The 230,686-nt window shown below is 70.1% G+C and carries 189 protein-coding genes and 9 pseudogenes (2 of these 198 cut by a window edge); 102 read left to right on the top strand and 96 right to left on the bottom strand.

Features of this window, described 5'->3' with window-relative positions:
• The 3 genes in view from HS104_22935 to HS104_22925 are tightly spaced (at most 36 nt apart) and all read left to right on the top strand, a layout consistent with a single transcriptional unit that may run on beyond the window.
• A protein-coding gene (locus HS104_22935) for a sulfatase-like hydrolase/transferase (protein ID MBE7482819.1) crosses the window boundary here: on the top strand, window positions 1-383 show its 3' end. It extends 1,588 nt beyond the left edge of the window; 383 of the gene's 1,971 nt are visible here — the last part of the coding sequence; the start codon falls outside the window, past its left edge; it ends in the stop codon at window positions 381-383.
• Window positions 383-1,819 carry a quinolinate synthase NadA gene (gene nadA, locus HS104_22930; GenBank protein MBE7482818.1) on the top strand — a complete coding sequence of 479 codons (1,437 nt, stop codon included), beginning with the start codon at window positions 383-385 and terminating at the stop codon, window positions 1,817-1,819. Before HS104_22935 ends, nadA begins: the two co-directional genes overlap by 1 nt.
• A gap of 36 nt (window positions 1,820-1,855) precedes the next feature.
• Window positions 1,856-2,428: a DUF3365 domain-containing protein gene (locus tag HS104_22925; protein ID MBE7482817.1), complete on the top strand. Its 573-nt coding sequence runs from the start codon at window positions 1,856-1,858 to the stop codon at window positions 2,426-2,428.
• Here HS104_22925 and HS104_22920 read toward each other — a convergent pair whose 3' ends face one another.
• Window positions 2,429-2,731, bottom strand: coding sequence for a hypothetical protein (locus HS104_22920; protein MBE7482816.1), 303 nt, complete (start codon window positions 2,729-2,731; stop codon window positions 2,429-2,431). It lies immediately after the preceding gene.
• Between the two features lie 67 nt (window positions 2,732-2,798).
• Window positions 2,799-3,560 carry a glutathione S-transferase gene (locus tag HS104_22915; protein ID MBE7482815.1) on the bottom strand — a complete coding sequence of 254 codons (762 nt, stop codon included), beginning with the start codon at window positions 3,558-3,560 and terminating at the stop codon, window positions 2,799-2,801.
• Window positions 3,561-3,781: 221 nt separating this feature from the next.
• Here HS104_22915 and HS104_22910 point away from each other — a divergent pair, with 221 nt between their 5' ends.
• Window positions 3,782-4,144: a hypothetical protein gene (locus HS104_22910; GenBank protein ID MBE7482814.1), complete on the top strand. Its 363-nt coding sequence runs from the start codon at window positions 3,782-3,784 to the stop codon at window positions 4,142-4,144.
• Between the two features lie 100 nt (window positions 4,145-4,244).
• On the opposite strand, the gene HS104_22905 is transcribed toward HS104_22910, so the two are convergent.
• Together HS104_22905 and HS104_22900 are read right to left on the bottom strand one after the other, a co-directional pair.
• On the bottom strand, window positions 4,245-4,601 hold the full coding sequence (locus HS104_22905; GenBank protein ID MBE7482813.1) for a hypothetical protein: 357 nt from the start codon (window positions 4,599-4,601) through the stop codon (window positions 4,245-4,247).
• A complete protein-coding gene (locus HS104_22900; protein ID MBE7482812.1) occupies window positions 4,598-7,015 on the bottom strand; it encodes a sel1 repeat family protein in 2,418 nt (805 codons plus the stop codon). The genes HS104_22905 and HS104_22900 overlap by 4 nt, the downstream gene beginning before the upstream one ends.
• A 28-nt stretch (window positions 7,016-7,043) precedes the next feature.
• Between HS104_22900 and HS104_22895 the strand changes: the two genes are divergently transcribed.
• Window positions 7,044-7,562, top strand: a complete 519-nt coding sequence (locus tag HS104_22895; GenBank protein MBE7482811.1) for a dihydrofolate reductase — start codon at window positions 7,044-7,046, stop codon at window positions 7,560-7,562.
• Between the two features lie 529 nt (window positions 7,563-8,091).
• Entirely contained in the window at window positions 8,092-8,970 is an 879-nt protein-coding gene (locus HS104_22890) for a transposase zinc-binding domain-containing protein (protein MBE7482810.1), read from the top strand.
• Here HS104_22890 and HS104_22885 read toward each other — a convergent pair.
• Genes HS104_22885 through HS104_22865 form a run of 5 tightly spaced genes read right to left on the bottom strand, consistent with a single transcriptional unit; the run spans window position 8,910 to window position 14,753 of the window.
• Window positions 8,910-10,202, bottom strand: coding sequence for a B12-binding domain-containing radical SAM protein (locus HS104_22885; GenBank protein MBE7482809.1), 1,293 nt, complete (start codon window positions 10,200-10,202; stop codon window positions 8,910-8,912). The two genes, HS104_22890 and HS104_22885, sit on opposite strands and share 61 nt — an antisense overlap.
• Window positions 10,199-11,791 (bottom strand): acyl-CoA dehydrogenase family protein, encoded by a 1,593-nt coding sequence (locus HS104_22880; GenBank protein MBE7482808.1) that lies wholly within the window; start codon window positions 11,789-11,791, stop codon window positions 10,199-10,201. The genes HS104_22885 and HS104_22880 overlap by 4 nt, the downstream gene beginning before the upstream one ends.
• The gene (locus tag HS104_22875) at window positions 11,769-12,044 is read right to left on the bottom strand and encodes an acyl carrier protein (GenBank protein MBE7482807.1); all 276 of its coding nucleotides are present in this window, start codon (window positions 12,042-12,044) and stop codon (window positions 11,769-11,771) included. The genes HS104_22880 and HS104_22875 overlap by 23 nt, the downstream gene beginning before the upstream one ends.
• Window positions 12,031-13,047, bottom strand: coding sequence for an NAD-dependent epimerase/dehydratase family protein (locus HS104_22870; GenBank protein MBE7482806.1), 1,017 nt, complete (start codon window positions 13,045-13,047; stop codon window positions 12,031-12,033). Before HS104_22870 ends, HS104_22875 begins: the two co-directional genes overlap by 14 nt.
• Complete coding sequence (locus HS104_22865) at window positions 13,044-14,753, bottom strand: fatty acyl-AMP ligase (GenBank protein MBE7482805.1); 1,710 nt, start codon at window positions 14,751-14,753, stop codon at window positions 13,044-13,046. The genes HS104_22870 and HS104_22865 overlap by 4 nt, the downstream gene beginning before the upstream one ends.
• A gap of 128 nt (window positions 14,754-14,881) precedes the next feature.
• Here HS104_22865 and HS104_22860 point away from each other — a divergent pair, with 128 nt between their 5' ends.
• Window positions 14,882-16,108: a beta-ketoacyl-ACP synthase II gene (locus HS104_22860; GenBank protein MBE7482804.1), complete on the top strand. Its 1,227-nt coding sequence runs from the start codon at window positions 14,882-14,884 to the stop codon at window positions 16,106-16,108.
• A 1-nt stretch (window position 16,109) separates the two neighbouring features.
• Here the strand turns inward: HS104_22860 and HS104_22855 are convergent, their stop codons facing one another.
• Both HS104_22855 and HS104_22850 read right to left on the bottom strand, forming a co-directional pair.
• Window positions 16,110-17,189 carry a c-type cytochrome gene (locus HS104_22855; GenBank protein MBE7482803.1) on the bottom strand — a complete coding sequence of 360 codons (1,080 nt, stop codon included), beginning with the start codon at window positions 17,187-17,189 and terminating at the stop codon, window positions 16,110-16,112.
• A gap of 44 nt (window positions 17,190-17,233) precedes the next feature.
• Window positions 17,234-18,190, bottom strand: a complete 957-nt coding sequence (locus tag HS104_22850) for a hypothetical protein (protein ID MBE7482802.1) — start codon at window positions 18,188-18,190, stop codon at window positions 17,234-17,236.
• Between the two features lie 215 nt (window positions 18,191-18,405).
• On the opposite strand from HS104_22850, the gene HS104_22845 reads away from it, so the two are divergent.
• The 4 genes from HS104_22845 (at window position 18,406) to HS104_22830 (ending at window position 22,890) form a co-directional block, all read left to right on the top strand.
• Window positions 18,406-19,704, top strand: coding sequence for a DEAD/DEAH box helicase (locus HS104_22845; GenBank protein MBE7482801.1), 1,299 nt, complete (start codon window positions 18,406-18,408; stop codon window positions 19,702-19,704).
• 119 nt (window positions 19,705-19,823) lie between these two features.
• Window positions 19,824-20,582, top strand: coding sequence for a hypothetical protein (locus HS104_22840; GenBank protein MBE7482800.1), 759 nt, complete (start codon window positions 19,824-19,826; stop codon window positions 20,580-20,582).
• 60 nt (window positions 20,583-20,642) lie between these two features.
• Entirely contained in the window at window positions 20,643-21,821 is a 1,179-nt protein-coding gene (locus tag HS104_22835) for a VWA domain-containing protein (GenBank protein ID MBE7482799.1), read from the top strand.
• A gap of 37 nt (window positions 21,822-21,858) precedes the next feature.
• Window positions 21,859-22,890, top strand: coding sequence for a CAP domain-containing protein (locus tag HS104_22830; GenBank protein MBE7482798.1), 1,032 nt, complete (start codon window positions 21,859-21,861; stop codon window positions 22,888-22,890).
• Window positions 22,891-23,032: 142 nt separating this feature from the next.
• Here HS104_22830 and thyX read toward each other — a convergent pair whose 3' ends face one another.
• Together thyX and HS104_22820 are read right to left on the bottom strand one after the other, a co-directional pair.
• Window positions 23,033-24,628 (bottom strand): FAD-dependent thymidylate synthase, encoded by a 1,596-nt coding sequence (gene thyX / locus HS104_22825; protein ID MBE7482797.1) that lies wholly within the window; start codon window positions 24,626-24,628, stop codon window positions 23,033-23,035.
• Window positions 24,625-25,626, bottom strand: coding sequence for an aspartate-semialdehyde dehydrogenase (locus tag HS104_22820; protein ID MBE7482796.1), 1,002 nt, complete (start codon window positions 25,624-25,626; stop codon window positions 24,625-24,627). The genes thyX and HS104_22820 overlap by 4 nt, the downstream gene beginning before the upstream one ends.
• A gap of 90 nt (window positions 25,627-25,716) precedes the next feature.
• On the opposite strand from HS104_22820, the gene HS104_22815 reads away from it, so the two are divergent.
• The 4 genes from HS104_22815 (at window position 25,717) to HS104_22800 (ending at window position 32,792) form a co-directional block, all read left to right on the top strand.
• Entirely contained in the window at window positions 25,717-28,920 is a 3,204-nt protein-coding gene (locus tag HS104_22815) for a hypothetical protein (GenBank protein MBE7482795.1), read from the top strand.
• Between the two features lie 293 nt (window positions 28,921-29,213).
• Complete coding sequence (locus tag HS104_22810) at window positions 29,214-32,090, top strand: hypothetical protein (GenBank protein ID MBE7482794.1); 2,877 nt, start codon at window positions 29,214-29,216, stop codon at window positions 32,088-32,090.
• Window positions 32,091-32,155: 65 nt separating this feature from the next.
• Entirely contained in the window at window positions 32,156-32,395 is a 240-nt protein-coding gene (locus HS104_22805) for a hypothetical protein (protein ID MBE7482793.1), read from the top strand.
• A gap of 4 nt (window positions 32,396-32,399) precedes the next feature.
• Window positions 32,400-32,792, top strand: a complete 393-nt coding sequence (locus HS104_22800; GenBank protein MBE7482792.1) for a type II toxin-antitoxin system VapC family toxin — start codon at window positions 32,400-32,402, stop codon at window positions 32,790-32,792.
• Window positions 32,793-32,838: 46 nt separating this feature from the next.
• Here HS104_22800 and HS104_22795 read toward each other — a convergent pair whose 3' ends face one another.
• The 8 genes from HS104_22795 to dnaJ all read right to left on the bottom strand — a co-directional run bounded on the left by HS104_22795 (window position 32,839) and on the right by dnaJ (window position 40,270).
• On the bottom strand, window positions 32,839-33,195 hold the full coding sequence (locus tag HS104_22795) for a hypothetical protein (protein ID MBE7482791.1): 357 nt from the start codon (window positions 33,193-33,195) through the stop codon (window positions 32,839-32,841).
• A 31-nt stretch (window positions 33,196-33,226) separates the two neighbouring features.
• Window positions 33,227-34,864: a hypothetical protein gene (locus HS104_22790; protein ID MBE7482790.1), complete on the bottom strand. Its 1,638-nt coding sequence runs from the start codon at window positions 34,862-34,864 to the stop codon at window positions 33,227-33,229.
• A 42-nt stretch (window positions 34,865-34,906) separates the two neighbouring features.
• Window positions 34,907-35,701: an N-acetylmuramoyl-L-alanine amidase gene (locus tag HS104_22785; protein MBE7482789.1), complete on the bottom strand. Its 795-nt coding sequence runs from the start codon at window positions 35,699-35,701 to the stop codon at window positions 34,907-34,909.
• A 69-nt stretch (window positions 35,702-35,770) separates the two neighbouring features.
• Complete coding sequence (locus HS104_22780) at window positions 35,771-36,196, bottom strand: hypothetical protein (GenBank protein MBE7482788.1); 426 nt, start codon at window positions 36,194-36,196, stop codon at window positions 35,771-35,773.
• Complete coding sequence (gene proC / locus HS104_22775; GenBank protein MBE7482787.1) at window positions 36,196-36,993, bottom strand: pyrroline-5-carboxylate reductase; 798 nt, start codon at window positions 36,991-36,993, stop codon at window positions 36,196-36,198. Before proC ends, HS104_22780 begins: the two co-directional genes overlap by 1 nt.
• Window positions 36,994-37,122: 129 nt before the next feature.
• On the bottom strand, window positions 37,123-38,436 hold the full coding sequence (locus HS104_22770; protein ID MBE7482786.1) for a VWA domain-containing protein: 1,314 nt from the start codon (window positions 38,434-38,436) through the stop codon (window positions 37,123-37,125).
• Window positions 38,437-38,489: 53 nt separating this feature from the next.
• Window positions 38,490-39,125 carry an HAD-IA family hydrolase gene (locus tag HS104_22765; GenBank protein ID MBE7482785.1) on the bottom strand — a complete coding sequence of 212 codons (636 nt, stop codon included), beginning with the start codon at window positions 39,123-39,125 and terminating at the stop codon, window positions 38,490-38,492.
• Window positions 39,126-39,175: 50 nt separating this feature from the next.
• Window positions 39,176-40,270: a molecular chaperone DnaJ gene (dnaJ, locus tag HS104_22760; protein ID MBE7482784.1), complete on the bottom strand. Its 1,095-nt coding sequence runs from the start codon at window positions 40,268-40,270 to the stop codon at window positions 39,176-39,178.
• Between the two features lie 107 nt (window positions 40,271-40,377).
• Between dnaJ and HS104_22755 the strand changes: the two genes are divergently transcribed.
• From HS104_22755 to HS104_22745, 3 genes are all read left to right on the top strand, one after another.
• Window positions 40,378-40,785, top strand: coding sequence for a TIGR02266 family protein (locus HS104_22755; protein ID MBE7482783.1), 408 nt, complete (start codon window positions 40,378-40,380; stop codon window positions 40,783-40,785).
• Window positions 40,786-40,934: 149 nt separating this feature from the next.
• Window positions 40,935-41,162 (top strand): hypothetical protein, encoded by a 228-nt coding sequence (locus HS104_22750; GenBank protein ID MBE7482782.1) that lies wholly within the window; start codon window positions 40,935-40,937, stop codon window positions 41,160-41,162.
• Window positions 41,135-41,527 carry a PIN domain nuclease gene (locus tag HS104_22745; protein ID MBE7482781.1) on the top strand — a complete coding sequence of 131 codons (393 nt, stop codon included), beginning with the start codon at window positions 41,135-41,137 and terminating at the stop codon, window positions 41,525-41,527. Before HS104_22750 ends, HS104_22745 begins: the two co-directional genes overlap by 28 nt.
• 37 nt (window positions 41,528-41,564) lie before the next feature.
• Here HS104_22745 and HS104_22740 read toward each other — a convergent pair whose 3' ends face one another.
• Window positions 41,565-43,775 (bottom strand): hypothetical protein, encoded by a 2,211-nt coding sequence (locus tag HS104_22740; protein ID MBE7482780.1) that lies wholly within the window; start codon window positions 43,773-43,775, stop codon window positions 41,565-41,567.
• A 124-nt stretch (window positions 43,776-43,899) separates the two neighbouring features.
• On the opposite strand from HS104_22740, the gene HS104_22735 reads away from it, so the two are divergent.
• Window positions 43,900-48,438 carry a protein kinase gene (locus tag HS104_22735; protein ID MBE7482779.1) on the top strand — a complete coding sequence of 1,513 codons (4,539 nt, stop codon included), beginning with the start codon at window positions 43,900-43,902 and terminating at the stop codon, window positions 48,436-48,438.
• 12 nt (window positions 48,439-48,450) lie between these two features.
• Complete coding sequence (locus HS104_22730) at window positions 48,451-49,713, top strand: patatin-like phospholipase family protein (protein ID MBE7482778.1); 1,263 nt, start codon at window positions 48,451-48,453, stop codon at window positions 49,711-49,713.
• Window positions 49,714-49,717: 4 nt separating this feature from the next.
• Here HS104_22730 and HS104_22725 read toward each other — a convergent pair whose 3' ends face one another.
• Window positions 49,718-50,026 (bottom strand): tetratricopeptide repeat protein, encoded by a 309-nt coding sequence (locus HS104_22725; GenBank protein ID MBE7482777.1) that lies wholly within the window; start codon window positions 50,024-50,026, stop codon window positions 49,718-49,720.
• Window positions 50,027-50,082: 56 nt separating this feature from the next.
• On the opposite strand from HS104_22725, the gene HS104_22720 reads away from it, so the two are divergent.
• Complete coding sequence (locus HS104_22720) at window positions 50,083-52,113, top strand: protein kinase (protein ID MBE7482776.1); 2,031 nt, start codon at window positions 50,083-50,085, stop codon at window positions 52,111-52,113.
• On the opposite strand, the gene HS104_22715 is transcribed toward HS104_22720, so the two are convergent.
• Both HS104_22715 and HS104_22710 read right to left on the bottom strand, forming a co-directional pair.
• Complete coding sequence (locus tag HS104_22715; GenBank protein ID MBE7482775.1) at window positions 52,114-52,536, bottom strand: hypothetical protein; 423 nt, start codon at window positions 52,534-52,536, stop codon at window positions 52,114-52,116.
• 44 nt (window positions 52,537-52,580) lie between these two features.
• Window positions 52,581-53,492 (bottom strand): DUF4339 domain-containing protein, encoded by a 912-nt coding sequence (locus HS104_22710; GenBank protein MBE7482774.1) that lies wholly within the window; start codon window positions 53,490-53,492, stop codon window positions 52,581-52,583.
• A 267-nt stretch (window positions 53,493-53,759) separates the two neighbouring features.
• On the opposite strand from HS104_22710, the gene cobA reads away from it, so the two are divergent.
• On the top strand, window positions 53,760-55,283 hold the full coding sequence (gene cobA / locus HS104_22705; GenBank protein ID MBE7482773.1) for a uroporphyrinogen-III C-methyltransferase: 1,524 nt from the start codon (window positions 53,760-53,762) through the stop codon (window positions 55,281-55,283).
• 369 nt (window positions 55,284-55,652) lie between these two features.
• On the opposite strand, the pseudogene HS104_22700 reads toward cobA, so the two are convergent.
• Window positions 55,653-55,730, bottom strand: a pseudogene (locus tag HS104_22700) (dicarboxylate/amino acid:cation symporter).
• Between the two features lie 169 nt (window positions 55,731-55,899).
• Here HS104_22700 and HS104_22695 point away from each other — a divergent pair.
• Genes HS104_22695 through HS104_22685 form a run of 3 tightly spaced genes read left to right on the top strand, consistent with a single transcriptional unit; the run spans window position 55,900 to window position 59,282 of the window.
• A complete protein-coding gene (locus HS104_22695) occupies window positions 55,900-56,592 on the top strand; it encodes a hypothetical protein (protein ID MBE7482772.1) in 693 nt (230 codons plus the stop codon).
• Between the two features lie 15 nt (window positions 56,593-56,607).
• Window positions 56,608-58,782, top strand: a complete 2,175-nt coding sequence (locus HS104_22690; GenBank protein MBE7482771.1) for a hypothetical protein — start codon at window positions 56,608-56,610, stop codon at window positions 58,780-58,782.
• Window positions 58,779-59,282 carry a hypothetical protein gene (locus HS104_22685; protein MBE7482770.1) on the top strand — a complete coding sequence of 168 codons (504 nt, stop codon included), beginning with the start codon at window positions 58,779-58,781 and terminating at the stop codon, window positions 59,280-59,282. Before HS104_22690 ends, HS104_22685 begins: the two co-directional genes overlap by 4 nt.
• Here the strand turns inward: HS104_22685 and HS104_22680 are convergent.
• Window positions 59,270-60,970: an amidohydrolase gene (locus tag HS104_22680; GenBank protein MBE7482769.1), complete on the bottom strand. Its 1,701-nt coding sequence runs from the start codon at window positions 60,968-60,970 to the stop codon at window positions 59,270-59,272. The two genes, HS104_22685 and HS104_22680, sit on opposite strands and share 13 nt — an antisense overlap.
• A 102-nt stretch (window positions 60,971-61,072) precedes the next feature.
• On the opposite strand from HS104_22680, the gene HS104_22675 reads away from it, so the two are divergent.
• The 6 genes and pseudogenes from HS104_22675 to HS104_22650 all read left to right on the top strand — a co-directional run bounded on the left by HS104_22675 (window position 61,073) and on the right by HS104_22650 (window position 68,649).
• The gene (locus HS104_22675; GenBank protein MBE7482768.1) at window positions 61,073-64,177 is read left to right on the top strand and encodes a PD40 domain-containing protein; all 3,105 of its coding nucleotides are present in this window, start codon (window positions 61,073-61,075) and stop codon (window positions 64,175-64,177) included.
• A 38-nt stretch (window positions 64,178-64,215) separates the two neighbouring features.
• Window positions 64,216-65,622, top strand: a complete 1,407-nt coding sequence (locus tag HS104_22670; protein ID MBE7482767.1) for a ferritin-like domain-containing protein — start codon at window positions 64,216-64,218, stop codon at window positions 65,620-65,622.
• A 12-nt stretch (window positions 65,623-65,634) separates the two neighbouring features.
• Window positions 65,635-65,964: a hypothetical protein gene (locus tag HS104_22665; protein MBE7482766.1), complete on the top strand. Its 330-nt coding sequence runs from the start codon at window positions 65,635-65,637 to the stop codon at window positions 65,962-65,964.
• 169 nt (window positions 65,965-66,133) lie between these two features.
• Window positions 66,134-66,511: a hypothetical protein gene (locus tag HS104_22660; GenBank protein ID MBE7482765.1), complete on the top strand. Its 378-nt coding sequence runs from the start codon at window positions 66,134-66,136 to the stop codon at window positions 66,509-66,511.
• Between the two features lie 87 nt (window positions 66,512-66,598).
• On the top strand, window positions 66,599-67,114 hold the full coding sequence (locus HS104_22655; GenBank protein MBE7482764.1) for a hypothetical protein: 516 nt from the start codon (window positions 66,599-66,601) through the stop codon (window positions 67,112-67,114).
• Window positions 67,115-68,469: 1,355 nt separating this feature from the next.
• A pseudogene (locus HS104_22650) lies at window positions 68,470-68,649 on the top strand (hypothetical protein).
• Between the two features lie 139 nt (window positions 68,650-68,788).
• Here HS104_22650 and HS104_22645 read toward each other — a convergent pair.
• Genes HS104_22645 through HS104_22635 form a run of 3 tightly spaced genes read right to left on the bottom strand, consistent with a single transcriptional unit; the run spans window position 68,789 to window position 70,949 of the window.
• On the bottom strand, window positions 68,789-69,169 hold the full coding sequence (locus HS104_22645; GenBank protein ID MBE7482763.1) for a hypothetical protein: 381 nt from the start codon (window positions 69,167-69,169) through the stop codon (window positions 68,789-68,791).
• Between the two features lie 44 nt (window positions 69,170-69,213).
• Window positions 69,214-70,161 carry a hypothetical protein gene (locus HS104_22640; protein ID MBE7482762.1) on the bottom strand — a complete coding sequence of 316 codons (948 nt, stop codon included), beginning with the start codon at window positions 70,159-70,161 and terminating at the stop codon, window positions 69,214-69,216.
• A gap of 44 nt (window positions 70,162-70,205) precedes the next feature.
• The gene (locus HS104_22635; protein ID MBE7482761.1) at window positions 70,206-70,949 is read right to left on the bottom strand and encodes a 1-acyl-sn-glycerol-3-phosphate acyltransferase; all 744 of its coding nucleotides are present in this window, start codon (window positions 70,947-70,949) and stop codon (window positions 70,206-70,208) included.
• A gap of 109 nt (window positions 70,950-71,058) precedes the next feature.
• Between HS104_22635 and HS104_22630 the strand changes: the two genes are divergently transcribed.
• Window positions 71,059-71,922: a hypothetical protein gene (locus HS104_22630; protein ID MBE7482760.1), complete on the top strand. Its 864-nt coding sequence runs from the start codon at window positions 71,059-71,061 to the stop codon at window positions 71,920-71,922.
• Window positions 71,923-71,929: 7 nt separating this feature from the next.
• Complete coding sequence (locus tag HS104_22625; GenBank protein ID MBE7482759.1) at window positions 71,930-72,454, top strand: hypothetical protein; 525 nt, start codon at window positions 71,930-71,932, stop codon at window positions 72,452-72,454.
• Here HS104_22625 and HS104_22620 read toward each other — a convergent pair whose 3' ends face one another.
• Entirely contained in the window at window positions 72,455-72,847 is a 393-nt protein-coding gene (locus HS104_22620; protein ID MBE7482758.1) for a hypothetical protein, read from the bottom strand.
• A 64-nt stretch (window positions 72,848-72,911) separates the two neighbouring features.
• Between HS104_22620 and HS104_22615 the strand changes: the two genes are divergently transcribed.
• The 3 genes from HS104_22615 (at window position 72,912) to HS104_22605 (ending at window position 75,077) form a co-directional block, all read left to right on the top strand.
• Window positions 72,912-73,322 (top strand): hypothetical protein, encoded by a 411-nt coding sequence (locus HS104_22615; GenBank protein MBE7482757.1) that lies wholly within the window; start codon window positions 72,912-72,914, stop codon window positions 73,320-73,322.
• 62 nt (window positions 73,323-73,384) lie between these two features.
• Window positions 73,385-74,317 (top strand): pirin family protein, encoded by a 933-nt coding sequence (locus HS104_22610; GenBank protein ID MBE7482756.1) that lies wholly within the window; start codon window positions 73,385-73,387, stop codon window positions 74,315-74,317.
• Between the two features lie 25 nt (window positions 74,318-74,342).
• Window positions 74,343-75,077 (top strand): hypothetical protein, encoded by a 735-nt coding sequence (locus HS104_22605; GenBank protein ID MBE7482755.1) that lies wholly within the window; start codon window positions 74,343-74,345, stop codon window positions 75,075-75,077.
• A gap of 6 nt (window positions 75,078-75,083) precedes the next feature.
• Here the strand turns inward: HS104_22605 and HS104_22600 are convergent, their stop codons facing one another.
• Window positions 75,084-76,586, bottom strand: a complete 1,503-nt coding sequence (locus HS104_22600) for a hypothetical protein (GenBank protein MBE7482754.1) — start codon at window positions 76,584-76,586, stop codon at window positions 75,084-75,086.
• 48 nt (window positions 76,587-76,634) lie between these two features.
• Between HS104_22600 and HS104_22595 the strand changes: the two genes are divergently transcribed.
• The 4 genes from HS104_22595 to HS104_22580 all read left to right on the top strand — a co-directional run bounded on the left by HS104_22595 (window position 76,635) and on the right by HS104_22580 (window position 83,358).
• Window positions 76,635-77,474: a hypothetical protein gene (locus tag HS104_22595; GenBank protein MBE7482753.1), complete on the top strand. Its 840-nt coding sequence runs from the start codon at window positions 76,635-76,637 to the stop codon at window positions 77,472-77,474.
• 118 nt (window positions 77,475-77,592) lie between these two features.
• Window positions 77,593-78,678 carry a hypothetical protein gene (locus HS104_22590; protein MBE7482752.1) on the top strand — a complete coding sequence of 362 codons (1,086 nt, stop codon included), beginning with the start codon at window positions 77,593-77,595 and terminating at the stop codon, window positions 78,676-78,678.
• A gap of 278 nt (window positions 78,679-78,956) precedes the next feature.
• Complete coding sequence (locus HS104_22585) at window positions 78,957-80,267, top strand: thrombospondin type 3 repeat-containing protein (GenBank protein MBE7482751.1); 1,311 nt, start codon at window positions 78,957-78,959, stop codon at window positions 80,265-80,267.
• A gap of 520 nt (window positions 80,268-80,787) precedes the next feature.
• Window positions 80,788-83,358: a sel1 repeat family protein gene (locus HS104_22580; GenBank protein ID MBE7482750.1), complete on the top strand. Its 2,571-nt coding sequence runs from the start codon at window positions 80,788-80,790 to the stop codon at window positions 83,356-83,358.
• Between the two features lie 297 nt (window positions 83,359-83,655).
• Here HS104_22580 and HS104_22575 read toward each other — a convergent pair whose 3' ends face one another.
• The 5 genes from HS104_22575 to HS104_22555 all read right to left on the bottom strand — a co-directional run bounded on the left by HS104_22575 (window position 83,656) and on the right by HS104_22555 (window position 89,970).
• Window positions 83,656-84,708 (bottom strand): hypothetical protein, encoded by a 1,053-nt coding sequence (locus HS104_22575; protein MBE7482749.1) that lies wholly within the window; start codon window positions 84,706-84,708, stop codon window positions 83,656-83,658.
• A gap of 87 nt (window positions 84,709-84,795) precedes the next feature.
• Complete coding sequence (locus HS104_22570; protein ID MBE7482748.1) at window positions 84,796-86,277, bottom strand: hypothetical protein; 1,482 nt, start codon at window positions 86,275-86,277, stop codon at window positions 84,796-84,798.
• Between the two features lie 128 nt (window positions 86,278-86,405).
• Window positions 86,406-87,455, bottom strand: coding sequence for a hypothetical protein (locus tag HS104_22565; GenBank protein ID MBE7482747.1), 1,050 nt, complete (start codon window positions 87,453-87,455; stop codon window positions 86,406-86,408).
• A 295-nt stretch (window positions 87,456-87,750) separates the two neighbouring features.
• A complete protein-coding gene (locus HS104_22560; GenBank protein ID MBE7482746.1) occupies window positions 87,751-89,397 on the bottom strand; it encodes an FG-GAP repeat protein in 1,647 nt (548 codons plus the stop codon).
• Window positions 89,398-89,550: 153 nt separating this feature from the next.
• On the bottom strand, window positions 89,551-89,970 hold the full coding sequence (locus HS104_22555) for a hypothetical protein (protein MBE7482745.1): 420 nt from the start codon (window positions 89,968-89,970) through the stop codon (window positions 89,551-89,553).
• Between the two features lie 98 nt (window positions 89,971-90,068).
• Here HS104_22555 and HS104_22550 point away from each other — a divergent pair, with 98 nt between their 5' ends.
• Window positions 90,069-90,365 carry a thrombospondin type 3 repeat-containing protein gene (locus HS104_22550; GenBank protein ID MBE7482744.1) on the top strand — a complete coding sequence of 99 codons (297 nt, stop codon included), beginning with the start codon at window positions 90,069-90,071 and terminating at the stop codon, window positions 90,363-90,365.
• Window positions 90,366-90,383: 18 nt separating this feature from the next.
• Here HS104_22550 and HS104_22545 read toward each other — a convergent pair whose 3' ends face one another.
• Window positions 90,384-91,361, bottom strand: coding sequence for a LysR family transcriptional regulator (locus tag HS104_22545; GenBank protein ID MBE7482743.1), 978 nt, complete (start codon window positions 91,359-91,361; stop codon window positions 90,384-90,386).
• A 71-nt stretch (window positions 91,362-91,432) separates the two neighbouring features.
• On the opposite strand from HS104_22545, the gene HS104_22540 reads away from it, so the two are divergent.
• Together HS104_22540 and HS104_22535 are read left to right on the top strand one after the other, a co-directional pair.
• On the top strand, window positions 91,433-92,419 hold the full coding sequence (locus HS104_22540) for an aldo/keto reductase (GenBank protein ID MBE7482742.1): 987 nt from the start codon (window positions 91,433-91,435) through the stop codon (window positions 92,417-92,419).
• Between the two features lie 61 nt (window positions 92,420-92,480).
• Window positions 92,481-93,278, top strand: a complete 798-nt coding sequence (locus HS104_22535) for a hypothetical protein (protein ID MBE7482741.1) — start codon at window positions 92,481-92,483, stop codon at window positions 93,276-93,278.
• A 14-nt stretch (window positions 93,279-93,292) separates the two neighbouring features.
• On the opposite strand, the gene HS104_22530 is transcribed toward HS104_22535, so the two are convergent.
• Together HS104_22530 and HS104_22525 are read right to left on the bottom strand one after the other, a co-directional pair.
• On the bottom strand, window positions 93,293-94,870 hold the full coding sequence (locus tag HS104_22530; GenBank protein MBE7482740.1) for a protein kinase: 1,578 nt from the start codon (window positions 94,868-94,870) through the stop codon (window positions 93,293-93,295).
• A gap of 335 nt (window positions 94,871-95,205) precedes the next feature.
• The gene (locus HS104_22525; GenBank protein MBE7482739.1) at window positions 95,206-95,727 is read right to left on the bottom strand and encodes a hypothetical protein; all 522 of its coding nucleotides are present in this window, start codon (window positions 95,725-95,727) and stop codon (window positions 95,206-95,208) included.
• A gap of 59 nt (window positions 95,728-95,786) precedes the next feature.
• Here HS104_22525 and HS104_22520 point away from each other — a divergent pair, with 59 nt between their 5' ends.
• Entirely contained in the window at window positions 95,787-96,458 is a 672-nt protein-coding gene (locus HS104_22520) for a hypothetical protein (protein ID MBE7482738.1), read from the top strand.
• A 76-nt stretch (window positions 96,459-96,534) separates the two neighbouring features.
• Here the strand turns inward: HS104_22520 and HS104_22515 are convergent, their stop codons facing one another.
• Together HS104_22515 and HS104_22510 are read right to left on the bottom strand one after the other, a co-directional pair.
• Window positions 96,535-97,344, bottom strand: coding sequence for an FHA domain-containing protein (locus HS104_22515; protein MBE7482737.1), 810 nt, complete (start codon window positions 97,342-97,344; stop codon window positions 96,535-96,537).
• Window positions 97,345-97,379: 35 nt separating this feature from the next.
• The gene (locus tag HS104_22510) at window positions 97,380-98,702 is read right to left on the bottom strand and encodes a hypothetical protein (GenBank protein MBE7482736.1); all 1,323 of its coding nucleotides are present in this window, start codon (window positions 98,700-98,702) and stop codon (window positions 97,380-97,382) included.
• Window positions 98,703-98,853: 151 nt separating this feature from the next.
• Here HS104_22510 and HS104_22505 point away from each other — a divergent pair, with 151 nt between their 5' ends.
• The 8 genes from HS104_22505 to HS104_22470 all read left to right on the top strand — a co-directional run bounded on the left by HS104_22505 (window position 98,854) and on the right by HS104_22470 (window position 108,466).
• A complete protein-coding gene (locus HS104_22505) occupies window positions 98,854-99,699 on the top strand; it encodes a hypothetical protein (protein MBE7482735.1) in 846 nt (281 codons plus the stop codon).
• Window positions 99,700-99,709: 10 nt separating this feature from the next.
• Window positions 99,710-101,074: a sodium:solute symporter family protein gene (locus HS104_22500; GenBank protein ID MBE7482734.1), complete on the top strand. Its 1,365-nt coding sequence runs from the start codon at window positions 99,710-99,712 to the stop codon at window positions 101,072-101,074.
• A gap of 108 nt (window positions 101,075-101,182) precedes the next feature.
• Window positions 101,183-102,124 (top strand): NmrA/HSCARG family protein, encoded by a 942-nt coding sequence (locus HS104_22495; protein MBE7482733.1) that lies wholly within the window; start codon window positions 101,183-101,185, stop codon window positions 102,122-102,124.
• A 150-nt stretch (window positions 102,125-102,274) separates the two neighbouring features.
• A complete protein-coding gene (locus HS104_22490; GenBank protein MBE7482732.1) occupies window positions 102,275-103,690 on the top strand; it encodes a thrombospondin type 3 repeat-containing protein in 1,416 nt (471 codons plus the stop codon).
• A complete protein-coding gene (locus HS104_22485) occupies window positions 103,687-104,961 on the top strand; it encodes a thrombospondin type 3 repeat-containing protein (GenBank protein MBE7482731.1) in 1,275 nt (424 codons plus the stop codon). Before HS104_22490 ends, HS104_22485 begins: the two co-directional genes overlap by 4 nt.
• A gap of 87 nt (window positions 104,962-105,048) precedes the next feature.
• Window positions 105,049-106,281 (top strand): hypothetical protein, encoded by a 1,233-nt coding sequence (locus HS104_22480; protein ID MBE7482730.1) that lies wholly within the window; start codon window positions 105,049-105,051, stop codon window positions 106,279-106,281.
• Window positions 106,282-106,505: 224 nt separating this feature from the next.
• On the top strand, window positions 106,506-107,897 hold the full coding sequence (locus HS104_22475; GenBank protein ID MBE7482729.1) for a protein kinase: 1,392 nt from the start codon (window positions 106,506-106,508) through the stop codon (window positions 107,895-107,897).
• 62 nt (window positions 107,898-107,959) lie between these two features.
• Window positions 107,960-108,466: a hypothetical protein gene (locus tag HS104_22470; protein MBE7482728.1), complete on the top strand. Its 507-nt coding sequence runs from the start codon at window positions 107,960-107,962 to the stop codon at window positions 108,464-108,466.
• Between the two features lie 27 nt (window positions 108,467-108,493).
• On the opposite strand, the gene HS104_22465 is transcribed toward HS104_22470, so the two are convergent.
• Window positions 108,494-109,219, bottom strand: a complete 726-nt coding sequence (locus tag HS104_22465; GenBank protein ID MBE7482727.1) for an OmpA family protein — start codon at window positions 109,217-109,219, stop codon at window positions 108,494-108,496.
• 136 nt (window positions 109,220-109,355) lie between these two features.
• On the opposite strand from HS104_22465, the gene HS104_22460 reads away from it, so the two are divergent.
• Complete coding sequence (locus HS104_22460) at window positions 109,356-109,709, top strand: hypothetical protein (GenBank protein MBE7482726.1); 354 nt, start codon at window positions 109,356-109,358, stop codon at window positions 109,707-109,709.
• 7 nt (window positions 109,710-109,716) lie between these two features.
• Here the strand turns inward: HS104_22460 and HS104_22455 are convergent, their stop codons facing one another.
• Window positions 109,717-110,265 carry a hypothetical protein gene (locus HS104_22455; protein MBE7482725.1) on the bottom strand — a complete coding sequence of 183 codons (549 nt, stop codon included), beginning with the start codon at window positions 110,263-110,265 and terminating at the stop codon, window positions 109,717-109,719.
• Between the two features lie 131 nt (window positions 110,266-110,396).
• Here HS104_22455 and HS104_22450 point away from each other — a divergent pair, with 131 nt between their 5' ends.
• Window positions 110,397-111,236, top strand: coding sequence for a hypothetical protein (locus tag HS104_22450; protein ID MBE7482724.1), 840 nt, complete (start codon window positions 110,397-110,399; stop codon window positions 111,234-111,236).
• Window position 111,237: 1 nt separating this feature from the next.
• Here HS104_22450 and HS104_22445 read toward each other — a convergent pair whose 3' ends face one another.
• A complete protein-coding gene (locus HS104_22445; GenBank protein ID MBE7482723.1) occupies window positions 111,238-111,750 on the bottom strand; it encodes a hypothetical protein in 513 nt (170 codons plus the stop codon).
• A gap of 105 nt (window positions 111,751-111,855) precedes the next feature.
• Here HS104_22445 and HS104_22440 point away from each other — a divergent pair, with 105 nt between their 5' ends.
• Genes HS104_22440 through HS104_22420 form a run of 5 tightly spaced genes read left to right on the top strand, consistent with a single transcriptional unit; the run spans window position 111,856 to window position 117,098 of the window.
• On the top strand, window positions 111,856-113,196 hold the full coding sequence (locus tag HS104_22440; protein MBE7482722.1) for a sigma 54-dependent Fis family transcriptional regulator: 1,341 nt from the start codon (window positions 111,856-111,858) through the stop codon (window positions 113,194-113,196).
• Window positions 113,197-113,245: 49 nt separating this feature from the next.
• A complete protein-coding gene (locus HS104_22435; protein ID MBE7482721.1) occupies window positions 113,246-114,853 on the top strand; it encodes a protein kinase in 1,608 nt (535 codons plus the stop codon).
• Window positions 114,838-115,599 (top strand): hypothetical protein, encoded by a 762-nt coding sequence (locus HS104_22430; protein MBE7482720.1) that lies wholly within the window; start codon window positions 114,838-114,840, stop codon window positions 115,597-115,599. The genes HS104_22435 and HS104_22430 overlap by 16 nt, the downstream gene beginning before the upstream one ends.
• Window positions 115,599-116,516: an AEC family transporter gene (locus HS104_22425; GenBank protein MBE7482719.1), complete on the top strand. Its 918-nt coding sequence runs from the start codon at window positions 115,599-115,601 to the stop codon at window positions 116,514-116,516. The genes HS104_22430 and HS104_22425 overlap by 1 nt, the downstream gene beginning before the upstream one ends.
• 48 nt (window positions 116,517-116,564) lie before the next feature.
• Complete coding sequence (locus HS104_22420) at window positions 116,565-117,098, top strand: GNAT family N-acetyltransferase (protein ID MBE7482718.1); 534 nt, start codon at window positions 116,565-116,567, stop codon at window positions 117,096-117,098.
• Window positions 117,099-117,120: 22 nt separating this feature from the next.
• Here HS104_22420 and HS104_22415 read toward each other — a convergent pair whose 3' ends face one another.
• Window positions 117,121-118,209, bottom strand: a complete 1,089-nt coding sequence (locus HS104_22415; GenBank protein ID MBE7482717.1) for a leucine-rich repeat domain-containing protein — start codon at window positions 118,207-118,209, stop codon at window positions 117,121-117,123.
• Window positions 118,210-118,759: 550 nt separating this feature from the next.
• Between HS104_22415 and HS104_22410 the strand changes: the two are divergent.
• Window positions 118,760-118,867, top strand: a pseudogene (locus tag HS104_22410) (RNA-binding protein).
• A 291-nt stretch (window positions 118,868-119,158) separates the two neighbouring features.
• Here HS104_22410 and HS104_22405 read toward each other — a convergent pair.
• From HS104_22405 to HS104_22390, 4 genes are all read right to left on the bottom strand, one after another.
• Window positions 119,159-120,091 carry a 3-phosphoglycerate dehydrogenase gene (locus HS104_22405; protein MBE7482716.1) on the bottom strand — a complete coding sequence of 311 codons (933 nt, stop codon included), beginning with the start codon at window positions 120,089-120,091 and terminating at the stop codon, window positions 119,159-119,161.
• Between the two features lie 106 nt (window positions 120,092-120,197).
• Window positions 120,198-120,761, bottom strand: a complete 564-nt coding sequence (locus HS104_22400) for a TIGR02265 family protein (protein ID MBE7482715.1) — start codon at window positions 120,759-120,761, stop codon at window positions 120,198-120,200.
• A gap of 24 nt (window positions 120,762-120,785) precedes the next feature.
• The gene (locus tag HS104_22395) at window positions 120,786-121,328 is read right to left on the bottom strand and encodes a YaeQ family protein (protein MBE7482714.1); all 543 of its coding nucleotides are present in this window, start codon (window positions 121,326-121,328) and stop codon (window positions 120,786-120,788) included.
• Window positions 121,329-121,336: 8 nt separating this feature from the next.
• Window positions 121,337-122,041, bottom strand: coding sequence for a hypothetical protein (locus HS104_22390; protein MBE7482713.1), 705 nt, complete (start codon window positions 122,039-122,041; stop codon window positions 121,337-121,339).
• 34 nt (window positions 122,042-122,075) lie between these two features.
• On the opposite strand from HS104_22390, the gene HS104_22385 reads away from it, so the two are divergent.
• Both HS104_22385 and HS104_22380 read left to right on the top strand, forming a co-directional pair.
• The gene (locus HS104_22385) at window positions 122,076-123,074 is read left to right on the top strand and encodes a DUF2804 domain-containing protein (protein MBE7482712.1); all 999 of its coding nucleotides are present in this window, start codon (window positions 122,076-122,078) and stop codon (window positions 123,072-123,074) included.
• A 39-nt stretch (window positions 123,075-123,113) separates the two neighbouring features.
• Complete coding sequence (locus tag HS104_22380; protein MBE7482711.1) at window positions 123,114-124,706, top strand: protein kinase; 1,593 nt, start codon at window positions 123,114-123,116, stop codon at window positions 124,704-124,706.
• A gap of 1 nt (window position 124,707) precedes the next feature.
• Here HS104_22380 and HS104_22375 read toward each other — a convergent pair whose 3' ends face one another.
• Both HS104_22375 and HS104_22370 read right to left on the bottom strand, forming a co-directional pair.
• Window positions 124,708-125,601 carry a hypothetical protein gene (locus HS104_22375; GenBank protein MBE7482710.1) on the bottom strand — a complete coding sequence of 298 codons (894 nt, stop codon included), beginning with the start codon at window positions 125,599-125,601 and terminating at the stop codon, window positions 124,708-124,710.
• Window positions 125,602-125,621: 20 nt separating this feature from the next.
• A complete protein-coding gene (locus tag HS104_22370) occupies window positions 125,622-126,911 on the bottom strand; it encodes a sigma 54-interacting transcriptional regulator (GenBank protein MBE7482709.1) in 1,290 nt (429 codons plus the stop codon).
• A 67-nt stretch (window positions 126,912-126,978) separates the two neighbouring features.
• Between HS104_22370 and HS104_22365 the strand changes: the two genes are divergently transcribed.
• Window positions 126,979-127,800, top strand: coding sequence for a hypothetical protein (locus HS104_22365; GenBank protein MBE7482708.1), 822 nt, complete (start codon window positions 126,979-126,981; stop codon window positions 127,798-127,800).
• A complete protein-coding gene (locus tag HS104_22360) occupies window positions 127,797-128,612 on the top strand; it encodes a hypothetical protein (protein ID MBE7482707.1) in 816 nt (271 codons plus the stop codon). Before HS104_22365 ends, HS104_22360 begins: the two co-directional genes overlap by 4 nt.
• A gap of 81 nt (window positions 128,613-128,693) precedes the next feature.
• Here the strand turns inward: HS104_22360 and HS104_22355 are convergent, their stop codons facing one another.
• The gene (locus HS104_22355; GenBank protein ID MBE7482706.1) at window positions 128,694-128,843 is read right to left on the bottom strand and encodes a hypothetical protein; all 150 of its coding nucleotides are present in this window, start codon (window positions 128,841-128,843) and stop codon (window positions 128,694-128,696) included.
• 123 nt (window positions 128,844-128,966) lie between these two features.
• Here HS104_22355 and HS104_22350 point away from each other — a divergent pair, with 123 nt between their 5' ends.
• The 5 genes from HS104_22350 to HS104_22330 all read left to right on the top strand — a co-directional run bounded on the left by HS104_22350 (window position 128,967) and on the right by HS104_22330 (window position 133,853).
• Window positions 128,967-129,554 carry a hypothetical protein gene (locus HS104_22350; GenBank protein ID MBE7482705.1) on the top strand — a complete coding sequence of 196 codons (588 nt, stop codon included), beginning with the start codon at window positions 128,967-128,969 and terminating at the stop codon, window positions 129,552-129,554.
• A 339-nt stretch (window positions 129,555-129,893) separates the two neighbouring features.
• Window positions 129,894-130,712 carry a Uma2 family endonuclease gene (locus HS104_22345; GenBank protein ID MBE7482704.1) on the top strand — a complete coding sequence of 273 codons (819 nt, stop codon included), beginning with the start codon at window positions 129,894-129,896 and terminating at the stop codon, window positions 130,710-130,712.
• A gap of 120 nt (window positions 130,713-130,832) precedes the next feature.
• Window positions 130,833-131,681: an MBL fold metallo-hydrolase gene (locus HS104_22340; GenBank protein MBE7482703.1), complete on the top strand. Its 849-nt coding sequence runs from the start codon at window positions 130,833-130,835 to the stop codon at window positions 131,679-131,681.
• 71 nt (window positions 131,682-131,752) lie between these two features.
• On the top strand, window positions 131,753-133,225 hold the full coding sequence (locus HS104_22335) for a sigma-54-dependent Fis family transcriptional regulator (GenBank protein MBE7482702.1): 1,473 nt from the start codon (window positions 131,753-131,755) through the stop codon (window positions 133,223-133,225).
• Window positions 133,226-133,232: 7 nt separating this feature from the next.
• Window positions 133,233-133,853, top strand: a complete 621-nt coding sequence (locus tag HS104_22330; protein ID MBE7482701.1) for a hypothetical protein — start codon at window positions 133,233-133,235, stop codon at window positions 133,851-133,853.
• 8 nt (window positions 133,854-133,861) lie between these two features.
• Here HS104_22330 and HS104_22325 read toward each other — a convergent pair whose 3' ends face one another.
• The 6 genes from HS104_22325 to HS104_22300 all read right to left on the bottom strand — a co-directional run bounded on the left by HS104_22325 (window position 133,862) and on the right by HS104_22300 (window position 140,662).
• Window positions 133,862-134,431 (bottom strand): GNAT family N-acetyltransferase, encoded by a 570-nt coding sequence (locus tag HS104_22325; GenBank protein MBE7482700.1) that lies wholly within the window; start codon window positions 134,429-134,431, stop codon window positions 133,862-133,864.
• Between the two features lie 69 nt (window positions 134,432-134,500).
• A complete protein-coding gene (locus HS104_22320) occupies window positions 134,501-135,469 on the bottom strand; it encodes a zinc ribbon domain-containing protein (protein ID MBE7482699.1) in 969 nt (322 codons plus the stop codon).
• A gap of 14 nt (window positions 135,470-135,483) precedes the next feature.
• Entirely contained in the window at window positions 135,484-135,957 is a 474-nt protein-coding gene (locus HS104_22315; GenBank protein ID MBE7482698.1) for a J domain-containing protein, read from the bottom strand.
• 38 nt (window positions 135,958-135,995) lie between these two features.
• Window positions 135,996-139,019, bottom strand: coding sequence for a glycosyltransferase family 39 protein (locus HS104_22310; protein MBE7482697.1), 3,024 nt, complete (start codon window positions 139,017-139,019; stop codon window positions 135,996-135,998).
• Window positions 139,020-139,058: 39 nt separating this feature from the next.
• Window positions 139,059-139,871 carry a 50S ribosomal protein L11 methyltransferase gene (locus tag HS104_22305; GenBank protein MBE7482696.1) on the bottom strand — a complete coding sequence of 271 codons (813 nt, stop codon included), beginning with the start codon at window positions 139,869-139,871 and terminating at the stop codon, window positions 139,059-139,061.
• A complete protein-coding gene (locus HS104_22300; GenBank protein ID MBE7482695.1) occupies window positions 139,868-140,662 on the bottom strand; it encodes an FHA domain-containing protein in 795 nt (264 codons plus the stop codon). The genes HS104_22305 and HS104_22300 overlap by 4 nt, the downstream gene beginning before the upstream one ends.
• Before the next feature lie 158 nt (window positions 140,663-140,820).
• On the opposite strand from HS104_22300, the gene HS104_22295 reads away from it, so the two are divergent.
• The 3 genes from HS104_22295 to HS104_22285 are packed head-to-tail and all read left to right on the top strand — an operon-like array spanning window position 140,821 to window position 145,251.
• On the top strand, window positions 140,821-142,734 hold the full coding sequence (locus tag HS104_22295; protein ID MBE7482694.1) for a hypothetical protein: 1,914 nt from the start codon (window positions 140,821-140,823) through the stop codon (window positions 142,732-142,734).
• A gap of 10 nt (window positions 142,735-142,744) precedes the next feature.
• A complete protein-coding gene (locus HS104_22290; GenBank protein ID MBE7482693.1) occupies window positions 142,745-144,187 on the top strand; it encodes a protein kinase in 1,443 nt (480 codons plus the stop codon).
• The gene (locus tag HS104_22285; GenBank protein MBE7482692.1) at window positions 144,184-145,251 is read left to right on the top strand and encodes a PEGA domain-containing protein; all 1,068 of its coding nucleotides are present in this window, start codon (window positions 144,184-144,186) and stop codon (window positions 145,249-145,251) included. The genes HS104_22290 and HS104_22285 overlap by 4 nt, the downstream gene beginning before the upstream one ends.
• On the opposite strand, the gene HS104_22280 is transcribed toward HS104_22285, so the two are convergent.
• From HS104_22280 to HS104_22265, 4 genes are read right to left on the bottom strand one after another with little or no spacing between them, the layout of a single operon-like run.
• Window positions 145,230-149,150 carry a protein kinase gene (locus tag HS104_22280; protein ID MBE7482691.1) on the bottom strand — a complete coding sequence of 1,307 codons (3,921 nt, stop codon included), beginning with the start codon at window positions 149,148-149,150 and terminating at the stop codon, window positions 145,230-145,232. The genes HS104_22285 and HS104_22280 overlap by 22 nt on opposite strands.
• A gap of 6 nt (window positions 149,151-149,156) precedes the next feature.
• On the bottom strand, window positions 149,157-150,995 hold the full coding sequence (gene dnaK / locus HS104_22275) for a molecular chaperone DnaK (GenBank protein ID MBE7482690.1): 1,839 nt from the start codon (window positions 150,993-150,995) through the stop codon (window positions 149,157-149,159).
• Window positions 150,996-151,042: 47 nt separating this feature from the next.
• Window positions 151,043-151,627 (bottom strand): nucleotide exchange factor GrpE, encoded by a 585-nt coding sequence (locus HS104_22270; protein MBE7482689.1) that lies wholly within the window; start codon window positions 151,625-151,627, stop codon window positions 151,043-151,045.
• A gap of 39 nt (window positions 151,628-151,666) precedes the next feature.
• On the bottom strand, window positions 151,667-152,665 hold the full coding sequence (locus HS104_22265; GenBank protein ID MBE7482688.1) for a hypothetical protein: 999 nt from the start codon (window positions 152,663-152,665) through the stop codon (window positions 151,667-151,669).
• Between the two features lie 72 nt (window positions 152,666-152,737).
• On the opposite strand from HS104_22265, the gene HS104_22260 reads away from it, so the two are divergent.
• Together HS104_22260 and HS104_22255 are read left to right on the top strand one after the other, a co-directional pair.
• Entirely contained in the window at window positions 152,738-154,357 is a 1,620-nt protein-coding gene (locus HS104_22260; protein ID MBE7482687.1) for a serine/threonine protein kinase, read from the top strand.
• Between the two features lie 43 nt (window positions 154,358-154,400).
• Window positions 154,401-156,665: a UvrD-helicase domain-containing protein gene (locus tag HS104_22255; protein ID MBE7482686.1), complete on the top strand. Its 2,265-nt coding sequence runs from the start codon at window positions 154,401-154,403 to the stop codon at window positions 156,663-156,665.
• A gap of 410 nt (window positions 156,666-157,075) precedes the next feature.
• Here the strand turns inward: HS104_22255 and HS104_22250 are convergent.
• Window positions 157,076-157,159 (bottom strand): annotated as a pseudogene (locus tag HS104_22250) (LysM domain-containing protein).
• Between the two features lie 37 nt (window positions 157,160-157,196).
• Here HS104_22250 and HS104_22245 point away from each other — a divergent pair.
• Window positions 157,197-158,240: a hypothetical protein gene (locus tag HS104_22245; GenBank protein ID MBE7482685.1), complete on the top strand. Its 1,044-nt coding sequence runs from the start codon at window positions 157,197-157,199 to the stop codon at window positions 158,238-158,240.
• 13 nt (window positions 158,241-158,253) lie between these two features.
• Here the strand turns inward: HS104_22245 and HS104_22240 are convergent, their stop codons facing one another.
• The 10 genes from HS104_22240 to HS104_22195 form a co-directional block, all read right to left on the bottom strand.
• Window positions 158,254-159,603 (bottom strand): zinc ribbon domain-containing protein, encoded by a 1,350-nt coding sequence (locus HS104_22240; GenBank protein ID MBE7482684.1) that lies wholly within the window; start codon window positions 159,601-159,603, stop codon window positions 158,254-158,256.
• On the bottom strand, window positions 159,603-160,964 hold the full coding sequence (locus HS104_22235; protein ID MBE7482683.1) for a hypothetical protein: 1,362 nt from the start codon (window positions 160,962-160,964) through the stop codon (window positions 159,603-159,605). Before HS104_22235 ends, HS104_22240 begins: the two co-directional genes overlap by 1 nt.
• A 14-nt stretch (window positions 160,965-160,978) precedes the next feature.
• Window positions 160,979-162,553, bottom strand: coding sequence for a right-handed parallel beta-helix repeat-containing protein (locus tag HS104_22230; GenBank protein MBE7482682.1), 1,575 nt, complete (start codon window positions 162,551-162,553; stop codon window positions 160,979-160,981).
• A gap of 195 nt (window positions 162,554-162,748) precedes the next feature.
• Window positions 162,749-163,345 carry a hypothetical protein gene (locus HS104_22225; GenBank protein ID MBE7482681.1) on the bottom strand — a complete coding sequence of 199 codons (597 nt, stop codon included), beginning with the start codon at window positions 163,343-163,345 and terminating at the stop codon, window positions 162,749-162,751.
• A gap of 375 nt (window positions 163,346-163,720) precedes the next feature.
• Window positions 163,721-164,272, bottom strand: coding sequence for a DUF99 family protein (locus HS104_22220; protein MBE7482680.1), 552 nt, complete (start codon window positions 164,270-164,272; stop codon window positions 163,721-163,723).
• The gene (locus HS104_22215; GenBank protein MBE7482679.1) at window positions 164,269-165,000 is read right to left on the bottom strand and encodes an ABC transporter ATP-binding protein; all 732 of its coding nucleotides are present in this window, start codon (window positions 164,998-165,000) and stop codon (window positions 164,269-164,271) included. Before HS104_22215 ends, HS104_22220 begins: the two co-directional genes overlap by 4 nt.
• Window positions 164,993-165,832: an ABC transporter ATP-binding protein gene (locus HS104_22210; GenBank protein ID MBE7482678.1), complete on the bottom strand. Its 840-nt coding sequence runs from the start codon at window positions 165,830-165,832 to the stop codon at window positions 164,993-164,995. The genes HS104_22215 and HS104_22210 overlap by 8 nt, the downstream gene beginning before the upstream one ends.
• Window positions 165,833-165,855: 23 nt before the next feature.
• Window positions 165,856-166,863: a branched-chain amino acid ABC transporter permease gene (locus tag HS104_22205; protein MBE7482677.1), complete on the bottom strand. Its 1,008-nt coding sequence runs from the start codon at window positions 166,861-166,863 to the stop codon at window positions 165,856-165,858.
• Window positions 166,863-167,780 carry a branched-chain amino acid ABC transporter permease gene (locus tag HS104_22200; GenBank protein MBE7482676.1) on the bottom strand — a complete coding sequence of 306 codons (918 nt, stop codon included), beginning with the start codon at window positions 167,778-167,780 and terminating at the stop codon, window positions 166,863-166,865. Before HS104_22200 ends, HS104_22205 begins: the two co-directional genes overlap by 1 nt.
• Window positions 167,777-168,946: an ABC transporter substrate-binding protein gene (locus tag HS104_22195; protein ID MBE7482675.1), complete on the bottom strand. Its 1,170-nt coding sequence runs from the start codon at window positions 168,944-168,946 to the stop codon at window positions 167,777-167,779. The genes HS104_22200 and HS104_22195 overlap by 4 nt, the downstream gene beginning before the upstream one ends.
• A gap of 165 nt (window positions 168,947-169,111) precedes the next feature.
• Between HS104_22195 and HS104_22190 the strand changes: the two are divergent.
• Window positions 169,112-169,318, top strand: a pseudogene (locus HS104_22190) (hypothetical protein).
• 1,724 nt (window positions 169,319-171,042) lie between these two features.
• Here the strand turns inward: HS104_22190 and HS104_22185 are convergent.
• From HS104_22185 to HS104_22155, 7 genes and pseudogenes are all read right to left on the bottom strand, one after another.
• A pseudogene (locus HS104_22185) lies at window positions 171,043-171,132 on the bottom strand (acetyl-CoA carboxylase biotin carboxyl carrier protein subunit).
• Between the two features lie 281 nt (window positions 171,133-171,413).
• The gene (locus tag HS104_22180; GenBank protein MBE7482674.1) at window positions 171,414-173,198 is read right to left on the bottom strand and encodes an ABC transporter ATP-binding protein; all 1,785 of its coding nucleotides are present in this window, start codon (window positions 173,196-173,198) and stop codon (window positions 171,414-171,416) included.
• A 59-nt stretch (window positions 173,199-173,257) separates the two neighbouring features.
• Entirely contained in the window at window positions 173,258-175,069 is a 1,812-nt protein-coding gene (locus tag HS104_22175; protein ID MBE7482673.1) for an ABC transporter ATP-binding protein, read from the bottom strand.
• 110 nt (window positions 175,070-175,179) lie between these two features.
• Window positions 175,180-175,803, bottom strand: a complete 624-nt coding sequence (locus tag HS104_22170; GenBank protein ID MBE7482672.1) for a response regulator transcription factor — start codon at window positions 175,801-175,803, stop codon at window positions 175,180-175,182.
• A gap of 273 nt (window positions 175,804-176,076) precedes the next feature.
• Window positions 176,077-177,237: a HupE/UreJ family protein gene (locus tag HS104_22165; GenBank protein ID MBE7482671.1), complete on the bottom strand. Its 1,161-nt coding sequence runs from the start codon at window positions 177,235-177,237 to the stop codon at window positions 176,077-176,079.
• Window positions 177,234-178,067: a peptidyl-prolyl cis-trans isomerase gene (locus HS104_22160; protein ID MBE7482670.1), complete on the bottom strand. Its 834-nt coding sequence runs from the start codon at window positions 178,065-178,067 to the stop codon at window positions 177,234-177,236. Before HS104_22160 ends, HS104_22165 begins: the two co-directional genes overlap by 4 nt.
• Complete coding sequence (locus HS104_22155) at window positions 178,064-180,280, bottom strand: DUF3604 domain-containing protein (GenBank protein ID MBE7482669.1); 2,217 nt, start codon at window positions 180,278-180,280, stop codon at window positions 178,064-178,066. Before HS104_22155 ends, HS104_22160 begins: the two co-directional genes overlap by 4 nt.
• 56 nt (window positions 180,281-180,336) lie before the next feature.
• Here HS104_22155 and HS104_22150 point away from each other — a divergent pair, with 56 nt between their 5' ends.
• Window positions 180,337-180,933, top strand: coding sequence for a glycoside hydrolase family 25 protein (locus tag HS104_22150; GenBank protein MBE7482668.1), 597 nt, complete (start codon window positions 180,337-180,339; stop codon window positions 180,931-180,933).
• Here HS104_22150 and HS104_22145 read toward each other — a convergent pair whose 3' ends face one another.
• Window positions 180,934-181,257: a hypothetical protein gene (locus HS104_22145; GenBank protein MBE7482667.1), complete on the bottom strand. Its 324-nt coding sequence runs from the start codon at window positions 181,255-181,257 to the stop codon at window positions 180,934-180,936. It abuts the gene before it with no gap.
• A gap of 196 nt (window positions 181,258-181,453) precedes the next feature.
• Here HS104_22145 and HS104_22140 point away from each other — a divergent pair, with 196 nt between their 5' ends.
• The gene (locus HS104_22140) at window positions 181,454-181,726 is read left to right on the top strand and encodes a hypothetical protein (protein MBE7482666.1); all 273 of its coding nucleotides are present in this window, start codon (window positions 181,454-181,456) and stop codon (window positions 181,724-181,726) included.
• Window positions 181,727-181,729: 3 nt separating this feature from the next.
• On the opposite strand, the gene nrfD is transcribed toward HS104_22140, so the two are convergent.
• Genes nrfD through HS104_22125 form a run of 3 tightly spaced genes read right to left on the bottom strand, consistent with a single transcriptional unit; the run spans window position 181,730 to window position 184,531 of the window.
• Window positions 181,730-183,022, bottom strand: a complete 1,293-nt coding sequence (gene nrfD / locus HS104_22135; protein ID MBE7482665.1) for a polysulfide reductase NrfD — start codon at window positions 183,020-183,022, stop codon at window positions 181,730-181,732.
• A gap of 2 nt (window positions 183,023-183,024) precedes the next feature.
• Complete coding sequence (locus tag HS104_22130; protein ID MBE7482664.1) at window positions 183,025-183,930, bottom strand: 4Fe-4S dicluster domain-containing protein; 906 nt, start codon at window positions 183,928-183,930, stop codon at window positions 183,025-183,027.
• Complete coding sequence (locus HS104_22125) at window positions 183,923-184,531, bottom strand: hypothetical protein (protein ID MBE7482663.1); 609 nt, start codon at window positions 184,529-184,531, stop codon at window positions 183,923-183,925. Before HS104_22125 ends, HS104_22130 begins: the two co-directional genes overlap by 8 nt.
• A 260-nt stretch (window positions 184,532-184,791) precedes the next feature.
• Here HS104_22125 and HS104_22120 point away from each other — a divergent pair, with 260 nt between their 5' ends.
• The 5 genes from HS104_22120 (at window position 184,792) to HS104_22100 (ending at window position 189,888) form a co-directional block, all read left to right on the top strand.
• Complete coding sequence (locus HS104_22120; protein MBE7482662.1) at window positions 184,792-185,097, top strand: hypothetical protein; 306 nt, start codon at window positions 184,792-184,794, stop codon at window positions 185,095-185,097.
• A 19-nt stretch (window positions 185,098-185,116) separates the two neighbouring features.
• Window positions 185,117-187,498, top strand: coding sequence for a molybdopterin-dependent oxidoreductase (locus HS104_22115; GenBank protein ID MBE7482661.1), 2,382 nt, complete (start codon window positions 185,117-185,119; stop codon window positions 187,496-187,498).
• Window positions 187,495-188,268 (top strand): nitrate reductase cytochrome c-type subunit, encoded by a 774-nt coding sequence (locus HS104_22110; GenBank protein MBE7482660.1) that lies wholly within the window; start codon window positions 187,495-187,497, stop codon window positions 188,266-188,268. Before HS104_22115 ends, HS104_22110 begins: the two co-directional genes overlap by 4 nt.
• 133 nt (window positions 188,269-188,401) lie before the next feature.
• The gene (locus HS104_22105) at window positions 188,402-188,653 is read left to right on the top strand and encodes a hypothetical protein (GenBank protein MBE7482659.1); all 252 of its coding nucleotides are present in this window, start codon (window positions 188,402-188,404) and stop codon (window positions 188,651-188,653) included.
• The gene (locus HS104_22100; protein MBE7482658.1) at window positions 188,650-189,888 is read left to right on the top strand and encodes a hypothetical protein; all 1,239 of its coding nucleotides are present in this window, start codon (window positions 188,650-188,652) and stop codon (window positions 189,886-189,888) included. The genes HS104_22105 and HS104_22100 overlap by 4 nt, the downstream gene beginning before the upstream one ends.
• A 3-nt stretch (window positions 189,889-189,891) precedes the next feature.
• Here HS104_22100 and HS104_22095 read toward each other — a convergent pair whose 3' ends face one another.
• Window positions 189,892-191,118, bottom strand: coding sequence for an SGNH/GDSL hydrolase family protein (locus HS104_22095; protein MBE7482657.1), 1,227 nt, complete (start codon window positions 191,116-191,118; stop codon window positions 189,892-189,894).
• 118 nt (window positions 191,119-191,236) lie between these two features.
• On the opposite strand from HS104_22095, the gene HS104_22090 reads away from it, so the two are divergent.
• Complete coding sequence (locus tag HS104_22090) at window positions 191,237-192,853, top strand: IgGFc-binding protein (protein ID MBE7482656.1); 1,617 nt, start codon at window positions 191,237-191,239, stop codon at window positions 192,851-192,853.
• Between the two features lie 14 nt (window positions 192,854-192,867).
• Here the strand turns inward: HS104_22090 and HS104_22085 are convergent, their stop codons facing one another.
• The gene (locus HS104_22085) at window positions 192,868-194,154 is read right to left on the bottom strand and encodes a serine/threonine protein kinase (protein ID MBE7482655.1); all 1,287 of its coding nucleotides are present in this window, start codon (window positions 194,152-194,154) and stop codon (window positions 192,868-192,870) included.
• Window positions 194,155-194,305: 151 nt separating this feature from the next.
• On the opposite strand from HS104_22085, the gene HS104_22080 reads away from it, so the two are divergent.
• Window positions 194,306-195,979, top strand: a complete 1,674-nt coding sequence (locus tag HS104_22080; protein ID MBE7482654.1) for a hypothetical protein — start codon at window positions 194,306-194,308, stop codon at window positions 195,977-195,979.
• Between the two features lie 60 nt (window positions 195,980-196,039).
• Window positions 196,040-197,371 carry a M20/M25/M40 family metallo-hydrolase gene (locus tag HS104_22075; protein ID MBE7482653.1) on the top strand — a complete coding sequence of 444 codons (1,332 nt, stop codon included), beginning with the start codon at window positions 196,040-196,042 and terminating at the stop codon, window positions 197,369-197,371.
• A gap of 28 nt (window positions 197,372-197,399) precedes the next feature.
• On the opposite strand, the pseudogene HS104_22070 reads toward HS104_22075, so the two are convergent.
• The 6 genes and pseudogenes from HS104_22070 to HS104_22045 all read right to left on the bottom strand — a co-directional run bounded on the left by HS104_22070 (window position 197,400) and on the right by HS104_22045 (window position 202,406).
• A pseudogene (locus tag HS104_22070) lies at window positions 197,400-197,567 on the bottom strand (cysteine synthase A).
• A gap of 10 nt (window positions 197,568-197,577) precedes the next feature.
• Complete coding sequence (locus HS104_22065) at window positions 197,578-198,639, bottom strand: ABC transporter ATP-binding protein (protein ID MBE7482652.1); 1,062 nt, start codon at window positions 198,637-198,639, stop codon at window positions 197,578-197,580.
• On the bottom strand, window positions 198,636-200,042 hold the full coding sequence (gene cysW / locus HS104_22060; protein ID MBE7482651.1) for a sulfate ABC transporter permease subunit CysW: 1,407 nt from the start codon (window positions 200,040-200,042) through the stop codon (window positions 198,636-198,638). Before cysW ends, HS104_22065 begins: the two co-directional genes overlap by 4 nt.
• A 250-nt stretch (window positions 200,043-200,292) precedes the next feature.
• On the bottom strand, window positions 200,293-201,300 hold the full coding sequence (locus tag HS104_22055) for a sulfate ABC transporter substrate-binding protein (GenBank protein MBE7482650.1): 1,008 nt from the start codon (window positions 201,298-201,300) through the stop codon (window positions 200,293-200,295).
• A gap of 39 nt (window positions 201,301-201,339) precedes the next feature.
• Window positions 201,340-201,651 carry a DUF2325 domain-containing protein gene (locus HS104_22050; protein MBE7482649.1) on the bottom strand — a complete coding sequence of 104 codons (312 nt, stop codon included), beginning with the start codon at window positions 201,649-201,651 and terminating at the stop codon, window positions 201,340-201,342.
• An 83-nt stretch (window positions 201,652-201,734) separates the two neighbouring features.
• The gene (locus HS104_22045) at window positions 201,735-202,406 is read right to left on the bottom strand and encodes a helix-turn-helix transcriptional regulator (protein MBE7482648.1); all 672 of its coding nucleotides are present in this window, start codon (window positions 202,404-202,406) and stop codon (window positions 201,735-201,737) included.
• 83 nt (window positions 202,407-202,489) lie between these two features.
• On the opposite strand from HS104_22045, the gene HS104_22040 reads away from it, so the two are divergent.
• A complete protein-coding gene (locus tag HS104_22040; protein ID MBE7482647.1) occupies window positions 202,490-203,758 on the top strand; it encodes a hypothetical protein in 1,269 nt (422 codons plus the stop codon).
• 23 nt (window positions 203,759-203,781) lie between these two features.
• On the opposite strand, the gene HS104_22035 is transcribed toward HS104_22040, so the two are convergent.
• Window positions 203,782-204,831 carry a hypothetical protein gene (locus HS104_22035; GenBank protein MBE7482646.1) on the bottom strand — a complete coding sequence of 350 codons (1,050 nt, stop codon included), beginning with the start codon at window positions 204,829-204,831 and terminating at the stop codon, window positions 203,782-203,784.
• Between the two features lie 102 nt (window positions 204,832-204,933).
• On the opposite strand from HS104_22035, the gene HS104_22030 reads away from it, so the two are divergent.
• The 3 genes from HS104_22030 (at window position 204,934) to HS104_22020 (ending at window position 206,649) form a co-directional block, all read left to right on the top strand.
• Window positions 204,934-205,839, top strand: coding sequence for a pirin family protein (locus HS104_22030; protein MBE7482645.1), 906 nt, complete (start codon window positions 204,934-204,936; stop codon window positions 205,837-205,839).
• Between the two features lie 73 nt (window positions 205,840-205,912).
• Window positions 205,913-206,221, top strand: coding sequence for a type II toxin-antitoxin system prevent-host-death family antitoxin (locus HS104_22025; GenBank protein MBE7482644.1), 309 nt, complete (start codon window positions 205,913-205,915; stop codon window positions 206,219-206,221).
• A gap of 20 nt (window positions 206,222-206,241) precedes the next feature.
• The gene (locus HS104_22020) at window positions 206,242-206,649 is read left to right on the top strand and encodes a type II toxin-antitoxin system VapC family toxin (protein ID MBE7482643.1); all 408 of its coding nucleotides are present in this window, start codon (window positions 206,242-206,244) and stop codon (window positions 206,647-206,649) included.
• Between the two features lie 39 nt (window positions 206,650-206,688).
• Here HS104_22020 and HS104_22015 read toward each other — a convergent pair whose 3' ends face one another.
• A complete protein-coding gene (locus HS104_22015) occupies window positions 206,689-206,847 on the bottom strand; it encodes a hypothetical protein (GenBank protein MBE7482642.1) in 159 nt (52 codons plus the stop codon).
• A 713-nt stretch (window positions 206,848-207,560) separates the two neighbouring features.
• Between HS104_22015 and ltrA (HS104_22010) the strand changes: the two are divergent.
• From ltrA (HS104_22010) to HS104_21960, 11 genes and pseudogenes are all read left to right on the top strand, one after another.
• Window positions 207,561-208,823 (top strand): annotated as a pseudogene (gene ltrA / locus HS104_22010) (group II intron reverse transcriptase/maturase).
• 1,110 nt (window positions 208,824-209,933) lie between these two features.
• A pseudogene (gene ltrA, locus HS104_22005) lies at window positions 209,934-211,257 on the top strand (group II intron reverse transcriptase/maturase).
• A 149-nt stretch (window positions 211,258-211,406) separates the two neighbouring features.
• The gene (locus tag HS104_22000; protein MBE7482641.1) at window positions 211,407-211,757 is read left to right on the top strand and encodes a DUF559 domain-containing protein; all 351 of its coding nucleotides are present in this window, start codon (window positions 211,407-211,409) and stop codon (window positions 211,755-211,757) included.
• A gap of 543 nt (window positions 211,758-212,300) precedes the next feature.
• Window positions 212,301-220,709, top strand: a complete 8,409-nt coding sequence (locus HS104_21995) for a carboxypeptidase regulatory-like domain-containing protein (protein MBE7482640.1) — start codon at window positions 212,301-212,303, stop codon at window positions 220,707-220,709.
• Window positions 220,710-221,226: 517 nt separating this feature from the next.
• Complete coding sequence (locus HS104_21990; GenBank protein MBE7482639.1) at window positions 221,227-222,897, top strand: hypothetical protein; 1,671 nt, start codon at window positions 221,227-221,229, stop codon at window positions 222,895-222,897.
• On the top strand, window positions 222,897-223,607 hold the full coding sequence (locus tag HS104_21985; GenBank protein MBE7482638.1) for a hypothetical protein: 711 nt from the start codon (window positions 222,897-222,899) through the stop codon (window positions 223,605-223,607). Before HS104_21990 ends, HS104_21985 begins: the two co-directional genes overlap by 1 nt.
• Complete coding sequence (locus HS104_21980) at window positions 223,604-224,773, top strand: RHS domain-containing protein (GenBank protein ID MBE7482637.1); 1,170 nt, start codon at window positions 223,604-223,606, stop codon at window positions 224,771-224,773. The genes HS104_21985 and HS104_21980 overlap by 4 nt, the downstream gene beginning before the upstream one ends.
• Window positions 224,743-225,102 carry a hypothetical protein gene (locus HS104_21975; GenBank protein MBE7482636.1) on the top strand — a complete coding sequence of 120 codons (360 nt, stop codon included), beginning with the start codon at window positions 224,743-224,745 and terminating at the stop codon, window positions 225,100-225,102. Before HS104_21980 ends, HS104_21975 begins: the two co-directional genes overlap by 31 nt.
• Window positions 225,089-225,331, top strand: coding sequence for a hypothetical protein (locus HS104_21970; GenBank protein ID MBE7482635.1), 243 nt, complete (start codon window positions 225,089-225,091; stop codon window positions 225,329-225,331). The genes HS104_21975 and HS104_21970 overlap by 14 nt, the downstream gene beginning before the upstream one ends.
• Before the next feature lie 678 nt (window positions 225,332-226,009).
• On the top strand, window positions 226,010-226,378 hold the full coding sequence (gene tnpB / locus HS104_21965) for an IS66 family insertion sequence element accessory protein TnpB (GenBank protein MBE7482634.1): 369 nt from the start codon (window positions 226,010-226,012) through the stop codon (window positions 226,376-226,378).
• Between the two features lie 13 nt (window positions 226,379-226,391).
• Entirely contained in the window at window positions 226,392-227,897 is a 1,506-nt protein-coding gene (locus HS104_21960; GenBank protein MBE7482633.1) for an IS66 family transposase, read from the top strand.
• A 1,019-nt stretch (window positions 227,898-228,916) separates the two neighbouring features.
• Here HS104_21960 and HS104_21955 read toward each other — a convergent pair.
• The gene (locus HS104_21955; GenBank protein ID MBE7482632.1) at window positions 228,917-230,140 is read right to left on the bottom strand and encodes an MFS transporter; all 1,224 of its coding nucleotides are present in this window, start codon (window positions 230,138-230,140) and stop codon (window positions 228,917-228,919) included.
• Between the two features lie 112 nt (window positions 230,141-230,252).
• Here HS104_21955 and HS104_21950 point away from each other — a divergent pair, with 112 nt between their 5' ends.
• Window positions 230,253-230,686, top strand: the 5' portion of a protein-coding gene (locus tag HS104_21950; protein MBE7482631.1) for a TetR/AcrR family transcriptional regulator. It continues 202 nt past the right edge of the window; only the first 434 of its 636 coding nucleotides appear in the window; it begins with the start codon at window positions 230,253-230,255; the stop codon falls past the right edge of the window.

The raw sequence follows: 230,686 nt of genomic DNA, 5'->3' as shown, positions 1-230,686 counted from the left end.
ACCTCGCGGCCAAGAAGGACGCCTACGTGTTCCAGGTGGACGTCGCGCCCACCATCCTCGACCTGATGGGCTTGTGGGACGAGCCGAGCATCGCCAAGTACAAGACCAAGATGCCCGGTCACAGCCTGCTCCGCCCCGAGCTGACCCGTGAGGCTCTGGCCATGACCAACTGCGCCGGGGTCTGGAGCTGCGCCTTCGAGAACTGGGGCTACATGCGCGAGAACATGAAGCTCGAGGCCCGCGCCTGGGACACGGGCTGGCACTGCTACGACGTCGCCGCCGATCCGGAGGAGAAAGACCCGCTGCCCCTCGAGCGCTGCGGCGATCTGCAGGAGCGCGCCATGAAGACCTTCGGCCGCCTGCCGGGGAAGAAGAAGGACTGATGACCGCCCGCGAGCCGTTTCCGTCGCTGTTGATCCGCGCCTCCGGCATCAGCGCCCAGGGCGCCTTCGCCGAGGCGCAGGCCTCGTACCTGGATCCCGATCCGGCCGAGGTCGCCGAGCTCGGCGCGCTCCTGCGCGAGAAGAACGCGGGCATCGTCGCGCATTTCTACATGGACCCGGAGCTCCAGGGCGTGCTCGCGGCCACGGACTGGCCCTTCATCCACATTTCGGACTCGCTGGTGATGGCGGATCGCGCGGTCGAGATGGCCAGGGCCGGGGCCAAGACCATCGTCGTGCTCGGCGTGGACTTCATGAGCGAGAACGTGCGCGCCATGCTGGACGCCAGCGGCTTCGCCGACGTGCCGGTGTATCGCGTGGCGGACAAGGCCATCGGCTGCTCGCTGGCCGAGAACGCCGAGGCGCCCGCCTACGGCGCGTATCTGACTCGCGCCAGCCAGACCCCGATCTCGCTCCACGTGGTCTACATCAACACCAGCCTGCGCACGAAGGCGTACGCCCAGTCGCTGGTGCCGACCATCACCTGCACCTCGTCGAACGTCGTCAAGACGGTGCTCCAGGCCTTCGCGCAGATCCCGGGCGTCCACGTCTGGTTCGGTCCGGACACGTACATGGGCCACAACCTGGCCCAGCTCTTCGGCTCGCTGTCCGAGCTGCCCGAGGAGCGAATCCGCGCGCTCCACCCCGCGCACGATCGGCAGAGCATTGCGGCGCTCTTGCCGCGCTTCCACTACTTCGAGCAGGGAAGCTGCATCGTGCACCACCTGTTCGGTGCCGAGGTGGCGGAGCGCGTGCGCAAGGAGTACGAGCACGCCTTCATCACTGCGCACCTGGAGGTGCCCGGCGAGATGTTCACGGTCGCGCTCTCCGCCCAGCGTCGCGACGCCGGCGTGGTCGGCTCCACCTCGGACATCCTGGCCTTCATCGGCAAGAAGGTGGACGCCGCTGCCGCGACGGGGGCGCCGGCGCACCTCCGCTTCGTGCTCGGCACCGAGGCTGGCATGATCACCAGCATCGTGCGGCGCGTGCGCCAGACGCTCGCAGCTGCCCCGAAGGTGGACGTCGAGATCATCTTCCCGGTCGCGAGCGAGGCCATCGCCCAGACCGGGGAGAGCGATCTCGCCGTCGTGCCCGGGGTGTCCGGCGGCGAGGGCTGCAGCACCGAGGGTGGCTGCGCGACCTGCCCGTACATGAAGATGAACAGCCTCGACGCCCTGCTCAGCGTGCTGCGGCGGGTGGACGCGGAGCCGAAGGCGCACCTCGCCGCCTTCGAGCCCAAGCACTACACGGACCAGATCGCGGGTAAGACCATGGCCGAGCTCGGTGGCGTGCCCATCCTGCACATGCGGGAATTCGGCAAGCTGGGGCGGCTGCCGGACGCGCTGGTGACGGATGTCACCTCGCGTCATCCGCGTTGAACCGCTCTGCGCCTCTGGTGGCTCCAACCTTTCGTCATGTGGATCCGTGTCCCTCAGGTCGCGCTGGTTCTGCCTCTCGTCCTCGGCTGTCAGAGCGGCCCCAAGCGCCTCGACCCAGTACCCAAGGAGCACGAGGCCCGCGTCACCAAGGCCCAGGGCGCCATCGGCGAGCTGAAGAAGACGCTGAGCGGCCGGCTCCAGGAGGCCATCAAGAGCGGCGGCCACGCGAGCGGCATCGAGGTCTGCGCCACGGAGGCGGGCAAGCTCACCGCCGACCTCGCCGCCAAGAACGGCGTCGAGATTGGCCGCTCCAGCCACAAGCTGCGCAACGAGCAGAACGCGCCGCGGCCCTGGGTGAAGGCGTACCTGAGCGAGGTCGCCGGCAAGCCGGCCAAGGACGTGAAGCCGGCAGTGTACGATCTGGGCGACAAGCTCGGCGTGGTCGAGCCCCTGCCGACTCAGGCCCTCTGCGTCAGCTGCCACGGCGCCCCGGAGGGCATCCCCGCCGAGGTCAAGCAGAAGCTCGGCGAGCGCTACCCGAAGGACCAAGCTACCGGCTTCGCGGAGGGCGATCTGCGCGGCGTGGCCTGGGTCGAGCTCGCGAAGTAATCAGATCCCGACGCGCTCTTCCAGCCGGGCCAGGCGCCGCTCCACGTCGGCGAAGCGCTCGGTGTCGGCAGTGCGTGCGCGGAGCGTGACGTCGATCAGACGATCGAGGCGCTGCGTGACCGCCTCTTGAAACGAGTCCACCCGCTCGGTCAGGGTGTCGAGCCGATTCGTCACGTTGTCGAGCCGGTCGCCGTGGTCCACCAGGATGTGGCTGATGTGCACCAAGGCGCCTTTGATCTCACCCACGTCGGTCTCGACTCGCTTCAGTCGCTTGTGCATCTCGGGCTGGTCGGAGTTTGCCATGCTCAGCCCCATCGGTCACGGCGCGCTCTAGTTGCCGAAAATCTCCGCGCACCTGCGGCGCACGTGCTCACAGGATCTCCGCAGACTGGCCGCGGTGCTTCGCGTAGATCTCCTCGACCCACTTGCAGCCCGAGCGGCCCGCGATGCTCGCCTTCATCTCCGAGAGCTCTTTGGGCCAGGGCTCGGGGAGCGGGTACGGGAAACCCTTTGGTCGGATGATGGCGGTGAACACCGCCGCGGCGGTCAGATCCGCGACGCTGAACACATCGCCCACCAGGTAGCTGCTCTGGCCGATCTCCTGCTCCAGCCGATCGAAGTGCTCACCAAGCCTCGCTCGTGCGCGCTCCACGCTCGCGCGGTCGGCGCGCATGTTGCGCCGGAACGCCGGCTTGAACACCGGGTACATTCCGCGCCAGAGCACGCGCAGCGCGCCGCCGAAGCCGTCCGTCGCCATGCGCGCGCAGTCCGCCGGACGATCGAAGTAGCAGGACCAGAACAGCTTGCGCAGATCCGGCGCGACCTCGTCGTCGAAGTGAGACTGAAGCGCGAGCGCGCGCTCGCGGAGCTTCGCGTCGCTCGGGTAGAGCACCGGCTCTGGCCAGCGTCGCTCGAGCTCGTCGATGATCTGGGCGGAGCCGGCGAGCGCCTCGCCGTCCAGGATCAGCACAGGTACCTTGTTCTGTCCGGTCAGGAAGCGCACGCGCGGGATGTGCAGCCCCGGTACCAGCGCCTCGCGCGTGTGCGCGACGCCCTTCAGGTCGAGGGCCCAGCGCACCTTCTCGTTGTAGTGGGAGACGCGGAAGTGGAGCAGGTGGGGGGCCGCAACCATGGCGCCATGGACGATACGCCCGTATTTCCGCCCTTGCGCCGGCTCGCCTACATGTCCCGACCGAGTACGTGGGAGTGCTCTCGAGTGCTTCGAGGTCGGCGCGGGGCGCACTCAATTTTGCGAGCGCTCGCCGGGATCCTTGCCCGGCGGTTTGCGGCCGGGCATTCTGTTTCGTAGAAGTGGCCCATCTTCGCCTAGCCGCAGCGTTTTTGGTTCTCGCGGTGAGCAGCCCCGCTCTCGCGGAGGAGACCCCGCGCCGCTTCGACTTGGCCCCGAAGGCCGAGCTGCCCGCGGGCCTGCGCGTGCCGGCGAGTGTGCTGGCGCAGGTCGGCGCTGACCAGGACCAGGGGCCGCCGCGCAAGAAGCCCAAGCGCAACCGTCCGGACTGCAACCAGAACGGTTGCGGTTACAAGGCGCTGCTCGGCGGCATCGCCATCGCCAAGGACATTCAGGCGACCGAGCAGGTCTCGGTCCGCGTGATCCCGACCACCAATTCTCTCGGAGGCGAGCAGGCGAGCACCCCGATCGTGGTGCGCGCCCGCGTCGACGGCCAATACGGTCTGCACCTCCGCGCAAAGTTCTGAAGAAAGATTCGCCCGCTGCCCAAGCGCGGCCGAAAGCCGCGAGCCCAGCACCCCATCCCCAACCTCCTCGAAGCTGACTCCGTGCGAGGTCGGCGGGCGTCTATCCGCGTGCCCGCCGTCGCGCCAGGGTGAGCGCGAGCAGCGCGACGAGCCACGGGAGCGTCGCGCCACGAGCGAGTCCCCGGAGCGAACAGCCGCTGCGGGTTTCGGTTGCCGGTGGCGCCGGAGCCGACGCCACGGGCTTCGCGCTGGCGATGGCGCGCGTCGGCGCGACTCCTGCTGCGCACACGATGGGGCCGCCGTCGAACGCCACCACGCACGCCCCCGCTCGCTTGCCCTCCGCCCAGCAGGGCGTACCGGGCGCGAGCAAGGCGCAGTCGTTCCGGGGCGGAGGCCCGATGTCGGCCCGCGCGAACCCCGTGCAGAGCACGAGCCCGATCACCACGCGAGCTCTCATTCCGCTCGCCTCCGGTAGTATCCGCGCCACTTCTTCCGCTCCTCGCTCTCGTCGTCCGGTGCCGTGCGCTCCAGGTGCTCGGCCACTCGCGCGCAGCTCTTCCTGCCGTCCACCGCGCAGTCCGACGCCAGGATCTGCAGCGCGCGCCCGAGGTCGCGCGTCACCCCGTCGCCGTTCATGAAGATGTCGGCCATGGCCACGCAGGCCGCGTGGTTCGGGTAGCGCGGGGCGTCCCAGCACCCCCTGCGGTACAGCTCGAGCGCGCGCCCGATGCTCTTCGGCACCAGCTTGCCCTCGTGGTACGCGCGGGCCGCGCCCTCGCAGGCAGTCAGATCGAGCTCGCTTCGCTCGAGGCTGAGGGCGACGCTGGGGCAGGCAGTCTCCAGCGTCCGCACGCCCTCGGGCGTGGTTGGGCTGGCGAGCTCGGCGCAATGCAGGGGGTGCCCCAGCTCGCAAGCCGCGCTCGCGCGTCGCCTGCGCTCGGCCGTGCCGGGCTTGCTCTCCTGGACCCAGGTGGTGCAGGCAACCAGGGAGCCGGTACGACACGCCGTCGAGAGCGGCGAAGCATTCATCCGCTCGCTCATGCGCGCGAGCTCACAGGTGAGCGGCAGCTCCTTCTGGCACTCGGGCCAGCCCGCCCACCTCCGCCTGGCGAGGTCGTACACCGAGACGCCTCCCGGGATGTTCCCGGGGGTTCGGTAGTCGAGGAAGGCGCAGCTCTCCACGTCGCCCGCCGCGCAGGCGCTCGCGGCAGCCTGGTTCGACTTCCGGTCGAGCGTGCCGCGCTCGAGCTCCGACAGGAAGTGCGACGGAGTCGTTCGCGCGAGCACCGCGCAGGCGTGCCAGACCCGCTCGCTGCACGCCTGGTTCAGCAAGCGCCGGCCGCGCTCCCAGTCAGGGGCCACGTACTTGCCCCACGCGAGCTCGGTGCCGAGCCGGCCGCAAGCATCGAAGCTCCCCTCGGCGCATGCCGTCTCGAGCAGGCCGAGGCCCCGCGCCGTGTCTTCGAGGACGCCCCAGCTCCGAAGCAGCGCGACGCCCAGACGCCCGCAGGCCGTGTGCGAGCCCGCGCGGCAGCCGCGGTCGAGCAGCGAGGCCGCCAAGACCAGCGGCGCGCGGGTGAGGCTCACTTCACTCACGAGCCAGGCGAGGCTCGCGCAGCTCTGACCGTTGCCCGCCTGGCACTCGCGATCGAAGCGCGGCAGCGGCTCGGGGAGTTTTTGCGGCAGCTCGGGGACCTCCGGGGGCGGCTCGCGTGCCTCCGCCATGAGGCGGTCGGCGTCCGTGGGCACCGTCGGCCGCACGTTCTCGGGCTCGAGCGGAAAGGCGTAGGGATATTGCGGCGCAGCAGGCGCTTCCTTCTCGAGGGACAGGGTCGGCGGCGGCGTGCGCGAGAGGGCCATGCCGATGGGCGTCGGCGAGTGGGGGAGTCCCTTGAAATGAGGGCTCATGGCCAGACGGCTGTTCAAGCCCCGTGCGAAGGCCCCGCTCGCGAGCGAAAGCAGCGCGAGCACGAGGCCGAAGCTCGCGCGCGACACGGCGCTCTTGCCGAGCCACCTGGACCGCGGCGCGGGCAGCGCGCCGAACGCAACAGCGAAGAACAGCGCGGCCGCGAATGTGTGACAAAGGAGCGCGACGCACCGCGCGCGCAGCGCGCCGATCACCTCCGGCAGCGGTGTGCCATACGGTTCCAGGGCGTAGCTCGTGTCTCCGAGCGCACCCAGACAAGACGCGAACCCCCACAGGAGCGGGGCCCAGAGTGCGAGCAGAAACGCAGACACCAGCCCAGCGGCGCCCGGCGCAGCCTGCGCAGCGCGCCGCCGCAGGGACAGCACCAGGATGGCCGTGATCAGCCAGGCCGGCAGGAAAAACACGAAGGAGTCGTGCTCGCGGATCGAGAAGCGCGACAGCAGGCGCCACACCAGCTCGACCGCAGGTGCGCTCCCGACGACGACCCCGAGGCCGAGCGCGAGGCTCACGCGTGCGGGCGTGCGCGCTGCGCCCGGCGGCTCCCGCGAGAGCGCCAGGCCCGCGACCACGGTCACGCCGAAGAGCAGCCCGCCGCTCGCGTAGGCGCCACGCGAGAGCAAGGTCGCGACGTTGGTGGTCGGGATGACGACCCGGGAGTGCCAGGCCGCTAGCGCGCTCACGTACGCCCACGGCAGGAGCGCGGGTCCCCACAGCAGAACCCCTGGTAAGCGCCGTCCCCGGAGCGCGAGCACGCCCGACCAGAGTTGCCCGACGCCGGCGACGACGGTCAGCACGCCAAAGGCAACGGTGTGCGTGGCGAGGGGCCCTCCTGGCGTGTCGAGCAGGCTCACCACGATCGCCGGCAGGGTCGCTGCGGCGAGGGACGCCAGCCAGAGCAGGACGCCGAGCGCGAGCTTCGGCTTCGAGAGCCCGGGATCCGCCATGGGCGGGGGCATCATACAATGCGCCCCGATGATCACGCTCTACATCGCCACCTCCATCGACGGCCGAGTGGCCGGCGAGAACGACGACCTCTCGTGGCTGGAGCTGGCCGGCAGCGGCGGCCGCGGCGGCGACTACGGCTACACCGCGTTCTACGGGACCGTGGACGTGACGGTGATGGGGAGCGGCACCTGGCAGGTGTGCAAGGGCTTCGATCCGTGGCCTTACTCGGACCGCGAGTGCGTCGTGATCACGCGCCGCACCGATCTCGTCCCGGTCAAGAACGAGACCTTCGCGACGTTCGACGCCGAGGTCTGGCGCGAGCGCGGCCAGCGCGAGCACGTCTACCTGTGCGGCGGGGGCGGTGTGGTCAAGCTCTTTCTGGACGCCGACCTGGTCGATCGCATGGAGCTCGCGGTCATCCCGCTGGTGCTCGGCACGGGGCCGTCGCTGTTTCTGGACGGCGTGCCGGCGCGCAAGTGGAAGCTCGAGTCGAGCGAAGCGCACCCGAGCGGCGTGGTGCAGTCGGTGTACGTGCGGGAGAACTAGCTCAGAACTGGATCGTGCGCTCTTCCCGCCCCAGGCTCCGGAGCTCCTGGCGCGAGCGGTAGAACTCCTTCCACAATGGTGCTGCCCCCACTCGTCGCCGCTTCGCGGCGCCGGTCTCCCCCTTACGCGGCAGCGCGCGCCGGTTGACGTCGTGCCAAGACCACCGGCGCCTTGCTGGTGGCGCGCGCTGCGCGTGGGGGAGACACGTCGCACCGGAGCTGTGGGACTGTCGCAAGGAGACAGCGAGCGTTGCGCGGCGTTGGTGTCCGCTCGCTTCGATGACGGCGTCGTGACCTTTCGCGCCGCTTGCTCCTGCCTGCCCCGCGGCCGCGGCGCTCGGCAGCGAGGGTGAGGTGGCGGTCGCCACCTGACTTCGCCACTTCGCCACCTTGCGAGCTGGCGAAACAGCGGGGTTTTGGGCTCACCTGGCTGGCACGCCGCTCGCTGAGGCGGCCGTGGCGTGGGCCACCCTGCACATGCGCTCGCACAGCCCGAGCGCTCGCGTCTTCGCCACCGGCCGGAGAGCACCGTGCTCTACCAGACGGTGGCGGAGCACTGGCCGGCGTTCCTCGAGCGCGCGGAGGAGCACGGCGGACTGCCGCGCTTCGTGGTGAAGGAGTTCGAGGAATACCTTCGCTGCGGGCGACTCGAGCACGGCTGTCTGCATCTTGTCTGCCGTGAATGCGGGTACTCGGAGCTCGTGGCGTTTTCGTGCAAGAAGCGCGGATTCTGTCCGTCCTGCGTGGGGCGCCGCATGGCCGACACGGCGGTGCACCTCGAGGAGCGTGTTCTGCCCCGCGTGCCCATCCGCCACTGGATCTGCTCGTTGCCCTGGGGACTGCGCGCCCTGCTCGGCTACGACCGGAAGCTCTGCGCCGAGGTGGTGAGCGCGTTCATGGCGGAGGTGGACCGCTCGCTGCGCTGGCGAGCGAAGCGCGAGCTTGAGCTGGCGAGCGTCGCAGACGCGCACACGGGCGGCGTGGTGGCGGTGCAGAGGACGGACAGCGCGCTGCGCCTGAACGTCCACTTCCACTCGCTGGTGCTCGACGGCGTCTACGTGCACGAAGGCGACGACCCGCAGGCGCCGCTCGAGTTCCGCGTGCTCGACACACCCACACACGCCGACATCGCCGAGGTCGCGGCGCGCACGGCGGCGCGAGTCGAGAAGATCCTCCGAGCGCACGGGCGGAGCCTCGACCCCGAGCTCGGCGACGACATGCCGCCCGAGCTCGCCCTCGACGAGCATGCTCACCGCTCACCGACACGCCCTGGGCCGCCGCGGCGTAGCAGGCGGCGAGCCAGAGCGATCGCAGGTGGGCGAGCGCACGAGCGCCGGAGGGCTGCGCGTCAGAACTGGATCGTCCGCTCTTCCCGCCCCAGGCTCCGCAGCTCCTGCCGCGAGCGGTAGAACTCCTTCCACAGGTACAGGTAACCCGCGAGCAGGCGCTCGGGGCTCATGTGCTTGGGGCGGAAGACCACGTTGGCGTCGTTGTAGCGCGCCCAGGTGCGGTCGATGATGCGCTCCTCGGCCACGAAGCGCTGCCAGATGGCGGTGCCCGGGTAGGGCGTGAGGATGGCGAACTCGGCCTTGCGGATGCCGGCTTTGTCGGCGAACTCGAGCATGCGATCGAAGGTGCCCTCGTCGTCGTCGTCGTTGCCGACCAGGAACGAGGTGTACGGCTCGATGCCGTGATCGAAGGCCTTCTTCACCGCGTCGTGGGCGTTCTGAAGGGCGTCGGGGTGCTTGCCGGTGAAGGCCTTCATCGTGAACGGATCGAAGCCGCCCACCAGGTAGAACATGTTGATGCCGGCCTTGCGCATGCGGGTCAGGAACTCGCTCGAGGTGGCGCGGATCATCGGCATGCTGGTGCCCAGGTAGCTGATGGGCGCCGGGCCGTCGCGCTCGGTCAGCGCGTCGAGCAGCCAGCCGAAGCGGCGCTGGGTTCCCGAGCCGAAGAACAGGCTGGTGTCCTCGGTGAGCGAGCCGAGCTTGCCGCGCTCGGCGAGCTGATCGATCTGCGCCAGCGTGTGCTCGGTGCCGAAGTGGCGGAGCTTCGGCCCCATGCTGGTCGGCAAGACGCAGGCGAAGCACTTGAGCGGGCAGCCGCGGGCGATCTGCACCGGGTAGTCGTCGGGCCGGTAGACGTCGTTCTCCTTGTCGATGTAGAGGCCGACCTTGGGCAGGGGCAAGGTCGAGGGATCGACCGCGGAGCCGCCGTAGCGGGGCTCGAGCGTGCCGGCCTTGGCGTCGGCGAGCACGTCGCCCCAGACGCCCTCACCTTCGCCGACGACGATGGCGTCGGCGTGGGCCGCGGCCACGTCGGGCATCATGGTGGGGAAGATGCCGCCCATCACCACCTTCTTGCCGCGCGCGCGGAACTCGTCGGCCAGCTCGAGGCCGCGGGTGGCGGCGGGCGTGAAGAACGAGAGCGCGACCAGGTCCACGTCGTCGTCGAGGCCGATGTCTTCGACGCGGTCGTCGCGGAAGTCGTAGTCCCAGCTCTCGGGCGTCACCGCGGCCAGGCAGGCGATGCCGAGCGACGGCGGGCCGAAGTACTCGTTGCAGGGTACGGCCTCGCGCAGCTCCGGGTGGTGCTCGGCGTGGCGGGAGAACTTGGGGTAGACGAAGCGGAGCTTCATGGCGACGGTTCTTTCTTCGATGCGTAGAGCTCTTCGCTCAGCGCGTGGGCTCGGGACTCGTCGCGCACCGCGCGCGCGAGGTCGTTCAGGTGCTCTTCGGCTTCGAGCATCAGATCTTCGACGGCGTGCTTGGCCAGCGCGGCCTCGTCGGGTCGCGCGTGCGCGCGCAGGAGCGACGCGAGGGCCGCGGTGAGCGCCAGGTTCGCGCGGGCCACGGCCTGGAGCACCAGCTGGTGCCGCACCACACCCACGCCGTGCTCGGCGCGCACGCTCAGGCAGGCGTCCACGAAGCGGGCGCGGAGCGCGTCCCAGGCCTTGGCTTCGCGGTCCAGCGGTCCGGGCAGCGCAAAGCGCGCTGACTCGAGCTGCTTGCGCCCCAGCACCGCGGCCCCGCCCCGCACCAGGAGCACGTCGTTCGCGCCCTCGAAGATGCGGGTGATGCGGCAGTCGCGGAGCAGGCGCGCCACGCCCGTCGGCTCGATGAAGCCCAGCGCGCCGTGGAGCTGGATGGCCCGATCGCAGATCTCGAAGCTCGCCTCGCTGCACAGCACCTTGGCCGCGAGCGAGAGCTCGTCCACGGGTTGCCCGCTCGCGAGCGCGTGTCCCACCCAGCGCACCAGGGTCTCGCTGGCGTAGAGCCGCGAGGCCATGCGCGCGACGTGGGCACGCGAAGCGCCGAAGTCGCCGATGGGGCGATTGGACTGCCGGCGCGAGGTGACGTGGGAGAGCGTGAGCTCGAGAGCGGCGCGCGCGGTGCCGACGCAGCCCGCCGCCATCAGCGTGCGACCCCAGGAGAGGGCCGCGTGCGCCTGCTCGATGCCCTTGCCGGGCTCGCCCAGGATCATCGAGCGGGGCACGACCGCGTTCTCGAACGTGACCGTCACGGTGGAGGAGCCGCGGATGCCGAGCTTTTCCTCCTCGGGCCCGATGCTCACGCCGGTCGTGTCGCGGGGCACGAACACCAGCGAGTGAGCGCGCGCCCCGCCCAGGCCCGGAGTGCGGGCGAGCACCGTGAAGCAGCCGGCGAAGCCGCCGTTGGTCACGTACACCTTCTCGCCGTCCAGGCGCAGGCCGCCGTCCACCTCCGTGCCGGTGGTGCGGATGCCGGTGAGATCCGAGCCCGCCTCGGCCTCGGTGGCGCCGAAGGCCGCGATGCGCTCGCCGGCCGCGATCTCGGGCAGCATCTGGGCCTTCAGCTCCTGGCTGCCGAGCTCGACCAGCGGGCGCGTTCCCAGGCCCGAGTGCAGGCCGACCATGATGGCGGTGGAGCGCTCGATCTCCGCCATTCCGGCGATCACCGCGCAGGCAGCCTTGAGGGAGAAACCCGCGCCGCCGTGCGCGTCCGGAACCGTGAGCCCGAAGAGCCCGGCTTCGCCGAGCGCGCGGCGGACCTCCAGGGGAATGACGCCCTCGCGATCGATGCGAGCGGCGTCGCACAGGCTCGCGAGCAGGCGCTTGCTCTCGCCGAGCACCATCGGCAGCGCCTCGGCCTCCGCCGCGGTGGCGTGCGCGACCGCCAGGCCGGCGCCGAGCGCCGCCGGATCGCCGAGCCCGATCGCGACGGGCTCAGGAGGCGGCGCTTGCGCCACGTTGCTCCAGGGTGACGCGGTCCACGAAGGAGCACGCGTCGTCGATGGTGACGAGCTCCATGGCCTCGTCGAGCTCGATGTCCACGTCCAGCTCGTCGCTGATGCAGGACAGGAGCTCGAGGCTCGCCAGGGAGTCCATGCCCAGATCCTCGCGCAGTCGATCGCTGCCGCTGATCTTGGCGGCGTCCAGCTTCAGGATTTTGGCGACCATGGCGACCACACGGTCGCGGCTCGGGGCGTTAGGCGTGCTCATGATTCCTCCGGGATTCGACGGCTGGGACGAGCTTGAGCTTCGCGAACCAGGCGTGCGCGCGGTCCAAGGCTTCGTCCAAGGGGGTGAACTCGATGCCGAGCTCTCGCTCGGCGCGGGCGTTCGACACGGGCTGCCCCGTGGTGATGAGATCGACCATCTCGCGCGGGACCGGCACGCGCTCGCGCTTGGGTGCGGCGGCGCGCTCGTCGGCCTCGGCGCGGGCGCGGGCCTCCTCGGGGTCGAGCTCGAGCGTCGGGACGCGGCCACCGTAGCGCCTCTGCACGCGCTCGAGCAGCGCGCGGATCTGCATGTCGTGGCCGCCCAGGCAGAAGCGCGCGCCGCTCTCGGCGCGGGCCGCGCGCACGTGAGCCTTCGCGACGTCGGCGACGTCCACCATGTTCACGGTGCCGTCCACGAGCCAGGGCAAGAGACCGCGCACCACGCCGACGATGAAGGCGCCGGTGCCGACGCGGACGTCGTTCGGTCCGACGCAGCCGCCCGGCAGGAGCGTCACCACCGGCAGTCCGCGCGCGCGCGCCGCCTCGACCTCCTGCTCCATGGCCCACTTCACCGCGCGGTACACGCTGCCCGTGGGCATCTCGGCCATCACGTCGCGCTCGTCGGCGAGGCGGCCCGCGGGCGCAGCCGCGAGGGTGGCGATGGTGGAGGTGTAGACGAAGCGCTCGACGCCAGCGGCCAGGGCGGCGTCACAAGCGTTCTTCACGCCCGGTACGCCTTCGGCGAGGGCGGCGTCGAGATCCAGCGAGTAGCGGGGGTAATACGCGCCGGTGAGGAACACCGTGTCACAGCCGTCCATGGCGCGGCAGAGGGCCTCCGGCTCCTCCAGCGACGCCGGCGCGCGCTCGACCGCGCGCTTGCGCAGGAGCAGAGTCGCGCTGCCCGGGCGGGTCGTCACGCGCACGGCGACGCCCTCCGCGAGCAACGCGTCCACCAGGTTCACGCCGATGAACCCGGTGCCACCGATGACCAGCGCGCGCTTCAAGCGGGCCCCGCCTCCGTGACCAGGCGCGCGCACTCCTTGCGACGGATCTTGCCGCTGGAGGTGCGCGGCACCGCCCCGACCGGCCAGAGGCGCACGTCGTCCACGCCGATGCCGAGCACGGCGAGGACCTCACCGCGAATGGCACGGGTGAGCGCCTCGCGGCCCGTCGGATCCGTCTCGCTGGTCTCGGCCACCACGACCAGGTCGTCGGTGCCGGTGCTCTCGTTCTCGCGACCGAAGGCGGCGACTCCGCCCAAGCGCACGCCGGCGAGCTCGCCGACCACGCGCTCGACGTCGTACGGGTAGAGGTTGCGGCCGGCCTTGATCACCATCTCCTTGGCCCGGCCGGCGATGAACAGCGTGCCGTCGGCGATGAAGCCGAGGTCGCCGGTGGAGAGCCAGCCGTCCTTCAGCACCGCTGCGCTGGCCTCGTCGTTCCTGAAGTAGCCGTCCATGAGCGAAGGCCCGGCCACGCGCACCTCGCCGACCACGCCGGCCTCGACCTGCTTGCCGTGCTCGTCCACGATCGACACGCGGGTGCCGGCCAGCGGCTTGCCGACCGACACGGCGGCCCGTGCATCGGGCGCGTTCGAGCGCAGCACGCGGCCTTGCTCCTCGAGCGTGCGGCGGTCCACGCCCAGCGTGGCGGAGCCGCGTCCCACGGGAGAAAAGGTCACGGCGAGCGTGGCCTCGGCCATGCCGTAGACCGGCATCATCGCGCTCGGGGCGAAGCCCACCGGGCCGAATTTCTCGAAGAAACGCGAGAGAGTGGGGCCGTGTACGGGCTCGGAGCCGTTCAGCGCGACGCGCCAGCGGTCGAGGCGCAGGTCCTCGAGCTCGGCGATGCGCGCGGTGCAGAGATCGTAGGCGAAGTTCGGCGCCGGCGAGAGCGTGGCGCCGACCTCGCTCATCAGCTTGAGCCAGCCGATGGGCTTCACGATGAAGCGCTCCGGCGGCATCACGTGCAGCGGGCCCGGGTGGCAGATGGACCGGAGCAGCGCGCCGATCAGGCCCATGTCGTGGAAGAGCGGCAGCCAGCTGACGCCGACGTCGTCGGCGGTCTGCGACATGCCGCGGGCGATGGCGTAGGTGTTCGAGACCAGAGCGCGGTGCGAGATCATCACGCCCTTGGGCTTGCCCGTGGTGCCCGAGGTGTATTGCAGGAAGGCGATGTCCGAGCCGGACAGCGACGCGCTCCGAGGATCGATGGGCGCCGCGCCGTCCAGATCGGCCTCCGTGATCACGTTGCCGAGCAGCGCGCGAAGCGTGTCGTCGCCGGCGACGGCCTCCTTGATGCGCGGGTAGGTCACGAGCCACTCGGCCCCCGCGTCCTTCAAGATGACCGTGAGGTTCTTCAGGTAGCGCTCGACGCCGCCGAAGGTCATCGGCGAGGCGAGCGGCACCGGGATGGCCCCGGCCAACATCGAGCCGAGCAGCGCCTCGACGAACAGGGCCGAGGTCGGTACCAGGAGCGCCACGCGGTCCCCGCGCCGGATCCCGCGGGAGCGCAGCGCGGCGGCGACGCGCCAGGCGCCCTCCCGAGCCTGACGATACGTCAGCTCCGTGCGCTGCCGCCCCTGGTGCAGGGTGAGGAAAGGTGCCCCGCTGTCCACCGCGGCGTCGAGCGCGCCGAGCAGGGTCTCGTGGGGTGGGGAGTTGGGGTCCGCGCTCTCGAGCAGCGCCGGCCCAAGGTCCGATTCGGCCATGTGCACCGAGTCGGAACACTCTCGGCGCCGGGCGGAAATGATTTGGATCAACTGGGGACCCCGCTCGGGCTCGGCGAGGTGGAAAGAACTGCGCCGTTCGCTCCGCCGATCTGGGCTAGAAGCCTCGGGTGCCGAAGGTCGCCGTCACCGGACTCGGGATCCTGAGCCCCCTGGGACTCGACGTGGAGACCTACTGGCAGGGCCTGTGCGCCGGGCGCTCCGGGGTGGACTTCATCACCGAGTTCTCGACCGACAAGCTCCGCACCGACATCGCGGCGAGCGTGCGCGGCTTCGACCCGCTCTCGGTGCTCGAGTCCCGCGAGATCGACTACACCGGCCGCGTCGTGCAGCTCGGGCTCGCGGCGGCGACCGAGGCCATCCGGCAGGCGCGGCTCGAGGACGTGGACAAGACGCGGGTGGCGGCGCTGGTGTCCTCGGGGCAGGGCGCGGTCGAGATCTTCGTCGAGCAAGTGCAGCGGGTCGCGACCCGCGGTCCGCGTGCGGTGAGCCCGTATTTCATCCCGGCGTCGATGCCGAACGCGCTGGCGGGGCTGATCGCCACCAAGTTCGGTTTCATGGGCCCGAGCTTCAACGTGGCGAGCGCGTGCGCGACCAGCGCGCACTCCATCGCGCTCGGCGCACTCTTGATCCAGAGCGGCGACGCCGACGTGGTCATCGCCGGTGGCGGCGAGGCAGCCACCTGCCCCAGCACCATCGCCGGCTTCGGCAACGCCCGCGCGCTCGCCAAGTCGTTCAAGGGTGATCCGAAGCGCGCCTCGCGGCCCTACGACAAGGACCGCAGCGGCTTCGTGATCGGCGAGGGCGCGGGCGCGCTGGTGCTCGAGAGCGAGGCCCACGCCGCGCGGCGCGGCGCGCGCCCCATCGCGTGGCTCGTTGGCTGGGGCATGTCGAGCGACGCCGAGCACGTGACGCGCCCGCACCCGGAGGGCCTGGGCCTGAAGCTCGCGATCGAGGCCGCGCTCCGGCGCGCGGCGATCCAGCCGGCGGAGGTCGGCTACCTGAACCCGCACGCGACCTCGACCCCGGCCGGCGACGTGGCCGAATACAAAGCGCTCCTGGCGGTGTTCGGCGACGGGCTCGCGCAGATCCCGATCTCGGCCACGAAGAGCATGATCGGCCACCTGCTCGGCGGCGCCGGCGCCGCCGAGGCCATCGCCTGCGTGTGCTCGCTCCGCGATCAGAAGCTGCACCCGAGCATCAACGTGGACGAGCTCGACCCGGTGTTCGCCATCGACCTGGTGCGCGAGGCGCGCCCCACCGACGTGCGCTACGCGCTCAAGACCAGCGCGGGCTTCGGCGGGCACAACTCTGCGCTCTTGTTCGAGCGGGCGTGAGTCAACGCGGCTTCGCCGGCTCCGCGCTGGTCGCGACCATCGGGTAGCCCCGCTCGGCCCAGACCAGGATGCCCTCGTCGAGCACCGCGGAGCTGGTGATACCGCGAGCGCGCAGCGCGTCCACGACTCTGCCCGACGCGGCGTGGGGGCAAGCGCAGTAGGCCACGACCAGCGTGCCGTCCCGGGGGATGGCGTCGATGATGGAGTCCACGGCGTCGTAGAAGGGCATGGGGAACGCGCCCGGGATGTGTCCTCGGTGCCAGTCGCTGAGCGGACGCGCGTCGAGGATCACCAGCCGCGACCCGGCGCGGAGCGCCGCTGCCAACGCGTCCGCCGCGACGTAGCGACCGTCGCGCAGCGGGAGCTCGGCGCGCGGACCCGACGGGTTCTGCACCAGCTCCGCGAGGGTGGGCAAGGCGTGGGACGCCGGCGATCCCGGCTCGACGGCGCGCGCCCAGCTGCGGATGGCGACGGTCAGATCGTCGATCTGCCGGGCATCGAGCAGCTTGCCGAACGCGGGCATGCGGGTGCCGGGCCGGCCGTGCTCGATGGCGTGACGAATGAAGCCGTTGCTGGCCGTGGCGAGGAAGGTGGGGTTGTTCAGGCTGAGCGCCGTCTTGCCGCCGCCGCGCTCGCCGTGGCAATCGGCGCAGCGCTGCCGGAAGAGGGCGGCGCCGCGCTCCGCATCACCCTCGACTTGGCGCAGGTGTACGTCCACGAGCGGTCCGCGATCGAACGAGCGCAGGTAGGCGATCACGCGAGCGATCTCCTCGCGGTCGAGCGGGCCGCCGTGCGCCTTGCCGAACGCCGACATCGGGGTTCCCGGTCGCCCGCGCTCGACGGCCAGCGTCAGGAACTCGTCCGTGGCCGTCTCGAGGAACGTCGAGTTGCGGAGCTGATTGGCGTTGTCCGCGGCGTATCCGACCGCCCCGGCGCCGTGGCAGAGCGCGCAGTAGCGATCGTAGAGCGCCTTTCCCCGATCGACCTCCTCCGGGCTCGCCGTCGAGCTCGCTGGTCTCTGCTGCGCGCCTCCGCACGCGACGGCGACGAGGCATGCAGCGAGCAAGGCGTGGAAGCGCATGGCGAAGGACGTAGTTCACCGCTCGGTGGACGTCACCTGGCTCGTCACACCTGGCAGCGCGCGAGCACCGCGCCGTGCCCGTCGTGAACGTCGAGCGTGGCCCTGGGCGCACGCCCGCGCACGGTCAGGACGGGCGCGCCGTTCTCCTGCCAGAGGGCCCAGCACATCGGCTCGACCAGGAAGCTCACGTTGTGCAGGACCAGCATGGCGTCGATGTCGTAGAGGTAGATGAAGTCCCCGGCACCCACCTCGCGGAACCACGCCAAGCGCCGCTGCCCGCTGGCGGCGACGCCAGCGGCGAGCTGAGCGTTGCCAGCGAAGCTGCGCGCGAGCGCGCACAAGTGGCGACCCTGAACCGGGCGGAAGGCCTTGAGGTCCCAGCCGTCCTGCGTGTCGAGCGCGAGCTCCCAGCCGTTGTGGCGCTGGCGCGGATCCACGTCGCGAAACCCCAGCCGATCGAGCTCCGGCGCGTCCACCGCCCGGCGCTCGATCACCAACAGGCGCTCGGTGTCGAGCGTCAGGAGCTCGCGGGCCGCCGTGACCGCGAGCAGGCCCTGCGCGCCGAGCAGCGGCTGCGCGATCAGCGGCGACGGCAGCTGGATGCGCGTCGTGACCGCGTGCCCGGGCCAGACGAAACGCGCCAGGGAGCCGTCGGCGAGCGGCGCGACCACCGCGCCGGGCAAACGCAGCGTGTGCTTGGCGCCGTCCTTCGCGAGCGCGAAGTCGGCGACGACGCCACCGCCAACACGCAAGAAGCGCAGCACGTCTTGGTCATCTGCCTCGCCGGTGTAGGCGAGCAACGCCTCGGGCGGATGCCAGCCCAGGAGCCACGAGCTGCCCGGCGACCAGATCGGCTCTCCGATGGGCGTCGCGTCGGGGCCGGCGTCTTCCAGCGGGACCTTGCCCGTCGCGCGGGCGAGCTCGGCGCGAAGCTCGGCGTTCTCGCGCTCGAGCTCGAGAACGCGCGCGCGCAGGGTCTCTTCCGCGCTCCGAAACGCCATCTTCGGCTCCGCATCTTGCCAGAAGGCCCGATCCGCGCTAATTGTCTCGGCGCTCACGAATCGTGTGGCCAAATCGGCCTGCAGGTGTCTGGGCAACCCCGACGCTCCGAGAACGTGACGAACGCGGCAAATCCGCCGCCAGAAAGTGTGTTGTTTCCTAGATGAATTCCTTCAGCCCCGAGCGGCTCGGGCCCTCGCCCGCCCGCACGGCTCCCATGACTCCTCCCTCCCCCTTCGCCGAGCTCGGCTTGATGGCCCAACTGGTCCGCGCCGTGGCGAACGAAGGCTACGAGGTCCCCACCCCCATCCAGATTCAGTCGATCCCGGCCCTGCTCGACGGGCGCGATCTGCTCGGCTGCGCGCAGACCGGCACCGGCAAGACGGCGGCCTTCGTGCTGCCCATCTTGCAACGCCTGGCGGCTCGCCCGAGTCAGAAGAAGATCCGCGCGCTGATCCTCACGCCCACCCGCGAGCTGGCCGCGCAGATCGGCGAGCGCACCGAGGCCTACGGCAAGCACCTGGGGCTCCGTCACACCGTCATCTACGGCGGAGTGGGCCAGCGCCCGCAGGAGCAAGCCCTGGCGCGCGGTGCCGAGATCGTCGTCGCCACGCCGGGTCGCCTGCTCGACCTGATGTCCCAGGGCTTCGTGCGCCTCGACTCCCTCGAGGTGTTCGTGCTCGACGAGGCCGACCGCATGCTCGACATGGGCTTCATCCACGACGTGCGGCGCGTGATCCGCGAGCTGCCGAAGCAGCGACAGACGCTGCTCTTCTCCGCGACCATGCCCCAGGACATCGGTGAGCTGGCGCAGAGCATCCTGACGAACCCCGTCCGCGTGGCGGTCACGCCGGTCGCCTCGACCACCGAGCTCGTGAGCCAGTCGGTCTACTTCGTGAATCGCGCCGACAAACGCGCGCTGCTCGAGCGCGTGCTGCGCGCCGAGGGCGTGGAGCGCACGCTGGTCTTCACCCGCACCAAGCACGGCGCCAACAAGGTCGCCGAGCAGCTGACCCGCAGCGGCATCCCCGCAGCGGCGATCCACGGCAACAAGAGCCAGAGCGCCCGCGAGCGGGCGCTGGGCGACTTCAAGGCCGGGCGCATCCCCGTGCTGGTCGCCACCGACATCGCCGCGCGTGGCATCGACATCGACGCCATCTCGCACGTCGTGAACTTCGAGCTGCCGAACATCCCGGAGAGCTACGTGCACCGGATCGGGCGCACCGGTCGCGCGGGCGCCACGGGCACCGCGGTCTCGTTCTGCGACGGCGAGGAGCGCGCCTTCCTGCGCGACATCGAGCGCCTGATCCGCCAGAAGGTCCCGGTCGCGGAGGCCGCCTCGCTGCCGCCGCTGCCGGCCGGCCGCACGCAGGAGCCCGCGCGCCACGCGCCGACGCGCCACGAGGCCGCTCGGAACGAGCCCGCTCGGAACGACGCCCCGCGCGCCGAGGCGCAGCCGGCGACGCCGGCGGGCCCCCGCCGCCGTCCGCGCAGCTTCCGCCGCGGCTATCGCTGAATCGCTGACGGCATGACAGCCCCGTCCGCCCAAGTGGCACGGGGCTGGCACACGAGGCCGGGTTTTCCCGGTCGAAGGCCCGTGCCGTCCGCGGCACGGGCGTTGCTGAGGGGAGCGGCATGTCGGCTCGACTCCTCTTCGCCTTGCTCATCGCCGCGACCGCTCTCGCCTGCGGCGGCTCCACCAGCCAAGACGCTGGCACCGGCGGCAGCGCCGGCTCCACCGGAGGTGGCGGCTCCACCGGGGGCGGCGGCTCCGGCGGCTCTGGTGCGGTCTCGGGCAGCGGCGGCGGAGGCGTGGGCGGCGGCCTCAGCTGCGCCGACTTCGCCGACGAGGACCCGGCGCAGAGCGTCACCGTGCGCTTCAAGAACGCGCTCTCCGTGCCCATCTACCTGGGCGGCGGCAACACCTGCGGCCCCGAGCCGCTGTTCGACCTCACGGGGCCGAACGGCCTGGTGCAAATGTTCCCCGGCGGTTGCGGCCACACCTGCGAGGCGCTCCAGCAGCACGGCGACTGGTGCACCGACGCCTGCATGATCCCGCCGGTGGTGATGATCAACCCGGGCGGCTACTGGGACGAGAGCTGGAACGGCACGACGTTCCAGAACGTGAGCATGCCGAACGCCTGCTACTTCGAGCCCCAGTACGCGCCGCCCACCTGCGATCGCCGCGTGGTCGCGCTCCCGGGCAGCTACGCCGCGATGGCGGAGGCGGCCATGTCGATCACCTGCCTCGACGTCGGCATCTGCGGCTGCGCGCCGGGCCCGCAGGGCTCGTGTCAGATCTCGTACGGAGCCTACCTGGACGGCCCGACCGTCGCCGCGAAGGCGAGCTTCGACTTCCCGAGCGCGTCGCTGGTGGTGATCACGTTTCAGTGAGCGGGGCAGTCGGGCGGTGCAAGGCCCGCCTTCCGGGCGTGTCTTCGGTACGAGGTCCACGTGTCCGCGACGCTTCGCCTGGGTATCGGTGCAGGAGTCCTCTTGTTCGCGGTCGGCTGCGGAGCCGCGGCGGCCGACGGCGAGGGGGAGGAGCCGGGCGCCTTGCCCGGAAGCGGAGGCTCCGGGCAAGACGGAGGGCTCTCACTGGGCGGGGCCTCGGGTGGCGGTGGAGCTTGGGGTGGCGGCAGCGGCCCCAGCGTCGGGTGCGGCGGGCCTTGCGCGAGCGGCTCGTTCTGCAGCGCGTCGGGCGCGTGCATCCCGGACGGCACCTGCAAGGCCGACGCGGACTGCGCCGGGGGGCTCGCCTGCGACTCGACCGCGGGCAAGTGCGCCCCGGGCGGCGGCTGCGGGGCGAAGCCCTTCACGATCACCGCGCTCAAGCCCAACGTCATGATCGTGCTCGACCGCTCGGGGAGCATGGGCAAGAGCGTGCCCGGCGCGGGGAAGAGCCGCTGGCAGGTGGCGCAGGAGGCCCTGGCGCAGCTCTTCGCGAGCTACAAGGACACCATCGGCTTCGGGCTGGTGATGTTCTCCGCCTGCAACGGCGCCGGCTGCGCGCCGGGCAAGATCTCGAACCCCATCGGCTCGTACACCAGCGACATCCAGAAGACGATCGCCGCCACGCAACTCTGCAACAGCGGGAAGAACGAGACGGTGATCGGCGGGACGCTGAACGGGCTGCTCGGCGAGGTGAGCTTGCAGGTCGCGGACCGCCCCAACGTCATCGTGCTGGTCACCGATGGCGCCGACAACTGCGGCGGCGGGGGCGCCAAGGCGGCGACGCAGCTGCTCGCTCAGCCGGTCTCCGTGAAGACCTACGTGGTCGGCTTCTCCGGCGACGTGAACGCCTCGGAGCTCACCTCCATCGCCAAGGCTGCGGGCACCGCGCCCTACTTCCAGGCCGAGAACGCGGGTCAGCTCCAGTCGGCGCTCTCCCAGATCGCCACCAACGTCGCGACCTGCACCTTCAAGCTCGATCAGGTCCCGCCCTCCGGGTCGCTCTGGGTGTTCTTCGACAAGGATCCGACCGGCGTGCCCAACGATCCGAACAACGGCTTCGCCTACGACGCGCAGACGAACACGCTGACGTTCCACGGCTCGGCCTGTGGGCTCATCCAGCAGGGCAAGGTGAAGGACATCGACGTCATCTACGCTTGCGACAAGCCGACGCCGTCTTGAGGAGGAAGGGCGCTCGGGGCCGCGCCGTAGCACGGGCATGCGGCTGCTGTTCGCGCTCGGCCTCGCGGCGAGCGGTCTCTGGGGTTGCTCGGGCTCGGACTCCGGGGCTGGCGGCTCCGGGGGGAGCGGGGGCGGCGCCGGGAGCGAAGCGGTGCTGCGGCTCTCGGGGAAGAGCGAGACCGAGCTCTGCACCTACTACGCGCAGCGCTACCCCGTGTCGTCGGCGCCCGCCGTTACGGGCTCCGATCTGTCTTGCGTTGCCGGCACGATCACGGCCGAGGGCGTCGCCCAGTACCGGCAGCGCATCGACTTCTACCGTGAGTGGCTCGGGCTCACGAAGACGGACGAGCCGGATCCGTCGCTGACGGAGCCCGCGCAGGACTGCGCCATGATGATGGGAGTAGCGGAGAAGCTCAGCCACAATCCGAGCACCGACTGGCCGTGCTACACCGCCGCCGGTGCGGAGACCGCCGGCGACGCCAACCTGGGCTACGCCTACGCATCTCCGGCCCAGAGCATCGACGTGTTCATGTTCGACTTCGGCAACGAGGACGACCCTGGGCACCGGCGCTGGTTGCTCTATCCGCAGTTCGCGGGGCTGGGTTACGGCTGGTTCGATGCCGGTCCCGGCGGGAAGTACGGGCGACTGAGCGCCAGCTGCGTGGTGACCTTCAAGGGATCCATGGACCTCGACCTGGCGCGCACGCCGGCGCCGGTCGCGTACCCGCCCGCAGGCGCGTTCCCGCACGCGCTCGCGGCCATCACCAACCTCGCCACACCCTATCGCGTACCCTGGTCGCTGAGCTGGCAGGGAGCGGACTTCTCCGGCGCGACGCTGAAGCTGGTCGACGAGAAGACGGGGCAGCCGGTGCCGCTGGAGCTCGACCTGCACCCGCTTCAGGCCTACGTCGGCGCCGACGCGGCTGGCTGGCTGCCCGCGCCGATACCGGCGATGGGCGACAGGTGGAGCGTCCGCATCGAGGGCGTGAAGCTCGATGGGATCGCCCAGCTGCCCATCGTCTACGAGGTTCAGATGGTGGATTGCGGCGCGACGCCGATCTTTCCTTGACTGGTTCTGCCGACAACGGAGCTCGCAGAAATTCCACCACCAGATGGCAGAATTTCGTGGAACAAGACTTTCGGCGGTCGGTCTCAGCGCGCTCGGCGAGGCGCTGGCGGCGCGGAGGCTCGTCCGGTGATCGCCGGCGACCTCACTCCACCGGCGCCCCGTCCCCCTTCGGCACCGCGGCGTTCATGCGCTCGGCGAAGTGCTCCGGCGGCTTCGCCTGGCTCAGGTCGAGCTCGAAGTCGGGGCGCTCCATCGGCGAGAGCTTCTCGATCAGCTCGGCCTGCTCGCGCTTCGACAGGCCCAAGGCCTCCAGCGCCGGCGTGTCGAGGCTCGCGCCGGTGGCGCTCAGGCCATCGGCCTTGGCGCTGACCAGCTTGCGGAGCGCCTCGAGCTCCATGCGGCTCAAACGCGAGCCGCACACGTCGTAGTCGATCCAGGCCTCGTAGGAGTGCGGCGCCAGCTTCTTCAGCATGCCCGCCATCACGCGCCCGTACTCCTGGATCTCCCACTGCGCGTGGCTGTCCACCCGGAGCTTGAGGAAGTGTTGCAGGTTGTGCAGGTCGATCTTCCAGTACCACTGCGTGTACGTGGACAGCGGCAGGTCGATGCGCGCGAGCTCCCGCGCCATCTCCTGGTTCGTCATCCACTCGTAGGCGGACTGGGAGAGCCTTCGGATCTCGTTCCAGCGCGCGACGGCCTCCTGGTACTGCTCCGCCGGCACGCTCTGGCCGCTGCGCCCCTGGTTGTTCTTCGCGCTCTGGGTCTGGAGCTGCTCTTCGCTCGGGGTGTAGAAGAGCATGGGCATGAGGGAGTAGCGCCCCGAGTACTCGTTCACGCTGTTGTGCACGATGAAGCCGTCTGCGACGAAGTTGTGATATGGCCCCGCGACCTCCAGGTCGTAGGTCATCTCCTCGCCGACGTAGTCGATGCGGGCGACTCTGGAGAACGTTCGCACCAGAGTCAGGGCCGCCCGCGAGGTGATTTCATCGACGCTGAGCCCCTCGGCGCGCCGCGCGCGGAGCCAGTCTCGATCTCGGTAGGCCGGCGTACCGTTCACCGCGAAGGCCGGCGCGTCGCCGTTCCAAGTCACGGCGTTCCCCGAGGTCAGGCGAACCCCCGTCGCCTGCTCCAGCGTCAGCCAACCGCGCTCGGTGAGGCAGCGGTGGTCCTTCGACATCTTCAGGGTGTAGCCGTTCTCCAGCGTGACCCGGAAGACGGGCTTCACCCCGCTCTCCCACACGTCCACGACGCTCGTGTGGATGACCTCGCCGGTCTCCTCATCGCAGCTGCGGAGGCGCATGCGCGAGAGGGAGTCTCGGTGCGCCGTCCCCTGCGTCCACATGCGGTGGAAGTCGGCGATAGTCACGTTGTGGCGCTGCCGTCTGCCGCGCTTCTCGGCACCTGGGAGGTCGAAGTGGAGGAGCGCGTCTCCCGCCAGGCACGCCGTCCTGTGACGAATCCACTGCCTTGCCACGAACATCGGCATACAGCAGTGGAACTTCAGCTCCACCATCTCCGTGGGCGTGGTGTGCAGGTGGCGGCGCAGGTAGCGGAGCAGGCCGCGGGTCATCTGCGCCTTGCGTGTGCCGTAACCGTAGCTCACGCGGGCGGCGCGCTCGATGCACTCGTCGGTGCCCATGTAATCGACCAGCGACACGAAGCCGTGGTCGAGCACCGGGAAGTAGAGGCCGAGGATCTGCTCGGCGCCGGGGGAGACGGGGCGGCTCGTCTCGGTCATGCGATGAGCTCGGCGATCTGCACGGCGTTCAGCGCGGCGCCTTTGCGCAGGTTGTCCGCCACCACCCACAGGTTGAGCGCGCCGGGCACCGCCAGGTCGTCGCGCACGCGACCGACGTAGACCGGATCGGTGTCGGCGGCCTGGAGCGGCTGCGGCTCCTTGCCCGGTGCGTAGTTGCCGTCGTCCACCAGCACGATGCCGGGCGCCTTGGCAAGGAGCTCGCGGGCGCGGGCCGCGCTGAGCGGACGCTCGAAGCGCACGTGAACGCTCTCGCTGTGACCGGTCACGACGGGCACGCGCACGCAGGTCGGGGTCACGCCGATCTCCGCGTCGCCCATGATCTTGCGGGTCTCGTTGACCATCTTCAGCTCTTCCTCGCTGTAGCCGTCCTTGCCCGGCTTCCAGTCGGAGAGCACGTTCATCGCCATCTGGCCCGGGAAGATCTTCGGCTCGGGCTGCTTGCCGCTGGCGATGGCGGCGATCTGCGTCTCCAGCTCCTCGACGGCCGCGTGACCCTTGCCGCTCGTGGCCTGGTAGGTGCTGACCACGATGTGCCGGATGCGCGCCTCGTCGTGCAGCGGCTTGAGCGCCACCACCATCTGGATGGTGCTGCAGTTGGGGTTGGCGATGATGCCCTTCTTGCGGTGCATCACCGCCTGCGGGTTCACCTCCGGCACCACGAGCGGGACCTCGTCGTCCATGCGCCAGGCGCTCGAGTTGTCGATGACCACGGCGCCGGCCGCGGCGGCGATGGGACCGTACTCGCGGGAGACGGCGGCGCCGGCGCTGAAGAGCGCGATCTTCACGCCCTCGAACGACTTCGGCCCAAGGGTCTCGACCGTGAGCTCCTCGCCGCGGAACGGCAGCTTCTTGCCGGCGCTCCTGGCGGAGGCGAGCGCGATCACGCGCTCCGCCGGGAACTCTCGCCGCTCCAAGGTACGGAGCATTTCGCGACCGACCGCGCCGGTCGCACCGACCACTGCCACCACCAGGTTCATCTTCGCTTCTCCGGGCCCGAAAGGCAGCGGAGAGTAGCGCAGAGCGAGCCGCTCCGCGACCATTCGGCGATCTGCTACGCTCCGGCCGCGATGCTCCGCCGCCGCGTTCTCCCCGTGCTCGCTCTGGCGGGAGGCGCCTGCGCCCACGCGAGCGGCGGCGGCTCGGACGCGCCGCTCGGCAAGGGCTCGGTGGCGCCGCCGCTCAAGGTGGTCACGCCGGCGCGCATCGTGGCGCTGCCGGACGCCTCGGCCTCGCTTGTCGAGAAGGATCCGGACGGCTCGACGCGCTTCATCTCGCGGGGCATGCGCGTGCTCGCGCGTCCGGACGGCTCCCTCGAGCGCAGCCGTCAGACCTTCCCGACCGGGCGGGTGGTCCGCGCGCTGAAGCTGCCGGCGCGCCTCGGCGGCGGCTTCCTGTTCCACGCCTCGGGTTCCGGCTCGACCCACCTGTGGAAGGCGGAGGGCTGGACGGACGACGTCGTCCCGTTCGCCAACGTGGACTTCGACGCCGAGCGCATCGTGGACGGCTTCGACCGCATCTACCTCCAGGACCAGCGCTCGTTCGACGTGGTCGCGCTCGATCCGCAGACCGGCAAGGCCACCGATCTCGGTCCGCTGCCTGCTTCGCCGGCGTACTCGAGCATGGCCTTCGCCGACGCCTGGCTGGGCGTGGTGGAGGTGCCGTTCCGAGGCGTGCTCGCGACCTTCGACGCCGGCGCGAGCTGGCGCCCGCTGGGTCTCTCGCAGAGCTACGGCGTCTACCTGGACAAGGGCGAGATCGCCATCAACTCGAGCCTGGGGCGCTTCGTGCTCGACGCCTCGGGCCGGCTGCGCCAGCGCGCTCAAGTCACCGACGACGACGCGACCTTCGTGGGCGCGGGCAAGAAGGGCGTGGCCGTCGCTCCGACCGTGACCGCGCCGGCCCCGCCCGAGCCGCCGCCGCCGCCGGCCGTGGGCCCTCTGGGCAAGCTGCCGCTCCGCGAGGCCATCTTGCACGGCATGCCGGACGCGCCGGACTCGGCGCTGGTGGCGAAGGACGGCGTGCTCGCCCGCGTGAGGCTGCGCGACGGGCGACTGCTCGACGTGGCGGAGCGCGCCTTCCCCCCGGGCTCCAGCTGTCACGGCGTGCCGCTGGGCGACGGCTTCGGCTTCGTGTGCGGGCAAGAGCGCGGTGGGACGGTGGTCTACGCGTACAAGAAGCCGTTGTCGCTCGAGCCGGTGATGCGCTTCGACGAACCGCGCTTCGTCGCGCCGAGCGGCAACGGCGCGCTGGTGGTGCGCGGGCCTTGCGTGGGCAAGCAGGCGGGCGCCGTCGGGGCGTACTGCATCCGCACCCGCGACGGGCGACAGAGCGAGATGCGCGTGCGCGGTGATCTGGGCGTCGAGCGCCTGGTGGCGCTGTCGGACGGCGGGACCGCGGTGCTGGTCCCGCCCCGCCTGGGCGCGCCGGGCACGCTGACCATCGTGGCCGCGGACGGCAGCGCCAAGACGGTGAAGCTGAAGCTGCCGAAGGACGACGTGCAGAGCGTCGCGATGCTGAAGAAGGGCCTCTGGCTCGAGGGCTTCATCGAGCGCGAGTCGGCGGGCGGCGACGACAAGCCGAAGGCCTCGCCCCTGGTCGAGAAGGTGCTGCGCAAGAAGGGCAAGAACGCCCCTGGCAGCGACAAGACGGCGAAGGCCCCGAAGCCCAAGTGGAAGAAGCAGCTCGCCGGCTGGGTAGTCGCGGCGGGACCGTTCGTGGGCGTGCGCGTCGATCTGGACGGAGCGGTGCACGTCGGGCGCATCGAGAGCGACATCGATCGCGCGCTGATCTCGACGGATCTGGCGCTGGTGCTCGGGCGTGGCGGCAGCGCCAACGAGAGCATCGACGGCGGCTTCACCTGGCGCGAGGTGGACCTGCCCGCGGAGACGGCAGATCCGGTGGCGCGCGCCAGGAGCGGGGAGAGCGCGGAGCGCGGCTGCTCGCGCGTCGGCTGCGTGTCGAGCTCGTGGATGCGCGTCGGCTGGCGCGGCAAGACGGAGACGAACGACATCGAGGTGGTGGACGCGCCGAAGTACTCGCCCATGCCGGCGAGCCGCGGCGGGCGCTGGAACATCAGCTGCGCGCCGACCGGCGAGGTGGTGGGGCCGGCGCCGAAGCCCGAGCGCAAGGTTCCCGAGCGCGACGACGAAGCGGGCGTGGTCGGCATCGGCGGCGTCTGGGGGCGGCACCGCTGGGGCATGCCGCCGCCGGCGGCGCCCACGGCGGACGAGCTGAAGAGCAGCGAGTGGCTGGCGTTCAAGGGCGTGGCCCCGCCGCCGAAGAAGGCCGCCGAGCTCGGCTTCGACATGGGCACCGAGCACCTGGGCGCGCAGGTACGGGGGTACGCCTGGGGTGCGCGCGGCGCCAGCTGGGATCGCGTCGGGAGCTTCGTGCTGCGCGCGTACGACTCGTTCTCCCTGAACCGTGCTGTCTGGTCCACGGCCACCGCGCGCGCACCTTGGAACGACGCCATCGCCGCGTCGCAGGTCTTCGGTCGCGACTACAACCAACCGAGCGCCTGGTTCCCGGTGCTCGAGCCCTCGGGCCGCGCGGCGGCGATGCTGGTGAACGCCCGCGGGACCACGGAGCTGCTGCTCCTGGAGGAAGGCCGCGGCGCCGTCAACGTGCAGGACGCGGCGAAGTGGGGCCTGTATCAGCTCTCGGGCGCGGTGAAGGTCGGCAGCACCTGGTACCTCGGCTCGTACGTCTCCGGCAGCTCGTTCCGTCTGTTCAAGGTGGACGCGGGTCGCGTGGTGCAGCTCCGGGACTACCCGATGACCGGTGGCTGGCGCCCGAACACCACGCTGGTGGTGAACCTGGTCCGCAACGCTCGCGGCGACGCGCTCGGCATCTGGGTCGAGGCCCGCCGCACCCGTGGCGCGGCGACGCAGTGGTTCGTCTACTCGATCGATCCCGAGACGGGTGATGCGCTCGACATGCTCACGATCGATCCGGCGGATCTCGCGCGGCTGCCGCCCGCGTGCGCGCAGGGCGCGGACGGTTGGCTGCTCGTCGGCGATCCGCCAGTCGAGCCCTACGTGGACTACGTGCAGAGCGCGGACGGCGTCCGGTCTCGGAACATGCAGGCGAAGATGCTCGTACAACCCGAAGGGCTCTGCGTAGAAGTACTGAGCGCCGAGGCGGACACCGACGTTCCGGCGCGCATCGCGCGCGCCGACGCTTCGTTCGCGAGCGGGCGCGAATCGATCCCGATGGTGCTCGACGAGCGCGGGCGCGCAGGTCGGCGTTGGGGTTTCCGCTGTGTGCGTTAGCGGAGTTGCGCACGCTCGTCTTGCAAACCTGAAAGACGACGCGCGCAGCGGCGCAACCCGACATAACCGAGCGCTTCTCGGTATTTGCAATTTCCGACGCGGACTGCTACCTGATGCTCGTCCGCGTGGAGCGAGGCTGTCCCCCCCCCGGCCCCTTCACGCGGACGCTTCTTGTTGTCGGCGCGGGCTCGACTGACCTGGGTGGGAGTTTCAGCGGGTTTTTCCCGGCGCCGGAGTAAGTTCTCCGACAAAGCGCGAAAGGGCCGCTAACCTTCGGCTTTCGGAGGCCTACCTTGCGTCGCTTCGTCGCTCGTTCGCTCGCGGTTTCGTTTCCCGTCTTGGCGGCGTCCGCCGCAGTGCTCGTCGCCAGCTGCTCGGACAGCGAGGAGGGCGGCACGGGTACGACCAAGCCGCAGTATCCGAAGCCCGAGCCCGGGGAGATCTGCGAGTGGCCGCCCAACCCCGGCTTCGTGAAGATCCAGTTCCAGCCGCCGACCAGCGTGCTCGCGCCGGGTCAGACCCGCGAGCTCGACGTGATCGTGAATCCCGACGTGTGTCTGCCCACCAAGCTCACGTTCGAGAGCAGCGACGCGAGCATCGTCGCGGCACCGCCTGCGGAGGAGCTCTACCTGACCAAGGCGAAGGTGCGCGTCAAGGTGACCGGCAAGGGCGTGGGGACGGCGACGCTCACGGCGAGATTCCCCAAGGGGGACGGCACCGACGCGACCACGGAGCTGCCGGTCGAGGTGATGACGGCGGACATCCCGGCGTGCAGCGGCAGCGGCGCGGGCAAGCTCGACGACGGCAAGACGGTGAAGGGCAGCGGCGGACTCGCCGGCGCCAGCATCGGGCTTCAGGTGGGCGGCACCAAGCCGAACAGCGGCAGCTACTTGTGGGGCGTCGAGCCCTTCGACGTGACCATCGGCTGCGGCAAGGACCAGGTTCCTGCGGGGTACACCGCGCTCGGACCAGCGGTCAGCTTCGGCCCCGGCGACAAGCGCTTGCAGCGCGAGATCCCCTTCGCCGTCCCGATGAACCCCGCGGTGATGCCGGACGCGGCGCAGCTGCGCCACGTCACGGTGAGCTACACCGGCCCGCGGGCGCAGAAGCCCCGGGCGATCCCCATCGCCAACCCGCGCATCGTGCGCACCGACGCCGGCTACAGCCTAGAGTTCCTGGCGCCCTGGCTCGGCACCTATCAGGCCGTCGTGCAGAGCGACGGTGGCGAGAAGAAGCGCACGCGCAAGCTCACCCACCGCGCCTTGATCGGCATCTCCATGGGCGGCGGCGGCACCGCCATGTTCGGCCTGCGCAACCACGACAAGTTCGACGTGCTCGCGCCGCTCGGCGGCCCGGTGGACTGGACCTGGATGCTCGGGCACATCTATCGGAATCACCTGGGCGGCTGGCTGCCGAACGACGGCACCACTCCGCCGACCGCGCTCGGGCCCATGCCCACGCCCACGCTGCCCTACGAGCACCCGAGCACCTTCAACCAGTGGTGGTACGAGTACCCGAAGATCGGCAACGGTGGCAGCTTCCCGCGCGCCGAGTACGTGCAGATCTTCCGCGACCTGGCGCTGATGTTCGGCAACCCGAACGGCTACAACGCAGAGCAGGGCGGCGAGAACCTGCCCGCCGGGATCTCGCCCATGGACAAGACCGTCGTCGGCGATCACCCGGGGAGGGAGTGCGCGGTCTGGGTCGATCCCCTCGACGGCCCGGACAAGGAGAAGCAGCAGGAGCTCGACCAGAACTGTCCGAAGGAGCGCTGCAAGTACACCACCACGCTCCAGAACTACTACGACGACGAGTTCAACCCGAAGGGCACCTTCCCGGTCATCACCGTGTGCGACGGCTCGCCGCAGGACTCGACGCTGTCGCCCTGGGCCAACACCTGGAAGCCCACCGGAAACGACAAGCCCCTCGAGCTGGCCCTGGCCGTGGACTACAACGGTGACGGCAAGCGCGATCTGGACGAGCCGCTGATCCGCGCGGGCCACGAGCCCTTCGACGACTTCGGCAAGGACGGCCTGCCGAGCGAGCAGGAGCCGGGCTACCAGGCCGGGGTGAACGAGGACCCGGCCGGCGACGACTGGCACCCGCAGTACAACCCGAGCGGCCTCGAGGGCAACTACCGCTGGGACGAAGGCGAGCCGTTCAAGGACGACGGCCTCGACGGCGTGCCGAACACCAAGAGCAGCCCCTACGACTTCGGGGAAGGCAACGGCAAGCTCGACTACGCGCCGGGCTACCGCACCTTCCTGGAGCGCGACTCCCGCACCGTCATCGAGCAGCACCCGATGGGGACGCAGCCGAAGCCTCTCGACGACGCGGCGCTCGCGCGCCTGGATCTATGGACCGACGGCGGCACGCGCGACCTGTTCAACTTCGCGGTGGACGCGCAGGCGCTCTCCGGGGCGTGGTTCTCGCGCAACCGAATCACCCACTACTACACCGAGACGCACAACATCCCGGGTCAGAACCCCAAGGATCCGAAGATCTTCACCGGCAGCGACCTGGACTGGAGCTCGATCCCCGGCGGCGTGATGCTGCGCTACGGCAAGATCGATCCGGCGCAGAAGGACATCGATCTCGGCTCGGGCCAGCACGTGGGCACCGTGGACGAGATCGCCCGCCGCTTGCAGTCGGCGCTGTACTTCATCGGCAGCCGCTGGCCGGACGCGCCCCGCAAGCACCACGAGGACAGCAACGTCGCTCCCGCGCCGGACGCCACCGCCTGCGAGGTCAACGGCGGCTGCGACTGGGAGTTCACCGACTCGCGGGGGCGCAAAGGGCCCGTCAGCGTCAACCTGCCGCCGGGTTACGCCCACGAGGATCTCCAGACCAAGCGCTTCCCGGTCATCTACCTGCTCCACGGCTACGGCCAGACGCCGGAAGACCTGAAGGCGGCGATCATCTTCCTGACGAACTGGATGAACTTCCCCGGCGACTCGACGGCCACGCGCCTGCCGAAGGCCATCATGGTCTACGTGGACGGGCGCTGCCGGCCCGGCAAGGACGAGGCGGAGTGCATCCGCGGCACCTTCTACACGGACAGCGTGCGCGACGCCGGGCCCAAGATCGAGAGCTGGTTCCTGGAGCTGATGGACGAGGTGGACAAGCGCTACCGCACCATGGCGCCCAGCGAGATCGACTGGGTGGAGTGAAGTTCGAGCAGCCGGCGCCGAGCCGGCGTGCACCTCTGCCGAAGCCAGACATGCGGAATGTATGGATGTCGAACGAAGCCCACGCGAAGGTCTTCTGGTCGGGCGGCAGCCAGGCCGTGCGCCTGCCGAAGCAGATGCGCCTCGAGAGCGGCGAGGTTCTGGTCCGACGCCGCGGCAAGACGCTGGTGCTCACCCCCATCGAAGAGCCGGCCGGTTGGGCCGACTTCTGGGACCGGCTGAAGCCGCTGAAGCACCCGGTGAGGCGCCACCCGACGCGGAGCCACGAGAAGCGCCGCCCTTTGTGAACTCCTGCTCGACACCGACGTCTGCATCGCCATCCTGAACCGCGACGAGCGCATCCAGCCGCACCTCGAGCGCCACTCGCCCTCGGAGCTCCGCATGAGCGCCATCACGCTCGCAGAGCTTCGCTTCGGGGTGGCCAAGAGCGCGCAGCCCAAGCGGGCTCAGTCCAACCTGCGCGTGCTCCGATCCAAGGTGGCGGTATCACCCTTCGACGAAGAGGCTACGGAGCGGTACGGAGAGCTCCGGGCCCTGCTCGAGAAGCGTGGCACACCCATCGGACCCCTCGACACCCTCATCGCGGCCCACGCGCTCTCGCTCGGACGAGCGCTCGCGACCCACAACACGCGGGAATTCAAGCGCGTCCCCGGCCTCAGAGTGGAGGACTGGCTGGCGGACTGAGGACGCCTGGACGCTCCGCGCGGTCCGAGGCCCATCCGCGCTGGTCTCACCAGCGCGTGACGATCCCCGCCTGCCGGCGCCAAGCGTCGATCTCGTCGCGGCTGCGCCCCTCGATCCGCCGGCGCATGCGCTTCTGCCGAAAGCGCGCCACCCATCGCGCCAGGGTCATCCACGACTCCATCGGCGCCTCACCGCCGTCGGGCTGGTTCTCCATCGGCGTGTTGATGAGCGCTCGGAACTGCACCAGGTCGAGCTCGTCCTCGAGCTCTTTGCCGCAAGCCCAACACCACCCGTCCTCTCTGGTGGAGCGATGAGACTCGCAGAGCCGGCAACCACAGCGCGAGCACAGCGTGCTCTCGCTGCCGCCGCAGTACGCGCACACGAGGGCTTGTCGATACGTCACGTCCGCCCGTCGTGCCCACCAGGAGGCGCCGTCAGCCGCACTTCCCGCCCGAGCACAGCTGGCCCGCCGGGCAGGCGTTGTCGCACTTGCCGCAGTGCGCGGCGTTCGACGAGACGTTCACGCAAGCGTTGCCGCAGAGCTGAGCGAAGCCGCCGCAGTAGCACGTCCCGCTCATGCAGTAGCCGGTGCCGGCGTCGGGGGCGTACTCCGGGCAGACCACGCCGCAGGCGCCGCAGTTGGACGTGTCGTTGTACGGGTTGACGCAGGCTCCGCCGCACGAGAGCGCCCCGGCGGCGCAGGTGCAGGCGCCGGCGATGCACACCTCGTTCGCCGCGCAGCTCTGGCCGCAGGCGCCGCAGCTCTTGGCGTCGGTCTGGAGGTTCTTGCAGCCCGTCGAGCACTCCGTGAAGCCGGCCTTGCAGACGCACTTGCCGCCGTCACAGATCTTGCCGCCGGTGCAGGCCTGGCCGCAGGCGCCGCAGTGGCTCGCGTCCGACTCCAGGTACACGCATCCGGTGTCGCACTGGGTCTGCCCCGTCGGGCACACGCACTGCCCGCCGCTGCACACGAGGGGGTTCCCGTAGTAGTAGGAGCCCGGGCAGGCCGCCCCGCAGGCGCCGCAGTGGCTCTTGTTGGTCAGGAGGTTCACGCAGGTGTTCCCACACTGGGTCAAGCCGATGGGACACCCGCACTTGCCGTCGCTGCAGATGGCGCCCGAGGCGCACTCGTTGCCGCAGCTGCCGCAGTGATCGGCGTTCGTGCTCAGATCGGGGCAAATGCTGCTGCCGCACTTGACCGCGTCGGCCTTGCACTTGCAGCTGCCGAACTCGCACGTCTGCGTGGCCGCGCAGGACTTCCCGCAGCCGCCGCAGTGCTTCGGATCGCTCTGAGGGTCCACGCACGCTGTGCCGCACAGAGTCTTGCACTGGCAGCTCCCGCTCTTGCACTCCTCCGTCGCGGCGCAGACGTTGCCGCAGGCGCCGCAGTGCTGCGGGTTGTCGCGCGGGTCGATGCAGGCGCCGTCGCACGGCAAGAGATCCGAGGGGCAAGCGCCGACGCAGCTTCCCTTCGCGCAGACCGCCGGGGCCTTGCACGCCTTGTTGCAGGCGCCGCAGTGCTGGGCGTCGGCCTGGAGCTTCACGCACGAACCGCCGCACTTCGTGGAGCCCGACGGGCAGGCGAGCGCGCAGTCGCCCGCCTTGCACTCTTCTCCGGTTCCGCAGGCCGCTTGGCAGGCGCCGCAGTTGCCCTCGTCGGTCTGGAGGTCCACGCACTTGCCGTCGCACTTGGTGTAGGGCTCGGGGCAGGTCTTGGCGCAGACGCCCTCCGCGCAGAGCTCACCGGGCGGGCAGGCGTTGCCGCACTCGCCGCAGCTCTGGTTGGTCCAGTCGAGGTTCAGGCAGCTTCCACCGCAGTCGGTCGTGCCCTTGGCGCACGAGATCTCGCACACGCCTTCCGAGCAGACGAGCCCGCCGGGGCACGCCGTGCCGCAGGCGCCGCAGTGCTTCACGTCCGTGCCGATGTCCACGCAGCGGCCGTTGCAGTTGGTCGTCCCGGAGGGACAGTTGGCCGGGACCGCGCCCTTGGGCGTCGTCACCTCCACGCAGCTCGGCACCGCCAAGCTCGACCCGAAAAAGAGCGCGACAGCGAAGACCCGACCCCACCGCATGCTCCCGAGTGTCGCACGAATTGCCCGGGAGGTCATCGCGGGTCAGCGCAGCGCTGCGAGCGCCGTGACCACGCTGGCCGCGAACGCCGCGCGCGTCTCGGGCTCTTCCCAACGCGCGGCCTCGCGATCGTCGAGCGCGTTGTGGGTCTCGACGATGACCGAGGGCAGGCTCGGGCGCCAGAGCACGAAGACGCGCTCGCTCGTCGGGTGGCGATCCACGAACACGCCGGGCTGCTGCGCATCCGGCGCGTAGGTGTTCACGTAGTCCGCGCCGTCGTAGGCGAGGAATCCAGCGGACTCCATCGAGCGCGCCAGCGCGCGAGCGAGCGCCACTCGGCGGGCGCCGAGGCTCGCTTCGCCGTGATCCGACCAGAGCAGCGAGAACCCGGGCGCCGTCCGGCTTCGGGAGCAGCTGGTGTCGGGCTCCGGCTGCCAGAGCTCGCGCTTGCCCCGCACGTCGGAGTGCAGGCTCAAGAGCACGTCGGCGGGCCACGCCTCCGCCTCACGGACGCGATCGGCGTAGGGCACCAGCTGATCGCGCCCGCGGCTCAGCTTCACCTCGAAGTGTCCGGTGCGCGCCAGCGCCGCCCCGAGCTCCTCCGCCAGGCTCAGCGTGAACGTCTGCTCGTCGCGACAGAACGCGCTCTTGTTGCCGCTGTTGCCCGGCGCACCATGTCCCGCGTCCAGGTAGACGCGGCGCGTGCCGAACCCCGGCGGGATGGCTGCGGGGACCTGGCTGAGCGAGGCGCGCGCGTCGGGCCAGGCGGGCGGGGAAGTCGGGCCGAGGGCGCGACCGAGCGCCCAGCTCGACAGCGCGAGCCCCGCGAGCACTGCCAAGACCGGCGCCTTTCGCACGAGCGTCGGGCAATTGTCCCCGGTCCCGGGGAGAAGCGCGAAATTTCGGAGTCAGGGCCGCGCGAACACGGCCATGCCCACGCCGAAGATCAGGAGCCCCGCCTCCAGCAGCCAGAACAGCAGCCAGATGCCGCCGAAGATGCCGCCCATGATCATGCCGACCAGCGAGAGCGTGGCGTTGACGCCGGTGTCGTTCTCTTCCTTGGCCTTCTGCCGGGCGCGGTTACCGAAGTAGAGCGCGGCGAAGCCCATGGGAAAACAGGTGGTGGACATCGTCGCCACCGCCAGCACCAGCGAGATGACGGCGTCGGTGTTCGTCGGTTTCGGCGGCGGCCCCAGGGGCGCTCCGAAGCTGCCCGCCGGGGGCGGCACGAAACCCGCGGGTCCGCCGGGCGGCGGGCCTCCTGGCGGTACGCCCGGCGGCACCCCGGGTGGTGCGCCGGGCGGCGAGTAGGGCGGGCCAGGCGGCGGCTGCATCACTCCCGCTCGAGCTTCTTCGCCATCTGCTCGCCGAGCTGGGTGGCCCTCTGGGTGGCGTTCTCGACCGCGTCCATCAGCGTGCGGCGGAGGCCGCCGGCCTCCAGCGTGTGCAGGCCGGCGATGGCGGTGCCGCCGGGGCTCGTGACCATGTCCTTGAGCCTCCCCGGGTGCTCGCCGGTCTCGAGCAAGAGCTTGGCGGAGCCGTACACGGTCTGCGCCGCCAGGAGCATCGCGGTGTCGCGGTGCAGGCCGACCTTCACCCCGCCGTCGGCCAGCGCCTCGATCATCAGCATGACGTAGGCCGGGCCGCTGCCGGAGAGGCCGGTGACCGCGTCGATCAGCGACTCGTCGAGCACCACGCTGCGACCGGTCGCGTCGAACAAGGTCTTGGCCACCGTCACGTCCTCCTCCGTGGCGTGGATGCCCGGCGCGATGCCGGTCGCGCCGGCCAGCACGATGGACGCGGTGTTCGGCATGGCGCGCACCACGCGCACCCCGGTGTGCAGCCGCGACTCGATGGACTTGATGGGCACGCCGGCGGCGATGGACACCACCAGCGTGTCGGGTCGGATGCTGGCGCCCACGTCGTCGAGCACGCGATCCATCACCTGCGGCTTCACCGAGAGCACGATCAGGTTGGCCCACGCCACGAGCTCGCGGTTGTCCAGGGTGGTGACGATGCCGTGGGCCTTGGCCAGCTCCTCCAGCCGCTCCTTGCGCACGTCGCTGACGCGCAGCTGCTCCTTGGTCAGCGTGCCCGAGGCGAGCAGGCCGCGCACGAGCGCCCCGGCCATGTTCCCGGCGCCGATCAACCCGACCTGCTTCGTCTTCACGGCGCGTAGGATTGTCGAGGTGCGCGCCCCGGGCAAGGGGCTGACGAGGTGAAGGGGCTGCGCCGCGCGGTGGAGGCGGCCTGACTCGGCTCAGGACCCGAGGCAGCCGAGCACGATGTCGATCTTGGCGTTCGGGTCGCCCGTGACCTTGGTGCACGAGGCCGGACACAAGAGGATGGTCGTCGGGCTGGTGTTGTTGTCGTAGTACCAGCCGTCGGCGGTGCCGCAGGCGGCCGCGTTGTTGACCCGCGGCAGCTTCTGGGGCGAGCCGCCGCCCGGCGTGTATTGGACCTCGATCTTGTCGGGATCGATGATGCCCGCGTCGCTCGTCGGCATGCCGTATTGGCAGCCGACCGCGGACTGCTGGATGGCCTGGAGCGCCGCCACGAACGCCTGCGGGTTTCCGGCGCCGACGTTCCAGTGGTAGCAGGGCCCGGCCCCGTTGCCGCAGGAGTCGGTGACCCCGGGGACGTTGTCCGGGTGCGTGGTGGTGCCGCCGCCCGCCGCGATCTGCTCGAGCGTGGTGAAGTTGGCGCCGGTCATGCCGATCACGAAGGTGCGGACGCCGGTCGCGGTGAAGTGCGCGCTGGCGAGCCCCGCCATGTACGTGCCGCTGGTGTTGCAGGCGTTCGGCGCGCCGTCGGTGATCAGGATGGCGATCATCACGCGGTTCGGCTGCTTGTTCTTGCCGGTGTAGTCGATGAGCCCGCGCAGCCCCGCCTCGATGGGCGTGTTGGAGCCGTTGGGCACGGCGGAGTTGAGCGAGCCCTGGAGAGCGCCCAGGTTGCCCGGGAGCTGCCCCAGCGCGACCGCGGGCGTGGCCTCGGTGCCGCCGGCGCCGGTGCAGGCGTACCCCGTGATGGGGAAGTACTGGAGCGCGACGCCCATCCCCGGCGCCGAGGGCGAGGTGAAGAAGCCGTTCAGCGCGTTGACCGCGTAGCACCACTTCGACGCGGTGGTCGCGCCGATGTTGCAGTCCGTGCCCATGCTGCCGGACTTGTCGAGCATGATGTACATGTCGAGGGGCTTCGGCTCGGCCTTCGCGGTGATGGCTGCGCACGCGTCGCCGACACCGCCGCCGTCGTCCTCGGTGCCGCCGTCGTAGGTGAACGAGACGTCGGGGAGCCCGGCGTCGGCGCCGAAGCCGCCGGTGCCCGCGCCGCCGGTGCCCGAGCCACCGCCGCCGCCCGTGCCGGAGCCCGCGCTGCCGCCGCCGGCACCGGCCGTTGCTCCGCCGCCCGCGGCTCCGGCGCTTCCGCTCGCGCCGCCGCTGCCCGCGTTGCCGCTGCCGCCTTTACCGGTGCCGCCGGTGCCCTTCGATTCGCCCTCCGAGCCACCGCCGCAGGCCACGGCGTAGGTCAGCGGGAGCAGGCACAACCCGAGCGCGAGCGTTCTCCTGGTCATCGACGAAGTTTCCGGCAAGACGCGGGCCCGGGCAATGGAAACCGGTCGGACCGCTAGGGCAGCGCGCCGAAATCTCCGAGGGCGCTCCTCACCTCAGGGGCGTTTCTCGCCGCGCGCACGCCTTCCGGGAGCGGGCGGGCATCCACCGGGGCGAACCAGATCGCACGGGCGCCGGCGTTCAGTGCGCCGACCACGTCGGCCTCCCAGGCGTCGCCGACGTGTACGATGTTCGAAGTCGAGACACCGAGCTCGGCGGCGGTCCACTCGAAGATGCGTTTGTCCGGCTTCTCGACGCCGAGCACGCCGGAGTCCGCGAAGGCCCGGAAGCGGGAGCGAATGCCGAGCTCGACGCAGAGCTCGCTCAGCTTGCCCTCGCTGTTCGAGACGACGCCCAGCGGAACTCCCAGCTCGGACAGCTCCTCGACCAGCTCGAACATGCCCGCGATGGGTTTTCGCCACAGGTTCTGGATCGGCTGCTGTTCCCAGAGCCACTCGGCCAGCTCGCCGACAGGGCGGCCCTCGACCCCGGAGCGCTCGAGCAGCGTGCGCATGAAGGTACACCAGGCGTCGTGGGCCACCAGGCCGGCGCGCTTGGCGTCACCGTAGGCCGCCCAGGCCGCGTCGGTCTCGCGCGCCGCCCGCGCCGCGTCCAGGCGCGCCCCCTGCTCGGCGAGCCGGCGCACCAGCATGTCGAGGTCGAGCTCCGCCAGGGTCTGCCCGAAGTCGAAGGTGATGGCGGTCATCCGAACAGGCTCTTCAGCTTCTCCACGAAGGTCTTCTGCTTGGGCTGAACGTCCTCGCCCAGCTCGTGGCCCAGCTGCTCCAGCAGCTCTCGCGCCCGCGGCGTGAGCTCGGTCGGGACCTCGACGCTGATCTCCACCAGTTGGTCGCCGCGACCGCCGCGCACGCGGTGGGGCAAGCCCTTGCCGCGGATGCGCAGCACGCTGCCCGGTTGCGTCGCGGGTGGGACGCGCAGCTTCACCTTGCCCTCGAGCGTGGGCACGTCGATCTCGCCGCCGACCGCCGCCTGCACGAAGCTGATCGGCACGCTGCACAGGACGTCGTCCCCTTCGCGCTGGAAGAACGGGTGAGCCGCGACCTCGATCAGGATCTCCAGGTTGCCGGGCGCGCGCTCCGGCCCCGTACGACTGCCGGCGCCGTCGATGACTCGGCTCGAGCCCGAAGCGACGCCGGCGGGGATCGTCACCTCGGCGGTCTTGCTCCGCTTGGTGAGCCGAGCGCCCGAGCAGCGCTTGCAAGGCGTGCTCGGCAACTGGCCGGTGCCGTGGCAGCGCGAGCAGGCGCGCTCGACGGCGATGGGGAAGATGGCCTGCTGGAAGCGCACCCGTCCCTTGCCGTTGCAGGCGACGCAAGTCGAGACGCTGGCGCCCGGCTCCGCGCCGCTGCCGCCGCAGCCCTCGCACCGATCCACGACGTCGTAGCGCACCTGCTTCTCGCAGCCGTGAGCCGCTTCCTCGAAGGAGAGCTCGAGCTTCACCCGCACGTTGCCGCGGCCCTCACCGCGGATGCCGAAGGCGTCCAGGATGTCGCCGAAGATCCCGTCGAAGCCTCCCAGGTCCACGAACGGCACGCCGCCAGGTCCCGCGCCACCCGGTCGGAAGGCGGCCTCGCCGTAGCGCTCCCACGCGGCTCGCTTCTGGGGGTCGCTCAGGATTTGATACGCCTGGTTGATCTCCGTGAAGCGGCTCTGGGCGTCCGGGTCACCCGGGTTGCGATCCGGGTGGTGCTTGACCGCCAGGCGGCGAAAGGCGCTCTTGAGCTCCGCCTCGCTCGCCCCCCGCCCGACGCCGAGCACCTCGTGAGGATCCCGCACGGCCGGCCCATACCACGGCGGGGGAGCCGCAGAGAGCCGCCTCGAACCGCCGGCCGGACGTTAGCCCGCTTGGCCCCGCCGCGGGGAGGGCTCTAATCTTCTCCGCGATGAGCACGTCGGAACCGCCCGATGATCGGCGCCAGGGCGACCGCCTGCCCATCGAGCTCAAGGTCGAGTACCGCCGGGTGAACACCTTCTTCGCGGACTACACCAAGAACATCTCTCGGGGCGGGACCTTCATCGCCACGGAGCGCCCGCTGCCGGAGGGGACGGAGTTCGTGTTCGCGCTGGGCATTCCCACGATGGAGGAGCCGCTGCGCCTCAAGGGCCGCGTGTGCTGGATCACGCCGGTCGAAGAGGCGACCAAGGCGAATCCCGCGGGCATGGGCATCGAGTTCCAGTTCGCGGACGCGGCCGAGCGTCGCGAGAGCGAGCGCACCGTGGAGAAGCTCCTGGTCGATCAGCTCGGCGAGCACATCGCGGAGAAGCTGCTCGGCAAGAAGATGGAGGACTGAGTCACCTCGCGCTCGAGGACCGGGAACGGGGCGGCTGTACCCGCCGGCGAGACCGGGTTGTGGTCAGCGAGCTGGGAACAGGTCGGCTGTACCCGCCCGCGTGACCGAGGCGAGCTTGCGCGGGGCATCCGACCAAGTATGATCTTCGTATGCAGAAAGCACGAGTCACGGTAACCGTGCGACGACAGCTCCTGGCGAAGGCCGAGCGACAGGTGAAGCGGGGGCGGGCGAAGTCGGTCAGCGCGTGGGTCGATTCGGCGATGGAGGAAAAGGCGCGTCGCGACGACCTCGCGGCCCTTCTCGCGGAGATGAAGGCCGAGAATGGTCCAGCCACGAAGAAGGAGGAGCAGTGGGCAAGGGACGTCCTCGGCCTGTAGTGCTCGACGCTGGAGCCCTGATCGCTTTCGAGCGCAACGACAGGAAAGTCCGGACGCTCGTCGAGCTCGCCCTGGCCAATGGTGTGGCGCTGCACGCGCCGGCAGGGGTCGTGGGCCAGGTGTGGCGGGATGGGAAGCGGCAGGCGCGTCTGGCTCGGCTGGTGGGGTCAGGCCTCCTCGAGGTGAAGGCGCTCGATCGCGAAGAAGCACAGGCGGCTGGCGTGCTGTGCGGTCAGACCGGGACCAGCGACGTGATCGACGCCAGTGTCGCGCTACTTGCCCGGCGCCACGCGGCCACGGTCGTGACGAGTGATGCCGAGGATTTGAGGCGCATCGACCCGAAGGTCCGGCTGGTGGAGTGCTGAGGCGCGGCGCGGGTTGACGCTCCGCCCTCGGAAGCCCTCACGGCAGCGCGACGCCGTCCGGCAGCTTCATCGGCAGCGGCGCCTCGCGCGCCAACAGATCCCGGGCGATCATCACCTCGACCAGCTCGATGGCCTCGCTGGAAGCGACCTCGGCCAGCTCCTTCTTGGTCTCGGTCGAGCCCTTCGCGCGCCGGAGCATGGCCGTGTAGAACTTGGCCTCGGTCTTCTGCACGGGGGTGCGCGCCGCCTTGAACAGCTGCTCGTCCGTGGTCTTGCCGCGGGCCCAGGCCGCGAGCTTCGCCGGCCAGCCGCTGTCGTCGTCGATCCGGGCCAGGGCCTCGCCCACGGAGCCGTCGCTCGCGACGCCGCTCTGTTGCTCCAGGAGCTTGAGCCAGAGCGCCGCGTACACCAGATCTTCGTCGGCCAGGCCCGCCTCCAGCGCCTGGCGCAGCGCCTGGCGCGCGGTCTGGAGATCGCCGGAGGTGAGCGCGCGGCGCGAGGCGTCGAGAACCGTCGCGGTGAGCTGCCGCGTGTCGGTGCGGGAGGCCTCGTAGGCGCGGTCGGTGGCGCGCTTCGCGCCCTGCGTGGCGCCGAAGTGCTCGAGCACGCGGGCCAGGACGCGCTCGGATCGAGCCTGCTCGGCGCCGGCCCGGCTGCTCTCCCGGGCCTTGAGCGCGGCCCGGAGCGCCGAGTCGAGGGCGGTCTTGGCCTCCGCGACCGCGCCCTTGTCGCGGTGCACCTCGAAGCTCGCGACCAGCGCCTCGGCCTCCGAGGTTGGATCGCCGTACTTGCGCGCCAGACCGGCGACACGGTCCAGTGACGCGAGCGCCGCCTTGGCGTCGCCGCGCTGGCGATCGATGGCCGCCAGCATGTTGAGCGCCTCCAGCGTGGGCTCCGCCTTCGTGGCTGCTTCGATCAGCGGGCGCGCGCGGCCCAGATCGCCGGCGCGCGTCTCGAGCACGCCCATCACGTAGCGCAGGCGAGCCGGCGTGGGGCGCACCTTGCCCACGAGCTTCTGCGCATCGGCCAGGGCCAGGATGGGCTCGGCGGACTTGAAGGTGCGGCGCGCGGCGGCGTGCTCGCCGATCTCGGCCTCTCCCAGCAGCGCGCGCAGCGTGAGCGAGAGCGTCCAGCTCAGGTCCTGCGCCGAAGGGGCGTTGCCGAGCGCGGGCGCGAGCACCGCGGGAGCGACCTCCGCCATGCCGTGGTCCACCAGCTCCACCGCCAGCGGGCCCGCGCCGCGGAGCGAGCGCGGCTCGGCGCGGAACAGCTCGACGGCCACGCCAAAGGCCGCGGCCTTGCCCAGCGCCTGATCCATGGAAGTCTCCGGCCGATCCGCGTCCTCCGCAGAGCCGTAGAGGCGGTACAGATCGGCCCAGGCCGAAGGGTCGTCGTCCTCCGCGGCGCGCTCCAGGCGCTCGACCAGACCCGGGGGCACGACGCGCAACAAGTCGCCTTTGTCCAGCGCCGCGAGCGCGCCCTTCGCGTCGCCGTAACGCAGGTAGATGGCGACCAGCGTCGCGCCGCCGGCGCGCATCGCGCGGTAGGCCTCGATGGCCTCTTCGCGTTCGAAATTCGCCGACTGCACCGCCTCGCTGGTGTTGAACTCGAGCGCCTTCTTGATCCAGGAGATGGTGCCGTCCCGGGCCGTGTCCAGCGCTTCTTTGCTGGGCTCGAACATCGCGCGATCCGTCGCGGAGCGTTGGAAGCTGCCCGCGGACTGCATCTGCCCCGCCGAGCGCAGCGCGCTGCTCCAGCGCTTGAGCGCCTCGAGGTGGGCGTCCACGTCGTTCTTCTCGTTCCCGGCGGGCAGCACGCTGCGCAGCATGCCGTAGAGCGCCAGCGCGCGACCTTCGTTGCCGACCCGAGAGACCTCCGCCGCGCCGGCCCGGAGCGCGGGGACACCACCCTGGAGCATCTCGCTCCGGAGCTCGCCGACGCGCGTCAGGTAGAGCGCGCCGGTGAGCGCGGACAGTCCCGCCTCGCGCCTGTCGCCGGCGAAGCGGCTGCCTGCGCGAGCGAGCTGGCGGCGGACGACACCCGCCAAGAGGCCCATGCGCTCCGGCGTCTGCTCGTCCGTGAGCAGCACCTGGTAGGTCGTGGCGGCGAACTGCTCGTCGCTCACTGGCGCCGCGTCCACGGGTCCGTTCACTCCGCCGGGAACCTTGGGTCCGGCGTGCGATCCCGTGCCGCAAGCCGCGGCCTGGAGCGCGAGGGCCGCGCCGAGCGCGATGGAGAGCAGACGCATCGTGACCGGCAGTCTACTCGGCGCCCCGTTCGGTGCACGATTTCGCTCTTGCGGCGAAAAACCCCCGGCGAAAGCCGGCCACCGCTCGGCGCCCCATGGGGTAGGATCCCGGCCCGGTTTTCCGATGACTGACGAGCCCTCTCACCCGGTCCCCGAGCGCTTGGCGGACTTCGAGGTGATCCGCCGCCTGGGCGCTGGCGGAATGGCCGAGGTGTTCCTGGCCAAGCGCCGCGGGGCGGAGGGCACGTACAAGCTCCTCGTCGTGAAACGCATCCTGCCGCAGTTCGGCTCGTCGCGGCGCTTCCGCTCCATGTTCGCCGAGGAAGCGCAGCTCGCGACTCGCCTCAACCATCCGAACATCGTCCAGGTCTACGACTTCCAAGACTACGGCGAGGAGGGGCAGCTCCTCAGCATGGAATACGTCGAGGGCCCGGATCTGCGCAAGGTGATGCGCGCCGCCCGCGGCAACCAGAAGAAGGTTCCGCCTTATGTCGCGGCGTACGTCATCGCGGAGGTCGCCAAGGGCCTGCACTACGCCCACGAGCGCCGGGACGAAGGCGGGGCGCCGCTCGAGATCGTGCACCGCGACGTGTCGCCGCAGAACGTGCTGCTCTCGTTCGAAGGCGCGATCAAGGTCGCGGACTTCGGCATCGCGAGCGCGAACCTGTTCCGCGAAGAGCCCGGCGTGCTCAAGGGCAAGACCGCCTACATGTCGCCGGAGCAGGCGCGGGGCGAGAAGGCGGATCGCCGCACGGACATCTACTCGCTGGGCGTGGTGTTCCACGAGCTCCTGACCGGGCGGCCGCTGCACGGCGCCGCCGAAGGCCAGGAGCTGCTCGAGGCGGTGCGCGCCGGCGCGGTGGAGCCGCCCAGCACCTTCGCCCGGGACGTGCCGCCGGAGCTCGAGGCCATCGTGATGCGCGCGCTGGCCAAGGGCGCCGACGACCGCTTCCAGAACGCCCGCGAGATGGCCGCCGCCATCACCCGAGTCCTGTTCCAGAAGCAGGAGATGATCGACGGGCACGTGGTGGAGGGCGTGCTGTCGCAGCTGGTCAGCCGCGAGCACACCTCGCCGGGCGTGGACGGCGAGATGCAGAGCCAGGCCGAGAGCCAGTTCGGCGACGACGAGAGCGACGGCGGGCGCTCCGCGCAGAGCAGCACCGGCACGGGCTCGGCGGTGCCGGTCGTGCTGCCCACCGACGAGCCGACGGGTCCGGGCCGGCCGATTCGACCCAAGCGGACGCGCGAGGCGGGGCGCGAGGTGCGCCACGTCGCCATCGTGACCTTGCGCCTGCACGGGCTCGACGAGCTGGAGAAGGCCATCGGACCGGGAGGCGCCACTCGGTTCCTGGAGCAGCTGCGCGGCACGCTCGACGAGATCGCCTTCAAGCGCGCGGCGCGCTGGACCTGGGAGGCCCGCCAGGCTCCGGCTGGCGGCGGCGCTCCGTCGCTCTCCACGTCCGCCCGCGCGGTGGTCGGGCTCACCGCCAACCCGGCGCGCGCTCCGTTCGACGCGGCCTGGCTCGCCGTGGACGTCCACGAGGCCATCCACGGCGCCACCGACGATCTGCCCGTGCCGCTCCTGGCCAGCGTGGGCATCGTGCGCGGCGTGGCCACCGGGCGCCGCGACAAGGGCGGGCACTTGGTCGAGCACGCGCTGCAAGAGGCAGCCGACTACCTGTCCGGTCTGCTCGGCGAGCGCGCGCCGGAGGGCGTGACCTGGGTCGCGGGCGGGCTGTACCGCCTGGTGCGACGCGACTTCGTCTGGGGCGACGCTCCGACCATCGTGCTCGACGACGCGGTGGCGCGCGGGCTACCGCAGAACATGCGGATCTACTCGCTGGTGCGCCCGCTGACCCGCGACGAGCGCCTGCACGAGACCGCGCACGCGCCGAGCGATCTGATCGGCCGTGACTCGGAGCTGGCAGATCTCCAGGCCGCGTACCACCAGGCGCTGACACCCGGCCCGAACGGCGGTGCCGGTCAGGTCACCGCGCGCGTCGTGTACGGCGAGATGGGCATCGGCAAGACGGCGCTGGTGGGGACCTTCCTCTCGGAGCTGCCGCCGGACGCGCGCATCCTGAGGGTGGAGTGCTCGCCGTCGCGCACCGAGGTCCCGTTCGCGAACGTCGCGGAGTGGGTTCGACAGCTCACCAACACCAAGATCGATCAACCCATCGAAGAGGTAGCGCAGGCCATCACCGACGTGCTCGGCGACTTCGTGAGCGGGCCCACGGGCCCGGAGATCGTGACGCGTCTGGCCGAGCTGGTGGTCGGACGCGTCGCCGCCGCTTCGGACGAAGGGGACGTCGCGCACTACAAGAAGCTGATCGCCTCCGGCATCCGTCGCTTCTTCGCCCGCGCCGCCTCCAGCTCGCCGCTGGTGGTGATGATCGAAGGGATTCAGTGGAGTGACCGACCCAGTCTGGAGCTGGTGGCCGAGCTGCTCAAGCGCGGCGATCCCATCCCGCTCCTGGCCGTGCTGGTGACGCGGCCCGACGAGGGCACGGCCTCGTACATCGACGGCCTGGTGCGCATCGAGCTCAAGGGGCTCTCGGCGGAGAACCAGATCCGCCTGCTGCAGGCCCGCCTGGGCGCGCGCGAGGGCGTGGCGCAGGTCTGCGCGGATCTGTTGCCCCGCGCCGCGGGCAACCCGTTCTTCCTGATCGAGATGGTGGACGCCTTGCTCGAACGCGGGACGCTCGAGCTGCACGAGCGCCCGGACGGCAGCCAAGAGCTGGTGCGCGTCGAGCGCCCTGGAGAAGCCGGACCCGCGCTGCCGTCCACACTGGAGCAGCTGATCGCCGATCGTCTGGGCGAGCTGCCGGTCGAGGAGCAGGAGATCGTCGAGTGGCTGGCCGTGGCCGGCGGGCCTCTCGACATGGTCGATCTGGACGCGCTGAAGGGTGTGAGCGCCGAGGAGCCGGTCATCCGCTTGTGCGCGCGCGGCCTGTGCGACACCAAGGGCGACAGCGTGGACGTGCGGCACCCGCTCACGCGCGACGTGGCCTACCGCGGGCTCGAGAAGACGACGCGCGAGAGCATGCACCGGCGCCTGGGCCAGCACCTGGCGGCGACGCCGCTGGCGCAGGGGCTCACGGCGGCGATCGTGGCGCGGCACCTCTCGCGCGGCAAGGCGGGCGCCGAGGCCGCGGCTCTCTATCTGGCCGCCGCCGGTGTGGCGCGCGCCAGCTACCAGGTCCAGCTGGCGACTCGCTACTACCGGCGCGCGCTCGCGCTGTTGCCGGAGGACGATCTCAAGCGGCTGGAGGCCCACGAGGCCCTGGAGAACATCACGCGCTTCCAGGGCCGCTGGCGCGAGCGCCGCCGCCACCTCACCGCGCTGCGCCAGCTGGCGCGCAAGGCCGGCTCGCCGAGCTGGGCGGCTACGGCGCTGTTCCGGACGGCGCGCTTCGAGCAGGACGAAGGGCACCTGGCCCGGGGGTTGACCAGCGCCCGGCGCGCCGAGCAGGTGGCCAACCAGGCGCAGATGCCGGTGCTGGAAGCGCAGACGCAGGCGCTGATGAGCGAGATGCTGCGCGATCTGGGCGACATGCAAGGCGCGCTCGCCGCTTGCGACCGCGCGCTCCGCACCGCCAACCACCCCGACGTGCCGCCGCGCTTTCGCGCGGAGGTGCTGCGCACGCGCGGCACGCTGCTCCGGCGCGTGGGCCGCACCGACGAGGCCGTGGACGCCCACGCCGAGGCCATCGCGGTGTTCCGGCAGGCAGGCGCGCGCCGCCAGGAGGCGCGCGCGAAGAACTCGCTCGCCTACGCCCTGTTCGTGCTCGGCCGCTTCGAGGACGCCATCGCCTTGGCCCTGGACGCCATCCGCATCGACCTGGCCATCGGCGGCCGCTTTCAAATCGCGAAGACGCTCTCGAACATCGGCCAGTGCTACGCCCGCCTGGGGGACGTGCAGCGTGGCCTCGCCTACCTGAAGCGCGCCCGGGAAGCGCACGAGCGCTACGGCGATCAGGACGCGCGCGCCGACACGCTCTTGTGTACCGCGGAGGTGTTGCTCGAACTGGGTGACGTGGCTGCGGCCGACACCTTCGTCGGCGACGCGGGGGCGCTCACCGCCGTCACCGGCAGCGCCTACGACTCGGTGCACGAGAAGATCATGCGGGCGCTGCTCGCCCGCGTGACAGACGACTCCGGCAGCGCGGTGATGTTCGCGTTCGACGCGCGCCAGGCAGCGGAGGCGCAGGCCTACGTGGCCTATCACTTCTACGCCATGGCCGTGGAAGCGGCGGCGCGGGCGGACATCGGCGAGTCGCACACCGGCATCTTGCTGGCCACGACCGCGATGGGCGCCATCGAGACCATCCAAGGCTCCGAATACGGCCTGGAGACCCGCGCGCTGTGCCTGGAGGCGCTCGAGCGCTCGGGCTCGCCGCAGGTCACCGAGATGCGCAGGCGGGCGCGCAAGTACGCCCTGGAGCTGTACGACTCGATCCGCGATCCGGAGCTCAAGCACATGTTCGTGAAGCGCGGCGCCGTCGCGAAGTTGTTCGGCAGCGAGCCGCCCGTGCTGCCGGAGATCGCCGGCGCGCCGATCAAGGCCGAGCCGCCACCTCTGCCCTCGGACTTCCCTCCTTCGAGCGAGCCGCCGCCCGCCGCGCCCCGAGAAGACGTTCAGTCGGACGAAGAGATGGGGTAGCGTGCGCCTTCCGTGGAAGGGAAGCGCCAGCACCGACGCCTCGCGGTCATCCTCTCCGGAGGTGGAGCCCGAGGCGCCTACGAGGTCGGGGTGCTCTGGTACCTGTTCGACGAGCTCACGCGCATGCGCGGCGCGCCGCCGCGCGTGGACGTGATCTGCGGTACCAGCGTCGGCGCCATCAACTGCGCGTACCTCGCGGCGCACCTCGCCGATCCGGTGCTGGGCATGCGCCGCCTCGTGGACGTGTGGTCCACGCTCGAGCTCGACGACGTGCTCGGCTTCGGCTGGCGCCAGGCGGTGGGCTTGCCGCGCGTATTGATGGGCGGCGGCGCCGGGGCCGGAGTCTTCGACGTCTCGCCGATGGCGCGGTTGGTCCAGCGCGAGGTGCCCTGGCGGGCCGTGACGCGCACTCTGAAGAGCGGGCTGCTCAAGGCGCTCAGCGTGTCCGCGACGGAGGTGGCCACCGGCCGGACGGTGATCTTCATGCAGACCGGGCCGAACACCTCGCTGCCGACGCGCGCGCCGCCGCGCACGCTGATCCGCGCCGACCGCATCGGGCCGCAGCACGCGCTGGCCTCGGCGGCCATCCCGCTCCTGTTCCCGCCGGTCCAGATCGGCAATCAGCTCTACGTGGACGGTGGCGTGCGCCAGAACACGCCCATCGCTCCGGCAATCCGCCTCGGCGCGACGCACGTCTTCGTGGTCGGGACGTCGCGGCTGGTGCGCGGCGTGGCCCACACCACGCCGGGCAAGCAGTCCTACCCGAGCGCCACGGTGCTGCTCGGCAAGATCATGAACGCCCTCTTGTTGGATCACCTGGACAACGACCTGGGCTTCGTGAACCTCCTGAACGACCTGATGGAGAGCGGCGAGGCCGGCTTCGGCACCGACTTCGTGGACAAGCTCAACGAGGCGGCGGTGATGCGCGGCGGCCACAACTTCCGCCCCATCGAGACCTTGGTGGTGCGACCCACCGAGGGCATCGGCGCGCTGGCCGGCGAGTACATGCGCCTGGGCAAGCTGCGCGCGGGCCCCGTGGTGACCAAGCAGGTCCTGAAGCTGCTCGACGTGGGCGGCATCGACGACGCGGATCTAGCGAGCTACCTGCTCTTCGACGGCGGCTTCGCCCGGCGCCTGATCGACCTGGGGCGCAGCGACGCCCACGCGCGGCGCGCGGAGATCCTGGATTTCCTCGGCGCCGCCGAGGATGACGCGCCCATCGAGGGCGGTGGCGAGGGGGGCAGCTGGACGCTGCCGCCGCCCGCCGTGGGCTGAGCCCTCAGGTCACCGCCAGCGCTGCCTCGAGCTCCGCCTGGGCCTTGCCTTCGCCCTTCTTCTTCGCCAGCTCGATGCCACGGAGGAGCCAGTCCTTGGCCTCCTCGCCCCGGCGGGTGTCGATCAGGAGCTGACCCGCCATCAGGTACATCGGCAGGTAGTCCGGGTCCACCTCGCGCAGCGCCGTGAACGTCGCGAGCGCGTCCTCCGTGCGCCCCTCGCGCTTGTACTCCAGCGCGAGCGCGTAGCGCGCGAACGAATCGGCACTGCCGCTCGCTAGCATCTTCTCGAGCATCTCCAGCCGCTTGTTCATGACCGCGGTGTCGTCGGGCCGGCGGCACGCGGCGTCAAGTGCGCTACAATCGGCCGGTGCTCGCTCCCGGCGCCCGCCTCGCCCACTTCGTGATCCAGCGCCAGCTCGGCGCCGGTGGCATGGGTGTGGTCTACGAGGCCGTGGACGAGACGCTCGGCCGCAAGGTGGCGGTCAAGGTGTTGCCGCCGGAGCTGGTCGGATCCGCGGAACGCCGAGCGCGCTTCTTGCGGGAGGCGCGCTCCGCGGCGGCGATGAGCCACCCGAACATCGCCACGGTGTTCGAGATCGACGAGGCGAACGGGCAGGTGTTCATCGTCATGGAGCTCGTGCCCGGGGAGAGCCTGCGCGATCTCCTGGCCAGAGGTCGGCTGCCGTTCTCGCGCGCGCTGGACATCGCCCTCGGAGTGACGCGGGCCGCCGCTCACGCTCACACGGCCGGGGTCGTCCACCGCGACCTCAAGCCCGAGAACGTGATGGTGCTGCCTGGCGATCAGGTGAAGGTGCTCGACTTCGGCGTGGCCAAGCCGGACGTGGACGCGGCGCTCGCCAACACCTTGCCCGCCAGCGGGGCCATCACCGAAGAAGGCCGCGTGCTCGGCACGCCGGGCTACATGGCGCCGGAGCAGGCGCGGGGCGAGCTCGTGACCGCCCGCTCGGACATCTTCTCCATCGGCGTCGTGCTCTACGAGATGGTGACCGGAGCCCGGCCTTTCCAGGGCAGCTCGTCCATGGACGTGCTGGCTGCGACGACGCGCGACGAGCCGCTGCCGGTGTCCAGTCACAACCCAGGCGCCCCGCCCATCATCGAGAAGCTCGTGCGGCGCTGTCTGGCGAAGCAGCCGAGCGCCCGCTTCGCGAGCGCCGTCGAGCTGGGGAGCGCCCTCGAGGCGGCCGCGCGCGAGGTGTCCGCACACGAGCTGGCCACCACGCAGGCCATGCCGACGCCCTTCCCTTCGTCGCCGCCTCGTCCGGCGAGCGCTCCGAGCACGACGGCGGCGACGGCGCTGCCCGTCACGGCTCCGACGCCGACCGTCGCGCCGCGCCGGCCCGTCGTCGCGCTCGTGCTGGTCGCGCTGGTGTTCGCCGGGTTGAGCTTCGGTGCGTCGAAGGCCATCCAAGGCAAGCGGGCCCGCTCGAGCCCGCTGGCCAGCGCCGCGCTCCCCAGCGCGCGCGTCGAGCCGAAGCTGGGGCTCGACACCCTGGAGCGCTACGGCAGGGAAGCGCGCTCCACCTCCGCGCTCTCGCCGGGCGAGTGGGAGACCGCCGCGCTCGACTTCGAGCGCGCGGCGGCTCAGCCCGGCGCGCCGGTGCGTTGGTCCGCTGCGCGTTCCTTCGCGCTCGGCATGCGCGACATGGCCTTGGGCAAGCTCGACGCCGCCGAAGCCGGCTTGCAGAGCGCGGCGCGGGCCGACCCGAGCTTCGCGCTGCCCCACGTGGGCCTCTCGTCGCTCCTGGTTCGCCAGGGCAAGCCCGACCTGGCCGTGCGCGAGGCGCAGACGGCGCAATCGCTCGAGCCCGACCTCTTGGCCGCCGTGGCCGCGGCGGGTCGCGCCCACTCCGCGGCGGGCCGGCACACCGACGCCATCGAGCAGCTCCGCCGGGCCCTGGAGAAGTCGCCGGTGCCCGGGCTGCGCGCGCAGCTGGCGCTGGCCTACCACCACGGCCGCTACGACGACGCGGCCGTGCGCGAGGCCGAGCTGGTGCTGAAGGAAGATCCGGACAACGTCTCGGCGCGCGTGCTCTTGGCGGAGCGCGCGCTGGAGAAGGGAGACGGCAAGCTCGCCTTCTCGCACAGCGAGCGCGCCGTGGCCGTCGAGCCCCGCAACGACTCCGCTTGGCTCGCGCAGGGCGACGCCCTGTTGCTCCTGAAACGCAACGACGAGGCGAAGCAGGCGCTGGCCGAGGCGGTGCGCTTGTGGAGCGAGGCGAAGCAGGTCGGCGCGCCGGTCTCGCGCCTCGAGGCCGTGAAGGCCGCGCTCGACGCCGGCAAGCTGCCGGCGCCGCGGGTGCAGGTCCGTGCGGGCACGCCTTCGCCGCAGCGCTCGCGGTCTGCGCCGCGGGCGAAGCCGAGCCAGGTGAACCTCTGATTAGTCCGCGCCCGCGTCCCCGACCGGCGCGCCGCTGGGGCCGGTCATCGCGGCGACGCGCAGCCAGAACTCGGCGCAGGTGTCGTTGCGGATCTGGATGATCTCGTCGTCCACGCGCTCGATCACCGCCTGGTTGCCCGCGCTCTCCGAGGTGTTGCCGCCGGACAGCGGGTATTCGTCGAAGGCGAGGTAGGTGACGACGATGGGGGGCGCCACACCCAAGTGGTGCTCGAGCTGGAAGCGTCGCCCCGGCGGGAAGTCGAGGTAGGGCCCCTCCCACGGCGACGTGGTGAAGGTGGTCCCGTCTGCGCTGACGCTGCCGGCGCCGTAGCGAACCGGATCCGAGTCCGTGGTGTTGCAGGGCGGGCTGCAGCCGGAGCCGACCAGCAGCCCGAGCACGCAGGCGAGCGGCGTCTTCGCCATCGCGCGGACTCTACGCGCCCACCCGCGGCGGTTCCAGCCCGGAGTCAGTTCCAGCCCAGGGCAACGATGCGCTTCGCGAGCGCCTCCGCCACCTCTTCGATGCGCGCCAGCTCCGTGGCCCGGAACGGGCGCGAGGCGCGGCCCACCTCGATCATCGCGCTCAGGCGGCCCTCCACCATCACGGGGACCATCGCCACGCCGCGCGGGCCCGGAAGGCAACGGGTCATGCGCCCCGCGATGTAGCGGCCGGCTTCACCCAGCCGCGGCTCGCCCATCACGGTGTGCCCCGCCTGCGCCGCGAGCAGCGCCGGATCGTTGGCGGCCAGGCGCTCGCCGAGCAGCACCTCGGCGTCGGGCCCGTGCGCGAAGCTGGTTACCGTGGCGCCGAGATCGACCCGCGGGATGTGCAGGAAGCCGACGTGGGCGCCGGACGCCGTCACCGCGGTGGACAGGGCCAGGAGCATCGCCTGCTCCGGATCCGTCGCGCTCTCGAGCACGCCCGCCGGATCGACGGCCACTGGGCGCATCGACGGAACCTTGGCGGGCTCGCTGTGCGCGCTGAGCTCCTCCGCCGTGGGCGGGGGCGGGGGCTCGTTGTGAGGGTTGCTCGCGCGCTCCTCGGCGGCAGCGCTCACCGCGGCCAGGTGCTGCACGGCCTCCTCGCGCTTCGCCGCGGAGAGCTGCTCCAGATCGTCGAGGCGGCGCCACACCTTCCAACTGTCGTGGCGCACGAACGCGCCGGCTGGGATGCGTCCCGACTCGACGCCACGGCGCAGTAGCTCGTAGCTGACGGGGCCGACGGCGGTGACGCCGTTGGTCACGAACCAGCGATCCATGCTCGAGATCTGCAGGCCGATGACCGGCTCCGGCGCCGGCGCGGGCTCGGACTCCGGCTCGGGTGCGGCGCAAGGATCCGTCTTCTCCGGCGCCGGCGGGCTGCTGGACTTGGTGGTCACTCGAACTTCCGATGACAACTGCATGAGCTTTCCCCCAACGGCAACTCCTCCCGAGCCCCTCGCTCGGGTGGTGCCGGACCGAGAAGACGGCCTGGCGAGGTAGCGCTCACGGAGCACGCGGCGCTCGTTGGAGGGCCGCGTTTCGCAAAGCCCTGCGCGTGTGTCAAGGGGCCCCCGTTCGACGCGGCGTGCCAAATGCGTGAATTCGTCGGGTTGGGCCCCAAGGTCCTCCCGTCCGGCAGGCCTCGGACTACGCTCTGCGGCGCGATGACCTCAGGCAAGGCGTGGCTCGTGGGTGCGGGTCCGGGCGACCCCGGCCTGATCACCGTGCGTGGGCTCGAAGCGCTCGGCCACGCAGACGTGGTGCTCTACGACGCGCTCGCGCACCCCTCGCTGCTCGAAGCCTGCCCGAACGCGGAGAAGGTCAACGTCGGCAAGCGCTACGGCGTCGAGAGCCCGTCGCAGGACAGCATCAACCAGCAGATCATCGAGCACGCTCGCGCCGGCAAGCGCGTGGTGCGCCTGAAGGGTGGTGATCCGTTCCTGTTCGCGCGCGGCTCCGAAGAGGCGAGCGCGCTGGCCCGCGCCGGCGTTCCGTTCGAGGTGGTGCCCGGGATCCCATCGGCGGTCGGGGCGAGCGCTTACGCAGGGATGTCGCTGACCCATCGCGATCTCTCGTCGAGCGTCACCATCATCACCGGCAGCGACAAGCTGGGCAAGGAGTGGTCGCCGGACGCCTGGAAGAAGCTGGCGACGGCCACCGACACCATCTGCGTGCTGATGGGCATGCGCCGCATCGCAGAGATCGCCGCCGCCATCGTCGAGGGCGGGCGCCCTGCCTCGACCCCCGCCGCGGTCGTGCAGTGGGGCGCGCGTCCAGAGCAGCGCGTGGTCACGGGCACGCTCTCCGACATCGCGAGCCGAGCGCGCGGCGCCGGCTTGACCAACCCCGCCGTGATCATCGTCGGCGAGATAGTGAGCCTGCGCAGCGAGCTGCGCTGGTTCGACAACCGGCCGCTGTTCGGCAAGCGCGTGCTCGTCCCCCGGGCCCCGCACCAGGCCGAGAGCACGGCTCACGCCATCCGCGAGCGCGCCGCGGAGCCGGTGGTGTTTCCGGTGATCGAGATCTGCGATCCGCCGGATCCCGCCCGGCTCGCCCGCGCGGCGGTCGAGGCCTCGAGCTACGACTGGGTGGTCTTTACCAGCGCGAACGGGGTCGAGCGGTTCCTTACCGCGCTCCGCGCCGGCGGCCGGGACGCCCGGGCCTTCGGCTCGGCGAAGGTCGCGGTGATCGGGCCGAAGACCAAGGCCTCGCTCGAGGCCCGTGGCATCGTGGCCGACCTGATGGCGGAGGAGTACGTCGGCGAGGCGGTGGGTCAGGCGCTCCTCGGCCAGGGCCCGGTTCGCCGCGTGCTGATCCCCCGGGCGTTGGTGGCCCGGGACGCGCTGCCGGAGATGTTGCGCAGGGCCGGCGCCGAGGTGGACGTGGTCGCCGCTTACGAGACCCGTCCGGTGTCGGCAGAGCGCGCCGAGAAGCTGCGCGCGCTGCTCACGAGCGGCGGCGTGGACGTGGTCCTATTCACCTCGGGCTCCACGGTCAGCTCGTTGTGCGAGCTCCTCGGGCCGGACGCCGCGGCGCTGCTCGCCAAGGTCACGGTCGGCAGCATCGGCCCGGTCACGAGCCGCGCGCTCGAAGAGCGCGGCGTCGCTCAGGACGTGACGGCTCGGAAGTACACGGTCGCCGGGCTGCTCGACGCCCTCGAGGCCCACTTTTCAGGACACCCGACCTGAACCTCCGTTGATCTCCCGACTAGGCAAGGCCTGGCCCTGGCGGGTACAGTGCCACGTTTTGGAGATCTCCTTCCCCCGCAGGTTCATCACTTCGCTCGGGGTCGCCCTCGGGCTGACCCTCACCTCCGCGTCGCTCGCCCAGCAGACCGACGAGGAGAAAAAAGCCCTCGAAGAGATCGAGAAGAAGGCGGCCGCCGAGAAGAAGAAGGCGCTGGAGAAGATCCGCAAGAAGGCCGAGGAGGACAGGAAGAAGGCCGAGGCCAAGGAGAAGGCCGACCTCGCCAAGAAGAAGAAGGACGAAGAGGCCGCTGCCAAGAAGGCGGAGCGCGAGAAGAAGAAGGAGGAAGAGCGCCAGAAGAAGGAGGGCAAACCCCCGGAGGAGCCGCCCCCTCCCCCTCCGCCTCCGCCCGCCGAGCCGACGCCACCGCCACCTCCACCGCCTCCGCCGCCCGCGGTGCGGCCCGCCGCGACGCCGGTGGAGAGTGTGGGCGCGGCGCGCTGGACCGGGGTCGGCTTCGTGCAACCCGGTGAGGCCGGGGCCGATGCTGGTGCCGCGGGTTCGAGCGGTGTCAAGGTTCCCGGCGTAGCGAACCTCGACAGCCTCTCCCTGGTCTGGATGCGCTTCGGCGCCAGCAAGGCGACCTTCAACCCCATCAACGACGACCGCACCGACGACGACACCGCCTTCGGCATGATCGACGCCGGGATGGGCGTGGGCGCGGAGTTCCGCAACGTGGGGCAACTCTTGATTCCTTGGTTCGACATCGACATCGGGATCCTGAACGGCAGCCGCAAAGAAGAGATCAACGGTCAAGAGACGGGCCGTATCTTCAAGGTCTTCTCCAACCGAGTGAGCGGCCTCTTCGGCATCGACTTCGGTCTGGCAGACTTCGTCTCGGCGGGTCCCTTCGTGGGCTACCGCATGGAGCTCTACTCCGTGTCGTTCCAGCCCGAGTCGAGCTACGAGTCCTCCGAGGCGGCCTTCCACACCGGTCTCCAGTACGGCCTGCACGCGCGCCTGCGCACCAAAGCCAAGCCCAAGGCGCCCTCGACCTTCTTCGCCGACGCGCGCTACGAGTGGCGCGCCGGCGAGTACCAGACCGCCAACTACGCCACGCTCCAGGTGGGCCTGCGGGCGGGCGTCGTCTACTTCACCGGCTGGTATGAGACGCGGCTCGGCTCCTCCGGCGAGTTCACACCGTCGGATGTCGCCGGCACCACCACCAACGAGTCCTTCGCCAACGCCACCGCAGCGTCTTCCCCCATCGAGCAACGCCTGGGGGGCGGGCTCATGATCGCCTTCTTCTGAGCGGGAGTGAGAACCATGCGACGAACGATCACCCTCTTCATCACCGCCGCCGCCTTCGCGGCGTGCGCCGGCCCCGCCAAGACCTTGAAGCTCTCCAGCTACACCTCGACCTCCGGCGACGAATCCGCCAACTGGAAGGGTCTCGAGCCCGGCAACAAGTACGTGCTCTACGCGCCGGCGGGCTCTTGCCAGGTTTCCGCGGCGGCCTCGCTCGGCGAGCTCGAGCAAGGCAAGGGCAGCCCCGTCGCCGGCACCCCCATGGGGACCAGCCTGAGCGTGATCGAGATCACCGACGCCTACGTGCGCACGGGCGGCGACTCGTTCGCGGCGCTCGAAGTGAAAGGGTCCGACGGCGGCAAGCAGTGGCTGAAGCTGCCCGCAGGCGCGTCCCACGGCTGCCTGCAGCCGGTGCCGCCCGGGCTCGAGGAGGCGCGGAAGCTGGTGGGCAAGCAGCTGATGTTCACGCCCTGGGCGCCGAGCTGCACCGAGGTGCAAGCGGCGGGGCGCGCGCCGGCGGCGATGCTGGTGGACGCCGAAGGTGACGTGGCGCTGAAGGTCGAGGGCCTCGGGCTCGGTCCCGGCAGCGCCGTGGCCAAGGCCGCCGGCAAGACGGGCAACCAAGTCTGGGCGAACCTCGGCAACGGCGCGCTCGACGTGCGAGTGGACGTGCTCACCAAGTGCTTCTCGGCGGTCGGCTCGGACGGCGCCACGCGCCCGAACGATCCGTTCGCGTTCCTGCGCCTGCCGGTGACGCGCTGCGAGGAGGACTCCGACGACGGCAAGCCCCACGTGGAGTGCCGGACCACCGTCGGCGTGTGGGAGGGCGTCATGAACGACACCGCCGTCGAGCTCCGCAGCGTGCGCCGCACCCTGGGCGCGGTGCACTTCCTCGAGGGCAAGCTGGTGAACGGCGCGCGCTACGCCCGCACGGTGGTGGCGGTGAGCGTGGGCAGCGCGCCGGATTCGCGCCGCCAGCGCCTGTACGCCGCGCTCACCCCCGCGATGCAGAAGGCCATGGCGCGGGACGCCGGCGGCGTCCGCGTCACGACGGCGGGCGCCAGCGATGCCACCTACAGGATCGGCGTCGAGCTCGCGGAGATCAACATCGGGGAGCTCCAGACCTCTGAGGTGCCGCAGACCACGAAGTACAAGGTGCGGGACGAGACTCGCGACAACCCGGACAAGCCGGCGGCTCGTGAGCGCGTGGCCACCGCGCGCAGCACGCTCAGCACGGCAGAGTCGGACTACCAGACGCGGAAGGCCGACTTCGACCGGCTCAAGCGCGAGGCGAGGGCGGAGTGCGACCGCATCGCCTCCGAGCAGAAGGACGCCTGGGCGCGCATCGCGGCCGGCACCGGCTGCGCCGCCGCGGACGCGCTGATCCAGCCCAGCGACTCCGACGTGGTGGCGGCGCGCAACGAGCTCAGCGCCGCCGAGACCGAGCTGGCCAAGATGCCCGACACCATCACGGTGCCGATCATGGCCGACTGGACCTACACCAAGAAGCTGTACTCGCGCTCGGTGACCAGCACGCTCAGCATCTCGCTCCAGCCGGCGGACGCGCCGTCGCCGAAGACCTTCCAGACGCCGCTCCAGTACACCTGGCAGGACTACGAGGTGCAGGCCGACGCCGCGCACAACGTGCAAGGGCACGCGCCGGACCGCGGTCCCATCGACAACGCCGAGGGGCTCGTGCCGTACATCGCGGCGGCCGCCAGCTCGGCCATCGCGACGCGCTTCCGGGCGGCGATGGCCGAGGCGCAGATCGAGGCGGCGCGCCGGGCGATGGCCGCGGCCGGTCTCGAGGCGAGCAAGCCGGGCTTCGAGACGGTGGACGCGCTAGCCTACGACACCGTGGGCAAGCGCCTGGAGAAGCCGCTCTTGCGGGGCAGCTCGACGCTCGCGCAGGGCAAGGCGCTGCCGCTGCCGGCGGACGCGCTCAGCTTGAGCGCGGATCAGTGCGTGTTGGCCGTCGCCGCGGGCACGGCGGAGAACCCTCTCGCGCTGGCCATCCGCACCGGGGACCGCGCGTTCGCCGACACGCGAGAGGGCGGCTTCGCGGTGGTCGAGTTGTGCCAGCCGGAGCTTGCCGGCGGCAAGGTCCCCAGCATCGAGGTCTCGAGCAAGTCGCCGGGCGCGGTGAAGTGGACGCTGTTCCGCACCCGCGCCGCGGCAGGAGGTGGCTCGTGAAGCGCGCTCTCTTCGCGTCACTGATCGTGGTGCTGCTCGGCTGCGAGGACTCCGGTCCCGTGCCGTTCACCGGCAAGAACCTGTTCGGCAGCGGCGCGTCTCCCGGCGGCGGCGGCTCGAGCAGCGCGAGTTGCGAGAGCCTCTGCTCCCAGTTCATCTCGAAGTGTGGTTCGGCGTCGCCTTCGAGCTGTTCTACGCTGTGTGACGCCTACAGCGTGTCGCAGTTCCAGTGTGCGCTAGGTACCAGCTGCGGCTCCGCTTCGCAGTGCTTTGGTTCCGGCTCCGGCGGCTCAGCCGGTTATGGCGGTTCGAGCGGTTATGGCGGTTCGAGCGGTTATGGCGGTTCGAGCGGCTCTGGCGGCTATGCGGGGTCGGGCGGCACGAGCTCGTGCGCAGGCCATTGCGGCGAGAGCAACGCACAGCCTTCCGGATGCTACTGCGACTCGGTATGCGTGGCGAACGGCGACTGCTGTCCCGACTACCAGGTCTACTGCGAGTAGGCTGCGGCGGCGTCAGATCCGTCAGCTCCTTCCCAAGCCACCCGCCCGCCTACCCAGGTCGCCTCGACCCGGGCCTCCCCGAGCGCTCGCAGCGGATCCGCGCTCAGCACCACGAAGTCGGCGCGCTTACCCGGCTCCAGCGTGCCGCGGCTCTCGAGCTCGCCGCACACGCGGGCGGCTTCGCGGGTGTACATGGCCAGCGCTTCGGCCGGCTCGATCGCCTGGCCGGGGTCGAGCACGTCGCCGGACGCCGTCTTGCGTGTGATCGCGCTCTGCATGGCGGCGAGCGGATCGAAGTCGATGACCGGCGCGTCCGAGCTGCCGGCGACGCACGCGCCGGCGTCGAGCAGCGCACGCAGCGGCATGGTGGCGAACGTCTTCGGCATACGCACCAGGTCCATGGCCGGCAAGCGCAAGAACGCCGGCTGAACGACCACGGAGATGCCCGCGTCGGCGATCCGGCGCGGCTGATCGGGGCGCAAGAACGAGGCGTGCTCGATGCGCGGCGCGGGCACGTCCCTTTGCCGGCTGCGGGCCGCCATCACCGCCGCCAGCACCTCGTCGGTGGCGGCGTTGCCGATGGCGTGCATCGCCAGCGAGAACCCAGCGTCCGTCGCCCGCGCCACGAGCTCGCGGGCCTCTCTGCCCTCCAGGAACGAGAAACCCGTGCGCCACTGCCCGGCCATGCGCCTCGGCCCGGTGTCGGCCATGGTGCGGAGCACGTCCCAGCGCCGCGCGCGCAGCGCACCCCGCAGGCCCGAAAGCGACAGGCGCACGATGTCGGCGCTCGACGCGCAGATTGCGCAGCGGTTGGCGCCGTCGAAGATCAGCTTCAGCGGGCCGACGCGGTAGCGGTCGCCGCCCTCGCCGGTGCGCGGGCCGCGCTCGACGACGTCCCAGCCCGGGCGGAGATAGCCGAGCTCCGAGACCGGCATCGCGGTCACGCCCACGCGCAGGCGCCCCTCGGCGAGCGCGCGGCGGTAGAGCGCGTCCATCTCCGAGGGCACGGTGGGATCCGCGACGTGGGTGACGCCCACGCGGAACAGCTCTTCTTGCGCGGCGTCGAGCCGGGCGAGCACCGCGTCGGCGGAGCGCGCCAGTCGGTCCGGAACGCCCAGGCGCTCGACGGGACACAGCGCTGCCTCGACCAACCGCCCCGTCAGCCTGCCGCGTCGGTCGCGCTCGTGGCTGCCGCCGGGTGGCTCCGGGCTCGTGTCGTCGATCTTGGCGAGCGCGAGCGCGCGGCTGCTCGCGACGAGCTCGTGGCAGCTGTAGTGGAACAACAGCACCGGGTGCTCCGGGCAGGCCGCGTCGAGCTCCCAGCGAGTCGGGTGGCGGCGCTCCGCCAGCTCGAGCTCGTCGTAACCCCAGCCGACGACCCACGCGCCGCGCTCGAGCTTTGCGGCCGCTTTGGCCAGGCGCGCGAGCAGCGAGTCGATGTCGGCTGCGGCGGCGGGCCGGCAGTCGATGCCGGTCTCGAGCGCGCAGCGCATCGACAGGTGGTGGTGCGCGTCCACGAACCCCGGCACGACGACACGGGTGCCCAGATCGACTCGGGTCGCCCCCGGAAAGCGCGCGGCGAGCTCGTTCCGGGCGCCCACCGCGACGACACGTTCCCCCTCCAGCGCCAGGGCGTCGCCCGTCCCGGCCGCTAAGGTGTGGATCGTCTTGGCGAATATGAGCCGCATCGGGGTCCGCAGATGCTGCGCCAGGGTGCACCCTGCAAATGACGCCCGTCAACGCGGACTGTCCCCAAACCGACCAAAATGGGCGCCTGGGAGGCCGCTCACATGTTCGAATCGCGCCCGGTTGCCTTGTCGCTTCTGCTCGGTCTGACTCTCTGGGGCGGGGCGAGCTGTAGTCAGCGCGACGTCGAAGCGGAGGGTAGCTACTACGACCGCAAGATCTCGCCCATCCTGACCGGCTCGTGCGTGGTCAGCCCGACGGGCTCGCAGTGTCACATCGTCGCCGACGACCGCGGCAACGCCCTCGGCAACCTCGACGTGACCAGCTACGAGATGGTCGCGAAGCGCAAGGACCTCTTGGCGAAGTACGGGCCCTACGGCATGCCCGCGCTGCTCGCCAAGGCCGTCTCGCCGCAGATGCTGAAGCTGACGCACTACGACGGGCAGGACGTCCTGATCCAGACCGACATCCCGCACGCCGGCGGCTCGATCCTGGACACGGGCTCGGCGGGCTTCCGCACCATCTTGGCCTGGCTCGAGCGGGGCGCGACCAAGAACAACGCGGCGCCGAAGCAGCCGGAAATCGAGCGCGACCCCTGCGTCGAGAGCATCGGCACCGACGCGCTCTTCGACAAGACCAAGGACCCGACGAACCCCGACTACCAGCTCTTCCTCGACAAGGTGAACCCTTGGCTGGTGAAGAACTGCGCGGCGGGGAACTGCCACGGCACGACGGAGGCGGCGTTTCCGATCTCCTGCGGGAAGACCGACGAGCAGAAACGCTGGAACTACTTCTCTGCCAGCGACTACGTCGCCGTCTCGCCGCAGTTCAGCGAGATCCTGACGCGGCCGCTGAACCCCGCCTACGGCGGAGTGTACCACCAGGGCGGCTGGGTCTTCGACTCCACGAACGACGACGACTACAAGACCGTGCTCGACTGGGCGACGCAGCACGGCGGCCCGACCAACATCCCGACCGATCCGGGCTTCGACTTCTTCGCCCGGCGCGTGCAGCCGATGCTGGTCAAGCGCGGCTGCGTGCTGCTCGGCTGCCACTCGTCGCCGGTGTTCAACGAGTTCCGACCGCGCCCGCCCAGCGGCGGGCACTTCGGCATCGCGTCCAGCCGGCACAACTACCACGACGTGCTGAAGCAGGTCGCCATCGAGTCGCCGGATCCGAACGCCGGTCGGCTGATCCGCAAGAACCTCGAGCCCGGTCCGGGCAACCCCGGCATTCGCCACCGCGGCGGCCCGCTCTTCGCCCTGGGCGGCGACCCGAGCGCGTGCGATCTGCAAGCCGCCGAGACCGGTCCGCTCGACGAGCAGACCCCCTATTGCGTGCTGGTGGCCTGGATCGCCAAGGAGCGCGCGGAGCGCCTGAAGAACCTCCCGCCGCTGTCGGGCATCGTCTACGTGAAGCGCGCGCCGCTCGGCCAGCCGGAGACGATGCAAGACTGGGAGACGTACCGGCCCGGTGCGGATCTGCGCTGGGTGGACGCCTCCCTGGACGCGAACGGAGCCATCACCAGCGGCGGTGGTGACGCCAGCCTGCTCGGCGGCTGCGGCCTGAACGCGACGACGGCCGACGTGCGCCGCCCGATGGTCTCCTGGGACGGCAAGAGGATCGCGTTTGGAGCGCGGAGCGCCGCCAGCGAGCCCTACAAGGTCTACGTGATGAACGCCGACGGCTCGGCCTGCGCGCCGGAGCCGATCATCAACGCGCCGCCGACCGACAATACCGGCGCCCCGGTGCCCGACAACGGAGAGCTGATCCACAACTTCGATCCCGCGTTCGCGCCCGATGGCGGCATCGTGTTCACCTCCAGCCGCGGCAACATCCTGGCGGGTCACATGTTCCCCGGACCGCAGCGCTCGGCGGCCGACCCTTCCAAGCTGAACGCGAACCTGTACGTGCTCGAGAAGGGAAAGATCCGCCAGGTGACGTTCCTGTCGAACCAGGAGATGTACCCGGCGTTCAAGATCAACGGGCAGCTCTTGATGACCACCGAGAAGCGGACGCCCGGCTTCTACCAACTCGCCGCGCGACGCATCAACCTGGACGGCGGCGACTACCACCCGCTGTTCGGGCAGCGCGCGCACTTCGGTCACCTCCAGCTGACGGAGACCTCGCAGCTGCTCGACCAGAACTTCGTCGGCATCGCCAGCGACCGCGGCGCCGCGAACCTGGCCGGCGCCCTGGTCGTCATCAACCGCTCCATCGGTCAGGACAACGTCAGCCAGAACCCTGACGACTACGCGGAAGATCCGGACGCGCTCGAGTACGCCAAGACGCCGTTTTATCAGCGCTCGCTCACCAACGTCGATCCGGCGGCGACCGGTCGCGTCGGCCAGCCGACGCAGGGCGCCTACCGCAACCCGTCGCTCTTGCCGAACGGTGACATCCTGGTCAGCTACGCCGCGAACGTGGTCGATCTCGGCAACTTCAGCGGCAACTTCGACGTGGTTGCGGTGGATCCGGCCACCGGACAGCGCACGCCGCTGCCGGGGCTGTCCGACCCCGCCGCCGACGAGATCTGGCCGGTCGCGGTGTTCGGTCGCATCGATCGCGGCGTCTTTCGCACCACCCCCGGCGGCGACTCGGTGTTCCACGGCGTGGTCTACCAGGAGGACGACGATCAGAAGCGCACCGATCGCTTCCAGCTCAACATCGTGGACTTCCCGATGATCGCCGCGATGCTGTTCCAGAGCACGCGCTCGGGCCGTCACGTGAACACCGAGATGAAGTCGTTCGAGGCCTGGGCCAGCGTGCCGCCGAACATAAAGAGCTTCGCCGAGGCGAGCCCGAACGTCGCCGAGGACGAGTACGGCAAAGTCTGGGCGTACCGGGTCAAGGTCGGCACGGTGCCGCTGCTAGCCGACGGCTCGGTCAAGGTGCAGGCGCCGGCGGGCTATCCCGTGGTGCTCGCGGTGGAGCAGCAGCTCAAGGGCGACACGAAGCCCACGCTCCACCACCAGCGCGAGGAGCTCCAGTTCTACCCGGGCGAATGGCTGACCTTGTCGTTCCGGCGCGAGGTGTTCAACAACTTCTGCGGCGGCTGCCACGGTCCGACCACGGGCAAGGAGTTCGACGTCTCGATCAAGCCCGACATCATCAGCCACGCCTCCAAGTCCGACCAGCGGAACGCCAAGCCCCTGGACGCCGCCTCGGGCTTCAAGCCCGAGACCTTCATGGGGCCGCCGTATCCCTGAAGCTCGAAGCGCCGCCCGAGCCGTGGCATCCTGACCGGATGAGGCGATTCGGTGCGGTGGACACGTATGCCCGGTGGCTGTTCGCGGCGCTCGGCGTGGCGGTGCCGGCCTGCGGCGGTGACAGCGAGAGCGGCGGCAGCGGCAACGCGCACCCCTGCAAGGACCCGCAGCCGCTCCTGGTGAACGGGCAGCCCACGGGGGTGGAGAGCTGCGGCCCGGGGGCGGTACGACGGCGCGAGGCACTGACGTGTCCGGAGGCGATGCCCCGGGTGAACCCGTGCACGGCCACCAACATGAACTGCTCCGCCGACGCGGACTGCAACGCCGGGCCCCACGGCTACTGCGCGTTCAACCAGGGAGGCGGCGGCGCGCCGTCGTCCTGCAACTGCAACTATGGCTGCACCAACGACAGCGAGTGCGCCGACGGACAGCGCTGCTTGTGCGGCGATCCCGTGGGTCGCTGCGTGCCCGCGACGTGCAGCACGTCGAGCGACTGCCAGAGCGGCTTCGACTGCGTGACGCCGGTGGGGGCGTGCTCCGCGCCCAGCCTGAACTGCCAGACCAAGGCGGACGAGTGCTCGAGCGACGACGACTGTCCCACCACGGGCTACTGCGGGGTCGGGACCGACGGCCAGCGGGTCTGCACCATGAATGGCTGCGCGGGCCTCGGCCGCCCGTTCCTGGTCGAGGGCGCGGCGCGCCTGGCCGAGGTCTGCGGGCGGCGCGACTACGCGAAGGCGGACGCGCCCTCGCTCGCCGGACTGACCCGAGCCGAGCGGTTGATCCTCGCCGAGCACTGGACCCGGGTGGGCCTGATGGAGCACGCCTCGGTGGCCGCCTTCGCGCGCTTCACGTTGCAGCTCCTCGCGCTCGGCGCGCCCGCCGAGCTGGTGCGCCAGAGCTGCGGGGCTCAAGCGGACGAGACGGAGCACGCCGTGCTCGCGTTCGCGTTCGCGAGCGCCTACGCCGGGAGCCCGCTGGGCCCGGGGCCGCTCGACATGAGCGGCGCGCTGCCGCCGCTCGACGCGCGGCAGGTGCTCGGCGACGTGATCCGCGAGGGTTGCATCGGCGAGACCCTGGCTGCGGTGGAGGCCGAGCACGGCGCGGAGCACGCCGCCGATCCAGCGGTGCGCGCGGCGCTGTCTGGCGTCGCGCGGGACGAGACTCGCCACGCCGCGCTCGCCTGGCGCTTCGTCGGCTGGCTGCTCGATGTCCAGCCCGAGCTTCGCGCATTCGCCCGGGCCGAGCTCGCGCGGGCCGCCGCCGAGGTGCGCGCCCACACGCTGCCACCTGCTCGGGACGGCGCGGAGAAGAAGCGCGCGCTCGGCATGATCGACGAGCGCGAGCGAGCTGAGCTCCGGCGCGACGCCCTCGAGCGAGTGGTGGCGCCCGCCGCGACGGCGCTACTGGGCGCGCCGTCGGAGCGGACCTGCGCGCCCGCGTGACGAGCAGGGACCATGGCCCGCTGCGCGCACTGCGACGAGACCATCCACTACGGCAGGTACTGGTTGGGCGTTCTCCGCAACGCGGGCCGGAACATGACCAGCCGCGCGCGGCTTTTGCCCATCACGACCTGTGGCCACTGTGGAGAGGACAACGTGCAGCGGACGCCCTACGCCATCCTCCAGCTCGTGACGTACGTGGCCACGATCGCCCTGCTCTTCGTCACGGGCGTGGGGCAGAGCGCGACGCGAGGCACGCTCTTCTTCTACGTGTTCGGCCCGTTCTTCGTCATCGATGGCCTGTGGTGGACGTTCGTCGCCCGGCTCCGCCGCTTCGACGACTGAGCGGCCACTGCAAGAAAGTACTGTCGTGGCCCGAGCCCAGGTGTGAGCGAGCGCTGTGGCTCCGGTGCAACGAAACCGCCGGGCTCGGGCCGATTTCGGCCGAAACGCTCCGGCACGAGCCTTGCGAGGAGTCTCCAACGAGCGCGAACGGCGCTCGCAGGAGGTCCACATGCTTTCGAGGTACTTCACCGCTTCCATTCTGTCTGCAGGTCTATTCGCGCTGGGTTGCAGCGCGAGCCGCGACGTCGAGGTGACCGGTCAGGTCAGCGCGGCCTCGGCCCAGGGAGAGATCGTGCTCGAGTTCTTCGACGTGAACGGCAACGAGAAGACCAGCGTCCACACCGCGAAGGCGGAAGCGGACGGCTCGTTCAAGGCGACGGTCTCCGTCGAGGGCGACGAGCTCCTGGTCCGCGCGCTGGCGGACGCCGACGCCGATGGCGCGTGCAGCGACGGCGAGCAGTGGGGCGAAGCCACCGCGAAGATCGAGGACGACAAGGTCGAGCCCATCACCATCGCGCTGAGCTCCGCCGCCTGTCCCAGCGAGTAGCTCCCCGAGCCGGCTCGGGCGGCGGTGTTTGCCGGCCGCCCGAGCACGCTTGGCAAAGCCCCCGCTCCGTGCGCTGATCGCGCAGGCATGGGCTCGCGCTTGCTCGACCTTCGCATGGCCGATGGCAGCCGCCACTTCGGCGAGCTCCCCGAGACTTCCGACTGGGAGCGCCTTCGCGACGCGGTGGCCGAGCTGCCGGGCGCGCGCCTCACTCGCTGCCTGACCGACGGGGTGACCGAGGTCTGGCTCGACTTCGACCTCGGCGGCGCGAGCTTCTCCGTCAACAACCAGCACGGCTCGTGGTGGTTCTTCGTGTCGGAGCCGGCTTGCCCGGACCCGGTGCTGCTCCAGGTGCTGGACCACTTCGAGGAATCGCTCTGGCCCCACGCCGCGCGCGCGCGGGCGGCGGGCCCGCTGTCGGCCGGGAGCCTGCGGGTCGTGGTCTACGAGGCGAGCGGCCGAGTGAGCACTCGAGACTTCGACAGCCCAGACGACGCCAGGCGCTACGCCGACGACGCGGCTTCGGAGGCGGAGGATGGCGTCGTGCTTTCGTTCGTCTTCGACGCGAGCTTCCGCCAGATCTGGACCGGCAAGCACTACTGAGAGCGTATAGTGGGCGGATGCGCGCTCCCGCGACCCTGCTCGGCATCGTCGTTTTCGCCTCCATCGCGTCAGTCGCCGAGGCCAAGGAGTGGTTCGTCGCGCCCGGAGGCTCGGGCAACGGCGACGCGGCCACGCCCTTCGGCAAGATCCAGCAGGGCATCGACGCGGCGCAGCCGGGCGACTTCGTGACGGTCGCCGCCGGCAGCTACGCCGAGGCGCTGAAGACTGTGCGTGACGGCAACGCCGCGAGCCCCATCACCGTGCGCGCTGCCTCCGGGGCCAAGGTGGACGTGACGCTCGGCGCCACGCTGCTCCGGGTCGATCACGCCTACTTCGTGCTCGACGGCTTCGTGCTCGACGGGCAATACGCGAGCTTCGACCTGGTGGACGTGAACGACGGCGCGACCGGGCTCCTGATCACGAACACCGAGATCCGCCGCGCCACCAAGGACTGCGTGGACATGGCCGGTCCCGCGGACGTGACGCTGGACAGATGCCTGATCCACCACTGTCTGAACGCCGCCGGCGGTCAGACCGACGCCCATGGCGTAACCGGCGGTCCGGTGAAGAACCTCACGATCCGCGACACCGAGATCCACACCTGCAGCGGCGACTCGATCCAGTTCGACCCGGGGCGGGAGCTGCCGGGCTGGAGCGACATCCTGGTCGAAGGCTGCAAGCTGTGGACGGGGCCGCTCGCTTCGGCGGAGAACGGTTTCGCGGTAGGAGCGGTCCCGGGCGAGAACGCCATCGACACCAAGACGAACCCGGCCGCGCCCCGCGCCAAGCTGACCGTGGTGAACACCAGCGCCTGGGGTTTTCGCGGCGGGTTCATCTCGAACATGGCGGCGTTCAACCTGAAGGAGAACATCGACGCGGTGTTCGATCGCGTCACGGTCTTCGACTCGGAGATCGCCTTCCGAACCCGCGGCCCCGGCAGCAACGGCGGCGCCTGGGTGCGCATCCAGAACGCCGTCGTCTACGACGTGGACAAGGCCGTGCGCTACGAGGACGACATCGAGAAGCTGGCGGTGTTGAACGCGACCTTCGGCGGCGACGTGCTGGCGGCGTTCCAGGCGGCGAGCAGCGGCGCCACCAAGCCCGACGTCCGAAACCTGTTGGTCTTGGGCGGGAGCCTGCCCGCGCAGGCGACTGCGGCCTCCAACCTCGCCACCACCGCGGCGGCGTTCGTGGACGCCAGCAAGCACGACTATCACCTGGTCGCGGGCTCCCCTGCGCTGGACAAGGGCGAGACCATCGCCGAGGTCGCCCTGGATCGCGACGGCACGAGTCGGCCCCAGGCCGCGGCCTACGACGTCGGCGCGTACGAGCACTGCACCGGGGCGAGCTGCGGGGGCGGCGCGGGCAGCGGCGGCGCGGGCAGCGGCGGCGCGAGCAGCGGCGGCGCGAGCAGCGGCGCGCAGCAGCGGCGGCGCGAGCAGCGGCGGCGCGAGCAGCGGCGGCGCGAGCAGCGGCGCGCGAGCAGCGGCGGCGCGAGCAGCGGCGGCGCGAGCGGCAGCGGCGCGAGCGGCGGCAGCGGAGACAGCGACGACGACGGCGGCTGCGGCTGCCGCACGTCGCCGACCCGAAGCACGCCCCTCGAGCTCGCGCTGGGCCTCGGCGCCCTCGCCGCGTGGCGTGTGCGCCGGCGTCAGACGCGGGTCGAGCGCTGAATTAGCAGAAGACTTCGAAGTCGGCGTGCCCGACGGCGAGGCGACCGCCATCGTCGACGACGAGCACGTGACCACAGGCGAGCTCGCCCTCCTGGCTCTCGAAGGCCAGGTAGAAGTGGCCGCGCCACGCGCCGGGCGGCGCCGAAGTCTTCACGAAGCGCGGATCGGGCGCCTGGGGTATCGGGCTCACCTTGGCGCGCGTCGGACGCCAGCCGGGGACGTCGGCCACGAGCACGCTCGCGACCTCGCCCCACGCGCGCTCGAGGCCGAGCGGACCGAGGCGCGCGCGAAGCTCGGCGGAGCCGTGCGCGTCGGCGCCGGCCCAGTCGCCTGCTACCACCGCGTCGGCGAACATCTGCGCGAGCTGGGTCGGGTTGGTCATCTCGTGATCTTTCGGTGCCGTGGGAGGCTGGAGCGAGCGCTCCCTCAATCCTTGCAGCAGATCACGCCGCCCTGGCCGGGCCCGGCCTTGGTGATGACCGCGGCCTCGCTCAGCGACTGTGCGCTCGTGCCACAGGACCACGGCGGCGCCGCTGCGCAATCCGAGTAACGCAACCACCGGTTCAGCGGCGTGCAGCTCACCGGCGCCGCGTAGCCGATGGACCCACAGCCGGTCGGGTTGTTGTCCACCGGCGGCGGGGCGCACGTTCCGCCGTCGGTCTGCGCCTGGCGCGTGAGCCAGAAGCCGGTGACGGCGTCCGCGGCGCAGCCCTGGTTGCCGCTCGCCAGCGCGACGTCGAGCGCGCTCTTGCACACGTGCCAGCCCGCCGCGCAGAGATCCTCCACGCTGCAGCCGGTGCCGTTCGGGTTGGGGCCGTCATCACCGCCCTGACGGCCGCAGGCCGGCTGCTGCGACGCGGCCGTAGTGGTCCCGGGCACCTGGAAGCCGCCCGCGCAACCGGCGATGTTGGGGAACTTGGCGGCGTCGGCGAAGGCTTCGCGGTGGCCATCGGCGCAGCCCGTGGGCGTCGGGGTCCCGCCGGTGCCACCTGTCGAGGTGGTTCCGCCCGTGGAGGTGGTGCCACCCGTCGAGGTGGTTCCGCCCGTGGAGGTGGTGCCACCTGTCGAGGTGGTTCCGCCGGTGGAGGTGGTTCCGCCCGTTGAGGTGGTACCGCCGGTGGAGGTGGTACCGCCGGTGGAAGTGGTGCCACCGGTGGAGGTGGTACCGCCGGTGGAGGTGGTTCCACCCGTGGAGGTGGCGCCCCCCGTGGAGGTCGTGCCGCCAGTCGCGGTGGTGCCCGCGGCGCCCCCGGGTTGCCCTGCGGCGCCGCCCGCACCGCCGGAGCCAGAGAACTCCACCTCGGAGTCTCCGCCGCATGCCGTCAGTAGTCCCCCCAACGCGATCCAGCCGAGCAGGCCCCTGCGTTGCGACATCCGCTCAGGATAGCTCGAACCCGTCTCCGAGCGCAAAGCTGGTCTCAGCAGGGTTCCATGTCGGCGAGCGCTGCCACCATGCGAGCGCGCACTCGCTCGGCGAGCTCCAGCGTGTGGCGCTCGCCGAGTCCGTCGGTGCTCTCGGGCTCGAGCACGCGCACGCGGATGTCGGCGCGCTCCTGGAACACCAGCGAGTGCTTCGGCAAGAGCTCGCGCGCTCCCGCGATGACCACCGGCACGACGGGGCGACCGTGTTCTATCGCCAGCCTGAAGGCGCCCAGCTTGAACCGGCCGATGCTGCCGTCGTCGCTCCGCGTGCCCTCGGGGAAGAGCGCCACCGAAACGCCCCGGTCGAGCCAGTCGCCGAGTCGGTCGAGGGCCTCGGCGCCGCTCCGTCGGTTACCGCGCACCACCGGCACCTCGCCTGCGATGCGGAGCGCCCAGCCGAACACCGGCACCTTGAACACGCTCTGCTTGCCCAGGTACTTGGTCGGATGATCGAGGAAGCACATGGCCATCAGGTCGGCAAAACTCTGATGGTTGACCACCAGCACGTAGGGGCCGCCGCGCGCGAGGAGCTGTTTGCCCTCGACGTGCACCGTCCAGAACGGGTTCACCCCCATCAGCACGCGCGCGATGCGCCGGAAGTACCAGTCCGAAATCGCGCGATTCGGGTCCACCAGCACCAAGGGGTACCCCAGGACCATGGGCGGCACGCCGACCAGCACCACACCGGCGAAGCCGGCCCAGGTCAGCGCGGAGCGGGCGATGTCGCGCGCGCGTGGCACGCTTCGGATGGTATACGATGGGCGTGACACGGTGCGCGTTCTCGGCTTTCTGACGATTCTCGCTGCGCGCGTCCTCCGGTGGCGCACCGCCGGCGCGAGCATGCGCGTAGTGGGGGCCAGTCTCCTCGGGCTCGGCGTCGCCCTGAGCTGCGTCGTGGACGAGAGCTTCGACGACGCGCAGTTCCTGTGCGACCCCAAGGGTGGAGCGGACGAGTGCCCGGAAGGACTGAGCTGCTCGCTCGACGGTCGCTGCCGCCACTCGCCCGCGACACCGGATGGCGGCACCGGCGGCAAAGACGGCAGCACCGACGGCAGCTGCTTCCCGACCACTTGTTCGACGCTCGCGCCCAAGTGCGGCGACCTAGACGACGGTTGCGGCAGCACGCTGAGCTGCGGCTGCGCGGCGCCCTACACCTGCGGCGGCGGCGGCAAGCTCGGCGAGTGCGGCTGCACCAAAGCGCAGTCGCAGACGCGCGCGGCGGACGCGGTCTTCGAGGCGAAGATCACCGGCAACGTCGCCTGGACGAACCTGAACGACGCGATGCTCTCCGACGACAAGTGGGCGAGCACAGCGGCGCCGCTCGACGCAGGCAAGACGACGAACCAGCTCAAGGCGTCGGCCTTCGGCTTCTCGTTGCCCGCCAACGCGAAGGTGCTCGGCGTCGTGGTCTCCATCGAGCGCTCGGCGTCCGGATCGGCCACGGCGCTGAAGGACCAAGACGTGCGCGTCCTGGTCGCGGGCGTGCCCCTCGCCACGAACGGCGCCAAGACCGCCGCGTGGCCCAGCGCCGACGCCGCGGCAGAGTACGGCTCGCCGAGCGAGCTTTGGGGCGCGAGCGCCATCTCCAAGACGGACGTCGAGGCTGCGGACTTCGGCGCGCTCCTGACCGTCACCGCGAGCGCGGCTGCCACGCCACGGGTGGACGCCATCTCGATGACCGTGCACTTCGAGGATCCCGCCTGCCCGAACTGAGCGCTCGATGAGCCCGTACCGCAGCAACGCCGCGTACATCCGCGCCGACTCGCTGGAGCAGCTGTTCGCCGCGCGGTCCAACCTGAAGTCCGAGGACGGGCTCGGCCTGTCGTACCGATTCCTGCCGTGGAAGCGCCATGTGTTCGTGGTCGGCTACCAGCCCGAGTCCCTGCCGCGATTCCTCGAGCAGATCGGGCGCCTGGGACCCGTCAGCGTGGACGTCCTGCGCTCCGACGAGATCACCGCGGGGCGTTACATCATCGAAGGCACCTGGATCGTGCGCCACCTACCCACCGACGAGGGTGCTCGCGGCGAGGTGCGCGGCATCGACCAGCTCGAGCGCGCCCAGGCCGCTCACCTCCGGGTCGCCGGCGTGCGTTTCGGATTGGGCGAAGGCCAGCTGCGCTTCGAGGTCTCGGGCTTCGAGCTCGACGAGCTCGCGCAGCGCTTTCGCGACACCTATCCCTGGGAGCGCCTGGGCCTGCCGCCGCTCACCGGACGGGAGTGGTTGGTGCTGGATCGACCGGGGTAGTCAGTCCGCGCTCGCGTCACCCGCGTCGCTCGCGTCGCTCGCGTCGCTCGCGTCGCTCGCGTCGCTCGCGTCACTCGCGTCGCTCGCGTCGCTCGCGTCGGCGCCGCCGTCGGAGGGACACAGCGTGTGGAACTGGGTCTGAGCCCAGGCGCCCGCCTGGCACTCGAAGACGTCGCAGCACGCCCAGGTCCCGCTGCCGCAGCTCGTGCACTTCTCGAACTGGATGGCGCACGCCGTTCCGACCTTGGGATAGCCGTCCGCGCAGGTCGTGCCCTGCGCACCGCCCGAGCCGCTGCCGCCGGAGGCACCGTTGCCGCCGCCGCCGTCGTCGGAGCCGCAGGCCGGGAAGGAGACCAGGGTGAGCAGGACCAGGACGGCGAGAGCGCGCTGCATGGACTGGCGCGGAGGATAGCCGATCTGCGTTGGATCGAGCCGCGCGATGTGCTCGAGTGGGCGGATGCGAGTCGTGGCGACCCTAATGGGGCTGGCTCTGCTCGGCTGCGGCGACCCGGAAGCGCGGAAGGTCACCGACCGCTTCCTGGGCGCGCTGAAACAGTCCGACTACCGGGCTGCCTACGCCGAGCTGCACAGCGACGCGCGCACCTTCGTGCCGAACGAGGGAGCCTTGCAGAACATCATCGAGAAGAAGGGCAAGGTGATCACGGACTGGAGCCGCAACTGCAGCTCCGGCGGCAAGGGCGTCGATCGCGGCGGCTACAACTTCTCGTCGACCACCAAGAGCCTGTTCCAGAAGGACGTGAGCGTCACCGTGGGCGTGGAGCCCAAGCGCGAGAAGTGCAACGGGCCTCTGTTGATCGAGCTGCACCAGGAAGGCGGAGCCTGGAAAGTCCGCTCGTTCCGCTACTGACCCTTCCGCTTCCGCCGGTCCACGCTAGGATTTGCCGGATGTCGCTCACCCGCCGCCGCCTGATGCTCGGAGCCGCCGCCGCCGTGCCTCTCGGGGTGTGGGCGCTCTCCAAGAAGGACGAGCCCGCGCCCAGCGCCTCCCCCGAAGGGCCGCGCCGCTCCCGCGAGATCGAGCGTGTGGTCACCGCGCAGCGCACCAGCGACGGCGCCGGCGTCAACTTGAACCGCATCCTCGGCGGCCGCGAGCTCCCGATGCTCGACCCGTTCCTCCTGCTCGACGAGTTCGTCTCCGACAACCCGAACGACTACATCGCGGGCTTCCCCGATCACCCGCACCGCGGTTTCGAGACCGTCACCTACATGTTGCACGGCGCCATGGAGCACAAGGACAGCGTCGGCAACCGCGGCCGGCTCGGGCCCGGCACGGCGCAGTGGATGACCGCGGGGCGCGGCATCATCCACTCGGAGATGCCCAAGCAGGAGCGGGGCCTGATGTGGGGTTACCAGCTCTGGGTCAACCTGCCGAAGCAGAGCAAGTGGCGCGCGCCGCGCTACCAGGACATCCCCGCGGAGAAGATCCCCGAGCGCGACGTGGACGGCGCGCACCTGCGCGTCGTCGCGGGCAACGCGCAGGGCGTGACGGGTCCGGTGCAGGGCATCGACGTCGAGCCCCTGTTCCTGGACGTGGCGCTCACCAAGGGCGCGCGCTTCAGCCACGACCTGCCCGCCGCCCACACCGCGTTCGTCTACGTCGTGGACGGCGCGCTGCGCGTCGGTCCCTCGAAGCGCGAGCTCCGCCGCGGCCAGCTCGCCGTCCTCGCCCCCGGCGAGGTGTTCGAGGCGAGCTGCGATGCGGAGAAGGGCCGGGGCCTGCTGTTGGCTGCCCGCCCGCTGCACGAGCCGGTGGCGCGGCGCGGGCCGTTCGTGATGAACACCGACGACGAGATCCGCCAGGCGTTCGAAGACTACCGGTCAGGGCGACTGGTCGGCGGCTGATCGATTCCGCGGTATGCTCGGGCGTGTGAGAAAGCTGATCCTGATCGCGGGCTTCGGTCTCCTCGGTTGCGGCGACGACGCGTCGTCGAGCGCGGAGGTCGGCTCACCTTGTGTCGCAGGCGAGCAGGTAGCGTGCCCGTGTCCGGGGGGAGCACCGCCGGGTGCTCAGATCTGCGCGGCAGACGGCAAGAGCTTCGGCGCGTGCCTCGGCTGTGGCTCGGCGGGCGCGGGCGGCGGGGGCTGGCCCGACGGCGGTGCGGGCGCGGGTGGAACCTCCTCGACCGGCGGCGCCGGCGGCAGCACCGGCGGCGCCGGTGGTAGCAGCGGTGGCGCTGGCGGCTCCGGCGCGGTGGCTGGAGCGCCGAGCGGGCCTCCCCAGTCGAAGCCGCCCGGGCCTCCGCCCGACGGCTCGGCCGTCGTGAACGCCGTGGCGGCGGATCACCCCGACTGGCTCCAGGCCTCGTGCGTCGACACGGGCGGCGACAACCAGTTCCTGTTCGAGGTGGTGCGGCGCCTGCGCAAGCTCGACAACCGTTGGGGACTGAACTGGAAGCGCGGCAAGATCGGCGATCTGTCGCAAGACGTCGTCGACTACCACTGGGGCGAAGGCGTCAGCGAGAACAGCACCGACGTCTACATCATCGACATGATCACCGGTCACTGTGGCGCGAGCCCGAGCGCGGGCTGGATCGACGTGACGCAGGCGACGCTGGACGCCAACGAGATCGGGCGCTGGACGCTGGCCGGCCAGAACCTGTGAGCCGCGTCACGGCCCGAATTCGTACGCCCCGCGATCCCAGCTGCCGTCGGCGCCGCGCGTCTTGCCGTCGGGATCCAGGTCGAACGGCGCCGGCAGGCTCTTCCCAGGCTGGGTGGCTGCCTTCAAGTGGAGATCCGCGTCCAGCGGATCGACGTCGGCGTTGACGAACGGGCTGCCGCTCGCGACCTGTGCTTGGGTCTCGCCGGCGGCGCCCTCGTCGTCCTTGTCGCAAACGGGAGAGCAGCCCTCGACCCGGCGGTTCTCCGCGAAGTAGTTGTGGTCGTGGCTGACGCCCGCGAACGAGAAGGTGTTGGCGATGTTGTCGTACCAGATGTTGTTGAAGGCCCTGTTGTTCGTGCCTGCGTCGATGGCCAGGACCCCGACCGACGAGCCCGGCATCTTCAGGATCACGTTGCCGTGGAACTCGAGGTCGTCCATCGTCTGCTGGTTGGTGGAAGAAGCCTCGTTGTAGTAGCGAATCGTCGTCACGCTGCGCGAGAACACGTTGCCGTGGATCTTCCAGGCCTTGGAGGCGCCGGTGTTCACGCCGGCGAACACCGCCGTGCCGCCGATGCGATCCCAGAGGTTGTGGCGGATCACGATGTTCTCGTTGGTGCCGATGGAGGAGATGCCCTCTGCGTGCCAGTCGGAGCAGAACGGATCGCCGGCGCCGGTGCTGCGCACGTCGGCCAGGTAGCTCTTCTCGATCACGACGTCTTTCCAGTCGCCGATGTGGAAGGTGGGGCCGAAGGTGGTGTGGACCGAGACGTAGCGGAAGGTCAGGTCCGAGTTGCCCCCGGTGCCCTTCACGCCGTTGATGGGGTAGTCGTACTTCGCGCCGTGCGCGTGGACGTGAGCGACGGTCACGTGGGCCACGCCGGGCGCGAAGTCGATCAAGCTGCCGTTGTCCTTGCAGGCCGAGCCTTCGCGCACGATCTCGAAGCCGTGCCCGCTGTTCCAGGCGCCGGGCCCGCCGCCCTTCGCCCCCTCGAACAGCCAATGGGAGCTGCCGAAGGAGACGCTGGTGAAGCGCGCGACGCCGTCGCCGTAGTCCGCCTGCCAGCCGGTCTCGGTGCCGTGACTCTCCGACGTGGCCTTGCGCACCACGACGAGCTCGGTCCCGTTGGGCGCCGTGTCGAAGTCCGCGCTGCCGTAGTCGCCGTCCGCCATCAGGTACACGAGCCCGCGCTCGAGCTGGGTCGGAAGCGAGGCGAACGCGTCGTTCCAGTCCGCGCCGCTGCCGGCGCCCGTAGCGCCGGCGCGCACGTAGCGGCACTGGTTCGTGCAGGTGATGGGCGGCTCGACGGGACCGCCGCCGCTGCCGCCCATGCCCGCGCTGCCGCCCGCGCCACCCGCGCCCGCACCGCCGCTGCCGCCGCCGCCCGCGCTGCCGCCGCTGCCCGCGCTGCCACCGGAGCCTGCAGCGCCGCCAGAGCCGGCAGCTGACTCCGATTCGTCGCTGCATCCAATCAGGGAGAAGCACACGAGCACGAGCAGGGTCCGTCGCATGCCGCCCAGGGTAGCTGCATTGTCGGCCGGGGTGCTACGAAGGGAGCCGTGGTCCGCTGCTCGCTCGTGACCGTGCTGCTCGGCGCCTGCGCCGCACCGAGCCCGCCGCCGCCGGTCGCGCCGCCGAGCACCGACATCCCCGCCGCTCCGCCGGAGCTGGCTCCGGTGCAAGACGCCGGCGGGGCTGACGCGGCGAGCGACGCCGAGGCGCAGGCCGAGCCCGTGGTCCGCGCGAGCTTCGCGCTGCGCGCCGATCTCCCGCCGTGCAAGTTCCTGTTCCACGCCGGTGTCGGCGCAGAGAGCGAGGTGGGCCGCTACCTGATGGCGGTCTCGCGCATCGAGGTGGAGGCGAGCGAGAGCTGCACGGCGCACTTGGTGTTCGACGAGAGCACGGAGGCCAAGGCCGATCCCGACCGCCATCATGGCGCGTTGGAGGGCGGCTTCTTGCCCAATCCGGGCAAGCTCGAGGCCGCGAACGCCGAGACCGACGGCGCGTCGCCGGTGTTCGTGGACGCCAACTTCGACGGCTACCTCGATCTCACCGTCGGCGAGATGAGCGGCGCCTACAACCGGAGCTCCCGCTTTTGGTTGTTCGACCCCGCCCAGAAGCGCTTCGTGCCGAGCAAGGAGCTCGAAGAGCTGTTGATGCCGCGCTTCGACCCGAAGCGAAGGCGCGTCGAGGCCGGCGGGCGCGCCGGCGGCCCGGTCTACGTCGGCAGCGAGCACGAGTGGGTGAACGGCAAGCTCCAGACGGTGTGGTCGGAGACCACCACGCTGGGAGAGACGCCGCAGGGCAAGCCGCTGCCGCGGGGCTTCACCAGCTGGCGGGTGCGCTACGAGCGCCGTGGCGGGTCGATGAGGAAGGTCATCGACGGGCCGGCGCGCTGAGCCTTCCGCCAACCGCCGGTTGGCGCCGGCAAGAGCAGGTTGGCGCGACGGATCCGGAAAAACTGCGAGATTGCGGGCTCCCGGCCTCGGCCCCGCGCTTGCAATCCCACTCCCTCGCATGCGAACGCACACGGGTCGTTGGGTACTGGGGGGTGTGGCGGCGGGGCTCCTGCTCGCCGCGTTTGCGCTGCGCGCGGGTCCCCCGCCGAAGCTCGCTCGGGGGCTCGTGGGCGCCACACCGCACGCGGCGGTCGCGCCGGCGCTCGCCTCCCCGGCGCCGGCCCGCGCGGCCGCGCAGCCGCCGACTCGACCCCCGCCGGTCGTGCCGGCGAACGTGAAGTCCGAAGAGGTCTTCAGCGCGCGCTGGGGCGGCGCGAAGGGCGAGCTCGGCCGGCGCGCGGCCAACGAGTCTTCGCCCGAGGGTCCGATGAGCTTCGCGGTGGACGCCCGCGGCCGCGCGTTCGTGCTCGATCAGGTCAACGGTCGCGTGCAGGTGTTCGAGCCCGGCGCGGAGCCGCACAGTATCCCCGTGCCCGGCGACACCTACCAGGACGTCGCCCTGCGCAAGGACGACGGCCTGGTGTTGCTCGATCGCCTGAGCAAGGAGAGCGTGGCCTTCGCCGACGCGCGCGGCAAGGTGAGCCACGAGATCGCGCTCCAAGGCGAGGGCATCGCCGAGGGCGGCGACGTCACCGGCTTGTTCCAGCGCGACGACGGCACCTGGGTCGAGGTGAAGCACGCGAACCTGGTGAAGGTCGCCGACGCCGACGGGGCCCCGCTGGAGGATCGCACCATCGTCCAGGGCCGCTTCGGCGCCGAGGGCAGCGTGCTGCGCGCCTCGAAGTCCGGCGAGCGGGCCGCCTTCGTCGCGCAGAAGACGGAGCGGGGCGTCACGCCGCTGGCCAAGGTGAGCTTCGACCTGCCGGTCTGGCAGCTGCTCGAGCTCGACACGGACCGGCGGGGCCGAGTCTTCCTGGGCGCGAGCTTGCTCGAGGAGGCGGCGGCGCCGCCCTTCGAGGTGCTCGACGCGCGAGAGGTCGTCGTGGTGCTCGGCAAGGACGGCAGCGAGCTGTCCCGCCTGGACCTGCCCGCCAGCACCGGGCCGGAGGAGAGCTTCCGGCGCATTCGCGTGGGCGCAGACGGCGCGCTCTACCACCTGGCTTACGACGAACGCGGGGCGACGATGAGGAGGTACGCGCTATGAGCCGCTTCGACTCGCTCTTGCGCTTCGCGCTGGTCGGTGCGGGCCTCTGTGTAGCGCTGCCGGCGCTGGCCGCGCCGCCCGCCATGACCCGAGACGAGATCATCACGCGCGGCAAGGGCGTGGTGAAGTTCTCGTACTGGTGGGGCCACGGCCGCTGGAGCACGACCTCCACCGCCTACGGCTCGTGCTCCGGCAGCTGCCCGGGCTGCTCGCACTCCGGGTCCTACGGCGCGGACTGCTCCGGCTTCGTCGCCAAGGCCTGGCAGGTCCCGAGCGCCATCGCCGTGACGACGGACTCGCACCCGTATTCGACTTACCACTTCGACAACAACAGCTACCACTGGAGCACGATTTCGCGCGGCAGCGCCAAGAAGGCCGACTCGTTCGTCTACAACACCAACGGCGCGGGCCACATCTTCCTGTACGAGAGCGGCGACCCCTGGGGCTGGGTCACCGCCATCGAGTGCAAGGGCTGCTCGTACGGCTGCGTGCGCGGCGGTCGCAGCATCAGCTCGAGCTACAAGGCCATCCGGCGCGACAACGTCCAGGACTTCCCCGACAAGGACGGCGACGGCATCGCCGACTCGAAGGACAACTGCCCGTCCAACAAGAACACCAGCCAGCTGGACACGGACAAGGACGGCAAGGGCGACGCCTGCGACACGGACGACGACGGGGACACGATCCTCGACACCAAGGACAACTGCCCGCTGGTGAAGAACACCGCGCAGACCGACACGGACAAGGACGGCAAGGGCGACGCCTGTGACACGGACGACGACGGGGACACGATCCTCGACACCAAGGACAACTGCCCCACCGTCGCCAACAAGAGCCAGCTGGACACGGACAAGGACGGCAAAGGCGACGCCTGCGACGACGACGACGACGCGGACACCATCCCCGACGCCAAGGACAACTGCCCGCTGGTGAAGAACACCGCGCAGACCGATACGGACAAGGACGGCAAGGGCGACGCCTGCGAGGCGGACGACGACGGCGACGGCATCACCGACGCAGAGGACAACTGTCCGACGGACGCCAACGCGGACCAGGCCGACGCCGACGGAGACGGCAGCGGCGACGCCTGCGACGACGACGACGACGGTGACGGAGTGCTCGACGCGACGGACGTCTGCCCCGAGGTCGCCGACGCGACCCAGACCGACGCCGACGGCGACGGGATCGGCGACGCTTGCGACGACGACCTGGACGGCGACGGCACGCCGAACGGCAGCGACAACTGCCCCGACCTCGCCCACGAGAGCCAGGAAGACTCGGACGAAGACGGCGTCGGCGACGCCTGCGACGACGACCTGGACGGCGACGGCGTGTTCAACGCGGTGGACAACTGCCCGACGGTGGTGAACCCGGACCAGAAGGCCGGCCTCGGCGACAAGGGCGAGGCCTGCTCCAGCGGCGATCTGGGCGAGCTCGGCTTCGTCGATCCGGCGGCGACCGGTGACGACGACGCGGTGAGCGGCGGCTGCGGCTGCGCGCTGCCGGGCGGTGGGAGCGACCGCTCCTGGCCGGCGCTGCTCGCGGCGGCAGCAGTCGGGGCGATCGGGCTCCGGCGCCGGCGCCGGTGAGCGAGCTCATCGCCGGCGCGCTCGACGCCCACGGCGACCGGCCCTCGGCCGTCCGCGCAAGGCGTGGGTCCCGACACAGCTCTCATCTACCCAGGCATGCTCTGCGCGATTTGCAGCGAGGCTCTCGGTGCCGCCGAGGATCGCGTCGCGACGAGTCACTTCATCGACGATGCGGATCATCAGCTCTGGCTTTTCTCAGATGCCGCCATGCACCGAGCGTGCTTCATGGATTGGGAGCAACGCTGGGCGCCAAAGTCTGGGGCAATGGCACCCGCCACTCGATGCGCCCGGACGGCAGCATCGAGACCGTAAGCGTGAAGACCTCACCGCACTGATCGGAGGTCGTCGCGGGCCGGGCTACGGGGATCCCAGCGTCTTCGAGGACGGATCCTCGAGGGTTAATCGACACTGTCAGCATGTGCCGACATGCGCCGCCTGCCTGCCAGCGGTGATCCTGGAGGGCATGCCATCCACATTTCGTCTGCTGTCCATCGCCCTTCCGTTTGCCCTAGCACTCACCTTGGGCGCTACTGGTTGCTACCGTGGCAAGCCAGGCCTCGGCAAAGCGAGCGCCGAGCAGGGCCTGGCGGAGTCGCTGGGCGAAGGCAGTTGCCGAGTGGTGCCCCAGCGCGCGACCCCGCTCGTGATGGACTGGACCTCCCACGAGCGGGCGGACCTCGAGGTCGCCATGGCCGAGGACGGCCTCGCCCTCGTGCGCTACGACTGCAAGAACCTGGAGCTGATCCGGGGCTGCGCCGCGTCCGGCAGCTACGGCTACGTCGGCGTCGAGCCCAAAGAGGACGTGCTGCAGCTGAGCGACGCCGACGAGATCCGCGCCAACTTGCCGGCCTTCGGGGCGAAGATCTCCGCGGAGCTCCAGCGCGGCTCGGCGCTGGACTTGGCGTTCACGACCGTCGGCAAGCGCCGAGCAGTGACCCCCAGTGTCGCCCGGAGCGCTCTGGGAACCGACCCGGAGTGTCAGCGGGCGACGCATTTCGTGCGAGGTGCGTATCTCGGAGCCTTCGCCGTCAAGCGCGGGCAGCAGGGTCGGATCGCCGGCGCCGTGGAAGTCTTCGGCGCCGGCGCGAGCGGGCTCAGGAGCGCGAGCAGCGAGCGCACGATGAAGGACGGTGAGGCGAGCGCATGCAAGGGGCTATCTGTCGAGTCGGGGAAGCCGCCGGCTCGATGCGGATCGGCACTGCGCCTGGAGCTCGTCGCGCTCGACGCTGCTCAGACTGGAGCCGACGACGCCGTCGTGACCGAGTGCCCCGAGGGCCTGGTGCCGGTCGCCGGCAAATGCACACACCGTCGAGCTTCGACCGGCTACGTCTGCAACCCGGCGAAGCCGGCCGAGTGCCGCGCCGAGTGCGACAAGGGGGATCTGGCGAGCTGCGGCTACTACGGCTACGCCCTTCACTACGCCTACTTCGGAGTCGCCAAGGATGTTGCGCGTGCCCGAGCCCTCTACGAGCAAGCGTGCGCGAAGAACGTTCAGTACGCCTGTAGTGGCCTCGGGATCATGTACTCCCGCGGCGAGGCCGGCCTGCCGAAGGATCTCGACCGCGACTTCGCGCTCCAAGACGCGGCGTGCAAGGCCGGAGAAATGCGCGGGTGCAACAACCTGGCCGTTCGCTACGAAGATCGAGGCGAGCAGGAGAAGGCCGTGGAGCTCTTCGAGCGGGCCTGTTCCGGCGGGTTCGCGTACTCCTGCGCCAATTGGGGCGCCAAGCTGAAGCACGGCAGCGGAGCTCCGAAGAACGTAGCGAAGGCCCTCGAGCTCTTTCAGAAGAGCTGCGACGCGGGTCAGAGCAAGGGTTGCCTCGAGCTGGCCTACATGTACGCGGGAGGCCTCGAGGTGCCTCAGGACCCCGGCAAGGCGGCGGCGCTCTACCGCCGGACCTGCGACGGAGGGCGCGACACGGTCGGCAACAACGCCTGTCGCCAACTCGCGTGGGCGCACTTCAAGGGAAGCGGAGTCGTGCAGGACGTGAGCCGCGGGCTCCAGTACCTGAAGACGGCCTGTGACGACGGCCACGGAGGGTCGTGCAGCGATTTGGCCTCGCTCCACTTTTCCGGGACCCACGTGGCCAAAAACGAAGTCCAGGGCAACGCGATCCTGGAAGCGGCTTGTCAGCGCGACGTGGGCGAGGGCTGTGCGGAGCTCGGACTCTCGTTTCAGCTCGGGCGAGCCGTGCCCAAAGACCCGCAGCGCGCGCTCGAGCTCGCGAAGAAAGCCTGCTCGCTCGACAGTGGCCGCGGCTGTCAGGACCAGGGATTCCTGCTCGCGCATACTGCTGGACACGACCCGGCCCAGGTCCGGGACCTCTACGACAAGGCCTGCGAGCTCGGTGACCGCGCCGGCTGCTACAACGCCGGCATCCGCTACTTCGAGGGTATTCTCGCAGCTCGGCGCGACGAGAAAAGAGGGCTGGCGGCGCTCGAAAAGTCTTGCACCCTCGGCTACGCGCGTCTGGCCTGCTCCTACCTGGCCCGACGCCATCCCGACAAGGAACGTCGCGTGGCTTTCGCGACCATCGGCTGCGAGAATTCGGATGGCGCGAGCTGCCATCTGGCCGGCGCGACGGCGCAGGACGGTCGTGGCACGCCGAAAAGCGACCTCGTGGCGGCGGACTTCTACGACCGAGCCTGCAAGGCAAAATACGCGGAAGGTTGCGCAGCCCTGGCGAGCCTCTACGAGCGTAGCCCTTCGTTGCCCAAGGACAGCGCGCGTACCGAGTCCTTGCGCAAGGAGCGCTGCCTGGTGGAAGCGAGTTCCTCGAACTTTTGGAACTGCAGGCTCGAGTGGCTGGACGACATCTGCAAAGACAACGAGCGCTGCACGCAGCTCGCCTACAAGCTCGCCAAGGGGACCCAGGGGTTGAAGGCCGACGGAAAGCTGGCGCGGAAGCTGTGGAAGCAGGGCTGTGGGGCCAAGCACCACAACGCTTGTTGGGGCCTCGCGGACGCCTACTGGAATGCGTGGGGCGGGTCCAAGGACCGCGCTCAGAGCGTCAAGTACGTAGAGCTCGCGTGCAGTCTTGGAGCGGACCCCAAAGACTGCGCGGCGACCCTCGAGGCGCGCAAGCGCTGATGCCGAGGGTCGCTCACGGCGGGACAGCGCGGAACCGCAGCCGAATCGGCGCCGTGGTGCTGATCTTGTCGGGCGCGGCGGGTCTCGCGGGCTGCGAACGCTGTTCGGGGCCTCCCGAAGGGCTCGTGGACACCCAGCAGCGACGCGACCAGGCCGAGCGCGAGCACAGGCAGCGCGAACGGGAACGGGGAAACGCGCAGGACGGCGGTGCTGCCGCGGGCTCCGGCCTTTGTCGCTGTGACGCCGGAGACCCGGAGTGCTCGTGCCTGTGAGGGCAGCACCCCGCGCTGGCTCGCCTCAGCGCTGACGCCGAATGAGCTCCCGCCGGTCGCTGATCTGCAGACGCGCGAGCACACGCTGCGCGTACGTGCGTGCGGTGCGCAGGGGCAGGCGTAGCCGGTCCGCGACCTCCTTGTCCGACAAGCCCTCGGCCATGGCCTCGGCCACGGGTACGAGGGCGGGGGTCAGGCGAGCCGTAAAATCCCATGCTCGCTCCGCGCGCACCAGCACGAGCTCCACGTCCAACCCGCTGGGACACAAACGTACGGTCGAAGCGAAGCGCGAGTCGCGAGGTGACGTGCGTGCCCACTCCTTCACGCGCCCGACCCAGCGCTCCCCGAGGGCATTGGCGAAGACGACCCTGCCACGCCTCAGCAAGAGAGCCGGCTGGTCGATGGCCCCGAGCGCGGTGACCAGCGCGCCATCGCCGAGGGGCGCGAGTCCGATGGCACGCGCGACGCGAACCCACTCCGCAAGGGCTGGGCGCAAGGCGAGCATCGCGGCGTGGTCTCCTTCGTCGAAGCGCTCGCTGACACGCTCGCGGTAGAGTCCCACGAAGAGCCGCACGCGTCCGCTCTGGTAGAGCACCATCCTGAGCTGGTGGAACAGCCGATTGGGGTGCAGGACGCCGTCCACGAGGCTCAGCGGGTCGATGTTCACCGGCGTTCGACGAATGAGCGGGGCCAGTGCCACGGGACGGTCCGAAAACGCGTCGCGGCGCGTCGGGTCGTACAGACAGGTCGCGGCGATCAAGTGTTGATTCTCGATCGGGTCGCCCTCGGCCTTGCCCATGCCGCGCGTGTGGACCAACCAAGGGAGGCTGTCAGGGGCTGGCCCCGGGTGCACGCCGACCATGTTGCCTGGCGCAGCCCGCTCGAGCCGGCGGAGAAGCTCCCGCTCCGGTCGTGGCGAGAGCCAGGACTCGCCCAGCTGCCGCGTGAACTGCCGCAAGGCGGCGCGCCGCGACGCAGGCAAGGAAGCCATCGCCTCGCCCGGCGAGCTCCACGGAAGCGCCTCGAGCCCGGGACCGAGGTCCCGAAGCAGGGCGGCTACGGCGGAACTTGCGCTCATTCGAGCGCAACAGATTGCGCGGGGCCGACCCGGTCCGGAAATGATGGCGATCAGGCCCCCTGGGACCCGCCGCGGAACGGTGAGTGATCAGCTCCCGGAGACCACGACGTCGTCGACGTCGAAGGAGAAGGCTTGGGTCGGCACGGGGTGACCCGCCCAGAAGCGAAGAACGAAGACCTTGGACGCCGGCAGAAACGGGGTCAGGTCGACCACGCGCTGGGTGAGGTTCACGGACTGTTGCAGCGTCGCCGCCTCCGTGGCCTGACCGGTAGTTTTTTCGTACACCTGTACCGTCGCGATCACGGGCGCGCCGCCGTCCGTGTCGAAGGCGCTCAAGACGTAGTTGAAGCTGACCTTCACGGACGCACAGCCCGAGGCGTCGAAGCTGGTGCTCGGGAAGAACGTCGCTGGTGCGTCGGCGTTTGCGTTGCCCGCGCTCGAGATGCGCATCAGGCCGGGCGTAGCCAGACCCTGTGGCTGCCAGGTCACCGTCAAATCCGAGAACATCCCGATGGGCAACGCGGAGCCGGCGACGTGCCACGTGTTGTTGATCGGGTTCGTCGTGAAGGCATCGCTGAAGCTCAGGGAGCATCCACCGCTTCCGCCGGTTCCACCCGCGCCCGCGCCCCCACCTGCGCCCGCGCTCCCGCCCGAGGCTGTGCCCGCGCTCCCGCCCGAGGCTGTGCCCGCGCTCCCGCCCGAGGCTGCGCCCGCGCTCCCGCCCGAGCCGCCCGTGCCACCCATGCCACCGGTGCCGCCAACTCCACCGCTTCCGCCCGTGCCGCCCATGCCACCGGTTCCGCCCGTGCCGCCGGTTCCGCCCGTGCCGCCGGTTCCGCCCGTGCCGCTACACTCGGGCGCCGTGACACCGCCCTTGTGTGCCGCTTCACACTTGGTGGTGGCTTTGTTCTGGGCGGCACATTGCTGCAGACAGGTGTCCCCCGCCGGCAGGCTGCAGGCGCACACGCCGTCGGAAGCGAAAGCGAATGCCTTGGCTTTGGTGCAGCAGTCGCGTTCGCAACGTGTGCAGCCGCCAAAGTCGTTGCCGGTCTTGTCTTCGTAGCAATCGAAGATGCCGTTGAGAGTCTTTGGGTTGGAGCAGACGCAAACAGTGGGCGACGTCCAGGCACTCACGGAAAAGAGGGGGTTCCCGGCTTGCTGCGCCTGGCAGCAGGTCTTCCAAGCGACCTCTTCGCACAGGCACGGGTCCTTGCTGCTACCGTTGCATGCGGCGGTAGCGGCAGGCATCGCGACGCCTCCGTAGCTCGAAAAGTGCTGCGTCGTCGCCAGGACCTTCTGCCCGCTGGCGTCCGGGCCGGAGGTCGGCACGGGCACCCAACGCCCGTCTATCACCATGCCCACGCCAACGGTGACGCCAGCAGCCGGCGTGTAGTTGTTGTCGAACACGAGGGAGACGGGCTGATCGAAGGTCGTGCCGTGGGGGAGGAAGTCGTAGGCCTTGCCCAGCCCGCCGGTCGGTGTGCTCTTGGCGGGGGCGATGGCGAGCTCGACGTCTTGGCTGAGGGCACCTGCAGGCACGTGCAACGTGACCGCGCCGTCCTTGCTCACGAGCTGCCCGCCGGTGGGACCAATGGTGGCGCGCGCGACGTCGGACGTCGTGTCCGTTTGCGAGTCACTCTCGCCGCAGCCGGCGCCCGCCAGGGCGCACCAAAGGACGAGCCGGAGGGATTGGCGGCCTACCACGTGTAACCGCCGCCCACGGTCACGAGCAGGAAGTCCGAGATGTACATGCCCATCGCCGTGATGGTCCAACGCCGGAGCTTGGCCGTTCCGGCATTGTATTTGGGGAAGCTGAGCGTCAGCACGGGTCCGTGGCTCATGCTCGTGTCGTCGTTGGTGGTCTCTTTGTCTCCGACTTTCGTCGTCGTGAAGTTCGCAGCGGCTCCAACGCGATAGCCCAAGAACAACCCGAACCCGCCCTGTTGCAGCGTCTTGGGATCCATCGAGCCAAACTTCAGGTACTGGTAGCCCGCGCCGACGTTCGCCGAGACGGTCGCCTGCTCGTAGTCGACCTCGGTTCCAGCAGCGTCGATCTTCCCGGCGCCGCCGCCGAAGGTGCCCATCAGCTCGAGCCCCACGCCGCTCCAGCCGCCGCCCTCGGGCCCGGGGAACTGTCCGCCGAACATGGTGCGGAGCCCGCCTTGGACATTGTAGCCAAGGATGGTCACGTCGATGTCACCGGTGCCAGTGCCGTACAGGCCGGCCAGCTCCACTGCGCCGCCGATGTCGTAGGAGGGCGGCGTGACGACACGTTGAACGCTTTGTCCCTGGAGCCCGAAGCTGACGCCTCTGCCATCCACGTTCGTCGTCGTTTGCTCCTGACACTGCTCGCCAGGACGCGTGCTGCAGTCGCGAGCCGTCGAGTGCTGAACGCCAGACGTGCCGACGTTGGTCTGGCTCGTCTTCGTGGGCGGAGGCACGGGTGCCCCCGGTGTGACCAAGCCGGTGCGGTCCGGCACGAGCGCCACCACCTTGACCTGGGCCCAAGCCCAGGTTTCCTCGCGACCATCGCTGTGGCGGAACGTCACGAACGAGCCGGGCTCGTGGCGCATGACGCGCACGTAGAGTACTCGACCGTCGGCGGTGACCAGCACGTCCCAGTTGTTGGTCGCCGGGCCCGGCGCCGGGTAGCTCGGGACCGCGGGAGCGGGCGGCGGAGCGTCGGCCGCCGGAGGAGGAGGAGGCGCGGCCGGAGTCTGCGCCGAAGCGACTGCAGAGGCGGACACGGCGAGCGCGAGGCAGACACCGATGGGGAGATGGAGTTGGCCCATGAACCGACAAGCGTGCCTTGCGCCGAAGGAATTGCCTAGTCAGCATGTGCTGACACGCCCCCGCGAGCCGGTGTGCGCAGCGGCGCCGGCCGGGTCAGTTTCCGCGGGGGATTTTGAACGCGATGCGCGTCATCCCTGCCAAACTTCTGGACGACGAGGGCCACGACGGGAGAGGCGCATGGCCAAAGCGCGGTAGTGCGTCAACGCGCGAGACGCCGCGCCCCGGCGCGCACGAACCTCACGCCCGTCGTCAGCGCGCGCGCCGACGGCGTCGCAGGAGGCTCGCCCCCGCGGCGACGAAGAGCAGCGAGAGCTGCGACGAAGGCGCGCCTTGCCCGGAGAGTCGGCAGCCGCAGCCGCCCTCGTCCTCGGACGAGCTCTCGCTGCCGCCCGGACCGGCCGCGCCGCCCGTTGCGCTTGCGCCCGTGCCGTCACCTCCGACTCCAGCGCCGCCGGTTCCGCCGCCTCCGCTGCCTGCGGAAGCTCCCGCGGCGCCAGCAACTCCAGCGCCACCGCCGGATGCGCCCGCGCTACCGCCCGTGGCACTGCCCGCAGTGCCGCCGGTTCCTGCGCCGCCCGCGCCGGCCGTGCCACCCGCCGCGGTGCCGCCGGTGCCACCCGTCGCGGTGCCGCCGGTGCCACCCGTCGCCGTGCCGCCAGTGCCGCCGGTGCCACCGGTGCCGTTGGTGTAGTCGAAGACGTACGCCGACCCGCTCTGGGAGCCCTTGGGGTTGTCCAGATAGGCGCCCGCGAGCGCCACGCCGTTGGACAAGGACACCGCGTTTCCGAACTGGTCGCCGCCGGTCCCATCCGCCGCGGCGAGCTTCACGGCCTCGCTCCAGGCGTTGCCGGTGCGCGTGAAGAGGTACGCGCTGCCCTGATTCGCGCTCGTGCCGATGTCGTCGCCCTCGGCGCCGAGGATCGCGACGTCGCCGTGAACCGCCACGGCGTTGCCGAGGTTGTCCCCCGCCGCGCCGTCCGCGGCCAGGAGCTTCCCTTGCTCCGACCACGCGGTGCCCGAGCGGAAGAACACGTAGCCCGCGCCTCTGCCCGAGCCGTGGAAGGGAGCGCCGGCCAGAACCGTGTTTCCCTGAAGCGCGACCCAGTAGCCCAGCTTGTGTCCGGCGCCGGCGTCGGACGCGACCAGCTTCGCCTGCTGCGACCAGGTCGCGCCGCTTCGCGTGAAGACGAACAGCGACCCCTGGTCCGTCGCGGTGATGTCGTCCTGGAACGCGCTCACCAGCGCCGTGTCGCCGGAGACGTCCACGGACCAGCCGAACCCACCGCCCGACACGCCGCCGCCGGCGGTCGCATCCGACGTGAGCTTCGCTTGCTGCGACCAGGTCGTCCCGCTCCGCGTGAAGACGTAGGCCGCGCCCGACGGCGCACGCCAGCGGGCGCCCACGATCACGGTGTCGCCGGAGATGCCGACTCGGCAGCCGAACTCCGCCCCGTTCGTGGGGTCTCCCGCCGTGAGCTTGGCCTGCTGCGTCCAGGTCGTTCCGTTGCGCACGAAGACGTAGGCGGAGCCCTGCCAGTTGTCGTCCTGGTAGGCGCCGACGATCGCCGTGTCCCCTTCGACGGCCGTCACGACGCCGAAGTAGTCGTTGGCGCCGCCGTCGCTCGCGGTGAGCTTGGCCTGCTGCGACCAGGTGCCGCCGTTCTTCACGAAGACGTAGGCGGCCCCCGCGTTCGATCCCTTGTCGTCGTCTCCCCACGCGCCGACGATGGCCGTGTCACCATCGACGTCCACGGCCGCGTAGCTGAAGCGGTCGCTGGCCTCGCCGTCGTTGGGCACGAGCTTGGCCTGCTGGTTCGCCGTGAGTGGCTCGGTCGAGGTCGCCGAGTCCTCGGTCGTCGCGCTCCCACAGGCGAGCGCGAGCCCGGTCAGCGGCATCCACACTGCGGCAAAGCGCCTGCTCCGAAGACCACCCCGACTCGACCGACCCGACTCGCAAGTCTCTCGCTTGGACATGCTATCAGGTCAACACGGACGACGGGCGCTTGGCGTGTCGGCAGGTGCTGACAGTCTCATCGACGAGCCGCTCCGTCAGTCCTCCAGGGGGCCGGCGCACTGTTCCACCGCCGACCACTCCCCGCCGCAAGGATGTCGGCACGGCGAGAATTCGCGAGGGCCGCAGCCCAACCCGTAGGTGCAGTCGTTCCCGCCGTGCGCGCAGGTAGTGCAGCACTCGAGCAGCGCGGCCCATTCGGTGCCGCACCCGAGAGCGGAGACCTTCGCCTCGTGACCGGTGCACTCCGTCGTGCACTTGGGCACATCCGTCGTCAGGCAGGTCTTCTTCTTCAGACGCTCGCACGAGCTCTTGCAGCTGGGCGGGCCGGACCCCTCGCCGTCACCCTCGCCCCGTCGCCCGAAGGGATTGAAGCATCCGCCGAATGCCCCGATCGCGAGCAACCCGATGAGCACCCGCCGCCACGCGGTGAGCAGAGGTCGAACACGGAGGTCCATGCGAGCCCAACCACGACTACGGCAAACGACCTCGAGCCGCATGTCGGCATGTGCTGACACGCGCGCGCAGCGGCCCCCAGCCGGTAGGTTCTGGCAGCATGACTCGAGCCTGCGACGACGACCTGGACGGCGACGGCGTGTTCAACGCGGTGGACAACTGCCCGACCGTGGTGAACCCAGACCAGAAGGCCGGCCTCGGCGACAAGGGCGAGGCCTGCTCCAGCGGCGATCTGGGCGAGCTCGGCTTCGTCGATCCGGCGGCGACCGGCGACGACGACGCGGTGAGCGGCGGCTGCGGCTGCGCGCTGCCGGGCGCTGGGAGCGACCGCTCCTGGCCGGCGCTGCTCGCGGCGGCTGCGGTCGGGGCGATCGGGCTCCGGCGCCGGCGCCGCTGACGGCGCCCCAGCCACCGGCTACGGTCTCGCAGTCCGGCGAGCTCGAGCACCTGCTCGCGGAGTGGCTGGGGGCCGACGGGAACTAGCCACTGCCGCGCGCGAGATGCGCACGATCTCGTCGCGCACGAAGCGCACGGCGTCGTCGTCAGCGACGGCCTTGCGCCAGAGCAGCTCCATGGGCGCACGGCCGAGGCTGAAAGGCAGCGGAGCCGTGCGCAGGTGCGGGCGCGTGCGGGAGAGCTCCCGGGCCACCAGCGACGGCACCGTCGCGACCAGCGCGGTCCCGTCGATCACGCCGCCGACGCTCTGGAACGAGGGCACCGAGAGCCGTACCCGCCGGCTGAGCCCCAGGGCATCTTCGACGATGCCCCTGAGGTCGCCGTTGTACGAGACGACGGCGTGGTCGTGTGCGAGGTAGCTCGCCAGCGAGGGTGTCTTGCCCAGCCGGGCGAAGCGCGGGTCGAACAGGCACACGAGCTCGCCCACGAACAGCTCGGAGCGCTCCGTCCCCGCCGGCAGCTCGTCGGCGACGGTGACCGCCATGTCCACGCGGCCCGACGCCAGCGCTTCGCCCACCGTGCGGAACTGCACCGGCAGCACGATCAGCCGGAGACGGGGCGCCCTCTGGGCGAGCACGCGCAGCAGCGCCGGCAAGAGCCAGGGCTCGCTGGCGTCGGCGAGCCCGAGCCGCACCGTGCGCTCGCTGGTCTTGGGATCGAATACGGTCGGCGAGAGGGCAGCGGCCAAGAGCGCCTCGAGGTGCGGGCGCGCGCGCCCGAGCAGGAGCTCGCCTCGAGCGGTGAGCGTGAGCCCGCGTCCGGCGCGCGCGAACAGCGGCGCGCCAACGGCACTCGACAGGCGCTTCATCGCCGCGCTCACCGCCGGCTGCGTCAGGTACAAGCGCTCGGCCGCTGCGGTCACGCTGCCTGCCTCCGCGGTGACCACGAACACGCGCAGCAGGTTGAGATCGAGGTCCCTGGAATTAACAGAATTCATGTGTGACATTCATCCTATTCACTGGATTGAATGGTGGAAAGGCCTACGCTCGGTCTCAGGAGGAACTGCCAATGACGAAGAGCCACAGGACCCTGGGAACGAACGGCCCGCAGGTGTTTCCGCTCGCCCTCGGCTGCATGGGGATGAGCGGTATGTACGGGCCCAGCGACGACGCCGAGAGCGAGCGCACCATCGCGATGGCCGTGGAGCGCGGCGTGAGCCTGCTCGACACCGGTGACTTCTACGGCATGGGCCACAACGAGATGCTGATCGGGCGCGCCATCCGCGGGCGCCGCGAGCGCGTGCAGCTCTCGGTCAAGTTCGGCGCGCTGCGCTCCCCCGACGGCGGCTGGACCGGCGTGGACGGCCGCCCGCAAGCGGTGAAGAACTTCGCTGCCTACAGCCTGAAGCGACTGGGAGTCGAGGTGATCGACGTCTACCGGCCGGCCCGTCTCGACCCCAACGTGCCCATCGAGGAGACGATGGGCGCGGTCGCCGAGCTGATCAAGGCTGGCTACGTCAAGCACGCGGGGCTGTCGGAGGTCGGCGTGGAGACGATTCGCCGCGCGCACGCCGTGTGCCCGGTCGCGGATCTGCAGATCGAATATTCGCTGGCGAGCCGCGCGCCGGAGACGCGCATCTTCCCGGCGCTCGGCGAGCTCGGCATCGGCGCGACGCTCTACGGCGTGCTCTCTCGCGGGCTCTTCGGCGGTAGTCGGCCCAAGGGACCCGGGGACTTCCGCGCGTACCTGCCGCGCTTCGCCGGCGGCAACCGCTCGCACAACGACGGGGTCGTGGGCAAGCTGGCGGAGCAGGCGCGCCGGCGGAACATGACGCCGGGACAGCTCGCCATCGCCTGGACGCTGGCGAAGCAGCCGAGCTTCGTGCCGGTGATCGGCGCGCGAACGGTGGCGCAGCTCGAGGACGCGCTCGCAGCGTTGGAGAAGCCGCTGTCGGACGCCGACGTGCGCGAGCTCGAGGCGCTGGTCCCGTCCGGCGCCGTCGCTGGTGAGCGCTACGCCCCGGAGCACATGCGAAACCTGGACAGCGAGCGCTGAGATTCAGCCGAAGCGCGCGGCCGGAGAACTCCGGCCGGTGTCGGCCGTATGATCCCGGGCCATGCTCGCCTCCGCTGCATCCGGTCGAGTCTTTTCGAACCCGCGCTGTACGGCGACGCTCTTGGCCCTGCTTGCCGCACTCTCGGCGGGGTGCCAGGAGCGCTCCCGCGCCCCCGAGCCGGCGGGGTCGACCGGCGCGACGCCCAGCGCGACCCGCCCGCCGGATCGGCAGGAAGCGGACGCGTGGCTTGGAGTCCGCAAAGGGGGTCGCGACCTCGGCGTGGTGGAGATGCTCGCCGGCAAGCCCTGGCGGCTGGTGCTCCACAGCGGCAGCGAAGACGCGCGGGCGCTCGAGAAGCTCGTGACCGACCACGGCTCGAAGCCCTTCGCGTTGAGCATGCACCTGCCGCCCGAGAAGCCGGGCGAGCGAGGACCCTACGGCTCCCGCCTCGTCGCGCCGGGAGACCCGCTGTACCGGCACGCGGTCGAGGAGCATCTTGGTGGCCGCGGCTTCGACGTCGATGCCAACGTGCCGCGCTTCGCCGATCGCGACCCGCCGGCGTCCGTGCGAAAGCTGGAGCTCAGCCGTGACGGCGCGAAGGTGGGCACGCTGGATCTGTCCGCGACCCCGGCCAGGCTCGAGCTGGTGAACCGCGAGGCGAACGCGCTCTTCCTCGAGTCGTTCTGGAAGGGGCTGGAGGCCGAAGAGCAGCTCAGCGTGAGCTACCTACCGCCGGCGGGCGGGCGAGACGCGCTCACCACCGTCTCGGCCAAGAAGGGCAGCCCGGAGTACGCGCGGGTGGTCCGCTTGGCCTTCGCGGTCCGCTACCCGGCGTATTCGGTGGTGGTGACTCCCTGAGAGTGACCGCTGACTCAAAGGCACTCGGGCTTCATCCGCTTCACTCCAGCCTGGTCCACCCGGTAGGGAGGATCGCAGCTCCGGTATGGGTCTTTCGAGATGCCCTTGGACTTCTGCACCGAGAAGACCACCGGAACGCGCACCGTCGTTTCCTTGCCGCTGCGCGGGAAGCGCCAGGCCGTCACCTGCTCGATCAGGCACTTCTCGACGTCAGCACCTGGATCGCCCACCGCCACCCGCGCGTGCGCGACCTCGCCCGCCGGACTGACCACGAGCTCCAGCTCGGCCCGGGTCCTCTCTTGGACCTCGCGGCCGCAGGACGCGAGCTCGCGAGTGCGGCGGGAGACCACGCCCTGGAGCTGCTCCGACGAGAGGCCGACGGGCTCCCTCGCGCTCGCGCTCGCGGCCGCGGCGGCCGGCGGGGCTCGTCCGACGTTGCTCAGCGCGAGCCAGATGGCTGCGACGAGCAACGCGAGCAGCAGCGCGCCCGCGCCTGCCAGCAACGCTCGGCGACCCGGGGCCGGGGCCGTTGGCGCCGGGGATCGGGGCTCTGCCGCGGCTGGGAGCGGATCCACCTGTGTGCGCGGAGGTGGACCGAACGCGGAGGGCGAGGGAGGCGGCCCCAGTTGGGTGCCCTGGTCTGCGGCGCCGGAGGTGCCGGCCTGGGTGGGCGCGAGCTGGGTTGGTGCGGCGCCCGCGCGCGCCGAGCGCAGCACCGGCGCGAGCGCCTCGAAAGCGGCGCCTGCGTCGGGGAAGCGATCCGACGGGTTGCGTGCCACGACGCGCGAGAACCAGGCGTCGAAGCCCACTGGGATCGAGCCCGGAGCACCCAGCTCGGCGGCGCGCGCGGACGCGGGCACGAGCTCATCGTGGAGTATCTCCATCAGGAGCCGGCCGAAGTCGATGCGGGTCTCGTTCGCGGACCGCAGATACGAGCGACCGGTCAGCATCCAGAACGCGAGCAAGCCGAGCGCCCACACGTCCGTGGCAGGCGAGACCTGGACGGAGTCCCGCGCCTGCTCCGGCGCCATCCACATCGGCGTCCCCACCGCCGCGGTGGGCGTGTCCACTGCCCCCGCTGCGATCTTGGCGATGCCGAAGTCCAAGATCTTGACGAAGAAGCGCACCCCGGCTCGGCGGGGTCCGGCCAGGAACACGTTCTCCGGCTTGATGTCGCGGTGAACGATGCCGAGCTGGTGGGCCGCCGAGAGCCCATGACAGAGCTGCTCGAAGATCTCGCACACGTCCTCCGGTGCCCAAGGCGCGCTCTGGGGCGATGCGCTCCACAGGTCTTGCCCCTCGAGCAGCTCCATCACCAGGAACGGAAACCCGGTCGCTGCGTCGATGCCGGCGGCATGCACCGACACCACGTGATCGCTCGGAACTCGCGCCCCGATCCGCGCCTCCTGCTCGAAGCGCTCGCGAAGCCTCGGCGATGTGACCAGCTCGCGGCGCATCAGCTTCAGCGCGCGCGGCGCGCCCGTGCTGAGCTGCTCCACGACCCAGAGCGATCCCATGCCACCCGACGACAGCGGGCGGACAACCCGGTAGTCCGACGCGAAGATCGAGCCTGGAACCAGCTCCGTGCTCACCGGTCGGGGTTCTTTCCGGTCGTCGCCGACCTCTGTGAGTCTGCCATTCGCTGCGCCCCTTCGAGCCGGCCAATTCGAGCAGGCCCTGCGACGTCAGTATGCATGGTCGCACACACGGTTCAAGACATGCCGAGAGCGCGTGCATGCGTTGCCTCACGAGCATGAACGTCTCATCGCGGTCGCGGCTCACTTCCCGCAGCGCGACCGTGGAGCCTCGTACTTCCCGGCGGGTCCTTCGCACATGCACAAGGACGGGAACGCTGATCGGGCGCGCTATCCGCGGGCGCCGCGAGCGCGTAGGGCGGGAGGCCGAGGAGCAGCTCAGCGTGAGCTACCTACGTCATCTTCGAGGCGAAGAAGGGCGCCAAGAAGGCAGGTCTGTCCTTCGGGCCCCCGCCCGGAGGCAATCCTGCCTCGTTCGGCGAGGTGTTGATCATGCCGCGCTGAGCGGCAGGGGGGCGCGCGAGCTCGAGCTCCGGGCTGGTGGCGAACGCGTCGGACTCCCAGCGCGTGGTGAGCACTCGCGTGCGGAACCCGCTCGCGCCCACCGCACCGAAGAGCACGACGTAGCGCTCGCTCCCGGGATCCCAGAGCGCGTGCGGCGTGCGCAGGCTGCCCTGAGCCAGGGTCTTGCCGAGGGCACTCGCGGCGTGGACGCCAGCCTGTGATGCAGCGCTGCAGGCGTCGCCGCGGTCGCCCGCGCCGCCGCCCGCGCCTGCGTTGCCCGAGCCCCCCGCGCCGCCGGTGCCGGTGCCGCCGCTGCCGCCGCCGCTGGAAGCGCCGCCGGTGTTCGACGCGACCTCGCCTCCGTCGTCGGCGCAGGCAGAGAGCAGCAGCGCCGCGAAGAAGAGTCGCATGCTCGGAGCATAGCGCGCTCCGCGTTGCGACGACCCCGGTTCTGCGCGAGGCTCGGCCGGTGAGATCTCCTGCGCTCTTGGTGTGCCTGGGCCTCGCGTCGTGCCGGACGCCGAGCACCACCAGCGCACCTGCCCCGAGCGCCGCCGCATCGACCCCGAGCGCCAGCGCGCCGCCGACGGGTCCGCCCGCCCCGGAGCGAGCGTGCTCCCGTGACGACGAGTGCGCGGTGGCCAGGATCGAGGTATCCGGCGAGCACGCCTGCTGTGGTGCCTGCGCGACGACTGCCGGCACACGGCGCTGGCACGCCGAGCTCCAGCGCTACTGCGCGGCGCACCCGCCCTCGAATTGCAGCCCGCTCGCCTGCCCGATGGGTCCGACCTTCGCGCGCTGCCAGGAAGGTCGCTGCGTGGCCACGGCGAGCGGCCCCGACGGAGGTCCCGCCTTCGTCGTCGTGGAGCGGCGCTGCCTGCCCGCGGTGGTGTGCGACGGCTGGGCGGGCTGCGCGCGCGCGCTCGGTAACGACCAGGACGGCTGGTTCGTCGAGGAGTCGGAGCGCGCGTCCCGCGGCGAGATCGTGGGGCGCGAGCGCGTCGCAGTGACGGACGGCGGTGTGGCCGAGGTGTTCCGCTCGTCTCCCCCCGGCGTGAAGTGCCCGCCGCACGCCGTTCCGCCGCTGTTTCCGCCGGCGCCCGTCTGTGCAGAGGTGGACGGCCGCTGCAAGGCGCGCTGAGCTCAGACCGGGATCGGGCTCCGCGCCCGCGCCGACACGGAGCTCCGGAACGCCTCGATCAAGAGCCACGTGACGGTCAGCCGCCGTCCAGCGCCCGGAGCGCCACCGCGACGAACGCGCCGTAGCTGCTCAGCACCTCGAGCACGGGTGAGATTTCGGTGGTGCTCGCCATGCCGACCCAGAAGACGCCCTTCACCGTGTCCGCGTGCACCAGCGGCACGACCAGCTGCAGCACGCGGTCGTGCGCGAGTTGGAAGGTCGGTGCGCGAGCGTTCGCGGCCACGTCGAACAGAGCGGGATACGGCGCCGACACGTCCGGCGGCTTCTCGCGGCCAGCGCGCGCCAGCTCGGTGAAGGCTCCAGAGGCGTCGCGCACGCAGAGCACCGCCCAGTCCACGTCGCACAGCGTGAGCAGCCCGTGGCTCGCGTCGGAGGCGAGCTGCTTCAAATTCGACTCCGCGCACAACATGCGGACCAAGGCGTAGAAGCGCCGCAGGCTCGGCAGGTCGCCCACGTCTGGTCGCGGCGGCGGCTGCTCCGAGGGGGCTCTGGCGGCCTTCCGGTAGGGATCGCCGGTCGGCGAGCGGCGCAGCGCCGCGCCCGGATCGAGGAACAGCAAGCGCGCGCGGGCGGCGCTGATCTCGTCCAGGTGCTCGAGCCTCCGCTCGGTCAGCAGGCGCACGCCGTTGACCCAGGTGCCGTTGGTGGTGCCCAGGTCGCGGATCCAGTGGCTGCGATCGCGGGCCACGATCTCGCAGTGCTCCTTGGACACGAGCCCGTCCAGAATCTGGACCTGGCAGCCGGGGTGTCGCCCAATCACCGTACGCGCGCCGAGCTCGAACTGCCGGTCCTGCTCCCCGGGCGCCGAGTACACGAGCATGGCCATGGATCGGGCATGTTAGCCCGAGTACCCCGAGCGGGTCACTGTACCGCGACGAAGCTCCGGGCGCAGCTCCTCGTCGCCAGATCGAACATGCAGATCTCGTCGTCGTCCACCCGCAGGAACAGCGCCTTGTCGTCCGCCGAGATGTTGATGTTCTTGGGCGTGAAGCTCGTCCCGACCATGGACGAGATCGCCGACCCGATGTCCAGATCGTAGACGCTGCCCTGGAGCACGAACGCGTGGGACGAGTCCTTGGTCAGCACGAAGTTGTCGAGCCGGACCTTGGGACCCGCGATGGGCTTGAAAGTTCGGCTCGGCACGTCGAGCAGGCGGGCAGCGTCGTCGGTCCAGGCCGTGTCCACCAGGAGCACGTTGCCGTCCGGCGTGATCGCGAAGCGCGGCAGCTCGTCGCCGGCCGCGACGAACTCGTAGCTCAGGTTGCCGGTGTCGATCAGCATCAGGTGGTAGCGCTCCGCCGCGTTCGTGGGCGCGAGCTTCGGATCGTCGAACAGCGTGAGGTCGATGCTGTCCCGATCGAGGAAGGCCACCGCCGTCGTGCCGTCGGGGGAGAGGGCCACGGGTCCGAAGCCGGGCAGATTGCGCTCGAACTTCTCGGCCCCTTCGCTCAGGTCGATGACGCTCACCGGATCCTTCTGGCAGGTGGTCGGCGCCAAGAGGGCCCGCTTCGAATCGGCGCTGATGGCCACGCGGTCCGCGCAGTTGGGCACCGTCAGCGTGCGCCGCGCGCTGGTCTCCAGATCCAGCACGGTGACCCGCGTGCTGGGTGCATCGCCGCTCCACTCGTGCAACTCGACGGCGAGTGCGCGTTTGGAGTCCGGGAACACCTGCACGTCGATCAGCGCACCTTCGAAGGCGAAGCTGCCCTTCGGTGCGCCGCTCGTCGCGTCGAACACCTGCACCTCCTGCCCCTGGGCGGAGACCACGAAGCGGTCGTCCTTGGACGACATCAAGCGCAAGACGGACGTGTAGGCGCTCGGGACGCCCTGGCGCCAGCCGACCTTCCGCGCCTCCATGTCCACGGCCAGGATTTCGCTCGTGGCTTCGGTGCCCACGTAGACGAAGGGGCGCTGCTTGGAGAAGGCGAGGCGCGAGGGCTTCTGCACCGGCAAAGTGTCGATGGCGCCGGTGGTCAGGTTGCCGGTGGCCAGCTCGTCGCCGCGCTTGAAGAGCACGTAGTCGCCGACGGGTGCGACGGCGATGTCCCCGAGCCCCAGCGCCACGCCGCCGGGCTGATCGCCGACCCCCTTCTGGTTCTGATTCGCCCCGCCCTTGCAGGCCAGGAGCGCCGCCACCACGGCCGCCGCGGCCGCGCCCACCTCGATACGCTTCGCGATGCCCATGCCGGAGTGTCAGCAAACGACGTGCCGCTCGAATGTCGTGGTCTTGGCGGTTGCTTCTCCGGCCAGGCCCCTGGCATCGGCGTCAGGGGGTGTCTCCGAAACGCCTCGGTTGTCCTCTGGCTTAGGCGCTGCCAGGATCCGAAGCAACGACATGCGCAATCGCATCGGCTCGCTCCTGCTCTTCCTGGCCGCGCTGGCGGTGGGCTGTTCGGACGACGATGACGCCTCCGACTTTGGCCCGCGCTTCTGCGCGCTGTTCAAGCCCTGCTGCGACAAGGCCGGTTTGCCCGGCGACCAGAGCACCTGCCGAATGCTCTACGGCAGCGCGCGGCCGACCAGCAAGTCGCTCGCCGAGCAGTGCCTGACGGAGTACGAGGCGCTGGCGAATGACCCGACCTTCTGCGACTTCTCCCACGACGAGCCGGAGTCTTGTCAGAAGGCGTTCCCGGACGGCTCCGGTGGCAAGAAGCCGGGCGAGACCTGCGACAACGGCTCGGACTGCGCCGGCGACTCCACGTGCGACCACGACTTCGACACCGACAAGGGCACCTGCGCGGCGTTCGTGCTGGTGGCGGAGGGCGCGGCGTGTATCGGCGAGCGCAACGGCAGCTCGTCCTCTTGGTCGGGTGATCCGCAGCAGAACCAGATCACGCTCTGCGACTATCAGGCGGGGCTGCACTGCGACGCCGGTACCTGCAAGCAGCGCTCGGCGCTGGGACAAGCCTGCTCCTCCGCGCACGCTTGCGTGGACGGCGCGTATTGCCCCTCCGGAACGTGCGCCGCGCGCCTGCCGGCGGGCGCGACCTGCACCGGGGACTGGGACGAGTGCAGCGCAGAGACCCACTGCGTGGACTCCACCAAGACCTGCGAGCCCCGGCGCGCCGACGGCGAAGCCTGCATGGACAGCGACGAGTGCCTGAGCGAGCGCTGCTCCGAAGGCGTGTGCAAGTACAACCCGGGGCTCGCCGGCCTCGCGCTGGCGTTCCTCTGCAACTGATCTCGCGGCCATGAGCCCGGTGGTCTGGGGCATCGCGGGCTACGTCGCGCTGAACCTGGCTGTAGGCTTCTTCGCGTCCCGGCGCGTGGCGAGCGAAGAGGACTTCTTCGTCGCCGGCCGTCGGCTCGGCTACCCCATCGCCATCTTCAGCATCTTCGCCACCTGGTTCGGCGCGGAGACTTGCGTCGGCGCGGCTGGCTCGGTGCACGCGGGCGGGGTGTTCTCGAGCCCGGCGGACCCGTTCGGCTACTCGCTGTGCCTGCTGGTGATGGGCGTCTTCTTCGCGCGTCTGCTCTGGGCGCGGAAGATGACCACTCTCGGCGACCTGTTCCGCGAGCGCTTCTCGCCGCGCGTGGAGAAGCTGGCCGTGCTCCTCATGGTGCCGTCGAGCCTACTCTGGGGCGCCGCGCAGATCCGGGCCTTCGGTCAGGTGTTGAGCGTCGCGTCCGGCATCACCTCCGTCACGGCGATCACCATCGCTGCCGTGGTCGCCGTCGTGTACACCGGCTTCGGCGGTCTGCTCGCCGACGCCGCGACGGACTTCGTGCAGGGGGTCGTCCTGATCATCGGCCTCGTGATCTTGGGAGGCGTCGTCGTCTCGCACCTGGGCGGGGTCGGTCCGGCGCTCGCCGCCATCGAGCCGGGTCGCCTGTCGCCGTTTCCCAGTGAGCTGAGCGGGTGGAAGATCGCGGAATCCTGGGTCACGCCGGTGCTCGGGTCGGTGTTCGCGCAGGAGGTCGTCAGCCGCATCATCGCCTGCCGCTCTCCGCAGGTCGCGCGGCGCTCTACTCTCGCAGCCGCGGGAATCTACCTGTCAGTGGGCTCGATCCCGATCTTCATCGGCCTGCTCGGTCCGCAGCTGGCGCCGGGCCTGGCCGACCCGGAGCACCTCTTGCCGGTCGTCGCGCAGAAGCACCTCGCGACCGTGCTCTACGTGGTCTTCATCGGCGCGGTCGTGTCCGCCATCTTGTCCACGGTGGACAGCACCCTGCTCGTCGCGGCATCCCTGGTCGCCCACAACATTGCGGTACCGCTCTCGGGGAAGAGCAGCGAGGCCGCGAAGCTCGCCTTCGCGCGCGTCTCGCTGGTAGTCATGGGAGTCTGCACGTGGGCGCTCGCGCTGGGCGGACAGAGCGTCGCCGGCCTGGTCGAGGAGGCGTCGGCCTTCGGCGGCGCCGGGTTCTTCGTCGTGCTGGTGTTCGGGCTCCACACCCAGCTCGGCGGGCCGCGCACGGCGGCGTTGGGCTTGGTCAGCGGCGCCCTGAGCTACGTCACCGGCGAGCACGTCTTCCACGTTCAGGCGCCGTTCCTGCTCTCGCTCGCGGTCTCGGGCGGGGTCTACCTGTGCGGCGCCTGGGTCGGGCGAAAGCGCTGAGCTCGAACGTCCGGCAAGCCTCGCCGGACGCTTGGACCTGGCACGCCCCGGGGCCGGGCCCTACGCAGCCGGTCCCTCGACGGACGAGGGCAGACAGGGGAAAGCCGAATGAGCAAGAAGATCATCGCGGTCATCGGAGCTACGGGTGCGCAGGGCGGGAGCCTGGTGCGCGCCATCGTCAAGCGCGGGGACTTTGCGGCCCGTGCCATCACCCGCAAGGCCGACGGGGACAAAGCCCAAGAGCTCCGGAAGCTCGGGGCCGAGGTCGTCGCGGCGGACTTGGACGACGCGGCGAGCTTGGAAAAGGCGTTCGCGGGCGCGCACGGCGCGTTCACGGTGACCAGCTTCTGGGAGCACATGTCGCCCGAGAAGGAGCTGGCCCAGGCGAGGAACCTGGCGCAGGCGGCCAGCCGCGCCAAGGTCTCGCACGTGATCTGGTCCACCCTCGAGGACACGCGCAAGCTGGTGCCGCTCTCGGACTCGCGCATGCCGACGCTGAAGGAGAAGTACAAGGTCCCGCACTTCGACGCGAAGGGCGAGGCCGACCAGTACTTCCGCGACGCCGGCGTGCCGACCACGTTTCTGCTCACCTCGTTCTACTGGGACAACCTGATCTACTTCGGCATGGCTCCGAAGAAGGGCGACGACGGCAAGTACGGATTCGTCCTGCCGATGGGTGGCAAGAAGCTGCCCGGCATCGCCGCCGAGGACATCGGCAAGTGCGCCTACGGGGTGTTCAACAAGGGCAGTGAGCTCATCGGCAAATACGTCGGCATCGCCGGCGATCACTTGACCGGAGCGCAGATGGCCGCTGCCCTGGGCAAGGCCCTGGGCAAGGAGGTCGTGCACCGCGACGTGCCGCCGGAGGTCTACCGCACGTTCCCGTTCCCCGGCGCCGACGACCTCGGGAACATGTTCCAGTACAAGGCGGACTTCGAGAAGGAGTTCTGCGGGGCGCGGGACCTTGCCGCCTCGCGCGCGCTGAACCCGGAGCTCCAGACCTTCGCGGCCTGGCTCGAGCAGAACGCCTCGCGCATCCCGACCGAGTGACCCCGAATCCGGACGCCGTCCGGACCGATCGCCGCCCGGCTGCCAACTCCGAGTTGGCGGATCGGGGCGGCGGTTGGCGTTTTGTGGCCTTCTAACCCCACGAGATCCCTCGGACGGGATCTGGTCTCGGCCTTGCACCTACACCGGTGCATGACGCTCTGGGTGCGCTTCGGGACTTTGCTGGTGGCTCTCTTCGCGGTCGCTTGCCAGGCGGGGCCGGTCGGCAACGAGGAGCCCATCCTGGAGGTGCAGCAGGCGGTCAGCGCGCCCCTCGCCAAGGCCTACTGCTCGATCCCGGTGACCGGCGCCGGCACGAAGAACATGGAGGAGGACTACCTCCCCCACGTCATCCAGTGCGAGAACGGCGGCGCGAACCTCGAAGCCCTGAAGGCGCAGGCCATCTCTGCCCGCTCCGTCGCTTACTACGCGATGGCCACCAAGGGATCCATCTGCGACGGCCAAGGCTGCCAGGTCTACAGCTGCGGTGCGACGCCCAGCGCCAAGCACAAGCAAGCGGTGAAGGAGACCGCCGGCATGTACCTCTCCTTCGGCGGAATGCTCACCTACGGCTTCTACGTGAGCGGCGACAACAACACCTCCGCGCCGAGCTGCAAGGGCAGCTCGAGCCACGCGATGGAGAAGTACGTCACGTACAACCAGGGGCTGACCGGCACCAGCGTCAAGCAGACCTCTCTCGGCTACATCGGGCCGCCCGGCTACGGCCAGAACCGCGGCTGCATGAGCCAGTGGGGCGCGCGCTGCCTCGAGGCCAACAAGAGCTACGACTACAAGCAGATCCTCCAATTCTATTACGGCGCTGACATCAAGATCCTGACCGCCGCTGGCTCGTGCGTGGCCCCCGCCGACACGGACGGCGACGGCGTCACCGACGACAAGGACAACTGCCCGAGCGCCAAGAACGCGGCGCAGACCGACACCGACAAAGACGGCAAGGGCGACGCCTGCGACACCGACGACGACGGGGACGGCGTGGCGGACACGACGGACAACTGCCCGCTCGTGGCCAACAAGGCCCAGACCGACTCGGACAAGGACGGCAAGGGCGACGCCTGCGACACCGACGACGACGGCGACGGCGTGGCCGATGCCTCGGACAACTGCCCGAGCGCAGCCAACGCGAACCAGAGCGATCTGGACCAGGACGGCGAAGGCGACGCCTGCGACGCCGATGACGACGACGACGGCGTGAACGACACCGCCGACAACTGCCCGGCAGACGCGAACGCGGATCAGGCGGACGCGGACGACGACGGCGCGGGCGACGTCTGCGATGCGTCGAGCGGTACCGGCGGTGCCGGCGGGACGGGTACGGGCGGCTCGAGCGGCTCGAGCGGTTCCGGAGCGTCCGGCGGCTCGAGCGGCGGCGCTGGCTCGGGCGGCAGCGGCGGCTCCGGCACGGCCGGCGGCGGCCAGCAGACCAAGGTCATGGAGAGCGACGAGGCCAGCGGGTGCAGCACGAGCCCCGCGCCGCGCGGCCTCGGCTTCGGCGCGCTTGGCCTCTGCCTGGCGCTCGGCCTGCTCACTCGCCGGAGAGCCGCGCGATGAGCCGCTACGCCCTGCTCCTGCTCGGCACGCTCGCGCTCGGCGGCTGCGCCGTCGAGGTCGCACCCGACGAGCCCGACGGCCCCGAGCCCCACGAGGAGACCGCGACCGTCCAGAGCGCACTCAGCGTGTCGCAAGCGCTGTCGAGCGGCTGCTCCACCTCGGTGGTCGAGGGCCTCTCAAAGCAGATCATCGCGGAGATGAACTGCATCAACCCGAACGCGCTGAAGGCCGTGCCCTCGCGGCCGAACCTGATCAAGAACTACAGCCACGTGTTCATGTACATGCAGCCGGCGGCGGTGGACTCGCTAGTCAAGGCGCTGGACGCGAACCCGAGCAAGACCCTGCACATCAGCAGCATGCTGCGCACCTTGCCCCAGCAGTGGCTGCTCTATCACTGGTACAAGGCGGGGAAGTGCGGCATTCCGCTGGCCGCGACGCCGGGCAACTCGAACCACGAGGGCGGCACGGCCTTCGACACCGGCGACTACTCGACCTGGAAGACCGCGCTCACCGCCAAGAGCTTCCAGTGGTACGGCTCGAGCGACGTCTACCACTACACTTACGTCGGCGGTGGCACGGTCAACCTGAAGGGCAAGGACGTGCTCGCGTTCCAGAGGCTCTGGAACCTGAACCACCCGGAGGACAAGATCGCCGAGGACGGCGAGTTCGGCACGCAGACCGACACCCGCCTGGGCAAGAGCCCGACGGAGGGCTTCGCGAAGGGGCCGACCTGCTCCGAGCCCAAGGACACGGACGGCGACGGCGTCACGGACACCAAGGACAACTGCCCGGGAACGAAGAACGCTGGGCAGGAGGATCTGGACAAAGACGGCAAGGGAGACGCCTGCGACGACGATGACGACGGCGACGGCGTCGCGGACACGAAGGACAACTGTCCGAAGGACGACAACGCGGACCAGGCGGACTGTGATCAGGACGGCAAAGGCGACGCCTGCGATGCGAACAGCAACTGCGGCAGCGGCGGCGCGGCGGGTGCGGCTGGCGCAGCGGGTGCGGCCGGAGCGGCAGGCGCCGCGGGCGGAGGCGGCGCGGCGGGCGGAGCGGGGAGCGGCGGCGGGATCAGCGCGTCCGGCGGAAGCGCAGCCGGCGGCAGCGGCGGCAGCGGGCAGACCACCAAGACCTTCGCCGACAGCGGTGAAGAAGGCAGCTGCAGCGTGAGCGGTCCCGTTCGCCAGAGCGATCCGGCCTGGCTGTTGCTCGGCCTCGGCGTCGCGTTCGTGCGGCGGCGTTCGTGCACGAACGCGAAGTGAGCGCGCCGATGGACGCCGGTGCGTCCAACGCGGGCGTAGGAACGCGTTGCCGAGGCTGGTATCCTCCACGTTGAAAGAGGTGCATGCGTGAAGCCGATCCGATTCTTGTCGCTCGCGGTCGTTCCGGCGCTCTTCGGTCTGGCCTGCGCGGCAGGTGAAGATGCCGAGGAGGAAGGCGGCTACGGCGCCTCGAACGCCGGCGGCTACGGCGCGAGCTCGAGCGGTGGCTCATCCTATGGCGGTAGCTCCTACGGCGGTGCTGGCGGCAGCGCGACCGGAGGCGTCGGCAACACGGGTGGCAGCTCCGTCGGCGGCGGAGGCAGCGGCGGTTTGGCGGGGGCGGCGGGCGCAGCCGGCGCGTCGGGAGCTGGCGGCGCGAGCGGCGGCGCGGGTGGTTCGACCGGCGGCAGCGGTGGCGCGAGCGGCGGCAGCGGTGGCTCGACCGGCGGCAGCGGCGGCTCGACCGGCGGCAGCGGCGGGGTCTCCACCAACGACTGCTGCAAGGCGGCGACGACTCCAGGTTGTTCGACGAGCTCGATTCAGACCTGCGTCTGCGCGCAGGACAAGTTCTGCTGCAACACCGCGTGGGACTCGATGTGTGTGCAGGAGGTCAAGGAGTTCAACTGCGGCAATTGCGGCGGCACCGGAGGCACGGGCGGCACGGGCGGCAGCGGCGGCACGGGCGGCACGGGCGGTACGGGCGGTACGGGCGGCACGCCCGGCTGCACCGGCACCACCGCGTTCGAGTGCGGCAACACCGCGAACTACTGCTCGAACGGCACCTGCTACAAGTGCCTGGCGGGTCAGCAGAACTGCAACGGCATCGGCGGCTGCGAGTGCTCGGGGACCTGCAACGGCTCGAGCTGCACGACCTGCACCGACGCCGGCCCAGAGCCGAACAACACGGTGGCGACCGCCAGCTCGGCGTGTCCCACGGTGCTCTGCAACATCAACGACTGCAACTCGTCCGGCTCGTCGGTCTCCGGGGTGGTCCAGCCAGGCGGTGACGTGGACTTCTTCAAGTTCAAGGGTTGGGACGACCTGTGCATCGTCGATCCGACCGTCTCGACCAAGACGGCGGGCATCCAGGTCTGTGTGTTCGCGGCGTGCACCGACGGCTCGGCGGCGTACAAGAGCTGCAAGCAAGGCACGGTGGCCACGGAAGGCGCGATGACCGGCTGCTGCACGACCAGCACCACGACTCCGGCGCAGCTCGAGATCAACTGCCCCGGGATCTTCGACGACGCAAACGTCTACATCCGGGTCAAGGGCCAGACGACCAGCGCCTGCACGCCTTACGACGTGAGCTACCACTACTGATCGCCGCCCAATACGCGGGGCTCGGTCAGCGAGGTGATGCCTTCGGGCCGCAGCCCCTGCGGCCACGAGGACTCGGGGGCCCGGTCGGATCCGCGCAGTTGGCGCTGGAACGACCCTTGTAAGAGCTCGTTCGTGGTTCGACGACGCTTGGTCAATCGCTGCAAGCACGCTCGATGGGCTTGTCGGCCCGGGTCTCGGACACCAGGTCTCGAGTGAGGTGCGCGATGCCCGAGTGGGAGCCACCGGAGTCTTTCGATGGATTCGAGATCAAGGGGCAGCTGGGACGCGGCGGCATGGGACGCGTCTACCTCGCCTACGAGGTCTCGCTCGACCGTCCGGTGGCGCTCAAGCTCATCGCGGCCGACTCGCCGGACGAGTCGGCGCGCCTGCGCTTCTCTCGGGAGGCCCGCGCCATCGCGCGGCTCCAGCACCCGAACATCGTGGCCATCTATCGCATCGGCGAGGTCGAGGGGCGCCCGTACATCGCGTACGAATACGTGGACGGGGACAGCCTGGACCGCGTCGCGACGCCGCTCCCGTGGACGCGGGTGGCGGAGATCGGCCTCTCGGTGGCGCGTGGCCTCGGGCTGGCGCATCAGCGCGGAGTGCTGCATCGCGACGTGAAGCCTGCCAACGTGATCCTGGCGCGAGAAGGCTCGGTCAAGCTCGTCGACTTCGGCCTGGCCAAGCTCTTCGCCGAGCCGGTCTTCGAGACGGAGCCTCGGCGCACGCCCAGTTCTTGGGAGCAGGCCTTCGCGACCGCGGACACCGCCCGCATCGGCAGCGGCGTGCGCGCCGCCATGAACGACGGCAGCACCTGGCGGGGAGAGCACACCGGAGCCATGATCGGCACTCCGAACTACATCGCTCCGGAGGTGTGGATGGGGGAGCGTTCGTCCACGCGCACCGACGTCTACGCCTTGGGTCTGGTGGTCTACGAGCTGTGCACTGGGACGCAACCCTTCGCCGGGCTGAGCGGGCGAGCGTTGATCGAGCAGGTCACGCAGACGCCGCTCTCGCCACTCGCCAGCTTGCGGTCCGATCTGCCACGCTCGTTCGCCGCGGTGGTCGACAAGGCAACCGCCCGCGACCCTGCCGACCGGTACGCCGACGGTGCAGAGCTCGCGCGGGCGCTCGAGACCGTCGAGAGCGTATTGCGCGGCTTCCGTACGGTCGGGGACCGGACCCACGGCGGTGACGATGCGTCGATCGTCGCGGCTTCCCTGTCGCGGATCCAGGGCGACGCCGACGAGCTGATGGACGCCTTCTACGATCGCCTCTTCGCTCGCACGCCGGAGCTGCGGGCGCTGTTTCCGGCCTCGATGATCGACCAGAAGATGATGCTCGCTGCCGCGCTCCGCCTGGTGGTGGACCACCTCAGGAACCCGGCGAAATTGGTCCCGGTGCTGGAAGATCTGGGCTGGCGGCACGCTCGCTACGGCGCCAAACCCGAGCATCTTCGCCTGTTCGGCGAGGCGCTGCTCGAGACCGTTCGCCAGTTCGACCGGGTCGAGTGGAACGCCGCGATCGGCGCGGCCTGGAAGCGCGCGTTCGCGGCCATCGCCGAGGCGATGCTGAGGGGGATGGCGCTGCACGTCGAGAAGAAGCGCGCCTGAACGCTCAGCTGCGCCAGGCTGTGCCACCGACCGCTGGCATGAGGAGTGCTTTCGCAGCTCGCATGACAGCTCGGCTCGGACGCGTCGCCTGCGCCGCAGGGCTGCTGGCGGCGGTCGCGGTGGGCTGCGGTGGAAAGGTGCAGACGGCCGACGGCACCGGCGCCATCAGCCCCGGAGACCAGGCGGATGCCGCGGCCGGGCCTGCGCCTCCGCCGCTGGTCGATGCGGGTGCGCCCGCGCCTCTGGATGCCTCGCCTGGCGCGGATACGAGCGCTCCTCCGCTGCCTTTCCCCTACTGCGCGGCGCAGAGCGGTCAGTGCTCATCGGACGTCTACCCCGAAGGGGAGACCTGCGGCGAGTGCTCCTGTCGTTGCTGCGACTACGGTACCCTGGTCGAAGAGTGTCTGTCCTCGCCGGACTGCAAAGCTTACCTGACCTGCCTGCGCCTCTGCACCGACGCGAATTGCACGGCGAAGTGTGGCTTGCCCTGCGACACCGGAGCGGAGCCCGCCTGCTACTTGGCCGACTGTCACTCGTGGATCTGCAGCCACGCCTGCGGGAAGTACTAGTCCTACGGTCGCGACTCGCGCGAACGCCTACTCCGCGACGAACTCCACGCGCCGGTTCTTCGCCCGCACCGCGTCCGAAGTGCCCTTCTCGAGCGGCTTGTCCGGTCCGTAACCCTTGGCGCTGAGGCGGGAGGGCTTCACTCCCTTGCCGATCAGATAGCGACGCACGGACTCCGCGCGGGCCTGGCCGTGCACGTCGCCGTTCAGGCGAATCGGATCGAGGATCGCGCCGGCCTCCGCTGCGCTCTGGGGAGGCGTCAGGTTCTTCGGGGTCCAGGCGCTGCCGCTCCACTCCCAGAGCGAGATGCTCTGATTGCCCTTCACGCCCAGGCAGAACTCGTAGCCGCCGCCGGACGGGTCGCCGGTCAGCTTGGGGTCGATGTCCGTCGCGGCGGCGCTGCCTCCGGTGGACGCGCTCTTGTCGGAGTCGATGAACACGTAGGCGTTGATGTTGCCTCCGGGGGACGCGGCGTCCGACACGTAGACGCGCGCCCAGAAGCGCTGCGCGTCGGTGGAGGCGTAGGCCGTGCGAATGTCGATGGACATCTCCTGCTGCTTGAACGAGTCGAGGCCGTCACCGGCTAGATCCTCCGCGCCGTAGATCCAGCCCGGCTCGCCGGTCTTGTCGATGGCGAAGAGCTCGCCGAGCGCCGGTCCGGTTCGGCCCCCGGTCCAGGTCTGCGCCGTGGCGACCGAGGTGACGCTGGCGATCGAAAGCGCAGCCAACATGCCCAAGCGACTCGTGTGCCCCATGTGTCTCGATCACGGTACCACGCCGGTGGCGTTTCGCTGACGGCGCGCCAGGTGAGGACTAGAGGCAGCAAACAAACGCGGCGCATTTGGCGATGGCGACACCCCTGCGCCATGGTCTCCCGTGTACACTGCGTGCATGGTTGCGCGGTTCCCCTGGCTCGTTGCGTTCGCCGTCATAGCCTGCGGGTCGGACGACGGCGGCGAGAACGCCGCCAGCACTCCGGCGGGCAAGAGCTGCCATGCGCTCTGCGACAAGGAGCTCCAGCTCGCCACCGATTGCCCGAGCGACGCCCTCGGCAACTGCAAGGAGGCCTGCGACGGGCTCATTCCGCAGCTCGACTCGGCGTGCCGCGCGAAGGCCCAGGCGGCGTACGATTGCGTGGCAGCGAACACGACCAGCGCCGCCTGCAATGGCGGAAACCTGCCTCTTCCGGAGACACCCGACCAGTGCAAAGCGATGGTCAGCGAGTTCGTGCAGTGCGCGCCCTGAGCGCGTTTCACTTGCAGCAGGTCGCGCCGAAGTTCTTGGCGGAAGCAGGCATCACCTCTGCGTAGCTGCAGTCGGCGCTGACGCAACCCGGGCGCATCTGGGTAATCGAGCTGAGCAGGCCCAGGTTGGCCTGGTCGCTAGCGCCCGGCGCCCCCGCGTCGCAGCTGAAGCGGACATCGACCTTCTCCGCGGATCCGCTGGCGCAGGAGCTCCCGCAGACGCTCTCGTCGTCGCTGGGGCAGCTCGCCGCGCTCGAGCCGAGCGCGCGCACACAGCCTGCCAGCCAGCGCTGCGAGGTCGCCTTCTCGTTCGCCCCGCCCCGCGCCACATACTCCGCGTAGGTGCACAGGTGCCAGCCCGGGGAGCACAGCGTTTCGGCGTTGCACTGGTTCACGTTGCCGGCGCAGCCCACCATGATGGGCGAGTCCCCGTAGGCCTGCTCGACGCTGCCGTCGGCGCAGCCGCTGCTGCTGTTCGGGCCTCCCTCGTTGGTGGACGTGGACGAGCAGCCGCCAAACAACAGGATGCCGGCGGCGATGAGCACGGCGCGTGTCACTTCACGAACCCCACGTCGCACCCGAAGCGCACGTCCACGCTGCCGCCCGGGCCGGAGTTGACCTTGGCGCAGGCCGCCGGGCACAGGTGGCCAAGGCGTGCGCGAGCGGTGCGAGGACTAGAACGGGCCTCATGTCGCTCATGGTGCCAGAGCCGCGTGTGCGCTACGACCGTGCCGTGAGGCTCTGGCTCTCGGCAACCGCGCTCGGGCTCGCCTGCTCGGGCTCGCCCGCCGCGTCGGGTCCGCCGCTCTCCCCGCCGCCCGCGGCGAAGGTGCCGGCTCCGGCCCCGACTCCGGCCCCTTCGCCCGACCCGCCCCCACCCTCCGCTCCCACGGCCGAGGCGCCGCAACCACTGCCCGAGACGGCCTGCCGCCCACTCCGGCTCGCGAAGGCCTGCGTGTCCCAAGCGTCGCAGGACTGGCTCGACTCCGAGGCGCTCGCGAGCTGGTACCAGAGCCGAGGCACCAAGCCCCCGCAAGGGATCGAGCCCAGCTGTCGCGAGATCGTCCTGGGCTCGGGGTCGGAGGCCGCGCTCTGGTGCGAGCGCATCCAGCACGAATCCCGCGGCAAGCCCGGCACGCCGCTCCACACCTACCGCGTGCTCACGCTGCTCAGCGTGCGCGCCGTGCGGAGCAAGCGGGTCGAGGTGCTGCTCGAGGCGCCCCTCCGCTTCGACGTGCTCGACAAGGAAGACCTGGAGCAAGGCCCGGCGTTCGAGCTCGCCGTCGAGACGAGGTCACCGCTCACCGAGCTGGTGCTCGGCGAGCCTTCGGACGGCGCCTGCGACGAAGCGGAGGCCGAGCTGCGCCGGCGACGAGCCGCGAACGACCCTTCTCAGGTAGCGTGGGCCCGGCTCGACGAGGAGCTCCGCGCGCGACTGTGCCGGGCGATCGGCAAGTACGTGCTGAAGGGTGGACGCCTGCAGCGCGTCGCTCCGAAGACGACGGCGTCTTCGAGCTCGGGCCCCTGAGTCACTTGAAGGCCACGACCTTCATCGAGCTGATCTGGTCGTTCCACAGGCCGCCGCCCAGATCCACGAACGAGCCCGGCGGGAAATACTTCACGTCGCCCTTGTAGTTGACGTGCTGGTACACGTAGACGCCCACCTTGGGGCTGGCGGTCGTCATCAGGCGGCTGATGCGATCGTTCCAGTTCGCCCCCCAGCCCAGGTTGTTCGTGTACTTGGTCAGGTCCGGATAGTTGCCAGGACAGAAGAAGAACTTCCCTCCGCAGCAGCTCGAGTGCTCGTAGACCGTGAGCTGGCCGTTCGAGCAGTGGAGCGTGGTGGCGCAGCTGCAGAGCGCCTCCGCGCTCTCGCTCACGGGCTCCTCGGTCTCCTCCTCCGATGCCTCGGCCTCGCCAAAAGCGGCGGGCTCGTCCTGCCCATCCTCGAGCAGGACGGCGTCCTCGGGCGCCATCTCGGCGGTGCAGCCGGCGGCGACGAGACAGACGAGGAGCGATGCGACGGGGAACGTGGCCTTCATGACTGGGGTCCTTTCGGGCCGCGATTCGGCGGCCTCGATGTCCCTTTGCCCACCCCGGCAGATTCCTTTGGGCGCCATCGAAGAAAGTGAGATAAATCGCGCTCCATGAGCGAAGGCCCCACACGCGCCCGGCCGCTCCCCACGGTGGTTCGCTACGCCAAGGTGCGGGTGAGCGTGACGCGTGGGCCCAACACGGGGCTCTATTTCGAGAGCGCCGGCACGCCGGTCCGCATCGGCACCTCGACCGAGAACGACCTGGTGCTCACCGACGACACGGTCTCTCGCCGGCACGCCGAGCTCCAGCCCACGCCGCTCGGCATGCGTGTGCGCGACGTGGAGAGCACCAACGGCATCGTGCTCGGCGGCGTTCGGCTCAAGGACGGCTTCGTCACCGGCGACTTCCAGATCGCCCTGGGCGAGACCTGGCTCGCGGTGCAGTGGTTGGGCGAGACGGTCGATCGCGAGCAGGTTCAGACCGACCGCTTCGGCGACGTGCTCGGCCGCGCGCCGCGCATGCGCGAGCTGTTCGCCGATCTGGAGCGCATCGCGCCGAGCGAGGTCAGCCTGCTCATCGAGGGCGAGACCGGCACCGGCAAGGACTTGATCGCCGAGAGCGTCCACGCGCAGAGCCAGCGCGCGGGCGGGCCGTTCGCGGTGTTCGACTGCGGCGCGGTGGCGCCCACGATGGTGGAGAGCGAGCTGTTCGGCCACGAGCGCGGCGCATTCACCGGCGCGCACGCCACCCACACCGGGGTGTTCGAGCAGGCCAGCGGCGGCACGTTGTTCATCGACGAGATCGGCGAGCTCCCGCTGGAGCTCCAGCCCAAGCTCCTGCGCGCGCTGGAGAAGCGCGAGATCCGTCGCATCGGCGGGCGCCAGACCATCGCCGTGGACGTGCGCATCATCGCGGCGACCAACCGCAACCTGCGTTTCGAGACCCAGCAAGGCCGCTTCCGCCAAGATCTCTACTTCCGCCTCGCGACCACCCACGTGGCCGTGCCGCCGCTGCGCGACCGCATGGAGGATCTGGAGCTCTTGGTCGAATACTTCCTGGGTCTGGAGCGGCCACCGCGGCACCTGAGCGACGTGCCGGTTCACGTCTGGGAGATGTTCCAGAACCACCGCTGGCCGGGCAACGTCCGGGAGCTGCGCAACGCCGTGCAGCGCCTCACAGTCACGCCGGACCGCCCCCTGCACCACGACCACGTCGAGACCGCTTCGAGCCCGAGCGCCAGCAGCCCGGCGCAGAGCTGGCTCAGGGACGGCTCGGTGGTGCCGTTGCGCATCGCCCGGCGTGAGGCCGGCGACGACTTCGAGCGGGCCTACCTCGAATTCGTGCTCCAGCGCTCGGGCGGGAACGTGACGCGCGGCGCGGCGCTGGCCGAGGTTTCCCGTCAGATGATGCAGAAGCTCATGCGCAAGCACGGCATGGGCGAGGGCCGCTGAACGGGCGCTCGGGCGGTACCCCGGAGAAAATCTGGGATAATGCCCGGGCATGACCCAGGCCGCGCCCGAGCTCGACCTCACCGTGCTCGGCGAGATCGCCAGCGGTGGCATGGGCGCCGTGGAGCTGGCACGCCTGACGGATCCGGACGGCGAGCGCTTCGTCGCGGTCAAGCGCATGCACCCCGAATACTCCCGGGACCAGGAGTTCGTGCGCATGTTCCGCGACGAGATCTGGCTCACCGGCTCGCTCTGTCACCCCAACGTGGTCGGCCTGGTGGGCTTCGGCGAGGACGACGACGGTCCGTACCTGGTGATGGAGTACGTGGACGGCGTGGCCCTGGCGCGCATCGCGCTGGAGGGCCGGCGCGCCGGCGAGCCGATGCCCGCGGAGCTGGTCGCCTTCGTCTGCGCTCGAGCCGCCGAGGGTCTGCACGCCGCTCACGCGCTCACGGACGAGAGCGGCCGCTCCCTCGACATCGTCCACCGCGACGTGACGCCCAGCAACATCCTGGTCGGCTTCGACGGCAGCGTGAAGATCACCGATTTCGGCATCGCCAAAGCGACCGGAAAGAGCTCGCACACGCGCACCGGGATCATCAAGGGCAAGATCGCGTACATGTCGCCGGAGTACGCGGCGCGAAAGCCCGTGGACGGACGCGCGGACCTGTATTCGCTCGGCATCGTCTTGTTCGAGCTCCTGGCGGGCAAGGTCCCCTTCGACGCCAAGGGCGACCTCGAGCTCCTGAAGCTCGTCGCTTACGCCAGTCCTCCGACGCTCGCGTCGGCGGTACCGGACATCGACCCCGAGCTCGCTGGCATCGTGGACGGCCTGCTGGCGAAGAGCCCGGCCGATCGGCCGCCGACCGGCGTGGAGCTCGCGCGGAAGCTCGACGCCTGGCTCGCCGCGCGTGGCAAGCAGCGCGAGGACCTCGAAGCAGCGCTCGTCGCTTATGCCCGGCGCCACGCCGGCACCGCCCACAAGAAGCTCGCGCGAATGTTGGAGGAAGACGCGAGCACGGTGCCGGGCGACTCGGATGCGCCAAAGCGTCCGCGCTTCGAGACACGGACCCTCCTGTTGTTCAAGCGCCCGAGCCGCCGCGAGCCCGAGCCGCGAGAGGAGCCGGACGAAGCGCGCCCGCGCACGCGCCGCGTCGCCGTCTCGGGCTACCCGCCCCCGCCGTCGGAGCCCGTGGCGGCCCCGGCGAGCCTCCCGACGCCGATGGAGGCAGCGCTCGAACCGGTGGCGAGGCTCTCGCAGCCTCCGCCCTTGACCACCGCGCGCGCACGCCACTCGTCGGCGGTCGTGGGCGGCGTCATCGCCGGAAGCCTCGCGGCGCTCCTCTTGGTGGTGCTCTCGGTGCTGGCCACCGGGAAGAGGCGCGTCGAGCCCGCGAGCGCGAGCCAGCCCGCGCCGATTCGCCCCGCGACGGTCGCCCCCGTGCCGCTTCCGGAGCCGCCGCTCCCGGAGCCGCTCTTGTCGGCCGAATCGCTGCCCCTGGAACCCGAGCTCGCTGCGACGGCGAGCACCTCCAAGCCAAAACCGCTGCCGGGAGCTGGCAAGCCGAAGCCGTCAGCCGCTAAAGTTCCGGTGACCAGCAAAGGGACCAAGCCCTGTACGCCCGACAGCTTCGACTACCCGGGGTGCCTCAAGCGCTGACGGCGCTCGCGTGCCTGGTGAGCGCGCTGCCGGTGCGGGCCGAGGTGCCGGCGTGCCCCACCGACACCGGCAACCCCCGCGAGATGGAGAAGAAAGGGCGCGCGCTGTTCGAAGAGGCGCTCCGCCGCGAGGCGGCCGATCCCCGCGGGGCGCTGGAAATCCTGAGCTGCGTGCAGCGCATCGCCGACAAACCCGCGGTCTCGCTGCGCGTGGGCATGATCGCCGAGCGCGTCGGCAACAAGCGCCTCGCGGCCGAGTCGTTCGAGCGATACCTGGCCCTTGCCGGCGACGCAGCGCCGGATCGCGCGGAGCTCAGCGCGCACATCGAGAAGCTCCGGGGCGAGCTCGGCGCGCCGCCTCCTGGGCCCGCGCCCGAGCCGGAGCCGAGCCCCGCGCCGCCGCCACCGGTGCCGAAGGACGCGCCGTCGCCCACCGTGGGGTACGTCACCATCGCGGTCGGTGGCGCGCTGGCCCTCGGCGGCGGTCTGTTGTTGCTCTCGGCGAAGTCGAGGAACGACGACGTGCACGCGATCGAGCCCGGGACGACCTACTGGAACAGTCCTGAAGCCAAGGGCGAGCTCGACGCCGCCAAGCGCGAGCAGACCCTGGGCATCGTGGGGATCGCAGCCGGCGCGCTGGCCACGGGGATCGGTTTGTGGCTGGTGCTGGACAGGAAGAGCGGCGTCGCGGCCACGGCGCAGGTGGGCCCGCGCTCCTCGTCGGCAGCGCTTCGGGTCCGCTTCTAGTGACGAACCTGGTCCTGGTCGTCGTGTGCCTGCTCGCCGGGGTGCTCGCGCGGCAGAGCGGCCGCCTGCCCGAGGCCACTCCAGTGGTCGCGACGCGGGTGGTCATCCACATCGCGCTGCCCGCGCTGACCCTCGTCACCATCCACGGGCTCCGGCTGGCGTCCGAGCAATGGCTCGAGCTCGGCATCGCCCTTGCCACGCCGCTCTTGATCTTCTTGGTCGCGCTCGTGGTCCTCCTCGGAGCCGGTCGGGCGCTCGGCTGGCCGCGCGAGATCACTGCGTGCCTGCTCTTGACGACGGGGCTCGCCAACACCTCGTTCGTGGGCTTTCCGCTGATCGAGGCGCTCTATGGTCGCGAGGGCCTCGCCCGCGCCGTCCTGGTCGATCAGGGTCAGTTCCTGGTGCTCACCACCCTCGGCATGGTCGCTGCCAGCGCCGGGCGCGGCGAGGGGCGCCCGAGCCTCCGCGCGCTCGGGCGGCAGCTGCTGCTCTTTCCGCCGTTCCTGGCCTTCGTGCTGGCCATCGCGCTGCGACCGGTCGCGCTGCCCAGCCTGGTCAGCAGCGTGCTCGACAAGCTCGCCCTCCTGGTGGTGCCGCTGGCGCTCTTCGCCGTGGGTTGGCAGCTGCGTGTGGATCGGCAGGGCCTCGCCGAGCACGCGCGCCCGCTGGCGATTGGCCTCTCGGTGCGGCTGGTGCTCGCGCCTCTGGTCGTGTACCTGATCGTGCAGCGCGCCCTCGGCGTGACGGGGCTGGTCGGAGATGTGGCCGTCGCGGAGGCCGCGATGGCGCCGATGATCACCGGGGCGCTGCTCGCGATGGAGTCGGGCCTCGCGCCCCGACTCGCCACCGCGATGGTGGGCGTCGGAGTGCCGCTCTCGCTCTTCACCGTGCCGGCGTGGGCTTGGCTGCTCAGGTAGCTGGCGACTGCTCTTGCCATCCGCCGAGGACGTTCCTACGTCTCGTGCGTGACGATCTTGCGCAGCGCGCGCCTGGTGCTCCGCCCGGTCGAAGCGGCGGACTTGCCCAGGCTCCTCGCGATCTTGCGCGAGCCCGAGGTGGCCGCGCACTGGAGCGAGCCGGACGACGAGTTCGACGGACGCGAGCTCCTGGCGGGCGACCCGCTTCCGGGAACGGAGCGGGTCAACACGTTCGTGATCGAGCGCGGCGGCGAAGTCGTCGGGTGGATCGCGGGCTGGGAGAACCTCCATCGCGACTACCGCCACGCGGGCATCGACCTCTTCCTGACGTCGTCCGCGCAGGGTACGGGGCTGGGGCCGGAGGCGATCGAGCTCTTGTGCCGCTACCTGTTCGAGGTGTGCGGGCACCACCGCATCACCATCGATCCCGCGGCGGACAACCTGAGGGCCATCCGGGCCTACGAGAAGGTCGGGTTCCGGCGCGTGGGCGTGATGCGCGACTACGAGCGCGGCGCGGACGGGCGATACCACGACGGCATGCTCCTCGACCTGTTGCCGGCAGACCTGGCAAGGACGGCCTGAGGGGCTGCGGGCGTGCTGATACCTACTTGTGGATCTTCGCCGAGGTCAGCTTGGCCGCGAGCTCTTCCTTCTGGGACTCGGGGACGCGCGTGCCGTACACCTGGAGGGTCTTGAGCTGCGTGAGCCCGTAGAGGGGCGAAGCGTCCGCGAGCCCGGAGTCGGAGACGTTCAGGTGCTCCAGCTTGCTCAGCTTGGCGAGCGGAGAGACGTCCGTCAGCAGCTTGCAGCGACCCAGACCGAGGTCAGTGAGCGAGGTCAGGCCGGCCAGGGGCGTCAGGTCGGTCACCTTGGTGTTGCCCAACCGGAGGCGCTCCAGCTGGGTCAGACCGCCGAGCGGCCCGAGCTCAGCGAGCTCCTTGCAGCCGTCGAGGTCGAGCTCGCGCAGGTTGGGAAGCTTCTGGAGCGGCGTCAGGTCGGTGACCTTGGTCGAGTCGATGCGCAGCTCCTTCAGCTTGGTCAGGGGCTCGAGCTGGGTCAGATCGCCGAGGCTGACTCCGGAGAGGCTCAACTTCTCGAGCTCTCGCAACCCACCGAGCGGGGTGACGTCGCTGACGTTCCGCGCCCACGACAGGTTGAGCTCTCGCAGGCGCGTGAGCTTCGCCAGCGGACCGAGGTCGCTCACATGGGTGTGGATGAGGACGAGCTTCTCGAGCTTGGTGAGGCCAGCCAAAGGCTCCAAGCTCTTGGTCCTGATCTCGAGAATCACGATCTCGCGGAGCTCCGTCAGGCCGGCCAGAGGCGACAAGTCGTTGGCGGGCATCCCCGCCGGGCCGCTCACGATCTGGAGGGAGCGTAGCTTCGGGAACGCGGCGAGCGGCGCGAGATCCCGAGGCGCGTCGACGACCCCCTCCGTCTGGCAGTTGATCACCGTCGTGTCTTTCCCGAGCTTCTTGCCGCAGAACTCGACAGGGTATGCGGGAGGCGAGGGAGCAGCGGATGCGGAGGGCGCCGCCGACGCGACCGCCGCGCTGGCGCTCACGCTTAGTGTGGCCACGGGAGCAACGGGGGGTGCCGGTGGGCTCTCGGCCTTCGCCTGCTGCTCCGGGGCTTGGCTCTTGGAGCACGCGAGCGCTACGACAGCCAGGAACGGCAGGCAGTATCGACGGGGCATGAGCTCCTTTCCAACGCCGAACGGAGAGCGCGTCAAGGCGGCGCGGCTCGTCAGCTCTTCTAGACGGCCACCGTAGGCGCGAACGGAAGGCTCGCCGCTTCGGACTGCTCTTCGGCCACGAGCGTCGCACCCCACCAGCGTGCCGCGTCAGATCCCAGCGTGTGCGCGGACGTCCACCTCACCCAGCGGTGGGCGCCGAGTCGCCCTCATCCCGACGACTTCGAGCACTGGCGACGCAACACGACCCCCTCGGCCGCGCTACTTGTTGCACGCGCTAAACGCGGCGTTGCAGCTCGTGACCATGCAGCCTTCGCAGGTGCCGTCGAAGGTGGCCGGCGGGCAGAGCTGCTGGGCACAATCCTTCCCGGGGCCCCCGCATTTCTGACAGACGCAGTCGCGAAGCGCCTTGTACATGTCCACCTCGTTCTGACAGAGCTTCGGATCGGTGACCGGAAGGTTGACGTAGATCGCGTCGATGCAGCGCACGCACCCGCTGCCGCCTGCGTCCACCGGCGGTGAGCCGGTGCAGCTACAGTCGACCGCCGGGCTGCCGCCGCCGCTGGGCGCGCCACCGCCGCCGCTGGGCGCGCCACCACCGCCGCTGGGCGCGCCACCACCGCCGCTGGGAGCACCCCCACCGCCGCTCGGGCCACCACCACCGCCGGTCGGCCCACCGCCACCGCCGTTGGGCGCACCACCGCCGCTCGGGCCTCCACCGCCGCTCGGAGCGCCGCCGCCGCTGGGCGCGCCGCCGCCGCCGGCACCAGAACCCCCGTCGAGCGCGCCGGTCCCGCTGCTGCCGCCCGTCTGTTTGGGCTCGTTCTCGGTCGTGGAGGTGCAGCTGGCGAGCTCGAGACACGACAGGAGCCCGACGCCGAATACGACCGTGAGGCGCGCGCGCATGGTCGCGATCCTAGCACACGCGATCCGACCCGGCGGTCGTGGTGGCTCAGGGATTGACGACGAACCGGCGCTCGCCGTTCTCGAAGAACGCGACGATCTGCCTGGCTGCGGCCAGGCCGGCGTTCACGTTGGCCTCGCCGGTCTGCGCGCCGAGCTTGACCGGCGTGACGTAGACGCGGTTCGAGTACTTCTGCTTGATGGTCGCCAGCGTCTCGGCCGAGGGCGCGATGTCGCTCGCGTAGCGGAAGTCCTCGCGCTCCGCCAGCACTGCCAACAGCTCGGCCTCGTTGATCACCTCTTTGCGAGCGGTGTTGATCAGCGTGGCGCCCTTGGGCATGCGCATCAGGCGGTCCTTGCCGATGGAGCCCTTGGTCTCGGCGGTCGCGGGGATGTGCAGCGAGACGTAGCGCGAGCGCTCGTACAGCGCCTCGACCGCAGCGACGTGCTCGACCCCCAGGGCCGTCATCGCGTCGGCACCCACGAAGGGATCGAACGCCAAGACCTCCATGCCGAAGCCCTTGGCGATGCCCGCCACGGCCCGGCCCACGGCGCCGAAGGCGTGGAGGCCCAAGGTCTTGCCCTTGAGCTCCGTGCCGGTGGTGCCGTCGAACAGGTTGCGCGCGCACATGACCATCATGCCCGCCACCAGCTCCGCCACGGCGTTGGCGTTCTGGCCCGGCGTGTTCATCACGGCGACACCGCGCTCCTTCGCGGTCTTGACGTCCACGTTGTCGTAGCCGGCGCCGGCGCGCACGACCAGCGCCAGCTTGGTCGCGGCGGCGAGCACCTCGGCGTCCAAGATGTCGCTGCGGATGATCAGCGCATCGGCGTTCTTCACCGCTTCGATCAGCGGGCCCTTGCCGGTGTACTTCTCGAGGGCGATGGCCTCGTACTTCGCTTCTTTCAAAATGCCGAGGATCTGATCCCGGGCTGACGCCGCGAACGGTTTCTCGGTGGCGAGGACGACATGCTTGGACACGGGGACGCCTCCTGGTCGGTGGCGTGCTCGTAGCGCGGCCCTCGGGCGCCCGCAACTGCCAGGCGTCACCCGAAGCGCACGGCGCGCAGACAATGCGCGAGTGGCGTCAGCCCCACTCGCAGATGTACTCGCAGAAGTCGTCGCCGCGCGCCCGGCACTTGGTGTGCGTGACGCGCGGATTGCGTCCGCCGCACATCTCGATGGCCTTCTCGTGCCAGCCGACGACGGTCAGGCAGTCGTACTTGGAGTAGGTCTTGCTCTGAAGCGTGCGGAGCACTGCCTTGCGAGCGCCGGAGGCGTGGTAGGTGCGCGAGCCGGTGTCGTAGTACAGGCGGTAGATCGCCGAGGCGCTGCGCAAGAGCCCCTGCGGATCGCGGCCCTGCACGAAGAGCTTCTGCGTGTCGCCCAGGTTGAACTCCGCCGATTGCGCGCCCATCTGCTCGAAGATCTCGTCGCCGCCGCCCAGCTCCGCGGCGATGGCCGCGTCCAGGTGCTCCCCCGCCTCGAACGGGTACCAGACGTTGGGCTGCACCGTGCCGGCGAAGTGCTTGCGGTCCTCCAGCGGGAGCGAGGCGAGCACGCGCTTCACCGCCTCTTCGCCCTTCGCCTGCCGCACGAAGGCCAGGCGCGAAAGCACGACGCTCCCCCGAATGGAGCCGGTCTTGGTCACGAGCGCCCCATCCTATCCAGGTTTTCAGCGCTCCACCAGGCTCTGGGGCTCGATGCTTCCGCTCAGCGTCTGCCCCGCCACCGTGACGTACAGGTGACCGTCGCTCCGCGTCAGCTCAAGGCTCAGGTTTCGCTCGACCCGCTCGGCGATTTCGTCGATCAGACGTTGCTCGATGCGAAACACCTCGATGGTCTCCACTCGGTGGATGCCCGTCGCCTCGCGGCGCAGCGCCACGAGGTCGGAGCTGGTGAAGAGCACGACCTTCGGCGCGGCCTTCGCGGCCTTGTGCAGCCGCTCCGCCGTGGGCGCCCCGACGTCGATCCAGGCCGTCAGAAGTCCAGTCGGGTCATGCACCGAGACCGGCGGCTCGTCTGTGGACGAGATGCCGCCTTTGCTGAAGGCGATACCGTCCTCGTAGGAGAGGCAGTAGGCCAGCGCTCGCGTCACCAGGTAGCGCAGGCTCTCGGACGGGTGCTGCGCCAGGCGCAGATCCAGGGTGGTGTACACGCCGCGGTCCACGTCGGAGAGGTTCATCTGCCAGCGGTACATCGTCGCGGTCAGAGCCATGTCTTCGCTCAGGGCCAGTCGGCGCCGATCCAAGCCAGCGCTTCGCGGAGGCGCTCTGCGCTCCCTTGGTCGAAGTAGTGCCCGACGTTGCCCATGCTGAAGTAGCGCGCGTCCACGCCGCTCGCTCCCAGCCGCTTCGCGCTCTTCTTGAGCTTGGCGGCCGTCGCGTCCTGCTCGCCGGCGACCAGCGCGATGCGTCGAATGCCGGCCTTGCCGAGCTGAGCGGCGCTCGGCTGCGTGCCGGCGTTCACGATCATCAGACGCTGCCAGCGCCCCGGTTGGCCGAGCGCGATGCGCAGCGCGGCGGGCGCCCCGAGCGAGTACCCGATCAGCACGCGGCGCCCGAGATCGACCGACTCCCGCTCCGCGAGCAGGCTCACGCTCTTGTCCACGCGCTTCTCCAGCTGCGAGCCAGTGCCGACCCACATCGCGCCGCCGCCCTCGCAGGACGCCGGACCGGGCGGGCACAGCAGCCAGGAGGAGCCCGTCGCGGGCTGGAAGACCGGGCACTCCCACTCCGGCAGCGCGCACATGCCGTGCAGGAACACGGCGAGCGGCCGGCGTTCCTCGGCCTTCGGCGCGTGATACCAGGCCGGCCGCTTGCCGCCGACCTCGAGGGTGCGGAACCCCGGCGTGGCGTCCCCGCTCGACACCGGCGCGCTCAGCGCGGTCGCGAGCGCGAGCACGGCCAGGGAAAGCGAGCGACGCGGCATGAAGCTCTGCTAGCTTTGCACGAGCGCGCCGACAATGCTGCCCCCGCTCGAGAACACTCCTCCCGCGACGCTGGTTCAGCCCAGCGGCTGGGCCTTCGGGCGCTACCGGCACCCCATCGCCGATCCCTCGCTGGGCAAGACGAACCGCTGGCGAACCAAGGAGTGGCATTACCACTCCGTGGTCAGCGACGAGTGGTTCCTCGGTGTCGCGCTGGTTCAGCTCGGCTACGTGGCCAACGCGTTCCTCTACCTGGTCGAGCGCGCCGCGCCTGCCAACCGCCGCGAGCACGAGGCGCTCTCCCCGCTCGGCCGCGCGCTCTCCTTCGCGCCCAGCTCCGTGCGGGGTGAGACGCTCTGGCAGCGCGGGCGGGAGCGCATCGCGATGCGCTATCGCGAGGGCTGGAGCCTCGAGCTCGACCTTCGGCTCGACGGCGAGCGCCTCTCCGGGGAGATCCAGATCGAGCCTCGAGAGTCGCTGGCGGTAGCGTTTCCGCTCGCGCCGGATCGCCCCGCCTACACCCACAAGGCCGGCGGGCTGCCTGCGCGGGGCGCGCTTCGGTTGGGCGCGCGGGACATCGACCTCTGCGGCGCGCTGGCGACCTTGGACTGGACGCGCTCCTTGGCGCGGCGGCACACGCGCTGGAAGTGGGCCTCCTTCGCCGGCCGCGGGAGCGACGGCCGGGTCGTGGGGCTCAACTTGTCGGCGGACGTCTACGATCAGCCGGAGGGCAGCTCCCACGAGAACGCCGCGTTCGTCGAGGGGGTGACTCACTCGCTCGGCGGCGTAGTGTTCGAGCTGCCGGCCGATCCGGAGCGCGACCCGTGGCACATCGCGAGCCGGCAAGGTGACGAGGTCAAGCTCGAGTTTCGGCCGCTCGGAGCGCGCAAGCAGTCGCTGAACCTGGGGCTCGTCCGGAGCGACTTCATCCAACCCTACGGCAGCTTTCACGGCCGACTTGCCCCGGCGGGCGCGGAGCCTGTGAGTGTGGATGGCGTGTTCGGCGTCGTGGAAAACCACGATGCGCTGTGGTGACGAGCGCCGGCGGCCGCTCCGCGGAGTAGAATTGCCTCGATGACGATTCCCGGCTTGGACCCCGAATCGGCCTTCCCGGAGCGGTTGGGTCGATACGAGGTGCTCCTGCCCATCGCGAGCGGGGGCATGGGACGCGTCTTTCTGGCGTGCTCCACCGCCATGGGGGGCTTCGAGCGCGAGGTCGCCATCAAGATCACGCACGAGCACCTGCGTGACAACTTGCAGTTCTTCACCGCGCTGATCGACGAGGCTCGCCTGGCCGGCCGCATCCGACACCCGAACGTGGTCAGCGTGCTGGACGTCGGCGAGGCACCGGACGGTGTGTTCGTGGTGATGGACTACGTCGAAGGCGAGTCGCTGGCGGGCCTGAGCCGCCTATTGACCGCTCGCGGCCAGAGTCTGCCGTTCGAGATCGCGTTGCGCGTGCTGGACGACGTGCTCTCCGGTCTCCACGCCGCCCACGAGCTCACCGACGCAGACGGCGTTCCCCTCTCGGTCGTCCACCGCGACGTCACCCCACACAACGTGCTGATCGGCATCGACGGCGTCTCGCGCATCACCGATTTCGGCGTGGCCAAGGCGGCGAGTCGCCTGACCAAGACCATGACCGGGGTGGTGAAGGGCAAGATCGCCTACATGGCGCCGGAGCAGGCGCGCACGGGCCCGGTCGATCGCACCTGCGACGTGTGGGGCGTGGGCGTGATGGCGTGGGAGCTGTTCAGCGGGCAGCGCATGCACGAGGGGCTGAACGACTACGCCCTGCTCTTGAAGGTCTCGAAGGAGCCTCCGCCGCGGCTCCGTCACGTCCGCCCCGAGTTGCCCCGCGCCTTCGACGAAGCTCTGGCCGGTGCGCTTTCGATGCGTCCTTCCGATCGCTACCCGACCGCCGAGGCGTTCGCCGAGGCGCTCGCCAGCGCCGCGCGACAGGCGGGCGTCTTCCCGGCCGACGCGCGCGCTGTGAAGGCCTTCCTGGCACCGCTGCTCTTGCCCGGGCTGGAGGCACGTCGCGAGTCCGCTGCGCGCATCCGCCGCCAGCGCCTGGGCGGGAGCATCGGGGACGTCGAGCGCCACAGCCGTCCGAGCGCGCCGCGCATCGAGGCGCGCTCGCCGGGCTCGGAGCCTTACGCGAGCGTGCCGCGCGTGGAGATCCCGCTGCCCAGCGCGCCGCGCTCGTCGCCCTTGGCGTCGGCGGCCACCGTCACCGACGCCATCGGTCCGTCCGCGCCGCCGAGCGAGGCGCTGACTCAGCTCGCGGCCACCGTGGTGGAGGTTGCGCCCAAGGCGCGCTCCCGAGCTTGGCTCGCGGGGCTCGCGCTGATCGTGGTCTCGGTCGTGGGAGTGGCCGTGAGCATGACGAGGAGCTCGGGCAGCCCCTCGGCGGAGAGCAACGCGTCGCCGGCGCCCAGGCCTGCCCCCGCAGCGAGCAGCGCGAGCCTGCCCGTCGTGACCCCAGCCGAGCTCCCCGTCGAGGCAGTGAAGGACGACCCGGCGGACGCCACCGCGATCAGCCCCGACGATCTCGGGCTCGAGCCCGGCGCCGCCGCCGCGGGCCGCCGCTTCCCGCGCGCGCCCGCCCTCGCGCCGTCGGTGTACGCGCCGCCGGAGCCCCGCGCGAACCCGTACAAGCGCTAGGCTAGAACCGCCCGCGCAGCGCGACCCCGCTCGGCCGGAGGCGAGCGACGTCCGTGCTCTCCGAGGGTGCGAAGAGCAAGAGCCCGACGCCGCCGGCGGCGGCCAGGCCTGCCACCCCCCAGGCGACGTTGGTGAAGGTGCGCAGCCGCTCGGCGCGGTCGCGCGCGTCCGCGTCTCGGTGCCCCGAAGCGTTGAAGTCGTCTCGCGCGCCCAGCGCCTGCACGCCGAGTACCACCGCGACCCCCGCGGCTGCTGCTCCGACGCCGACGGAGATCCAACCCGCGGTGGCGTAGTCGTTTCTCGACGAGCGCTCCGAGCGCGCCGGATCGGGTTGCGGCGCGCTCGGTTCGGCTGCCTCGCGCCGGGCCTCCTCGATCAGGAGCACCGTCGTGCGTCCGGCGGCGGCGTCCACCCGGCGCACGCGCGCGGTGCCGTCGCGCAGCCGGACGCCGACCTCGTGACGCCCGGGCTCCAGGTAGAACACCGCGTGGTTCGCCTCGAGCTCGAAGGGCGGCACGCCGACCCGGGCGCCCTCGGGCGCCGAGACCTCGATGCGCCCGAGCTCCGGCGCGAGCCGCTCGACGCGCGCACGCGCATCCGCGGCGGCGCCCGGCTCGAGCTCGCGGGCGAGGGCCACCAGGTACGCGGTCGCCGCCAAGGCGGTTTTTCCCGACAGCTCCCAGGCGAGGCCCGCGTTGTAGGCCGCGTCCGCGCTCGGCTCCAGGCGATACGCGCGAAAGAAGGCTTGCGCGGCCTCGGTGTACGCCTTGCGTCGATAGTGTCCCATGCCCTCGTCGAAGGCGGCGGCGGCCTCGGTCGGCTCGCTCGCGGCGGCAGACGGGGCCAAGAGCGCGAGCACGACGGCGGCGCTGGCGCCCAGCGCTCGGAGAGACATCCCGGGCATTATCCGCGATCTCAGCGGCGGCGGAAGCTCTTCGCGTCGATCCCCAAGCGGCGCAGCGTTTCGTACAGGGAGGTGCGGCTGGTCGAGAGCTCGCGCGCCGCCTGCGCCACGTCGCCGCCCGACTGCGCGAGCGCCCTGCGGATGCGTTCGCCGGGATCCTCGGCGGCCGGCGGGCGGGAGCGCGGCTCCGGCACGGTGAGCCGCGGCAGGTCCTCCAGCTCGATTTCCGCGTGGCCTCGCCGCTGGGCCACCGCGCTCGCCGCCGCAATCACGTTCTTGAGCTCCCGCACGTTGCCGGGCCAGCCGTGGAGCAAGAGCTGCTCCAGCGCGAGGACCGACAGCGCGAGGCCGGAGCCCGCCAGGAAGGCCTCAGCGAGAGCGCCCACGTCCTCGATGCGGGACCGCAGCGGCGGCAGCGAGATGCCGAACCCGGAGAGCCGGTGCAGCAGATCGCCGCGAAAGCCCCCGGAGTCGACCTGCTCGACGAGATCGCGGTTGGTCGCCGCGACGAAACGCACGTCCACCACGGACACCCTGTCTTCGCCCACCGAGCGCACCTCTCTGGTCTCGAGGGTGCGGAGCAGCTTGGCCTGGATGGGCGGGGTCATCTCGCCGACCTCGTCCAGGAACAACGTGCCGCCGTCGGCGGCTCGGATCAGGCCCCCGCGCGCCGCAGTCGCGCCCGAGAACGCGCCGCGCGTGTGGCCGAAGAGCTCGGCGTCCACCAGCTCCGAAGGCACGGCGGCGCAGTTGAGCGCGACGAAGTTCCCGGACCGTCCGCTGACGCGGTGGATGGCGTTGGCCACCAGTTCCTTGCCGGTGCCGGTCTCGCCCAGGATCAGCACCGGAGCCGGCGTGGGCGCGATGGTCGCGATCGAGTGCCGCGCATCGTCCAGGGCTGGACCTCCGACCAGGCCCGCGGCGTCCACCGGCGGCGCGAACCAGGGCGTCACGTCGGCGAGCACGAGCAGCAAGGTCCTGCCGACGCGGACGACGGAGCCAGGGGGAGCGAGCTGGCCGCTCGTCGCGATCGCGGCGCCGTTCAGAAAGGTGCCGTTCCGGCTGCCCAGATCCGAGACCCACAGCGCGGCGCCGCGGTTGTCGAAGCGCGCGTGGACGCGCGATGCTCCGGCGTCGTCGATCTGGACGTCGCCTTCGCGCCCGACGCTGGCCGAGGCCGGGACGGAGCGGGCGAAGGGCACGATCGGCCCCCGCGAGTACAGCACGACGACGCCGATTTCGGGCTGTCCCAACGCGGCGCGCTGCGGGTGCGTCGTGCTCTCGGTGATGGTGTCGGCCAATCACCCCGATGCTAGCCGGCGCTGGCGCGCGCCGCGAGCGCGGCATGCTATCGTGACGTCGGACAGCGTGAGAGCCTGGCGCTTCCCTCTGCTGGCGGTCCTGGTATCGGCCTGTACGTTCGAGCTGGCTCCGCTCGTGACGGACGACCCGTCGCTGGGCGGGGCTGCGGGCGGCGGCTTCGGCGGCGGCGCGGGCAGCGGCGGGGTCAACGTCGGCGGCGTCGCGGGCGGTGGGGCGCCGGGCGGTGGCGCGCAGGCGGGAGGCGGCGCCGGCGGCGTGGGCGCGACCGGCGGTGACGCCTCGCTCGGCGGCAGCGGCGGCGGCCCGCCCCAGGAGGGCCCGTTGGTGGGCGATTTCGCCCTGGGCTTCTACTACATCACCAGCGAAGACGATTTCAGCGGCACGAAGAGCACCAACCTCTACGACGCGAGCTGCGTCTTGATCACGAGCGTGAGCGCGTCCTTCGCGACCTCGCTCGCGCAGCTCGGCACGGGCAAGCTCTCGAACGGCACCGTGCTCTCGTACGCGGGCCCCTGCGCGTGTCCGACCTCGCCGTGTTACATCGTCGCGGACGCGCAACATCCCTGGGGGTACGGCGTACAGAACAAGGCCCTGGTGCCTTTCAGGACGATCGCCGTGGACAAGAACGAGATAGCCTACGGCAAGCGCCTCTACGTGCCGGGCTTCGACGGCATCACGGTCCCCGGGTCTCCACCCTGGGGCGGGTTCGTCCACGACGGGTGCGTGAGCGCGGACGACGCTGGCGGCACGCTCGCCGGAAAAGACCTGAGCTGGTTCGTAGCGCTCAAGCCCTACTACCAGAGCCTCGACGCGCAGATCACGCTCACCAGCGTGCTGGTCTACGAGGGCGGAACGCGCTGCCCGTGACCGACTATTTGGTCGCCCTCACGCGCTGGGCACGCCCGCCCAGCCCCGAGGCGCTGGCTCTCGAGGTGAGCGCTCTCGCGCCGCTGCTCGGCGTGGGCGCCTACGAGCTTCGCCTCGGCCTCTCGGCGCCGCTGCCCGTGGTGCTCCTCGAGACCCAGGACCCCGAGCGCGCGCGCTCGCTCCTGGCTGCGCTCCGCGCGCGAGGGCACGGCGCGGTGGCTTGCGACGCCGGCCACGTCGCTTCGTCGTCGGACATGCTCCAGCCGAAGACCTTCGGGCTGGAGCCGGACGCGCTGGTCTTCGCCGCTCCGGGTCAGGCGACGACCCGCACGAGCCACGCCGACGTGTTGGCGCTGATCCTGGCCACGCACGTCGTCGACCAGGAGAGCACGCAGGAGCTTCGCGAGAAGAAGCTGAGCCTCGGACGCGCCGCGCTGACCGGCGGGCTCGTGCGCTCGAAGACGACCACGGTCACCGCGCGCAGCGCGACGCGGGAGACCGAGCGCGTCCTGTTCGTGCTCCACCGAGCCGGCCGCGGACACGTGCTCTTGCGCGAGACGCGCCTGCACTACACCGGCCTCGGCTCGCGCATGGGCAAGAGCGCCACGGAGAGCTTCACCACGCTCGTGGGTGTACTGCGGAGCGCGTTGCCGCAGGCCCGCTTCGACGACCGCCTGCTCAAGCCGCGGGCGGGGAGCTCGCTACGGCTCTCGCGCACCAGCTCTTCCAGCAGCGTGACCACTTCCAACGAGCGAGAGCTCGAGCTCGGTGTACACCTGTTGGCCGTCGCGTTCCTGCAAGGGCAGCTCTGAGCCGCCCGTAGCGTCGAGCCTGCTCGACCTGCGGCGACATCGATCCGAGCGCCGCCGCGCCGGTGATGTGGGTGAACGCCTTCACCACCAGGACCAGCGGTACTGGTCCAACGCCAACATGCAGCTCTGGAACGAGGCGCTCACGGACGCCAAGGCCCGCTGGCCCAACCTGAAGGTCTTCGACTGGGCCGCGATCGCCGCGACCGACAGCACGCCGTTCGCCGATGGCATCCACCACACCAGCGCCGGTTACGCCGTTCGGAACGAGGCGATCGCCGGGGCCTTCGTCGGGTACTTTCCACCGTGCAGGTCCGGCGGGGCATCCATGGGCGCCGCGCCGCGTACCACGGGTAGATGGCCTATCGCGAGCCGACGGCAGGGCTCTTGGCGCGAATCGCTCAGCTGGAGCTGCAGCTGAAGGAGGTCCTCGGCGACCGGGACAGAGCCGGCGGCGGAGCCCTGGCAGTATTGCTCGGCGCTCCGCTGCGAGTGCAGCTCGAGCGCACGCTGCCACTCGAGCTCGAGCCCGAGAAGCACGACCTGGTCGTCGAGGCTCTCCAACGACGCTTCGACGCTCAGGGACAGTTTCTAGCGGTGGGCCGCTCGTGTCACTGGTCGCTCTTGACCTCTTCGAGTCAGCGCGACGTCAACGTCTCGCTGGTCGTGCGAGGGGGGACCACGACCGTCCGCGTCAGCGAACGGTTCAAGCACTTGCTCGGCATGTGCTTCGCGTGGGTGTACATTCTGGGCTTTCCCCTCGCGATGGCGATCCCCGCTTTGCTGCGATCGAGCCGCGTGACCTGGCCCGCCGTCTGGGCGCTCCTCGCGCTGAGCGGCGTGGCAGCCATCCGTGTCGCGTATTCCCGCATCGCTCGCGCCCGCGAGCGCCGACTGCGCGCCACGTTGCAGGAGTTGGCGGAGATCTCGACGAGCAAGGGCTGAGGCCGACGGTCGACCTGGATTGATGTAGTCTCCGCTCCAGCGACAACCTGCGCCGGTTGCGAGCCATCTACGTCGGAGTCACGGCGGTAGGGGTAGCGCTCAGCGTCGCGCTCGCCGGGTACGTCTACGCTGGCGGGGAGCTCATTCGCGGTGCTCGGCCCCGGTCAGCGCACCGACGTGAGCATCTCCTGACTTCGCGACAGCTGGCGATCGCCAGCGGCGAAGGCGAGTTTCGCCAGCCGCCCCCGGGGGGATTCCCCGAGAAGTGCGGGCCCTCCGCGCCGGCATGGCGAGTGCAATGCCTCGCGCATGCACCCCGCACCGGCTAAGATCCGTCGCGTGAGCTCGAGCTTCGTCGCGCTTCGGTACGCGGTCCGACCTCAGTCGGAGGCGTGGGTGCTCCCCGAGGGCAAAGTGCCGGAGTCCGTCCCCCACGATCGCGCCGCCGAGCGCCTCAAGTCCGTGCTCTCCGAGTGGGCGCGCGGGCTCGACCGCCCTGTGGCAGTCGCGCGCAACCTGGCGGTCCGCTGGCTGGAGGAGACGCCTCGGGTCGGCATCGACCCCGACGTGTGCGTGCTCGATCCGCCGCCGCCGGGCATCGACGAGGCCAGCAGCTTGTGCCTTTGGCGGCCCGGTCACCAGGCGCCGAGCGTCTGCTTCGAGATCGTGAGCGCCAATCACCCGCACAAGGACTACCGAGACGTCCACGAGCGCTACGCGGCCCTCGGCACGCCGGAGCTGGTGGTCTTCGATCCGCTCCTGGCAGGTCCGGCCTCGCTGGGCGGGCCGGTGCCGATTCAGCTCTGGCGGCTCGACGAGACGGGCGCGTTCGAGCGGGTGTACGCCGGTCCCGGGCCGGTCTACTGCGAAGGGCTCGACGCCTTCCTCACCGCTCGCGAGCGGCACTTGATCGTCAGCGACGACGCCCGCGGCGAGCGGGAGTGGCTCCCCGCGGTGGAGAGCGCCGAGCGCGAACGCGCGGAGAAGGAACGCGAACGCGCGGAGAAGGAACGCGAACGCGCGGAGAAGGAACGCGAACGCGCGGAGAAGGAACGCGAACGCGCGGAGCGGTTGCGGGCCGAGCAGGAACGCGCCGAGCTGGCGGCGCGGCTCGCGGCGCTCGAAGCACGGGTGGGTCTCGACGGGCCCAAGCACTAGCCGGGTGCACCGCCCCGAGCTGGCGCACCAAACCGGTGCGGCCCCGCGCACCTCCCCGCGTTTCTCCGGGGTTTCTCCTCGGCACGCCCTTCGCAAAGGGGGGCGGGCAGGAGGCAAGAGATGACGTTCAGCATTCGATTCTGGGGAGTTCGCGGGAGCATCGCAGCGCCGGGTCCGGAGACGGCGGGAGTCGGAGGGAACACGAGCTGCGTCGAGATCGTGTGCGGCGCCTCGCGCTTCATCCTCGACTCCGGCACTGGCATCCGTCCGCTGGGCGACGCGCTGATGAAGGAGGGGCCGGTGGAGGCCACCCTGCTCTTGTCGCACCACCACTGGGACCACATCCAGGGCCTGCCGTTCTTCACCCCCATCTACATCCCCACCACCAAGCTCACCGTGGTCGGGCCGCAGACGGACCGCCTCAGCAACATCGACGTGCTCGAGCACCAGATGTCGAGCCCGGTCTTTCCGGTGCGCCTGGAGGAGCTGCCGTGTGCGCTGGAGACGCGCGAGGTGATGGCGGGCGACGTGCTCGAGCTCGACGGCGCGCGCATCCGGGTGGCGAAGGGCAACCACCCGGGAGGCTCCTTGGCCTACCGCATCGACTACGCCGGCCGGAGCGTGGTCTACGCGACGGACACCGAGCACTACTCGTGCGTCGATCCCTCGCTGCGGGCGCTGGCGCTGGGCGCCGACGTCTTGATCTACGACTCGCAGTACACCCCCGCCGAGTACCGCGGCGAGGGCGGCCCGTCCCGGGTGGGCTGGGGGCACTCCACCTACGAGGACGGCGCCAAGCTCGCGCACGCGGCGGACGTCGGGCAATACGTGCTCTTCCACCACGACCCGCGCCGCACCGACGCGGGGGTGGCGGAGCTCGAGAAGAAGGCGCAGGCGCTGTTCGCGGGCTCGATCGCCGCCCGTGAGGGTCTGGTCATCGGGCTCTCGGGCCGAGCGGTCGCCGCATGATCGGGCACCCGCTGACCGGCTTCGCGGGGAGCCGCCCAGCCTCGGCTATGCTGGCGGCTACCCCGCTGTCCATGTCCCGGCTCTCCCTGCTCATCGACCTGGCTTCGCTGCTCGGCCGCGAGGTGGATCTCGACACCCTGCTCGCGACCGCCTGCGAGCGCATGGCCGAGTCGCTGCGCGCCGATCGCGCCAGCATCTGGCTGGTGGACGCCGAACGCGGAGATCTGGTCACCCGAGTGGCGCTCCTGCCGGAGGTGCCCGAGCTCCGGCAGCCGATGGGGCAGGGGCTGGCCGGCTACGTCGCCCGCACGGGTGAGACGGTGCGCGTGGACGAGGCCGCGAGCGATCCGCGCTTCGACCCGAGCGCCGATCGCGCGACTGGCTACCACACCCAGAGCATGCTGGTGGCCGCCATCCGCGAGCACGGCCGCGCGCCGGTGCGCGGGGTGATCCAGCTGTTGAACCGCCAGGACGGTCCGTTCGATGCGGAGGACGAGCGCTACCTGGAGGCGCTGGCGCAGCAGCTGGCGCGAGCGCTCTCGCTCACGACACTGCGGGCGCCGGACGAGTCGGGGCCCGGCCTGATGCTCCGCGGCCCCTTCAACCGCATCGTGGGCCGGAGCGCCGCGATGCGGAAGGTCTACCAGCGCGTGGGCCTGGCGGCGCAGACCGACGCCACCGTGCTCCTGCGTGGCGAGACGGGCACCGGCAAGGGCCTATTCGCTCGCGCCATCCACGTGAACTCGCCGCGCCAGGGCGGGCCGTTCGTGACCGTGGACTGCACCACGCTGCCGGCGCAGCTGGTGGAGAGCGAGCTCTTCGGCCACGAGCGAGGCGCCTTCACCGGAGCCGAGCGGCGCGTGCGCGGCAAGGTCGAGATGGCCCACGAGGGCACGCTCTTCCTGGACGAGATCGGCGAGCTGCCCCCGGAGATGCAGGGCAAGCTCCTGCGCTTCTTGCAGGAGCGCAGCTACGAGCGCGTGGGTGGCCGCGAGACGTTGCGCGCGGACGTGCGCGTGGTGTGCGCGACGCACCGCGATCTGGAGAAGCTGGTCGCCGAGGGCAAGTTCCGCGAGGATCTCTACTTCCGCATGCGCGTGGTGGTGATCGACGTGCCGCCGCTGCGCGAGCGCGGCCCCGACGAGATCGAGATCCTGGCGCGGCACTTCGCGGAGATGTACGCCGACCGCTACGGCCGGCCGGTGCCGGTGCTGGAGCCCGACGCGCTGGCCGTGCTGCGCGGCCACCGCTGGGCCGGCAACGTGCGCGAGCTGGAGCACTGGGTGGAGAGCGCGGTGGTGCTGTCGCCGGACGGGCGCATCGCGGACGAGCTCTGGCCGCAGTCGCGGCGCGGCGCAGAGGTCGCGGCGGCGGCCCTTGGTGCGCGCGACGGCGGCGTGAGCATTCCGGCGGGCCTCACGCTGGACGCTGCGATGCAGCGCTACATCCAGGCGACGGTGGACACCTGCGGGGGCAACAAGACCGAAGCCGCCAAGCGCCTGGCGGTGGGGCGCAACACGGTCGGGCGCGCGCTCAAGAAGTAGCTGCCAGATGCGTTCACGACTCACCGCGTTCGGACTGCTCGTGGCGTCGAACGCCGCGGCCACCCCGCCGGTGATCGACCGCGAGCCCGAGCTCGGGAGGGCCGCCCCCCTGGTCATCGCGACGGACGGCCAGCCGCCACCGCCGCCGCCGAGCTGGCCCCGCCCCGAGCGGAGGCGCTGGCACCAGGGCGTCGCGCTAGGCGTGGGCTTCGGCGCAGCCTTCGTCGAGGGTGTGGAGCAAGGCTACTGGGCCCGCATCGACGCGGGGGCGTACGACATCCAGCACCGCCGGCGCGGCTTCATCGGCGGCATGTTGACCGGGCTCGAGGGCTGGCGCGCGAACGGCGAAGCCTGGGGCGCCAGCCTCCCCTTGATCCTGTTCCTGGGCATCCAGTCGGACGCCTTCTTCAGCACGCTGGGGGGAGGCTTCGACGTGGTGCTGGTCGATCGCGTCGATCAAACGACGGGGTACGGGTTCTTCGCGCCCGAAGCGGATCTGAAGCTCGGCTTCGACCTGGAGGGCGTGCGCTTCCTGGCCAACGCCCGCGCCGGATATCACTGGCAGCTGGGCGCGGACGATCGCGGGAGCTTGCGCTTCGGCGGCGAGATCCAGCTCACCACGGACTGAGCCCGGCGCTACTGCGGGCGGCGCGACGAGACCGGCGCGTCAGGGACCTTCAGCACCATCATCACCATGTCGTGCTGGCCGCCGTCCGGGTCCGTGCCGTAGCCCGGGATCACGTGGCCGGTGAACCCGAGCTCCTCGAGCGTCTGCACTGCGTCGCGCTCCAGATCGGCGATCAACATGCAGACCAGGTGCCTGAGACCGCGGTTGGCGGCGATGCGCACGAACTCCTGCACCAGCACCCGCCCGAGTCCGCGACCGCGATACTCTGGATCGACCATCCACTTCACTCGCCCGACCAAGCGCAGCGGGCCGCCCTTTCGCCGGTGCAGCGTCGCCTCTGCCGCGATGCGTTTCCCGTCCAGCGCCAGCAGCGGGAACACCTTGTCGTAGTCGATGTTCTCGCCCCAGCTCTGGATCAGGTCGCGATCGCCGACGTCGTCCCAGGCGAAGCGCCGGGACTCGTAGGGGATGTGCTGGAAGAACTCGTAGAGCGAGCTCGTGTCCTCACGCTGCAGAGGGCGGAGCAGGACGCGCGAGCCGTCGCGAAGGGCAGCCTCCATCGGAAAACGTTCGGGCATCGCCCGAGCTTACCGCCGGGCGCGCTCGCGGACGAGACTCGCGGCCCCGAAAGGTTTGCGCGGCCCGGCTCAGCCGAGCGCCCCACGCACTCGCTCCGCGCGCACGCCGCAATACGGGCAGACGTGGCTCTGGGCCCCTTCGACCAGGGACGACGGCGCCCCGCAGCCCGGGCAGGTGATCTCCGCCTGCTTCACGTCCAGCTTCTCGCCGCAGCTGAAGCAGACCACGCACCAGGCGCCGGTGACCGCGTCCACCCGCGTGCCGCAGCGCCCGCAGCGCCGGAGCAGCAGCGCCGGTGGCGAGATCTCCATGTACGAGTCCCGCAGCTTGGCGTCGTCGATCAGGTGCTGCTGCATCGCCGGGGAGATCCACGACAGCCAGCCCTGCACGAAGGCCGAGACACCGATGCGCTCGAGCAGCTCCGGCGTCGCCGGGTCGGGGTATTTCGCGATCACGCCGGCCTGCCACATGCCCGACATGTGGGCGCGGTACTGCTCGCGAAAGGTCTGGTACACCGCCCAGAACTGCGCGTCAGGGAACTGCGTGCTCATCGGCTGCGACGCGATGACCATGCCGAAGAAGCTGAACGCCATCCCGCCGGAGCCGAGGAAGTGGGCATGGCGCAGCTCGGCGATGCGCAGGTTCAAGAGCTGAGAGAGCTCGGCGACGCGCGGGTCGAGATCGCGCACGATCATCATGTCCGAGTAGTAGTCGAGGTAACGCGCGCGGTAGTCGGGGCTCCGGATGCGCGGCGAATACGACGACGGGCAGAGCTCGATGTGCCGGGCGAAGAGCTGGGTGTAGAGGCCCTTCAACGAAGCGGTGTCGCGATACAGCTTTGCCTGGTTCATCGCCGGGGCCATCTGGCGCGCCAGCGCCTCGTAGGCAGGCCCCGGGAGCGCGTTGCCGGCGCTGCACGCGCAGGCGAAGTCCCAGTCGGCGAGCGCCCCGCAGAAATCGCAGTACACGTAGGCCGTCGGCGACGGCAGCTGCTTCATGCCTCCGCAGGCGTGGCACTTGGTGATGCGGACGCGCACCGCGGCAGCATAGGTCAGCGCGACAGCAGGAACCAGGCGGCTGTGGCGAGCAAGACCAGCACCAGAAGCGCCATGCGTAGGACGTCTCGCATGCGCCGCAGTCGTGTCTCGCGCGCCTCGCGCCGGTCGTGCTCGTCGCCGATGGCCTGCATCATGCCGGCGTGAGCGGCCACCGACTGCTCCCCGAGCTTCTGCGCAGTGCGACCGATCTCTCGAGCGTACTTCGCCCGCAGCCGCCCCTCGCGGCGGATCCTGGCCTCCTCCTCGCGGTCCGCCGGCGAGAGCGCGAGCTCGCGCTGGAGGTCGTAGTCACGCCGCCTGTCGGGATCCGAGAGCGTCTCGAAGGCCTCCTGCATCAGCTCGAGCTCGTCCTTCAGCTGGAGCAGCTCGCTCCGGTGGCGCGACACCGCGCGCCGCCGGTAGGCCCGGGCGATCTCCTTCTTGGAGGCGAGAGGGGAGACCCCGAGCAGCTGGTAGTAGTCGTGCATCGACCGCCCCGTGCCAAAGGGCGAGCATATCACGGCGCTCAGAAGCGCACGCGCGCGATGAAGAACTTGTTGTTGAGCCTCTCGTCGGTGATGCCGTCGAAGCTCACGTGCTGGCCGATCTCGCTCTTCAGCGACTGCGCGCGGCCGTGCTCGGTAGTGAAGTAGAGCGTGGTGACGCCCTTCTTCTTCTGCTCCTCGATGAAGTCCTTGAACTTCTGCCCGGAGGCGACGAAAGCCGGCGTCTTGTTACCGGTGTAGAAGTTCTCGCCCTTCCAGTTCATCTGGTAGGAGATCAGGAGCTCGTCGGGGCTCTTCCTGTCCTTGTAGTACGCCAGGATCGTCTCTCGCTGACCCCAGTGGGGCGCAGCCTTGTACAGGTAGACGTTCACCCCCCAGGCGGCCCAGAGCACGCTCAGCGTCACCATACCGACCGCGGCGTGAGCGCGCAGGCGCGGCACGGCGAAGAGCAGGCAAAGCACCGCCGGCACGAAGGTGAACGCGGCGAGGATGGCCTTGAAGTCGAGGGAGGTCGGCCACGGGCGGCGGTAGTTGTAGGTGAACAGGTGCATGAGCCGCGCCTGGCCCTCGATGTCCCCCGGGAGCGTGTAGAACATGTCGCGCCCGGCGATCACCAGCACGAAGGCCGACGCCACGGCCATGGCGGCGATCACGATCCCGTCGTAGCTCTTCGCGTCGATGGCGCCGGCGGTCGCGGTGGCGGCGCTGCCGGCAGCGGGCTCCGCGCCCGCGGAGAGCGCGAAGACCTCGCCCGGGGCGTGCTCGCCGCCGCTGGCAGCTGTCACAACCTTCTCGGCCCGGACGCGCCGAATCACCCAATACGCAATGCCCAGCGAGAGCGCGAGGCAGAGCCACCCCAGCCACTTCACCGGTGCCGGCGGCTTGTCCCCGGCCAGGCGTCCCGAGATGGCTCCCGGGAAGAAGCGCATCGCGCCGTACACGGCGAGCGTCACGCTGGCGGTGATCCCTGCCAGGTAGGTCGCGAGCGCGCGCCCGCGGGGCAGCTCGGCCCCGGCGAGCGCCCGATCGACCAGCAGGCCCACCAGCATCGCCGTGGGGGGAACCACCGGAAACACGTAGTGGTGGAACTTGGTCAGCGTGATGGTGAACATGCCGAACGCGCTGATGAACCACAGCGCCAGGAAGGCGCCGGCGTCGCCGCGGGGGTCCTCGCGGTCGTTCGGGCGGCGCAGCCACCAGCCCAGGCCCGCCACCGCCAGGCCCGTCCACGGGAAGAGCCCGTAGCCGAGCTGCCAGATGTAGTAGCGGAAGCTGGTGTCGTCGCCGATGTTGGTGTCGTGGACGTGCACGAACGCGCGCTTGTACATGTCGTGGAACAGCAGCCGATCGGTGAACGGCTGGCCGTGCCGCATGTACATCTGCACGTACCAAGGGAGCGCGATGCACGCGACCAAGAGCACCAGGCTGAGCGCCTCGACCCGGGTCAGATCGCGCCAGCGCCGAGTCGCGGCGACGTAGGCGCCGATGATGAAGATCGGGAGCACCAAGCCCGGCGCGCCCTTGCCCATCGCGGCCAGTGCCACGAACACCCAAGCAGCCAAGAAGTACAGGCGCGAGAGCCGCCGCTCCCCGCGGTTCAGCCAGAGCACGACGGCGGCGACCGCCGACCAGAGCAGCGCGCCGTGCCAGGGCTGGAACGCCTTGTTGACGGGCAGCTGGTTCTTGCAGGGCTCGTTGCCCGGCAGCCCACAGTTCCCGCCGCCCGAGCCGGAGAAGAACTGATCGAGGTGCCAGCGGAAGCCTCGCGAGCCCTCCAAGTGCAGCGTGAGGTTGCGCGTCAGGAGGTAGAGCACCTGCGGCAAGACCAGGAGCACGACCGCGCCGAACACCAGGTGCCAGAGCGAAAACCGCAGCTTGCGCGAGCCGAGCGCGAGCTCGTAGACCCGCGCTTCTTCCTCGGGATCGGTGTGGAACGCCAGCAGCGCGAGGCCCATCGCGGCGGTCAGCGGCGCGACGTACAGCATGTCCGTCATCGACTGGTGCGCGATCAGGAACCAGTACGGCATGCTGGTCAGGATCACCCCGCCGATGAAGCCCGCGCGGCGCCCGCAGGCCTTGGCCACGCCTTTGTACAGGAAGTAGACCGCCAGCACGGTCAGGAGGAACACGCCGATGCGCGCCGCCCACTCGGGCTGCGGGAGGCGGCCCTGAGCCACGCCCGCCAACATTTGGTCGGGCATGTAGCGGACCCCGAGGGCGGAGAAGAAGACGCCCTGCATCCAGAAATCGAGGATCGGCTTCGACCAGAACCAGCCGTCCTGCGCCCACCACAGGCTGATCCAGTCGTCGCGCACGAGCATCTCGCGGGCGACCTCGCCGTAGTGCGTCTCCCAGGGATCGGACAGCGAATAGCTGCCCAGCAGCGGCAGGTAGAGCAGCGTGGTCAGCACCACGAGCCAGAAGCCGTGGCGCCGAAGGAGCGGGCGCTCCGCGCCGGTCTCGTCGGTCGTGACCGCGCCCATGGCCTGCGCGGCGCGGAAGGTCGCGGCGACCATCCAGAGGAAGGTGCCGGTGACGAGCACTGCGGCGCTCAGGATCGGCAGCGGCAGGCCGCCGGCGACGGCGAGGCGCAGCGACACGAACCACGCGGCCACGCTGGTGACCAGCTCGAGCACCGCCGGGCGCAGCTTCGCGCCGTCGGGCCGGACGCTGACCTTCTTCTCCGGATCGCCGAAGGTCCCGAGCATGTCGGCGATGCCGAAGAACGCGATCAGGCCGCCGATCACGGCGACCGGCACGCTGAACGACCAGCGCTTGGTGCTCGCCATCAGCGCGAAGGGTCCGGCGGCGCCGATGACCGCGATGATCGCGCCGCGCACCCAGTTCGGCTTGTTGCCCGGTGGGGCGGCGGTCTCGTCGGGCTCGCCGGGGGGCGGGCCCGGCTCGGGCACCGGCTTGGGCGCGGGCGCCGGCTCGGCCGCCGCCTCCGTCGCGGGTTCGGCCGCCGCCTCCGTCGCGGGCTCTTGCGCGTCCTCCGGGGCAGGCTCGGTCGCCTGTTCGGGTTTCCCGTCGTCGTCGGTCATGCTCGGACGGGCTCTCGTAGCAATTCTGGCCCCGTTTGCCTACGTCTCTACCACTGGACGTCCGAGCACGAGCAAGAGCCAGCCGTCCTCCTCGGCCCGGGCGAGCTCCCGAAGAGCGTGCTCCGAGCAACGGCCGAGCACCTCGGCGCCGCGTTCCGACAAGAGCCCGGACAGCACCAGGCGTCCGGCGGGCGCGGTGACCCTGGCCAGGTCCTCGGCGAGCTCGAGGAGCACCCAGGCCTCGATGTTGGCCAGCACCAGGTCGAAGCGCGAGCGCACCTTGGCCAGTGGACGCGTGGAGAACGAGCAGCGTTCGGTCAGGTGATTGAGCCGGGCGTTCTTTCGAGCGGCGCGCACGGAGGTGGGATCGACGTCGATGCCGAGCACGCGCTTCGCGCCCGAGCTGGCGGCCACCATCGCGAGCACGCCGGTGCCGGTGCCGACGTCGAGCGCTCGCGCGGGGTGCCGCGCGCGACACAGCTCCTCCGTGGCTCTGGCGGCGAGCCGGGTCGTGGGGTGGCTTCCGACGCCGAACGCCTGGTCCGGCTCGAACCACAGGCGGCGCTTGCCGCGCGGGACCTTCTCCGCGCTGCTGGTCGGCTGGAGTACGAATCGATCGGTGATCGCCACCGGCTCGAGGTAGCGCATCCACTCGCGCTGCCAGCTCGGATCGAGCTCGCGCACCGACACCGCAGCCACCGCGGCGGCGCCGGACAGACGCCGAGCCTCGGCTCGGCTGGTCACGTACACGACCAGCGTGGGACCGTCCCGCTCCTCGACCGCGCCAGCGCCGGCGTCGAACAGGCGCCGGGCCACGCGTTCGGCGTCGCGACGCGTGACGGCGAACGTCACCTCGAAAACGCGCTGGCTTGCCAGGCTTCTGCCTCGTCCAGGGCGCGGGCGATGTCGGTCGTGGCCGAGAGCGCGCGCAGCATGTTGGTGTAGCGCGACAGCGGCGCGCTCGAGACGCCGGCGCTGGTGATGGCGTCGTTGAGCAGGTTGGCGTTCTCCGCCGAGAGCGGCAGGGAGAGCGTCGCTGAGAGCTCGAGCGCGTAGTCCACCCAGCGGCGCGAAGGCAGCGCCTGAGCGAGCTTGGCGGCGCAGCGCACCGACATGTCCACCAGCGAGTCTTCTCGCCACTTGCCGTTCTCCGCGGCGGCGAGCGCGGTCTCCAGCCAGCGAGAGAGCGCGCGCTCGGCCTGCTCCGGTTGGCCCTTCGCGATCAGGTGATCGGCGACGCTCTCGAGCACCGCGTCGGCAGACACCTTCGTGGTCGGTGGGAGGTACGGGCCCTCTTCCAGGGCGGGGCTGCTCGGGGACGGGCCCGCTCGAGGCGGGGCGTCCGGCTCCTCGAGCTCGAACGACACGTCCAGCCCGAGCTCCCCCCCTACGACCACGAAGTCGCCGTCGGCCAGCGAGTGCGGGCCGCTGATCCGATGCCCGTTCACGAAGGTGCCGTTGGCGCTCCCGAGGTCTTCGAGCGTCGCGCCCTCGTCGGTGACGACCAGGCGCGCGTGCTGTCTGGAGCAGCGTCCGCTGGCGAGCACGACGTCGCACTCCTCGGAGCGCCCGATCAGGTATGAGCCCTTCGGGAACGGTCGCTTGCCGGTCGGGGTGTCCAGGTGGACGCGGGCGCGGGTCATCCGAAGACTCACGAGCATACCTCAGCCGGTGGGCTCGATCGCCCGCTGGACCAGGCAAAAATGGCGCGTTCGAGCCGGCGCCGCCGCGGCTTCCGCTCCCGTGTTAGCCTATGCGTCCCCACATGCGTCGAATGGGCTGGATTCGTACAGGTTTGGTCGTGACTCTAGGGCTGGGTGTCCCAGCCCTGGGCGCTCAAGGGTGCTCGAGCGAAGACGAGGTCGTCCCTGCCAAGGGCCTGATGCTCGCGATCCGGACCGACATGTCGATCCCCGAGGGCGTGGATTCGATGCGCATCGAGGTGCTGACCAACGGCGTCCCCAAGCTCGAAAACGAGTACTTCCTCGGGCCTTCTCCCGAGAAGACGTCGCTCCCGGGCACCCTCGCCCTGCTCCCACCCAGCGATTCGAAGCTGCCGGTCCTCATCCGCGTCGTGGCGCGGACCGTGAGCGGCAAGGCGGTCATCATGCGCGAGGTCACCACCACCGTCCCGGACGACCGGCTGGTGATGCTGCCCATCGGTATCCAGTGGCTGTGCTGGGACAGCGTGACCGAGGACGCTGCCGACAAGAACGATCCGAAGTTCCAGAACAAGAGCTGCAGCGAGCAGGAGACCTGCATCGCGGGCGGCTGCGCCGACAAGGCCATCGACTCCGCCACCCTCGCGCCCTACGACCCGACCCAGATCTTCGGTGGCGCCAAGGCCGCAGGCTCCAAGGGCCAGTGTTTCGACACCGTCTCGTGCTTCGACGGCAGTCAGACCGAGACGCCGGACACGAGCTGCACTTTGGCCGCGCCGGGACCCGGACAAGACGCGGACTACAACGTCGCGCTGGTGCTTCCGCCAGGAGACAACGCCGGGATCTGCGGCGCGAGCTCGTGCCTGGTCCCGCTCGAACGCGACGACACCGACGGCTGGCGGATCGAGGGAGATCGCCTGAAGCTACCGCCCGCCGTGTGCCAGAAGCTCGGCACCACCGTGCTGGCGGTGGCCACCTCGAGCAAGTGCACCACGAAGACCTCGGCCCTTCCTACCTGCGGCCCCTGGTCGAGCGTGACCAGCAACTCCGGGACGTTCGACTCCGGTGGCCCGGAGCTCGACGCCTCGATCGATGGCGACGTGAGCATCGACGCTCCGCCGGGTGACGGCGGCCCGGACGCCTCCCTCGACTCGGCGACCGACGCTGCGGACGCGACCTTCGAGCCGCCGCCGTCGGACCCGAACCTGGGCGCGAAGTGCCAGAACAAGACCATGTGCGGCCAGCTCGAGTGCATCGACGTCAGCTCGACGGCGCTCGGCGGCGAGGGTCCGCCCGGTGGAATGTGTACGCTGCCCTGCGGCGGCTTCCCGCCCAACTACTGCAGCCTGATCGACCCCGGCGCCATCTGCCACCCGTTCGGGCCGGGCGCCGAGTACTGCCTGAAAGGCTGCGCTCCGGGACCGGTGAGCTTGGACGGTGGCTTCGACCCCAACAAGTGCCACGGCCGCCCCGACATGGGGTGCACCGTGCTCTTCTCCGCCGGCGGTCCCGCCCCCGCCTGCCTCCCCACCTGCGCCGGCACGCAGCACTGCGACACCGGAACGAGCTCCAACCCGCAGTGCAATTTGGCCACGGGCCTGTGCACCAAGGTCGCTTCGCAAGGCGCGCCGTACGGCACCAGCTGTACGTTCGGCCCGCCGGACGCCGGTGGCCTCGACGCATCCGCGGACGGCAGCCTGCCGCCGAGCTGCGCGGGCATGTGTACCCCGGTGCCCGATCCTTCGCAGGGCGGATTGCCCGGCACCTTCGTGTGCAGCGGCGGCTGCGTGGTCAACCCGGACGCCTCCTGCGGCTGGAGCGGCACCGGGCCGGCCCAGGCCGCCTGCATGAAGGGCTTCGTGCCGAACGCGGCGGACCTCGGCGATCTCGGCACCTGCGTCCAGCTCTGCGACTGCCAGGTGTTCTGCGACGACCCGAACATGGTCTGCACGCCGAACCCCGACTTCGACCTGGCCCAGAAGTGGGGCATGGACGGTTACTGCACCTTCGGCGTCTCCGCCGACGGCGGCCCGGTCCCGGGCCTGGGGTGTTGAGGAGCTGACGATGGGCGAAGACCAGCTCGAGCGACTGACGCTGACGCCCGGCACCGTGCTGGCCGGAAAGTACTCGGTGGAGCGCGTGCTCGGCGAGGGTGGGATGGGCGTCGTGGTCGCCGCCACGCACTTGGAGCTCGGCGAGCGCGTTGCGGTGAAGTTCCTCCACCCCGACGCGGTCGAAAACGAAGAGGTGGCTCAACGCTTCGTGCGCGAGGCGCGCGCGGCGGTGAAGATCAAGAGCGAACACGTCGCCCGCATCATCGACGTCGGTCGGATGGACAACGGCTCCCCTTACATGGTGATGGAGTACCTCGCCGGACACGACCTGTCCGAGGAGAAGCACGCCGCCGAGCTCGGCATCGAGGACGCGATCGACTACGTGATCCAGGCCTGCGACGCCATGGCGGAGGCGCACGCTGCCGGCATCGTGCACCGCGACCTCAAGCCCGCGAACCTGTTCCTGACCGAGCGCGCGGACGGCATGGGCCTGGTCAAGGTTCTGGACTTCGGCATCTCCAAGATGACCCAGCCGGACCCCGCGAGCCTGTCCTTGACCAAGACGGCGACCGCAATGGGCTCACCGCTCTACATGTCCCCCGAGCAGATGCGCTCCGCGAAGACCGTGGACCACCGCACCGACATCTGGTCCTTGGGCGTCATCCTGTTCGAGCTCCTGGCGAAGACCACACCCTTCACCGGGACGTCGTTGCCCGAGCTGTGTGCTGCCATCCTGGCCGACTCGCCGCGCAATCTCCGAGAGCTCCGGCCCGAGGTGAGCGAGGAGCTGGAGAAGGTGGTGCTCAAGTGTCTGGAGCGCGATCCGGCGAGGCGCTACCAGAACGTCGCGGAGCTCGCGAGCGCGCTCGGGCAGTTCGCGCCGCGGCGCTCGCGCCCGTTGATCGAGCGCATCGGCAAGGTGTTGTCACGCGCAGGCATGGCGGAGGAGCCGGAGATCCCGATTTCCATCGCAGCCCCGCGACCCGCGGAGGTCACGACGGGCGCGGCCCACGTGACGGTCCCCTTCGTCGAGGGCGCCCGCACCAACGCCGCTTGGACCGAGACGCACCAGCCCGACACCAAGAAGAAGTCGCCGCTGTTCGCGGTTGCGGCCGGCGCCGCTGGCGTCGCCGTGCTCGGCGCGGCGGCCTGGGCGCTGACGCGCCCGCCCGCTCCGGGACCAGAGACCTTGCCCACCCGCGCGGCGACGCCCGTCGAGGCTCCTGCGGTGACCGCCCGTGCGCCTGAGCCCGTGGTCGAGCCCTCCGCGGCGGTTCCGGCAGCGGAGCCCGTGCCCAGCGCGAGCGCGCCCGCTCCGGTGAAGCCGCGCGAAGCTCGGCCCGCCGAGAAGAAGCCGGAGCCGAAACCGGAGCCCAAGCCGGAGCCCGAGGCCAAGCCCGAGCCGAAGCCCCAGCCCAAACCGAAGAACCCCTTGGACATCGGACTCAAGTGAAGACCATTCTCCGATCGCTCACCGCTGCCTTCCTGTGCGTCGCGCTCGTGGCGCCGCAGGCCGTCGCCCAGCCCGCCGCGCCGAAGAAGCCGCCCGCCGCGGCGAAGAAGGACCAGAAGAAGGCGGACAAGAAGGACGAGAAGGTCGCGGCAGAGCCGGCCGTCGTCCCGCTCGCGGAGGCGCTGACCGGCGAAGCCAAAGAGGCCTACGAGTCGGGCAAGCTCCTGTACGCGGACGGCGACTACGCGGGGGCCAAGCTCAAGTTCGAACGGGCCCACGAGCTCGCGCAGGATCCGCGCTTGCTCTGGAACATGGCCGCCGCGGAGAAGCAGCAGCGGCGCTATGATCGCGTGCTCGCGCTCGTGGAGCGCTACCTGGCGGAAGGCGGCGACAAGCTGACCGACGCGGATCGGCAGGAGGCCAAGAGCCTGGTCGACATGGTGCGCGCGCTGGTCAGCGAGGTGACGGTGAGCGTCAACGAGCCCGGCGCCGAGGTCAGCGTGGATGGCGAGAAGATCGGCGAGTCGCCGCTGGCGGCGCCGCTCACCCTCACCCAGGGCGAGCGGACCTTCAAGGTGACGAAGCCCGGCTTCCGGCCCTTCGCCAAGACGCAGAACCTCCAGGGCGGGACCAAGCTCGCGCTCGAGGTCGTGTTGGAGCCGCAGCTCCGCGAGGGACGCCTGCGGGTCGTGGCTGGCGTGGGCGACACCATCCGCATCGATGGCAAGGTCGTCGGCAAGGGCCAGTGGGAGGGCAAGCTGGCGAGCGGCACGCACACCCTGTCCGTCAGCGGCAAGGGCAAGCGCGACCACCAGACGGAGATCGTGATCGAAGACGATCAGCTCCGGAGCGAGCGCGTCACGCTGGAGGCCGTGCCGAAGGCAGGCCCGCCGGAGAGAGACCGCGACGACTCCTCGGGCACCTGGATGTTCGTGAGCGGTGGCGCAGCGCTGGCCGTGGGCATCGGCATCGCGGCCTACTTCCTCTTCCGCCCCGAGGGCGAGACGCGGACCGAGCGCGCATCCGGCACCATTCCGCCGAACTACGTGCCGCTGCGCTTCTGAGCCAGCTCCCCGAGCGCGCGCTCGCAGTCGTCGAGCACCAGCTTGTTGGACGTGGCCTCGGCCAGCCGCTTCGCCAGCGAGAGCTCCCGGCGCGCTCCGATGACGTCGCCGCGCCGAGCCAGGAGCTTGCCGAGCAGCGTGCGGCCGCTGAGGGCGTCCCAGGTCCACTTCTGCGCCTCGGCGTGCGCGAGCTTCTGCCCCAAGAGCTTCTGGGCCGGCTCCGAGCCGTTCAGCGCGTCCAGGTAGGCGAGCATCATCTGATCGAGGTTGACCAGGCGATCGGCGCCGATGCGCTCCGCCACGGACAGAGAGCGCGTGAGGATGGCGTAGGCGCGCGGCAGATCTCCCGTGCGCATCAGGCCGTCGCCTTGGTTGTGCAGGTGGATCGCGACCTCGTGAGGCAACCCGAGGGCGCGCGCCTGGTCGGCCGCCTGGGCGCTCTCCTCTGCGCAGCGTGCCCAGTCCCCACGGAAGCCGTGGATGAGGCCGCGCACCTTCGCGCGCTCCAGCGCGAGCACCGGCTCCTCGCCATCCGGGAAGAGCGCCTGGGCGCGGGAGAGGGCCTCGAGCGCCGTGTCGTGCTCGCCGGCCGCTCCGGCCGCCTGCGCGGTCGAGAGCAGGCGCCGGTGCTCTTCCTGTGCGCTCGAGAGCGCCAATCCTCTCGCGCGCTCCAGCGCCGCCAGCGCGACCTTGAACTCACCCTGTCGGGCGGCGAGCTCCCCCTCGGCCATCAGCGCCGCTTGGCTCAGCTCCGGCCACTTCTCTGCCTGCGTGACCGCGCTGGCCAATAGCCGGAGTGCGTCCTTGTAGCGGCTGAGCGCGCCGAGGATCAGCGCCAGGTCGATGCTGATGCGCACGCAGAGGGCGGGGTCGAACGAGGTGTCCGACTGCAGGTGGAGCCACAGCCGCTGCACCAGGTCCGGCAACTTCGCGCCGGCGCGCACGTGACGCACGGCCTGGCCCAGCGCAGCCACCCACTCAGCGAGCTCGGCTGGGGACTGCGTGCGCCAATCGGACAGCTCGAGGGAGCGGGTGAAGTCAGCCGCTGCGCGCTCCAGCCGCCGCGCGCTCAGGTGGAAATACGCGCTCGTTGCGTAGAAGCCCGACGCGCGCGTGCGCTCGCCTGCCTCGGCGAAGTGCCGCGCGATGCGTGACGCCTCTTGCTCGGTTCGCTCCGCCAGCACCATGGGGTAGGCGTTTGCCGCGGCGAGGTGCAGCTCGGCCCTAGCGTCGGGGTCGAGCTCGCCAAGCAGCACCTCCGGCAGGAGCGTGGTCGCGAAGCCCAGCGAGACCGGATCCTCGCGGATCAAGAGCTGCTTCTCGATCAAGGAGTCGGAGAGCGTGCTCACCGTGCCGAGCGGCAGGTCGAGCATCGCGCCGAGCACCGACAGATCCACCGGGGCGCCCAGGATGGCCGACGCCACCAGCAGGTCGCGCTCGCGCTCGGGCAAGCGCCGCACGCGATCGACGATGAGCGCGCGCAGCGGGCGCGGCACCGCCAGCACGCCATCCAGGGCCATGCGGGACACCTCCCCATTCTCGACGACGATGGCTCCCGACTCGAGGGCCTCTCGCACCAGCTCCTCCACGAACATCGGGTGCCCGCCGGCGCGCTCGAGCACGAAGGCGAAGAGCTCGTCGGGGACCTTCTCGACGCCGACGCGCAGCGCGACCAGGCGCCGGACGTCGTTCTCGTCCAGGTCGTCGAGGCCGAGCTCGGTGTACCCCGGGATCAGCTGGTACGGAGCGTCGCTCCGCGGGCGTCCCGCGAAGAGCAGCAGCACGCGGCTGTTCGCCAGGCGGCTCGCCACGCTGGAGAGCGCGGCACCGGACTCGTCGTCCAGCTCGTGGGCGTTGTCCCAAGCGAAGATGTGCAGGCGATCTTCGGCCAGGCTCTGGAACATGCGCGAGACGGCCGCACCGAGCGCGCCGCCCCCGGCTGACTCGCCGCGCACTACACCCAGCGCGCCGAGCACCGCCGTCACCTCCACGTTCACCAAGCCCAGCGCGCGCAGCCGCGGCTCCACCGCCAGGATCACCTGCGCCGGGTCGCCCTCGCGCACGCCGCACATCGCGCGCAGCATGGCGACCAGCGCGCTGTACGGCTCCTCCCGGCCGCGCGGCAGACAGTCCGCGATGTGGCTTCCGATGTTGAAAGAGCCGCGGGAAATGCGCTCGATCGCCTCGTGCAGGAGCCGCGTCTTGCCGATGCCGTGGGGCCCCGTGAGCCCCATCACCTGGAGCTGGCGGCGTCCGGCCACTTTGAGCGCCTCGCCCAGCCGCCGGAGCTCGGCCTTGCGCCCGACGAAGCGCACCAGCGTGCTGTCCAGCGGCCGCGCCTCGCCGACCAGGTAGGGCAGCCGAGCGCCCTTCGAGCCGGCGATGGCCGGCGTGAGCTCGAACTGGCCGCGCAGGTTGCGCGCCGCGGCCGTCGAGACCACCACGCGCCGCACGGCCGCCGAGGCGATGCGGCGCGCGGCGGCGAGCGCCGTCTTCGCGCGCTCGTCCTCGACCAGGGCGCCGCTCGCGTCCAGCTCTAGGCGGGCGAGATCCACCGCCACGGTCAGGTCCTCGGAGCTCGCGTAGGCGCGCACCGCCACCAGCCCGGCACGCACGGCGTGCTCGGTGTCCAGGCTGTCCACGGCCCCGAGCCCGAACACGGCCGCCACCTCGCGCTCGCCCTCCTCCAAGAGGCGCCCGCCGTAGCGGGTGAACAGCTGGCGCAGGTGCTCGCGCACCTCGCCCTTGTCGCCGCGGACACCCAAGCGCGCCACTAGAAAGGACAGCTCGCGCTCGTTCTTGAGCTCGGAGAGCGCACCCAGAACGCTCGGCTCCCTCTCGGGCTCGACGCTGGGCGGCACGGGGATGCTGACCTTGGGAGCGGGCGGCCGTAGCGACTCGGAGCGCGTGGTTTCCAGCAGATCCTCGACCGACTCCGGCAAAGTCGCGGGCTGAGCCCGACGCGCTTCGAGCAGCTCGGCGAGATCCTCGGCCGCGTAGCGCGCCCCTGCCACGTAGCGCTGAGCCACCAGCTCTTCGTACAGCTCGCCGCTCGAGCCGTGCCGCGCGCTCGGGTCCAGCGACAAGGCGCGCTCGACGAGCGCGATCACACCTCCCGGAAGCTCGGGCCGGAGCTCGCTCAGGCTGCTCCAGGAGCCGCTCAGCAGTCGGGCCCGGGTCTCGTGGGGAGTGGCGCCCAGGAAGGGATGCCTCGCGGACAAGAGCTGGTACAGGAGCACGCCCAGCGCGAACACGTCGCTGGCCGTGGTCGGCGGTCTTCCCGAGAGCAGCTCCGGGCTCGCGCTGCCGAGCTTGGGCACGAGGCGTGGGTCGGCGAGGGGGTCGGGCACCTCCGCCCAGAGCGCGCGCATCACGCAGAAGTCAGAGACCTTGACCTCGCCGTCCCAGGACAGGAGCACGTTGTTCGGGCCGAGGTCGCCGTGCACGACTCCGAGCAGCTCCAGGCGCTCGTCGCGGCGCCGGTGTGCGTGGTCCAGCGCCTTGGCGATCTCTGCGGCCACGAACAGGGCGAAGCCGAGCGGGGCGCCCGTGCCGGCGGAGAGCCAGGGCAGCGCCACACTGCCGAGGTCGCGTCCGGCAACGTGCTCCATGGCCAAATACAGGCTGGAGTGATCGGGTTCTTCCACTCGGCCCAGGTCGAAGACCTGCACGACGTTCGCGTGGCTCAAGCGCACTGCGAGCTGAGCCTCACGCACGAAACGCTCGACGAACCGAGCGTCGCGCCCGAGCTCGGGGAGCAAGCGCTTGATCACGAGGGTCTTCTCGAAGCCCTCGACACCGAAGCTCTTCGCGCGCCACACCTCCGCGAGAGAGCCCTCGCCGATCTTCTCTTCGAGCTCGTACCTGCCGATGGTCCGCTGAGGGTCGGCCCGGGCCATCGCGACTCAGGCTTCGGGTTCGGTGTCGCCGTACATGGCCTCGGCGATCTCGAAGGTCGCGTTCTCGAGGGCCGAGTACAGGTCCTTGAGCGCCGCCAGCTCGGCGCCGCCGTTCAGCGCGGACCGGAGCGCGTCGAGCTTCTCGCGCACGCCTGCCGACTTCTCGGGTCCGAGCAGGTCAGCGTAACCCTCCAGCGCTTGTTCGGTGGTGTAGATCAGCGTGTCGCACTGGTTCTTCATCTCCGCCATGTCGCGGCGTAGCTGGTCCGTCTCCTTGAACTTCTCGCCCTCTTGCACCAGCGAGTCGATCTCGTCCTTCTGAAGACCGCTGGTCGGCGTCACGCTGATGCTCTGCGCGCGCCCGGTGCCGAGGTCCTTCGCCTCGACCGCCAGGATGCCGTTGGCATCGATGCGGAAGGTGACCTGAATCTTCGGCACGCCGCGCGGGGCCGGGGGGATACCGGAGAGCTCGAAGCGGGCGAGGCTGCGGTTGTTCGCCGCCATCTCGCGCTCGCCTTGCAGCACGTGAATCGGCACGAAGCTCTGGTTGTCCACGCTCGTGGTGAAGATCTCGCTCTTCTCCGTGGGGACCGTGGTGTTGCGGCCGATCAGTCGGGTGAACACGCCGCCGCCGGTCTCCACGCCGATGGACAGCGGCGTCACGTCGAGCAGCAGCACCTCGTCGATGGCGCCGCCGAGGGCAGCGCCTTGCAGCGCGGCGCCCACCGCCACTACCTCGTCCGGGTTGACGCCCTTGTTGGGGTCCTTCCCGAACAGGTCCTTGACCGCCTTCTGCACGGCGGGCATCCGGGTCATGCCGCCGACCAGCACGATCTCGTCGATCTTGTCGGCGCTGAGCTTGGCGTCGGCGAGCACTGCTTTGCACGAGGCCACCGTGCGGTCGATGAGCGGCCGCGTCAGCTGCTCGAGCTCGTTGCGCTTCAACTTCCGTTCCAAGTGGAGCGGGCCGGTCTTGCCGGTCGCGATGAACGGGACGTTGATGTCGGTTTCGAGCGACGACGAGAGCTCGTGCTTGGCGCGCTCCGCGGCCTCCTTGAGCCGCTGGAGCGCCATGCGGTCCTTCTTCAGGTCGATGCCGTTGGCCTGTTGGAACTCCTGCGCCAACATGTCGATGACCAGGCCGTCGAAGTCCTCGCCGCCCAGGTGGGTGTCGCCACCGGTAGCCTTCACGTTGAAGACGCCGCCGGAGATCTCCAGGATCGACACGTCGAACGTGCCGCCCCCCAGGTCGTACACGACGATCCGCTCCGCCTTCTTCGTGTCGAGCCCGTAGGCGAGTGAGGCGGCGGTCGGCTCGTTGATGATGCGCCTGACCTCGAGCCCGGCGATGCGCCCCGCGTCCTTGGTGGCTTGGCGCTGTGCGTCGTCGAAGTAGGCCGGGACGGTGATCACGGCCTCCGTGATCGGCTCACCGAGGTGCGCCTCGGCGATCTGCTTGATGGTCGTGAGGACGACCGCGGAGATCTCCGGCGGGGACATGGGTTTGCCCTGAATCTCCGCCCAGGCGTCGCCGTTCGGGCTCTTCACGACGCGGTAGGGGACGCTCTCGGCGTGCCGCTTGACCTCGTCGTCGTCGAACTTTCGGCCCATCAGGCGTTTGATGGCGTAGACGGTGTTCTCCGGGTTGGTGGTCGACTGGCGCTTGGCCACTTGCCCGACCAGGCGCTCCCCGCTGGCGGTCAGAGCCACCACGGACGGCGTGGTCCGTGCACCCTCGGCGTTGGGAATGACCTTGACCTCCGGCATGCCCGCGGCGTTGGTGCCCTCGAGCACGGCGACGCAGGAGTTCGTCGTGCCCAGGTCGATGCCGATGATCTTCCCCATGGGTGCCCGAGCTTACCCCGCGTGCCGCCGCGGGGACTAGCCGGCTTTCAGCTCGGTTCCTCGGCCGGCGCGGGTGATTCCGAGGGCTTGGGTGCGCCCTTGGACACCACGACCAGCGCCGGGCGCAGCAGGCGTTCGGCCTGCCGGTAGCCGGCCTGGACCTCTGTCAACACCACGCCCGCGGGGTGATCGGCCGACTCCAGATGCTGGATCGCCTCGTGCACTGCCGGGTCGAAGGGCTGGCCCACGGACTGCACCCGCTCGATGCCGAGCTTGCCGAGAGTGTCGAGGAACTGGCGCGAGACCATGCGCAGGCCGTCCGCCAAAGCCTGAACATCGGTTGCCGCATCGGCGTGGCTCATTGCGCGCTCGAGGTTGTCGAACACCGGCAACAGGTCCTTGAGCAGGTCCTCCCGCCCGCGGATCTCGGCGTCGGTCAGCTCCTTGCGCGTGCGCTTGCGGAAGTTGTCGAAATCGGCCGCGGTCCGGAGCAGCTGCTCGCGAAACTTCGCGGCCTCGGCCTTGGCTTCCGCCAAGGGATCGGGCGCCGGCTGCTCCGGTGGCGGAGTCTCGGCCGCCTCCGGGGGAGCGCCGCCGTTGTCCTGTCCTTCCGGCTGGTTCTCGTCGGTCACGACGAACCTTCTATCGCCAAACGGCGGTTGCCCGCAATCTCACGGACGTGCCTCGGGCGGGGCCAGGGCGCAGGGCGCCTGCCGCAGCGCCACGAGCAGGCCGCCCGAGGAGCGGGCGTCCGGCGTTGCCGGCCGCGGGTTTGGCGCGAACCAAGTATCGACCTGGCGGGGCAGGACCCAAAAGCGCGCCTCCCCGGTCAGGGGGACCAGTCCCTCGCCTTCACCCTGTTCCCGGCCGTAGCGCGTCTCCTCCAGCCAGAAGCAGTGCTTCGGGCTTCCCGGGGCGAACAGGTGGATGGCACCGCTCTGGAGCGCCGCTCGGGTGGTGACCCGCCTGCCGTCCGCCGTCGTGCTGCCCAGCTCGTGGCTGCCGCTGGGCATGCGGATCTCGGCTCCCGCGGTGGGGCTCTCGGCGCTGCTCGGCTCGAGCGAGAGCACCGGTCGGCCGTCCACGTCGATGTTCAAGCGCTCCTCGGTCAGGTTGAGCACCCGCACCAAGGGGTGGTGGAAGAGCCAGCCCGCCGGTGCCCCGATGGCGGCGACCAGCGGTCCGACCAGTAGCCAGCTCGGGAAACGCGGCTCCGCGCGCGGCAGGGACTCCACCTCTGCGACAGCTTGCGTCGCAAGCGCGGTCGCAAAGCGCGGCTCCGCACAGGCTAGGCGTCCATCCGCCAGCCGCCAGACCGCCCGTTCCGCGGCGGCATGCCCCGGCTCCGGGCGTCGCGGCCAGGCGCGCAGCGAGAGCGGCAAGAGAGATCCGGCGAGCACCACCGCGCAGTGGGCCCCCAGGGAAGCCGAGGGCCACGCCAGCGGCAGCGCCAAGGCCAGGCAGAAAGCGACCAGGCAGGAGCTGAGCCCCGCCGCCAGGCTCCGCGTGGTCGCGGCGCTGGCGTGCCGGAGACAGCGGACGCAGTAAGGCACGATCAGCTCGCCCACCCGCTCGGAGCTGGCGGGCGGCGCGCCGCAGCAAGCGCAGAAGTCCGGGGTTACCAGGCTCGCGGGGTCGAGCCGCAGCGCGCGCATCGACGGTTGGGTCATGGGTCTTCGCGTGCTCAGCATCATCCAGCGCGTTCCTGGTAGACTCCAGGGTCCGCCCCGCCGTTGTGCCAGATGAGCGCTCTCCCCGTACCCGGAAGACTAATCGCCGACAAGTACCGGCTGCTCGAGCGGATCGGGACGGGCGGGATGAGCGAGGTGTACCGCGCCGAGGCGCTGGCGACCGGTCGCGTCGTGGCGGTCAAGCTGCTCCTGCCGCACAAGCTCGAGGATCCCAACTTCGTCGCGCGCCTGTTTCAAGAGGCACACTCCGGCTTCCGCATTCGGCACTCCGGCCTGGTGCAGGTCTACGACACGGGTCAGTCGGAGCTCGGGCCCTTCTTGGTGATGGACTACCTCCTGGGTGAGAGCGTCGGGCGCAGGCTCTTCGAGCATGGTCGCTTCCCGACTCGGGCCGCGCTGGCGACGATGCTGCCCGTGCTCGAAGCGTTGCAGGCGGCTCACGACGCCGGGGTCGTGCACCGGGACATCAAGCCCGGGAACATCTTCTATTCCGTCGAAGGGCCCGAGCGAGTCTCGGTCAAGCTGCTCGACTTCGGGGTGGCCAAGGTGCTCTGGCCCAGCGGAGCCGCTCCGCGCACCAACACCGGGATCGTGATGGGCACCCCGGACTACCTCTCGCCGGAGCAGGCCAGCGGCGAGGTCGCGCTCGATGGGCGGAGCGACGTCTTCGCCGCCGGTGTGGTCCTGTTCGAGATGCTCACCGCGACGCGCCCATTTCACGCGCCCACGGCAGTGGCCACGGCGTTCAAGGTCACCCACGGCCGCACGCCGCTCTTGCGCGAGCGCGGCGGTCCCAACGACCCGACGCTTCAGGCCATCATCGAGCGCGCGCTGGCCAAGCGCCCCGACGAGCGCTACGCCAGCGCACGTGAGCTCGGGCGGGAGCTCGGCTCCCTGTGCGGAAACCCGGCGGAGCAGGACGCCGCGCTCCGCGAGCTGGTGCGACCCGAGCGGTTCTGGCCGGCGGAACGCGCGGGGAGCGGCGAACGTCCGGCGACTCCGCGCGCCGTCGAGGAGCTCTCGCCCTCGCCGTCCCGCGCCAGCGGCTGGACCCCGCCGTCGGCCCTCCCGACGAGCAGTGCGCCTCGCTCGGCCGCCGCGCCGGCCACGAACGCAGAGAGGCAGGTCCGAGGCATCGTCCTGCGCTCGATCGATCAATACGCGCGGCAGGTGTTCGGCGATGCGACGCGGGAGCGCATCCTCGACGTGTTGCCCAAGGACGTGGCCGCGGAGCTCGAGTACGAGTCGATGCAGGCCATCGTGCTCTACGACCTGGAGGTGCTCAACCGCTACGCCGACGGCGTCACGCGCGAGGCTGCCATGGGAAATGTGGGTTGGGCGCGGGCTGCGGGCGCGTACGCGGTGGGTGGGGAGCTCGGCGCGGTCTTGAGAAACGCGCTCAAGCCCGCCGAAGTGCCCGTGCTGCTGCGCAGGCTGACGCCGACACTGTCGCGCATCTTCTCGTTCGGTAGCTGGGACCTCGACGACGCGTCCCGCATCTCGACCTTGCGCATCGGCGACATGGAGCGGCTCGGCGCGCCGGCTCGGCTCTGGCTGGTCGGGGTCATCGAGGGCGCGCTGGCGGCGGCGGGCGCTCGCGCGCGCACCACCATCGTGCGCGGCGACGTCGCGTACGCTCCGCAGATCATCCTCGACGTGGTCGCCAGCTGAGCGCTGGTCCCGGGCGTCCACCCGGGGTAGACCCCGCGGAGCGATGCCCGAGCTCAACGCCCCGCAGACCGAAGCCGCCGCCCACACCGAGGGGCCGCTGCTGGTGTTCGCGGGGGCGGGCAGCGGCAAGACTCGGGTGATCACCTTTCGCATCGCGAACTTGCTGTCGCAGCACCGGGTGCCCCCCTACCGCATCCTGGCCGTCACCTTCACCAACAAGGCGGCGGGCGAGCTCAAGGCCCGGCTCGAGCAGCTGGCCGGCGCCGACGTCACTCGAGACCTCTGGGCCGGCACCTTCCACTCCGTGTGCGCGAGGCTCCTGCGCCGCTACCACGCGGAGGCGGGCCTCGGCCCCAAGTTCGTCATCTACGACGAGTCGGATCAGAAGGCCGTCGTCACGCGCCTGCTCAAGGAGCGCGGGCTCGACGACCGACGCATGCCTCCGCGCTGGGTGCTCTCCAAGATCCACGCCCAGAAACGCGAAGGACGCGGCCCGGGCGACCTGGACCGGCAGAGCGGGTTCGACGCGGAGCTCATCGACCTGTTCGAAGGCTACGAGCGCTCGCTTCGGAGCTCGAACGCCGTGGATTTCGAGGACCTGATCGTGCTCGCCATGCGCGTCGCGGAGGACCCGGAGAGCGCCGCCGGGCGCGACCTGCGCGAGCGCTTCCGCTACGTGCTGGTGGACGAGTTCCAGGACACCAACCTGACCCAGTACCGGCTGGTGCGCGCTCTCTCCGCCAGCACGCGAAACCTGTGCGTCGTCGGCGACGACGACCAGAGCATCTACCGCTGGCGCGGCGCGGACGTGCGCATCATCCGCGGCTTCCGTCGCGATTTCCCCGACGCCACGGTGGTGAAGCTCGAGCAGAACTACCGCTCCAGCGCCAACATCGTGAAGGCGGCCCTCGGGGTCATCGCGCCGGCGCTCGAGCGCGAGCCCAAGCAGCTCTGGACCGACGCGCCGCTCGGCGATCCGGTGCGCGTCCGCAGCGTGCCGAACGAGCGCGAGGAAGCGGCGTTCGTCGTGCGCACCGTGCGGAGCGAGCTCGGGCGCGGCGTGGACGCCAGGAAGATCGCCGTCTTCTACCGCGTTCACGCCCAGTCTCGCGTGCTGGAGGAGGCCCTCCGCGCCGAGAACGTGCCCTACCAGATCATCGGAGGCATGCGCTTCTTCGAGCGCGCCGAGGTCAAGGATCTGGTCGCCTACCTGCGCTTGCTCGACAACCCCAAGAGCGACGCGGATCTGCTCCGGATCATCAACGTGCCGGCGCGCGGCATCGGGGACAAGACCGTGGAGCTGGTGCTCGACGCCGCGGCGGAGCGCTCCGTCTCCGCCCTCGAGGCGCTCTCGGCGTTGGTGCGCGAGGGGGCCCTCTCGGGCGCGGCCAAGAGCAAGCTCGCGGGCTTCGTCGAGCTCATGGACCGCCTGCGCGCTGCCGCCGCCGAGCTCACGCCCAGCGAGCTCGCCGGTCACGTGCTCGAGGAGACGGGCTACCGCAAGCGCCTGCGCGACGAGGACTCCGCGGAGAGCGACGCGAGGCAGGAGAACCTGCAAGAGCTGATCGGCTCGATCCGCGAGTACGAAGAGGAGGCCGACCAGAAGGGCGAGGCCCCGAGCCTCTCCGCCTGGCTCGAGCGCGTCTCGCTGGTCAGCGCGGTGGACGCCGCGAAGGACGTGCCCAGCGTCTCGCTGATGACGGTACACGCCGCCAAGGGGCTGGAGTTCACGACCGTGCTGCTCACGGGCCTGGAGGAGGAGACCTTCCCGTACCGCGGCATGGACTCCGACGGCATCGACGATCTCGAGGAGGAGCGCCGCCTGGCCTACGTGGCCGTCACCCGGGCCCGCGAGCGCCTGTACGTGACCCACGCGGAGGCGCGTACCCTGTTCGGACGCACCAGCTACAAGTCCCCCAGCCGGTTCCTTCGGGATCTACCCGACGAGGCGGTCTCGAGGGAGGGTCCGCCCCGACCGGCGCCCTACATTTCGCCAACGCGACGCGACTTCGACGACGAATACTCGGCGCCGCGGCCGCGCGCGCCCGCCTGGCAGGCCGCGGTGGACAAGGCGCGCGCGCGGATGGGCACGGCGGCGCCGGGCGAGCGCGTGATCGATCGCGAGGCCTTCGACGACATCGCCGACGCGGACTCCCCCCGCATCCGCCCCGGCGATCGCGTGCGCCACAAGCAGTTCGGGCGCGGCGTGGTCGAGCGGGTGGAGCACGACGGCAGCGTGACGGTGGTCGCGCGCTTTCCGGGCTACGGCTCGCGGCGTGTGCGGGCGGAGTGGCTGGAGCCGGGGTGATTTCCAAGCTCGATCTCGTAGTGAAGGGCAACACGGATGCGTCATTCATTCAGTGCTTCCGGGAAGTGCTGCACAGCGCACGCTTCGTTCCCGCGGCGACGCAGTCGACGGTGGTATTCCCCTTCGAGTTCTCCCCCGGGTGACCCGCGGCCTCCCTCCGCTCTCCGCTGCTGACCACCAAGCTGGGGCGGTGAGCGTGACGGTCGCGGGCGCCTTGCCCCGGCAGGCACTTGAGCGAACCACGAGCGTCAGAAACGCAGTCGACCGCGGTCTGCCCGTTTGGAGCCGCGTGCTACCCTCGCCGTCATGCTGCGCCTCGGCGTCGTCGCGCTCTCAGCGCTTCTCGCAAGCTGCTCCGACGACGAGCTCGGCACGGCGGGCGGCGGCGCGGGCGGCAACGCCGCCTCCGGCGGTGGCGCGAGCGGCGGCGGTGGAGGCGCGGTTGGGGGGAGCGGCGGCGGCGGCGCAGCCGGTAGTGGCGGTACGGTCGCCGGTCCGCCCAGCCTGAAGCGCATCGGTGACACCCTCGACGTGCCGAGCCTCGCCGAGTCCGCGCCCAAGCGCTTCGCCGACATCGCGCACCACGGCAGCAAAGACGCTTACCTGGTGGTGACTGGCAGCTCGTCGATCAGCGCGACGCTGATCGACGGAGAGGGCAAGTCCCTCGCGGCGCCGCTGTCGCTGGCGCAGACCACGGCGTGGGCTCAGGGGCCGCGCGTCGCTCGGGGCGGCGGGAAGTTCCTGGTGGCCTGGCACGACAACCGCTCGGATCCGAACCAACCGGAGCTCCGCGGCCGCATCGTGAGCCTGAACGGCGACCAGCCGGAGCTCGGCGCGAGCGACTTCGCCATTGGGCCGCCGCCGACGCGCGCGGAGGCACCGCCCGGGATCGCGTGGTCGGACACGTCGAAGTTCTTCCTGGTGGTGTGGCAGGCGGTCCCGTCCGCCGACCTGCGCGCGAGACGCGTGGACGCGAGCGGCGCGCTGGTCGGCTCCGAGATCGTGCTCACCAGCGATCCCGACTGGCAGAGCGATCCGGCCGTGGCGTGGAACCCCACGAGCGACGAGTTCCTGGTGGTGTGGGCTCACGCCGACGCCAGCGGCGCCACGCGGGCGCGTCGCGTCGCCGCCGCCGATGGCGCGCTCCTGGGCCAGGAGCTCGATCTCGGGAGCGGCACGCACATCCCGGCGGTGGAGCACGAGCCGGGCGACAACCGCTTCCTGGCCGCCTGGTGGGACGGCAAGGTCCGCGCGCGTCGCCTCGACGCGAGTGGAACGCCGGAAGGCGACGGGTTCGACGTCGCGCCCGGCTATGGCTCCTACGACGGCTTCGCGATGGCGCGGCACCCCAGCCTGGGCACCTTCGCCGTCGTGTTGCACGGCTCGTCGGACGAGGACTTCGCGGCGGCCTTCGCCTCGAGCGGAGAGCAGAGCGCGGTGATCCAGGCGACGGAGAGCCCGTCCAGCATCGGCAACTTCAACCCCCGCGTCGCGGCGAACCCGCTACGCAACGAGTGGATGCTGGTCACGTCGCGAGGCTTCGCCACCCTGGCGGTGCAGCGCCTGGGGCCGTGAGCAGGTTGGTTCCTCAGCGCAACACCGGCTCGAACAAGACGTCGCGGTCCAGGTAGCGCACCGTGAAAGGCTTCCCCGCCCGAAGCTCGGCGAAGCGCTCGGGGCTCGAGCCGATGGTCGTCTCGACCTCGAACGGCGGCGCGCGATCGGGGCAAATCCACAGCCGGGCGGCGAAGGCCACGCTGCCGGGCGACTCGGTCACCACGCTCGCGCTGAGCACCCGTCCGGGGGCGATCTCTCCCCGGGTCAGCATGGCGCGCTGGCGCTGAGTGCGACGAAACGCGCCCCAGAACAACGGCACGAAGATGGCCGCAGTGAAGAACATGATGAACGAGCACATGATCGACAGCCCGAAGCTCGTGCCGTCGGACGAGTACAGCGACCAAAGGCCTTCGGCGATGAGCAACAGGCCGCCCAGGGCGAAGTGAACGGACAAACCCAGGATCACCAGCATGCCCTTGGTCCACGGAATGCCGCGGCGACCCAGCGCGCGCTGCCGCCGGCGCTCGGACTCGAGCTCGGACTTGGGGCACAGGTCGAGGCGCGCGTTCGCGCTCTGGAAGCTCCGAGCCAGCTGCTGGCCGAACGCATCGGACTCGAACTTGTAGTGCGACAGCAGATCGACGGCGGCTCCGAGGCGCCCCAGGCGTTCCCAGGCGTTGGCGCGCAGGAGCGCGCAGGCTCCGCTGAGCTCTTCCACGATGGGCACCTCGACGTCGTTTCCGCCGAGCACGGTGAGCACGGCCCCGAGCTCGCCCTTCGCGGTGTCCACCATCGCGCGCGCGAAGCGGTAGTACGAATCGGTTCGCAGGTCGGCCGAGCGTGGCTCGCAGAGCCGGAGCCATGCTTCACCCCCAGCCGGATCACCCATCCGAGCCGCCAGCGCTGCCAGGCCGGCGCGCGCAATCTGAGTCGCGCGCGGCGTCCGCACCAAGCAAAGCGAGCTCTCGAGCAAGCCGCGCTCGCGATGCGGGTCGCCGTCCTCCGCGGAGCGCAGGGCCAAGAGCCAGGCGAGCTCGACCAGGCGTCGCTCGGCGGCGACGTCGCCCGGCGACGACCGAGCGCGGAGCGCCTGCCAGTGAGCAAAGGCCTCGGCCCTGGCGTGTTGGGCCAGGCGCATGCCCGCCAGGAACGGCAGCAGCGCCGGATCCGGCGCATAGGCGGGGCTCTGCGCGCGCAGGTGGTCGAGCCGCGCGAGCTCGTCCGCGGACCACCCCTCGGCGACCGCGTCGTCGATGCGCGCCACGACCTGGTTCCGTGCGCCGCACTTGCCGCAGCGGACCGGCTCGTCCCCCGTCCCGATGTCGAGGGGCGCGCCGCAGCTCGAGCACAACGTGACGCGGTCGAAGAAGCCGGTCTTCATCACAGCACCAGCGCGAACGTGTGCGGGTCCGAAGGGTCGATGCGAAGCGCCACGGCGGCGCCCCGCGTCAGGCTGCCCGGGTCTCGGTGGTAGAGCTCGGTGGTCGCGAGGTAGCCGGAGTCGGCGTCGAGCACCAGCACGCGCAGGGAGATCTCCGCGACACCCATGGTGGCGTTTCCCGTCTCCACGCGGTGCGCGATCACGCCGAGCGCTGGCCGACCCGTCGCGCGGAGCTCGAGCGCACGCCGCGTTTCGCGCCGGTCGGCGAGGCTGAGCAGGATGAAGGGCGGCCCGAGCATCGAGACGAACATCACGATCAGGATGGTGATCGGGTGCAGGCCGAAACCGAGGTCCAGCACGTCGCCCACGAGGGAGAAGAGCAGGACCGCGGCACAAGCGAGCACGATGAGCGCGCCGACCACGGCGAGGACGAGCACCGGCGGCGCTCCGGTCTGGGCGGCGCGTTCGGCGTAGATCCGCTGGATCGGTTCCCGCGAGGCCGGCCAGCTCTGGCGACACAATCCGAGCTCGGGGTGGCGCTCGCGGAACTCGTGGGCCCTGAGCTCGAAGAGCGGCCCCCCGTGCTGGGCGAGGTGCACCAGGAGCTCGCAGCCTCGAGCGAGGTTTCCCGAGCGTTCCCAGGCGTTGGCGCGCAAGAGCGCCGCGGCCGGATCCAGGTCATTGGGCAGCGGGACGTCGGTGGGGCTCTGGCCGAGCGCCGCGAGCACGGCGGCGAAGTCGCCGCGCGCGGTGTCGATGCAGGCGCGAGCCAGCCGATGGGCCCCGTCGGCGTCCAGGTCGGCGGCGTACGCGTCGCAGCCGTCGAGCCAGGCCTGCGCGGCGGTGAGGTCACCGGTGAGCGCGGCCGTGCGCGCCAAGGCGGCCCGGAGGATCTGCCGGTGCCGGGGCTCCAACAGCTCGTCGAGCGCCCCCTCGATCAACGCTCGGAGCTCCAGCATGGCCCCCGACGCCTCGTAGTGGACGGACAGGACGCGCGTCAGTGCAAACAGCTCCTCGGCGGCTCCGGGGTCGGTGGCGTGGGCGAGCCGGCGTCGTGCGAGCCGCCAGCGCGCGAGCGCCTCGGGGACGTCCCACGGGATCAGCCGGTCGCCCACGCAGATCTGCGCGAGCGAGCTCGGCACCGGAGGCGGGTGGGCGTCTTGCCGACGAAGCAACGCGAGGCGCTCGGGCTCGGGCATCCGCGCTCCGACGACCAGCGGCAGGTCCTCGCGCCTCGCCAGAGTCTGCTCGTCCCGGCAGTACTTGCAGATCACCTTCCCGCCGCCCGAGCTGCCTTCGAGGGGTGCCCCGCAGGTCTCGCAGGGCAAGACCCTGAGGTCGAACTGGAAGAACGTCGCCATCGAGCTGGGTGAATCTACCTCGACCTCGAGCGGCCGGGCCGCGAGCGGACGACGAGCGCGAGCAGCGCGAGCAGCAACGCCGATGTCGGGCCCCCTGGGGCGCCGGGTCCCGGGACCCGGCACCCGCAGCCGCCATCGTCGTCGCTTCCGCCGGCCTTACCCGGAGCGGCACTCGAGCCGGCCGCTCCCCCGAAGGCGCCGGCGCCACCCGCTCCGCCGCCTCCGCCGCTGCCTGGCGCTCCTCCGCTGGGAGGAGGAGCATCCGTGTACTCGAACGCGCCGACGTCGGGCTTGCCGTCGCGCGCGACGCCGTCGTGATCGTCGCTGACGCCGAAGCTCGGCAGGACGACCCCCACGTCGCGAGCCGGAGAGCTCGCCTGCAGGCGGTACAGGTCGCTCGCCGGATCCTCGAACAGCGCTTCGGCCACGCTGCCGAGCTCGAGGTTGCCGGCGTCCGTCGCGTCGACGTCCCCACCGATGCCGTATTTGGCCCCGGATTCGACGAACAGGTTGTTCACCACCGCGTTCCCCTGAGTGAGGTTGCCGAAGAGTCGGAGGCCCGCGCCCCCCGAGCGCACGATGGTGTTGTGCACGAACGCGTAGCTCGACCCGCCGATCGCCGCGAGCTTCTGGTCGTTGCCGTAGATGCCGTCCTCGGCGAAGTCCACGACCAGGTTGTTCGCCACCCAGGTCGCGGCCGCGCCCAGCACGAAGATGCCGATGGTCGGCCCGCCGATCAGCGTGTTGTCGTAGATCTTGCACGCGGATGCGCCGCCGATCTGGATGCCACGGGTCTGCACGGAGTCCGTCGCGGTCTTCCCCACGCGGCGGATCAGGTTGGCGTAGACCTCGCAGTTCTTGGGAGTGACCCCCACCTGTAGGCCGTCCCAGCCCGTGTCCTCGATGCGATTGTCGTGCAGGTACACGCCGTCGTGCTCGTGGGGGTAGAGGACGGTCTCGACGCCGCTGCAGTCGAACTTGCGCCCGCCGTAGCCCGTGCTGCCGACGTAGAACCCTTCGCCTCCGGTGTCGTGGACCCAGGTGTGGTGCACACGCGTGTTCTTCTGCACGAACTTGCCGAGGTTGGCGCTGCCGTCGCAGCGCGACTCGGTCTTGAGGATGAACCCGGCGAAGCCCGTGTGATGGACCTCCAGGTGATCGATCTCGTAGTCGCTGGAGAGGTCGCCCACGGGCACGCCGGAGGCCGAGTAGTCGGGGCCAGTGCGCGTGGCACTCACGTCGAACCCGTATTCGTGCCCCGCGTCCCCGGTGCCGGTCAGGCGGAAGTACTTGCAGCGATTGACGAGCAGTCCGTAGCCCTTGTCCGCGTTCGCGATCTCGACGCGCCCGCCGCAGTTCTTTATGGTCACGGGCGCCGCCTCGGTCCCGACCAGGTCCTCCAAGATCAGGAACGGGCGTTTCCCAGCCTCGATGCACACCACGTCACCCGGCTTCACACCCAGCGCGGTGCCGCTGACGCTGGTCTGACTCGTGGGGATGGAGTGGTCGCACCCGCAGTCAGCCGCCAGCGCGCGGAACGGAACGAGGAGCGTCAAGAGCGCAAAAGGAGCGTGTCGTCGCCCGAGCATGCAGCAGTTCTATCGCGGCGCCGTGGCAGCCACAATCGCACGCCGTACGCGGGCCCGGCGCAGAGAATTGCGCCACGACGCCACGACGCCACGACGCCACGAGAGAATCTGTTTTTGTCTCTGGGTCTGACGGCGCGCGCGTCGCCCGAAACGGCCTTGCGGTCACGCGGGCGTGAACAGGTCGGCTGTAGGTCGTCAGTTGCAGAACCAACTCCCGGCACAGACGCACGTGCTCGCGCCGTACTTGCAGACTTGTTGCACCTGCGAACATGGCGTGCCGGTGGCCGGCTTTGCCGGCGGACAGGGAGTGCCGCCAGTGCCGCCGGCTCCACCCGTTGCGGCAGTCGCCTGACACCCGTCACCCTGTGCCCAATCGACCCCACACGGACCCTGTGCGGTCACGCAGCACGCCTTCGCTGGCAAGGGCTTCTGCGGGCAAAGCGCCGGATTGCAGGCTGCGCCGCCCCCAGCCCCGCCTGCTCCCCCGGTCGTGGAAGCGCCAGCCGCACCGCCGGTGCCCGCACCGCCGGTGCCTGCACCGCCGCCAGCGCCCGCATCGGCGCAGAAACAGGGCTGGAAGCCCGATCCGTCAGGCAGGCAAGTCTGGTAGCCCTCCTCGCCACCACCACACGCGCAGGCGATCTGCTGATTGGGAACACAACCGGGATTTCCCCCGACGGCGCCAGTGCCCGCAGTTCCACCGGACGCTGCGGCGCCACCTGCGCCGCTGGTCCCGCCGTCCTCGGAGCTACCGCAAGACACCACCAGCAAGCTCATGACCACCCACCGCATCAATACAGCGTAGCTCAACAGCCCGGCGCCGGACATTCATCCTCGCAGGGGGAGGCCCAAGCGCGCCCGCCCGGCGACCGCCCTTCTAGTCACGCGGGCGTGAACGCTGTAGGCCGTCGGGTGGCCGCGAGATCGCTTCAGCAAGGACTCCGAGAAGACAAATTCTCCTTCTTCTTCTCTCGCCGTGGCGCCGTGGCGCAATTCTGGCGACCGCCTTCTGGTCACGCGGGCGTGAACAGGTCGGCTGTAGGTCGTCGGGTGACCGCGTTGCGGTCACGCATGCGTGAACAGGTCGGCTGTAGGCCGCCGGCAAGGACTCCGAGAAGACAAATCGTGGCGTCGTGGCGTCGTGGCGTCGTCGCGCTACTTGACTGCCTACGCTCTGCCCCGACTCTTGCCCGTGCCGACGGCCCCGGCGATCAAGTGCGCCACCCGCACCGGCTCCGGCAGCTTCCCGTGCAGCCTGGTCGCACGGATCAACCGCGCTGCCGCTCGGGCGTCGAGGCCCACGCGCTGCACGAATAGCCCCTCGAGCATCTCGCCAGGGCCGGCGCGCTCGATCAGCTTCCACTTGCGCGCGCCCGCCGGCACGTTCTGCGTGAGCGCGCGCCGCACCTTCTCCAGGTTCGGCCGGCGTCGCGCCACCACCATCACCGGCACGCCGAGGGCTTCGTGCAGGGCGTGCACGTCCAGCACGTTGAAGCCCGCCACCGCGATGCCCTGGAGCAGCACGGCCTGGATCAGCCCCGCGAACTGCGAGCCCCGGATCATCTCCAGCACGCGGCGCGTGGCGTCGGCCCCGTCGGCGCGCACGCGCCCGAGCAGCACGCCGTCCACCCGCGTGCCGGCGCACAACACGCCCACCAGCGGAACGTTGCCGCGGAACCGCGGCGGAAAAGGCGCGTCGTCGAAGGCGACGACGTTCACGCGTGGACGTCCTCGCCCAGGTACGCGGCGCGGATGCGCTCGTCCTCGCGCAGCTCCTGGCAAGTGCCGGAGAGCACGACCTCGCCCGTGACCAACACGTAGGCGCGGTTCGCCGTCTGTAGCGCAAGGCGCGTGTTCTGCTCCACGAGCAGGATGGTGATGCCGCTCTTGGCGATCTCGCGGATGGCCGCGAACACCTCCTGCACGATCTTCGGCGCGAGCCCCAGGCTCGGCTCGTCCAGGAGCAAGAGCTTCGGCTCGGCCATGATGGCCCGGGCGATGGCCAGCATCTGCTGCTCGCCGCCGCTGAGCGTGCCGCCCTCCTGACCCAGGCGTTCGCCCAGGCGCGGGAAGAGCTGGATGGAACGCTCGAGCCCGCGCTTCTGAAGCGCCGGGTCGCGGCGCAGGAAGCCGCCGAGCTGGAGGTTCTCCCGCACCGTGAGGTTCCCGAAGATGGCCCGCCCCTCCGGCACCAGCGCCACGCCCTCCGCGACGATCTGGTGGGTCTTCCTGCCACGGGTGTCGCGGCCGAAGAGCTTCACGCTGCCGGTCTTCAGCGGCACGAGCCCCACGATGCTCTTGAGCGTGCTGGTCTTGCCGGCGCCGTTGGCGCCGATCAAGGTCACGATCTCACCCGGCGCGACCGAGAGGGACACGCCCTTCACCGCGGCGATGCCGCCGTAGCTCACGCGAACGTCGCTGAGCTCGAGCGCGGGCGTCTCAGCCATCCGCAGGCTCCTCGGGCTTTGCGTGGCGCGGGCTGCTCACCGCCTCGAGATCGCGCACCGCCTGCTCGGGGCTCTCCTCGCCCAGGTAGGCCGCGAGCACCTTCGGATGCTCCTTGATCTCCGCCGGCGGCCCCTCGGCGATGGTCTCGCCGTGGTCCACCACGTGGATCTGCTCACACACCGCCATGACCACGCTCATGTTGTGCTCGACCAGCACCACGGTCAGCCCCAGCTCGTCGCGCAGGAAGCGGATCTGCTTCTCGAGCTCCAGCGCCTCCTGGCTGTTCATGCCGGCGGCGGGCTCGTCGAGCAAGAGCAGCTTGGGCGAGAGCATCAGCGCTCGCGCGATCTCCAGCCGGCGCTGCGAGCCATACGGCAGGCTGTCCGCGGGCTCGCTCGCCAGGTCCTCGAGCTTGAAGATCTGGAGCAGCTCCGCCGCGCGGCGCCGGAACTCGCGCTCGTCGTCCATGTAGCGCCTGCCGCGCAGCACCGCGGAGAGGAGGCCCGCCTTGTGGATGCGGAAGCCCGCCACCATGACGTTCTGCTCCACCGTCATCGAGCGGAAGATCCGGATGTTCTGGAAGGTGCGCGCGATGCCGCGGGCGGCGACCTTGGCAGGGGGCCAACCGCTGATGTCCTCGCCGTCGAACGTGACGCGCCCGCCGTCCGGCCGGTAGACGCCCGTCACGACGTTGAAGATGGTGGTCTTGCCGGCGCCGTTCGGGCCGATGAGCCCGAAGATCTGCGATTTTTCCACCGCGAAGCTGACGCCGGCGATGGCGCGCAGGCCGCCGAAGATCTTCTCGACCCGGTCGAGGGCGAGCACGCTCACCCCGCCGGGTGCCACGAGGCGCGTCACTTGGCACCCGCCTTCTTGCGCAGCAGCGAGAGCGACAGCTCGCGCGTACCCAGGAGCCCCTGCGGGCGCACGATCATGATCACGATGAGCAAGAGCGCGTAGAGCACCAGCCGGTACTCTTGCAGGTCGCGCATCAGCTCGAGCGTCACCGCCAGGAAGATGCCGCCGATGACGGCGCCGGATATCGAGCCCAGGCCGCCGATGATGATCATCACGATCATGTCGATGGACTTCTCGAACTTGAAGTCCTCCGGCCGGATGCCGCTCTGCATGTGAGCGAACAGGCCGCCGGCGATGCCCGCGGTGGCGGCGCTGATGGTGAAGGCCGTCACCTTGAGCCGGGTGGTCGGCGTCGCCATGGCTTCCGCCGCGATCTCGTCCTCGCGAATGGCGATCAGCGAGCGACCGGTCTGACTGAAGGTGATGTTGCGCACGATCAGGATGACGACGACCACCCAGAGGAAGACCCAGAAGAAGCTCGTGTACGGCGGCAGCCCGGCGGGGTCGTCGCCGAAGTAGCCGGTTGCCGCGCCCAGGGCCTTGGTGTTGTTGAAGAGCAAGCGGATGATCTCGCCGAAGCCCAGGGTGACGATGGCCAGGTAGTCGCCCTTCAGGCGCAGGCTCGGCACACCCACCGCGAGCCCCGCGACGCCGGCGCAGAACGCGCCGACCACCAGGGCCAGGTTGAACACGACGGCGTCGGCCAGGGCGCCCGCGCCGAGCGCCGAGGTGACGCCGGGCGCGAGCTTCACGCCGACGAAGGCCGTGGCGTACGCGCCGACGGCCATGAAGCCGGCGTGGCCGATGGAGAACTGCCCCGTCGTGCCGTTGATCAAGTTCAGTCCGACGGCCAGGATGATGTTGATGCCGCACAGGAGCACGATGCGCTGCACGTATTCGATGAGACCGGCCTGCACGCCCAGCCCGATGCCGTAGATGGCGCCGACCACCGCCGTCGAGACGGCGACGCGGATCAGCCACTGTCGCGGACCGAGCTCCTGCATCACACCTTCTCCTGCCGCACCACGCCCAGGATGCCCTCGGGGCGCAGGATCAGGATGACGATCAGGATCACGAACGTGATCGCGTCGCGGTAGTCGGGGCTGACGTAGCCGGCCACCAGCTGCTCGGCCATCCCGATCAGGAGCCCTCCGACCACCGCTCCGGGGATGTTGCCGATGCCGCCCAGCACCGCGGCCACGAACGCCTTCAAGCCCGTCAGCGTGCCCATCAGCGGGTTGATGGTGATCTGATCGAGGCCGAACAGGATGCCGCCGGCCGCGGCCAGGGCCGAGCCGATGGCGAAGGTCGCGCTGATGGTGCGGTTGGTGTCGATGCCCATCAGCTTGGCAGCGTCCAGGTTGACGCTGACCGCTCGCATCGCGCGGCCCGTCCAGGTGCGCTGCACCAGGTACCAGAGCCCGAGCATCAGCACCATGGTCACCAAGAAGATGGTCAGCTTGATGTTGGTCAGGATCACCCCGCCGACCTCGAACCGAACCTCCTTGATTATTGGCGGATAGCGGCGGGGGTTCGGCGAGAACACCAGCATGCCGAGGTTCTGCAGCAAGAGGCTGACACCGATGGCGGTGATCAGCGGGGTCAGGCGCGGCGCCGAGCGCACCGGGCGGTAAGCCAGCCGTTCGATGGTGACGCCCAAGAGCGCCGACGCAGCCATGGCCGCCACGAGCACGATCAGCGCCAGGTAGATGGGGAATGCCGCGCCGCTCTGCTCGAGCTTCTCGATGCCCAGCGAGCCGGCGGTGTAGAAGCCGGTATAAGCGCCGACCATGAAGACCTCGCTGTGCGCGAAGTTGATCAGCTTCAGGATGCCGTAGACCATCGTGTAGCCCAGAGCGATCAGGGCGTAGATGGACCCGAGCGAGAGCCCGTTGATGATCTGCTGGAAAAACTCGCTCACGGCTGGACGGTGGCGGCGAACTTGGCCTTGCCGCCCTCGATCTTCAGCACCACGGCGCTCTTCTGCGCGTTGCGCTGCGGGTCGATGGTGATCGCGCCGGTGACGCCTTCGAAGTTCTTGGTGTCGGCAAGCGCGGCGCGTAGCGCGTCGCTGTCGGTCTTGCCAGCGCGCTTGATGGCGTCCACGAGCACCGCCGCGGCGTCGTAGCCGAGCGCGCCGAGCCCGGTCGGCTCGACGTTGTATTTGGCCTTGAAATCGGCCACGAACTTCTGGGCCTTGGGCGTGGCGGCGTCGGGGGCGAAGTGATTGGAGAAGTACGAGCCGTTGATGGCGTCGCCGCCGATCTTGAATAGGTCCGGCGCGTCCCAGCCGTCGCCGCCGAGCAGCGGCAGCTTCACTCCCAAGCGCTCTGCCGTGCGTGCGATGGAGCCGACCTCGGCGTAGTAGCCGGGCACGAAGATGGCCTGCGCCTCGGTGCCCTTGATCGCCGTGAGCTGCGCGGAGAAGTCCGTGTCGCCCTGGCCGTAAGACTGCTCTGCGACGATCTTGCCGCCCATCTTCTCGAACGACTCCTTGAACGCGTCCGAGAGGCCGATCGAGTAGTCGTTCTTGACGTCCTTCAAGATCGCGACCTTCTCGACCTTGAGCGTCTCCTTGGCGAACTTCGCCATCACCTTGCCCTGGAAGGGATCCAGGAAGCAGACGCGGAAGATGAAGTCGCCGACCTCGGTGACCTTCGGATTCGTGGACGAGGGCGAGACCATCGGGATCTTGCGCCGCTGCGCCACGCGTCCGCCCGACAGCGACAGGCTCGACGCGACCTCGCCCAGGATGGCCACGCTCTTCTCGACGTCGATCAGCCGCGTCACCGCGTTCGCCGCTTCGGCCGAGTCGCCGCGGGTGTCCAGCGTCACGACCTTGAGCTTCTTGCCGAGGACGCCGCCAGCTGCGTTGGCCTCGTCGATCGCGAGCCGCACCGCCTTGTCGGTGTCCTGGCCGAAGTGGGCCGTGCTGCCGGTCATGGAGGCGTAGTGGCCGACCACGAGCTCGCTGCCCCCTCCGCTCGAGCTGCCGCCGCCGGCGGCCGAGCCGCCCTTGCAAGCGGACACCCCGTATAGAGCCAGTGCCGTGGCGGCGATGAACAGACTGCGACGACCGAGACGCATGTGCTCCCTCCAGGCGGGCGGAGCCCGCGAAAGCCGCGGGACGCTACCACAGCCCCGGGCTAGAATCGTGGGATGAGGCTCGGCAGTGCGGCGGTGGTGTCGGCGGTGGCGCTGTGGGTGGCAGCCGGTTGCGGGGGCGAGGAATTCGCCAGCAAGTCGGGGACCGGGGGCGCGGCGGGCTCGGGTGGCGAGAGCGGCGGGGGCGGCACGACCGGCGGCGCGGGCGGAGCCACGGGCGGCAGCGGCGGCGTGACCGCGGGCGCCGGCGGCGTGATTGGAGGAACCGGCGGCGCGACCGGAGGAACCGGCGGCGCGACCGGAGGAACCGGCGGCGCGACCGGAGGAACCGGCGGCGCGACCGGAGGAACCGGCGGCCTGCCCGCGTGCGGCGGGGGCGTGTGCGCGCCAGCCGTGCCGGGCGGTTGGAGCGGTCCCATCGCCATCATCGACGCGGCGGCGAAGACGGCGGCGACCTGCAGCGGCGCTTACCCGTCGGAGGTCCTCTTCGCGCACGACCAGCTGTCGGGCACTCCGCCCGCCGCGCAGTGCGGATGCTCCTGCGACGCCTCGGGCGTCGCCTGCTCGAACATACGCATCGACGCTTACGTGGCCGGCACCTGTAGCGGCGCTGCCTGCTGCGGCGGTACGGCGTGCACCACGGTCAGCCTCGCCAGTGGCGCGTGCGTCGCCGCTGGGGCGTCCCTCTGCTCCGGCGTGACCCACGCTCAGATCAAGGCCGACGTGAACAAGAGCTGCACACCTTCGACGCTCACCAACCTGGACAACATCGACTGGACCAGGACCATCCGCGGCTGCGCGCCGGCCTCGACGAGCTCGTGCTCCTCCGAGACCTGCGTCCCCCATCCCGGCTCCCCGACCACGGGGCGGGTGTGCATCTACAAGGACGGAGACAACAGCTGCTCGGGAGCGTATTCCCAGAAGATCGCGACCTGGGAGACGCTGGACCAGCGGACCTGCTCGAACACCTGCGGCTGCCTGGCGCCGAGCTGCGGGTCGCTGCAGCCCTACTCCGCGCAGAACTGCGCGAGCCCGCTCGGCAACCCGGCACCGGTGCCGATGAACTGCGCCGCCCCGTTCGCTGGCTCGAACGTGCAGTCGGCGAAGTTCACTTCCGCGGCCCCGAGCTGCACCACCTACGGCACGCCGACACCGGGCGGCGAGGTCCAGCAGGACGCGGTCACGATCTGCTGCTTGCCCGGTTGACGTCAGAACGCGACCGGCACGTCGATCTGGATGATGTGGTTCGAGTCGATGGTGTCCGAGTCTCGCATGGGCTTGTCCAGGAAGGTCGCGTAGGCGATGCCCGGGCGGATCCACAGGCTCTCGCCGGCCTTGATGTGCAAGCGCGGGCCGATGGCGAAGGAGAGGTTGTCGCGCAGCGCGCTGTTCGCCTCGACCGGCGGAGCCTTGGGCGTCGAGAGCCAGCGCTGGTAGTTCAGCTCCGCGCCCAGCGACAGCATCGGGATGAAGAAGTAGCCGGCGTGGAGGCCCGTCGTCAGGTTGGTCTTGGAGCTGTCCTTCTCGACGTCCTTGCCCTTCACACGCTGAAGGAACAGCACCGTGGCCTCCGCCTGCACGGTGAGCCCGCCGGACACGTACGCCAGGCCGACGCCAGGGAAGGGCGTCATGAAGTTCACGGCGAACATGGCGTTGTCCATGTAACGGCGCGCGGCCATGCCGGCGCCGAGGGCCGCGGCCTTCTCCGGCTTCGGATCGTCGCCGCCGTTCGAGCCCAGCGGTAGCGCCAGGCCCAGGAACAGCCCCAGCTTCAGCTCGGGGCCGAGAGCCATGCCGTAGAGGGCGCCGAGCACCGGGTTCAGGAACGCCGAGCCGCCGCCGGCGGCCGCGTTGGGCTCGGGCGGCGAGTAGCTCACGTAACCGAGCCGCACCAGCGGCGCGAGATCGTCCATGACCTTGTACGAGAACAGCAACGACGTGGCGATGGTCGTGCTGCCCGAGTCTGCTCCCTTCGGCTTGACCATGAGGAGGGACGTGTCCGAGCGCACGACGTTCCCGGGCGCTACCGGCCGGAGCTGCCAGGGCAGCGAGTAGGGGGGCTTCTTCGGCTTGGCCTCCGCCGCAGGCGCAGCGGCTTCGGCCGCCGCAGGCGCGGGCTCCGCGGGAGCTGCTGCTTCTGCGGTCGCGGGCGCGCCCTCGGCAGGGGCGTCCTGGGCTCCGGCCACGGACGTTGCGGTGACTCCCGTCAGCAATGCGAAAGCGAATGCAGCCCTCATGATTCGAAGTACCTCCTGTACGTCGCTGTCCTTCATTTCGCACGCTTCCGCGGTGCTTCGGAGGCCCCGCGCGAGCTCGCATGACATCGCTCAGCTCGCGCCGGAGCGCGCGCGCAAATCTCTCAGTGGATATACTGGTCCTCTGAACGAAGTCAGCCGAATGTCGCACAATTTGCGCAAAATCGGGGTGTCCCGCCCGGGGCCAGTCGGGCTCACTCGGCTGCATTCGGCGCGCGACGCGCGAACTGAAGCTCGTGGAGCTTCGCGTACAGGCCACCGAGCTCGAGCAACTCTGCGTGGTTCCCTTGCTCGACCACCCGCCCTTTGTGGAATACGACGATGCGATCGGCGCGGCGGATCGTCGAGAGCCGGTGGGCGATTACCACGGCCGTGCGATCACGCATCAGCTCCTCCAGCGCGCGTTGGATGCGAGCCTCCGTGTCACTGTCGATGTTGGCGGTGGCCTCGTCCAAGATCAGAATCGGCGCGTCACGGTACAAGGCCCGCGCGAACGCGATGAGCTGGCGCTCCCCGGCGCTGAAGTTGGCGCCGTGCTCGTTCACCGGACAGTCGATGCCCTGCGGACGCCGCTCGAACAGATCGAGCGCGCCCAGGCGTTCGAGCGCCTGGCGCACACGCTCGCGATCGGGTGTCTCGCCGGCTGCGATGTTGCTGCACACGGTGCCCGGGAACAGGTAAACGTCCTGCGGAACCACGGCGAAGCGCCGCCGCAGCTCGGCGCGGGCGAGCCCCGCCACGTCGTCGCCGTTCACCCGCACCGTTCCGGACTCGACCTCGTAGAGCCGGAGCAGAAGCTGGGTCACCGTGCTCTTGCCGGCGCCGGTCGGCCCGACCAGGGCCAGCTTCTCGCCGCGCTTTGCCGCGAAGCTCACGTCCCTGAGCACGGGAACGCCGGGCTTGTACGCGAAGGTGACGCGGTCGAGCTCCAGGGCGAGCTCCCGGTCTCCGGTCGGCTCGGCCGGCTTGGGCGGGGCGTCGCGCTCCGCGGGGTCGGTGCCGTCGAGCAGGCCGAAGATGCGCTCCGCGCCCGCCATCGCGCTCTGGAGCAGCGTGAAGCGCATCGCCAGCATGCTGATGGGCTCGAAGAACTGCACCACGTAGGCGTTGAACGCGACCACGGTGCCGAAGCTCACGCGGTGGTAGCCGAAAGCGACCACGATGGATGCCAGGCACACCGCCGTCAGCATCTCGATGGCCGCGTCCTGCATCGACTCGAATTTGATGCTGGCGATGTTGGCGTCACGATAGGCGCGGTTGATGGAGTCGAACTCCTCCGCCGCCCGATCCTCGCGCCGGTAGGCCTGCACCACGCCCATGCCCGCCACCTGCTCGTTCATGGTGGCGTTCATCCGCGCGGTCTTCGCGCGGATCTCTCGGAAGGCCTCGCGCATGCGCCCGCGCACGGCCACCATCAGGAGCAGCACCAGCGGCGTGGCAGCGAAGGTGATGAGCGAGAGCTGCCAGTCCAGCATCACCATCAGGACGACGATGCCCAGCAGGCGCAGCAGGTCCCCCGCGGCGCTCAGCGCCCCGGACGCGAACAGCTCCAGGATCGCGTCCACGTCGTTGGTGACACGGGTGACCAGGCGCCCGACCGGCTGGCGGTCGAAGAAGCCGATGCGCAGCTGGTGCAGGAAGGCGAAGATGTCGCGGCGCAGGTCGGACGTGGCGCGCGCGCCGAGCACCTGCGTCGTGTAGACCTGCACGTAGTTCAGCACCTGCTCGAAGACCACCACGCCGAGCAAGACGAGCCCCGAGCGCATCAGCACGGCGGGGTCCCCGGCGAGCACGCCTTTGTCGATGGCGTGCAGCATGACCAGGGGCCGGACCAGGGAGGTCGCCGCCGTGACGAGCACGCCGGCCAGGGCGAAGCCGAGCAGCCGCTTGTGCGGCCGGAGATACGGCCAGAGCCGGGCGATCAGCCGCCGGTCGTAGATCTTTCCGAGCGCGCTCTCCTCGTGGAAGGCCTTGAGCAGATCTTCGGTGCGTTGCTCGGCCGCCTCGTCGTCGGCCGCGCTCTTCGCGCTCTCGACGCTCATGGCGCGGAGACCTCCCGACTCGAGGGCGGCAGCTCCTCGGCGCCGAGCCGCGCGAGCTCGCTCTCGATGCGCTGCTCCTCGGCGAACACCGAGTACAGGCCCCCGCTCGCCACGAGCTCGTCGTGGCTGCCGCGCTCGACGATCTTGCCCTGCTCCAGCACCACGATCTGATCGCAGCGCGAAGCGGCGGCGACGCGGTGCGTGATCAGGATCAGGCCGCGCTCGCGCTTTTGGCGCTCGATGGCCTCCAGGATGCCCTTCTCCGTGCGCGCGTCCACGGCGGAGAGCGGGTCGTCCAGGACCAGGATCTTCGGCTCGCTCACGAAGGCGCGGGCCAGCGCCACGCGCTGCTTCTGACCCCCGGAGAGCTGCACGCCGCGCTCGCCGACCACCGTGTCGAAGCCGTCCGGCAGACCGAGGACCTCGTCCAAGATGTGCGCCTCCCGCGCGGCCTCGCGCACCGTGAGCAGGCTCTGCTTGGCGTCGGGCTCGTCGAGCGCGAAGGCGATGTTGCGACCGATGGTGGTCGAGAACAGGAAGGCGTTCTGCTGAGCGTAGCCGATGGCGCTGCGCACGCTCTCGAGCGGCAGGTCGCACACGTCCGTGCCGTCCAGGAAGATGCTGCCGCGCGGTGCGGGCTGAAGGCGCGGGAGCAGCACTGCGAGCGTGCTCTTGCCGCTGCCGGTGCGGCCGAGGATGGCCAAGGACTTCCCCGCCGGCAGCTCGAAGCTCACGTCGGACAGCACCGGCTCGTCGCCGTACGCGAAGGAGAGGTGCTTCACCGAGAGCGAGCCCTGGATCGCCGGAGGCGGCGCGAGCTCACCGTCCACGATGTCCGGTTGGGCCTCGAAGACCTCGCGCAGCCGCGCCCAAGAGGCGCGACCGCGCTGCACCAGGCCCACCAGGAAGCCGAGCGCGATGAGCGGCCAGGTGAGCCGAGCCAGCGCGCGGTAGAAGGCCAAGAAGCCGCCGGCGCTGAGCTCGCCCGCCAGCATCAAGTGCCCGCCGTACCAGAACACCACCAGGATGCCCACGGTGGTGATCGCGCTCATGATCGGGCCCATGCTGCCGCGCAGCCGGGCCAGAGACAGCGTCTTCTCGTAGTAGTGCTGGTTCTGCTTCTCGAAGCGGGCCTTCTCGCTGTCTTCGAGCGAGAACGACTTGACCACGCGCATGCCGGCGATGCTGGACTGCACCATCTCGCTCATCATGCCGAGGCTGTCCTGGTAGTCCTTCTGGCGCGTGAAGATCTGCCGCGAAAAGTGCCGCGTCACCAGTAAGAGCAGCGGCAGCGACGACAGAGAGGCAAGGGTCAGCTTCCACGACATGCCGAGCGTCACGGCCAGCGCGCTCGCCAGCGCGAGCACCGTGTTGATCACGTTGAGCACGCCGAAGCCGAGCAACAGCCGGACCTGGGTCAGGTCGTTGGTGACGCGGCTCATGATCTCCCCGGTGCTCATGCGGCGGTAGAAGGCCGGGCCCAGCTTCTGCAGGCGATCGAGCATCGCCCGGCGCAGCTCGTACTCGGCGATGCGCCCGCCGTTGAAGATGGCCACGCGGGAGAGCACGCGGATGGCGAAGGAGGCGATGGCCACGCCGATCAGCGCGAGCCCGAGCAGCGTCGCCGCGGAGCGCTGATCGCTGACCGCCAGGTCGATGGCTCGCATCAGCCGCGTGTCGAACCAGTACTGCGCCAGCTGGTAGACCGCGATCAGCACCAGGCCGACGCCGTAGCGAGGCAGCTGCCGAGCGAAGTGTGCGCCGAGCGTGACGGGGATCTCGGACGGAGGAGGGCTCGGGCTAGCCATGCGAGCGAAGGACCATCGCATAAAGCGAAGACGCTCGTTCTACCAGGCGCCGGCGCCCCCGGGACGTCCGAAGCTCTCGGCTTTTTCGCCGGCAGTCGGCCGCCCCGCTCTCAGGACCTGGCGCTGACCAGTCCGAGCGCGATGGCCGCTTTGGTCAGCGCGGCCGTTCCCTGGACGTTGAGCTTGCGCATCAAGCGCTCGCGGTGGGTTTCGACGGTCCGCACGCTGATGCCGAGCTCGTCGGCGATCTGCTTGTTGGTGAAGCCGTCGGCGATCAAGGTCAGGACCTGGAGCTCGCGCCGCGACAGCGAGCCGCTGCCGGAGCTGGGCGGAGGCGGGACCGAGTCGCCGAGCGCGAGCAAGCGCCGGGACCCCGTGTCCTCGTCCGTGCGAAGCTGCCCGAGCACCGCCAGCACGGCGTCGCGTCCGGCCGTCTTGTCCAGGAACGCGCTGGCTCCCGCTACCATCAGCTCCTTCGCCGAGGCGCAGCCGGAGTCGAGCCCCAGGACCACCACGGCGACCTCCGGGAAACGAGCACGGAGCATGCGGACGGCGTCCAGCGGGCCCGGGGTCGAGCCGCTGAGGGTGACCAGGAAGACGTCGGGGCGCAGGTGAGCCGCGCGGCCCACGGCCTCGTTCGTGTCCACGGCGGTCGCGAAGATCTCGACGCCGGGAGCGTCGCGCAGAAAGCTCTTCAGCCCAGCGAGCACCACCGGGTGGTCGTCGATGAGCATGACCCGCAGCCGGTCGTCTCGGGTCTTGGGTGTTGGTATTGCGTGCATCAGTGAGCGGCGGGGGAGCCACCGCGATCTTCGCGCCCGGTACAGTCGTTAGACCTCCGGAATCCAGGCGAGAATCCGCATTGATACGGAAGCTAGGTGGTCGGAGGTGAGCGACTCGGGGTGAGAGTGCGAGTCTCGGTGCGAAGCGACTGAAGCGTGACCCCGCGGAAAGGCGCGGTCAAGCGCGGCTGTTGACCGTGGTCAAGCGCTGACGCGCTGCGGGATTCAGGCGTCGAACGCCCGCACCACGAACCAGTAGCAGGCGAGAACGAGCGCAGCGCTCGCGGCGACCCTTCCGAGTGGACGCTCCGGCGCGCGCCGCCTGACGGCGAGGAGCAACGGGAACGCAAGCGCGATCACCGCGAGCTGTCCGAGCTCCACGCCGAGGTTGAAGCCGACGAGAGCGCGGGCGAGGCGTACGGGGGAGAGCTCCATGCTCGTGAGCACTCGCGCGAAGCCGAAGCCGTGGACCAGGCCGAACAGCGCAGCCACCGCTGCGCGACCCAGCTCTGGCCGCTCGCTCCTGCCGACTAGAGTGAAGTAGCAGGCCGCGAACAGCGCCACACCGAAGAGCGCAGGCGCCACCGAGCGCGAGAGCGCGAGGGCGGCGAGCGCCGACAGCACGAGCGTCAGGACCGCCGCGACGGGCAAGAGCGCGCGCTCGCGGCCCTCGCCGATCCAGACGTTCTCCACCGCGAGCAGCGCGATGCTCGCGGCGATCAGGGCCTCGACCGGTCCCTCGCGGGGTGCCAATGCGCCGAGCACCGTGAGGGTCAAGGTGGCGCTGTGCCCCAGCGTGAAACCGGTGACCACCAGCGCCGCGCCGCGCAGGCTCCTCGCGGCGAACAGCAGCATCAGCACGAAGAGCAGGTGGTCCCAACCCGTGGCGATGTGCTCCACGCCCAACCAAACGAAGCGAGAGAAGCTCTCGGGCGCGGGTGCGCTCCGCTCCAGCGTGGCGCTCTGCCCGCGGGCGTCGAGCACGTGCTCGCTGGGCGGCGCGTCGCCGAAGCTCACGCGCGCCAGGTGCAGGTGGGACGGGTTCTGCGCCACGAAGAGCGAGCTCCCGAGCGTCAGCGCTCCCTCGCCCGGACAGCTCACGCTCCACACCAGCTCGATCCACTCCGGATCGCTCTGGCGCTGCCGCGGCTCGGTCGCTCGACAGGCGCCCGCCGGGGTCGAGAGGAGCAGGCCCTCGCGGACGTGCGCCGTCAGGCCCGCCCCAGCGATCAGGCTCGCGTCGAGCAAGCTGACGCGGGCCGTCACCGTCGCGGCGTGCCCGTCGATGCGCCAGGTCGAGTACGACACGCTGCGCGTGTGCGCCTCGGAGCGGCTGCACCAGAGCAGCAAACACAGGCCGAACAGCAAGAGGGCGAGCCGCTTCACGAGCCGAGCTCCGGCAGTAGAGAGAGCTTCGCGCGCGCCCGACGCTCGGCCAGGAAACGACGCAGCTCTCGCTCCGATGCTCGCCGTCGCCATTCGGCGCCCACCAGCTCGCGCACGTCCTCGAAGCGCGGCGGGGACCCGCCGCCGCGGGACTTCACGCGGAGGAGCCGGTAGCCGTCGCCGCTCACCAGCGGCTCGCTGATCTCACCCACGGGCAGCTCGCCCAGGGCGCGCGCCAGCTTCGGGCCGAGGTACTGCTCGAGCTTGGTCAGCGGAAGCTGACCCGCTGGCAGCGGCAGAGGCGGTGGGTCCGCGGGCACGGTTCGCCCTTCTCGCCAGTCCGCGCGCGCTGCGAGTGCGCGGCTCCGCGCAGCCGGGCCCTCGAAGTACAGCTCCTCGACCTCGACGCGAGCGTCGCTCGTGAAGTAACCCGTGTTCTCGCGGAAGAAGTCCCGCAGCTCGCCCTCGCTCGGCTCCTTCGCGGGCGCCTCCGTGACGAAGCTCAAGGTCGCCGACGACAGATCCGCTCGCACCCGCCGGTCGCGCTGAGCCAGCCCGAGCTCGAGCGCCGCCTGCACCAGCAGCTCCTCGTCGATCAGGCGTTCGAGCACGTGGCGTCGGAGCGCAGGATCCTCCGTCCCGCGCTTCCCGTCCGCGGCGGCGGCGGCCAGCGCGGTCTCGTAGTCGGCGCGTCGGATCGGCTGACCGTTGACCACGGCCACCGCGTCGTCTGGAAGCCGAGGGCTCGGCGCGCGCACGATGCCCGCCGTCGCCAGCGCGACGCCCGCCAGCGCGCCGCACAAAAGCAGCCAATTCCCCGGTGTCTTCATGGCGTGACCTCCTGCCAACGCACGTAGATGGGTGACGACCAGGCGCGCTCCTCGTTCTCGCTGAGGCAGTCGTCCTCGAACTTCGTGCGGTAGTCGCCGTAGCAGGGCCGGGCCTGGACGCAGTTGCCGGCCGCGTCGCGCTCGCAGCGCAAGCCGCCGGCGTTCACCGCCGGCGTGGGCTCCTGGATGGCGCGCACGTAGTAGATGACGTCGCGCTTCCCTTCGACGAACTCCGGGTCCTCGAGCTCGATCTCGCAGATCTCGCGCCCTGCGTCGCAGCTCACGCGCTTCCAGGGGTCGTCGATCGCCGTCGCGAGCTCGGCGTCCGCGCCCCGGAGCGGGCGGATGCGCACCACCTCGACGCGGGTGATGCGCCGGCGCTGGTCGCCGGCGTTGAAGCACTCGCCCAGGCAGAGGCGCTCGACGTCGCGGGCGCCCAGGCGCTCGTGGACCCAGTCGGGGCAACCCGGCTTCTGCGCGAACGCGCCGGCCGCGCGCACGCGGAGCTTCGGCGCCGTGCCGAGCTTCACCTCGGAGCCCATCGCCACGCGTCCGGACGGGCCGTTCTCCAGATCGAACCAGAGCAGGATGCGCTCGCCGGAGGTGCCGTACACCTCGCGGCGTCGCAGCGCGTCCCAGATGGCTTCCCGCGAGCGTCCCTGGCTGTGGACCGCGACCAACCCGCCGGTCATGAAGAAGCTGGCTTGTCGCTCCAGGTGCACGAGCTGGAACGGAGCCAGCTTCATCAGATCCTCCGCGCCAAGTGACTCGCTCTCCGGCAACGGCGGCTTCTGCTTGGGGAAGAAGCGCTGGCGCCAGGACTCGCTCTCGGGCCCGGTGGCCTCACCCATCTTGCGGCGGCCGAATTCCTTGTAGCCGGTGCCCGGGCGTGCGCTGTGGTTGTCGCTGGAGGCGATGAAGCCGAAATTCGCGCCCTTCGCCAGCGCGTACTGCGCGGAGGCGCCGGGCCGATAGCTGAACGCGGGGTTGAAACAGTCGCGACACTGTCCGCAGTCCTTCCAGTCCTCGACGCCGGCGCCAGGCACCGTCAGGTGACCGGCCACGCCCGCGCGCACGTAGTCCAGGCGCGCCTTCTCGACGCGCCGCTCGCACTCGGCGGCGGGCGCGTCCGCGCAGCGCCCGCGGATGATCTCGCCGGCGCGCCAGCAGCAGGGCTCGTGATCGGGCGTGGGCGCCGGACACGTCGCGCCGGGCTCGTCGAAGGCGCCGTTCACCTCCTGCCACGAACGGTACTCCTCGGAGTTGCCGTGGCCCGAGTAGATCTCGAACAGGTTCTGCCGCTTCGGGTCGTTCTGACTCGGGTCGAGCTGCTTGTCCCAGGTGTAGCCAGGCGGCGTGTAGAAGCCCCAGGTGGTGCCGTGCGGGATGACCAGCGCGTCGAAGCCCCAGTGATCGAGCTTGTCGAAGAGCTCGCGGGGCGTGGCCGCCAGCTCCCGACAGTCGCGGGGCAGCTCCTTGCTGTTCACTCCCGCTGGGCAGTCCCCGACGCGCGCCGACTCGCGCTGAAACTCCTGAAGGTCGAGGTAGCGCTGGCGCCGGGCGAAGTCGCGCACCGGAACCAGCAGGCGATCCAGCTCGGAGCCGCCGCCCATGCGAGCGGCGTTGCGCATCGCGGCCGCCACGGTGCCGCCAGCGCCGATGGGGCGCGCCGGCAGCGCGGCCTCGGCCGTCTCGCGGAAGATCACGTTCTTGTGGCCGTAATGCTCCTTCGGTGTGGTCCCGACCTGCGACCACTCCCAGCCGGTGTACGCGACCACGTCGGGGTTCGCCGGATCCCCGGCCACCGCGTTGCATTGCCGGACCGACTCCTTCGTCTCGGCCCACTGCCGCGGCGTCAGCCCCTCGGCGTGGTCCGTGATGGCGAAGAAGTCGAGCTGCGAGCAGAAGCGGGCGAAGTCGCAGGCGTCCGCCGGCGGGTGTGCTCCCTCTCCGCCGAGCAGCGGCAAGCTGCGCATGAAAGCGTCGGCGGAGAACGTGGTGTGGACGTGGAGATCGCCGAACAAGATCTGCGAGCGCTCGCCGGTCACGCGCTCGGCCTCACGCCGGCTCTGAACGCTCTCCGGCGGCGGGCGCTTGGGGTTCACGGTCCCCGCGCTCTCCAGCTCGCCGCCGCCGTACACGAAGTGAAACGCCCCGCCCAGGCACCCGAGGGCACACACGACCCCGACCCCGATCCTCCACCGCTTGGACATGGCGTCCGGCTAACTCGGGAGGCTCCGCGTGTCATCGGAGCTGGTATCACCCGCCCATGGGCAGCTCTCGGGTCGTCTCGGTGCTGGCGGCCCTCTCGGTTGGGCTGCTCGCCTCCAGCCTCTCGTTCGTCGGCTGTGCAGGCACGGACAGCGCGTGCCTGGACAGCACGGGGGAGGCGCTGGTCAACGTGTGTCCCAAGTCGGGCACGCTGGTCAAAGGCGTGGACGTCTCGAAGTGGCAGGCGACCATCGACTGGACCAAGGTGAAGGGTGCCGGCTACGACTTCGCGTTCATCCGTGCCAGCGACGGGCTCAACTACCCCGACGGTATGTTCCAGGCGAACTGGCAGGGGGCGAAGGCTGCCGGCGTGATCCGCGGCGTCTACCAGTTCTTCCGCCCGAGTCGGGATCCGATCGCGCAAGCGGGCAAGATGCAGGCGGCCGGCACACCTGCGGCGCGGCGCCGCCGCCTCCGAGCGGTGGCGGCGGTGCCGGCGGTTGCTCGAGCACCGGCGGCGGTGGGGCGAGCAACGGCGGAGCCAGCGGCAGCGGCAATGGCGGCAGCTCGAGCGGCGGCGGCGGCGGCTGGGCCGCGGGCTCCGGCATGCGTCAACGGTGGCAGCGGCGGGCTTGCACCAGCAGGCGGCTGCTAGTCACAGGCTCAAGCAGCTGTTGCAGGCCTTGGTGGCCGGCGACTGGTTCGGGTTGCCGCAGTACTCCTGCCAGTCGTTCCACTTGCCGTCGCTGTTGTCGCCGTCGCAGTTCCCGCAGTTGCTGCAGTCGCACTTCTTCACGCAAGCGCCGAGAGCCTGGCAGTGCGCTTCGGGAACACAGGCCTCGTCGGCCGCACAGTCTGCGCTCGCGCAAGGGTCGATGGCCAGCTTGCACTCGCCGCCGACCAGCTGGTAGTCCTTCGGGCACTCGCAGGTCGCGACGCCGCCCACCAGCTTGCACTGCCCGCAACTGCCGCACTTCACGTTGGCGCAGCTCGAGCTGGTGGTGCCACCGGTCGCGCCGCTGCCGCCCGTGGCAGCGCCGCCGCTGCCGCCGGTCGTCGCGCCGCCGCTGCCTGAACCAGGAGCGGTAGAAGCGCCAACGTGACCAAGCGACCGAGCATGCCGGCACGTTATCGCATGCGCGAGATCCTGATAAGGTCTCGGGCGGAGGTGCTCGATGAAACGGCTTCTGGCCCTGGTCCTCGCGACGTTCACTGTCTCCCTCGCCGCTTGTGGCGGTAACGACGACGATGGCGGTGGGACGAGCGCGAGCTGCAACAACGTCTGCGCTTGCGTCGTCGCGGAAGGCGGTAACGGCGACGACTGTCAGACCGAGTGCGCGGCGACCGTCAGCGCCGGTGGAAACGTCAAGGCGAGCTGCGAGGCAAAGCTCGACGTCTTCGGCTTCCCGCAGTGCAAGTCGAAGTGCTCTGGCTTCCCGACCGGCTGACGCTCACTCGGCGATCGCTTCTTCGCCCTTCGGCGCGGGGCGCTCGGGCTCCGCGCCGGCCGGGCGCCGCAGGCTCGCGGGCGACAGCTCCCCGCGCAACACGGGCAGGCACACCTTCACGCCCACGGTCAGCACCATCAGGCCGAAGGCCCAGATGCCGGCGGCGATCTTCCATTCTGCCAAGGTGGGCAAATACTCCACCAGCTCGTGGAGCGTGCTCGGCACGAAGCCGGGGACGATGAGCCCCATGCCCTTCTCGATCCAGACGCCGGTGAACGCGGCCAGGCAGGCGGCGTCGAGCATCCAGATGGTCTGCTGCTTGTTCGGCGCGAGCAGCAGCACCGCGGACACCAAGTTGAGCGCGATGGCGGACCAGATCCACGGCACCAGCGCCGCCTTGTCGTGCAGGCCGAAGAACAGGTACTTCGCCGACGCGGCGTGGGCGCCTCCCGAGTAGAAGGCCGTGAACAGCTCCGAGGCGAGCATGAACAGGTTCACCAGCACGGTCACCCGCAGGATGGACCGGAGCGTGTGGATCGGGCCGTCGCCGATCTGGAGATCCGCGGCCCGACGCAGGAGCTGGAGCAACAAGATCACGAAGGCCGGTCCGGTGACGAACGCCGAGGCGATGAAGCGCGGAGCGAGCAGCGCCGAGTTCCACGTCGGGCGCCCGCCGAGGCCGCTGTAGAGGAACGCCGTCACGGTGTGGATGGACACCGCCCAGGCGATGCTCACGAACACGAACGGCAGGTACCAGCGCTTGGCGGGGCGGCGCCCCAGGAAGCGCATGTAGGTGAGGTAGCCGGCGATGTGTAGGTTGATCAGCAGGTAGCCGCCCAGCACGATCACGTCCCAGGTGAGCATGGAGATGGGCCAGTTGAAGCGGCCGATCCCGGGCACGATGTGCCAGAAGCGATCCGGCCGGCCCATGTCCACGGTCACGAAGGCCAGGCACACGATGATCGCCGCGATGCTCAGGAGCTCGCCGATCAAGACCACGTCGTGCATCTCATGGTCGTCGTAGAGGTACGCCGGGATCACCATCATCACGGCGCCGGCGGCCAGCCCCACGCCGAAGGTGAAGTTGGCGATGTACAGGCCCCACGAGACGTGGTCCGTCATGCCCGTGAGCGACATGCCTTGCACCACCTGGTGGGCCCAGGTGTTGGCGCCGACCAGCGCCACCGCAGTGAGCGCGAACATCCAGGTGTAGAAGCGCCAAGTCCCGTCGGTGCTCATCTTCAGAGCCGTCCACAGGAAGCGTGGATAGGTGACGAGATGGGTGTCCTTGGTCATGGTCACTTGTCGAAGTAGTAGAAGAACCTCGGCTTCGTCCCGAGCTCCTCCTTGAGCACGTAGACGCGCTTGTTCTGGAGCACCCAGCGGATCTCGCTGTCAGGGTCGAGCAGGTTGCCGAACACGCGCGCGCCGGTCGGGCACGCCTCGAGGCAGGCCGGCAGACGGCCCTCGCGGGTACGGTGCAGGCAGAAGTGGCACTTCTCGACCACGCCCTGGGGCCGGATGCGGTTGGAGAGGTAGGCCTGGTCCGGGTTGATCTGATCCGCGGGCACCTCGGGCTTCGACCAGTTGAAGCGCCGCGCGTGGTACGGGCACGCGGCCTCGCAGTAGCGGCAGCCGATGCACCAGTTGTAGTCGACGACGACGATGCCGTCCTTCTCCTTCCAGGTCGCCTGCACCGGGCAGACCTTCACGCAGGGCGCGTTGTCGCACTGCTGGCACTGAACCGGCAGGTAGTACTTCCCGGGCGCGGGCACGGCGTGGTCGTAGTCGACCTTGGCCTTCTCCATGTCGAAGCTGCCCTGCTCCATCTCCAGCACGCGGATGTAGGAGTTGTTGGTGCTCCGGTCGTGGTTGTTCTCCTTGTGGCAGGCCTCGGCGCACTTGCGGCAACCGACGCAGACCGAGAGGTTCAGCGCGTAGGCGAACTCGACGCCCTCCTCCGGGCGCACGTCCTTGATGCTGACCTTCTTGCCGTAGCGCTGCTCCGTCTCCTGCTCGAGCCGCCGCAGGATCTGCTCGAGCTCCGTCGCGCTGAGCTCGCGGTAGTGCTTCTGCAGGAACTCGGCGACGCTGGTGGTGTGCCGGAGCTCCGCGAGAGGCGAGAGCGCCTGGGCGAAGGCCGCCGTGCCGAGGGTCGCGCCCACGACCTTGAGCGCCACGCGGCGCGAGACCGGGTTAGCCATGCCCGCCTCCCTTCACCAGGCCGCGATCTCGCGGCGGCAGCACCGGCCGCCCTGGTTGATACTTGGGGACGTGGGGGTCGTGGCAATCCACGCAATTGTTGCGAACGCGCTCCCCGCGCGTGCGATCCCAGTAGCCCTGCATGCCGCCGTGCGCGCCCTTGCCGTAGTCGCGGAACTGAGGGCCGTGGCACTGCCCGCAGAGCTGCATGACGTCCGTCATCGCCACGAGTCGGCCATCCGCCAGTCGCAGCGAAGTTGCCTTCCCCGGCTGATGGCACTGGCCGCACGTCAGCGTGCCGTGCTCCACCCGCAGGGTCTGGTGGAACTCCTTCAGGTCCGCCGAGGACGCCGGCAGGGTCTCGCTCTTCTTCTGCGAGTGGCAGCTCTCGCAGGCGACGCGGACGGGCTGCCCCAGCGGGTCGAGCTGACCGCTCTCGATGGAGGTCAGCTTGTCGGGCTTGCGGATGTGGGTCTGCTTCGGCGCTCCCTCGGGGCGGGGCGCACTCTGGCTGAAGCGCGGGTCGTCCGAGCGATTGCAGCCGAGCGCGAGCCCGAGGAGCGAGGCGGAGGTGAGCACTGCGAAGCGCGGGTTCCCAGGCACGACAGGCGGCTCGGGAGCATCAGTCGTGCCACCCGGAGAATCCCGCGAAATCTGGCGCAAAGGTCCCGGTTTCAATGGACCTGGAGGTAGCTTTTGCGCAGCGCTTGCGCGCTCAGTGGACAAACGTGTCCACTTTGCGCGGTGACGTTTGGGAAGCTTCGTTGGAGCCACGGCGCGGGGCCGTGGATTCGGCGAAGATCCTCGACGATCGGCCCGAGGCGCGGCGAGTGGCCCGCGAGTTGCTTGGCGCTCTCGCTGTCATGCCGGTCAGTGCCTTGGTCGTGACTCTGGACGCGGGCGAGCGCGCGCGTCGCAGCGTGCTCTACGTACTTTCCCGGGACCCACGCGTCAGCGTCGGGGAAGCCGTCGGCGAGCGCGTGCCGGTGGTGACGGAGACCCCGACGCTCGAGGAGAGCGAGGACGTCACGGAGCAGCTGCTCCAGATCCCCGGCGTCCGCTTCGTGGACGTCGTGAGCATCGATTTCTCCGACGTCCTGGACATTCCGCAAGGCTCGGCGGGGCGCACGAGACGAGCCAACGGAGGTAATCGACGTGGAGCGCCGTGACTTCATAAAGGCAGCGGCCATGGCCAGCGCAACGGTGGCGGCGAGCCGCCTCGCGAAGGGTCAGGACCCGCCGGCGGTGGACCCGAACGTCCTCGCGAAGAGCGACAAGGACGTGAAGTGGCAGAAGGCGCCCTGCCGCTTCTGCGGCACGGGCTGCCACGTCCAGGTCGGCGTGAAGGCCGGCAAGGTCGTGGCCATCGCGGGCGATCAGAAGGCCGAGGTGAACCGCGGGCTACTGTGCGTGAAGGGCTATCACGTGGGCCTCGCGCTCTACGGCAAGGACCGGCTGACCAAGCCGCTGTTGCGCAAGAACGGCAAGCTCACGCCCGTGTCCTGGGACGAGGCCCTCGACAAGATCGTCGAGCGCGTGCTGCTCGATCCCAGGGGCTTCGCCATCTACGGCAGCGGGCAGTGGACCATCCCCGAGGGCTATCTGGCCCAGAAGCTGATGAAGGCGGCGATCGCCAACAACCAGATCGACCCGAACGCGCGGCTCTGCATGGCCTCTGCGGTGACCGGGTTCCTGGCGACCTACGGCGCCGACGAGCCCGCCGGCGTCTACGACGACCTCGACCGTGCCAACGTGTTCGTGTTTTGGGGCAACAACCCGGCCGAGATGCACCCGGTGTTGTTCTCGCGCATCCTGGAGCGGCGCACGCGTGGCGAGGACATCACGCTCATCGACCTGACGACGCGTCGCACGCGCACCAGTGGGCACTGCCAGCACGTCCTGATCTTCAAGCCGCACACGGATCTGGCCGTGGCCAACGGCATCGCCAACCTGCTGGTCCAGCGCGGCAGCTACGACCGCGAGTTCGTCGAGCGGCACTGCAACTTCCGCGCGGACGCGAACCCCGGCACGTTGGACGGCGACGCCATCTCCTTCGACGAGTACAAGAAGCGCATCGCCGAGTACACCCCGGAGAGGGTGCAGGAGATCTCGGGTGTGCCGGCGGAGAAGATCCGGCTCCTGGCGGACCTGTTCGGGCGCCGCGATCTGCGCATCGTCAGCACCTGGTGCATGGGCATGAACCAGCACACGCGCGGCACTGCGATCAACACCCTGGTCCACGCGGTGCACCTCCTGAGCGGGCACTTCGGCCGCCCCGGCGACGCGCCCACCAGCCTGACCGGGCAGCCCTCCGCCTGCGGCACCGTGCGCGAGGTGGGCACGCTGGCTCACGCCTTGCCGGGCGGCCGCGTGATCGCCAAGCCCGAGCACCGCGAGTTCTGCGAGAAGCAGTGGAACGTGCCGGCCGGCCGGATCAAGGACAAGCCCGGCTACCACACCGTCGAGATGTGGAAGAAGTTCTCGACCCCGAAGGACAAAGGCGGCGACATCCACACCATCTGGGTGCAGGTGACGAACCCGGCGCAGACGCTGCCGAACACCCACGCGCTGGTCGATCCGAGCCGCAAGGACCCGGACAAATTCCTGATCGTGTCCGACGTCTACCCGACGGCGACCACGGAGATCGCCGACCTGGTCCTGCCGAGCGCGCTCTGGGTCGAGAAGAACGGCATGTTCGGCAACTCCGAGCGGCGCACGCAGCAGTGGTTCCGCATGGTCAAGCCGCCGGGCGAAGCGCGGGACGACGTGTGGCAGATGCTGGCGGTGGCGCGCCGGCTCTGGGAGAAGAACTTCGAGGGCGCGAAGGACAAGGACGGCGGTTACCTCTTCGCCATCAAGAAGAACGGCAAGGAGATCCCGGCCTGGGACTGGGCTCGCTTCTACGACGTGAACGTGGACGAGGTGCTGTTCGAGGAGTACCGGCCCTTCTCCAAGTGGAAGCACTACGATCTGGCGCCTTACTCCGAGTACGTGAAGGCGCGAGGCCTGCGCTGGCCGGTGATCGAGCAACCGGACGGCAGCTGGAAGGAGACGCGTTGGCGCTACGCCGGCTTCGACGACCCGTTCGTGAAGAAGGGGCAGGACATCGAGTTCTACTGGTCCACCACCAAGGACGGCAAAGCGCAGATCTGGTTCCGCCCCTACGAGGCGCCGCCGGAGTCTCCCGACAAGGACTACCCGTTCTGGCTCTGCACCGGGCGGGTGGTCGAGCACTGGCACTCGGGCAGCATGACCATGCGCATCCCGCAGCTCCAGGCCGCGATGCCCCAGGCCTACCTCGAGATGAACCGTGACGACGCGCGCCGCCTGGGCGTCTCCAACGGCGAGCTGGTCACGCTGGAGACGCGCCGGGGCTCTCTCGACTTGAACGTGTGGATCGACGGGCGCGGCGAGCCGCCGCCCGGCTCGGTGTTTGTGCCCTTCTTCGACGAGAAGCGGCTGGTGAACGGGCTGACGCTGGACGCCGTCGATCCCTTCAGCAAGCAGCCCGACTACAAGAAGTGCGCGGCGCGGGTGGTCAAGAAGCGCCCGGAGGCGAAGGCCGGATGACGGAGCACGACCCCGGCGAGCGCGCCGCGGCGCTCGGCCGCTTGTGGCACGTCGGTGCCGCGGCGGTCGTGACGGCGGCGGTCGTGGGTTACTTCACGGCGACCCGCAACCCGCCGCGGGCCGACAAGCCGAGCGCCGAGCCGGCGCCGCGCGAGGCCGGCCGCATGCCGGGGTATGCGGAGATCGGCGAGCAGCGCCGGGGGCCGAACGCCGACATGTACGTAGCGGCGGTGGACGGGCTGAACGCCGGCAAGCCGGGGGCGTTCGAGCCGGTGATCCAGAGCGAGGCCGAGCGGCAGGCCGTGATCCTCGCGCGGGCCGGGCGCCGCGCCTACGACGGCGCGCCACCCACGATCCCGCACGAGGTCAAGCAGAAAGACTTCCCCGACTGCATGGCCTGCCACGCCGAGGGCGCGAAGGTCGCCGGCAAGCGCGCGCCTCGCATGAGCCACGCGCGCTACGACAACTGCACGCAGTGCCACGTGCCGTCCACCGCGCCGGCGCCGCTGCCGCCGCCGCGAACGCCGGTGGAGAACGAGTTCGCGGGGCTCGCCTCCCGCGGCAAGGGCCTGCGCGCCTGGCCCGGCGCGCCGCCCACCATTCCCCACCCGACGCTGATGCGCTCGGAGTGCTCGAGCTGCCACGGCACCGGTGGCCCGAACGGCATCCGCAGCACGCACCCGTATCGCGAGAGCTGCACCCAGTGCCACGCGGGCAACGCGGCGCTCGATCAACGCACCGAGTCGCCGCCGCCCTGGCAGCTGAAGTAGGCGGCAAGTGCGTCGCGCGCAGCTGCTGCGCTTGCTACGCGCTGCATGAGCGAGTTTGCGTGCGCGCGAGCGCTCTCAGCGCTGAATTCAGCCAAAGCAACGCGCTGGCCCGCGAGTTGCAATACACAGCGCCATGACGGTCAGAACGTTGCTCGTCACGCTCGATCCGGGGGAGCGCTCGCGCCGAAGCGTGCTCTACGTTCTGTCGAGGGATCCGCGCATCCACGTCGGGCCGGTGGACGGCAATCGCCTGCCGGTCGTGACCGAGACGCCGTCCCCCGAGGAGGGCGAGGATCTGACCGAGCAGCTACGCCAAGTGCCGGGGGTCCACAGCCTGGAAGTCTTGAACCCCGATGTGGGAGCTGAAGTAGTCTCCTACCTGTGAGTCGCGGTTCTTCCCTCGGCGCTCTGGGTGCAGTGCTGGGGCTCGCGGCTCTGGGGACGTACTGCGCGCGGCAAGCCCCCGCACGCGCGCCGATCGTGGCGTCTGCGGGCGCCGAGCGCGGGCCGAGTCGGGTCGAGCTCGTCGCCGCTGGCGAGAGTCACAGCTGCGCGCTCCTGGACGACGGAGCGCTGCGTTGCTGGGGCTCCGACGCCTGGGGCCAGCTCGGCGTGGTGCCGCGGCCGTCGCTGCCGGACGGGTCCCGGGGCTCCGCGCTGCCGCTTCCCGCGTTCGTGCTCGAGGGCGCGAGCGCGCTCGCGCTCGGCAGGTCGCAGACCTGCCTGCTCGACGAGGCGGGCGTCGTGCGCTGCGTCGGGGAGCGCGTGCACCTGGAGGACAGCCGGAAGGCGCCCGTCGCGCCGCTGACCCTGGACATCGGCGAGCCGGTGAGCGCGCTGGCCGCGGGTGGCGGCTTCGCCTGCGTGCTCTTCGAGTCGAGCTGGGGCGCGTGCTTCGGCAAGCAGGCGCATGAGGGCCCACTGCGCGGCGCCTTGGGGACCACCACACGGAGCGGGATCCAGCTGGCCCAGCTCGGCGAAGCGCTGACCATCTCGGCGATCGGCGCCGGCAGCGACGTCTGCGCCATCACCGAGGAAGGCGCCGTGCGCTGCTGGCGATCCACGGAGGAGTTCCGCGAGACCGAGGCCATGCAGAACACCGAGGAGCTCACGCTGCCGGCGCCCGCCAAGGCCATCTCGGTGAATTCGGACTACGGCGGCTGCGCGCTGCTCGAGTCGGGGGCCGTTCACTGCTGGTACGGCGGGCAGAGCGGCCCCATCGCCGTCAGCGCCATCGCGCTCGACGGCCCCGCGCGCCAGGTCGAGGCCGGCGGCTTCTTCTCGTGCGCCGTGCTGTCGTCGGGCGGGCTCAGGTGCTGGGGTCACTCAAAGTACTTCGAGGCCGCGGCGAAGCCGCTGACCAAGGACGTGTTCGCGGTCGAGGTCGGCGCCGCGGTCAAGAGCGTCGCGGTCGGAGAGCTGCACGCCTGCGCGCTGCTCGAGTCCGGGGCCGTGCGCTGCTTTGGTCACAACGCGAGCGGTCAGCTGGGTTACGGTCACCTGCGCGACATCGGCGACGACGAGAGCATCCTGTCGGCGGGGGACGTGCCGGTGCTGGGGCGACCGGCGCCCGTCCCCGCCTGGCAGGCGCCTCCGCCGTCGGCCAGCAGCTCCGGCTGAGCCTCACTCCACGATGGTCTTGAAGAACAGATCCGCGAGCGCGACGTGGCCTTCGTTGCTCGGGTGGATGCAGGTCAGGTCGAACCAGAGCGGCTGGTTCGGGCCGCGGTAGCAGGGGCCGGTGGGATCGTTGCGCTTGTAGCCGTGCCCGCAGAAGCTCTCGAGCATGAAGATCATGTCCGACTTCGTGTCGACGGCGATCTTCATGTACTGCTCGTTGGCCCAGATCACCATGTCGGCCTGGGCCTTCTTGTCTTGCCAGGGCTGGATGCCGCCGAGCTGAACGCCGGGGCAGGCGGTGACCTCGCCGGTGCCGTCGGTGAACTCGTAGTTGTTGCCGAACACCACGTCCACGCCGCCCGGCACGTTCGCAGGGTTCTTCAGCCACACCACCGTCTGGCGCAGCAGGTCCACGAAGTCCTTGGTGTCCTGCCACAGCTCCGGGATCGTCTTCTTCGGCGCCGTTCCGCCGCCGTCCTGGGTGATGGCGCTGATGTCGTTGCCGCCGATCGTCATGATCACCAGGTGGCGCAGGTGGCGCTTGTTCGGCGGGATGCAGGTCTCGACCTGCGTGCTGTCCTTCATCAGGTCGTCGGTCCGCGCGCCCCACTTGGCGCAGCTCACGAACGCGCCGGACTCCGAGGGCAGCGCCACGCCGTTGATCGGATCGGCGCCGCCCCAGCCGAACCCCGGCGCTGCGATCTTGAGGTGCGCGGCCAGCATCTGCGCCAGGATGGCGCGGTACACGTTGGCGGGGTTCAGGTTGCTGGGCGGTGTGCCGACCGTGACGGAGTCACCCAGGAACACCACGCGCTCGATGCCCTTGATGTCCTGGTGGTTGGTGCCCTTGCAGTGGGTGCCGACGGTGGGACCGAACTGGTCGTAGTCGAGCGACACGCTCGGAGGGTTCACGAACTGGCTGATGAAACACTGCGCGGCCGGCCCGGCGTCGCTCGCGATCACGTCGCTGGCCGCGTCCGCGCTCGTTCCGCCGCTCGACGTTCCACCGGAGCCGCCGCCGTCGGGGCTCTGGCCCGCGGAGCCGCCGCCGCTCGTGCTGGCGCCGCTGCCGCCGGAGCCCGAGGCATTGCCCGAGCCGCCGCTCGAGCTGCCGCCGGAGCTCGCGCCCGCGGCGCCCCCGGTCGACTTCTCCGAGTCGCCGCTGTCCGAGCCACACGCTGCGGCGGTCCCCGCCGCGGCCACCAGAAGGAGCCAGATTCCCCGGTTCACGCCAGGAAGAGTACATGGGTCGGCCGGCCGGTTCAAGCGCCGTCGAAGGTTTTCCCGCCCGGATCCCAGCCCCTCTCGCACTAGGCCGGGCGGGAGGCGTCGGATGCGAAAATCACTGTTGCTGGCCGCCGTGATGGCGGCGGCGTGCGCGACCAGCACGGGGATCGAGGCGGGACCGACCCCGGGCGCTGCGGGCGCTACCGGCGCTGCCGGCGCGCCATCCGTGGGTGACGGGGGAATCAATGTCGAGGCAGGCCCCAAGAGCAGCAACAGCTGCGAGGCAGCAGCTGCGGCCCGCTCCTACCTGGGCTGCGAGTTCTGGCCGACGGTGGTCGCCAACAACGTCTGGTCCAGCTTCGACTTCGCGGCGGTAGTCGCCAACGCTGGCAACGAGCCGGCGGTCGTGAAGGTCGAGCGCGGGAGCACGCTGGTAGCGACGGCGACGGTGCAGCCCGGCAGCCTGGAGAAGCTCCATCTGCCCTGGATCCCGGAGCTCAAGGGCGGCGATGCCGACGAGTGCGGCAACTCGGTGTCCCTCGACAAGAGCGTGCGCGTGCCGAACGGCGCCTATCGGCTGACCAGCAGCGTGCCGGTCACGGTGTACCAGTTCAACGCGCTCGAGTACCGCGGCGAGGGTGGGCCCGTCGGCAAGGACTGGACCTCCTGCCCGGGCACGAAGCAGTGTGCGGGCGTCGGCGCGGCGGTGGGCTGCTACTCGTTCTCGAACGACGCGTCGCTCTTGCTCCCGACCACGGCGCTGACCGGGACCTATCGCCTGGTCGGACAGAAGGGCTGGCCGATGGTGAACATGCCGCCCTACTTCGCAATCACCGCCACCGCGGACGGGACGAAGGTGACGGTGAAGCTCACCGACAAGGCCACCACCGTCGCGGGCTTCGGCATCCCCGCCGCCGACAAGTCCGTGAGCTACGACCTGACCCTCGATCGCGGCGAGGTCGTTCAGATCGTCGCCAGCCCCAGCTCGGATCTCGCGGGTACGCTGGTGAGCGCGGACAAACCCGTGCAGGTCATCAGCGGCATGCCGTGCGTGAACCAGCCGTTCGACCTGGCGAAGGCGGCCTGCGATCACATCGAGGAGAGTGTGTTTCCCGCCGAAACGCTCGGGAAGCGCTACTTCGTCACCGCGCCCACGGGCCCGAACGGCAAGTCCGTGGGGCAGCTCGTGCGCCTGGTCGGGAACGCCGACGGCACCACCCTCGGCTATCCGGGCGGCGCGCCGCCGAACGCTCCCGCCTCGCTCGACGCCGGACAGGTCGTGGACCTGGACGTGGTGAACGACGACTTCGAGATCGAGGGCAGCCAGGCCTTTGCGATCGTCACCTTCCAGCTCGGCGGCAGCATCGTGGACGCGGACAAGGCACCTCACGAGCGCCGCGGCGATCCCTCGCAGAGCGCGCCGGTGTCCGTGGAGCAGTACCGGAAGAAATACGTGTTCCTGGCGCCCGACGACTACGACGTCGGCTACGTGGACATCGTGCAGAAGAGCGGCACGACCGTCACCCTGGACGGCAACGTGGTGGGCGAAGCGGCGAAGCCGCTCTCCAGTGGCTACGAGGTGCGGCGCGTGAAGCTCGGGGCTGGTCAAGGCGGCGCCCACGTGCTCGAGGCCACGAGCCCGGTGGGCGTGCAGGTCGTCGGTTACGGCAAGTTCACCAGCTACCAGTACCCGGGTGGTCTCGACCTCCAGCCGATCACGCCGCCGCCGGTGAAGTAGCGCTTGGTTGCCTCTCAGAGAAACACGAGCATCACCACGGCGGCGGCGGTGCCGAGCAGAAACAGCACGCCCACGAGCAGTGCCGCGATCAGACAGCCCGTCGGTAGCTTCTGCGGTGGCGGTAGGGCGACGACCTCGACATCGGGCGGCCTCTCCGCTGCGCGCGGCGGTCCGGTGTACGCCTCGGACATCAGCGTTTGACTCGAGCCGCCGCCGGGCAAAGGCGCGGGAGCCCGAGCCACCGGTGCCGGCGCCAACGGTGTTGCCGCGGGCGTGCCGACGCTGACCACGGGAGCGGACAGGGACGCGGCGGGCTGCGTCAGCGTGGGGGGAGCCGCCTGCGCGGGTGCCGCGGGAGAGGCCTGCGTTCGCGCGCTCGCGGCGGCCGCCATGACGCGCTCGATGCCGCCGGCGGCAGACAGCGCGGGGCTCTGCGGGTCGAGGCGCGCGAGGATGGCTCCGAGGCGGGCGGCGAGCTCCGTCGCGGACTGCACCCGCTGGGCGGGGTCCTTGGCCAGGAGCTGCATCACGAGCGCGGCGAGCTCGCCATCCACCGATGGCGGCAGCGGCGGCGGCGGCTTGGTGAGCTGAGCCAAGATCACCTGCCCGATGGCCTCGCCTTCGAAGGGCGCGGCGCCGCTGAGCATCTCGTAGAGCACGATGCCCAAGGTGTAGAGGTCGCTCCGGTGATCGATCGCGCCGCCACGAGCCTGTTCGGGCGCCATGTATTCGGGTGTCCCGAACACGCTGCCGAGCGCCGTCAAGGGCTGGCCGCGCGCCGCCATCTTGGCGATGCCGAAGTCGACCACCTTGACGAAGTCGGCGTCGCCGTTCACCTCCGCCAACATGATGTTCTCCGGCTTGAGATCTCGGTGCACCACGCCGGCTGCGTGGGCGGCCACCAGTGCTTGAGCCACCTCGAACGCGATCCTCACCGAGCGCGCCTGGCTGAACGGCTTCTCGCGGAACAGGACCTCACACAGGTCGCGTCCGCGCATGTACTCGAGCACCATGAACATGCAGCCGTCGCCGAGGCGGCCGAAGTCGAGCGCGGCGACGACATGACGATGTTGCACGCGACGGTAGGCTTGGACCTCGCGCTGGAAGCGCGCCGCGATCTCCGCGTTGTCGCTGTGCTCCTTCAAGAGCACCTTGATGGCGAAGGGCGTCCCGTTGTGGATGTGCTCCGCGCGATACACCGACGCCATGCCGCCCGTGGCCAGGTGCTCGACGAGCCGGTAGTGCCCGTCGATGACTTCACCGACGCGGGCTTCGGGCGCGGGATGGGGTTCGGGCGGCACGACAGGGCGAGCCTATCGACCGAAGGGCTCTCTGAGAAACGCCGCAGCTCTGCCTGATGATTCGCAGCGTGGGTACTCTTAGGACCTGGAGGCGTCTTCCATGCATGCAATGCGCTGGACCGGGGTGATCTTCGCGTGTGCTCTGGGTTCGATGGCGGCGGCCTCGTGCGGAGGCGACGACGATGGCGGCGGCACGACGGGCACGGGCGGCGCCGGCACGGGCGGCGCGGCGGGTGCCGGCGGCGCAGCCGGGGACGCCTCGGTGACGGGCGGCGCGGGGGGCGTGGATGGCGGCGGCGGTACGGCCGGCGCCGGAGGCGGTGGGGGTACCGCCGGGTGTCCCCCGTACCACGCGCTCTGCGGCGGCCAGTGCACGTACACGGGCAACGACCCCAAGAACTGCGGCGGCTGCGGGGTGGCTTGCCCAGCCGGGCAAGTGTGCTCGGCTGGAGGTTGCTCCACCGACTGCATGCCCGGGCTCGATGCCTGCTCCGGCTCCTGCGTGGACACCCAGACCTCCAACGACCATTGCGGAGCCTGCGGCACCAAGTGCGGCGCCGGCACGGGTTGCGTGAACGGGAGCTGCGTGACTGCGACGGTGTTCCAGCCTCCGCAGAAGTGTGGCGGGGGCTCCGGGCCGCCCATCGACGTCGGCGTCGGTGACGTGAAGTGCACGGGGGACCTGGGAGCGACCACGTTCACGTGGGCCGTGTGCTCCTGCAAGAACATCAAGCTCTCGAGCAAGCTCTTGGTCGACGGCTTCGACAGCACCAAGGGCCCGTACAAGCCGGGCGAGCTCGGCGGCGGCGTCGGTGCCAACGGCTGGATCCAGGCGTCGAGCGAGGGCAACGTGTACGGCCAGATCTGGTCGGGCTCGATCCCTCAGGGCATCAAGGCCGGCTCGAAGTGGGGCGTGTACAACGACCTCCAGTGCGCCGGACCGCTCGACGCCTCCGAGATGACGGAGGCCAAGGACGCCTACGTGGGCGGCGCCGTCACCGGCAAGCTCGCCGTGGCCGGAACGCTGACCACTCCCACCGCGACCGGCGGGGGCGTGACCTACGGCAAGCTCGTGACCGCACCGGTCACGGTGCCGCCGCCCTGCGAGTGCGCGAAGAAGGTCCCGGTCGCCGCCATCGTGGCCGCCAAGAAGACCGCGAACGACAACGCGCTCATCAGCCTCGACCCGGCGATCCTCAGCAAGCCTGGCCATCCCGACCGCATCGACCTGCCCTGTGGCCAGTACTACCTGACCGGGTTCAGCCTCACCGGCGCAGCCACCATCGTGGCGCACGGGCACACGGCCATCTACATCGACGGTGACATCAGCGCCGGGGCCTTCTTGGCCATGACCCCCGAGCCCGGCGGCTCCCTCGACATCTTCGTCTCGGGCACCATCACCGCCAGCTCCGACTTCAAGATCGGCTCGGCGAACTTCCCCGCCCTGACCCGCCTGTACCTCGGCGGCGCGACGACGTTCACCCTGACCAGCAACGTGGTCATCGGCGGCAACGTCTGGGCGGGCAACGCCAAGGTGATGTGGACGAGCGACACCGAGCTGTTCGGCGCCGTCTTCGGCGACGACTTCGAGGCCACCGCGGCGCTGAACATCCACTACGACCGCGCCGTGGTGACCCAGGGCGACGAGTGCAAGAAGACTCCGCCGCCCGACGCCGGAACCGACTCCGGCATCACCTGCGGGACCTGCAAGGACTGCGGCAATCAAGCCTGCATCAGCGGCTCGTGCGGCCAGTGCAGCTCGAGCGCCCAGTGCTGTCCGCCGCTCCAGTGCTTCAACGGGGCCTGCGTCCAGCTCGTGAAGTGAAGCCCAAAGCGAGCAGCGCTCCGCATCGGACCGTGCGCCCGCATGGGCTAACATGAGCCCATGAGCGTCCGACTTTCAGCCCGCGTCGTCGCGGTCGCGCTCTCGGGCGCGCTCGCCGCCCCCACGGCGTGCGGCTCCGACTCGAAAGAACCGGCAGCGAATGGCGGAGGCGGCGGCTCGGGGGGTGACGCCAGCGCGAGCGGCGGCAGCGCCGGCACGAGCGCGGGTTGCGGGACGTCGAGTCCCGCGGCGCTCGCCGCTTGCGTGGACGCGGCCCGTTACGAAGCGGACGTCGTGCTCGTCACCGGTGAGCGCCCGCCCGATGCGGCGCACTGGCAGCAGGTGCAGGACCACTGCCGCGACACGCTTGCCGGCCTCGGGTTCTCCGTGGAGCTCCACGACTACGGCACCGGGGTCAACGTGATCGGGACGCGGCCGGGAGCGACCAAGCCGAACGAGCGCGTCCTGATCGGCGCGCACTACGACCACATCCCGGGCTGCCCCGGCGCGGACGACAACGCCACCGGCACCGCCGCCGTGCTCGAGCTCGCGCGCGTGCTCTCGAAGGCGAGCTTCGACCGGACCCTGGTTGCCGTCTGCTTCGACGAGGAGGAGATCGGCTTGCTCGGCTCGAAGGCGTACGTCGCGCGCGCGCTGAAGACCGGTGAGAACATCTCGAGCGTCACGGTCTTCGACATGATCGGGTTCGTGAGCTCGGCGCCGAACAGCCAGAGCGTTCCGCCCGGCATCGACGCCGTCTTCCCGAGCGAGTACGCGGAGCTCGCGAAGAACCAGTTTCGCGCGGACTTCATCCTGCTGGCGCACGACGCGAAGAGCCTCGCGAGTGCGAGCGCCATGCAGGCGTACGCGAAGACCATCGGCCTGGGCGCGGTCCGCCTGGAGCTGCCCCCGGCGCTGATGGCCCTCGACGACATGCGTCGCTCCGACCACGCGCCGTTCTGGGACATGGGATTCCCCGCGCTGTTCGTCGGCGACACCGCCGAGCTCCGCTACCCCCAGTACCACTGCAAGAACGGCGACGACGTGGTCGCCAACCTGAATTTCGGCTTCGCCACCCAGACCGTGCGGGCGGCGGCGGTCGCCCTCGCGACCGAGCTCGGGCTCGGCGGCACGGGCGACGGCGGCGCTGGCAGCGGAGGCACCGACGGCGGCACCAGCGTGAGCACCTGCGCGGGCCTGTGCGCGCTGGTCCCGATCGCGACCCAGGCGCAGGCGGCCTGCGGCGCCGCGGCGCTCGAGACGCTCGGCTATCCGTTCTCGACAACGCCGGCCTGCGCGAACATGAGCACGGTGAGCCAGTGCGGGAGCTGTGCCGCCGCGCTCGGCGTCAGCGACGCGCACTGCGCCAGCGTGTACGCGAGCTGTTTCTGAGCCCTTCGCCGCGAACGTGGCCGCAGGGTCAGAACGGCAGGCCCTGTGCGTCGAAGACGCCCTCGAACAGGATCGAGCTCAGGTAGCGCTCTCCCGAGTCGGGCAGCACCACGACGATGGTCGTGCCTTCGTTCTCGCGCTGCCGGGCCAGGCGCGCGGCGACCGCCGCGGCGGCACCGCACGAGATGCCGGACACGGCGTGCGCCTCAGATCGCGTAGTCCTCGACGAAGAGCTTGGCAGCAGCGAGATCGACGTGAACGTGCTCGCCCGGGGCGAGCCCGAGGTCGTCCGCTTCCTTCTGACCCAGGTGCACCACGAGCGTGTCGCCGCTCGGGAGCTCCAGCGTCACTTTCACTGTACTGCCCGCCCGCGTCAGGCGCGCCACCCGAGCGGGAGACACGCCGGGGCCGTCCTCGGCTCGGTGCACGCGGATGTCCCTCGGTCGGACGAACGCGTGCACGCGCGCTCCCTCGGGGGCGTCGCCCGGAGCATCCAGCGACTGCTCCCCCACGCGAGCGCGCCCGCCATCGACGTGGCCACGGAGGACGTTCGCGCCGCCCAGGAACTCCGCGACGAATGCGCTCTCCGGATGGTCGTACAGCTGGTTGGGCGCGCCCGCCTGGGCGACCTTGCCCCGGTCGAGCAGGACGACGTGCTCCGCCAGGTCGAACGCCTCCTCCTGGTCGTGGGTCACCAAGAGGGTCGTGACGCCGGTCTGGCGGTGGAAGTCGAGCAGCCACTCGCGTAGCTCGACGCGCACTTTGGTGTCGAGCGCGCCGAAGGGTTCGTCGAGCAAGAGCAGCTGTGGGCGCGTGGCCAGCGCCCGGGCGAGCGCGACGCGCTGCCGCTGCCCACCGGAGAGCTGGGACGGGAAGCGCTCGGCGTAGTCCGAGAGGCGCACCAGACCGAGCAGCTCGCGCACGCGCTCGGCGATCTCGGGCTTGGGCCGCCCGCGCACCTTCAGGCCGAAGCCGATGTTGTCGTGCACCGTCATGTGCCCGAACAGGGCGTAGCTCTGGAACACGAGCCCCACGTTGCGCTCCCGCGCGCCGACGGCGGTGACGTCCTGCCCGGCGATCTCGACGCGACCGGAGTCCGGGCGCTCGAGCCCCGCGATCACCCGCAGCAAGGTCGACTTGCCCGAGCCTGAAGGCCCCAGGAGCGCCGTGATCGAGCCGGGCTTGGCCTCGAAGCTCACGCCGTCCACTGCCGCAGGAGCGTCGGGGCCCGAGAAGCGCTTCACGATGTCCGTCACGACGACGCTCACGCGCGCCTCCCGGGGCTGGGCGCGAGCTTCCACTCCAGCGCGCGCTTGGAGCCCAGCGTAACCAGCGCCAGGAGCGCCAGGAGTGAGGCCACGGCGAAGGCGCCGACGAAGTCGTATTCGTTGTAGAGGATCTCGACGTGCAGCGGCAGCGTGTTGGTCTGCCCGCGGATGTGACCGGACACCACCGACACCGCGCCGAACTCCCCCATGGCGCGGGCGTTGCACAGCACCACGCCGTAGAACAGCCCCCAGCGGATCTTCGGTAGCGTCACCAGCCAGAACACCTGCCAGCCGCTGGCGCCGAGCGTCAGCGCGGACTCCTCCTCGTCGCTGCCCTGTGCCTGCATCACGCCGAGGACCTCGCGCGCGACCAGCGGGAACGTCACGAAGGCCGTGGCCAGCACGATGCCGGGCACGGCGAAGATGATGCGGACGTCGTGCTCGGCCAGCCAGGGGCCGAGCCAGCCCTGCGCGCCGAACAGCAGCACGAAGATCAGGCCCGAGACCACCGGCGAGACGCTGAACGGCAGGTCGATCAGCGTGATCAGCGCGCTCTTGCCCCAGAAGTCGTACTTGGCGAGGAGCCAGGCTGCTGCGACGCCGAAGACGGTGTTGAGCGGCACGGCGATGGCCGCCGCGAGCAGCGTGAGCTTGGCCGCCGAGAGCGTCTCGGGGCTCGACAGCGCCGCGAAGTAGCGCGTGAGGCCGTGCGCGAACGCGGAGTAGAATACCGTCCCGAGCGGGACCAGCAGGAACAAGCCCACGAAGGCGAGCGCGATCACCCGCACGAGCCAGGCACGAAGACTCGAGCTCTCGCGCGTCACGCCTGGCCTCGCTGTGCCCAGCGGCCGAGGAGGTTCACCAAGAGCAGCAGGCCGAAGCTCGCCGTCAGCATGACCAACGCCAGGGCGGTGGCGGCCTGGTAGTCGTACTGCTCGAGCTTGGTGACGATGAGCAGTGGGACGATCTCGGTGCGCATCGGCATGTTTCCCGAGATGAAGACCACCGAGCCGTACTCCCCGATCGCGCGGGCGAACGCCAGAGCGAAGCCGGTCAGCACCGAGGGCGCCAGGGCTGGCAAGACCACCAGCCGAAGCGACTGCCACGGAGTGGCCCCGAGCACGCTGGCGGCTTCTTCCAGCGCGGGGTCGAGCTCCTCCAGTACCGGCTGTACCGTCCGGACCACGAACGGCAGGCCCACGAAGGTGAGCGCGACGACCACGCCGAACGGGCTGAACGCGCCGCGGATGCCGAGCCGCTGCAAGGGCGCGCCGAGCACGCCGTGCTCGGAGTAGACCGCGGTGAGCGCGATGCCGGCCACGGCGGTCGGCAGCGCGAACGGCAGGTCCACCAGAGCGTTGACGAACGAGTGCCCGAGGAAGCGCTGGCGCACCAGCACCCATGCCAGCGCCACGCCGAACACGGCATTGAGGGCCGCGGCGATGAACGCGGCGCCGAAGCTGAGGCGGAGCGCGGCCAGGGCGCGGTCGTCCGTGACCAGCGCGTAGAGCCCGCCCGGGCCGATCCCGGCGGCCTTGAGCGCCAGCGCGCCGAGCGGCACCAGCACGAGTAGGCCGAGGTAGGCGCCCACGAAGCCCAGGCTGAGCCCGAACCCGGGGAGCAGCCCGGTCCTTCGCAGGCGGAAGCGGGCCATCAGCGCTTCGGCTGGTAGATGCGGTCGAAGACCGCTCCGTCGGCGAAGTGCGCGGCTTGGGCCTTCTTCCAGCCGCCGAAGACCTCGTCGATGGTGAAGAGCTGAAGCTTCGGGAATTGGCTCGCGTGCCTCTCCAGCACCTCGCGATCGCGAGGCCGGTAGTGGTGCTTGGCGACCAGCTCCTGCCCCTCCTTCGTGTACAGGAACTCGAGGTAGCCCTGGGCTACCGCGCGCGTCCCGTGTTTGTCGACGAACTTGTCGACCACCGCGACCGGGGGCTCGGCCAGGATGCTCAGCGACGGCACCACGATCTCGAGCTTGTCCTTGCCCGCCTGCGCGAGGGCCAAGATCGCCTCGTTCTCCCAGGTGATCAGCACGTCGCCGATGCCGCGCTCGACGAAGGTCGTGGTCGAGCCGCGCGCTCCGGAGTCGAGCACCGGCACGCGCCGCACCAGCTTCTCGACGAAGCTCTGCGCCGTCTGCTCGTTGCCCCCGGGCTGCCTCAGGGCGTAGCCCCAGGCCGCGAGGTAGTTCCAGCGCGCGCCGCCCGAGGTCTTGGGATTGGGTGTGATGACCGCGACGTCGTCGCGAGCCAAGTCGCCCCAGTCCTTGATGCCCTTCGGGTTGCCCTTGCGCACCAGGAGCACGATGGTCGACGTGTAGGGCGCGCTGCTCTCGGGCAGGCGCTTCTGCCAGTCGGCTGGGATCAGCTGGGCCTGCTCGTGCAGGGCGTCGATGTCGAAGGCCAGCGCGAGCGTGACCACGTCGGCCTCCAGACCGTCGATCACGCTGCGCGCCTGCTTCCCCGACCCGCCGTGAGACTGGTTGATGGTCACGCGGACGCCGTGTTTCTCCTGCCAGTGCTTGGCGAAGGCGGCGTTCACGTCGGTGTAGAGCTCGCGCGTCGGATCGTACGAGACGTTGAGCAAGGTGACCTCGGCGCCCGAGCTTCGCCGTCCGCAGCCGAGGAGCGAGACTGAGAGGCATATCCAGGCCAGGGCGGTCAGCCAACGAACGAGCTTTGGCACTTTCGTTCTCCTTCGAGCTCACGCCGCCCGGCGGGGTGAGCCGAGCTGGCTCACGACTTCGCGAAAGCGAGCAGCGCCGCAGCGCTTCAGCACCAGGAGCTCGCGCCCGTAGAGTCGGCAGAAGCGCTTGGTGACCGCCGCGCCGCCGTGGCTGTTCAGGTCGGTTACGAGCACGATCAGGTCTGCGCGGCTCACGATCGCCTGGATCTCCTCCACGCCGCGCCCGTGTACGACGCCGCTGTGGGTGTCGAGGGCGTGTCCCGCCCGCTCGGCGATCACGCACAGGCGCCTCGAATCTCGGCTCAGCCCGCCAATCCAACCAATCCGCATCGCGCCACCTCGGACGTTATAACGGCATGGTGGCATATCATAACGGACGTTGCAAGCAGAATGTCCGTCATGACGGACGAGGGTCAGGCGCCGCTCGCGCGCGAATACGTCATCACGAGGTACAGGACCGCCTCCTCGCTGCTCACGTTGCGGTAGACGTGCGGGCTGTCGGCCAGGAAGAAGATGGCGTCGCCCGCGTGGAGCAGGCGACGGTCGGAGCCCACCGTCAGCTCCAGGGCGCCGCTGGTCACGATCAGGTTCTCGCTGGTCCCGGGGGCGTGCGCCTCGGCGTGCTCGGCGGCGTGCGGGGCCAAGCGCAGCTCGTAGAACTCCACGTGGCGCGGACGGTCCGCAGGAAACAGCGCCCGTGAGGCGAACTTCCCGTCGCGCGAGCGGAGGGTCCGCGAGCGCGAGGCTGAAAGCACCGTCACCGGCGAGTCTTCCACCTGGCTCAGGAGCGCGGAGAACGGCACCGACAGAGCGCTGGAGATCTTCCAGAGCACGTTGATGGTCGGCGCGCTCTGGCCAAGCTCGATCTGGCCGAGCATCGCCCGGCTCACGCCGCTCTCGTCGGCCAGGTGCTGGAGCGACCACCCACGCTCTCCGCGCAGCCGGCGCACGTTGACGCCCAGGATGGGAGTCAGATCCGAGACCGCCGGCGGCTGGCGAGACGGGGGCTCCGGCTGGTGTTCCTCGACGGGCTTCCTGGCAGCGGTGCGCGGCTTGGGTTGGGGCTTCGTTCGGCGCTGCGCCATGACGGACGCTATCCGTCATCGCGTCCAAAGCGTCAACGTTTCACTTGACGCTTGTCCGTGATAACGGATATGAGGACGTCAAGATGGACAAGACACTCTTCGCTGGCCGAGCCCTGCGTTCGGCGTTCTCTCTGGCGTTGCCGTTGGCGCTCCACTCCGCGCCCGCTTGGGCGCAGGGCGAGCCTGATCCAGTCCCCGCTCCCCCGCCCCCCGAGCCCGAGGTCCAGGCGCCTCGGGAGCCGGCGCCTGCCCCCGCACCTCCCGCAGATCCGCCCGCTGCGCCAGCGCAAGTGGTCGCGGCGCTCGCGCCGAGTCCTCCGCCGAAACGGCCGCCCGCTCCGTCGAAGAACCTGTCGGTGGGGCAGGCCGGGTTCCTCCAGCCTGGAGCGCTGCTTCAGGGTTGGCTTTTCGTTCCGCGGCAGGAGGGCGTGAAGGCGCCGTCGACCTTTCGACTGCGGCGCGCCGAGCTCCGCATCAAGGGCGAGATCGTGCCCAAGCGCGTCGGCTATCAGCTGATGCTCGACGCCGCCAAGGTGCTCGACCCCGAGAAGACGACGGTTCCCACCGCGGACGGGTCCACCAGCGTCAGCGTCAACCAGCAGCCCGCGGGAGCGAGCGCCGTGTCGATCCTGCAGGACTTCTTCGTCACATTCCTCAGCGACTACGCCGACGTCTCTCTGGGGCAGTTCAAGATGCCAGTGAGCTGGGAGGGGTACAGCTGCTCGTCGTCGAAGCTCTTGTTTCCCGAGCGGGCGGCCGTCGCCCGAAAGTATGGCGACAAACGCGACATCGGCCTGCGCATCGACAAGAAGCTGTTCGACGAGAGGCTCTACTACTCACTCAGCGTGCTGAACGGCGAAGGGCAGAACCGGGCGGACTCCAACAACCAGAAGGACGTAGGGCTACGCGTCGAGGCGCGCCCGATAGAGGAGATCATGCTCGGCGTCGTCGGATACCTGGGGGTCACCGACCGCGATCGGGCGGGCACGAAGGACCGAGTCGAAGGTGACTTCCGCGTCGAGGCCGCAGCCGCGTTGTTCCAGGCCGAGTACATCCGAGCCTGGGATGTGCCGGCCACCGGCGCGCCGCGCGTCCAGGGACAGGGCTTCTACGCCGCGGCGGGCTACACGTTCTTCGATCGACTGCAGCCGGTGGCGCGGCTGGGCTTCATCGACCCGAACGTCGATGCGAGCTCCAGCGCCAAAGAGGACGAAACCTGGGTGTACGAGGGAGGCCTCAACTATTACGTGCAGAAGCACGAAGCCAAGCTCCAGGCGAGCTACAGCGTGTTCGATTACGAGCTCGCGAAGACACGCCACGAGCTGATCCTCGCGGCGCAAGTCTCGTTCTAGTCGTTCATCGCGTCCTCGGCCTGCTACGGGCCGTACTCGTGGCGCTGGCAGCCGCTCTCCACCATCAACGATGCGTGGTTGACCTTCACGCACGAGCAAGCAGACGGGCACACTCGAATCGTCGGCGGTTCGGTCGAGACGTCGAGCGTCCAGCCCTCTTCCACCTTGTCGCAATCGGCAAGGGACGGCACGAAGGTCAGGTATCCGTCCCAGGGCTCGGCCGGACCTGCAACGGAACCATGTTGCACGTACTTGACGTTCGTGTGCTTGGGGTCGAAGCCAAACTGAAGAGGGACCTCGCAATTGGGGATGCCCCCGTACCCCGCCGCCGGGCTGCCCTGACACGTCGTGTCCCGGGATTTCGCGCAGTGTGGGCACGGGATCTGGGCGTCGAGCACTCCCGGCGCGGCGTTGGCCCAGCAGCCAGAGACGATGTTGAACGTGCCGGGTTGGCCTTTCGCGCAGGCACAAGCGTTGGGGCAGATGTGGACCTTCGTGGGAGCTTTCGCATCATCGAAGTACCAGCCGTTACCCGTCGTACTGCAGCCCGAGGGTCCCGCGACGCGTAGGAGCCGCCCACCCTGCAGGAAGCCCGTGCCGAAATACACGTCCACGTAGTCGAGCCAGGTGAGATCGAAGCTCGGACCTGTTTCGAACGGAAGCTCGCACAGGAATTCGCCGTAGGTGACGCCTCCCTGCGCCCAGGAACAGGGCGGCGCCATCACCATCGGGCAGCCCGGCGCGAGCGTGCCGATCGGCATCCAACACGTCCCGTCCGGCGCGATCGAATACCCCCCGGCATCTTGTCCGCCAGTGCCCGCGCCTCCAGTGCCCTGCCCGCCACTGCTCGCGCCAGCGTGCCCCCGCCCGCCAACGCCGAAGCCCCCGCCCCCCGACGCACGGCCGCCCGCGCCGCCCGCGCCTCCTCCGCTGGTGCTCGGCTTGCCTGTCCCCCCGTCCGACGTCGCGCCGCCGCCCGCATCGCCAGGATCAGCGAGCACCTTGCCGCCGCACGCGCAGACGACGCTCACCAACAGCGAAGCGACGAAGGTCCTCGTGGCACAGGGCGGCATGGTCGATCAGTGGAGCGATTATCCCACGATGGAAGTCGGCGATATATGGTCAACTTGGAGACGGCACCACCACCAGCAAGTCGGTGCCCACGCTGGGAGCTCATGATCACCGTTGTCGATGCCAAGAGGTTGCCCGGCGCGCCGGGCTCGTCGAACGTCCTCGCGGCTCCCGTCGAGCCGGACGGCGCGCTGCGGACCGTCGGACCGTTCGCGGTGGTCGTGCACGTCAAGATGCCGCTCAGCCCTCCGGGGGCGATGCCGGTCGACGCCGATGTCCGGCCGCATCCGCACATCGGGCTCACCGCCATCTCCTACGTCCTCGACGGCGCCATCACCCACCGCGACTCGCTCGGCAACTGCCGCGAGCTCCGCGCGGGAGACGTGGGCGGAACCGTCTCGGGCGGAGGGGTGACGCACTCCGAACGCTTCGAGCGAAACCGGCTCCTCGGCGGCGCGTTCGAGATGTTCCAGATGCTCCTCGCGCTGCCCGACGGATACGAGGACGTCGAACCCAGCTTCTTCCACCGGTCGCACGAGGACCTCGGGACCTCGAGCGGCGAGGGCGCGAGCGTCCGCTGGCTCCTCCCCGCCCCGCCCAGCGCGCCTGCCGGGATGCCGGTGACCACCCCGATCCTCCTCGCCGACGTCGCCCTCGAGTCGAACGCGCGCTGGTCGCCGCCCGGCGTGCCCGAGCGCGCGCTCTTCGTGCGCGAGGGCGAAGTCGCGGTCGGCGCGACGCACGTCCGCGCGGGGCAGGTCGCCATCGTCGGGCCTGGCGAGGCGTCCGTTCGCTCGCTCGCTCCGGCCCGTCTCCTGGCGTTCGGCGGCACGGGCGTCGGAGCGCGCTATCTGTGGTGGAACTACCTGCACTCGTCGCTCGAGCGCATCGAGGCCGCGAAGGCCGACTGGCGGAACGGGCGCGTGAAGCTCCCCCACGGCGACACCGAGTCGTTCACGCCCTGTCCACCCGACGAGGGCCGACCCTTGCTGCGCCTCAACGGCGGTTGAGCCTCGCTTCAGTCCTCCACGCAGCCCCAGCCGAGCTCGTTGACCTCGCGCCACATCTGGCTATCATAGCCATGTGCGAGTAGCTAATCTGGCCGACGTGAAGAACGACCTGTCGCGGTTCGTGGCCCAGGTCCGCAGGGGAGGCCGGGTGCGCATCCTCGTGCGGGGCGTCCCGGCTGCCGACCTCGTCCCGATCGAGGGGGGAGCCGTCTCGCCGGAGGGCGACGAGCTCGAGCTGGCCGAGCTCGAGAAGTTGGGTCTCGTTCGCCGTGGCGTCGGCTCGAGCGCGCGGGACGCCCGCGAGCTCGACCGGCCCGGTCCTCGAGCTCGTGGCGGTCGAGCGGTGGAGTCCTTGCTCGCGGAGCGCCGCGCCGGACGATGAGATTCTGGGATTCTTCGGCCGTGGTCCCTCTGGTCGTGGAAGAGGCGAGGAGCGGGAAGTGCCGCGCGCTCCGCCGAGCCGATCGCACCATGGTCGTCTGGGTCCTGACCCGAACCGAGGTCCTGAGCGCGCTGCACCGACTCGTGAGGGAGGGTCATCTCAGGAAGTCCGACCTGGCGCTCGCGGTGCGTCGCCTGGACACTCTGTCGAACACCTGGACCGAGGTCGACGCCGTCGAGCCGACCCGCGAAAGGGCAGAGCGCGCGCTCGGAGTCCACGTGCTCACCGCGGCCGACGCCATGCAACTCGGAGCCGCGCTCGTGGCCGCGAGGGATCGCCCCAAGCGCCGAGTGTTCGTCACCGCCGACGAGCGACTGGCGGACGCTGCGCGCGCCGAGGGCTTCGACGTGGTCTTGCCGGGGGAGTGACGAACTGCGTCAGCGCCGACGCGAGCTGGTTCTGAGCGCTCACTCCTCCACGTAGTCCAAGCTCTTCCCGAACGTCTCCTCCAGCGCGAGCAGCGAGACGACCGCGATCACCAGCGTGACCACGCCCACGGCGATGGCGCTGCCGACCACGCCCAGGGGGTCCTTCAGCTGCTTGAAACCGAAGGTGAGCAGGACCACGGCGCCGCGCACGAAGTTCGGGGCGGTGGTGGTGACGGTGGCGCGGATGTTGGTGCCGAAGAGCTCGGCTTTGTTGCCTCCCCCGGTCGTTGCTGTGCGTCAAGAAGCTCTGTCCTGGAGGATGCCATGTAGAAGCCAATACAAAGCTGAAACCAGGTGAGTGACCCAGCGGGTTCGAATCCCGCCCAGCCAAGGGTGCGCCGCCATCTGGAAGCGAGCCTTGCGTGGCAACTCCAACCGAACAGGGAGGCTTGCTGCGAAGCGTAGGCAGCGAGGGTGCAGGCCGTGTGATTGGGCTGCGAAATTTGGGAAGTGGTGGGAGCCGACGGGACAGCACACCCCGGAAGGCAACATCGGTGAGGCAAGAGTCAGGGGCAACGCCCCGACGGCGCGTCCTCATCGGCCTGCCGCGGTCGGAGAGCACGGCATGTACAGCGAGGGTCACCAGGGAACTTGAGAGGTCCTGTTTGCTCCGGGCGACCGGAACCGCCAAGCGAGCGCAAGTGAGCAAGGTGGGGCAGCGGGAAGTCGGAGCACCGCCATAGTAGCGACGAAGCCGGGGAAGCCGCCCAAGCGACCCGGCGGAGCGAAGGGCGGTGTCGGGAAAGCGTTTCACGGAACCGAGCGAGGGCAAGATGACCGAGACACCGAGCTTGACCACCATCTCAACGAAACTCGAGCGGATAGCAAAGCAGGCGCAGCAAGCGCCCGACATGGCATTCACGACGCTGGCGCATCACATCGACCTGGAGTGGCTGCGCGAGGCATACCGACGGACTCGCAAGGATGGGGCCGTGGGCGTCGATGGGCAGAGCGCGAAAGAGTATGCGGAAAACCTGGAGGAAACCTCCGATCGCTGCTCGACCGCGCGAAGTCCGGAGCGTACCGCGCGCCGCCAGTGCGCGCGTGCACATCCCGAAGGGGACGGGAAGAAGCGCGTCCGCTGGGGATCCCGACTTTCGAGGACAAGGTTTTGCAACGCGCCGTCGCGATGGTGCTCGAAGCGATCTACGAGCAGGACTTCCTGAACTGCTCATTCGGGTTCCGTCCTGGCGCGCCGCGCGCCAGGCGCTCGAAGAGCTTTGGACACCGGCGGTGAAGATGGCTGGCGGTTGGGTCGTGGAGCTCGACATACGAAAGTATTTCGACACTCTCGACCACGAACGTCTGCGGGAAGTGCTGCGCCGCAGGGTGCGAGACGGAGTCATTCTGCGTCTCATCGGAAAGTGGCTGAACGCGGGCGTGCTGGAGGACGGAGAGCTGAGCTACCCGATGCCGGCACGCCACAAGGCGGGGTGATTTCGCCGATTTTGGCGAACATCTACCTGCACGAAGTGCTCGACGTGGTTTGAGCGAGAGGTCCGACCCCGACTTCGAGGGCGGGCACACCTCGTTCGATACGCGGACGATGCCGCGATGCTGTTCGAATACGAGGACGACGCGCGGCGCGTGCTCGACGTGCTTCAAAAAGGTTTGGGAAGTACGGGCTCGCGCTCCACCCGGACAAGACGCGCCTGGTGCCGTTCAAGCGGCCCGATCGCATCCGACCTGGTTCGCGCGGCGACGGCCGGGGACCCAGCGGGCCCGGGACCTTCAGCTTCCTCGGCTTCACCTTCCACTGGGGCAAGAGCCTCGCTGGCAAGTGGGTGGTGAGGATGCGAACAGCGAAGGACCGCCATCGCAGGGCGCTGGGTGCAATCACCCAGTGGTGTCGGCTACACCGGCACGAGCCCATCCGCGAGCAGCAACGTGTGCTGGCGGCGAAGCTCGCTGGACACTACGGCTACTACGGCCGTACAGGGAACTTTGGCCGTCTCTGGTGCTTCTGCTGGCACGTGACCTGCCTGTGGCGGCGGTGGCTGTCGCGCCGCTCCGACAAGGCGTATTTGGACTGGGCGGCGATGAACAGGCTTCTGGAGCGCTACCCGCTCCCGAAGCCGTCGGTCGTGCGCGCACGTCTCGTAGCGAATCCGTGACCGAGGAGCCGGATGCGGGAAATCCGCACGTCCGGATCTGTGGGAGGCCCCGGCAGGTAACTGCCGGGGCCCACCCGACCGCCGCGCTTCGCGCGGCTGCGCGCCGCCTGCCCCCTCCTTATCGGTGCTCACGCCGGCTTTCCGGGAAGGAAGCAACAACTCACGTTGATGCGACACGGTTAGGTGAGAGCAGTCTGGGGCCGGCGCTGCGCGCCGATGGAGGGGGCGCGTCCTTCCGGGACCGGTGCGTCGCCGCAGCAGTGAAGCGCGGGCAAGCACCACCCGCTCGTGGCAAGAGTCTTCGCACGACGCGGCGCTGACGACGGGCGAGTTTCGATGCCCGCTCGGTCCTGCCCGGCAGCGCGTCCGGGCTCTGCCCTTGTGGCGCAAGGGTCGCGCCAGGCGCCTTGGAATCGTGAGTCGAGCAGCCGGGCTTGGCGCGCTACGCGCCAGCGAGGTGTCCTCGGCGCCCGTCACGCCCCTTGCTTGCGTTGGGAAAGCTTGGATGAGGAGGATGCCATGTAGACACAGCTGAAACTTCATTTGGGACCCTGCGGGTTCGAGTCCCGCACGGCAAAGGTTGGCCACCACCCGGAAGCGAGTCTTGCGTGGCCCTACGACCGCGAGAGCGGGAAGGAAGGCTGCGAAGCGTAGACAGCGAGGGCGTGGGCCGCGTGATCGAGCTTCGAGAGAGTGAACGTTGTCGAAGCTGGCGTGGTGCAAGACATCGCCGGCAACATCGATGCGCCGCGAGGCGGCGAGACCGCGAACGATGGTGAGGACTGAGGCACCGGCACGAAGGCGAGAGCCGCCGGCAACAGCAACTCCCCGCACCACAGTTCGTCCTCAGGGCTAGGCGCGGAGATTCGACCGGAGTCCAAGAGCGCGGCATGCGTCCGAGGGTCCCCCAGGAACCCAAGAGACCCCATCGTCTCCGGGGCGCTGCGCGTCAGCGCCACCGGTACCGTCGAGCCAAGGGACAACCGAAGCGAAGCGGGACGGCCGGTGGGGAGTCGGAGTCGCACATAGTACCGAAGAAGCGGGGACAGTCGCCCGAACGACCCCGCGGAGGAAGGAGCAGCCGGGTCACGGAACCGTTTGGAGGAAAGAATGACCGGGACACCGAATCCGGAATCAGTCTCAACGAAAATCGAACGGATAGCGAAACGCGCGAGGGAGATGCGCGGCGTGGGACTGAACACGCTCGCGCATTTCATCGACATCGATTGGCTACGCGAAGCGCATCGGCGCACTCGCAAGGATGGCGCCTCGGGCGTCGATGGACGGACTGCGGAAGAATATGCGGCGAATTTGGAGGGTAACCTCCGCTCGCTGCTCGACCGCGCGAAGTCCGGCGACGCCTATCGCGCGCCCCCGTGCGGCGTGTGCACATCCCGAAACCGGGTGGGTCGAAGACTCGCCCGATCGGCATCCCCACCTTCGAGGACAAGGTCCTTCAACGGGCAGTGATGATGGTGCTCGAAGCTGTGTACGAGCAGGACTTCTTGGACTGCTCGTTCGGGTTTCGGCCGGGGCGCGGCGCACACGACGCACTGTACATGCTGCGTGAGAGCCTGATGTCGATGGCTGGGGCTGGGTGCTCGAAGCGGACATCGAGAGCTTTTTCGATTCCGTGGACCGCACCAAGCTCCGAGAAATCCTCGAGCGGAGGGTGCGCGATGGGGTGCTTTTGCGACTCATCGGCAAGTGGCTGAATGCTGGTGTGATGGAGGACGGGCATGTCTACCGCCCGGACTCCGGCACGCCGCAAGGTGGAGTGATCTCGCCACTCCTGGCGAACGTCTACCTGCACGAGGTGCTCGACGAATGGTTCGAGTGTCAGGTCAAGCCACGGCTGAAAGGCCGTGCGGTTTTGATCCGATACGCGGATGACTTCGTCATCGTCTTCGAGCGGGAAGAGGACGCTCGTCGCGTTCTGGACGTACTGCCAAAGCGATTTGGCAAGTACAACCTACGCCTCCACCCAGAGAAGACCCGGCTGGTTCCGTTCCGCAGGCCGCCTCGGCGTCGAGTCCCTCGTGGACCCGACCATCGGCGGCCGGGGACCTTCAACCTGCTCGGCTTCACGCACTTCTGGTGTCGGTCACGGAAGGGCTTCTGGGTTGTACTGAGGAAAACCGAGACATCCCGCCTCAGCCGGGCGCTCAAGGGCATCTCGCTCTGGTTGCGCCAGAACCGGCACGAGCCGATTCGCAGACAGCATCGAGCGCTGGTGAAGAAGGTCAGCGGCCACTACGCGTACTACGGTGTCACCGGGAACTACTTGGCGCTGGACTCGTTCCGGTACTGGGTCCGGGTGCTGTGGTGCAAGTGGTTGTCGCGTCGTTCCGACACCAGCGGCGGAATGCAGGCGATGAACGTGCTGTTGGAAGCGTACCCGCTTCCTCGGCCGGTCATCTCGCATGCGATCTGATCAAGCGCAGTGAACCCGTGGCCTGACGAGCCGGATGCAGGAAATCTGCACGTCCGGATCCGTGGGAGCCCTGGAGGAGCAATCCTCCAGGGCCACCCGGCGCCGTGATCGGGCAAAGCCCGGACGCGCCGCCGGGACAGGAGGACCTCATGCATCGAAACCACACCCGCCGTCAGCTCCTCGAGGCTCGGGCCCATGCCATGCGCGGTGCTCCCACCTGGAGCGAGCAGGCGTTGTCACGGTTGCTCCGCGGCGCGAAGCTCGGTGTCGCGGTCAGGCGCCAGGTGGTCATCGGGGGATTCGTCGCGGACTTCGCGGTGCCCGCCGCAAGGCTGATCATCGAAGTCGATGGAGGCAGCCACGCGGGGCGGGCTGCGGCCGATGCGCGCCGGGACCGCAAGCTCGCGCGTCTCGGCTGGCGGGTGCTCCGGCTCGAGGCCGAGCTCGTGCTTCGGCAGCCGGAGGCGGCGCTGCTGCGGGTGCGCGAGGCGCTCGGGTGAGCGCGCACTGCCCGCTCCGGCTACCCGCCGTCGGCCGTGCCGCCGTCAGCTGGCGGCGGCCAGCCAAAGTAGCGACAGGTTTCGTCGTTGCCGAGCTTCGCACGCGCATCGCGGAACGTCATTGCTGCGGGCGTGGCCGAGTAGACGAAGGTGCGAGGTTTTCAAACGCGATCAACCGCTGCGCGGTCTAGTTCTGGCGAGATTCGCCAACCAGCGTGTGCGCGCAGGTGCGAGGTTTTCAAACGCGATCAAACGCGCGCGTCGTCGTGAAACGCTCAGAGGTTCGTGGTGGCCCACGGATTCTCCACTCGTGCAACTGGCATATCGGCCAGGTGCTCGAACATCGCGACGCGGCGTGGAGTGGCCCGCTCTCGCGTCGTCCGCGCGATGGCAGCGACAGGTTTCGTCGTTGCCGAGCTTCGCACGGGCATCGCGGAACGTCATTGCTGCGAGCGTGGCCGAGTAGACGAAGGTGCGAGGTTTTCAAACGCGATCAAACGCTGCGCCGTCCAGTTTCTAGCGAGATCCGCCCTCGGCGGCACGGTGAACGGCGACGTGAGGCAGAACTCGCTCGTCAACAACGGCAGCGTCAACGGGAGCACGATCACGCCGCTCGCGCTGCCGCTCCCGATCACGGTCCCCACGTTTCCGACTTTCTCGGCCGGCACGACGGCGGTGACGCTCGCGCAGCACGAGGACCGATCGCTCGCGGCCGGCGACTACGGCCAGGTCACGCTCCAGATGGGGAGCGTCGCGGATCCCACCGTGCTCACACTGAGCGGTGGAGTCTACAACCTCGACGGACTCAACGTCGGCGAAAAGAGTCGCGTAGAGTGCACGACCGCGTGTGAGATCCGGATCAAGAACCGCCTCGAGCCCGGCGAGAAGTCGTTCATTGGTCCCGCAGCCGGTTCGGGCCTCAGCCCCTCTGATGTGGAGCTCTTCGTCGAGGGCATCAACGGCAGCTCGGGCAACCTTGGTGCCACGCCCAAGGCGGCGGTCATCGGCTTCGACAACACGGTGCAAGCCCGCGTGCACGCCCCCAACGGAACCCTCTGGCTAAAGGCCGGAACGACCGCTACCGGCACCTTCGTCGCCAGGGACGTCCTGGTCGGCGAAGGGGTCTCGCTGACGAAGGACGCGACGGGCGCCTGCCCGGGCCCGGTGGACGACGGAAACCCCTGCACGGCGGACTCCTGCGACGAGGGGACCGGCACGGTGCACCACGATCCCCTGCCCGCGGGCACGAGTTGCTCGAACGGCAACGCCTGCGACGGCGCGGAGAGCTGTGACGGGGCGGGCACCTGCCAGCCGGGCACGCCCCCGACAATCGACGACGGCAACCCCTGCACCGCCGACGCTTGCAGTCCCTCGGCCGGAGTCACACGCACGCCGGTGGCCGCAGGCACGTCGTGCGGAGACGGCAACGCCTGCAACGGCGACGAGACCTGCAACGCGAGCGGCACCTGCCAGTCCGGCACGCCGCCGAACCTCGACGACGGCAACGCCTGCACCGCGGACTCGTGCGATCCGGAAACCGGAGTCAGCCACGCCCCGCTCACCGGCGCGGCTTGCGACGACGGCAACGCCTGCACGCAAACCGACACCTGTCAGGCCGGCATCTGCACGGGCGGAAACGCGGTAGTCTGCACCGCCTCCGACCAGTGCCACGACGCCGGCACGTGCAACCCGAGCACCGGCACCTGCTCGAACCCCGCCAAGCCCAACGGCAGCGCGTGCAACGACGGGAACGCCTGCACCCAGACCGACACCTGTCAGTCCGGGAGCTGCTCGGGCTCGAACCCCGTGGTCTGCACCGCGAGCGACCAGTGCCACACCGCAGGGACCTGCGATCCGGGTACGGGCGTTTGCTCGAACCCGGCCAAGCCCGACGGCGCCACCTGCAACGACGGGGACGCCTGCACGCAGTCCGACACCTGCCAGGCCGGCGCCTGCACCGGTGGCAGCCCGGTCGTCTGCACCGCGAGCGATCAATGTCACGACGCGGGCACGTGCAACCCGAGCACCGGGACCTGCTCCAACCCGTCCAAGGCCGATGGCACGAGCTGCGACGACGGCGACGCCTGCACCGCAGGCGATGCGTGCGCGGCAGGAAGCTGCGCGGGTGGCAATCCCGTCGCGATCGACGACGACAACCCGTGCACCACGGACGCCTGCGACCCACAAGCCGGAGTGACCCATTCTCCGGTCGCAGCGGGCACGAGCTGCGCCGACGCCACGGTGTGCAACGGCGACGAAGTCTGCGACGGCACGGGGAGCTGCGTGGCGGGTTCCCCCCCGAACGCCGAGGACGGGAACCCCTGCACCGCCGACGCTTGCGACCCGGAGCTGGGCGTCACGCACACGCCGGTGGCGGCCGGCACGAGCTGCGCGGACGCGACCGTGTGCAACGGCGACGAGACATGCGATGCCGCCGGTTCTTGCCAGACCGGAACGCCGCTCGCGATCGATGACGGGAACGTGTGCACCGCGGACGCTTGCGATCCGCTGCTGGGCGTCACGCACACCCCAGTCCCCGCGGGAACCTCGTGCGCAGACGCCAACGTGTGCGACGGAGCCGAGGCCTGCGATGGCACAGGGAGCTGCCAGGCCGGAGTCCCGCCGAACCTCAGCGACGGCAACCCGTGCACGGCGGACGCCTGCGATCCGCAGGTCGGCGTGACCCACACTCCGGTCGCGGCGGGCACGGCCTGCGGCGATGGCGACCTGTGCAACGGAGATGAGACGTGTGACGCCGCCGGGGCGTGCCAGCCCGGCACCCCGGTCCCGCCCAGCGACGGGAACCCGTGCACTCAAGATGTCTGCGATCCCCAGACCGGGCTCGTGAGCCATCCGCCAGCGCCCGCGGGCACGGCGTGCAACGTGGACGCCTGCACATTCGGCGCGCTCTGCGACTCGGGCGGTGTTTGCGTCGGTGGAATGCCCCTGCCGGTAGATGACGGGGACGCTTGCACGATTGATTCCTGCGACCCCGTGCTCGGGCCGACCTACAAGACCTGCGCGCCGGTGGATCGAACGGTGGCGACGACAGTGATCGCCTCGATGGAGTGGCTCTACACCGGTTCGAACCCGGTGCAGACGGGTGTGGCCCCGGGAACCATCGAGGCGGCTCGCGCTGCCAGCCTGCGCGGCCAGGTGCATGACCAAGCCGGGTTCCCGCTACCGGGAGTCACCGTGCGGGTGCAGGGCCGGCCAGAGCTCGGCCAGACGACGACGCAGTCGAGCGGCGTCTTCGACTTGGTGGTCAACGGCGGCGGCGAGTTGCTGCTCGACTTCCAGAAGGCGGGCTTCCTTCCGGCACACCGGCCAATTCAGGTGAGTTGGGGAGAGAGCGCGCGAGTACCGGATCTGGTGATGGCGCAACTGGACCCCGTGGCGACGGAAGTCGATCTGTCCTCAGCGGAGGATGTCCAGGTCGCGCGCGGCAGTGTGGTCATCGACGGGAACGGCTCGCGGCAAGCCACCGTCATGTTCCGAGCTGGGACGTCTGCGGCGTTGATTGCGGCCGACGGTACGAGCACATCGGTGACCGAGCTCAACATTCGGGCAACGGAATACACCGTGGGCCCGAACGGTCCCAAGGCGATGCCGGCGCCGTTGCCTCCGACCAGCCAATACACGTACGCCGTCGAGCTCTCGGCGGACGAAGCGATCGCAACGGGCTCCGCCAGCGTTGCCTTCGATCAGCCGGTGATCTTCTACGTGGAGAACTTCCTCGGGCTCCAGGCCGGCAAGGTCGTGCCGGTCGGGACCTACGATCGAGCGCGCGGCCAGTGGGTCGCAGAGCCGAGCGGCGTCGTCTTGAAGGTGCTCTCGGTGTCCGGCGGCAGCGCCACGGTGGACGCCAACGGGGACGGCGTCGCAGACACCGCGGCGGAGCTGAGCGCGCACGGAATCACCGCGGCGGAGCTCGCGAAGCTCGGGCAACTCTACGCTGCCGGTACGGGGCTTTGGCGCGTGGCGCTGACCCACCTGACCCCGGTGGACTGTAACTTCCCGGGAAAGAAGCCCTCTTCGCCACCACCGCCCCAACCGAAGTGGCCGGGCGGCGGCGGTCAGGGCGGCACTGCCGGAACGGGAGGCACCGGCGGAAGCGGCGGCTCCGGCGGAAGCGGGGGGAGCGGCGGCGCCGCAGGTTCCGGAGGAGAAGCGGGCGCAGCGGGCGCTGGTGGTGCGGCGGGCGCTGCGGGCGCTGCGGGCGCTGCGGGCGCTGGTGGCGCGGCGGGTGCTGCCGGTGCTGCCGGAAGCGGCGGTGCCGCCGGGAGCGGAGGCGATGGCGGCTCCGGCGGAGCCGGCGGCCAAGGAGGGACCTCCGGCAGCGCCGGAACGGGTAATGAGGGCGGCTGGGGGCCGACGCCGGGGCCCAGTCCGGATCCCGACGATCCGTGCGGGTCGCCCAACAACTCTACGCTGGAGTGCCAGAGTCAGATCCTGAAGGAGTCGGTGCCCATCGCGGGAACCCCGTTCGAGCTCGTGTACTCGAGCGACCGGACCCACGGGCGCCGAAACTCTCGAGCGCTCAACGTGCTCCTGTCCGAAGCCACGGTCCCCAGCGATCTGAAGCGCATCGACGTCGAGGTCACGGTCGCGGGACAGACCACTCGGCAGAGCTTCCCACCGGCTCCCAACCAGTCCTTCCAGTACGTCTGGGACGGTCGCGACGCATTCGGACGCTTGCTTCAGGGCCGGCAGCCCGCCGTTGTCACGCTCGACTGGGTCTTCGACGTGACCTACGAGGAGGGCTCCGAGTTCGGCGACTTCGGGACCGGCGTTACGCTCGACTTCAACGCCGCTCGTGCCGAGATCAGCTCGCGTCGGATGTTCGGCGGTCCGCTTGGACCGTTCGACCCCAAACCGCTCGGGCTCGGCGGCTGGACCTTGAGTGCCCATCACACGTACGACCCGGTCGGCGGCGTGTTGTTCTTGGGCGACGGCAAGCGCCGCAGCACGGCGGATCTGCCCTCGGTCGTCGAACCCATGCTGACGACCACGGGAATCGCGGCGGGGATCGCGGTCGCGCCGGACGGCACGGTCTATTCCTCGGACATCAGCTGGGACGTGATCTGGCGCATCTCGCCGAGCGGTACGTCGAGCGTCTACGCGGGTACCTTGAACCAGGCGGGCTACTCCGGCGACGGCGGACCCGCGACGAGCGCGAGGATGAGCCAACCCCAACGGCTCGCGCTGGCGCGCGACGGGACGCTGTACGTGGCCGAGCAGCACAACCACATCGTCCGTAAGATTGCCCCGAACGGCATCATCTCCACGCTCGCTGGCACTGGCGTCGCAGGGTTCACGGGGGACGACGGTCCCGCCACCTCCGCGCGCCTTAGCGACCCCTGGGGTGTCGCGGTCGGACCGGACGGGTTAGTATACATCGCCGACGCGGGAAACGGAAGGGTTCGTCGCGTGGACGCCTCCGGCACCATCCGGACGGTCGCAGGGAACGGCACTCCCTGTTGCGGCGTCAACGCGGTCAACGAGGTTCGTGCGACCCAGACGCGCATGACGCCGTTCGACCTCGCGTTCAGCAACACCGGTGATCTCTATATCGCCGACCGAGGCGCGGGGCAGGTGCGCTACGTAGACAACGCCGGCATCATCCACAACCGCGGCGGCTCAGGCTGTGGCTTCGCGTCGTGCCTGGGTGACGATGGAATGCTGGCTGTGGATGCGCGAATTCAGCCGCAAGCGGTGCTGCCGCTCGATGACGGCACGGTGTTGTTCGCCGAGGGCGGAGCCGTTCGCGCGATCACACCTCAGGGCATCCTGCGTACACTGGCGGGCCAGGGAACGGTCTCGTTTGGTGCTGGAGTCCCGGCACGCCGGGCCCTGGTGAGTGCGTCGGACATCGCCGCCGCCCCGAATGGGACGCTGGTCATCTCGAACAACGGGCCTCCCGCGCCGGCGGTGTGGCGCATCGTGCCGCCGTTGCCGGGCCTGACCGGAGGCGGTCACGCCGTCGCGACCGAAGACGGGCAGGAGGTGTTCGTGTTCGACCCGAGCGGCCGGCATCTGGCGACGCGCGACGCCCGGACGGGCGCCACGCGCGCAAGCTTCGGCTACGACTCGGCGGGGCGACTGGCCTCGGTGACCGACGGCGACGGCAACACGACGACCATCGGGCACGATTCCAGCGGAAATCCCACGCTCATCGTGGGGCCCTACGGCCACCCGACGGCGCTGCAAGTCGATGCCAACGGCTACCTGGCAGCGGTGGTCAACCCCCTCTCCGAGTCCGTCAGCGCGACCTACACCAGCGACGGTCTGATGACCTCGTTCACCGACGCGCGCGGCAACATGAGCTCGATGAGCTACGACGTGCTCGGCCGCGTACACACCGACGCCAACGCCGCTTCAGGCGTGGTTGAGTTCACGCGCAGCGGTACCTTCGCCGGCTACAGCGCCGCGAAGACGACGGCCATGGGTCGCACGACGACCTACGCGGTCGAGCCCGTCTCGACGGGGGGCGAGCTTCGCACCAACACCTTCCCGGACGGCACCGTTGCGACGCAGCTCCTGCCGTTGAACGGCACCGAGGCCGTCACCACGCCGGACGGCACGCAATACACGATGACGGAAGCCCCCGACCCGCGCTTCGGCCTCAACGCGCCCGTGGTGACGCGCACGACGCGCACTCCGAGCGGCCTCACGCGCACCGAGACTCTGACCCGCACGTTGACCGGCGCGACCCCGAGCGATCCTTTCGCGTTCACCCAACAGACTGATCAAGTCAACGTCAACGGACGCATTACTCGAACCGTCTTCGACAAGCCCACGCTGACGACCACGGTCACGAGCCCTGCCAGCAGGGTGACGAAGACCTTCCACGACTCCCAGATGCGCGTCACCCGCCGCGAAGTAACCGGCATCACTCCCGTCGTGTTCGGCTACGATTCGCGAGGGCGCCTCGCGACCGTGACCCAAGGTCCCCGCACGCGCAGCACGACTTACTTCAACACCAGCGACGCTCGGAACGGCTACGTGCAGTGGGTCACCAACGCCCTGGCCCAGACCACCAGCTTCTCCCCCGACGCGACGGGTCGCATCCTGCAACAGCTGGATCCCGACGGCGCCCTGACCTCCTTTGCCTGGGACGGCAACGGAAACCTGACGAGCGTGACGCCCCCCGGCCAGCCCGCCCACGGCCAGAGCTTCACCCCGGTGGACCTGCTCTCGGCATACACGCCGCCGGTCGTGCCGGGAGTGCCCGCGCCGAGTACACTGTTCGCGTACAACGTGGACCGGCAGCTCACGCAGACGACGCGACCGGATGGGTTGCTCGTGGGGAGGACCTACGACGCGGCAGGCAAGCTCGACCTGCTGGCGACGCCCGCCGGCAACGTGGACTACGACTACTTCGGGCTGACGCCCTGCCCGGGCTGCGCACCTGGCCGCCTGCAACGCATCACCGATCCGAGCGGTGTAGTGTTGGACCATTCATACGACGGGCTTCTGTTGAAGAGCCTGACCTGGTCCGGCGCAGTCGCCGGCAGCGTCGCATTCGGCCACGACGCGAGCTTCCGGATCACCAGCGAGACGGTCACTGTGGGCGCAACGACGTCGCCGGTCGCTTTCGGCTACGACAACGACGACATCCTGATCTGCGCCTCGCCGAGCACCTGCTCCCCCGCGGGCACGGACGCGCTGAAGATCACGCTGAATGCGGGCAATGGTCTCGTCACGGGGAGCACCCACGGCCTGGTGACCGACACGTTGACGTACAACGCGTTCGGGGAGCTCGCGAGCACCACCGGCAAGGTGGGGGCGAGCACGGTGTTCAGCGAGGTGGTGGATACGGCCGCCAACCCCCGAGACGCGCTCGGACGCATCGTGCAGCGGGTCGAGACCAACGGCGGGGCGGCGGTCACGTGGCGCTATACCTATGACCTGCGCGGGCGCCTGGTGGACGTGCAAAAGGACGGCGCGCTCTTCGAGCACTACGACTACGACCCGAATGGGAACCGGACGCTGTTGACCACGCCGGCGGGGACGACCGCGGGGGTGTACGACGCGCAGGACCGACTGCTGAGCTACGGCAGCACGACGTACACGTACACCGCGAACGGGGAGCTGCGGACGAAGACGGACTCCACCGGCACGACGACGTACACCTACGACGTGCGCGGAAACCTGGTGCAGGTGGACCTGCCGAGCGGCGACGTGATCCAGTACCTGGTGGACGGCCAGGACCGCCGCGTGGGCAAGAACAAGAACGGCGTCCTCGAGCGGGCCTGGCTCTACCGCAACCAGCTCAACCCGGTCGCGGAGCTCGATGGGAGCGGGGCGCTCGTCGCGAGGTTTGTCTACGGCTCGAAGAGCAACGTGCCCGAGTACATGGTCCGCGGTGGCGTGACGTACCGGGTGCTCTCGGATCACCTTGGCTCGCCGAGGGCGCTCGTCGACGTGGTGACTGGGGCGGTGGCGTGGCGCGCGGACTTCGATGCTTGGGGCAACCGGACCCTGACCGCGGGAACCGCAGATTTCCTGCCGTTTGGCTTCGCGGGAGGGATGTTCGATCCGGAGACGGGCCTGACCAGGTTTGGGGCCCGGGACTATGACCCGGTGGTGGGGAGGTGGACTGCAAAGGACCCGGCCGGGTTCCGCAATACCGAGATCAACTTCTACCTCTACGCGGCTGCCGATCCGGTCAATCGCCGTGACCCCAAGGGGCGGAATCTCGTCTGCGACATCGTTTGGGAGATCGTTTGCGAATATGGATGCAAGGCTGGGCACCACGTGTGCCTGCCAATCTGCATATTGATGGGACTGACAGTTTGTTCCGAGCCGAAGGTTGGTGAGCCTGGGAAGTGGCCGTGCGGCGGTTGGCTGCAACCGCCATGCGATGAAGAGGGTTTCGCGCCGGGCGAGAAGTGCTTCAAGTACCCGGAGACGTGCACGTGCGGTCCCGAAGGTGATCCGAAGGGGTGAAAGCGCACATGTGGAGCCAAGGCAACCAAGGCGAGCCGCCGATCGTGGCGTTCGTAAAGACGATTTGGTGTGGAGTTGCTGGCGGCAGCTCACTGTACGCCGTCAAGGCGCTTCCCGGCGCAGGATGGGAATCTGAAGTAGCCCGGATCGTCTTGCTCGTTGCCGCCATCTGGTTCGGCTTCGTCGGGGCTCGCTCGGCACGAGTTGTGAGGTCGAGCCGGCCCAAATGAACGCTGTGGTGACTCGCCGATCTTTTCGCAGAGAAACAGCGCTGTTTCTTGCGCTCGGCTCCGCCGCTTCCGGCTTCGGCTCCGCGCGCGCGCCTGCGGGCTCGGCACAACACGCCCCCTCCGCCCGCGCGCAGCGCCGGCCGTGGAGCTTCCGACATCTCCGGTCTTGCATCGCCGCTCGCCGCAGCTTCCTCTCCACGACACCGGCGCGAGCACGGGCTTGGAGGGGGCAGGCGGCGCGCAGCGGCGCGCAGCGCCGCGAGCAACGACCGGGGGAGGCAGGAAGAGTGGACCGGCAGCTCACGCAGACGACGCGACCGGACGGGCTGCTCGTGGGGAGGACCTACGACGCGGCGGGCAAGCTCGACCTGCTGGCGACGCCCGCCGGCAACGTCGACTACGACTACTTCGGCCTGACGCCCTGCCCCGGCTGCGCGCCCGGGCGCCTGCAACGCATCACCGACCCGAGCGGCGTCGTCCTGGATCATTCCTACGACGGCCTGCTCATGAAGAGCCTCACCTGGTCGGGCCCGGTCGCCGGCAGCGTGAGCTTCGGCCACGACGCGAGCTTCCGGGTCACCAGCGAAACGGTCACGGTGGGCGCGACGAGCTCGCCGGTGGCCTTCGGCTACGACAACGACGACATCCTGATCTGCGCGTCGCCGAGCACCTGCTCTCCCGCAGGCACGGATGCGCTGAAGATCACGCTGAGTGCGGGCAATGGGCTGGTCACGGGGAGCACGCACGGAGTCGTCACCGACACGCTGACCTACAACGCCTTCGGGGAGCTCGCGAGCTACACCGGCAAGGTGGGGGCGAGCACGGTGTTCAGCGAGGTGGTGGACACAGCGACCAACCCCCGAGACGCGCTCGGACGCATCCTGCAGCGCGTCGAGACCAACGGCGGGGCGGCGGTCACGTGGCGCTACACCTATGACCTGCGCGGGCGCCTGGTGGACGTGCAGAAGGACGGCGCGCTCTTCGAGCACTACGACTACGACCCGAATGGGAACCGCACGCTGCTGACCACGCCGACTGGAACCACGGCGGGGGTGTACGACGCGCAGGACCGACTGCTGAGCTACGGCAGCACGACCTACACGTACACGGCGAACGGGGAGCTGCGCACCAAGACTGATGCGAGTGGCACGACGACGTACACGTATGACGTGCGCGGGAACCTCGTGCAGGTGGACCTGCCGAGCGGCGACGTGATCCAGTACCTGGTCGACGGCCAGGACCGCCGGGTGGGCAAGAAGAAGAACGGCGTGCTCGAGCGAGCGTGGCTCTACCGGAACCAGCTCAACCCAGTGGCGGAGCTCGATGGGAGCGGCGCGCTCGTCGCGAGGTTTGTCTACGGCTCGAAGAGCAACGTGCCGGAGTACGTGGTGCGCGGGGGCGTGACGTATCGCGTGTTGTCGGATCACCTCGGATCGCCGCGGGCGGTGGTCGAGGTGGCAAGCGGGACCGCAGCCTGGCGCGCGGACTTCGATGCTTGGGGAAACCGTACGCTGCTCGTCGGGACGGCGGATTTCCTGCCGTTTGGCTTCGCGGGAGGGATGCTGGACCCGGAGACGGGGCTCACTCGGTTTGGTGCGAGGGATTACGACCCCGTGGTCGGGAGGTGGGTGAGCAAGGATCCGATCGGGTTCGAGTCTGCGACGGTGAACTTCTACGCATACGCGATGAACGACCCCGTAAACGATCAAGACCGAACCGGCCTGGGACGAAGCGAGTGCATTGGTGGATGCAATCTCGAGGCGCTGGGGTGCTATCTCAGTACTGGTAACTTCTACTACTGCGTCGCGAAATACGCTGTCTGTGTGAAGATTTGCCACGACACCGAGCCCCCGGACGATCCGCCCAACATCTGCGGTCCGGGACCCACGAGCGGATCCGAGGGCGCGAGTGGTACCGGGCCATCAGGAGGCGGTGGAGGAACAACCGGAGGGCCGTGATGCGCTACGCGGTTCGACTCCCGGCCGAGTTCCAACCAGAGGCTCCGGTGGTGGTGGACCTCTCGAACCATCGGCCGTCGCAACTTGCGTTCCGTCTTTCCGATTCGTCCGCTGCTCTTGTCGCGGAGTGCATCTTCCCACCGCACGCCGTCCTGGGGAGTGTTTCGGCGGCCGGGCACGACCTCATCGTGAGTAGCGAGCGAGCCGTGCCGGGTGGGTGGGAAGTCGATGGGGGCTTCGGTCGGATGTTGCTCGCTGTGTCCGCCACAGCTCCGGGAGAGCCTCTGCCGCTCTCTCGCTGGCACCTACGCCACATCGAGGAGACAACCATGGCGGGAGTCGCGTACCGGGCGAGACCCTTGCCCGAGGTGGTGGCCGATTGCGAGTTCTCTGTGGTTGGCGGGTCGGTTCAGGTCTTGCATCGGGTTCAGAACGACGGGAAGAGTCGGGTCTGCGTCACGCTCGCCACAAGCTTAGCCGTGGGCAGCACGGCCGCTGGAATTGGGAGCAACGATCTCCGGCTGGAGTGGCAGGTCGATGATGGCGCGATGACGGTTGAGCTTGCTCGCACGCCTGGGATTGCAGTGCGCGCCGACCCAGCGGAGCCGGCGTCGTGCTTCGGCTTTCGTTACCCCGCGGAAGGCTGCGTGGAACTCGCTCCGGGAATGATCGCCGAGGTCCGCTACGAACTCCGCGCCAGGCGAAGATGATGGGGCCCCGGTCTGCCTGCTCGGAACAGCCGATGACCGCAGGACGCTGCAACTCTGAGCGCTTCACCGCCGACGCTCGCGTGAAGGTGTGCCAGCCTCATGGTCGCTCCTCAGTCTCGGGTCGACACGCCCCCTCCGCCCGCGCGCAGCGCCGGCCGTGGAGCTTCCGACATCTCCGGTCTTGGATCGCCGCTCGCCGCAGCTTCCTCTCCACGACGCCGGCGCGAGCACGGGCTTGGAGGGGGCAGGCGGCGCGCAGCGGCGCGAAGCGCCGCGAGCAACGACCGGGGGAGGCAGGAGGACAGTACTTGGTCGACGGCCAAGACCGCCGCGTCGGCAAGAAGAAGAACGGTGTGCTCGAGCGGGCCTGGCTCTTCCGGAACCAGCTCAACCCAGTCGCGGAGCTCGATGGGAGCGGCGCGCTCGTCGCGAGATTCGTCTACGGCGCGAAGAGCAACGTGCCGGAGTACGTGGTGCGCGGTGGCGTGACGTACCGGGTGCTGAGCGACCACCTCGGTTCGCCGAGGGCGGTTGTCGATGTCGCGACGGGGGCCGTAGCTTGGCGTGCGGACTTCGACGCTTGGGGCAATCGCACGCTGATCGCGGGAATGGCGGATTTCCTGCCGTTTGGCTTCGCGGGAGGGATGCTCGATTCGGAGACGGGGCTGACGCGATTTGGGGCTCGCGACTATGACCCGGCGGTGGGGAGGTGGATGGCAAAAGACCCGATTCGTTTCGACGCCGGTGATTCCGACTTGTACGCGTACGCCTTTGCCGACCCGGCAAATCGCGCTGATCCATCGGGTGCCGGTTATGTGGGATTCATGCAGTGCCTCGCTAGCGGAGCGTCTTTTGGAACGTGCTTCCTCCGCGAGTACTTCGCTGCCCTGAGCTGCCTGACGTTTGGCAACTGCGGGTGGCCTTCGCCCAGCGGGCCGAGTGCCGGCGACCCGCCGGGCGGCGGGGGCGGTGGTGCTCCGCCAGGCTGGTGCGAGGGACCACCGGCAAATGACAACAACCAGTGTCCAAACATTGGCAGCTACTACAAGATGTTTCCTGGTGGATATTGGAAGATGTGCCAATACGCATGCCCAAAACAGGTGGCCGAGATCGTTTTTTTCGACGCAAAGACCCCATGCCCTCAGTCAATCAAGAATCCGTGGTGACGCCGTGTTCCTTCTGCAATCGGCGACATGACGCATACGAGTTGATCTGGGCGCCGACCGGCACCACGATCTGCTCATTCTGCGTGGCCACATTCTGGCACAGCGCAAAGCGACATGGCGCACCAAGAGGACTGCCGATCTCCGAAGCCCGCGTGCCTGCCAGCGAAGCTCACGTCTGGCGCATTGGCGGAGTGTTACCTCGCACACACACGTTTCATCTCCGTGGCGCGGCAAGGATCTGCGCGTACGGTCTACCCGGCGCCAGCCGCGTAGTACTGCTCATCGACGGGCCGTGGGCGCCCGACCGGTGCCGCAATGAACGAACTTGACCCGAGTTCGCGTGCCGCGTGCCAGTTCTGCGGCGCGACCCGCGACGGAACAGGACTGCTATTTGCCACCGACCATGGTGGCGTCATCTGCCAGGACTGTGTGGAGATTTCGAAGCGGCTGCTCGACATCCATGGGCTGTTCCCGCCAACATGCTTCGTCGAGGTCGAAGTCGAGGACGAGACCGATGTCCCGCAAGGAGCCGGGCGGGGCGATCCCGATGAGCAGTGAAACGGGCGACAGCACAACGTCTTGTTCGGCGTCGGGTCCCCGGACACGCATCCAGTCTCAGAAGGACGCGCCCCCTCCGGCCGCGCGCAGCGCCGGCCGTGGAGCTTCCGACCTCAGCGGTCTTGCACCGACGCTTGCCGTTGCTTCCTCTCCACGACACCGGCGCGAGCACGGGCTGTCGAGTAGGCCCTGGCACAGCTTGCGCTGCGCCAGGGCCCCTCACCAGATCCGTGACCCATCAGCGACACCGGGATGATTTCCGCGGACGTGGCCGCCAGGCTCGGCTTCGACGCGGAGGTCATCAGTGGCAAATGGACGGAAGATCGAGGACGAGGCGGAGGCGCGGCGGTGCCTGCTCGCGGCGAAGCGGAAGGGCCTGAGCGCCGGGGAGTGGGCGCGGGCGCACGACATCGACGGGCGGTCTCTGAACGCGTGGCGGGTGAATCTCGAACGGCGGGGAGCGAGCGCTCAGCCGCGACGGCGAAAGTCGAAGGCGGCAGCGACGGCGCACGCGTTGGTCGAGCTTGTTCCCGCTTCGCCGAGCATCGCCGTGGCCGGGAGGGGCCGGTACGTTCTCGAGGTTGCCAGGGCTCGGGTGGAGTTCGGTGACGACGTTTCGGTCGAGACGCTGCACCGGGTACTCGAGGCTTTGCGCTCGTGCTGAGCCTACCTCCGACGGTGCGCGTGTTCGTGGCGGTGGCCCCACTCGACATGCGCGGCTCCTTCGACGCCCTCGCCGGCGCTGTGCGCGGCCTGGGGCTCGATCCAGTCGATGGCCACCTGTATCTCTTCCTCAACAAGCGCAGGCGGATCGCGAAGGCTCTGTGGTTCGACGGGTCGGGCTGGTGTGTTCTCGCCAAGCGCCTCGAGGCTGGGAGCTTTCAGCTTCCGCTGCTGGACGGCGACAAGCCGCAGGTGGTGATCGACGGCTCGGCGTTCGCCTCGCTGCTGGCTGGGATCGACTTCACAGCGGCGCGGCGCGGCTGGTACCGGCGGCCTCGATTCGAAAAAGCACGCAAGGGGATCGACACGGATCTCCAAGTATGATCTCTACTCGTCTGTGGACGGGCTGGAAGCGCTGCGCAAGGAGAACGCCGAGCTCCGTGCGCAAGTCGCGCAGCTCCTCACCGAGCTGGCACGGCTCAACGATCGCGTCTCGGAGCTGCTCGCGGTAGCGCAGCGCAAGCAGCGAAAGGCTCCTGCTCCCGGCGCTGCAGCGCCAGCCGCTGCCCCGCCCGTCGTCGAGGGAGAAGCCCAGCGTGCTTTCGAGGAGCGGCCCAAGGCCCCGGACAAGCCTGCCGCCGAGCCTCCGCCGAAGAAGAAGGCGAGGCCAACGGGGCGCAAGCCGATCCCCAGCCACCTCGAAGCCGAAGAGCACGAGCTCCGCCCCGATGCGTGCGGCGAGTGCGGCGGAGCTGCCCTGGACGTCGTCGACGAGCTCGTCGAGGAGAAGCTCCACGTCGTCAAGGAACACCAGCGCCGGCGCGTCGTTCGTCGCTACACGTGTCGCTGTCGCGAGTGTGGCGAGCGCACGACGCTGCGCTCTCTGCCTGCCCCTTACGAGCGCTCCAAGGTCACCTGCGAGTGGCTCGCGTGGCTCGTGTACCAGAAGTTCTGGCTGCTCACGCCGCTCGACCGCATCCGGCGCGACCTCGCCGAGCGCGGAGTCCCGATCGCGATGAGCACGCTGGTGACCTTCATCGAGCGCGCTGCCGACCTGCTGTCGGGCATCGACGGTTTGCACTGGAAGCAGCTGCTCGCCGGCTCCTGGATGGCTACCGACGGCACCGGGTTGAAGGTCATCATCAAGAAGCTTCCCGCTGCGCACAACGGTTACGTGGAGCTCTACCGCAACCACGACGTCGCGGTCTTTCAGTACGAGCCCGACAAGAGCGGCGAGGTCGTCGCCGCGAAGCTCAGACCCTTCCGAGGTACCCTCACCGCCGATGCCGAGCATCGCTTCAACGACGTCTTCGCTTCAGGCCGCGTGCTCGAGGCCGGGTGCAACGCCCACGGCCGTCGCAAGTTCCGTGACGCAGAAGACACCCAGCCGGTGCTCGCTCTCGAAGGCGGCGCCTTCCTGGGCGCGATCTACGGCGAAGAGGGAGAGGCGCAGAAGCTCGGCCTGGTCGGAGAGGCGCTCAGAGAACATCGCCAGCGGTGCATTCGCCCCATCGTCCAGGACTTCGAGCGCTGGCGCGACGCCGTCGAGCCGACGCTCTTGCCCTCCGAGCCGCTGGCGGCGGCGATTCGGTACTACAAGAACCATCGGGACGCGCTCTTCCGTTTCGTCGACGACCCGCTGGTCCCCATCGACAACTCTCCCACCGAGCGCGAGTTTCAGAACGTCGCCAAGCTGCGCCTCAACATGCTCTTCGCCGGCAGCACGGAAGGCGCCCACCGTGCTTGCGTGCTCCTCGGCATCATCGCCACCTGTCGAGCTCTAGGTGTCCCTGCGCAGGCCTATCTCACCTGGGCCTTCGAGCGCCTCGGGACCCACCGCGATGTCTTCGCGCTGCCGCTCGAGGCCCTGACCCCCGCCGCGTTCAAGAAGACCCTCGGCTGAGCCCCACGCACGATTCCACCCGCCGCGCATCCCGGCGTCGCTGATCGGTCACTGCGTACGCGAGGAACAACCCGACGAACTTCGCTGACCGCGATGGGCAGTCCCCGTATTTGGTCGGTGGAGGAATCGCTGGAGGAGGCGCCTGTTTCTTGGCCGCGTTTGACCAGGCTTGGGCGTCGTATCCGGATGATGAGAATGACGGCTCCAGCAAGCGGCACTGCTTCGCGAACTGCCTAGCCTCACGTTGCACTGGGATCCGTTCTTGTCTCCGCTCGTCGGCTGGCTCTACGAGGCGCAAGAGAAATTCGCTGGCGATTGGCTCGCGGACATCCGGAGCAACTACCGTGGCGCATTGCTTGCGCCCCAGCTATGGAAGACCTGTCGTGAAGCATGCGACCCAGATGCTTGCCCTCCGCAGTGACGTCGATTAGGAGCAATGGTGGGAGAACGCCCGAACAAGAGGTGGTGGGTTCTGGGCCTTCTGGCACTCACCAGCGCGATGGCTCTCTCGTCGGTCGTGCGGGACGTGGCCCGGCGGGCGACTGCCCCAAAAGCCTGGAAGCTCAGGGATTTTGCGCGGGCGCATGCGCAACCGCGCAAGCTCAGGCGCGTTCAGGTCTCCGGCTTGGAGTACGTGGTTTGGCTTGATCGTGCATCTGCGGGCGGCGTGTTGTTGCGGATCGGGTCAGGCGCACCGGTCTACATATTTGATGCAACCGGAACACTCGTCGCTTGGTCACCGACAACCGGAGATGGGGAATGCGCGGTATTCCTCGGAGCGCCTTTTGACCGCGGGGTGAACGTGACGATCGAGGAGGCGATCAGTCACAGCGACGCCACTTTGAGTCGCCAGAACTCGTCCACGGAGGACCGTTGACCGCCGATGCCGTGGCGGTTCAGGGGTTCTTGACGAAGCGAAGTGAAGTGGCGACGCCAGCGCCAGCAACGCGTGCTCGGGCGCCTGGCACGCCCCCTGCGCCGTGATCGGGCAAAGCCCGGACGCGCTGCCGGGACGCCGCTCACTCCTCCACGTAGTCCAAGCTCTTCCCGAACGTCTCCTCCAGCGCGAGCAGCGAGACGACGGCGATCAGCAGCGTGACCACGCCCACCGCGATGGCGCTGCCGACCACGCCCAGGGGGTCCTTCAGCTGCTTGAAACCGAAGGTGAGCAGGACCACGGCGCCGCGCACGAAGTTCGGAGCGGTCGTGGTCACCGTCGCGCGGATGTTCGTGCCGAAGAGCTCCGAGGCCATGGTCACGAACACCGCCCAGTAGCCGGTGGCGAAGCCGAGCAGGAGGCAGACCCCGTAGAACGTGGTGAGCGAGGTCTTCGCCAGCGTGAAGTAGACGACGAAGGCCAGGGCCGTGAGGCCGATGAAGCCTCCGAGCACGCGCTTGCGGCTCCTGAGGAGCTGGGAGAGCGCGCCGCTGGCCAGATCCCCCGCGGCCAGGCCGATGTAGGTCATCATCACGGCGCGGCCGGGCGCGGGAGCCTCGCTCATGCCCATGGCCTTGCCGAGCTCCGGCGCGAACGTCACCAGCACGCCGACCGCGAACCAGATGGGGACGCCCACCAGGATCACCGCGAGGTACTTCTTCGCCCGCGCGAACGTGGAGAACAGGCTCGAGAAGCTGCCGAGCTTGACGCCGGAGGCCTTCACGCCGGCGAACATGCCGGACTCGTAGAGGCCGACGCGCAGGAGCAGGAGCGCGAGGCCCATGCCGCCGCCGACGAAGTACGCGGTCCGCCAGTCGAAGAAGTCGCCGATCAGCGCGGCGACGACGGCGCCCAGGATGCCGATGGTGGCGACGATGGTCGTGCCGTAACCGCGGGACTCGCGGTGCATGATCTCGCTGACCAGCGTGATGCCCGCGCCGAGCTCGCCGGCCAGACCGACGCCGGCGATCAGGCGCAGCGCCGCGTACTGCGGGACCGTCTGCACGAAGCCGTTGGCGATGTTCGCCACCGAGTACATGAAGATGGAGCCGAACAGCACCGAGACGCGCCCGCGCTTGTCACCCAGGACGCCCCAGAGGATGCCGCCGATGAGCATGCCGCCCATCTGCATGTTGATGAGCAGCACGCCCTGATCGAGGATCTGCTCCTTGGGCACGCCGATGGCGGCGAGGCTCTTGACCCTGACGATGCTGAACAGGATCAGGTCGTAGATGTCCACGAAGTAGCCGAGCGCCGCGACCAGCACGGTCAGGGCCACGGGGGCTTGTTTGGCTTCGGGGCGCATCGTCGCCCGGGACGGTAATCCGAGCCGTCTCGGCCCTGAACGGACGTCTGCAAACCCTGATGGGGGCCATTGACGCGGCCTGACCTTCAGCTAAATGAGTGAGCGCTCACAAATGGCACGCCCTGCCATCATCCAGGACTCGGCGATTCTCGACGCGGCTCGGGAGGTGTTCTTGAGCCGCGGCTTCCGCGCGACCACGGCGGAGGTGGCCGCCCGGGCGGGGGTGTCGGAGGGCTCGATCTTCAAGCGTTTTCGCAGCAAAGCCGAGCTGTTCCAGGCGGCGATGGGCTCGCTGGACGAGCTGCCCGCCTTCGCGGCGGAGCTGCCCGGCAGGGTCGGGAAGGGCGATCCGCGGGAGAACCTGTTCGAGATCGGCCGGGCGCTCGCCGAGCACCTGCGCCGGGTCGTGCCGCTGCACCTGATGGCCTGGTCGAACCCCGGGGCCGACGGCGCGCCCCTGCCGCAGTGCCTGAGCGGCGCGGGTCCGATTGGGACCCTGAAGGCGCTGGCCGGCTACTTCGACGGCGAGATGCGAGCCGGTCGCTT

The organism is Polyangiaceae bacterium (assembly GCA_015075635.1).
Lineage (GTDB): Bacteria > Myxococcota_A > Polyangia > Polyangiales > Polyangiaceae > JADJKB01.
Note: the sequence above shows the minus strand (reverse complement) of the source record. Positions and strands in the feature narration are given on the sequence as shown.

Excerpts from the sequence above, each read along its gene's own strand:
- nadA (MBE7482818.1), top strand. The coding sequence starts at position 383 with ATGACCGCCCGCGAGCCGTTTCCGTCGCTGTTGATCCGCGCCTCCGGC.
- HS104_22925 (MBE7482817.1), top strand. The coding sequence starts at position 1,856 with ATGTGGATCCGTGTCCCTCAGGTCGCGCTGGTTCTGCCTCTCGTCCTC.
- HS104_22920 (MBE7482816.1), bottom strand. The coding sequence starts at position 2,731 with ATGGCAAACTCCGACCAGCCCGAGATGCACAAGCGACTGAAGCGAGTC.
- HS104_22915 (MBE7482815.1), bottom strand. The coding sequence starts at position 3,560 with ATGGTTGCGGCCCCCCACCTGCTCCACTTCCGCGTCTCCCACTACAAC.
- HS104_22905 (MBE7482813.1), bottom strand. The coding sequence starts at position 4,601 with ATGAGAGCTCGCGTGGTGATCGGGCTCGTGCTCTGCACGGGGTTCGCG.
- HS104_22900 (MBE7482812.1), bottom strand. The coding sequence starts at position 7,015 with ATGGCGGATCCCGGGCTCTCGAAGCCGAAGCTCGCGCTCGGCGTCCTG.
- HS104_22895 (MBE7482811.1), top strand. The coding sequence starts at position 7,044 with ATGATCACGCTCTACATCGCCACCTCCATCGACGGCCGAGTGGCCGGC.
- HS104_22885 (MBE7482809.1), bottom strand. The coding sequence starts at position 10,202 with ATGAAGCTCCGCTTCGTCTACCCCAAGTTCTCCCGCCACGCCGAGCAC.
- HS104_22875 (MBE7482807.1), bottom strand. The coding sequence starts at position 12,044 with ATGAGCACGCCTAACGCCCCGAGCCGCGACCGTGTGGTCGCCATGGTC.
- HS104_22865 (MBE7482805.1), bottom strand. The coding sequence starts at position 14,753 with ATGGCCGAATCGGACCTTGGGCCGGCGCTGCTCGAGAGCGCGGACCCC.
- HS104_22855 (MBE7482803.1), bottom strand. The coding sequence starts at position 17,189 with ATGCGCTTCCACGCCTTGCTCGCTGCATGCCTCGTCGCCGTCGCGTGC.
- HS104_22850 (MBE7482802.1), bottom strand. The coding sequence starts at position 18,190 with ATGGCGTTTCGGAGCGCGGAAGAGACCCTGCGCGCGCGCGTTCTCGAG.
- HS104_22845 (MBE7482801.1), top strand. The coding sequence starts at position 18,406 with ATGACTCCTCCCTCCCCCTTCGCCGAGCTCGGCTTGATGGCCCAACTG.
- HS104_22840 (MBE7482800.1), top strand. The coding sequence starts at position 19,824 with ATGTCGGCTCGACTCCTCTTCGCCTTGCTCATCGCCGCGACCGCTCTC.
- HS104_22830 (MBE7482798.1), top strand. The coding sequence starts at position 21,859 with ATGCGGCTGCTGTTCGCGCTCGGCCTCGCGGCGAGCGGTCTCTGGGGT.
- thyX (MBE7482797.1), bottom strand. The coding sequence starts at position 24,628 with ATGACCGAGACGAGCCGCCCCGTCTCCCCCGGCGCCGAGCAGATCCTC.
- HS104_22820 (MBE7482796.1), bottom strand. The coding sequence starts at position 25,626 with ATGAACCTGGTGGTGGCAGTGGTCGGTGCGACCGGCGCGGTCGGTCGC.
- HS104_22815 (MBE7482795.1), top strand. The coding sequence starts at position 25,717 with ATGCTCCGCCGCCGCGTTCTCCCCGTGCTCGCTCTGGCGGGAGGCGCC.
- HS104_22805 (MBE7482793.1), top strand. The coding sequence starts at position 32,156 with ATGTCGAACGAAGCCCACGCGAAGGTCTTCTGGTCGGGCGGCAGCCAG.
- HS104_22790 (MBE7482790.1), bottom strand. The coding sequence starts at position 34,864 with ATGCGGTGGGGTCGGGTCTTCGCTGTCGCGCTCTTTTTCGGGTCGAGC.
- HS104_22780 (MBE7482788.1), bottom strand. The coding sequence starts at position 36,196 with ATGCAGCCGCCGCCTGGCCCGCCCTACTCGCCGCCCGGCGCACCACCC.
- proC (MBE7482787.1), bottom strand. The coding sequence starts at position 36,993 with ATGGCCGGGGCGCTCGTGCGCGGCCTGCTCGCCTCGGGCACGCTGACC.
- HS104_22770 (MBE7482786.1), bottom strand. The coding sequence starts at position 38,436 with ATGACCAGGAGAACGCTCGCGCTCGGGTTGTGCCTGCTCCCGCTGACC.
- HS104_22765 (MBE7482785.1), bottom strand. The coding sequence starts at position 39,125 with ATGCTGGTGCGCCGGCTCGCCGAGCAGGGGGCGCGCCTGGACGCGGCG.
- HS104_22755 (MBE7482783.1), top strand. The coding sequence starts at position 40,378 with ATGAGCACGTCGGAACCGCCCGATGATCGGCGCCAGGGCGACCGCCTG.
- HS104_22750 (MBE7482782.1), top strand. The coding sequence starts at position 40,935 with ATGCAGAAAGCACGAGTCACGGTAACCGTGCGACGACAGCTCCTGGCG.
- HS104_22740 (MBE7482780.1), bottom strand. The coding sequence starts at position 43,775 with ATGCGTCTGCTCTCCATCGCGCTCGGCGCGGCCCTCGCGCTCCAGGCC.
- HS104_22735 (MBE7482779.1), top strand. The coding sequence starts at position 43,900 with ATGACTGACGAGCCCTCTCACCCGGTCCCCGAGCGCTTGGCGGACTTC.
- HS104_22725 (MBE7482777.1), bottom strand. The coding sequence starts at position 50,026 with ATGAACAAGCGGCTGGAGATGCTCGAGAAGATGCTAGCGAGCGGCAGT.
- HS104_22715 (MBE7482775.1), bottom strand. The coding sequence starts at position 52,536 with ATGGCGAAGACGCCGCTCGCCTGCGTGCTCGGGCTGCTGGTCGGCTCC.
- cobA (MBE7482773.1), top strand. The coding sequence starts at position 53,760 with ATGACCTCAGGCAAGGCGTGGCTCGTGGGTGCGGGTCCGGGCGACCCC.
- HS104_22695 (MBE7482772.1), top strand. The coding sequence starts at position 55,900 with ATGCGCTTCGGCGCCAGCAAGGCGACCTTCAACCCCATCAACGACGAC.
- HS104_22690 (MBE7482771.1), top strand. The coding sequence starts at position 56,608 with ATGCGACGAACGATCACCCTCTTCATCACCGCCGCCGCCTTCGCGGCG.
- HS104_22680 (MBE7482769.1), bottom strand. The coding sequence starts at position 60,970 with ATGCGGCTCATATTCGCCAAGACGATCCACACCTTAGCGGCCGGGACG.
- HS104_22675 (MBE7482768.1), top strand. The coding sequence starts at position 61,073 with ATGTTCGAATCGCGCCCGGTTGCCTTGTCGCTTCTGCTCGGTCTGACT.
- HS104_22670 (MBE7482767.1), top strand. The coding sequence starts at position 64,216 with ATGAGGCGATTCGGTGCGGTGGACACGTATGCCCGGTGGCTGTTCGCG.
- HS104_22665 (MBE7482766.1), top strand. The coding sequence starts at position 65,635 with ATGGCCCGCTGCGCGCACTGCGACGAGACCATCCACTACGGCAGGTAC.
- HS104_22660 (MBE7482765.1), top strand. The coding sequence starts at position 66,134 with ATGCTTTCGAGGTACTTCACCGCTTCCATTCTGTCTGCAGGTCTATTC.
- HS104_22655 (MBE7482764.1), top strand. The coding sequence starts at position 66,599 with ATGGGCTCGCGCTTGCTCGACCTTCGCATGGCCGATGGCAGCCGCCAC.
- HS104_22645 (MBE7482763.1), bottom strand. The coding sequence starts at position 69,169 with ATGACCAACCCGACCCAGCTCGCGCAGATGTTCGCCGACGCGGTGGTA.
- HS104_22640 (MBE7482762.1), bottom strand. The coding sequence starts at position 70,161 with ATGTCGCAACGCAGGGGCCTGCTCGGCTGGATCGCGTTGGGGGGACTA.
- HS104_22625 (MBE7482759.1), top strand. The coding sequence starts at position 71,930 with ATGAGCCCGTACCGCAGCAACGCCGCGTACATCCGCGCCGACTCGCTG.
- HS104_22620 (MBE7482758.1), bottom strand. The coding sequence starts at position 72,847 with ATGCAGCGCGCTCTCGCCGTCCTGGTCCTGCTCACCCTGGTCTCCTTC.
- HS104_22615 (MBE7482757.1), top strand. The coding sequence starts at position 72,912 with ATGCGAGTCGTGGCGACCCTAATGGGGCTGGCTCTGCTCGGCTGCGGC.
- HS104_22610 (MBE7482756.1), top strand. The coding sequence starts at position 73,385 with ATGCTCGGAGCCGCCGCCGCCGTGCCTCTCGGGGTGTGGGCGCTCTCC.
- HS104_22600 (MBE7482754.1), bottom strand. The coding sequence starts at position 76,586 with ATGCGACGGACCCTGCTCGTGCTCGTGTGCTTCTCCCTGATTGGATGC.
- HS104_22590 (MBE7482752.1), top strand. The coding sequence starts at position 77,593 with ATGCGAACGCACACGGGTCGTTGGGTACTGGGGGGTGTGGCGGCGGGG.
- HS104_22575 (MBE7482749.1), bottom strand. The coding sequence starts at position 84,708 with ATGAGCGCAAGTTCCGCCGTAGCCGCCCTGCTTCGGGACCTCGGTCCC.
- HS104_22560 (MBE7482746.1), bottom strand. The coding sequence starts at position 89,397 with ATGCCGCTGACCGGGCTCGCGCTCGCCTGTGGGAGCGCGACGACCGAG.
- HS104_22555 (MBE7482745.1), bottom strand. The coding sequence starts at position 89,970 with ATGGACCTCCGTGTTCGACCTCTGCTCACCGCGTGGCGGCGGGTGCTC.
- HS104_22550 (MBE7482744.1), top strand. The coding sequence starts at position 90,069 with ATGACTCGAGCCTGCGACGACGACCTGGACGGCGACGGCGTGTTCAAC.
- HS104_22545 (MBE7482743.1), bottom strand. The coding sequence starts at position 91,361 with ATGAATTCTGTTAATTCCAGGGACCTCGATCTCAACCTGCTGCGCGTG.
- HS104_22540 (MBE7482742.1), top strand. The coding sequence starts at position 91,433 with ATGACGAAGAGCCACAGGACCCTGGGAACGAACGGCCCGCAGGTGTTT.
- HS104_22535 (MBE7482741.1), top strand. The coding sequence starts at position 92,481 with ATGCTCGCCTCCGCTGCATCCGGTCGAGTCTTTTCGAACCCGCGCTGT.
- HS104_22525 (MBE7482739.1), bottom strand. The coding sequence starts at position 95,727 with ATGCGACTCTTCTTCGCGGCGCTGCTGCTCTCTGCCTGCGCCGACGAC.
- HS104_22515 (MBE7482737.1), bottom strand. The coding sequence starts at position 97,344 with ATGGCCATGCTCGTGTACTCGGCGCCCGGGGAGCAGGACCGGCAGTTC.
- HS104_22510 (MBE7482736.1), bottom strand. The coding sequence starts at position 98,702 with ATGGGCATCGCGAAGCGTATCGAGGTGGGCGCGGCCGCGGCGGCCGTG.
- HS104_22505 (MBE7482735.1), top strand. The coding sequence starts at position 98,854 with ATGCGCAATCGCATCGGCTCGCTCCTGCTCTTCCTGGCCGCGCTGGCG.
- HS104_22500 (MBE7482734.1), top strand. The coding sequence starts at position 99,710 with ATGAGCCCGGTGGTCTGGGGCATCGCGGGCTACGTCGCGCTGAACCTG.
- HS104_22495 (MBE7482733.1), top strand. The coding sequence starts at position 101,183 with ATGAGCAAGAAGATCATCGCGGTCATCGGAGCTACGGGTGCGCAGGGC.
- HS104_22490 (MBE7482732.1), top strand. The coding sequence starts at position 102,275 with ATGACGCTCTGGGTGCGCTTCGGGACTTTGCTGGTGGCTCTCTTCGCG.
- HS104_22485 (MBE7482731.1), top strand. The coding sequence starts at position 103,687 with ATGAGCCGCTACGCCCTGCTCCTGCTCGGCACGCTCGCGCTCGGCGGC.
- HS104_22475 (MBE7482729.1), top strand. The coding sequence starts at position 106,506 with ATGCCCGAGTGGGAGCCACCGGAGTCTTTCGATGGATTCGAGATCAAG.
- HS104_22470 (MBE7482728.1), top strand. The coding sequence starts at position 107,960 with ATGACAGCTCGGCTCGGACGCGTCGCCTGCGCCGCAGGGCTGCTGGCG.
- HS104_22465 (MBE7482727.1), bottom strand. The coding sequence starts at position 109,219 with ATGGGGCACACGAGTCGCTTGGGCATGTTGGCTGCGCTTTCGATCGCC.
- HS104_22460 (MBE7482726.1), top strand. The coding sequence starts at position 109,356 with ATGGTTGCGCGGTTCCCCTGGCTCGTTGCGTTCGCCGTCATAGCCTGC.
- HS104_22450 (MBE7482724.1), top strand. The coding sequence starts at position 110,397 with ATGTCGCTCATGGTGCCAGAGCCGCGTGTGCGCTACGACCGTGCCGTG.
- HS104_22445 (MBE7482723.1), bottom strand. The coding sequence starts at position 111,750 with ATGAAGGCCACGTTCCCCGTCGCATCGCTCCTCGTCTGTCTCGTCGCC.
- HS104_22440 (MBE7482722.1), top strand. The coding sequence starts at position 111,856 with ATGAGCGAAGGCCCCACACGCGCCCGGCCGCTCCCCACGGTGGTTCGC.
- HS104_22435 (MBE7482721.1), top strand. The coding sequence starts at position 113,246 with ATGACCCAGGCCGCGCCCGAGCTCGACCTCACCGTGCTCGGCGAGATC.
- HS104_22415 (MBE7482717.1), bottom strand. The coding sequence starts at position 118,209 with ATGCCCCGTCGATACTGCCTGCCGTTCCTGGCTGTCGTAGCGCTCGCG.
- HS104_22395 (MBE7482714.1), bottom strand. The coding sequence starts at position 121,328 with ATGGCTCTGACCGCGACGATGTACCGCTGGCAGATGAACCTCTCCGAC.
- HS104_22390 (MBE7482713.1), bottom strand. The coding sequence starts at position 122,041 with ATGCCGCGTCGCTCGCTTTCCCTGGCCGTGCTCGCGCTCGCGACCGCG.
- HS104_22385 (MBE7482712.1), top strand. The coding sequence starts at position 122,076 with ATGCTGCCCCCGCTCGAGAACACTCCTCCCGCGACGCTGGTTCAGCCC.
- HS104_22380 (MBE7482711.1), top strand. The coding sequence starts at position 123,114 with ATGACGATTCCCGGCTTGGACCCCGAATCGGCCTTCCCGGAGCGGTTG.
- HS104_22375 (MBE7482710.1), bottom strand. The coding sequence starts at position 125,601 with ATGTCTCTCCGAGCGCTGGGCGCCAGCGCCGCCGTCGTGCTCGCGCTC.
- HS104_22355 (MBE7482706.1), bottom strand. The coding sequence starts at position 128,843 with ATGCCATCGGCGAACGGCGTGCTGTCGGTCGCGGCGATCGCGGCCCAG.
- HS104_22350 (MBE7482705.1), top strand. The coding sequence starts at position 128,967 with ATGGCCTATCGCGAGCCGACGGCAGGGCTCTTGGCGCGAATCGCTCAG.
- HS104_22340 (MBE7482703.1), top strand. The coding sequence starts at position 130,833 with ATGACGTTCAGCATTCGATTCTGGGGAGTTCGCGGGAGCATCGCAGCG.
- HS104_22335 (MBE7482702.1), top strand. The coding sequence starts at position 131,753 with ATGTCCCGGCTCTCCCTGCTCATCGACCTGGCTTCGCTGCTCGGCCGC.
- HS104_22330 (MBE7482701.1), top strand. The coding sequence starts at position 133,233 with ATGCGTTCACGACTCACCGCGTTCGGACTGCTCGTGGCGTCGAACGCC.
- HS104_22325 (MBE7482700.1), bottom strand. The coding sequence starts at position 134,431 with ATGCCCGAACGTTTTCCGATGGAGGCTGCCCTTCGCGACGGCTCGCGC.
- HS104_22315 (MBE7482698.1), bottom strand. The coding sequence starts at position 135,957 with ATGCACGACTACTACCAGCTGCTCGGGGTCTCCCCTCTCGCCTCCAAG.
- HS104_22310 (MBE7482697.1), bottom strand. The coding sequence starts at position 139,019 with ATGACCGACGACGACGGGAAACCCGAACAGGCGACCGAGCCTGCCCCG.
- HS104_22300 (MBE7482695.1), bottom strand. The coding sequence starts at position 140,662 with ATGACCCGCGCCCGCGTCCACCTGGACACCCCGACCGGCAAGCGACCG.
- HS104_22290 (MBE7482693.1), top strand. The coding sequence starts at position 142,745 with ATGGGCGAAGACCAGCTCGAGCGACTGACGCTGACGCCCGGCACCGTG.
- HS104_22280 (MBE7482691.1), bottom strand. The coding sequence starts at position 149,150 with ATGGCCCGGGCCGACCCTCAGCGGACCATCGGCAGGTACGAGCTCGAA.
- dnaK (MBE7482690.1), bottom strand. The coding sequence starts at position 150,995 with ATGGGGAAGATCATCGGCATCGACCTGGGCACGACGAACTCCTGCGTC.
- HS104_22265 (MBE7482688.1), bottom strand. The coding sequence starts at position 152,665 with ATGACCCAACCGTCGATGCGCGCGCTGCGGCTCGACCCCGCGAGCCTG.
- HS104_22260 (MBE7482687.1), top strand. The coding sequence starts at position 152,738 with ATGAGCGCTCTCCCCGTACCCGGAAGACTAATCGCCGACAAGTACCGG.
- HS104_22255 (MBE7482686.1), top strand. The coding sequence starts at position 154,401 with ATGCCCGAGCTCAACGCCCCGCAGACCGAAGCCGCCGCCCACACCGAG.
- HS104_22240 (MBE7482684.1), bottom strand. The coding sequence starts at position 159,603 with ATGAAGACCGGCTTCTTCGACCGCGTCACGTTGTGCTCGAGCTGCGGC.
- HS104_22235 (MBE7482683.1), bottom strand. The coding sequence starts at position 160,964 with ATGGCGACGTTCTTCCAGTTCGACCTCAGGGTCTTGCCCTGCGAGACC.
- HS104_22230 (MBE7482682.1), bottom strand. The coding sequence starts at position 162,553 with ATGCTCGGGCGACGACACGCTCCTTTTGCGCTCTTGACGCTCCTCGTT.
- HS104_22225 (MBE7482681.1), bottom strand. The coding sequence starts at position 163,345 with ATGCGGTGGGTGGTCATGAGCTTGCTGGTGGTGTCTTGCGGTAGCTCC.
- HS104_22215 (MBE7482679.1), bottom strand. The coding sequence starts at position 165,000 with ATGGCTGAGACGCCCGCGCTCGAGCTCAGCGACGTTCGCGTGAGCTAC.
- HS104_22205 (MBE7482677.1), bottom strand. The coding sequence starts at position 166,863 with ATGCAGGAGCTCGGTCCGCGACAGTGGCTGATCCGCGTCGCCGTCTCG.
- HS104_22195 (MBE7482675.1), bottom strand. The coding sequence starts at position 168,946 with ATGCGTCTCGGTCGTCGCAGTCTGTTCATCGCCGCCACGGCACTGGCT.
- HS104_22175 (MBE7482673.1), bottom strand. The coding sequence starts at position 175,069 with ATGGCTAGCCCGAGCCCTCCTCCGTCCGAGATCCCCGTCACGCTCGGC.
- HS104_22170 (MBE7482672.1), bottom strand. The coding sequence starts at position 175,803 with ATGCTCATCGACGACCACCCGGTGGTGCTCGCTGGGCTGAAGAGCTTT.
- HS104_22160 (MBE7482670.1), bottom strand. The coding sequence starts at position 178,067 with ATGAAGACACCGGGGAATTGGCTGCTTTTGTGCGGCGCGCTGGCGGGC.
- HS104_22155 (MBE7482669.1), bottom strand. The coding sequence starts at position 180,280 with ATGTCCAAGCGGTGGAGGATCGGGGTCGGGGTCGTGTGTGCCCTCGGG.
- HS104_22150 (MBE7482668.1), top strand. The coding sequence starts at position 180,337 with ATGGGCAGCTCTCGGGTCGTCTCGGTGCTGGCGGCCCTCTCGGTTGGG.
- HS104_22140 (MBE7482666.1), top strand. The coding sequence starts at position 181,454 with ATGAAACGGCTTCTGGCCCTGGTCCTCGCGACGTTCACTGTCTCCCTC.
- nrfD (MBE7482665.1), bottom strand. The coding sequence starts at position 183,022 with ATGACCAAGGACACCCATCTCGTCACCTATCCACGCTTCCTGTGGACG.
- HS104_22130 (MBE7482664.1), bottom strand. The coding sequence starts at position 183,930 with ATGGCTAACCCGGTCTCGCGCCGCGTGGCGCTCAAGGTCGTGGGCGCG.
- HS104_22120 (MBE7482662.1), top strand. The coding sequence starts at position 184,792 with ATGCCGGTCAGTGCCTTGGTCGTGACTCTGGACGCGGGCGAGCGCGCG.
- HS104_22115 (MBE7482661.1), top strand. The coding sequence starts at position 185,117 with ATGGCCAGCGCAACGGTGGCGGCGAGCCGCCTCGCGAAGGGTCAGGAC.
- HS104_22110 (MBE7482660.1), top strand. The coding sequence starts at position 187,495 with ATGACGGAGCACGACCCCGGCGAGCGCGCCGCGGCGCTCGGCCGCTTG.
- HS104_22105 (MBE7482659.1), top strand. The coding sequence starts at position 188,402 with ATGACGGTCAGAACGTTGCTCGTCACGCTCGATCCGGGGGAGCGCTCG.
- HS104_22080 (MBE7482654.1), top strand. The coding sequence starts at position 194,306 with ATGGCGGCGGCCTCGTGCGGAGGCGACGACGATGGCGGCGGCACGACG.
- HS104_22075 (MBE7482653.1), top strand. The coding sequence starts at position 196,040 with ATGAGCGTCCGACTTTCAGCCCGCGTCGTCGCGGTCGCGCTCTCGGGC.
- cysW (MBE7482651.1), bottom strand. The coding sequence starts at position 200,042 with ATGGGTGCTGGTGCGCCAGCGCTTCCTCGGGCACTCGTTCGTCAACGC.
- HS104_22050 (MBE7482649.1), bottom strand. The coding sequence starts at position 201,651 with ATGCGGATTGGTTGGATTGGCGGGCTGAGCCGAGATTCGAGGCGCCTG.
- HS104_22045 (MBE7482648.1), bottom strand. The coding sequence starts at position 202,406 with ATGGCGCAGCGCCGAACGAAGCCCCAACCCAAGCCGCGCACCGCTGCC.
- HS104_22040 (MBE7482647.1), top strand. The coding sequence starts at position 202,490 with ATGGACAAGACACTCTTCGCTGGCCGAGCCCTGCGTTCGGCGTTCTCT.
- HS104_22035 (MBE7482646.1), bottom strand. The coding sequence starts at position 204,831 with ATGCCGCCCTGTGCCACGAGGACCTTCGTCGCTTCGCTGTTGGTGAGC.
- HS104_22030 (MBE7482645.1), top strand. The coding sequence starts at position 204,934 with ATGATCACCGTTGTCGATGCCAAGAGGTTGCCCGGCGCGCCGGGCTCG.
- HS104_22000 (MBE7482641.1), top strand. The coding sequence starts at position 211,407 with ATGCATCGAAACCACACCCGCCGTCAGCTCCTCGAGGCTCGGGCCCAT.
- HS104_21985 (MBE7482638.1), top strand. The coding sequence starts at position 222,897 with ATGCGCTACGCGGTTCGACTCCCGGCCGAGTTCCAACCAGAGGCTCCG.
- HS104_21980 (MBE7482637.1), top strand. The coding sequence starts at position 223,604 with ATGATGGGGCCCCGGTCTGCCTGCTCGGAACAGCCGATGACCGCAGGA.
- HS104_21975 (MBE7482636.1), top strand. The coding sequence starts at position 224,743 with ATGCCCTCAGTCAATCAAGAATCCGTGGTGACGCCGTGTTCCTTCTGC.
- HS104_21970 (MBE7482635.1), top strand. The coding sequence starts at position 225,089 with ATGAACGAACTTGACCCGAGTTCGCGTGCCGCGTGCCAGTTCTGCGGC.
- HS104_21955 (MBE7482632.1), bottom strand. The coding sequence starts at position 230,140 with ATGCGCCCCGAAGCCAAACAAGCCCCCGTGGCCCTGACCGTGCTGGTC.